The organism is Bacteroidota bacterium, from assembly GCA_016706255.1.
Lineage (GTDB): Bacteria > Bacteroidota > Bacteroidia > Chitinophagales > BACL12 > UBA7236.
In genome coordinates, this window is sequence record JADJJZ010000003.1 from 1,111,545 (window position 1) to 1,342,230 (window position 230,686).

Annotated in this window: 199 protein-coding genes, 6 tRNA genes and 6 pseudogenes (2 of these 211 only partly in view); 144 read left to right on the plus strand and 67 right to left on the minus strand. The window is 36.2% G+C overall.

The annotated features are described in order from the left end of the window. Window positions 1–1,535, minus strand: partial view of a ribonuclease R gene (rnr, locus tag IPI65_06655; GenBank protein ID MBK7441203.1) — the 5' portion only. The gene continues 610 nt to the left of window position 1, outside the view; 1,535 of the gene's 2,145 nt are visible here — the first part of the coding sequence; it begins with the start codon at window positions 1,533–1,535; its stop codon lies beyond the left edge, outside the window. Window positions 1,536–1,591: 56 nt separating this feature from the next. On the opposite strand from rnr, the gene IPI65_06660 reads away from it, so the two are divergent. The 3 genes from IPI65_06660 to IPI65_06670 all read left to right on the plus strand — a co-directional run bounded on the left by IPI65_06660 (window position 1,592) and on the right by IPI65_06670 (window position 4,149). Further along, complete coding sequence (locus IPI65_06660) at window positions 1,592–3,274, plus strand: glycosyltransferase family 39 protein (protein ID MBK7441204.1); 1,683 nt, start codon at window positions 1,592–1,594, stop codon at window positions 3,272–3,274. Continuing rightward, window positions 3,271–3,765, plus strand: a complete 495-nt coding sequence (locus tag IPI65_06665; GenBank protein MBK7441205.1) for a histidine phosphatase family protein — start codon at window positions 3,271–3,273, stop codon at window positions 3,763–3,765. Before IPI65_06660 ends, IPI65_06665 begins: the two co-directional genes overlap by 4 nt. Before the next feature lie 69 nt (window positions 3,766–3,834). After that, the gene (locus IPI65_06670) at window positions 3,835–4,149 is read left to right on the plus strand and encodes a hypothetical protein (GenBank protein MBK7441206.1); all 315 of its coding nucleotides are present in this window, start codon (window positions 3,835–3,837) and stop codon (window positions 4,147–4,149) included. Window positions 4,150–4,454: 305 nt separating this feature from the next. Here the strand turns inward: IPI65_06670 and IPI65_06675 are convergent, their stop codons facing one another. The 5 genes from IPI65_06675 to IPI65_06695 all read right to left on the minus strand — a co-directional run bounded on the left by IPI65_06675 (window position 4,455) and on the right by IPI65_06695 (window position 12,693). Next, complete coding sequence (locus IPI65_06675) at window positions 4,455–4,898, minus strand: hypothetical protein (GenBank protein MBK7441207.1); 444 nt, start codon at window positions 4,896–4,898, stop codon at window positions 4,455–4,457. 2,891 nt (window positions 4,899–7,789) lie between these two features. Next, a complete protein-coding gene (locus tag IPI65_06680; GenBank protein MBK7441208.1) occupies window positions 7,790–8,827 on the minus strand; it encodes a hypothetical protein in 1,038 nt (345 codons plus the stop codon). A 2,175-nt stretch (window positions 8,828–11,002) separates the two neighbouring features. Next, window positions 11,003–11,989 (minus strand): NAD(P)-dependent alcohol dehydrogenase, encoded by a 987-nt coding sequence (locus tag IPI65_06685; GenBank protein ID MBK7441209.1) that lies wholly within the window; start codon window positions 11,987–11,989, stop codon window positions 11,003–11,005. Window positions 11,990–11,999: 10 nt separating this feature from the next. After that, the gene (locus IPI65_06690; protein ID MBK7441210.1) at window positions 12,000–12,227 is read right to left on the minus strand and encodes a helix-turn-helix transcriptional regulator; all 228 of its coding nucleotides are present in this window, start codon (window positions 12,225–12,227) and stop codon (window positions 12,000–12,002) included. 19 nt (window positions 12,228–12,246) lie between these two features. After that, window positions 12,247–12,693 carry a hypothetical protein gene (locus IPI65_06695; GenBank protein ID MBK7441211.1) on the minus strand — a complete coding sequence of 149 codons (447 nt, stop codon included), beginning with the start codon at window positions 12,691–12,693 and terminating at the stop codon, window positions 12,247–12,249. A 733-nt stretch (window positions 12,694–13,426) separates the two neighbouring features. On the opposite strand from IPI65_06695, the gene IPI65_06700 reads away from it, so the two are divergent. Beyond that, window positions 13,427–16,033: a T9SS type A sorting domain-containing protein gene (locus IPI65_06700; GenBank protein MBK7441212.1), complete on the plus strand. Its 2,607-nt coding sequence runs from the start codon at window positions 13,427–13,429 to the stop codon at window positions 16,031–16,033. A gap of 56 nt (window positions 16,034–16,089) precedes the next feature. Beyond that, window positions 16,090–16,353: a hypothetical protein gene (locus IPI65_06705; protein MBK7441213.1), complete on the plus strand. Its 264-nt coding sequence runs from the start codon at window positions 16,090–16,092 to the stop codon at window positions 16,351–16,353. A 15-nt stretch (window positions 16,354–16,368) separates the two neighbouring features. Here the strand turns inward: IPI65_06705 and ychF are convergent, their stop codons facing one another. Together ychF and IPI65_06715 are read right to left on the minus strand one after the other, a co-directional pair. Next, window positions 16,369–17,466: a redox-regulated ATPase YchF gene (gene ychF / locus IPI65_06710; protein MBK7441214.1), complete on the minus strand. Its 1,098-nt coding sequence runs from the start codon at window positions 17,464–17,466 to the stop codon at window positions 16,369–16,371. Window positions 17,467–17,604: 138 nt separating this feature from the next. Then, a complete protein-coding gene (locus tag IPI65_06715) occupies window positions 17,605–19,848 on the minus strand; it encodes a PKD domain-containing protein (protein ID MBK7441215.1) in 2,244 nt (747 codons plus the stop codon). Window positions 19,849–19,984: 136 nt separating this feature from the next. On the opposite strand from IPI65_06715, the gene IPI65_06720 reads away from it, so the two are divergent. After that, on the plus strand, window positions 19,985–20,794 hold the full coding sequence (locus tag IPI65_06720) for a tetratricopeptide repeat protein (protein ID MBK7441216.1): 810 nt from the start codon (window positions 19,985–19,987) through the stop codon (window positions 20,792–20,794). Here IPI65_06720 and IPI65_06725 read toward each other — a convergent pair whose 3' ends face one another. Continuing rightward, entirely contained in the window at window positions 20,795–21,391 is a 597-nt protein-coding gene (locus IPI65_06725) for a tetratricopeptide repeat protein (protein ID MBK7441217.1), read from the minus strand. A 290-nt stretch (window positions 21,392–21,681) separates the two neighbouring features. Further along, the gene (gene accC / locus IPI65_06730) at window positions 21,682–23,169 is read right to left on the minus strand and encodes an acetyl-CoA carboxylase biotin carboxylase subunit (protein ID MBK7441218.1); all 1,488 of its coding nucleotides are present in this window, start codon (window positions 23,167–23,169) and stop codon (window positions 21,682–21,684) included. Window positions 23,170–23,262: 93 nt separating this feature from the next. On the opposite strand from accC, the gene IPI65_06735 reads away from it, so the two are divergent. The 15 genes from IPI65_06735 to queG all read left to right on the plus strand — a co-directional run bounded on the left by IPI65_06735 (window position 23,263) and on the right by queG (window position 37,499). Then, window positions 23,263–23,913 carry a heme exporter protein CcmB gene (locus IPI65_06735; protein ID MBK7441219.1) on the plus strand — a complete coding sequence of 217 codons (651 nt, stop codon included), beginning with the start codon at window positions 23,263–23,265 and terminating at the stop codon, window positions 23,911–23,913. 60 nt (window positions 23,914–23,973) lie between these two features. After that, window positions 23,974–24,654 carry an ABC transporter permease gene (locus IPI65_06740; protein MBK7441220.1) on the plus strand — a complete coding sequence of 227 codons (681 nt, stop codon included), beginning with the start codon at window positions 23,974–23,976 and terminating at the stop codon, window positions 24,652–24,654. Between the two features lie 47 nt (window positions 24,655–24,701). After that, window positions 24,702–24,905: a CcmD family protein gene (locus tag IPI65_06745; protein MBK7441221.1), complete on the plus strand. Its 204-nt coding sequence runs from the start codon at window positions 24,702–24,704 to the stop codon at window positions 24,903–24,905. Window positions 24,906–24,972: 67 nt separating this feature from the next. Next, on the plus strand, window positions 24,973–26,382 hold the full coding sequence (locus IPI65_06750; protein MBK7441222.1) for a Glu/Leu/Phe/Val dehydrogenase: 1,410 nt from the start codon (window positions 24,973–24,975) through the stop codon (window positions 26,380–26,382). 141 nt (window positions 26,383–26,523) lie between these two features. Further along, a complete protein-coding gene (locus IPI65_06755; GenBank protein ID MBK7441223.1) occupies window positions 26,524–27,363 on the plus strand; it encodes a carboxypeptidase-like regulatory domain-containing protein in 840 nt (279 codons plus the stop codon). Between the two features lie 82 nt (window positions 27,364–27,445). Continuing rightward, complete coding sequence (locus tag IPI65_06760; GenBank protein ID MBK7441224.1) at window positions 27,446–28,492, plus strand: agmatinase family protein; 1,047 nt, start codon at window positions 27,446–27,448, stop codon at window positions 28,490–28,492. Continuing rightward, entirely contained in the window at window positions 28,485–29,042 is a 558-nt protein-coding gene (locus IPI65_06765) for a redoxin domain-containing protein (protein ID MBK7441225.1), read from the plus strand. Before IPI65_06760 ends, IPI65_06765 begins: the two co-directional genes overlap by 8 nt. A 9-nt stretch (window positions 29,043–29,051) precedes the next feature. Further along, window positions 29,052–30,452, plus strand: a complete 1,401-nt coding sequence (locus IPI65_06770) for a hypothetical protein (GenBank protein ID MBK7441226.1) — start codon at window positions 29,052–29,054, stop codon at window positions 30,450–30,452. Between the two features lie 20 nt (window positions 30,453–30,472). Further along, complete coding sequence (locus IPI65_06775) at window positions 30,473–31,651, plus strand: MFS transporter (GenBank protein ID MBK7441227.1); 1,179 nt, start codon at window positions 30,473–30,475, stop codon at window positions 31,649–31,651. Window positions 31,652–31,833: 182 nt separating this feature from the next. Beyond that, entirely contained in the window at window positions 31,834–33,153 is a 1,320-nt protein-coding gene (locus IPI65_06780; GenBank protein MBK7441228.1) for a polysaccharide biosynthesis C-terminal domain-containing protein, read from the plus strand. Window positions 33,154–33,165: 12 nt separating this feature from the next. Beyond that, on the plus strand, window positions 33,166–34,377 hold the full coding sequence (locus IPI65_06785) for a hypothetical protein (GenBank protein ID MBK7441229.1): 1,212 nt from the start codon (window positions 33,166–33,168) through the stop codon (window positions 34,375–34,377). Then, window positions 34,343–35,155, plus strand: a complete 813-nt coding sequence (locus IPI65_06790; protein MBK7441230.1) for a glycosyltransferase — start codon at window positions 34,343–34,345, stop codon at window positions 35,153–35,155. Before IPI65_06785 ends, IPI65_06790 begins: the two co-directional genes overlap by 35 nt. Beyond that, window positions 35,148–35,900 carry a glycosyltransferase family 2 protein gene (locus IPI65_06795; GenBank protein MBK7441231.1) on the plus strand — a complete coding sequence of 251 codons (753 nt, stop codon included), beginning with the start codon at window positions 35,148–35,150 and terminating at the stop codon, window positions 35,898–35,900. Before IPI65_06790 ends, IPI65_06795 begins: the two co-directional genes overlap by 8 nt. Further along, window positions 35,897–36,568 (plus strand): NAD(P)H-binding protein, encoded by a 672-nt coding sequence (locus IPI65_06800; protein MBK7441232.1) that lies wholly within the window; start codon window positions 35,897–35,899, stop codon window positions 36,566–36,568. The genes IPI65_06795 and IPI65_06800 overlap by 4 nt, the downstream gene beginning before the upstream one ends. Then, window positions 36,558–37,499, plus strand: a complete 942-nt coding sequence (gene queG, locus IPI65_06805) for a tRNA epoxyqueuosine(34) reductase QueG (GenBank protein MBK7441233.1) — start codon at window positions 36,558–36,560, stop codon at window positions 37,497–37,499. Before IPI65_06800 ends, queG begins: the two co-directional genes overlap by 11 nt. A gap of 49 nt (window positions 37,500–37,548) precedes the next feature. Here queG and IPI65_06810 read toward each other — a convergent pair whose 3' ends face one another. Beyond that, window positions 37,549–38,244, minus strand: a complete 696-nt coding sequence (locus IPI65_06810) for a Bax inhibitor-1/YccA family protein (GenBank protein MBK7441234.1) — start codon at window positions 38,242–38,244, stop codon at window positions 37,549–37,551. A gap of 178 nt (window positions 38,245–38,422) precedes the next feature. Next, window positions 38,423–39,004 (minus strand): tRNA-(ms[2]io[6]A)-hydroxylase, encoded by a 582-nt coding sequence (locus IPI65_06815; GenBank protein MBK7441235.1) that lies wholly within the window; start codon window positions 39,002–39,004, stop codon window positions 38,423–38,425. A 26-nt stretch (window positions 39,005–39,030) separates the two neighbouring features. Between IPI65_06815 and IPI65_06820 the strand changes: the two genes are divergently transcribed. The 7 genes from IPI65_06820 (at window position 39,031) to IPI65_06850 (ending at window position 45,344) form a co-directional block, all read left to right on the plus strand. Then, entirely contained in the window at window positions 39,031–40,071 is a 1,041-nt protein-coding gene (locus tag IPI65_06820; protein ID MBK7441236.1) for a glycosyltransferase family 9 protein, read from the plus strand. A gap of 284 nt (window positions 40,072–40,355) precedes the next feature. After that, complete coding sequence (locus tag IPI65_06825) at window positions 40,356–40,685, plus strand: hypothetical protein (protein ID MBK7441237.1); 330 nt, start codon at window positions 40,356–40,358, stop codon at window positions 40,683–40,685. 186 nt (window positions 40,686–40,871) lie between these two features. Continuing rightward, entirely contained in the window at window positions 40,872–41,213 is a 342-nt protein-coding gene (locus IPI65_06830; protein ID MBK7441238.1) for a hypothetical protein, read from the plus strand. A gap of 19 nt (window positions 41,214–41,232) precedes the next feature. Beyond that, complete coding sequence (locus tag IPI65_06835; protein ID MBK7441239.1) at window positions 41,233–41,583, plus strand: T9SS type A sorting domain-containing protein; 351 nt, start codon at window positions 41,233–41,235, stop codon at window positions 41,581–41,583. 376 nt (window positions 41,584–41,959) lie between these two features. Beyond that, on the plus strand, window positions 41,960–43,363 hold the full coding sequence (gene purB / locus IPI65_06840; protein MBK7441240.1) for an adenylosuccinate lyase: 1,404 nt from the start codon (window positions 41,960–41,962) through the stop codon (window positions 43,361–43,363). Between the two features lie 574 nt (window positions 43,364–43,937). Next, on the plus strand, window positions 43,938–44,507 hold the full coding sequence (locus tag IPI65_06845) for a transposase (GenBank protein MBK7441241.1): 570 nt from the start codon (window positions 43,938–43,940) through the stop codon (window positions 44,505–44,507). 684 nt (window positions 44,508–45,191) lie between these two features. Further along, entirely contained in the window at window positions 45,192–45,344 is a 153-nt protein-coding gene (locus IPI65_06850) for a hypothetical protein (GenBank protein MBK7441242.1), read from the plus strand. Here IPI65_06850 and IPI65_06855 read toward each other — a convergent pair whose 3' ends face one another. Continuing rightward, window positions 45,345–45,812 carry a type I restriction enzyme HsdR N-terminal domain-containing protein gene (locus IPI65_06855; protein MBK7441243.1) on the minus strand — a complete coding sequence of 156 codons (468 nt, stop codon included), beginning with the start codon at window positions 45,810–45,812 and terminating at the stop codon, window positions 45,345–45,347. Between the two features lie 35 nt (window positions 45,813–45,847). On the opposite strand from IPI65_06855, the gene holA reads away from it, so the two are divergent. Next, window positions 45,848–46,648, plus strand: a complete 801-nt coding sequence (gene holA, locus IPI65_06860) for a DNA polymerase III subunit delta (protein ID MBK7441244.1) — start codon at window positions 45,848–45,850, stop codon at window positions 46,646–46,648. Here the strand turns inward: holA and IPI65_06865 are convergent. Beyond that, complete coding sequence (locus IPI65_06865) at window positions 46,641–47,570, minus strand: bifunctional riboflavin kinase/FAD synthetase (protein MBK7441245.1); 930 nt, start codon at window positions 47,568–47,570, stop codon at window positions 46,641–46,643. The two genes, holA and IPI65_06865, sit on opposite strands and share 8 nt — an antisense overlap. Before the next feature lie 45 nt (window positions 47,571–47,615). Here IPI65_06865 and IPI65_06870 point away from each other — a divergent pair, with 45 nt between their 5' ends. The 3 genes from IPI65_06870 to IPI65_06880 all read left to right on the plus strand — a co-directional run bounded on the left by IPI65_06870 (window position 47,616) and on the right by IPI65_06880 (window position 49,064). Next, window positions 47,616–47,762 (plus strand): hypothetical protein, encoded by a 147-nt coding sequence (locus IPI65_06870; GenBank protein MBK7441246.1) that lies wholly within the window; start codon window positions 47,616–47,618, stop codon window positions 47,760–47,762. A 95-nt stretch (window positions 47,763–47,857) separates the two neighbouring features. Further along, on the plus strand, window positions 47,858–48,289 hold the full coding sequence (locus IPI65_06875) for a hypothetical protein (GenBank protein ID MBK7441247.1): 432 nt from the start codon (window positions 47,858–47,860) through the stop codon (window positions 48,287–48,289). Next, window positions 48,192–49,064, plus strand: a complete 873-nt coding sequence (locus IPI65_06880; protein MBK7441248.1) for a hypothetical protein — start codon at window positions 48,192–48,194, stop codon at window positions 49,062–49,064. Before IPI65_06875 ends, IPI65_06880 begins: the two co-directional genes overlap by 98 nt. A 21-nt stretch (window positions 49,065–49,085) precedes the next feature. On the opposite strand, the gene truB is transcribed toward IPI65_06880, so the two are convergent. From truB to IPI65_06900, 4 genes and pseudogenes are all read right to left on the minus strand, one after another. After that, a complete protein-coding gene (gene truB, locus IPI65_06885; GenBank protein MBK7441249.1) occupies window positions 49,086–49,799 on the minus strand; it encodes a tRNA pseudouridine(55) synthase TruB in 714 nt (237 codons plus the stop codon). Window position 49,800: 1 nt separating this feature from the next. Continuing rightward, a pseudogene (locus tag IPI65_06890) lies at window positions 49,801–50,498 on the minus strand (undecaprenyl-diphosphate phosphatase). A gap of 9 nt (window positions 50,499–50,507) precedes the next feature. Beyond that, complete coding sequence (locus tag IPI65_06895; protein MBK7441250.1) at window positions 50,508–50,657, minus strand: DUF3098 domain-containing protein; 150 nt, start codon at window positions 50,655–50,657, stop codon at window positions 50,508–50,510. Window positions 50,658–50,811: 154 nt separating this feature from the next. Beyond that, a complete protein-coding gene (locus IPI65_06900) occupies window positions 50,812–51,693 on the minus strand; it encodes a hypothetical protein (protein ID MBK7441251.1) in 882 nt (293 codons plus the stop codon). A 722-nt stretch (window positions 51,694–52,415) separates the two neighbouring features. Here IPI65_06900 and IPI65_06905 point away from each other — a divergent pair. The 5 genes and pseudogenes from IPI65_06905 to IPI65_06925 all read left to right on the plus strand — a co-directional run bounded on the left by IPI65_06905 (window position 52,416) and on the right by IPI65_06925 (window position 57,456). Further along, window positions 52,416–54,271: pseudogene (locus IPI65_06905) on the plus strand (leucine--tRNA ligase). 8 nt (window positions 54,272–54,279) lie between these two features. After that, window positions 54,280–55,188 carry a class I tRNA ligase family protein gene (locus tag IPI65_06910; GenBank protein ID MBK7441252.1) on the plus strand — a complete coding sequence of 303 codons (909 nt, stop codon included), beginning with the start codon at window positions 54,280–54,282 and terminating at the stop codon, window positions 55,186–55,188. An 81-nt stretch (window positions 55,189–55,269) separates the two neighbouring features. After that, window positions 55,270–56,142, plus strand: coding sequence for a hydroxymethylglutaryl-CoA lyase (locus IPI65_06915; GenBank protein MBK7441253.1), 873 nt, complete (start codon window positions 55,270–55,272; stop codon window positions 56,140–56,142). Window positions 56,143–56,545: 403 nt separating this feature from the next. Continuing rightward, a complete protein-coding gene (locus tag IPI65_06920) occupies window positions 56,546–56,914 on the plus strand; it encodes a VOC family protein (protein ID MBK7441254.1) in 369 nt (122 codons plus the stop codon). Window positions 56,915–56,958: 44 nt separating this feature from the next. Then, window positions 56,959–57,456 carry a GNAT family N-acetyltransferase gene (locus IPI65_06925; protein MBK7441255.1) on the plus strand — a complete coding sequence of 166 codons (498 nt, stop codon included), beginning with the start codon at window positions 56,959–56,961 and terminating at the stop codon, window positions 57,454–57,456. A 1,938-nt stretch (window positions 57,457–59,394) separates the two neighbouring features. Here the strand turns inward: IPI65_06925 and IPI65_06930 are convergent. Continuing rightward, entirely contained in the window at window positions 59,395–60,066 is a 672-nt protein-coding gene (locus tag IPI65_06930; GenBank protein MBK7441256.1) for a hypothetical protein, read from the minus strand. Between the two features lie 332 nt (window positions 60,067–60,398). Between IPI65_06930 and IPI65_06935 the strand changes: the two genes are divergently transcribed. Both IPI65_06935 and IPI65_06940 read left to right on the plus strand, forming a co-directional pair. Continuing rightward, window positions 60,399–60,770 carry a glyoxalase gene (locus IPI65_06935; GenBank protein ID MBK7441257.1) on the plus strand — a complete coding sequence of 124 codons (372 nt, stop codon included), beginning with the start codon at window positions 60,399–60,401 and terminating at the stop codon, window positions 60,768–60,770. 3 nt (window positions 60,771–60,773) lie between these two features. Further along, window positions 60,774–61,205 carry an acyl-CoA thioesterase gene (locus IPI65_06940; protein MBK7441258.1) on the plus strand — a complete coding sequence of 144 codons (432 nt, stop codon included), beginning with the start codon at window positions 60,774–60,776 and terminating at the stop codon, window positions 61,203–61,205. 693 nt (window positions 61,206–61,898) lie between these two features. On the opposite strand, the gene IPI65_06945 is transcribed toward IPI65_06940, so the two are convergent. The 3 genes from IPI65_06945 to IPI65_06955 form a co-directional block, all read right to left on the minus strand. Then, window positions 61,899–62,246 carry a hypothetical protein gene (locus IPI65_06945; protein MBK7441259.1) on the minus strand — a complete coding sequence of 116 codons (348 nt, stop codon included), beginning with the start codon at window positions 62,244–62,246 and terminating at the stop codon, window positions 61,899–61,901. Window positions 62,247–62,444: 198 nt separating this feature from the next. Further along, a complete protein-coding gene (locus tag IPI65_06950) occupies window positions 62,445–62,921 on the minus strand; it encodes a hypothetical protein (protein ID MBK7441260.1) in 477 nt (158 codons plus the stop codon). A 53-nt stretch (window positions 62,922–62,974) separates the two neighbouring features. After that, window positions 62,975–63,358, minus strand: coding sequence for a hypothetical protein (locus IPI65_06955; protein MBK7441261.1), 384 nt, complete (start codon window positions 63,356–63,358; stop codon window positions 62,975–62,977). A 617-nt stretch (window positions 63,359–63,975) separates the two neighbouring features. On the opposite strand from IPI65_06955, the gene IPI65_06960 reads away from it, so the two are divergent. Further along, window positions 63,976–64,383: a hypothetical protein gene (locus IPI65_06960; protein ID MBK7441262.1), complete on the plus strand. Its 408-nt coding sequence runs from the start codon at window positions 63,976–63,978 to the stop codon at window positions 64,381–64,383. A 1-nt stretch (window position 64,384) separates the two neighbouring features. Here IPI65_06960 and IPI65_06965 read toward each other — a convergent pair whose 3' ends face one another. The 20 genes and pseudogenes from IPI65_06965 to IPI65_07060 all read right to left on the minus strand — a co-directional run bounded on the left by IPI65_06965 (window position 64,385) and on the right by IPI65_07060 (window position 83,993). After that, window positions 64,385–65,599, minus strand: a complete 1,215-nt coding sequence (locus tag IPI65_06965; protein ID MBK7441263.1) for a bifunctional 3,4-dihydroxy-2-butanone-4-phosphate synthase/GTP cyclohydrolase II — start codon at window positions 65,597–65,599, stop codon at window positions 64,385–64,387. Window positions 65,600–65,767: 168 nt separating this feature from the next. Further along, complete coding sequence (locus IPI65_06970) at window positions 65,768–66,256, minus strand: hypothetical protein (GenBank protein MBK7441264.1); 489 nt, start codon at window positions 66,254–66,256, stop codon at window positions 65,768–65,770. A gap of 912 nt (window positions 66,257–67,168) precedes the next feature. Continuing rightward, a complete protein-coding gene (locus tag IPI65_06975) occupies window positions 67,169–67,588 on the minus strand; it encodes a DUF3830 family protein (protein ID MBK7441265.1) in 420 nt (139 codons plus the stop codon). A 188-nt stretch (window positions 67,589–67,776) separates the two neighbouring features. Next, entirely contained in the window at window positions 67,777–68,196 is a 420-nt protein-coding gene (locus tag IPI65_06980) for a DUF2339 domain-containing protein (protein MBK7441266.1), read from the minus strand. Next, window positions 68,190–70,151: a DUF2339 domain-containing protein gene (locus IPI65_06985; GenBank protein MBK7441267.1), complete on the minus strand. Its 1,962-nt coding sequence runs from the start codon at window positions 70,149–70,151 to the stop codon at window positions 68,190–68,192. The genes IPI65_06980 and IPI65_06985 overlap by 7 nt, the downstream gene beginning before the upstream one ends. Window positions 70,152–70,869: 718 nt before the next feature. Further along, window positions 70,870–71,271 carry a hypothetical protein gene (locus IPI65_06990; GenBank protein ID MBK7441268.1) on the minus strand — a complete coding sequence of 134 codons (402 nt, stop codon included), beginning with the start codon at window positions 71,269–71,271 and terminating at the stop codon, window positions 70,870–70,872. Between the two features lie 84 nt (window positions 71,272–71,355). Further along, the gene (locus tag IPI65_06995; protein ID MBK7441269.1) at window positions 71,356–73,386 is read right to left on the minus strand and encodes a T9SS type A sorting domain-containing protein; all 2,031 of its coding nucleotides are present in this window, start codon (window positions 73,384–73,386) and stop codon (window positions 71,356–71,358) included. Window positions 73,387–73,601: 215 nt separating this feature from the next. Next, on the minus strand, window positions 73,602–74,243 hold the full coding sequence (locus tag IPI65_07000; protein ID MBK7441270.1) for a hypothetical protein: 642 nt from the start codon (window positions 74,241–74,243) through the stop codon (window positions 73,602–73,604). Between the two features lie 94 nt (window positions 74,244–74,337). Further along, window positions 74,338–75,363, minus strand: a complete 1,026-nt coding sequence (locus IPI65_07005) for a hypothetical protein (protein ID MBK7441271.1) — start codon at window positions 75,361–75,363, stop codon at window positions 74,338–74,340. 11 nt (window positions 75,364–75,374) lie between these two features. After that, window positions 75,375–75,734, minus strand: a complete 360-nt coding sequence (locus tag IPI65_07010) for a cupin domain-containing protein (GenBank protein MBK7441272.1) — start codon at window positions 75,732–75,734, stop codon at window positions 75,375–75,377. 88 nt (window positions 75,735–75,822) lie between these two features. Further along, entirely contained in the window at window positions 75,823–76,338 is a 516-nt protein-coding gene (locus tag IPI65_07015; GenBank protein MBK7441273.1) for a DinB family protein, read from the minus strand. A gap of 3 nt (window positions 76,339–76,341) precedes the next feature. Continuing rightward, window positions 76,342–76,818: a GNAT family N-acetyltransferase gene (locus IPI65_07020; protein MBK7441274.1), complete on the minus strand. Its 477-nt coding sequence runs from the start codon at window positions 76,816–76,818 to the stop codon at window positions 76,342–76,344. Next, window positions 76,815–77,294 (minus strand): hypothetical protein, encoded by a 480-nt coding sequence (locus IPI65_07025; GenBank protein ID MBK7441275.1) that lies wholly within the window; start codon window positions 77,292–77,294, stop codon window positions 76,815–76,817. The genes IPI65_07020 and IPI65_07025 overlap by 4 nt, the downstream gene beginning before the upstream one ends. Next, complete coding sequence (locus IPI65_07030) at window positions 77,295–79,871, minus strand: hypothetical protein (GenBank protein ID MBK7441276.1); 2,577 nt, start codon at window positions 79,869–79,871, stop codon at window positions 77,295–77,297. A 44-nt stretch (window positions 79,872–79,915) separates the two neighbouring features. After that, on the minus strand, window positions 79,916–80,869 hold the full coding sequence (locus tag IPI65_07035) for a DJ-1/PfpI family protein (GenBank protein ID MBK7441277.1): 954 nt from the start codon (window positions 80,867–80,869) through the stop codon (window positions 79,916–79,918). Between the two features lie 119 nt (window positions 80,870–80,988). Beyond that, the gene (locus tag IPI65_07040; protein ID MBK7441278.1) at window positions 80,989–81,360 is read right to left on the minus strand and encodes a DoxX family protein; all 372 of its coding nucleotides are present in this window, start codon (window positions 81,358–81,360) and stop codon (window positions 80,989–80,991) included. 33 nt (window positions 81,361–81,393) lie between these two features. After that, the gene (locus tag IPI65_07045) at window positions 81,394–81,834 is read right to left on the minus strand and encodes a VOC family protein (GenBank protein MBK7441279.1); all 441 of its coding nucleotides are present in this window, start codon (window positions 81,832–81,834) and stop codon (window positions 81,394–81,396) included. A 42-nt stretch (window positions 81,835–81,876) separates the two neighbouring features. Continuing rightward, window positions 81,877–82,332 (minus strand): annotated as a pseudogene (locus IPI65_07050) (SRPBCC domain-containing protein). Further along, a complete protein-coding gene (locus IPI65_07055) occupies window positions 82,316–82,702 on the minus strand; it encodes a winged helix-turn-helix transcriptional regulator (protein MBK7441280.1) in 387 nt (128 codons plus the stop codon). The pseudogene IPI65_07050 and the gene IPI65_07055 overlap by 17 nt, the downstream one beginning before the upstream one ends. Before the next feature lie 55 nt (window positions 82,703–82,757). Then, on the minus strand, window positions 82,758–83,993 hold the full coding sequence (locus IPI65_07060; GenBank protein ID MBK7441281.1) for an ABC transporter permease: 1,236 nt from the start codon (window positions 83,991–83,993) through the stop codon (window positions 82,758–82,760). Between the two features lie 42 nt (window positions 83,994–84,035). Here IPI65_07060 and IPI65_07065 point away from each other — a divergent pair, with 42 nt between their 5' ends. Together IPI65_07065 and IPI65_07070 are read left to right on the plus strand one after the other, a co-directional pair. After that, entirely contained in the window at window positions 84,036–85,283 is a 1,248-nt protein-coding gene (locus tag IPI65_07065; protein MBK7441282.1) for a DUF1343 domain-containing protein, read from the plus strand. A gap of 26 nt (window positions 85,284–85,309) precedes the next feature. After that, a complete protein-coding gene (locus tag IPI65_07070) occupies window positions 85,310–86,200 on the plus strand; it encodes a methionyl-tRNA formyltransferase (protein MBK7441283.1) in 891 nt (296 codons plus the stop codon). A gap of 770 nt (window positions 86,201–86,970) precedes the next feature. On the opposite strand, the gene IPI65_07075 is transcribed toward IPI65_07070, so the two are convergent. The 4 genes from IPI65_07075 to alaS all read right to left on the minus strand — a co-directional run bounded on the left by IPI65_07075 (window position 86,971) and on the right by alaS (window position 92,313). Further along, window positions 86,971–87,876 (minus strand): alpha/beta hydrolase, encoded by a 906-nt coding sequence (locus tag IPI65_07075; GenBank protein ID MBK7441284.1) that lies wholly within the window; start codon window positions 87,874–87,876, stop codon window positions 86,971–86,973. Next, window positions 87,869–88,702 (minus strand): peptidoglycan DD-metalloendopeptidase family protein, encoded by an 834-nt coding sequence (locus tag IPI65_07080; GenBank protein MBK7441285.1) that lies wholly within the window; start codon window positions 88,700–88,702, stop codon window positions 87,869–87,871. The genes IPI65_07075 and IPI65_07080 overlap by 8 nt, the downstream gene beginning before the upstream one ends. Then, on the minus strand, window positions 88,677–89,267 hold the full coding sequence (locus IPI65_07085; GenBank protein ID MBK7441286.1) for a hypothetical protein: 591 nt from the start codon (window positions 89,265–89,267) through the stop codon (window positions 88,677–88,679). The genes IPI65_07080 and IPI65_07085 overlap by 26 nt, the downstream gene beginning before the upstream one ends. Window positions 89,268–89,697: 430 nt before the next feature. Continuing rightward, the gene (gene alaS, locus IPI65_07090) at window positions 89,698–92,313 is read right to left on the minus strand and encodes an alanine--tRNA ligase (protein ID MBK7441287.1); all 2,616 of its coding nucleotides are present in this window, start codon (window positions 92,311–92,313) and stop codon (window positions 89,698–89,700) included. Between the two features lie 111 nt (window positions 92,314–92,424). On the opposite strand from alaS, the gene IPI65_07095 reads away from it, so the two are divergent. The 9 genes from IPI65_07095 (at window position 92,425) to IPI65_07135 (ending at window position 103,918) form a co-directional block, all read left to right on the plus strand. Continuing rightward, window positions 92,425–93,399, plus strand: coding sequence for a M23 family metallopeptidase (locus IPI65_07095; GenBank protein ID MBK7441288.1), 975 nt, complete (start codon window positions 92,425–92,427; stop codon window positions 93,397–93,399). 93 nt (window positions 93,400–93,492) lie between these two features. Further along, on the plus strand, window positions 93,493–93,828 hold the full coding sequence (locus tag IPI65_07100; GenBank protein MBK7441289.1) for a MerR family transcriptional regulator: 336 nt from the start codon (window positions 93,493–93,495) through the stop codon (window positions 93,826–93,828). 116 nt (window positions 93,829–93,944) lie between these two features. After that, the gene (locus IPI65_07105; GenBank protein MBK7441290.1) at window positions 93,945–94,406 is read left to right on the plus strand and encodes a hypothetical protein; all 462 of its coding nucleotides are present in this window, start codon (window positions 93,945–93,947) and stop codon (window positions 94,404–94,406) included. A 30-nt stretch (window positions 94,407–94,436) separates the two neighbouring features. Continuing rightward, window positions 94,437–95,306 carry a hypothetical protein gene (locus IPI65_07110; GenBank protein ID MBK7441291.1) on the plus strand — a complete coding sequence of 290 codons (870 nt, stop codon included), beginning with the start codon at window positions 94,437–94,439 and terminating at the stop codon, window positions 95,304–95,306. A gap of 77 nt (window positions 95,307–95,383) precedes the next feature. Beyond that, on the plus strand, window positions 95,384–96,586 hold the full coding sequence (locus IPI65_07115) for a M48 family metalloprotease (GenBank protein MBK7441292.1): 1,203 nt from the start codon (window positions 95,384–95,386) through the stop codon (window positions 96,584–96,586). Between the two features lie 2 nt (window positions 96,587–96,588). Then, a complete protein-coding gene (locus tag IPI65_07120) occupies window positions 96,589–101,985 on the plus strand; it encodes a DUF4011 domain-containing protein (GenBank protein MBK7441293.1) in 5,397 nt (1,798 codons plus the stop codon). A gap of 62 nt (window positions 101,986–102,047) precedes the next feature. Continuing rightward, window positions 102,048–102,878 (plus strand): hypothetical protein, encoded by an 831-nt coding sequence (locus IPI65_07125; GenBank protein MBK7441294.1) that lies wholly within the window; start codon window positions 102,048–102,050, stop codon window positions 102,876–102,878. 11 nt (window positions 102,879–102,889) lie between these two features. Further along, window positions 102,890–103,432 carry a GNAT family N-acetyltransferase gene (locus IPI65_07130; GenBank protein MBK7441295.1) on the plus strand — a complete coding sequence of 181 codons (543 nt, stop codon included), beginning with the start codon at window positions 102,890–102,892 and terminating at the stop codon, window positions 103,430–103,432. A gap of 6 nt (window positions 103,433–103,438) precedes the next feature. After that, entirely contained in the window at window positions 103,439–103,918 is a 480-nt protein-coding gene (locus IPI65_07135) for a hypothetical protein (protein MBK7441296.1), read from the plus strand. A gap of 1 nt (window position 103,919) precedes the next feature. Here the strand turns inward: IPI65_07135 and IPI65_07140 are convergent, their stop codons facing one another. Next, window positions 103,920–105,602 (minus strand): hypothetical protein, encoded by a 1,683-nt coding sequence (locus tag IPI65_07140; protein ID MBK7441297.1) that lies wholly within the window; start codon window positions 105,600–105,602, stop codon window positions 103,920–103,922. 92 nt (window positions 105,603–105,694) lie between these two features. Between IPI65_07140 and IPI65_07145 the strand changes: the two genes are divergently transcribed. From IPI65_07145 to IPI65_07155, 3 genes are all read left to right on the plus strand, one after another. Beyond that, window positions 105,695–107,098 (plus strand): hypothetical protein, encoded by a 1,404-nt coding sequence (locus tag IPI65_07145; protein ID MBK7441298.1) that lies wholly within the window; start codon window positions 105,695–105,697, stop codon window positions 107,096–107,098. Between the two features lie 194 nt (window positions 107,099–107,292). After that, complete coding sequence (locus IPI65_07150) at window positions 107,293–108,687, plus strand: DUF1800 domain-containing protein (protein MBK7441299.1); 1,395 nt, start codon at window positions 107,293–107,295, stop codon at window positions 108,685–108,687. Window positions 108,688–108,689: 2 nt separating this feature from the next. Continuing rightward, complete coding sequence (locus tag IPI65_07155) at window positions 108,690–109,898, plus strand: DUF1501 domain-containing protein (GenBank protein ID MBK7441300.1); 1,209 nt, start codon at window positions 108,690–108,692, stop codon at window positions 109,896–109,898. 7 nt (window positions 109,899–109,905) lie between these two features. Here IPI65_07155 and IPI65_07160 read toward each other — a convergent pair whose 3' ends face one another. Continuing rightward, window positions 109,906–111,444, minus strand: a complete 1,539-nt coding sequence (locus IPI65_07160; GenBank protein MBK7441301.1) for a hypothetical protein — start codon at window positions 111,442–111,444, stop codon at window positions 109,906–109,908. A 1,180-nt stretch (window positions 111,445–112,624) separates the two neighbouring features. On the opposite strand from IPI65_07160, the gene IPI65_07165 reads away from it, so the two are divergent. Continuing rightward, the gene (locus IPI65_07165) at window positions 112,625–112,930 is read left to right on the plus strand and encodes a helix-turn-helix transcriptional regulator (GenBank protein MBK7441302.1); all 306 of its coding nucleotides are present in this window, start codon (window positions 112,625–112,627) and stop codon (window positions 112,928–112,930) included. A gap of 454 nt (window positions 112,931–113,384) precedes the next feature. On the opposite strand, the gene clpX is transcribed toward IPI65_07165, so the two are convergent. The 4 genes from clpX to IPI65_07185 all read right to left on the minus strand — a co-directional run bounded on the left by clpX (window position 113,385) and on the right by IPI65_07185 (window position 116,897). After that, window positions 113,385–114,620, minus strand: coding sequence for an ATP-dependent Clp protease ATP-binding subunit ClpX (clpX, locus tag IPI65_07170; GenBank protein MBK7441303.1), 1,236 nt, complete (start codon window positions 114,618–114,620; stop codon window positions 113,385–113,387). Window positions 114,621–114,639: 19 nt separating this feature from the next. Further along, complete coding sequence (gene clpP / locus IPI65_07175) at window positions 114,640–115,329, minus strand: ATP-dependent Clp endopeptidase proteolytic subunit ClpP (GenBank protein MBK7441304.1); 690 nt, start codon at window positions 115,327–115,329, stop codon at window positions 114,640–114,642. After that, window positions 115,319–116,695 carry a hypothetical protein gene (locus IPI65_07180; GenBank protein ID MBK7441305.1) on the minus strand — a complete coding sequence of 459 codons (1,377 nt, stop codon included), beginning with the start codon at window positions 116,693–116,695 and terminating at the stop codon, window positions 115,319–115,321. Before IPI65_07180 ends, clpP begins: the two co-directional genes overlap by 11 nt. A gap of 117 nt (window positions 116,696–116,812) precedes the next feature. Continuing rightward, window positions 116,813–116,897 (minus strand) — tRNA-Leu (locus IPI65_07185). A 186-nt stretch (window positions 116,898–117,083) separates the two neighbouring features. Here IPI65_07185 and IPI65_07190 point away from each other — a divergent pair. Next, on the plus strand, window positions 117,084–117,947 hold the full coding sequence (locus tag IPI65_07190) for an acid phosphatase (GenBank protein ID MBK7441306.1): 864 nt from the start codon (window positions 117,084–117,086) through the stop codon (window positions 117,945–117,947). A 476-nt stretch (window positions 117,948–118,423) separates the two neighbouring features. On the opposite strand, the gene IPI65_07195 is transcribed toward IPI65_07190, so the two are convergent. Then, window positions 118,424–120,334 carry an ABC-F family ATP-binding cassette domain-containing protein gene (locus IPI65_07195; GenBank protein MBK7441307.1) on the minus strand — a complete coding sequence of 637 codons (1,911 nt, stop codon included), beginning with the start codon at window positions 120,332–120,334 and terminating at the stop codon, window positions 118,424–118,426. Between the two features lie 1,111 nt (window positions 120,335–121,445). On the opposite strand from IPI65_07195, the gene IPI65_07200 reads away from it, so the two are divergent. From IPI65_07200 to IPI65_07210, 3 genes are all read left to right on the plus strand, one after another. After that, window positions 121,446–122,405, plus strand: coding sequence for an SMEK domain-containing protein (locus IPI65_07200; protein MBK7441308.1), 960 nt, complete (start codon window positions 121,446–121,448; stop codon window positions 122,403–122,405). Between the two features lie 228 nt (window positions 122,406–122,633). Further along, window positions 122,634–124,301 carry a DUF2326 domain-containing protein gene (locus IPI65_07205; protein MBK7441309.1) on the plus strand — a complete coding sequence of 556 codons (1,668 nt, stop codon included), beginning with the start codon at window positions 122,634–122,636 and terminating at the stop codon, window positions 124,299–124,301. Next, complete coding sequence (locus tag IPI65_07210; GenBank protein ID MBK7441310.1) at window positions 124,286–124,426, plus strand: DUF2326 domain-containing protein; 141 nt, start codon at window positions 124,286–124,288, stop codon at window positions 124,424–124,426. Before IPI65_07205 ends, IPI65_07210 begins: the two co-directional genes overlap by 16 nt. Window positions 124,427–124,680: 254 nt before the next feature. On the opposite strand, the gene IPI65_07215 is transcribed toward IPI65_07210, so the two are convergent. Beyond that, on the minus strand, window positions 124,681–124,923 hold the full coding sequence (locus IPI65_07215; GenBank protein MBK7441311.1) for a hypothetical protein: 243 nt from the start codon (window positions 124,921–124,923) through the stop codon (window positions 124,681–124,683). A 232-nt stretch (window positions 124,924–125,155) separates the two neighbouring features. Between IPI65_07215 and IPI65_07220 the strand changes: the two genes are divergently transcribed. From IPI65_07220 to IPI65_07365, 30 genes and pseudogenes are all read left to right on the plus strand, one after another. Next, entirely contained in the window at window positions 125,156–125,683 is a 528-nt protein-coding gene (locus IPI65_07220; GenBank protein ID MBK7441312.1) for a hypothetical protein, read from the plus strand. A 159-nt stretch (window positions 125,684–125,842) separates the two neighbouring features. Beyond that, window positions 125,843–126,517: a DUF4145 domain-containing protein gene (locus IPI65_07225; GenBank protein MBK7441313.1), complete on the plus strand. Its 675-nt coding sequence runs from the start codon at window positions 125,843–125,845 to the stop codon at window positions 126,515–126,517. Between the two features lie 270 nt (window positions 126,518–126,787). After that, entirely contained in the window at window positions 126,788–127,027 is a 240-nt protein-coding gene (locus IPI65_07230; protein MBK7441314.1) for a hypothetical protein, read from the plus strand. A gap of 89 nt (window positions 127,028–127,116) precedes the next feature. Beyond that, window positions 127,117–127,548, plus strand: a complete 432-nt coding sequence (locus IPI65_07235) for a hypothetical protein (protein MBK7441315.1) — start codon at window positions 127,117–127,119, stop codon at window positions 127,546–127,548. 69 nt (window positions 127,549–127,617) lie between these two features. Then, entirely contained in the window at window positions 127,618–127,887 is a 270-nt protein-coding gene (locus IPI65_07240; GenBank protein ID MBK7441316.1) for a hypothetical protein, read from the plus strand. A gap of 79 nt (window positions 127,888–127,966) precedes the next feature. After that, entirely contained in the window at window positions 127,967–128,314 is a 348-nt protein-coding gene (locus IPI65_07245) for a hypothetical protein (protein ID MBK7441317.1), read from the plus strand. Between the two features lie 397 nt (window positions 128,315–128,711). Continuing rightward, the gene (locus IPI65_07250; GenBank protein MBK7441318.1) at window positions 128,712–129,299 is read left to right on the plus strand and encodes a hypothetical protein; all 588 of its coding nucleotides are present in this window, start codon (window positions 128,712–128,714) and stop codon (window positions 129,297–129,299) included. A gap of 86 nt (window positions 129,300–129,385) precedes the next feature. Further along, the gene (locus tag IPI65_07255; GenBank protein ID MBK7441319.1) at window positions 129,386–131,833 is read left to right on the plus strand and encodes a hypothetical protein; all 2,448 of its coding nucleotides are present in this window, start codon (window positions 129,386–129,388) and stop codon (window positions 131,831–131,833) included. Next, a complete protein-coding gene (locus IPI65_07260; protein MBK7441320.1) occupies window positions 131,787–132,758 on the plus strand; it encodes a tetratricopeptide repeat protein in 972 nt (323 codons plus the stop codon). The genes IPI65_07255 and IPI65_07260 overlap by 47 nt, the downstream gene beginning before the upstream one ends. Before the next feature lie 16 nt (window positions 132,759–132,774). Further along, on the plus strand, window positions 132,775–133,143 hold the full coding sequence (locus IPI65_07265) for a tetratricopeptide repeat protein (GenBank protein ID MBK7441321.1): 369 nt from the start codon (window positions 132,775–132,777) through the stop codon (window positions 133,141–133,143). An 856-nt stretch (window positions 133,144–133,999) separates the two neighbouring features. After that, a complete protein-coding gene (locus IPI65_07270; protein ID MBK7441322.1) occupies window positions 134,000–134,524 on the plus strand; it encodes a hypothetical protein in 525 nt (174 codons plus the stop codon). A gap of 151 nt (window positions 134,525–134,675) precedes the next feature. After that, window positions 134,676–135,494, plus strand: coding sequence for a hypothetical protein (locus IPI65_07275; GenBank protein ID MBK7441323.1), 819 nt, complete (start codon window positions 134,676–134,678; stop codon window positions 135,492–135,494). A 204-nt stretch (window positions 135,495–135,698) separates the two neighbouring features. Next, complete coding sequence (locus tag IPI65_07280; protein MBK7441324.1) at window positions 135,699–136,235, plus strand: sugar ABC transporter ATPase; 537 nt, start codon at window positions 135,699–135,701, stop codon at window positions 136,233–136,235. A gap of 410 nt (window positions 136,236–136,645) precedes the next feature. Next, on the plus strand, window positions 136,646–137,521 hold the full coding sequence (locus tag IPI65_07285; protein ID MBK7441325.1) for a hypothetical protein: 876 nt from the start codon (window positions 136,646–136,648) through the stop codon (window positions 137,519–137,521). Between the two features lie 145 nt (window positions 137,522–137,666). Further along, entirely contained in the window at window positions 137,667–138,086 is a 420-nt protein-coding gene (locus tag IPI65_07290; GenBank protein ID MBK7441326.1) for a hypothetical protein, read from the plus strand. A gap of 261 nt (window positions 138,087–138,347) precedes the next feature. Continuing rightward, window positions 138,348–139,211, plus strand: coding sequence for a hypothetical protein (locus IPI65_07295; protein MBK7441327.1), 864 nt, complete (start codon window positions 138,348–138,350; stop codon window positions 139,209–139,211). A gap of 30 nt (window positions 139,212–139,241) precedes the next feature. Continuing rightward, complete coding sequence (locus IPI65_07300) at window positions 139,242–140,126, plus strand: T9SS type A sorting domain-containing protein (protein ID MBK7441328.1); 885 nt, start codon at window positions 139,242–139,244, stop codon at window positions 140,124–140,126. A gap of 85 nt (window positions 140,127–140,211) precedes the next feature. Then, window positions 140,212–140,982, plus strand: coding sequence for a hypothetical protein (locus IPI65_07305; GenBank protein ID MBK7441329.1), 771 nt, complete (start codon window positions 140,212–140,214; stop codon window positions 140,980–140,982). 445 nt (window positions 140,983–141,427) lie between these two features. After that, complete coding sequence (locus IPI65_07310; GenBank protein MBK7441330.1) at window positions 141,428–142,399, plus strand: hypothetical protein; 972 nt, start codon at window positions 141,428–141,430, stop codon at window positions 142,397–142,399. A 558-nt stretch (window positions 142,400–142,957) separates the two neighbouring features. Further along, window positions 142,958–144,318, plus strand: a pseudogene (locus tag IPI65_07315) (hypothetical protein). 17 nt (window positions 144,319–144,335) lie between these two features. Beyond that, window positions 144,336–144,408: transfer RNA gene (locus IPI65_07320), tRNA-Lys, on the plus strand. A 5-nt stretch (window positions 144,409–144,413) separates the two neighbouring features. After that, window positions 144,414–144,486: transfer RNA gene (locus IPI65_07325), tRNA-Lys, on the plus strand. A gap of 466 nt (window positions 144,487–144,952) precedes the next feature. After that, entirely contained in the window at window positions 144,953–145,876 is a 924-nt protein-coding gene (locus IPI65_07330; protein ID MBK7441331.1) for a T9SS type A sorting domain-containing protein, read from the plus strand. Between the two features lie 579 nt (window positions 145,877–146,455). Then, window positions 146,456–146,875 carry a VOC family protein gene (locus IPI65_07335; protein ID MBK7441332.1) on the plus strand — a complete coding sequence of 140 codons (420 nt, stop codon included), beginning with the start codon at window positions 146,456–146,458 and terminating at the stop codon, window positions 146,873–146,875. Between the two features lie 294 nt (window positions 146,876–147,169). After that, window positions 147,170–148,132 (plus strand): hypothetical protein, encoded by a 963-nt coding sequence (locus tag IPI65_07340; protein ID MBK7441333.1) that lies wholly within the window; start codon window positions 147,170–147,172, stop codon window positions 148,130–148,132. 101 nt (window positions 148,133–148,233) lie between these two features. Beyond that, window positions 148,234–148,755 (plus strand): DinB family protein, encoded by a 522-nt coding sequence (locus IPI65_07345; GenBank protein ID MBK7441334.1) that lies wholly within the window; start codon window positions 148,234–148,236, stop codon window positions 148,753–148,755. A 278-nt stretch (window positions 148,756–149,033) separates the two neighbouring features. Beyond that, window positions 149,034–149,345: a winged helix-turn-helix transcriptional regulator gene (locus IPI65_07350; GenBank protein MBK7441335.1), complete on the plus strand. Its 312-nt coding sequence runs from the start codon at window positions 149,034–149,036 to the stop codon at window positions 149,343–149,345. A gap of 81 nt (window positions 149,346–149,426) precedes the next feature. Next, window positions 149,427–149,948 (plus strand): annotated as a pseudogene (locus tag IPI65_07355) (DUF998 domain-containing protein). Window positions 149,949–150,013: 65 nt separating this feature from the next. Beyond that, window positions 150,014–150,220 (plus strand): annotated as a pseudogene (locus IPI65_07360) (DUF4287 domain-containing protein). A gap of 193 nt (window positions 150,221–150,413) precedes the next feature. Next, window positions 150,414–150,989, plus strand: coding sequence for a YdeI/OmpD-associated family protein (locus IPI65_07365; protein ID MBK7441336.1), 576 nt, complete (start codon window positions 150,414–150,416; stop codon window positions 150,987–150,989). A gap of 430 nt (window positions 150,990–151,419) precedes the next feature. On the opposite strand, the gene IPI65_07370 is transcribed toward IPI65_07365, so the two are convergent. Both IPI65_07370 and IPI65_07375 read right to left on the minus strand, forming a co-directional pair. Further along, window positions 151,420–151,492 (minus strand) — tRNA-Phe (locus IPI65_07370). 4 nt (window positions 151,493–151,496) lie between these two features. Further along, window positions 151,497–151,572 (minus strand) — tRNA-Phe (locus IPI65_07375). 247 nt (window positions 151,573–151,819) lie between these two features. On the opposite strand from IPI65_07375, the gene IPI65_07380 reads away from it, so the two are divergent. The 10 genes from IPI65_07380 to IPI65_07425 all read left to right on the plus strand — a co-directional run bounded on the left by IPI65_07380 (window position 151,820) and on the right by IPI65_07425 (window position 161,878). Further along, window positions 151,820–152,785: a hypothetical protein gene (locus IPI65_07380; GenBank protein MBK7441337.1), complete on the plus strand. Its 966-nt coding sequence runs from the start codon at window positions 151,820–151,822 to the stop codon at window positions 152,783–152,785. A gap of 184 nt (window positions 152,786–152,969) precedes the next feature. Beyond that, a complete protein-coding gene (locus IPI65_07385; GenBank protein ID MBK7441338.1) occupies window positions 152,970–153,296 on the plus strand; it encodes a helix-turn-helix transcriptional regulator in 327 nt (108 codons plus the stop codon). 316 nt (window positions 153,297–153,612) lie between these two features. After that, complete coding sequence (locus tag IPI65_07390; protein ID MBK7441339.1) at window positions 153,613–154,014, plus strand: hypothetical protein; 402 nt, start codon at window positions 153,613–153,615, stop codon at window positions 154,012–154,014. Window positions 154,015–154,331: 317 nt separating this feature from the next. Beyond that, window positions 154,332–155,105 (plus strand): hypothetical protein, encoded by a 774-nt coding sequence (locus IPI65_07395; GenBank protein MBK7441340.1) that lies wholly within the window; start codon window positions 154,332–154,334, stop codon window positions 155,103–155,105. 1,357 nt (window positions 155,106–156,462) lie between these two features. Beyond that, entirely contained in the window at window positions 156,463–157,167 is a 705-nt protein-coding gene (locus IPI65_07400; protein ID MBK7441341.1) for a T9SS type A sorting domain-containing protein, read from the plus strand. Window positions 157,168–157,270: 103 nt separating this feature from the next. Continuing rightward, window positions 157,271–158,122 carry a sulfurtransferase gene (locus tag IPI65_07405; protein ID MBK7441342.1) on the plus strand — a complete coding sequence of 284 codons (852 nt, stop codon included), beginning with the start codon at window positions 157,271–157,273 and terminating at the stop codon, window positions 158,120–158,122. Between the two features lie 131 nt (window positions 158,123–158,253). Next, window positions 158,254–158,691: a hypothetical protein gene (locus IPI65_07410; protein ID MBK7441343.1), complete on the plus strand. Its 438-nt coding sequence runs from the start codon at window positions 158,254–158,256 to the stop codon at window positions 158,689–158,691. Between the two features lie 424 nt (window positions 158,692–159,115). Continuing rightward, window positions 159,116–159,433, plus strand: a complete 318-nt coding sequence (locus tag IPI65_07415) for a helix-turn-helix transcriptional regulator (GenBank protein ID MBK7441344.1) — start codon at window positions 159,116–159,118, stop codon at window positions 159,431–159,433. 2 nt (window positions 159,434–159,435) lie between these two features. After that, entirely contained in the window at window positions 159,436–160,716 is a 1,281-nt protein-coding gene (locus tag IPI65_07420; GenBank protein ID MBK7441345.1) for a type II toxin-antitoxin system HipA family toxin, read from the plus strand. A gap of 73 nt (window positions 160,717–160,789) precedes the next feature. Continuing rightward, window positions 160,790–161,878 carry a hypothetical protein gene (locus IPI65_07425; GenBank protein MBK7441346.1) on the plus strand — a complete coding sequence of 363 codons (1,089 nt, stop codon included), beginning with the start codon at window positions 160,790–160,792 and terminating at the stop codon, window positions 161,876–161,878. 23 nt (window positions 161,879–161,901) lie between these two features. Here the strand turns inward: IPI65_07425 and IPI65_07430 are convergent, their stop codons facing one another. After that, window positions 161,902–162,642 carry a response regulator transcription factor gene (locus IPI65_07430; GenBank protein ID MBK7441347.1) on the minus strand — a complete coding sequence of 247 codons (741 nt, stop codon included), beginning with the start codon at window positions 162,640–162,642 and terminating at the stop codon, window positions 161,902–161,904. A gap of 436 nt (window positions 162,643–163,078) precedes the next feature. On the opposite strand from IPI65_07430, the gene IPI65_07435 reads away from it, so the two are divergent. Genes IPI65_07435 through IPI65_07450 form a run of 4 tightly spaced genes read left to right on the plus strand, consistent with a single transcriptional unit; the run spans window position 163,079 to window position 170,244 of the window. After that, window positions 163,079–166,864 (plus strand): response regulator, encoded by a 3,786-nt coding sequence (locus IPI65_07435; protein MBK7441348.1) that lies wholly within the window; start codon window positions 163,079–163,081, stop codon window positions 166,862–166,864. Then, complete coding sequence (locus IPI65_07440) at window positions 166,861–169,506, plus strand: tetratricopeptide repeat protein (GenBank protein ID MBK7441349.1); 2,646 nt, start codon at window positions 166,861–166,863, stop codon at window positions 169,504–169,506. The genes IPI65_07435 and IPI65_07440 overlap by 4 nt, the downstream gene beginning before the upstream one ends. A gap of 6 nt (window positions 169,507–169,512) precedes the next feature. Beyond that, window positions 169,513–169,902, plus strand: coding sequence for a response regulator (locus IPI65_07445; protein ID MBK7441350.1), 390 nt, complete (start codon window positions 169,513–169,515; stop codon window positions 169,900–169,902). Then, window positions 169,903–170,244, plus strand: coding sequence for an Hpt domain-containing protein (locus tag IPI65_07450; protein MBK7441351.1), 342 nt, complete (start codon window positions 169,903–169,905; stop codon window positions 170,242–170,244). A 558-nt stretch (window positions 170,245–170,802) separates the two neighbouring features. Here IPI65_07450 and IPI65_07455 read toward each other — a convergent pair. Beyond that, window positions 170,803–171,210 (minus strand): hypothetical protein, encoded by a 408-nt coding sequence (locus tag IPI65_07455; protein MBK7441352.1) that lies wholly within the window; start codon window positions 171,208–171,210, stop codon window positions 170,803–170,805. A 437-nt stretch (window positions 171,211–171,647) separates the two neighbouring features. Between IPI65_07455 and IPI65_07460 the strand changes: the two genes are divergently transcribed. The 13 genes from IPI65_07460 to IPI65_07520 all read left to right on the plus strand — a co-directional run bounded on the left by IPI65_07460 (window position 171,648) and on the right by IPI65_07520 (window position 186,225). Then, window positions 171,648–172,265: a transposase gene (locus tag IPI65_07460; GenBank protein ID MBK7441353.1), complete on the plus strand. Its 618-nt coding sequence runs from the start codon at window positions 171,648–171,650 to the stop codon at window positions 172,263–172,265. Between the two features lie 233 nt (window positions 172,266–172,498). Further along, the gene (locus IPI65_07465) at window positions 172,499–174,355 is read left to right on the plus strand and encodes a Xaa-Pro dipeptidyl-peptidase (GenBank protein ID MBK7441354.1); all 1,857 of its coding nucleotides are present in this window, start codon (window positions 172,499–172,501) and stop codon (window positions 174,353–174,355) included. Further along, on the plus strand, window positions 174,339–174,890 hold the full coding sequence (locus tag IPI65_07470) for a hypothetical protein (GenBank protein MBK7441355.1): 552 nt from the start codon (window positions 174,339–174,341) through the stop codon (window positions 174,888–174,890). Before IPI65_07465 ends, IPI65_07470 begins: the two co-directional genes overlap by 17 nt. A 126-nt stretch (window positions 174,891–175,016) precedes the next feature. Then, complete coding sequence (locus IPI65_07475) at window positions 175,017–175,880, plus strand: UbiA prenyltransferase family protein (GenBank protein ID MBK7441356.1); 864 nt, start codon at window positions 175,017–175,019, stop codon at window positions 175,878–175,880. A 2-nt stretch (window positions 175,881–175,882) separates the two neighbouring features. Beyond that, window positions 175,883–177,034 (plus strand): type III polyketide synthase, encoded by a 1,152-nt coding sequence (locus tag IPI65_07480; protein MBK7441357.1) that lies wholly within the window; start codon window positions 175,883–175,885, stop codon window positions 177,032–177,034. Beyond that, window positions 177,018–177,716, plus strand: coding sequence for a methyltransferase domain-containing protein (locus IPI65_07485; GenBank protein MBK7441358.1), 699 nt, complete (start codon window positions 177,018–177,020; stop codon window positions 177,714–177,716). The genes IPI65_07480 and IPI65_07485 overlap by 17 nt, the downstream gene beginning before the upstream one ends. Further along, window positions 177,713–178,825: an NAD(P)/FAD-dependent oxidoreductase gene (locus IPI65_07490; protein MBK7441359.1), complete on the plus strand. Its 1,113-nt coding sequence runs from the start codon at window positions 177,713–177,715 to the stop codon at window positions 178,823–178,825. The genes IPI65_07485 and IPI65_07490 overlap by 4 nt, the downstream gene beginning before the upstream one ends. A gap of 261 nt (window positions 178,826–179,086) precedes the next feature. Then, window positions 179,087–179,788 carry a hypothetical protein gene (locus IPI65_07495; protein MBK7441360.1) on the plus strand — a complete coding sequence of 234 codons (702 nt, stop codon included), beginning with the start codon at window positions 179,087–179,089 and terminating at the stop codon, window positions 179,786–179,788. A 617-nt stretch (window positions 179,789–180,405) separates the two neighbouring features. Continuing rightward, window positions 180,406–182,613: a bifunctional (p)ppGpp synthetase/guanosine-3',5'-bis(diphosphate) 3'-pyrophosphohydrolase gene (locus tag IPI65_07500; protein MBK7441361.1), complete on the plus strand. Its 2,208-nt coding sequence runs from the start codon at window positions 180,406–180,408 to the stop codon at window positions 182,611–182,613. 11 nt (window positions 182,614–182,624) lie between these two features. Further along, window positions 182,625–183,113 (plus strand): transcriptional repressor, encoded by a 489-nt coding sequence (locus IPI65_07505; GenBank protein MBK7441362.1) that lies wholly within the window; start codon window positions 182,625–182,627, stop codon window positions 183,111–183,113. Between the two features lie 15 nt (window positions 183,114–183,128). Beyond that, window positions 183,129–183,482 carry an STAS domain-containing protein gene (locus IPI65_07510; protein ID MBK7441363.1) on the plus strand — a complete coding sequence of 118 codons (354 nt, stop codon included), beginning with the start codon at window positions 183,129–183,131 and terminating at the stop codon, window positions 183,480–183,482. Window positions 183,483–183,654: 172 nt separating this feature from the next. Then, entirely contained in the window at window positions 183,655–184,923 is a 1,269-nt protein-coding gene (locus tag IPI65_07515; GenBank protein MBK7441364.1) for an adenylosuccinate synthase, read from the plus strand. Window positions 184,924–184,932: 9 nt separating this feature from the next. Further along, window positions 184,933–186,225 carry an anthranilate synthase component I family protein gene (locus IPI65_07520; GenBank protein ID MBK7441365.1) on the plus strand — a complete coding sequence of 431 codons (1,293 nt, stop codon included), beginning with the start codon at window positions 184,933–184,935 and terminating at the stop codon, window positions 186,223–186,225. Window positions 186,226–186,593: 368 nt separating this feature from the next. Here IPI65_07520 and IPI65_07525 read toward each other — a convergent pair whose 3' ends face one another. Both IPI65_07525 and IPI65_07530 read right to left on the minus strand, forming a co-directional pair. After that, window positions 186,594–187,064, minus strand: coding sequence for an SRPBCC family protein (locus IPI65_07525; protein MBK7441366.1), 471 nt, complete (start codon window positions 187,062–187,064; stop codon window positions 186,594–186,596). Between the two features lie 509 nt (window positions 187,065–187,573). Continuing rightward, a complete protein-coding gene (locus tag IPI65_07530; protein ID MBK7441367.1) occupies window positions 187,574–188,899 on the minus strand; it encodes a caspase family protein in 1,326 nt (441 codons plus the stop codon). 140 nt (window positions 188,900–189,039) lie between these two features. Here IPI65_07530 and IPI65_07535 point away from each other — a divergent pair, with 140 nt between their 5' ends. Then, window positions 189,040–189,633, plus strand: coding sequence for a T9SS type A sorting domain-containing protein (locus tag IPI65_07535; protein ID MBK7441368.1), 594 nt, complete (start codon window positions 189,040–189,042; stop codon window positions 189,631–189,633). Here the strand turns inward: IPI65_07535 and IPI65_07540 are convergent. Next, window positions 189,620–190,900: a tyrosine--tRNA ligase gene (locus IPI65_07540; GenBank protein MBK7441369.1), complete on the minus strand. Its 1,281-nt coding sequence runs from the start codon at window positions 190,898–190,900 to the stop codon at window positions 189,620–189,622. The two genes, IPI65_07535 and IPI65_07540, sit on opposite strands and share 14 nt — an antisense overlap. Window positions 190,901–191,000: 100 nt before the next feature. Between IPI65_07540 and IPI65_07545 the strand changes: the two genes are divergently transcribed. From IPI65_07545 to IPI65_07555, 3 genes are read left to right on the plus strand one after another with little or no spacing between them, the layout of a single operon-like run. Beyond that, window positions 191,001–191,675, plus strand: a complete 675-nt coding sequence (locus IPI65_07545; protein MBK7441370.1) for a hypothetical protein — start codon at window positions 191,001–191,003, stop codon at window positions 191,673–191,675. A 7-nt stretch (window positions 191,676–191,682) separates the two neighbouring features. Beyond that, window positions 191,683–192,792 carry a PorV/PorQ family protein gene (locus tag IPI65_07550; GenBank protein MBK7441371.1) on the plus strand — a complete coding sequence of 370 codons (1,110 nt, stop codon included), beginning with the start codon at window positions 191,683–191,685 and terminating at the stop codon, window positions 192,790–192,792. A 26-nt stretch (window positions 192,793–192,818) separates the two neighbouring features. Next, window positions 192,819–197,822: a hypothetical protein gene (locus tag IPI65_07555; GenBank protein MBK7441372.1), complete on the plus strand. Its 5,004-nt coding sequence runs from the start codon at window positions 192,819–192,821 to the stop codon at window positions 197,820–197,822. Here IPI65_07555 and IPI65_07560 read toward each other — a convergent pair whose 3' ends face one another. The 3 genes from IPI65_07560 to IPI65_07570 are packed head-to-tail and all read right to left on the minus strand — an operon-like array spanning window position 197,823 to window position 199,919. Beyond that, the gene (locus IPI65_07560; protein ID MBK7441373.1) at window positions 197,823–198,575 is read right to left on the minus strand and encodes a ZIP family metal transporter; all 753 of its coding nucleotides are present in this window, start codon (window positions 198,573–198,575) and stop codon (window positions 197,823–197,825) included. A 25-nt stretch (window positions 198,576–198,600) separates the two neighbouring features. Next, a complete protein-coding gene (locus tag IPI65_07565) occupies window positions 198,601–199,188 on the minus strand; it encodes a phosphatase PAP2 family protein (GenBank protein ID MBK7441374.1) in 588 nt (195 codons plus the stop codon). Further along, a complete protein-coding gene (locus tag IPI65_07570) occupies window positions 199,185–199,919 on the minus strand; it encodes a methyltransferase domain-containing protein (protein MBK7441375.1) in 735 nt (244 codons plus the stop codon). Before IPI65_07570 ends, IPI65_07565 begins: the two co-directional genes overlap by 4 nt. An 87-nt stretch (window positions 199,920–200,006) precedes the next feature. Between IPI65_07570 and glmM the strand changes: the two genes are divergently transcribed. From glmM to IPI65_07585, 3 genes are all read left to right on the plus strand, one after another. Next, entirely contained in the window at window positions 200,007–201,389 is a 1,383-nt protein-coding gene (gene glmM, locus IPI65_07575; protein ID MBK7441376.1) for a phosphoglucosamine mutase, read from the plus strand. 65 nt (window positions 201,390–201,454) lie between these two features. After that, a complete protein-coding gene (locus tag IPI65_07580; GenBank protein MBK7441377.1) occupies window positions 201,455–202,588 on the plus strand; it encodes a cysteine desulfurase in 1,134 nt (377 codons plus the stop codon). Window positions 202,589–202,635: 47 nt separating this feature from the next. Beyond that, window positions 202,636–203,916 (plus strand): aminotransferase class V-fold PLP-dependent enzyme, encoded by a 1,281-nt coding sequence (locus IPI65_07585; GenBank protein ID MBK7441378.1) that lies wholly within the window; start codon window positions 202,636–202,638, stop codon window positions 203,914–203,916. Between the two features lie 7 nt (window positions 203,917–203,923). On the opposite strand, the gene IPI65_07590 is transcribed toward IPI65_07585, so the two are convergent. Beyond that, on the minus strand, window positions 203,924–204,937 hold the full coding sequence (locus IPI65_07590; protein ID MBK7441379.1) for an acyl-CoA reductase: 1,014 nt from the start codon (window positions 204,935–204,937) through the stop codon (window positions 203,924–203,926). A 157-nt stretch (window positions 204,938–205,094) separates the two neighbouring features. On the opposite strand from IPI65_07590, the gene IPI65_07595 reads away from it, so the two are divergent. The 12 genes from IPI65_07595 (at window position 205,095) to IPI65_07650 (ending at window position 217,959) form a co-directional block, all read left to right on the plus strand. Then, window positions 205,095–205,442, plus strand: a complete 348-nt coding sequence (locus tag IPI65_07595; GenBank protein MBK7441380.1) for a 4Fe-4S dicluster domain-containing protein — start codon at window positions 205,095–205,097, stop codon at window positions 205,440–205,442. 129 nt (window positions 205,443–205,571) lie between these two features. Then, window positions 205,572–206,552: a D-alanine--D-alanine ligase gene (locus tag IPI65_07600; protein ID MBK7441381.1), complete on the plus strand. Its 981-nt coding sequence runs from the start codon at window positions 205,572–205,574 to the stop codon at window positions 206,550–206,552. Window positions 206,553–206,601: 49 nt separating this feature from the next. After that, window positions 206,602–207,441: a PASTA domain-containing protein gene (locus IPI65_07605; GenBank protein MBK7441382.1), complete on the plus strand. Its 840-nt coding sequence runs from the start codon at window positions 206,602–206,604 to the stop codon at window positions 207,439–207,441. A gap of 29 nt (window positions 207,442–207,470) precedes the next feature. Beyond that, window positions 207,471–209,378 carry a T9SS type A sorting domain-containing protein gene (locus IPI65_07610; GenBank protein ID MBK7441383.1) on the plus strand — a complete coding sequence of 636 codons (1,908 nt, stop codon included), beginning with the start codon at window positions 207,471–207,473 and terminating at the stop codon, window positions 209,376–209,378. A 59-nt stretch (window positions 209,379–209,437) separates the two neighbouring features. Continuing rightward, window positions 209,438–209,743: a rhodanese-like domain-containing protein gene (locus tag IPI65_07615; GenBank protein MBK7441384.1), complete on the plus strand. Its 306-nt coding sequence runs from the start codon at window positions 209,438–209,440 to the stop codon at window positions 209,741–209,743. Further along, window positions 209,740–210,150, plus strand: coding sequence for a DUF393 domain-containing protein (locus IPI65_07620; GenBank protein MBK7441385.1), 411 nt, complete (start codon window positions 209,740–209,742; stop codon window positions 210,148–210,150). Before IPI65_07615 ends, IPI65_07620 begins: the two co-directional genes overlap by 4 nt. A 45-nt stretch (window positions 210,151–210,195) precedes the next feature. Then, window positions 210,196–212,103, plus strand: a complete 1,908-nt coding sequence (locus tag IPI65_07625) for a tetratricopeptide repeat protein (protein MBK7441386.1) — start codon at window positions 210,196–210,198, stop codon at window positions 212,101–212,103. A 27-nt stretch (window positions 212,104–212,130) separates the two neighbouring features. Then, window positions 212,131–213,081 carry a YihY/virulence factor BrkB family protein gene (locus tag IPI65_07630; GenBank protein MBK7441387.1) on the plus strand — a complete coding sequence of 317 codons (951 nt, stop codon included), beginning with the start codon at window positions 212,131–212,133 and terminating at the stop codon, window positions 213,079–213,081. A gap of 294 nt (window positions 213,082–213,375) precedes the next feature. Then, window positions 213,376–213,735, plus strand: a complete 360-nt coding sequence (locus tag IPI65_07635; GenBank protein ID MBK7441388.1) for a hypothetical protein — start codon at window positions 213,376–213,378, stop codon at window positions 213,733–213,735. Between the two features lie 98 nt (window positions 213,736–213,833). Then, entirely contained in the window at window positions 213,834–215,936 is a 2,103-nt protein-coding gene (locus tag IPI65_07640) for a T9SS type A sorting domain-containing protein (protein MBK7441389.1), read from the plus strand. 127 nt (window positions 215,937–216,063) lie between these two features. After that, window positions 216,064–217,146, plus strand: coding sequence for a glycosyltransferase family 4 protein (locus IPI65_07645; protein MBK7441390.1), 1,083 nt, complete (start codon window positions 216,064–216,066; stop codon window positions 217,144–217,146). 162 nt (window positions 217,147–217,308) lie between these two features. Then, window positions 217,309–217,959 (plus strand): hypothetical protein, encoded by a 651-nt coding sequence (locus tag IPI65_07650; protein MBK7441391.1) that lies wholly within the window; start codon window positions 217,309–217,311, stop codon window positions 217,957–217,959. A 53-nt stretch (window positions 217,960–218,012) separates the two neighbouring features. On the opposite strand, the gene IPI65_07655 is transcribed toward IPI65_07650, so the two are convergent. After that, a tRNA-Ser gene (locus IPI65_07655) sits at window positions 218,013–218,100 on the minus strand. Between the two features lie 99 nt (window positions 218,101–218,199). Between IPI65_07655 and IPI65_07660 the strand changes: the two genes are divergently transcribed. The 3 genes from IPI65_07660 (at window position 218,200) to IPI65_07670 (ending at window position 223,177) form a co-directional block, all read left to right on the plus strand. After that, on the plus strand, window positions 218,200–218,628 hold the full coding sequence (locus IPI65_07660) for a CBS domain-containing protein (protein MBK7441392.1): 429 nt from the start codon (window positions 218,200–218,202) through the stop codon (window positions 218,626–218,628). A 200-nt stretch (window positions 218,629–218,828) separates the two neighbouring features. After that, window positions 218,829–221,957, plus strand: a complete 3,129-nt coding sequence (locus IPI65_07665; protein ID MBK7441393.1) for a glycosyl hydrolase — start codon at window positions 218,829–218,831, stop codon at window positions 221,955–221,957. Between the two features lie 470 nt (window positions 221,958–222,427). After that, complete coding sequence (locus IPI65_07670; protein ID MBK7441394.1) at window positions 222,428–223,177, plus strand: DUF481 domain-containing protein; 750 nt, start codon at window positions 222,428–222,430, stop codon at window positions 223,175–223,177. An 8-nt stretch (window positions 223,178–223,185) separates the two neighbouring features. Here the strand turns inward: IPI65_07670 and mutS are convergent, their stop codons facing one another. Then, window positions 223,186–225,756, minus strand: a complete 2,571-nt coding sequence (gene mutS / locus IPI65_07675) for a DNA mismatch repair protein MutS (protein MBK7441395.1) — start codon at window positions 225,754–225,756, stop codon at window positions 223,186–223,188. A gap of 375 nt (window positions 225,757–226,131) precedes the next feature. Here mutS and IPI65_07680 point away from each other — a divergent pair, with 375 nt between their 5' ends. The 6 genes from IPI65_07680 to IPI65_07705 form a co-directional block, all read left to right on the plus strand. Continuing rightward, complete coding sequence (locus IPI65_07680) at window positions 226,132–226,446, plus strand: hypothetical protein (GenBank protein ID MBK7441396.1); 315 nt, start codon at window positions 226,132–226,134, stop codon at window positions 226,444–226,446. A 118-nt stretch (window positions 226,447–226,564) separates the two neighbouring features. Next, window positions 226,565–227,164: a hypothetical protein gene (locus IPI65_07685; GenBank protein ID MBK7441397.1), complete on the plus strand. Its 600-nt coding sequence runs from the start codon at window positions 226,565–226,567 to the stop codon at window positions 227,162–227,164. Then, complete coding sequence (locus IPI65_07690; protein MBK7441398.1) at window positions 227,154–228,341, plus strand: beta-lactamase family protein; 1,188 nt, start codon at window positions 227,154–227,156, stop codon at window positions 228,339–228,341. Before IPI65_07685 ends, IPI65_07690 begins: the two co-directional genes overlap by 11 nt. A 150-nt stretch (window positions 228,342–228,491) precedes the next feature. After that, window positions 228,492–228,707: a hypothetical protein gene (locus tag IPI65_07695; protein ID MBK7441399.1), complete on the plus strand. Its 216-nt coding sequence runs from the start codon at window positions 228,492–228,494 to the stop codon at window positions 228,705–228,707. A 281-nt stretch (window positions 228,708–228,988) separates the two neighbouring features. Beyond that, window positions 228,989–230,599 (plus strand): FAD-dependent oxidoreductase, encoded by a 1,611-nt coding sequence (locus IPI65_07700; protein MBK7441400.1) that lies wholly within the window; start codon window positions 228,989–228,991, stop codon window positions 230,597–230,599. A gap of 40 nt (window positions 230,600–230,639) precedes the next feature. Next, a protein-coding gene (locus IPI65_07705) for a DUF4142 domain-containing protein (protein ID MBK7441401.1) crosses the window boundary here: on the plus strand, window positions 230,640–230,686 show its 5' portion. 541 nt of this gene lie beyond the right edge of the window; only the first 47 of its 588 coding nucleotides appear in the window; its start codon is at window positions 230,640–230,642; its stop codon lies off the right edge, out of view.

The window sequence follows — 230,686 nt, forward strand, 5'->3', positions numbered from 1 at the left end:
GGAGAATCCAATTTTAATTTATGGCCAAATCGTTTTGCATTTTCGCCAAATTCTTCCAGTTTCTGCATATCAGGTGTATCATGCACACGATAAACAAAGGGCACACGTGGATGATTTTTAGATAAGTGAAAAGCAACACGTCTATTAGCAAGTAACATAAGGTCTTCAATCAACATATGTGCTTCCTTGCGTTCTTTAACGTATAATCCTGTTGGGACAAAATTTTCATCCAAAATAAATTTCACTTCTTGAGTTTCAAAAGAAATGGCACCACTGGCAAATCGTTTTTCACGCAATAAAGTAGAAATTTTATTTATCGCTAAAATTTCATCAACATGTTCACCGGCTTTGCTTTCAATTATTTCCTGCACCTCTTCATAAGTAAATCTGCGGTCAGAATAAATTACTGTTTTGCCAAACCACTCATTTATGATTGCTCCCGTTTCATCCATTTCAAAAATGGCACTAAAGGTGAGTTTTTCTTCATGCGGACGCAGGGAACAAACATTGTTCGATAATTTTTCCGGCAACATCGGAATAACCCTGTCTACCAGATAAACAGACGTTCCTCGTGAATACGCTTCCTTATCAATCGGACCTTCCGGAATAATATAATGTGCAACATCGGCAATATGAACACCCATTTCAATTAATCCGTTTTCTAATTTGCGATACGAAATGGCATCATCAAAATCTTTTGCATCATAAGGGTCAATCGTAATAGTAAAAATATCGCGCATATCGCGACGGCGACTTATTTCTGCTTTTGTTATTTCAGTAGGTAAAGCTTCAGCCTGTTGTTCAACTTCTTTAGGGAAAATATAATTAATTCCTGTTTCAACTAAAATGGCTTCCATATCACTCGCGTGATCTCCCGCCTGCGAAAGTTTACTCACAATTTGAGCAATCGGGTTTTTCATGGTTGGCGGCCAGTCTTTTATGCGCATAATAACACGGTCGCCGGTTACAATTTTATGTTTTTTTATTTCTTCGTTCGGAATATAAAAATCGTAATTATTAAAACGGTCATCAGTTATAGCAAATGCAAATTTTTCCGAAATATCTACCTTGCCGATAAATAATTCTTTACCGCGTTTTATAATTTCAACAATTTCGCCATCGGGCTTTTTCTTTTTGCCGAGGGTAGTAATTTTAACACGAACCGTATCACCATTAAATGCGCGGTTTGTTTTATGCGAAGGCACATATACATCGTATAAATGGCCGTCAATTATTACATAAGCACTGCCGCTTTGTGTCATATCAACAATACCAACCATGGTATTAATTGCATCTGCTCGTTGTTTGGCGCGGAAATTATCCGGTGCAAATTCTTCAATTTTACCGGCGCTCACCAGGTTTTCAATGGCATCAAAAACACCATCCAACTGACCGGTTTTGCCGGCCCATTTAAAAATAACTTTTAACGATGCGCCTTTACCCGATTTATCTATTAAAAATGAATATAATTCCGATTCAAAGTCCCTGCCTGCTTTAACCAGACGGTTTGTGCCTTTCTTTTTTTTCTTTGACATATGGTAAAGATACACTTCTGCATGCAAATGATTTCGTAATTTTCCACCGCCATTTTATGCGTAACTATAAACCGTATTTACTGATTCTGCTTATCGGTTGTTTGTTTTTTATCCCGTTTTTAGGCAGTGCACACCTGTTTGACTGGGATGAAATCAACTTCGCTGAAACCTCGCGCGAAATGGTGATTACCGGCAATTATACCCAGGCCCAGGTCGACTATCAGCAGTTTTGGGAAAAACCACCCCTCTTTTTCTGGCTCCAAAGTGCGTCGATGCACTTGTTCGGAATTAATGAATTTGCTGCCCGTTTCCCGAATGCCGTTTGTGGAATACTCACATTAATGCTGTTATTTGCAATCGGTAAAAAACTGCAGGATAAAAAATTTGCATGGTTATGGGTGGCAGCATATATCGGTAGTATTTTACCTCAATTTTATTTTAAATCGGGAATCATCGATCCTTGGTTTAATGTATTTATGTTTTTAGGTATTTATGCTTTTTATGAATATACAGCCAATGCATTTAAATTAAAATGGTTATTGATTTCCGGTTTATCTGTCGGCTTGGCCGCACTCACAAAAGGACCTGTTGGAATCGGAATTGTAGGACTCACCATTGGTATATATTATATACTTACACGCTTCCGTTCATTTCCGCCAATTAAACATATTATTTATTATTTATTTTTTATCGTATTAAGTATTTTACCTTGGGTATTAATTGAAGTGTTGCAAAATGGCACTTGGTTTTTATCTGAATTTTTTAAATATCAGCTAAGGCTCGCTACCACCGAAGATGCCAGCCATGGCGGCTTTTTCGGTTATCATTTTGTTGTTATCCTGTTTTTTTGTTTTCCGGCATCAGCATTTGCAGTGCGACCGTTATTTCAAAAAGCAGCAACGGCAGATAAATTAAATGTATTTAAAAAATGGATGGCCATTACATTTTGGGTAGTGCTTATTTTGTTTTCAATTGTGCAGACGAAAATTGCACATTATTCATCAATGGCATATTTTCCGGTTACATTTTTAGCAGCTTATGGTTTATATCATATATCTGCGAAATGGAAATTACAGGAAACCATTTTATTATCGCTTACCGGATTAACCATTTGTGTATTATTAATTGGTTTACCAATTTTATTACAACATCCAGATACCATTTTGCCTTATTTAAAAGACGATTTTTCCCGTCAGGCGTTGCTGGCAGAAAGCGGCTGGCAGGGCTGGGAATTTCTTGTTGGCGTAATTGTTTTATCAGGATTAATTGCAGCAATATATTTTAATTATAAAAAGCAATCGCTTAAAGCAGCAGGTATTTTATTTATTACCGCGGCAATTGGTATTAACCTCGCCATCAATATTTTTACACCACATATTGAACGATATTCGCAAGGTGCAATGGTCGATTTTTTTGAATCGAAATCAGATGAAGATTGTTATAAAGAAGTCGTCGGTTTTAAAAGTTATGCGCATTTATTTTACGGTGCGCGCAAGCCGAACGATAATCAAAATCCGGTATTTAAAGCATGGCTGCAAAAGCAACATCCTGCTGAAACATATACCGCTGCAGAATATCGGCGATTATTTACCGAGTGGCTGGTAAATGGCAATATCGACAAGCCTGCATATTTTGTCACCAATACACGAAAAAGCAGTATTTACGAAAAACAGCCGCAAATGGAATTATTAGGCCGCAGCAATGGTTATGTGTTTTTTAAACGAGCACCGCAACAATGAAAACTGTTTATATCATCCGACATGCAAAATCCGATTGGGCCGAAGCCGGAATTCATGACATTGAGCGCCCTTTAGCCAAACGTGGTTTGCGCGATGCACCTGTTATGGCTGCTGTTTTACAAAAACGTGGTCCGGCGCCCGAAATTATGGTAACAAGTCCCGCAATTCGTGCATTTACCACCTGTCGTATTTTTTGCGAAAATCTTGGTTACGATACACAAAACATTGTAATTCAACCGGAACTGTATTTTGGCAGTATTACAGTTATTGAAAAAATGTTACAGGCAGCATTCAACGAAACCGATGTAGTTGCGCTGTTCGGACATAACCCGACATTTTCTGAATTAGCTGCATATTTCACACCTGCATTTGGCGGCGAAATGCCTACCTGTGCTATAGTTGCCATCCGTTTTGATGATAAAACTCCGGCTGCGCCGTTGCAGGGAAACGGTAAATTGTTGTGGTTCGAATATCCCAAAAAAAACCGTTAAAGTTGTTGCCACATACAACCAAACCCATCATTTCAACGTTTATTAAGTAATAAAAAACATTACATTTGTATGTCTAAAGACTACGCGATGCCTGAATTTATGGTTGATGTAAATTTACATGATGTCCACTCCGATGGGTTCCTAAAGCTCATTCCGAGTCAGCGTTCCATTGTAAACGACATGATGTTCGAAGGCAAAATCACCAGTTATTGCGTTTCGGTAGACCGCTCCAAACTGTGGATCACCATGGTTGCAAAAAACGAAGAAGACGTAATCGAGCAACTCGCAAAATTTCCACTCATCAGCTACATGGATTGCGAAATTGCACCGTTATTATTTTACAATTCCAGCTACCAAACCTTCTCGCACATTTCATTGAATTAAATACTTATTGTAATTTTTACAATAAGTAGGTATTTTTCTATAACTATTGCACCAACACCTGCAATTAGAAAAATAATTATTTGAAGCATCACCATCCTCCAAACCAACACCTCCCCAACCGGCTTTCCGCGACAACGCCCGCCTCAATAAAATTTATTTGTTTTATCATCAAGCATCACCCAATCAAATTTCACAACACCATCACCACACGTGGCGGGGGTTTCTGCTGCAATCCGGGCTAGAGGGAGTTTGGTCGTACTTATTTTGTAATCAACACGAGTAAACCAGGTCATTGGAATTGCCAGTTATTTCAAACAATCTAATTTTGTTGCAACTATCTGATGGTTATTATCTACCTTACTTATAAATTCGCCAGATTTATTCCATGAATATTTTGCAAAAAAATATAATTTGTTAGAATATAAGTGGTCGTTATTGCGCATAATTTCCGAATCACTCCATTTCTTGGTGAATTTAGATTCGTTTATGATATAAATCACTGGTGGTTGTTTTACTTTATCTAATGTATCCACATAAAGGCATATAATGGAGTCAAGTGATTGATGTATTGCCAATGGTAATGTTTTACTTTTGTAATTCAGGATGAATACAATTTCCTTTTTATAATCTAATGTGTCATAATCCAAACATTTAACCTGACGAATATCTAATTTTGTGTTTTGAGATACTGCTGGATTAACAAATAAAATTAATATAAAATAAATGTAGAAATGAGGCCTTTTTCTCATATTCAAAGTTTATTCATGGTGTTTAAACGCTCTACTAGTATTAGTATTTACCCAACTTCTTGTAATGTGCAATTCATTATTTCTTTTATGCTTTCAAATTTATAATTAATTCGTGGATTCTCCAAAACTCAAATTACCTTCTGACGGATACGAAAAATTTGCATCAAGATTGTGTCTTTCTTTTAAAAAAAATCTAAATCAATACATTTTTTGGGTTTAATCAACATCATCAAGTGTCAACCCTGCCTAGCCCGGTAGGTAAACCTACGGGGTTCTGCTGATTCTTAGGGGAGGCGCCTTGTTACCAATATTTCACCGCGCTGCGGTTGGTTTTTTAGTAGATTCAAAATTTTAGTTTTCAATGAAAACGTTCATTACAGGGCATTTTGTAAACCGCTTTATAACATTAATTTGCATATAATTAACTTTCCAATTCTGAGGAGCTTTTCGGGTTATTGTAACAAAGCAAATAAATTTAAACGTCATATAAAAAATAATAGTTACCTCGAATTTCCATTAATATCTTAAAATGAAATTTTAGCATAAAATCAACCACGTAGTGGTGAAAGAATGGTAACAAGGCGCTTCCCCCAAGTCTGCAAAACCCCGTAGGGGTGACACCATCGGAGCGTTAAGTAATTAAATGCGCAAAAGCGAAAAAATAATTATGTAATATAATTTGTAATATGTGTTTAAATGCATAACTATTAATCGTGTTCTTTTAATCTCAGGGCTTATATTATTTTGCTTTATCTTATTATTCAACATCGTCAGGTGTCACCCCTACAGGGTTTTACAGATTCTTGGGGTGCGATTTTTCTACCAATATGTCACCGCTATGCGGTTGGTTTTTTCGTAGATTCAAAATTTTAGTTTTCAATGAAAACTTTCATTACAGGGCATTTTGTAAACCGCTTTATAACATTAATTTCCATATAATTAACTTTCCAATTCTGAGGAGCTTTTCGGGTTATTGTAACAAAGCAAATAAATTTATCGGCCTAAAAAAATTACCGGTTACCTCGAATTTCCAATAATATCTTAAAATGTTATTTTAGCACAAAACTAACCGCATAGCGATGACACGTTTGTAGCAAAACCCCAAAAAAAGATTCAGCAGAACCCCGTAGGGGTGACATAGGTAAAATTCGAATAAACTCATAATTAAGTATTGTAAAGATGAAATTAAATTCAACCCGCACTTCCAAATTAACAGTTACACCGAACTTCCATTAATATTTTAAAATGACATTTTAGCATAAAACCAACCGCAGAGCGGTGAAAGAATGGTAACAAGACGCCTCCCCCAAGAATCGGCAGAACCCCGTAGGGGTGACACCTTGGAAGCGTGAAGTACTTAAATGCGGAAGAGAAAAAAAATAATTATGTTATATAATTGGCATTATTTGCCTAAATGCAAAACTAGTCAGCATGTTCTATTAACTTCAGGGCATATACTATTTAACTTTTCGTCTGATTCAACATCGTCAGGTGTCACCCCTACGGGGTTTTACAGATTCTTGGGGGTGGGATTTTTCTACCAATATGTCACCGCTATGCGGTTGATTTTTGAGTAGATTCAAAATTTTAGTTTTCAATGAAAATAATTCTAATGAGCAAATTTTTTTAACCGCTTTTTGTGTTTTATGGGAGTGTAATTAACACCCCCATTTTGACGTCGTTTTTGGGTTATTTTAATAAAACAAATAAATTTACTCGGTATAAATAAAGTGACAGTTACCCCGAATTTCCATTAATATCTTAAAATGATATTTTACCCTAAAACCAACCGCGTAGCTTTACCTTCCTTATAAGGCAGGGGTGAAAGAATGGTAACAAGCAAACCCCGAATGAATCTGCAGAACCCCGTAGGGGTGACACCTTGGAAGCGTGAAGTACTTAAGTGCGGAAGAGAAAAATAATAATTATGTTATATAATTGGCATTATTTGCCTAAATGCAAAACTAGTCAGCATGTTCTTTTAACTTCAGGGCATATACTATTTAACTTTTCCTCTGATTCCACATCGTCAGGTGTCACCCCTACGGGGTTTTACAGATTCTTGGGATGGGGTTTTTCTACCAATATGTCACCGCTACGCGGTTGGTTTTTTAGTAGATTCAAAATTTTAGTTTTCAATGAAAACTTTCATTACAGGGCATTTTGTAAACCGCTTTATAACATTAATTTCCATATAATTAACTTTCCAATTCTGAGGAGCTTTTCGGGTTATTGTAACAAAGCAAATAAATTTATCGGCATAAAAAAATTACCAGTCACTTCGAATTTCCATTAATATCTTAAAATGACATTTTTAGCATAAAAACAACCGCATAGCGGTGACACGTTTGTAGCAAAACCCCAACCTAAGATTCAGCAGAACCCCGTAGGGGTGACACAATCGAAGCGTGAAGTAATTAAATGCGTAAAAGCAAAAAAATAATTATGTAATATAATTTGTAATATGTGTCTAAATGCATAACTATTAATCGTGTTCTTTTAATCTCAGGGCTTATATTATTTTGCTTTAACTTATTATTCAACATCGTCAGGTGTCACCCCTACAGGGTTCTGCTGATTCTTGGGGGAGGCGCGTTGTTACCAATATGTCACCGCTCTGCGGTTGGTTTTTAGAAGATTCAAAATTTTAGTTATCAATGAAAATACCATTATAAGGACATTTTTTAACCGATTTATGTGCTTAAATTGAGCCTAACTCAAGCTCAACTTCTGCGCAGCTTTTAGGCTTATAACCCGGCTTAAATAAATTATTCGCTTGCTAGTATTCCCATTAATAAGGTAGATTGTCATTTTACCAATAAGTCAACAACACAGTTTTACCTTTCTGATTAGGTAGGAGTGACATCAACAAAATGCAAATAAAACCTCGGTTACTCCACTAAAACAGGTTCATAAACACCTGTCAATTCAGGTGCGATTAATGGTATTAAAGGTGTATCCCAAACCACTCTTGGTTGAAGCCATTTTAAATTTGTGTTAAATCCTTTTTCCGCTGAAAATGAAATATCAATCTCGTAAATTTGAAAATCCGGGACGGAATAGAAAAATACTTTATTCGGATCTTTCATGTTGTCAACAATATACTGGCACGTATTTTCCAAAATTAGCGATTTACTAAAATTGGTATACCGGTAAATCATTGCTGAATCAACTTTTCTGCGTTCTTCTATTTCTTTTATCTGCTCCAGGTAATGTTGAATTCCGATGTCTGCATTATTATAACCTGAAAATTCATTGCGCCATATTGTATAATTGGGATAATACAGGTTAATGTTGGTTTTGTCTTTTAACCGGTTTTCAAACACCTTTAATGATTGTTCATTTATTTCTATTAAATCTGCACAACTTTGGTGAACATAACCCGTTAATTCATTTCCACCGTTTGATATACGAACATGCGCTAATGTAGATAACAGCACAATTTTACATATTATATTGTTTCTTTCCGTTATGCTGATATTCTGTAAATGCCTGAGCTTATTTAACACAAAATCAGCAGATTTTGATTTGTATTCAAATTCATTATGAATAGTTTTAGCAAAATTAGGGTCTGGAAAAAGAAAAAATGGTGATTTGCTTTCACCTAATTCCGTTTCACGAATAATAACAGCAAGTAAAACCGGACCATCAAAACCCCGTGTATAAGTTGCAGTAGCAATTGTAATTGCACCTACTGAGTCCACCAACCGGCATCCAAAATATTTTTCAAGGTAGTCATCACTCGAAGTGGTAGTATCATTAGGATAAATTATTTTATAATATGCGCTTAAATCATGATTTAATTGGTTTGTATATGTTGCTTTATCGTTTGGCGCAGCAATTCTTTCTGTTTCTTCCTTTGCATGACAGGATGCAAAAATTTGTATAATAATTAAAAATGTTATGTATTTTTTTATGGGTCGCATCATTTTATTTAAAATCAAGAGCAGTTGGATATTAAACGTTGGTTTTCGCGTTTCTATTGTTTTTTCTCGAGAACCCTTGAATTAAATGGTTATCATGTGCCGCGAGTAAAATTAAACAAATAGGTTGTATTGTAACAGTAAAATGTAATTCAAACCGCACTACCAAATTATCAGTTTCAGAGAATTTTCATTAATAAATTAAAATGACATTTTAGCATAAAACCAACCGCGTAGCTTTACCTTCCTGATAAGGCAGGGGTGAAAGAATGGTAACAGAAGCGCCTCCCCAAAGAATCAGGAAATCCCCGTAGGTTTACCAGCCGGGCTAGGCAGGGGTGACACCAACAAAATTCGAATAAACAGATAAATTGTTTTATAGCGAAGAAATTAAATTCAACCCTTACTTTTAAATTAGCAGTTGCTGTGAATTCCAATTAATATCTCAAAATGATATTTTACCCTAAAACCAACCGCGAAGCGGTGAAAGAATGGTAACAAGCAAACCCCGAATGAATCTGAAGAACCCCGTAGGGGTGACACCTTGGAAGCGTGAAGTACTTAAATGCGGAAGAGAAAAAAAATAATTATATTATAAAATTGGCATTATTTGCCTAACTGCAAAACTAGTCAGCATGTTCTTTTAACTTCAGGGCATATACTATTTAACTTTTCGTCTGATTCCACATCGTCAGGTGTCACCCCTACGGGGTTCTGCTGATTCTTGGGGGTACGATTTTTCTACCAATATGTCACCGCTATGCGGTTGGTTTTTGAGTAGATTCAAAATTTTAGTTTTCAATGAAAATAATTCTATTGAGCATATTTTTTTATCGGTTTGTGTGTTCATTTGGGTTGTAATTAACACACCATTTTTGAGGTCTCTTTCGGTTTATTGTAACCAAGCAAATATATTTAACTGTCTTAAAAAAATAACAGTTTCACGAATTTCCATTAATATATTAAAATAACATTTTAGCATAAAACCAACCGCGTAGCTTTACCTTCCTGATAAGGCAGGGGTGAAAGAATGGTAACAGAAGCGCCTCCCCAAAGAATCAGGAAATCCCCGTAGGTTTACCAGCCGGGCTAGGCAGGGGTGACACCAACAAAATTCGAATAAACAGATAAATTGTTTTATAGCGAAGAAATTGAATTCAACCCGCACTTCCAAAATAACAGTTACCCCGAATTTCCATTAATATCTTAAAATGATATTTTACCCTAAAACCAACCGCGTAGCGGTGAAAGAATGGTAACAAGGCGTCCCCTAAGAATCAGCAGAACCCCGTAGGGGTGACACCTTGGAAGCGTGAAGTACTTAAATGCGGAAGAGAAAAAAAATAATTATATTATATAATTGGCATTATTTGCCTAAATGCAAAACTAGTCAGCATATGCTTTTAACTTCAGGGCATATACTATTTAACTTTTCGTCTGATTCCACATCGTCAGGTGTCACCCCTACGGGGTTCTGCTGATTCTTGGATGCGATTTTTCCTAATATGTCACCGCTACGCGGTTGGTTTTTGAGTAGATTCAAAATTTTAGTTTTCAATGAAAATAATTCTATTGAGCATATTTTTTAATCGGTTTGTGTGTTTATTTGGGTTGTAATTAACACACCAATTTTGAGGTCCCTTTCGGTTTATTGTAACCAAGCAAATATATTTAACTGTCCTTAATAAATTAACAGTTACCCCGAATTTCCATTAATATTTCAAAATGACATTTTAGCATAAAGCTAACCGCAGAGCGGTGAAAGAATGGTTACAAGGAGCCTCCCCCAAGAATCGGCTGAACCCCGTAGGGGTGACACCTTGGAAGCGTGAAGTACTTAATTGTGGAAGAGAAAAAATATAATTATGTTATATAAATTGGAATTATGTGCCTAAATGCAAAACTAGTCAGCATGTGCTTTTAAATTCAGGGCATATACTATTTACCTTTTCGTCTGATTCCACATCGTCAGGTGTCACCCCTACGGGGTTTTACAGATTCTTGGGGGTGGGGTTTTTCTACCAATCTTTCACCGCTCTGCGGTTGGTTTTTTCGAAGATTCAAAGTTTTAGTTATTAATGAAAATACATCTTATGTTAATATTTTGGATAGCTGGTTTGGGTGTTTAAATTCCATTTTGGAAAACACCTACCAGTTACTCTTACCTTCTAGTTCCAACAATTACAATCTGTTTTCATCCACCACCATTATCGCAACATTCCCTTTTTTATGGCCTTGATCCATGTATTGGTGTGCTGATATTATTGAGGATAATGGGTAGGTTTTGTCGATAATGGATTTTAGGTGGCCGGATTCTACGAGGGTTTTTATTTCATCTAAATCTGATGCGCGCATGGCAGGATCTTTTCCTGTTATAATGGTTTTGTTTTCTTTTTTTGCGGCTTGTTTCATTTCCTTCGACTTAAATGGTGCTGTTATGTTGATATAAATACCTCCGGATTTTAAAACGCGATTTGCAATTGAAAATGGTAATTTATCGACAGCTACAAAAACAACATCGTATGTTGCTAATTGCGATTCGAAATTGGGAGCGGTGTAGTCGATAAATTTATGTGCGCCTAAGTCTGTTACTAATTGTTGGTTTTTTAAACTACTCGCTGCTGTGATTTCGGCACCGGTTAATTTTGCTAATTGCAAAGCATAAGTGCCAACACTTCCTGAAGCGCCATAAATTAATATTTTTTTGCCGGATGTTAATTGTGCGGCGTTTATAAAATGATTTGCCGTTAATGCGCCAATGGGCAAGGTAGCCGTTTCTGCAAAGGAACTATTTTGCGGCATTACCGAAATGGTTGCGGTTTCAGGCATACAAATATATTCGGCATAAGCACCAAACTGATTTAATGTTGCTGCAAAAACCTTATCGCCTTTTTTGAATTTTGTTACCGTGCTGCCAATTTCTTCAATAACACCGGAAAATTCGACACCTAAAATACTTTTGCGTGGTTTTGTAAATCCTAAAACAAAACGAGCAATTAATTTGTATGCAGGTGGAATGGTAAAACTGCGAATACGAAAATCGGCAGCAGTAACTGAGGTGGCGTATATTTTTATTTTTACCTCATTTGATTTTGGAACGGGCACAGGCACCTCGCGCATTTGTAATACTTCAGGTTCGCCATATTTTGTGCAAATAACTGCTTTCATGTTTGCTGATTTATTGCTCATTATTTTCTATTTTAAAAAGAAATACTGAATCTAAAGGCACATTAAAAACATTTGCAATTCGGAATGCCAATTCTAAGGTTGGAAAATATTTTCCGTTTTCGATTGCAACAATGGTTTGCCTGGTTACACCCGTTTTGTCGGCGAGTTGTTGTTGTGTCATTTCATTCGCCATAAAACGTAAGGTGCGTATGTTATTGGTGATGACACATTTTTCAATTTTTATTTTGTTTGTCATGTCATACCCCTTTTCTGTAGAAATAAATTTTTGCTGATTCCGAAATTATGGCAGAAAGAAATCCCGATGCTACCAAGGTGGCAAACATAACGCTGGTTTCCATTCCCATTGCCTGCGAACCCATGGCCATTAAAAAACCAAAGGTGAAAATCCAATGTGAAATGCGAATTGCCTTTAATTCAATCAGTTTATCGCGTTCATCTGTCATGCTCGACATTTGTTCTTTTGTCACAATCCCATTTATAATGGCAAAAACGATATGTAATACAATTTGAGCAACAATGGCTACCGGTATAAAAATTAAGAATGTTTTACCCCAAAATGCATTGTCGTTCAACAGGCTCGCATCGTGTTCGAGGTAAGTGTTGTATACATACAATATATAACAGCCAAAAATGATGATGGTGTTGATGAGGGTGACTACTATTTGTTTTTCTTTGCCTTCCATGATAATTTGTTTATAGTATGATTATAATGACACAAAGGTAAAAATAGTTTACACAATGTCAAAAATATTTGACAAAATTTAACATAAATCGCCCAAAACCGTGAAAAATGGGTGTTTTGGACTGATTTTGGGGCTGAAGCTGTAAGATGCACCAAACTAACAGCCGGAACCGCTAAGGCTCAAAGGCCGCTAAGGAACACCAAGGTGATTTAATCTATTTAAGCTACAATTGTTTTGTTGTTGAATTATTTAATAAAAATTGAATAACCAAATATAATCAATTAATCCATGAAACTCGGATAAAAGTTGGTTCACGTAAATACCGAACAAATTTTTTTAACAGCCGGAACCACAAAGAAACAAAGGCCGCTAAGTGACGCTAAGTTGATTCTGTTTTTTGTGTTCTTTGTGTAACTTTTTTAATTAAAATAAGACGATACATTTGACCTAGCCCGGATTGTAGTGGAAACAAACAAACCAATGTGCTAATTTGTTGATGTGCTTATGTGCTGATTAACAGCCGAATTCGGAGTGAGCATTACTTGTCGGCATTTTTATTTTCAATCAGCGCTCAACTACTACTTGGGAGAATGCTTTTTGAGTGGTTTGTTGCAACGAAAAGCCGGAAGGGGAGTTGCTTCGAAGGCGAGATGGCCATGCTCCAAATAGGCAAAGGATAAGGGTTTTAGCGATTTACATTTTTTGACTTAAATTTATGGTTTAAATGGATGGCATGACTTATACCAGATACTCGGCTTTTATTTTATTAATTACCATTTGCACAGTTACTATATTTCGCAAAGGGGATAACGCTGTTTTTGAAAATGAAGAATTGGAAGAAATGGTTGCCAATGCAGAATTTGATATTTTGCGCACTGCTGATCCTGCAACGGGAAAAATTCCATCCGGAAAAGTTATGGCTGCATTTAATACTTTAAAACAACGCGGATTTTATCAGCAGGAAAATAATTTATTTAAAACAGATGATTTAACCGGTTGGCACCAAATTGATGATTTTTTTCCGAGTTTGGCGGTTACAAAAATTACTTACGATCCATCGAACACTCAATTATTTTATTTCTGCACCGGTGAAGGCTGGTTTAATGCAGATGCTGCAAAAGGAGCCGGCGTTTTTAAATCGGAAGATGGCGGAACAACCTGGTTTCAATTAACATCAACTGCAAATCCAACATTTGATTATTGTCAGGATATGGTTGTGCATCCGATTACAGGTGCAATATATGTCGGCACACGCACAGGAGGATTGCAACGTTCAAGCGACGGCGGTGCAACATGGGAAAAAGTGTTGGGCTTTGGCGTAGGTGCATCAAAAAACAGTATTTGTGAAATTGAATTAACAGCAGATGGTGGTTTATTTGTAGGTATCGGAATTTTTGATACAGATGGTATTTATTATTCACCAAGTGGTGATGCAGGAACATTTGTAAAACAAACTTCAGGTTTACCTGCTTCCGGTTATTTCAGAATTAAAATGGCAACTGCAAAATCGGATGCGAATACTGCATACAGTGTTTTTTGTAATAATACCGATTATAAAATAAAAGGCATTTATAAAACAACAAATAAAGGTGCTACGTGGACGGAAATAAATCGCCCGGAAAATAATTATGAATTTGCAGCGAAGCAGGCTTGGTATGATTTATCACTTGCTGTTGATCCGAATAATGCCGATGTAGTTGCCATGGGTGGCTTGCACGTTTGGCGCAGTCGCGATGGCGGCAATAGCTGGGAACGTATGACTACCGGTGGTTTGGACAGTGTGCTGATTAGATATATGCATGTGGATCAACATGAAATTACATTTAAAAATTCGGATGAAGTTTATTTTGGTAATGATGGTGGCATTTTTGCGACAACAAATTTTACAGATGAACATCCATTTATTTACGATAAAAATTATGGTTACAATGTAACACAATTTTATTCTGTTGCAATTCATCCTGAAAATGGCAATCCACAATTAATGGGTGGCACACAGGACAATGGTACACCTTTTACTTTTGACTGGGGCATTGCACCATATAAAATGGTAAGTGGAGGAGATGGTGCATTTACAGCATTTAATTATGCTAACACGGAAAAATTTTATACTGCTTCACAATTGCGGAGATTATTTCGTTTTGATAATGGCGGATTGGAATTTCCGGATACCATTACGAATCCTGCATTAACAGATAATAATACTTTATTTATAAATCCGTTTGATATTGATGCATCGGACCCTGAGGTAATTTATCAGTGTTCGAATATTGGCATTTGGCGATTAAAAAATGCATCTACTGCTGATACCAGTGCGTGGGAAAAAGCTTCGAATTTAAATGGTGTTTTATCGGCAATCGGTTCATCTCCGGCAGCACCCGGAGTTTTATTTATTGGAAGAAGTTCAGGCACCGGTGATATTTACCGATTAAATGATGCTTATACTTCTGATTTTACAACTACACCATTTAATGCAGACCCATTTGATTCATTGCCAGATGCGGCATTTTTAAGTACCATTTATTGCAGCAGTATTGTTGTAGATGTAAATGATGCCAACCATGTAATTGTAACATATTCGAATTTTAATATTAAAAGTATTTGGGAGAGTTTTGATGCCCTTGCATTTGAACCACACTGGCATTGTATTGAAGGCGATTTGCCTGATTTACCTGTGTATTGGAGTGCAATTCATCCTGATTATCCTGATGTGGTTTATATTGCAACTGAGTTAGGTGTATTTTATACCGACCATGTTGATGGATATGCTACACATTGGATGCCATGTTCAAGTTTTCCAATTGTAAGAACAGATATGTTGCGTATTCGTGTCGCTGATAAAAAAATAGTTGCTGCAACACATGGCCGCGGATTATGGGAATCGTTTTTATCGGGACCTGAAGGCATCAATAATATTTTATGGCGCGACCGCGGACCAAATAATATTGGGGGAAGAACACGCACAATTATGATTGACCCTAACGACCCGACAGGTAAAACGGTTTGGGCAGGAAGTGTTGGCGGCGGGTTATGGAAAACGACGGATATTGATGCGGTGTCTGTTAATGAAACGGAAAATGAAATGGATTTAAATTTATCTTTATTTCCGAACCCGGCACACACAAATGTGCAAATTAATTTTACACAAAACGGTATGTATCAACCGCTTATTTATGTGATTGATATGTATGGTAAACAAATAACTTCGATAGCCGCATCAAAAACAAATGGAACACAAATAATTAACTGGGAAATTCCAAATCATCTGGCGAACGGGAATTATTTTATTGTTGCTGTTTCCGGAAATAACAAAATTGTTAGGTCTTTGGTAATTCTTTAAAAGTATTTACTAAATATTGCCAGGAACTAATTTTTATCTGAAATTGTTTCATCAACATGAACAATTACACGCCCATAAGTTGTAGTTTTTATGATGAGCTGGAAGCGCTTGCTACCAGAAAGGAAAGGGTTATTATTGAATATTACGATTCGATAGACGACAAAATATCCGCTCCACCTGTAATTAAAACGGTTGAAGGTTTTATAAAAAATCTCTTTACAAAATCTAAAGAAGAATTTGTTGAATTGGATAATGCATTTATTATCCGGCTCGATAAAATTGTAGCAGTAAACGGTAAAATAATGCGCTTGTATTGTTAAAATACAAAACGGCTATTAAACGTTAAAACGGAAGTGCATTACATCACCATCGGTAACAACGTATTCTTTTCCTTCCACATTTAATTTTCCGGCTTCTTTGCATGCAGCTTCGGAGCCATAATGGATAAAATCGGCATATTTAATTACCTCTGCACGAATAAATCCTTTTTCAAAATCGGAATGGATAACACCTGCAGCCTGTGGAGCGGTCATACCTTTGTGGATGGTCCATGCGCGCACTTCTTTTACACCGGCTGTGAAATAGGTAATCAGATTTAACAAACGGTAACCTGCGCGTATGAGCACATTTAATCCGCTTTCAGCTAATCCTAAATCTTCGAGGAACAATTGTTTATCTTCAAAACTTTCCAATTGAGCAATTTCGCTTTCAATATTAGCACTTACTACAATAACCTCAGCTTCTTCATCTTTAACTGATTCACGTAATTTGCGGACAAAATCGTTTTCAGTTTTTAAATCTTTTTCTTCAACATTACACACATAAATTACCGGCTTAATGGTTAATAAAAATAAATCGCCGATTAATTTTATTCCTTCTTCATCCATTACTAAACTGCGTGCACTTTTTCCTTGTTCAAGGTGTGCTTTATAGGCTAATAATACTTCGGTTAATTTTTTTGCATCCTTATCGCCGATTTGAGCAGCGCGCTGACTTTTTCCTAAACGTGTTTCAATGGTATCGAGGTCTTTTAACTGCAATTCGTAATCAATAATTTCTTTATCGCGAATCGGGTCAACATTACCATGCACATGCACAATATTCGGATCATCAAAACATCTTACCACATGAATAATGGCATCTGTTTCGCGGATATTTGCCAAAAATTTATTGCCCAAACCTTCGCCTTTGGAGGCACCTTTAACCAAACCGGCAATGTCCACAAATTCGATGGTAGTTGGCACCACACGTTCAGGAATTACCAGTGATTCCAGTTTTGTTAAACGCGGATCCGGTACCGTAACAACACCAACATTGGGTTCTATTGTACAGAAAGGGAAATTTGCTGCCTGCGCTTTTGCACTCGACAAAGCATTAAACAACGTTGATTTGCCCACATTCGGAAGGCCTACGATACCACATTTAAGCGCCATTTTTTTGGATTTGAGGCCGCAAAGATAGGGATTAGTTTGCAGAGTGCCCGCAAAAGCATCAGGTTTGGGATATGGGCCAAAAAAAAGAGACTGTCCGATTAAGACAGCCCCTCCGTGTATTTGTAGTTGGTTTGGAAATCAATGTTGAATAACAAACGGTTTTATGCCGCTTGCATCATCTGTATTTATCTGAATAAAATATAATCCTTCGGGATACATTGAAATATCAATAGTTGCAGATTGCACAATATTTAATTCCTGCAATTTTTGACCGAGGTGATTTAATAATACCGCATTACTTTCAATACCGGTTGAAATGGTAATTGCTGCATCAGCCGGATTAGGGGTAATTGAAAAAGTAAGTGTATTTAAATCGGTAATGCTGTTGAAACTTACCAGTTTACAACTGAAACTTTCGCCAGCAACATTTCCTGCTGTTAAACAAACTGTATAAGCTGTTGGTGCAGGATAAAAATGTGAAGGATTTTGTTCGGTAGAACTTCCGCCATCACCAAAATCCCAATCCCAATAATCAGGCAAATTAGTAGATAAATCGGTAAATGTTACAGTGGTTCCTGAAATCGCATAAGAGAAATCGACAACAGGTGTTTTAGGTGTATTGCTGATGGTAACATCTTTACAAACTGTGGCATCACCTTCTGCATTACTAGCTGTTAAACAAACACTATAAGTGCCATCTTCAACAAATGTATGTGTCGGATTTTGTTCAGTGCTGGTTCCACCATCATTAAAATCCCAATCCCATGATGTTGGTGTATTAATACTAAGGTCTGTAAAATTAACTACAGGGTCGCCTGTGAATGAAAAATTGGCAACAGGAACGGCATATACATCAATAGTAACAAAATCGCAATAGGTATCACCGGCTATTACATTTGATGCAGTGAGACATACGTTGAATGTGCCATTCGTTAAAAATGTATGCACCGGATTTTGATCGGTGCTTGTTGTGCCATCACCGAAATCCCAATACCAGGTATCAGGATCATTGGTAGATAAATCGGTAAAATTAATTGTAGGTTCAACAACGCCTGTATAGCTGTATAATGCTTCCGGAGCGCCTGTTAATTCAGTTGTTACTACGCGGAAATGAAAATCACCAACCAGTTCACTCCAACCGAATGCAGTTTGAATATAACTTCTGTTAGTAACCAATGTGCTGGTATAAGAAACCCATGCTAATCCGCCCGGAACAGTATAGCCGATAAATACATCGCCATAAATACCTTCCAGTTCGGGAATACCACGTAAGTCAACTCTGGTTCCGCGATTAGGTTCCGGTAAAGTTGGTTCCGGAGTTACATAAAATGGTGTAATGATGTCAGCGCCGGGATAACCTGAACCGTCATCAGCCCAGATATGAAATTGAATATCATCGTTCGGACGCATGTAGTCTGTATAATTTTGAATGATAGCAGTAACAACATCCGTTTCACCTGTTAATGTAACTTTTACTGCTGCTGAAATATATCCTGTGGCACTGGTGGTACCGATATCTGCAACAAAATCTATTAAACCATCATCATAACCGATATAATTTCCGGCAACGTATTCATAATTTGGCGAAGTAGCGGTGTTTGGCATAAAGAAATCATCGATTGCTTCGATATAATATGTTACCCAAGTTCCGGGTGTTAATTCCGGAATTTCATAAGCATATAAATCGCCCACCACATTGATTCCATCAACACTTAAAAATGGACCACCATCGGCGCTGTAATATAAGGTTGTAGATGCAATACCGGATGCATCAATTAATTCCGCTTCAAGTGTGTTTGAACCCAAAGTGCCTTCATACAAATTAGTTGGTGTATGTAAGATAAGTGGTGGAGATGCATCAACATTATACGTTGTAACAACGATATCATCTAAATACAATCCATCCACATTATAAGCAGCATCGCTTTCGAAACGGAAACGTAAACGAACGGTTGGTGAGCCGACAAATGCGCCAAGTGGCACTGTATATTCGGTCCAGTCGAAAAAACCTTCACCGTTAAAAACATAAATATTAGTCCATTCAACACCACCATCTGTAGAGGCATCGAGGTAAACATAGTCGAAACCGGTTTCCAGGTCTACCAATGCCTGAATTTTAACATCGGCATCCAAAGCAGAGGATAAATCGATGTCAACTGCCAGTGCAGCCTCCGAACTAAAGAAGTCGGGATAATTGCCATCGGGACTATCGGTAAAACAATGAGTCGGGCTGAAAGCCTCGGTTGTTGTGGTATTCCACAAGCCTGTGTAAGTCCAGTTGCCAAGCCCGCTTTCAAAGTCGTCGCTGAAAACAACAACCTGCGCAGTAGCTCTAAACATGAATACACAAACGAAAAGTGAGAAGTAGAAATTTCTTTTCATGATATGCAGTTTTGATTAATTTCAATTAAAGATAAAACATTTTGGGTTTTTGGCAGGCATTTCGCTGTAAAAGTTTGCCGCTTGCAGCCATAAAGGTGATTTGTGGTTACCTTTGCAAAAAAAACGGCCGGCTATCATGAAGAATTGGTTATTAGTAATATTTATGTTTTTTGCAGTTAATGTGTTTGCACAAACTGCTGATCAATGGTTTGAAACCGGTTATGATAAATACGAAAATCATGATTACACGGGTGCTATTTCCGATTATACCGAATGTATTATGCTGGCACCTGAATTTCCGGAGGCATATTTTAACCGTGGATTAAGTAATTTTTTTGCCGGATTTTATGATGCGGCAATTTTTGACTTTAATCAGGTGGTTATGTTAAAACCCGGTGAAGCAAAAGCATATTATTGGAAAGGATATACACTTGCAGAACAAGGCAAACCGGATGAAGCAATTGGTGCTTATACCAAAGCATTATATTATGACCCGGGTTATGTGGATGCATTTTTTGCAAGAGCAAATACAAGATATAGTTTAGGGTTATATACTGAGGCACTTGAAGATTTTAATAAAGTGCTGGTATTACAAAATAATTTTGCAGATGCCATTTACAACAGAGGTTTATGTTTGCTTGCTTTAAAAACGTATGCCGCTGCTTTGCAGGATTTTTCTAAAGTTGTTGAGTTAGATCAAAACGATAGTGATGCCTGGTATTATATCGGATTTATTTATAATCAGACCAATAAATATGATCAGGCAATTATTGCATTAACCAAAGTGCTAACTATTGAACCATCTGCTTCTGATGCTTATTTTCAGCGGGGTTTGGCCTGGTTTAACTTAATGAAAGATGAAGATGCCTGCACCGATTGGAGTGAAGGAATTTTACTCGAAAATGAAATGTGCAAAAAGATGTACGATGCTGAATGTGTTCAGTAATTATTCAGCATTATTACAATATGTAGCAATAATCGCTGGCGCACTTTCGTAACCATAACTGTCGGCTTTATTTAATAATTCGCAAGCCATTTCTGAATCACCCATTTGTAATTTAAGAATGCCGTAATTATAATTACCCATTGCAAAATTCGGGTCGTATTTTAACATGATTTTAAAATCTGTTTCAGCATCATTTAGCAATCCTTTTCTTGCTTTACATAAACCACGCTGATTGTAAATATTTTTATTTTCAGGATCAAATTGTGCGGCGGAATCAAATGTTTTTATTGCATCATCAAATTTCTCCTGATAATATTGCGCTAATCCCAAATTATATAAAATTTCAGCATTTTGTAAATCATACAATAAGCCTACACGAAATTTACTTTCCGCACCTGCGTAGTCACCGGCAATTGCCGCTTCTAATCCCTGCGATAAATAATATGCTGCCATATCTTTATTGGAAATAGAGCTGGTTTCTCCGTTTACAGTAAATATGATGCTGTCTTCCTGGGCAGTTACTTTTATTTCTTCAGCCGGTTGAGCGAAAGTGCTGATAGTCAGCATTATGCATGTTACAAGGATAGTATATTTCATTATATTGATTTAAGGTTAAAACAAATTAACGGAAAAATGCCGATAATATTTCCAAATTAAACCATAAAATGCGGATACCGGAATGTAAGTAATTGATAATTAATGATTTAATCTATCAATAAATTTTGTGTGAACTGAAAGTTGCCTTTAAAGATAAAATTGTGAAATGCACGTGCACGGATTAATGGCGAATGTATCTCAAGCGTAAATACATCCGACAATATACAATTATTTTGTGCCTTAAATTATTTGCACAGATTTCGTAATTCAGAAATACAACTTTAGGAAAATCACATCCTATTTAATTTCCATTTACTGATTTGTTTTTGCGACGGCGTATTGATTGCTGCAGGAGCAGTTGCTTTATCCAATAAAATTGTTGCAAACAAACCCGCTATTTTTTCTTCTTCAGCATTACTTTGTTTTAATGCATCAGGAGTAAAATAGGTTTCAATAAATTTAGTATCAAACTGACCGGATAAAAATGCATGATGTTGCATTACATATTTACCAAAAGGAAGCGTTGTTGCTACACCTGAAATTTGATAATCATCAATAGCACGAATCATTTTTTTGCAGGCTAATTCACGCGTTGCAGCATGCACAATTAATTTCGATAAAAGCGGGTCATAATAAATCGGAATATCCATTCCCTCTTCATAACCATCATCTACGCGCACACCATGCCCTTGTGGTCGGCGATAGGTAACTAATTTTCCGATATCCGGTAAAAAATTATTCGTAGGATCTTCTGCCGTTACGCGCAATTCAATAGCATGTCCGTGTATTTTTAAATCTTCTTGTTTAAATGATAATGGTGCACCTTCAGCAACTAAAATTTGTTCGCGGACTAAATCTAATCCTGTAATAAATTCCGTTACAGGATGTTCCACCTGTAAACGTGTATTCATTTCTAAAAAATAATAATTTAAATCGGCATCCACTAAAAATTCAACAGTTCCTGCTCCGCGATAATTACATGCTTTAGCGGCATTTACTGCGCTTTCGCCCATTGCTTTACGCATCGCTTCGCTTACAATAGAAGATGGTGCTTCTTCAACTAATTTTTGATGACGGCGTTGAATACTACATTCGCGTTCAAATAAATAAACCACATTGCCATGCGTATCGGCTAATACCTGAATTTCAATATGTCGTGGCGAGGAAACAAATTTTTCTATAAAAACCGCATCACTACCAAAAGCAGATAATGCCTCACTCATTGCGCGATGCATTTGTTCTTCCAATTCGGCATCATTATTCACCACGCGCATACCTTTTCCACCGCCGCCTGCACTTGCTTTAATTAAAATCGGATATCCGGCTTTTGCGGCTACAGCTTTTGCTTCCGCAACATCAACTATAGCGTGATCGGTGCCGGGCACCATTGGAATATTAAACTTTTTAGCAGCTTGTTTTGCAGAAAGTTTATCGCCCATCATATCAATACTTTCCGGGGTTGGGCCAATAAAAATAATTCCGTTGTCTTCAACTTTTTTCGCAAAAGTGGCATTCTCACTTAAAAAACCATAGCCTGGATGAATGGCATCTGCACCACTTAATTTAGCCACTTCAATTATTTTATCCATGAGCAAATAACTCTGGTTACTTTGTGGCGGACCAATATAATAAGCTTCATCTGCAAACTGCGTGTGGCGGGCATTTCGGTCGGCTTCTGAATAAACTGCTACCGTTTTAATACCCATTTCTTTGGCCGTACGCATTACCCTGATCGCAATTTCACCGCGATTCGCAACTAATATTTTGGTGATTTTCATGCTCAAAGTTAATTTTTTAAGCAGTATTCCGATAATGAAAATTGTAGACAACGCGTAAATTATTGAATTGCGGAATTGCCTTACCTTTGTTGCATGTCAATTGGCACTTTGCTGAAAAAAGACCTCAAAATGGAATACCGTAATAAGTATGCTATTTCGGGTATTTTGCTGTATATGGCCTGCATCGTGTTTATTGTATTTATGACCTTCGGTCCGGCATTACGCGGACCGGTTTGGGTTGTTTTGTTCTGGATAATTATTTTGTTTACCGCCGTTAATGCCGTTGCAAAAAGTTTTATGCAGGAGTCTGCCGGCCGCCAATTGTATTACTATACGCTGGCAAACCCGCGCGACATCATGCTTTCGAAAATTATTTACAATATTTTCATCATGTTGTTTTTAGCCGGAATTGCATTATTGTTTTTTACGGTTACTTCCGGATATCCGATGGTGGACAATGCATCGTTTATTTTATCCCTCATTTTAGGTGCAATTGCCTTTGCCACAACCTTTTCCATGATTTCCGCCATCGCCTCGAAAGCGAGTAACAGCGGCACTTTGATGGCAATTTTGTCGTTCCCGCTGCTGATACCGATTATCATCATTTTAATTCGTATTTCACTCAATGCCCTGCAGCAAAATAACCTGAATGTGAATATGCAGGACCTCTTATATCTGGCAGCTTTAAATGTGATGATAATTGCACTTGCAATGGTATTATTTCCTTATCTTTGGCGCGATTAAACAGTCCGGCGATATTGCCGATTTTTTTGTGCTATTGATCAATAACAAATGCTGAAACAGTTGCATACCAAATGGTGGAAGGTGCTTTGTGTGCTATTGCTCGTTTACACATTTACCGCTGGTTTATTAATAGAAATACCTACTGTTGCGCTGCTGCATGAAACAGTTCGTAATTTGTTTTTCCATGTGCCATGCTGGTTTGCCATGTTATTACTAATGCTCAGCTCCTTAATTTATAGCATTAAATATCTCCGCACCGGCAAAATCAAATATGATATTGCTGCCGTTGCCCTGCTTCGTATGGCTGTTACCTTTGGTATTTTAGGTTACCTTACGGGTATGTTATGGGGGAATTACATCTGGGGAAACCTGGTAAGCTGGATTACCAACGACACTAAAATTTTAGGCACAGCAATCGGCTTGCTGATTTATTTTGCCTATTTCATATTACGCGGCTCCATTGAAGACGAGGAAAAACGTGCCCGGGTAGCTGCAGTTTACAGCATTTTTGCATTTATTTTATTGAATGTGGCCATTAATGTGGTTCCGCGGTTAACCGATTCATTACATCCCGGAAGCGGTGGTAACGCCACTTTCACGGTTTACGAACTCGATAGTCACCTTCGAATGATATTTTATCCCGCCGTAATCGGATATTTTTTATTAGGATGCTGGATTTCCTCCATTATTTACCGGATGCAACGTTTACATTATCTCAACAATAATATTCCTATCGAATGAAAAAGTCATTTTCAACCATTCATAAATTAATATCATTCTTTTTTTTGATGGCAACTATTACCTTTGCCCACGCTCAAAACGCAACAACGGGTGAAAATGGTAATGCAGTTGACAATATGTTGCGCAGTAACGGGCTTATTTACGTAGTGGTTGGGGTCATCGTAATCATTTTAGGCGGACTCATCGTTTACCTCACAACTATTGACCGTAAATTGAGTAAACTGGAAAAAGAAGTAAAAGAAAAACAATAAAACATCCGCTTTTGGGCGGTTTTTAATAACAACCTCGATTAACAACTATTAAAACCAATTATTATTTATGTCAAATACTAGTTTCTTTCAAAGCGTAGAAAAAAACTTCGAAAAAGCCGCGAAGATCACTGGTCACCCGAGAGGTCTCCTCGATCAGATTCGAGTGTGTAACAGTGTTTATCACATGAAATTTCCGGTAAAAGTAAAAGGGGAGTTTCAGGTGGTAGAAGCATGGCGTGTTCAACATAGCCATCACCGTACACCTACAAAAGGTGGTATTCGTTACGATTCAATGGTTAACGAAGATGAAGTTATGGCATTGGCAAGTTTGATGACTTACAAATGTGCTATTGTTGACGTTCCTTTTGGTGGAGCAAAGGGTGGTATCAAAATCAACCCTAAAGAATTCTCAACCGAAGAATTAGAGCGTATCACACGTCGTTATGCTGCCGAATTGTGCAAAAAACAAATGTTAGGTCCTGGTCTCGATGTTCCTGCTCCCGATTACGGAACAGGTGAAAAAGAAATGAGCTGGATTGTTGATACCTATATGGCTTTAAATCCGGGCAGTGTTGATGGTTACGGTTGTGTTACCGGAAAACCTGTTACCCAGCACGGTATTAACGGCCGCCGCGAAGCTACCGGTCTTGGTGTATTTTACGGTATCCGCGAAGCTGTTGGTTTTGCTGATGATATGGCTGAACTTGGCTTAAAACCTGGCTTGAAAGGTAAAAAAGTTATTGTTCAGGGTTTAGGTAACGTTGGTTACTATTCTGCGAAATTCTTCCAGGATGGTGGTGCTATCATTGTTGGTATCGGCGAATATGAAGGTGCTATTTACAATGATAATGGTTTAGATGTTGATGCAGTATTTAACCACAGAAAATCTACCGGCAGTATCCTGAATTTCCCTGGTGCAACTAATATTGCAAAAACTGCAGAAATTCTTGAGCAACCTTGTGATATCTTAATTCCTGCTGCATTAGAAAACGTAATTCACGATGGTAATGCATCAAAAATAAAAGCAAAAATTATCGGTGAAGCTGCTAACGGTCCTGTGACTGCTGAAGCGGATGATATTTTAACCGATATGGGTATTATGATTGTACCTGATATGTTTTTAAATGCAGGTGGTGTTACCGTTAGTTACTTCGAATGGTTGAAAAACTTAAGCCACGTGCGTTTTGGCCGTTTACAAAAACGTTTTGAACAAGGTAGCAATAGCCGCATTGTTGAAGCGATTGAAGAATTAACCGGTAAAAAACTGAATGCCGTTGAGGTAGATAAAATTATCAAAGGCCCGGATGAAATCGACTTAGTGCGCTCAGGTCTGGAAGAAACCATGATTAATTCTTATCACTCTATCCGCAACGAATGGAAATCAAATGCAGCTTGTAAAAATTTAAGAACTGCAGCATTCGTAGTAGCAATTAACAAAATTGCAAGCGACTATTTAGCATTGGGTATTTTCCCTTAATTAAATTGTTCGTTTAAAAATATAATAAACCCGATACCAAGTGTGTCGGGTTTATTTTTTTGGGGGTAGATGAAAATCTGTCTTAACCAGTTAACTTGTAACTTTTTAGCAACTGTGTTCGTCATAAATGAAATTATAAGGATGACTATCAATAAATTGCAACTTTTTTTTGCTGTGTTAATTTTTGCCTGCACAGTAAATGCTCAAACGTATTCCGGTAAAGTAATTGATGCCACAACAAAAGAAACCCTGCCCTTTGTTAGTATCGGTATCCCGGGAAAAGGTGTTGGAACAATCGCACAATTAGACGGAAGTTTCGCCATTACTATAAGTGATGATTTTAATAATGACACCATACGGTTTTCCATGATCGGATATAAACCGCAATTTTTAACAGTTAGTACATTCAAAACACAGACAGCTCAAACGCCCGTTACCATTAGCTTGCAGGCGGATGAAAAACAATTGGAAGCCGTGGTTATTCGCCCGAGAAATATGAAAAATGCAATGCTGGGGAATGAATATAATTCACCCTCAATCAGCGCAGGTTTTACTACCGATGATCTGGGTTCTGAATTAGGCACTGTGATGAAAGTAAAAGATGGCAAAGAATATTATTTACTTTCCTGCGGAATTAATTTTGCGAAAGTAAATTATGACAGCATCATTTTTCGCGTGAATATTTATGCACTTGAAAACGGTTTACCCGGACAGTTATTACACCAGCTCCCAATTTATGTGACCGTTTATCGCGATCAGAAATCTGCTGAAATCGATTTAAAACAATACAATATTAAAGTTGATGATGACTTTGTTTTATCACTGGAATGGCTGCAAGATTTGCCTGATAAAACCAAAGCCGTGATGTTTTGCGCAGGGTTTTTTGGAAATAAGATAGTTTACCGGCAGACAGCTCAGGACATCTGGCGCGATTTCCCTGTCGGAATCGGCATGTGGTGTGCTGCAGAATATGAGAAATAAGGTTGGGGAAGGCTTGTGTAAAACGCAGCAACAGGCAATTTTTGCAGGCCTAACTTGCACCTCCTTTCCTTATCTTTGCCCCATGAACGCTAAAACAGAAAAAATAGCTGCATTTAATGCAAATGGTGTGGGTGTCGCAAATAACCAACTTTTTGGACTTCCATTTACTTATGAGGAAAGTAATCTGATACTATTTTCTGCTCCCTGGGAAGTTACGGTTTCTTATCGCGCAGGCACCGCAAAAGGTCCTGATGCAATTTTGAAAGCATCTACCCAAATCGATTTATACGATAATGATAATCCGAACGGATGGCATGATGGAATTTTTACCAAAAAAGTTTCAGCATCCATTAAAAAGAGAAATACCGAACTCAGAAAAAAAGCAGCAACCTATATTAAATCGCTTGAAAAAGGGAAGGCTGTAAATGCAGAGGCTATTCTTGAAGAAATAAATGCTGAAAGCGAAAAAATAAACACTTATGTTTATAATGAAGCAAAAGCCATTCTCGATGATAATAAAATCCCTGGTTTAGTTGGTGGTGATCATAGCACGCCGCTTGGATTAATGAAAGCACTCGGCGAAAAACATGGCGGATTCGGTATTCTGCAAATTGATGCGCATGCCGATTTAAGAGATGCTTATGAAGGATTTAATTATTCACACGCAAGCATCATGTTTAATGCACTTCAAATTGAAAATGTAAAAAAATTAGTGCAGGTTGGTGTTCGCGATATTTGTGATGATGAAATAAATATTATAAATCAGTCTGAACGCAGAGTAGTTACATTTTTTAATCATGAATTAAAAGATGCAGTTTATAATGGCATTCACTGGACAGCAATTTGCCGACAAATTGTTGAGGAATTACCAAAAAAAGTATATGTGAGTTTCGATATCGACGGCCTCGACCAGCGTTATTGTCCAAACACCGGAACTCCCGTGCCGGGCGGATTAGCGTATGAGCAGGCAGTATATTTATTAAATGAAATTATTACTTCGGGTCGCACAATTATTGGTTTCGATTTAGTAGAAGTTGCTCCCGGTGATGATGAATGGGATGCAATTGTAGGTGCAAGAATGTTGTACAAACTGTGTAACCTCGCTTTAAGAAGTCAATCCAATGCGTAATTTTTTTTTAATAACTGTCGTATTACTTTTTTCCTGTACAAATAACCAACAAACAGGAAATTGGAAATATTTCGATGGTGCTGAAAAAGAAATTACCGGATTTGATCAATATAATGCAACAGTTATTACATTTTTATCACCACAATGTCCGCTGAGTGAAAATTATACCCGCACATTAAACGAATTGGAAAATACGTTTAAAATTGAAAATGTGCGGTTTATAAATGTGTTTCCCGGTAAATATTATTCCCGAAATACAATAGATAGTTTTATTACGAATTACAATGTAACACAGTCGGTATTATTTGATGAAAATTTCGATTTAACGAATCAGTTGGATGCCGGAATTACACCTGAAAGTTTTATTATAAATAAACATGGTGCTGTGGTGTATAAGGGTGCTATTGATAACTGGGCGGTTGATTTAGGCCAAAAACGCCAGGTAATTACCGAATTTTATGTGAGAGATGTTTTGTATGCATTACTGAATGGCAGTAAATTACCTTATCACAAAACAACTGCTGTTGGTTGTTTCATTGAAAAAAAATAATTTTATTTTATGTCGATTCGTTCGCGTTTGATGTATTTATTTTTTATTGCAATTATTGCTCTTGTAATGGTAAGCTGCAATAAAAAGGAAAATAATGATGGTGATGAAACAATAAAATTACCGGATATGGTTACCTTCAGTGAACATATTGCGCCAATTATTTATGAAAATTGTACACCTTGTCACCGCGATAATGCTGCAGGACCTTTTAATCTCACCAATTATGATGAAGTAAAGTCCAAAGCCAAAACGATTGTAAAAGTTACGCAATCACGGTTTATGCCACCATGGCCTGCAGACCCCGAATACAGCCGTTTTAAAGAAGAACGTAGGTTAAATAATACGCAAATTGCCATGCTGAAAAAATGGTATGACGATGATTGTCCTGTTGGCGATTTGGATAAATTGCCACCTGTTCCTAATTATCCTAAAGGCTCACAAATCGGAAAACCGGATTTGGTATTAAAATTTCCGGAAATTCATCTTGAAGGCAATAATAAAGATCATTTTTTTCTGGTAAAAATTCCGTTTGAATTACCTGAAGATAAATATGTTAGATTAATTGAATTTATTCCGGGAAATAAAAAATTGGCGCATCATATGAATGCCAATTTAATTGAATATCAACCCGGGAAAAAAGGTGATGTTTTTGGAGGACAAAAAATTATTGCAACTAATTTGGCTGAGTCTGCTGAATCTGTGCAAACTGCCATGGATAATAAAAATGATGATGGCAGTTATCCGCTTTTGGTGCCTTTGGTTTGTAATTATTTACCGGGCGTGTCGCCGGCAAAATATCCTGAAGGTATTGGCGGGTTTAAAATGACAAAGCAAGGTGCATTTTTTATTAACGATTTTCACTTTGGACCTTCTGCAAAAGATGCCATTGACAGCACCTCAATATTTAATATCTTTTTTGCGGATAAACCACCTGTTCGTCCGACATTTGAAATATTAATGGGTTCACTTGGTGTTGCTCCGGTAAAGCCGGCGTTAATTATCCCTGCTAATGAAATAAAAACGTTTACCATCGATTATGAAGTACAGGAAGCAATGAGCGTGTTAACCGTAAATCCGCACATGCATTTGCTTGGGCAGTCGTTTATTGCTTATGCTATAACGCCACGCCACGATACCATCCCAATGATTCATATTCCGAAATGGGATTTCAGATGGCAGTTTTTTTATACTTACAAAAAAGTATTGGTAATTCCTGCCGGTTCTAGAATTCATGTGGAAGGTACATTTGATAATACCGAAAAAAATGTGAATAATCCGTATTACCCGCCACAGGTAATTATTGACCGCGGCGACCGTTTTGATTCCATGAAAACCACCAACGAAATGTTACAATTTATTATCACCTTTATGCCATATCAGGCCGGTGATGAAAATATGAGCCTGGAATAAAATTTACTTTGAATAAATTTCTGCCATATATAACCCGCCCCATTTTAATTCTGAGTCTGGTGAGTTTATTCACCGACATGGCCAGCGAAATGTTATATCCCATCATGCCGGTGTTTTTAAAATCAATCGGATTTTCGATTGTATTAATTGGCGTGTTGGAAGGGTTTGCAGAAATGATTGCGGGTTTGAGTAAAGGTTATTTTGGTCAGTTAAGTGATGTCCGTCAAAAACGATTACCATTTGTTCAGTTAGGCTATTTATTTAGTGCAATTTCAAAACCCATGATGGCATTATTTACCACACCGGTATGGATTTTTTTCGCACGCACTATCGATCGCACCGGAAAAGGATTGCGCAGTGCACCGCGTGATGCACTTTTATCTGCAGCAACAACAAAAGAAAATAAAGCAAAAGTTTTTGGATTTCATCGCTCTATGGATACACTGGGTGCAGTGATTGGTCCTATAATCGCATTAATTTTTTTAGCGGCTTATCCGGGGCAATACCGGACTTTATTTTTAGTCGCATTTATTCCGGGTTTAGCAGCAGTGGTTTTTACTTTTTTGGTAAAAGAAAAAAAATCTCAGCCATTGGATAAAAAAATCCACTTTTTTTCATTTTTCAACTATGTGAAATCCGCTGATGGCCGTTATAAAAAATTGCTTTGGGGTTTGTTGCTATTTGCATTGGTAAATAGCAGCGATGTTTTATTGTTATTAAAAATGAAAGCCGATGGGGTAGAAGATGTGACGATAATTACCATCTATATATTTTACAACCTTGTTTATGCATTAGCAGCTTTCCCGGCTGGAATTATTGCAGATAAATGGGGAATCAAACCCACTTTTATTTTCGGACTGTTTTTATTTGTTTGTGTTTATGTGGGATTTGCTTTTGCTGAAAATGATATCTGGTATTGGATATTGTTTTCCCTATACGGTATTTATGCAGCCTGCACAGAAGGCATCGCTAAAGCCTGGATTACCAATATTGTAAGTAAAGATGATGCAGGCACAGCCATTGGTGCTTATAGTGGAATGGCCAGTATTTGCGCCTTTATTGCTTCGGCACTGGCCGGTTTGTTGTGGATGTACAGTGGTCCGGCCATTGCATTCGGATTTACGGCAATTGTCGTTTTTGGAGTAATTGTTTACTTGTTTAGTATTCCGGTTAAAACAGAAGAAGCAGCTGCGGTTTAAAATATGCCTCAACCTAGGCAAATTAACTGTTTTGCACCGTCTCCCCGGCCTGAAATTCCCAAAATACGCCGTATATTCGCCTTCGATTCAGGAATAGATATGACCACTAGCCAAGCTTCTCATTCGAAACGGTATTTTTATGCCCCTGATATAATTCAATCTAATTTCCCGGCCTGACCTCAATGAAAATTGTAGAAAAAATTAAACGGACAAATTGGATTACATCTGTAAACCTCGGCATCAGAGGAGCAACACTTATAGGTAAATTTTTACTGGTTTATTTTTTAGCCGATCAGCTTACTGTAGAACAAAACGGGGTATGGGGGATATTCACTACTTCAATTGCCTTGTCCTTATATGTTGTCGGGTTAGATTTTTATACCTATTCCACCCGCCGCATTCTCGATTTTAAAATTGAAGATCGCAGCCCAATGTTGCGCGACCAGTTGGTGTTTTATTTTATAAGCTATTTGGTATTATTTCCAATTCTTGGTTTATTGTTTGTTTTTAATGTTATTGAGGCAAAATTTGCAATCTTTTTTTACGCCATTTTAATGTTTGAACATTTATCGCAAGAGGCTTATCGAACATTCGTTGTATTTTCAAAACCAATTATTGCCAATATCGTTTTATTTCTGCGCACCGGCTCATGGGCGTATTTATTACTTATTTTATGGACTTCAGGTGTAGATGAGCTTAAAAGTTTGAAATGGATTTATCTGTTTTGGATGTCCGGTGGAATTGCATCCTTATTTGTTTCCCTTTATTTTCTTGCACAGTTCAAATTTAAATCAGTAAGACATATTCCCATCGACTGGAAATGGATACGACAGGGCATTAAAGTGAGTTTATTGTTTTTTATTGGAACCGTTGGATATAAAATAATTGAATTCGCCGACAGATATTTTATTGATTTTTACCATACTAAAGAGGAAGTAGGGGTGTACACATTTTATGCAAACATGTGTAATATCGTTGAAACCTTTGTGCATACGGCAGTAATTATCATCTTTTCGCCCCGCCTCATCGAAACCTTTCATAAAAGTAATTACGACTACAGAAAAACCCTTGCTCAGTTTGCAAAGCAGGTGGTGATTTATACCTTGATTATCGGGCTGGCGCTGATTATATTCGTAGTTCCACTGCTACGTTCACTCGAAAATGAAGAATACATCCGCGACTATGCTGCATTTATTGTTTTGGTACTTGCCAAAATGGTTTTGAACTTTTCCCTCATTTTCCACTATATCCTGTATGTCAGGAAAAACGATTTCCCGATTATCAAAGCAACTATTATTGCCTCGGTTATCAATATCCTGCTTAACTTTATCCTGATACCTTCTATGAGTATTATGGGTGCTGCGCTGGCTACTTTAATCAGCTTCCTCATTGTGATGCTCATGAAAATGTATTACAGCAGAAATTTACCTGAAGCGAAACAGATTATTTACCTTCGTTTTTTAAGGCAACGAAAAAGAAAAAGAGCCACTAAAGAAAATTAAACCGGAAACTGAATGAAGACCTACTTCGAAAATATTGAATGGTACGATTACCTCATTTTTCTTTTTTACAATGGCGTATTCACCTATTTACTTTATCGGATGGGCGATGTGTTTTTTAATCTCAACAAAAAAACTGTCATCCTGCTGGTTGCCATTTTTCAATTTTACTTTTTTCTGGTAATTGGCGACAGCTTTTTTAATTATCTGCCTTATTTACCCGATACCGATTTATATGCATTTATGATTGGCTCCGGGCAATATCCTGAAACATCATCCGAAAATATCCTGGCCTTATATTATATGACAATATTTATTGGCCTCATTTGTTTGAATAGCCCGGTCATTTATGTGTTTTTCTGCATTTTCTTGTATGTAGTTGCACTGATGTTATTTATCAGAGCATGGAAAGTAGCTAATCCTGAATTTAATGCCGCAGGAGAACGCGCAGCAGCGTTGCTCATGTTACTATGGCCGGCTTCAACTGTTTACATGACGGCACCTTTGCGTGAGGCATTTATTATTTTCGGCTTTGCGTTATTTTTTAACGGATTCATCAATTTTATTTATAAGCAGGAATGGAAATCTTTAATTATTGGCAGTATTTTAATTTGTGCCATTCGTTTGCAATTAATTGTGATGGTATTTCCGGTGCTCGGTGCACTGGCAGTTTATAAATTGCGTGTCTCTAACTTCTTTAAGGGTGCCATATTGGTTACTACGATTATAATAGCCATGCTTGCTTTGCGATATGTTTTGGTAGAACAACCATTATCTCCTTCAACCATGGCTGAATTGCGCAATCGCAACCTGTTAAGTGCAGGCCCGTTAGGTTATGGTAATGTTACATGGACCAGCTATATGGATATGGCACGTGATTATCCGTTTATTATTTTGCAATTTTTGTTTAGTCCTATGCCAATTTTTGTGCAGACAAATCCTACAGATTTACTGGTTCCGTTTTTGGATTGTTTGTTCCTCATTTTTTTACTCATCATAATTTTTACCAAACTCAAATCGCATTTCCGACGCCATTTACCTTTGTTGCTATTTATGGTGTTTTATATAATTTTATTTGGCGGATATGAATATCATCTTGGCGGCGCAGTTCGTCACCGTATGCCATTAATGATTATGTTTATTTTACTCGCTGCTCAAACTGTTGGTAATATTTTATTTAAGCAGAAACCAAATGAAGAAACTGAGCATCCTGCTGTCGACCATTAACGACAGAATATTTGACGCTGCCAGATTGCTGGAACTCAGATTCGACAATTCTGAATTTGTTGTTGTGCACCAGATTACCGATTTAAGTAAATCAGATACTTATAGTAATTTTTACAATAAGTATGCAAATACTGATATTCGTTTTATTCCCATGTATGCAAAAGGAACCGGGAAAAGCCGTAACGCCGCTATGGCCAATGCACAGGGCGAATTGATGTATTTGTGTGATGATGATTTAAACCTGCTGCCGGATTTTTATTCAACAATTATTCAAACGGCAGACAATTATCCGGAAATTGATATTTTTTCATTTAAAATCCGCACTACTGAACAGCAGCCGTTTAAACAATATCCTGCGGAAGCATACAACCATACCATTCGTTCAACAGCAAAGGTGAGTATCGTGGAAATGGTAATTCGCAAATCGGCTTACGATGCCGGTAAAATTCATTTTGATGAACGATTTGGGCTGGCTACTACCTACAATACCGGTGAAGAATTTGTTATGCTCACTGATGCCTTGCGGAAAGGTGCCCGCGCAAGGTTTATTCCGGAATACATTGTTGAACATCCGCCCGTAAGCTCCGGGAAAATATTTAATGAAGAAGTGGCATTCGATAAAGGTGCAATGACAGCCCGTGTTTACGGCTGGAAATTTATTCCTGCAAATGCGATTTTTGCCATCAGAAAATTTAAGGAATATGAAAACAATATCGGATTCTTTAAATTTGTTATACAAATGTATAAAGGCAGTCTGCACTTTTTAAAAAATGACTAATCCACGCGTTTCCATTATTATGCCCGTTTACAATTCGGAAAAGTATCTTCCGGATGCTATACAGAGTGTATTAAATCAAACGTATACGAATTGGGAATTAATTGTTATCGATGATTGCAGCACCGACAGTTCATTTAATTTTATAAAACAAATTGCAGAAGTACATCCACAAATCATTCCATTACAATTGCCCACCAACGGCGGCGCAGCGGTTGCCAGAAATTTGGGTATTGATTATGCGAACGGAAAATATATCGCATTTTTGGACGCAGATGATTTATGGTTACCGGGGAAGCTGAAAATTCAGGTTGATTTTATGGAAAAAAATAATTCCGCAATCTCTTGTACTTATTATGCTGTTTTGAATGAAGCGGGACAACCTACCAATAAAATAATTACCGCTCCGCCAAAAATTACCTATAAACAATTATTAAAAAATAATACTATCGGTTGCCTCACTGCTATGTATAATGTATTAGTTTGTGGAAAACAAAAAATGCCCTTAATCAGAAAACGTCAGGATTACGGCTTATGGCTGAATATTCTTAAAGCCGGACATACTGCCGAAACAATTCCTGAAGTTTTGGCACAATACAGAACCGGAGCTGATTCATTATCCGGAAATAAATTGAAAGTTTTATCTTATAACTGGGAATTACTCAGGAAACATCAGCAACTTTCTTTTTTTTCAGCAGCATATTATTTCTCCTGCTTTTTATGGAATAAAACGTTTAAATACTTATGAGCAACCATCGTGCACTATTGTTTGGCGCTTCGGGATTAACCGGGTCTGTATTGTTACAACAATTATGTAACGATAATTATTATGATGAAGTAATATGTTTTGTTCGCAAACAAATTCATCATCTCCACGATAAGCAACAAAATATTTTAACTGATTTTTCCGACCTGGAAAATTATGCAGCGCTTTATGCAAACGCTGATGTATATTGTTGTTTGGGCACTACAAATAAAAATGTAAATAATAACAAAGAAGCCTATCGCGAAGCAGATATGTACCGACCATTGCGTATTGCTAAACTGGCGAAAAATAATAATGCCCGTCAGTTTTTAATTATTTCGGCTATGGGCGCCAATGCAAAATCATCTATATTTTATAACCGATTGAAGGGCGAATTGCAAGATAAATTAATTGCCATGCAGTTGCCGGGATTACATATTTTTCAACCGTCATTATTATTAGGCGACCGACGTGAAAAAAGGGGAGGGGAGCGGTTTTTTACAACAGTGATGCATTTGGTTAAACCCATATTAGTTGGGGGATGGAAGAAATACCGCGCTATACATGTAAACGATGTTGCGGCTGCAATGTTTATTACTGCAAGAAAAAATCAAAGCGGAAACCATATTTATACTTCCGATAAAATTCAGCAGATTGCCGATGCAGGATAATGTTAAAAAACATATCACACAATTTGTAAAAACCACTGTCGCACAGGCCGGATTTTCATTTTGTGGTATTGCTAAAGCAGAAAAATTAGAAGAGGAAGCGCCTTTGCTCGAAAAATGGCTCCACCGGCAACAACATGGTAAAATGTTATATATGGAAAATTATTTCGATAAACGTCTGGACCCAACCTTACTGGTTCCCGGTGCAAAATCGGTAATTACATTAATGTATAATTATTATGCCGGCACGCCATTATCATCTCCCTATAAAATTGCACAATATGCTTATGGCGAAGATTATCATGATGTAATAAAAAATAAATTAGCGCAAGTAATTACATCCCTCCAACAAGAAATTGGAAATTTTGAAGCACGCATTTTTGTTGATTCCGCACCGGTTTTGGAAAAAGCCTGGGCAAAAAAAAGTGGGGTCGGATGGCAGGGAAAAAATACCAATATTATTAATCCAAAAGCGGGCTCGTTTTTTTTTCTTGCAGAAATAATTTGTGACTTAGAATTAAATTATGATGGTCCCATTAAAGATTATTGCGGAACATGCAATGCCTGCACCGAAGCCTGCCCAACCGGCGCATTAGATACACCGTATCAGATAGATGCATCAAAATGTATTTCCTATTTAACCATCGAATTAAAAGATACTAATATTCCTGAGCAGTTTGCAAGTAAAATGGATAATTGGATATTTGGTTGTGATATTTGTCAAACGGTTTGCCCCTGGAATCGTTTTTCAACAAAACATCAGGAACCTAAGTTTGATGCAAGTGCACAATTGCAGGAAATGGAGCAGCAGGACTGGGAGGAAATTACTGCGGAAGTATTTAATTTACTCTTTAAAAAATCTGCTGTAAAAAGAACAAAATTTACCGGCTTGCAACGTAATATTAAATTTATTGAACCCTATTCAGAAACATAAAAAGCGCCGAAAGTTTCCTATCAGCGCTTTACATATAATTTGTAACTGTTTATTTTCTTCTTCCGAATAAACGCAACAGCATTAAAAATAAATTAATAAAATCGAGGTAAAGTATAAGAGCACCCATTACCGCTTCTTTTCTATCTTCTTCAGTGCCTTCGTTACCTATAATATTCATGTTTTTAATTTTTTGAGTATCATAAGCTGTTAAACCCACAAAAATTAAAATACCGGCATAAGTGGCAATCCAGTATAACATTTCACTTTTCAAAAAGATATTTACTACTGAGGCAATTATTAATCCGAGTAAAGCCATCATTAATAAATTACCCATAGAGGTTAAATCTTTTTTTGTAAAATAGCCGTAAGCACTCATTATTCCGAATGTTCCCGCTGTTACAAAAAATGTAGAAGCAATAGAACCAAGTGTGTAAGCCAGAAATATTACCGAAAGCGTTAATCCGTTTAAAACGGCATAACCGATAAATAATGCTGTTGCACGTTGGGCTGACATTTTTGCAACTGCAGTAGCGAGATAACCCACTAAAACAATTTCTGCGATGATTAATCCAAAAAATAACAATTGGTTGCTCACAATTGCGTAAACCAAACTTGGTGTTCCTGCAACGATATAAGCAATTGCACCGGTAATGGTTAAAGCAAATGCCATCCAGGTATATACTCTGGTCATAAACCGCGCTTGCTCAAGTTGAATATCCCTGAGGGTTAAATTGTTGTCTTGCATATCATTCATAAGGCTGTATTTTTTGCTGTTTTGCTGATTTAAAGTACGAATATATGGATTTTCGTTATTTGGTGGTAATTAGCCAGGGCATTATACCTTAAATACCAACTGTTTAATAACATTTTTTGAATAGATAATATGACGAAAAAGCAGTTAAAATATTGTGCAGCATGCTGATTTAGTGGATGTTTGAGCCACTTAATTCCATTTTTTTCATGACCTCGGCCTCATAATCCAACCATTGTTGCCAGCGAATTTTCACCTTTTCCTTTCCACAATAAGTATTGGCAAGTTCGATAAACAGGGTGTAATGTCCCGCTTCACTAACCATAAATTCGTGATAAAAACTGCGTAAATCGGCATCTTGCAGACCTTCACTCAACAACCTGAATCGTTCGCAGCTTCTGGCTTCTATGAGGGCACACATCAATAATTTTTCTAACAATTGCTGATCGCGGTTGCCACCTTTTATTTGAAATTTGAGTAAGGCTTGCACATAAACATCATTTCGTTGTTTTCCCAATTTCAAGTCGCGCTTTTTTAATTCTTTTAATACCATCCGAAAATGCCCCCATTCCTCCGTAACGATTGGCGACACAGCCTCTACCAGTTCTTCCCTGTCCGGGAATATTTGCACCAGTGATATGCATGAAGAAGCTGCCTTTTGTTCACAATAGGCGTGGTCTGTAAGTATTTCTTCCAGACTTTTTTCCGCAAGATTCACCCAGCGGGGGTCGGTGGGTAATTTTAAGCCTAACATTTCAGATATTTGCTGCAAATTTACAAATGCCCGGAAAGATTCTGATAATCAGGTTTAGCTCAATTGGTGATATTGTGCTCACTACGCCGGTAATTCGTTGTATAAAAACCCATTTTCCAAATGCGGCAATTCACTATGCAACAAAATCGCAATACGTAAGTTTACTGGAAGCAAATCCGGATATCGATAAAATTCATGCCTTTGAGGATAAAAAATTACCCGACCTCTTAGCACGTTTAGATGCAGAAAAGTTTGATTTAATTATTGATTTACATCATAACCTCAGAACATTTTTAATTAAAACAAATTTAGGTATTGAACATCGCTCATTTAATAAATTAAATTTTAAAAAATGGCTGATGGTAAAATTCAAAATCAACAAATTGCCTGCAAAACATATTGTTGACCGCTATCTTGAAACAACTAAAGATTTTGGGGTAACAAATGATGGTAATGGACTGGATTATTTTATACCATCTCAAGCACATGTTGACATAACAACTTTACCCGAAAACTTTCACCGCGGATATATAGCATTTGTTATTGGTGCAATGCACAACACAAAAAAATTACCTTTAAATAAAGCAATTGAATTGTGTAATCAGTTGAAATATCCTATTATTTTAATTGGCGGGAAAGAAGATGCTGCAATGGGTGAATCAATTGTTACACAATCATCAAACAACATGTATAATGCCTGCGGAAAATATACACTGAACCAAAGTGCTTCCATTTTACAACAGGCACAAAAAGTAATTGCACATGATACGGGAATGATGCATATTGCCGCAGCATTAAAAAAAGATATTATTTCAATCTGGGGCAACACCATTCCAGAATTTGGTATGTATCCTTATTTTGGTAATACCAATTCACTCCAAACACAACGGGCTTCCCATAAAATTTTAGAAGTAAACGGACTAAGCTGTCGCCCCTGCTCCAAAATCGGTTTTGAAGTCTGCCCCAAAGGCCATTTTAACTGTATGCAGTTGCAGGATTTTAGATTGATTGGGGGTGAAGGTGGGAATTTACGTGGTCCAAAGCAGTGTAATTGTAAGTTATTTTAATAAAAATATATATTATACATAAGTCAACTTTTTAGATTACCCTAAAAAAGTAATTCCACTAAAATGACATGACTATAACAAATTAAATTTTTAAATTATGTGAAAATTTGTAATTTTCAAAAATAAGTAATATAAACACCATTGCCTAAAAATTAGCCGGTTAATATCGGTGAATTTAAATTAGGATTTTATTATTTTCAAATAATTGCAGTATTCTTGATTTAAAATAATTTTCAGATATTAGAATAAACACGATGATTAAATATTTCTATTTAATACTATTCATGATACTCCAACGATCATGTTTTTCTCAGTGGGAATTAATCTATGAAAATGATGATGTTGGTTGTTTGCGTGATATGGTATTTACTAATTCTATAGATGGATTCATTGTTGGAGGGCAAAAGCATATAATTACTACCACTAATGCGGGTGCAACATGGGATGTTGACTCAACCTACAATGGAAGTGACTTTAGAATTATAGACTTCATTAATCAAGACACTGGTTTAATTTGTTGTAACCCATATTCTGGAGATGGAAATGTATTAATTACGAATGATGGAGGAGCATCTTGGTATGCGCCAGTTTTAGATAACTCTGTCTTTTGCTGACATGGAATTGGTTCCTGAGGGCAATGTAATTTATGCAGGTGTTACCGGTTCATTTGGTTATAGTTTTATTTCGAGAATTATTATAGAATAATATTTGGTCAACAATTGTAGACCCGGCTATTAATATTTGGACAATTACTCTTAAATGTAAGCAATGGGTATTTAACTGGGAGTTTAGTTCAGATATTGCGAGCAACAGTTTATAAAACAATTGATGGTGGTTACACATGGTATATTAATGAAAACATGTATGGTCCACTTTATAGCATTACATTCCCTTCAGATTCTGTAGGTTATGGATTAGGGTATGAAAGTCGAGTTTGGAAAACAATAGATTTTGGTGAAAGCTGGACGATGTTGCCATACGATTTTGGTGGATATGATTTTAATGATATAGACTTAGGGATTTCAGGAATCTATTTTTATAATGACACAATTGGGTATATAAAAGCTACTTATAACGATTTAGGGAAAGTTGATATCTTGCGAACAAATGATGGTGGAAATAGTTGGTATCCACATCGATAAACGACCTAATTTCAATGATATGGGACAGTTCGTTTGCACTGGATTCGACACCTGCTATGCAATTAGTTGTTATAAAATATACAAAACAACAAATGGTGGCGGAATAGATACAACAACTTCTGTAATAAATGAAAACCATCACTCTGATTTTAATATTTCACCCAACCCTGCTACGGATTATATTAAGCTATATTTTTTAAAAAATATTCACCTTGAAAATATTTATTCATACAACTTATATGGCCAAGTGGTAAGCGTTGAATTCAATGAATCGGGAATTGCGGACATCACAAACCTAAATTCCGGAATTTACTTCACTCTAATTTCAACAAGTACTGGAACACAAGTAAAAAAATGGATAAAAAAATAAGTTAGGAATATAATTTATCCACTTTGATGGTACAGTAAATCTAAAATTTCTGCTTGGAGACTACACGGAAGAAGCATCATGAATACATGACTTATATAATTGATGTATCCAAAAAATATTCGCCAATGGAGAAAGTGGTAGAGAATGCTGCAGGACTGATTAGAGCTTAAATCTAATAAAACCTGCAACCAGTAGATTTCATTATTTTTAAATAAACCATTACCCAGGTAAATTGCAAATTAGCTCGGTTGGGCGGTTTTTCTTGGATTTTTAAGCCATAATGTCAATTTATATAAATTTTTGGCATGGATTCCCCCCTCCAATCCCCTCAAATCCCCCTATTTTCCGTAACTTTGCACCCTAAAATTTGAATCCAATGGATGAACGCGAATTGTTGAATATTTCGCCTATAGATGGCCGTTACCACAGTAAAGTAGCTGAACTGGGTCAGTATTTCTCAGAATATGCTCTGATGAAGTTCAGAATTTATGTGGAGGTGGAATATTTTATCGCCATGACGGAATTGCCCATTCAACAATTAAAAGACTTCGATTCCGACAATAGAGGTAAGTTAAGAAATATTTATAAGAAATTTAATGTTGAAGAATGTCAGCAAATTAAAGCCATTGAAAGTAAAATTAATCACGACGTAAAAGCGGTTGAATATTTTATAAAAGATAAATTTGATGAATTAGGTTTCGGAAAATGGAAAGAATTTATTCATTTTGGTTTAACCTCTCAGGATATTAATAATACCGCTATCCCCATTTCATTGCGCGATGCATTGATTGATGTATATGCTCCATTGCTGGAAGATTTAATTAATACGTTGAGTGAATTAGCCATTCAGTGGACTAAAATACCAATGCTTGCACGAACACACATGGTCAGCCCGGCTTCACCAACAATGCTGGGTAAAGAAGTAAGGGTATTTATTGAGCGCCTTAGTAAACAACGTAATGTATTTAATGCCATTCCGTTTAGTGCAAAATTTGGTGGTGCTACCGGTAATTTTAATGCACATTTTGTTGCTTATCCCGATATCGACTGGATTTCTTTCGCCGATGATTTTGTTTCTTCACGTTTAGGTTTGGAACGCTGCCGTTATACCACACAAATTGAACATTATGATAATATGGCAGCCGCATTTGATGGCTTAAAAAGAATTAATACGATTTTAATTGATATGAGCCGCGACTTCTGGACATATATTTCGATGGATTATTTTAAACAGCGCATTAATAAAGATGAAGTAGGTTCTTCAGCGATGCCGCATAAAGTAAATCCAATCGATTTCGAAAATGCAGAAGGTAATTTAGGTATCGCCAATGCAATGTTTGAACACCTTTCTGCAAAATTACCGATTTCCCGATTACAGCGCGATTTAACAGATTCAACTGTATTGCGCAACATCGGAGTGCCAATGGCGCACACCATCCTCGCATTTAAATCGATTTCCCGTGGATTAAAAAAATTACAAGTGAATGAAACAAAAATTCACGACGATTTAGATAACAACTGGGCCGTAATTGCCGAAGCCATTCAAACAATTCTCCGCAGAGAAAATTACCCCCAACCATACGAAGCATTAAAAAACCTAACCCGCAACGGTCAAACCATTACAAAAGCTACCATGCAGGAATTCATAAACGGTTTAGATGTAACTGAAGACATAAAAGAACAATTACGCGGCATAACCCCATTTAATTATACTGGGGATGCGCTATTTTTAATTATAAAAATCAATATCAATATCAATATCAATCCTAACCGGCATTAATACATTATAAATAAAACAGCGTCAATCTTTAATAAACCCATTTATACATTATTATAAAAAAATCAGCGAGCATCTTTTAAAAATCCATTAACACAATATAAAAATCAGCCAACCCGGGTTCCGTTCCAAACTCCATTTATCAATATAAAAAAATCAGCGAGTTTCATTTAAAAATCTATTTATACATTCTAAAAAATCAGCCTAAATCCAACAAAATCCGCGACCCGCTTGCCGGGTTCAGCGCCTGCCTGCCGGTAGGCAGGTTCCCCAAAAAATCCATCAAACCACAATAAAAAAATCAGCCCAATCACCAATCCCGATAGCTATCGCATAGGCGTCAACTAAATTGTACAATAAAAACGCCAGGAGCGTGGATTGGTCTACATTAGAGCTTGTACAAATAAATATGGAAAACGAGTTTCGTAATTAATATGTCTAGTAAAAAAAACGAACCCATTTTCCACAAGCCAAAAATACTAAAGTTGGCTTAATAAGTAATGCTGAAATTTCTCGACAAGCCCGGCTTACGGGTTTTGCAAAGCATCAAAATAGTAAAATTAAAGCGTGTCATTTATTGACATCGTTTTTCGCATTGGTAGCTAAAAGTGAAAAAAGTTATGCCAGTTGGGCAAGTGCCTTGTCCGGTGTAATAGGCCAGCCAGTAAGCAAACAGGCCCTTTTCAAAAGGATGAATACCGCTTGGGTTAATTTGTTAAAAATACTGCTCCAACTCGTTTTAACTAAACATTTAGGTGCACCAACTAAAAAGGGAAAGTTCAAATTATTTCGTAATGTTTATTTGCAAGATAGCACGGCAATTAAACTTCCGGACTTTATGAATAGCCTTTTTCCCGGCAATTATAGTAAAGGCAAGCAAAAATCAGTTGCAAAAATCAACGTTGTTATGAATGCAATTACAGGACTATGTACACATTTTAATATAACTGGATTTACAACAAATGAACAATGTTTATCGGCAACCATATTGGATATTGCCAAAAAAGGTGATTTAGTAATACGTGACTTAGGATATTACTCGCTGCAAGTTTTGAAAAATGATTGCTACAGGTATTTACTTTATAAGCAGGCAACGCTTTTAATACCAATTTGTATGACCCAAAAACGATGGAACTGCTATCAGTAATGAAATTGATAAAGAGAAAAAATTATGTTGATATAAACTTGCTCTGTGGCAAAACAAATAAGTTACCAATAAGGTTGGTGGCAATAAAGCTGGATAGCAAAACAACAGAAAGAAAAATCCGCAAAGCTAGGCAGGATAGGATAAACGGCTAAATCACTCAAAAGAATTTTATACTGCTTTAGGGTATATAATTTTTATAACCAACATTAATAAATCAGATTATGCGGCACAGGACATATCAGATTTATACCATGCTCTTGGCAGATAGAACTATTATTTAAAGTTGGAAAACAGGTATTAAGATTGAATCGATAATTTGAATGATCAAATAAACACAATACGAATCGAAGCTGTGTTATACATGATCCTACTTTATATTGCATGGTTTGAGGTTCACATTTACCTACCAATTAAGATTGAGGCTTATAAAAACATAAAAAAATAATCAGCAAGTAAAACTCGCATCATTTGTTATAAAACAGTATGGCCAATTTTACGCCGCTGTTTTAAGCCTCCAAACGATAGAACAAATCATCTATTACTGTTGCCATGAAAAACGTAAGAGAATCAACGCCACTGAACATTTTAACTAATTAATGAACACTTTTGGTTGACGCCTATGCGATAGCTATCGGGACCGCGACCCGCCTGCCGGGTTCAGCGTTCCCTCCTTAACGTCGAAATATGCCCACCACACCCCTCATCGAAAACATAGATTATTATATAAACAAAGACGGCCTCCTAGTCTTCACCGAAAAATACTTACTGGAACGCGGTTACTGTTGCGGAAACGGATGTTTACATTGCCCTTACAATCATAAAGAAGTAAAAAAATAATTATTCGGATTTTAATTTGGGTAATAAAACCGAAAGCTCCGGCAATTGTTCTAAAAAAGTAACCTTACCTTTTTCTAAATCCACACTACAACCAATATTAGTTTTTCCATTGGTAACCCATAAATAGGGCACTTTTAATTTTAAATTATACCGCGCAATCTGATCAAATGTTTTTTGAGTGATGCGCACTTCCGGTGCCTTACATTCCACAATCAACAACGGAGCACCGTTATGATTATATAACACAATATCAGTTCGTTTACTCAGTTCATTTAATACCAGTTGCTTTTCGAGGCTGATGAGCGATTTGGGAAAACCATAATCATTGATTAGGTAATGCACAATATGCTGGCGCACCCATTCCTCGGGCGTTAGCACCACATTTTTTTTTCTGATGATGTCGAAAATGAACTGCTGTGCTGCCTCCGATGTAATGTTGAAATCGTATTTCGAAAAGCGGATTTCCATGCCGCCGTAAATTTACAATTAATTAGCTTTGCACTATGGACTACCGCGACCTGATTGCCGATATCCTCCGCGAAGCACAAATGATGAAAACCCGTGGCAGTGAACTCGACAAGCTGGAAACTTATGTTGAACGTGCATCACCAACCACTATTTTGGTTATTTGTTATAAGGACGGAAAATATGATGCGCGTAAAAAATTATTCAAACAAATAAAGGAAAAAGGACTGGTTTACGAATCAGAAACTTTAAAGGAAGCAGATGTGCCGATTTTTATTGATAATTATTTAAAAAGAAAAAAGGTAACGGCAGATAGTAAAGCTATAAGGGTCCTCATTGATTACCTCGGCACCGATTTGTCGAAAATGACTAATGAGCTCGATAAATTATGTATTAACCTTCCGGCTAACGGACAAATTACTGTTGAGCAGATTGAAAAAAATATTGGTATCAGCAAAGATTATAATGTGTACGAATTACAAAGTGCACTGCTCATGAAAAATGCTACTAAAGTATTTACTATTGTAGATTATATTAATGATAACCCGAAGGCAAATCCGTTTATTCTTACCATTGCCAATATACACGCAGCTTATCAAAAATTATATCATTTAATTTTAGGGGGTGATGTTACCGATTTCGATATGTTTAAAATTTACGGCATACATTCATCTCAAAAAAATGAATTTCGAAATGCCCGCAAACACTATAGCAGAGAGCGTGTAGAGGAAATTTTCGAACTGATATTACAATACGATTTACGCTCCAAAGGTGTTGAAAACGGGGAAACAGAACACGGTGCCCTGCTCAAAGAATTAACTTATAAATTGATTAGTTAATTAATAAAGTTGCAGCAGCTTTATCTTCGTTCATTGCTGCTACTAGTGCATCTACACTTTCGAATTTTTTATCTTTTCTGATAAATGCCAAAAATTCAACTGTTATCGTTTCACCATAAATGGTATCGCTGAAATTCAGGATATTTACCTCAATCCGTTTTTCAGTTTTATTAAACGTAGGTCTTGTGCCAATACTCAATAATCCATAATATTTATTCGGATTATTTTTAATATGCACAGCAGTCAGGTAAACACCATCTGCAGGTATCAGCTTATTACTTTCTTCAACATAAATATTTGCAGTTGGGAAACCCAGTGTTCTGCCAATTTGATCGCCCTTAATTACAGGACCGGAAATTTCATAATGATAACCCAGTAAGTCGTTCGCTTCACTGATATTTCCTTCTTTTAAATAATTTCTGATTTTTGAAGAACTTACCGTAACGCTATCGATTACATGTGCAGGAATTTCTTCAATTTGAATAGCATAATCACCGGCAATTTTTTTCAGCAAATGAATATCTCCGGAACGGTCTTTCCCGAATTTATGGTCATAGCCAAATACAATAATTGCAGGATGAAATTTTCCGATCAAAAATGTTTTGGCATAGTCCTCTGGACTAATTTCTGAAAACTCGCGCGAAAACGGTACTACAACAACAACATCTACACCGTATTGCTCCAGAATTTTAATTTTTTCCTCTAATGTGGTCAAATAATAAACAGGTGATTCAGGGGTGATGATATGTCGCGGATGGGGATGAAATGTAATAATCACACTTTTACCACCAATAGCTTTGGCCGAAGCCGTAATTTTTTGGATAATTTCGTAATGGCCGGTATGCACCCCATCAAACGTACCAATGGTAATTACTGAGCCCGAGAGGTCGGGAAGCTGATTTAAATCTCTTAAAACTTGCATATCACGCAACAAATGTAAAGATTTGTAGCCCATTAATTTCTATCGATGACTAACAGCCCTGTGCATAAACCTTATTATGATAACATCTATCTGTTTATAGGGTTATTGTTTACGGCTTACCTGAGTGCAAGGGCGATTATTATTCCCATGACGATAGATGAGGCAGGAACCTATTTTAATTATCGCCGCTGAAGGTTTGGGATATTATTTTTTATACTAAAGATTCCTCCCCAAACAACCATGTTTTAAATACCCTGGGCATTAAATTATTTACACAATTATTTGGGGTGACTCCCTTTACGGTGCGACTCACCAATTTACTGGCATTTGTATTGTATTTTTTTGTATCGGTTGAATTATTAAAAAAAATCAGAAATGAATTTTGGTTTGTATTATGCGGTATTTTCATATTGGTTTGTAACCCTTACCTCCTCGATTTTTTCGCCTTAGCCCGCGGTTACGGTTTGTCTATCGGGTTAATGGTATTGTCCATTTATAAGTTCTACCAATATCTCACCCAAAAAAATATACATCATTTAACCTATACCTACATTAGCGCAGCTTTAGCCGTTCTTGCTAATTTTACCCTGCAATTATTACCTGGTATTGGTGTTTTTAACTATGGTTATTATTTTAACCGAATCGAACAAAAAAGATATTTTCAAAAAAATATTACCTGTTTTTTTAACCACTATAGTATTGGCTGCACTCATCTATAATCCAATAAAAAAAATGGTGAGCACCGACCAGTTTGTATATTGGGGAACCGAGAGTTTTTATAAATCTACACTACTGCCATTGGTAGATGCAATGCGCTACAGTAAACTATATTTTGGAATTAAACCCGCTACTGTTTTCACCATACTATTTATCATTGTATACATCGGTTTAAGTGCTTATGTAATTCAACAGTTTATCAAACATCGTTTAAAAGCCTTAGCAAATTTTGGCATAATCTGTTACCTTGTTTTGAGCGGTATTGTCACCGTTACAATTTTACAGTTCTATCTCATCGATGTCCCCTTCCTGAATGCCCGTGGTGCGGTATTTATGTATCCAATATTTGCACTTATTGTAATTATTACAATAAGTAACATCTTTACCCAAAAGCAACGCCTGAGAAACCTCATTTTAGCGGTATTTTTATGTATTGGACTAATCCACTTTTTTAACACAGCCAACTTTAGGTTTTACCGCGACTGGTGGTTCGATGCGCATACAAAGGACGTGCTAACATGGATAGATGAACATCATCCCCAAAAAGAAAAAGTTACCTTAAACTGTTCCTGGATTTTTAATAACTCATTACATTTTCATAAAGATGTAAGTAATTTTTATAATTTGGAATTAGCAACGTTTAATCATGATATACAACCGGATGGAAATTACATGTATTATTATTGTCAGCGCGGCGAAGTTGAAGCACTCAGTAAAAATTACGTAGAATTATTCAGCTACCACTACGGTGAGTTTGTATTAATGCAACATAAATAACTGGGTCTGCGGTAAAAAAAATTATAACGATTCGTCCGTTTTTGCAACAATAATTCCTTTCAACAAGGTTTCCATTTCAATAGCATCGTCAATTAAAAATTCGCCAACACGGGTTCTGCAAAGTGCAGTTAAATAACCACCGCAGCCCAAAAATTTACCGAAATCAAATGCAAGTGAGCGAATATAAGTGCCCTTACTACAATGCACTAAAAAATCTACTTCAGGCAAACGAATACCGGTAATTTCAAATTTAAAAAGCGTTATTGTTCGCGTTTTTAATTCAACTGTTTCGCCTTCGCGGGCATAGTTATAAGCGCGAATACCATTTACCTGAACCGATGAATAAACCGGCGGCATTTGTTCCTGCTCGCCAATAAATTGTTGTGCTGCAGCATAAATTTTTTCTTCAGTAATTCCATCTAAAGAAAACGTTTCCGACACCGCAGTTTCAGCATCATAACTTGGTGTGTTGGCGCCTAATGTAATTGTTCCGGTATATTCTTTATCTAAGCCCTGTAAAGATTCCGTACGTTTGGTGGCTTTGCCGGTAAGTAATAATAATAAGCCGGTTGCCAATGGATCGAGTGTTCCGGCATGACCGATTTTCATTTTTTTATCGCTGCAATAACGTTTAATTGGTAAACGCAATTTTGCAACTACGTCGTGGCTCGTCCAGCGTAATGGTTTATTAATTAAAATAATTTTTCCTTCGATTAATTCCTGAGGTGTAAACATATTATACAATCTGCAAATCGTAACCCAAAGCAAGTAATACTAAAATAACGGTGCCCACAATAATGCGATAATAACCAAATATTTTAAATCCTTTTTTGGTGAGGAAATTAACAAAACTGCGCATGGCAAAAATTGCAATAATAAATGCAACCACATTACCTATAATTAATGGCGTGTAATCGGCAGAAGTAAATCCCGGGCCATCGCTGTATAATTTATACAATGTATATCCTGTTGCGGCAAACATGGTTGGCACGGCAAGAAAAAATGAAAATTCTGCAGCTACTTTTCGGGTGAGTTTTTGTGTTAATCCGCCAATAATTGTTGCGGCAGAACGTGATACACCCGAACCATGGCAATACATTGAAATACGCCAATCACAAATGCGTTTTTATACGTTACATTTTCGAGCATGGCATCAATTTGATCGCCTAATAAAAATCCCAAAATGGCAGCAGGAATAAATCCGACAAATAGTTTGAAATAAAAATTTACACTTTGAAAAAATTTCTTCCAGTATAAAACGACCACCGATAAAATAGCGCCAAATTGAATAGCAACGGTATACGATTTTGTAAAATCATCGTGCGCAATGCCCATGAGCGATGAAGCAATAATCATGTGGCCGGTAGACGACACGGGTAAAAATTCAGTTATTCCTTCCACGATGGCAAGAACAACCGCTTCGATAATGGTCATAAGGATGTATTATTTTTTTGATCTGTGAAACACAGCGTAGATCTCAATGGTAAAACCAAGTATAACAACAATTGGTGCAACAGTAATTCTGGTGGTGCTATAAACCTCATCCGGATTAAACACATTAGGGTCGTCGCTTTTGCCGCCGCTCATCAACATAAATCCGATAATGATTACAACTAAATCCAACACCAATAAGTATATAATTTTCTCTGCCCAAAACCATTTTACCAGTGGTAGCAGGAGCTGTTGATTTTGGGTTGTCTTTCTTAGCGGGTTGCTGATTTTCCATTCTTGCTGCAAATTTTAATTATTAATACAGTTCATCCAGTTTCATCCTGATATATTTATGAACTGAGTTTCTAGTGCTGAACCAGGTAATGAGCACCCCCACCCCAATCAGCATTAAAAATGTAAAAATAAAACCTCTTTTGATAGTACCGTTACTAAAATCCCAATAATTGAAATTATTATGCACATAAATCACCCCAATCAGCAATAAAAGCAGGGCTATAAAGGCCGAAACCAGTCCGTTAATCACACTTCGGCGCACATAAGGCCCCGTTATAAATGACCGTGTGGCACCCACCAGTTGCATACTGCGCACCAAAAAGCGGTTGCTATACATGCTCAGGCGTATGGTTTTATCGATAATGGCAATGGAAATTAATAAAAACAGGATGCTAAACCCGGCAATAATAAATCCTGCTATTTTCAGGTCATTATCCACCGAACTGATGAGTTCCTCATTGGCTCTTGTATGGGTAACTTCAGGATATAATTGCAATTTTTCTCTGAACAATTTAATCGAATCAACATTCACCGCAGAAGCGTCCAAAGTCACGTCTACCGAGGCCGGCAGCGGATTTACATCGCCTAAAATTTCGGTAGGATCCTCATTAAACTTGTCCTCAAACAATTTCATCGCATCATCCTTCGAAATAAATTTTGTCGCCTTAACACTCGACTCCGATTCAATTTTTTTGAGCAGTTTATCAATGTCGGTCTGCGTCAAACCCTCCTTCAAATAAGCCGAAATAACCATATCTTCCTTGATATTAGCCTCTTCATACTTAAATGAAATAAACAAAATGCTCATCAACCCCAACATCAATAATGCAAGGGAAGTAATGAGAATAGAGTTGATATAATGCGTTTGTTTACGCTGCAGCGATTTACCTACCTGTTGCGACATTGAGGCAAATTTAAGCCATAACCTCCTTGCCCGCAATGCCTTAACATGTTAGTAACTCAATGCATTGTGGTGAATTGTAGATAATTAGCAAATTAGCCGATTAGCAAATTAGCTAATGGGGTGAGTCGTTAGGTTGGACTTTTAAGTAAAATTGAAATTTAGGTTATGGGTTAGGAGCAGGGTTAATTATTAGGGTAAATCGCAGCTCGAATGTAAATCTTAGTCCCTTATCCGTTGTTCCAATGGTACTTCATCTCGGGCTAATATTGATTAGCCTCAACGTGAGCTACGAAATTAATTTTTACTCCAAATCGGCTGTTCCATTGGTACAGCTGCACATTAATTTTAAACCCTAATGGAGCCGAATTTCAATTACTCCTAAGCTGTTTAATTAGACATCAGCACATCAGCCCATGCATTAATCGGCTGTTCAATGGTAACTGGCAAGATTAGTACCTCATTTTGTTTTACTCCAAATCGGCGGTTCCATTGGGTACATTGTCCAACTCCGAATGACATTCATACTCCAAATCGGCTGTTTAATTGGTACTTCATTCAGCTCCGAATAACATTTTTACTCCAAACCGGCTGTTCCATTGGTACATCGGTACATTGGTACATTGGTACATTCATCCAACTCCGAATAACATTTTTACTCAAAATCGGCTGTTAATCAGCACATCAACACATTAGCACATCAGCACATTAATTACCTTTGCATTATGGATTATTCAATAAACCTCATTCAGGAACTCGAACAGAAGTGGAATCAGAAATGGAAAAACACCGGTTTGTATAAGGTCACTGAAGACCCTACCAGGCCGAAATATTATGTGTTAGACATGTTTCCGTACCCGAGTGGTAGCGGTTTGCACGTTGGTCACCCTCTGGGTTATGTTGCCAGCGATATTATTGCGCGTTTTAAACGATTACAGGGATTTAATGTGCTCCACCCAATGGGATTCGATGCCTTTGGGTTGCCTGCGGAACAATATGCAATAGAAACAGGTCAGCACCCTGCAGTTACCACCGAAAAAATATTGATTATTTCCGTGAGCAATTATTGCGCATGGGATTTTGTTACGACTGGTCACGCGAAGTGAAAACCAGCGACCCGAAATTTTATAAATGGACACAATGGATTTTTACGCAATTATTTAAATGCTGGTATAATCCATTTACCAATAAATCGGAATACCTCGATTCATTAATTACCATTTTAAATGCAGAAGGAACAAGCAGATTATTTGCATTGGATAAATGCATAGATTTAATTGATGCCGAAACTTGGAAAAATTATGATAAAGCTGCTCAGGAAAAATTATTAATGCAATTCCGTTTGGCTTATCTCGATTATGCAGATATCTGGTGGTGCGAAATATTGGGCACCGTACTTGCCAACGATGAAGTTAAAGATGGTGTTAGCGAAAGGGGAGGACATCCGGTTGAAAAAATAAAAATGCGTCAGTGGTTTTTGCGCATTACCGAATTTGCCGACCGTTTGCTGGAAGGCCTTAACCGTGTGGATTTCAGCGAAAGTATGAAAGAAATGCAACGCAACTGGATTGGCAAAAGTGAAGGTGCATTAGTGCAATTTAATGTTGCCGGTTCCGATAAAATTGTTGAAATATTTACTACGCGTCCCGACACCATTTTTGGTGCAACATTTATGGTGTTGGCACCGGAACATGATTTGGTAAATGCAATTACCACAGCAGAACAACGTATCGCAATTGAAGAATATATTAAATATGTAAAAAGCAGAAGTGAACGCGATAGAATTAGTGAAGTTAAAAAAGTAACAGGCGAATTTACCGGTGCTTATGCAGTGAATCCGTTTAATGGAAAAAATATTCCGATTTATATCGCAGAATATGTTTTAGCAGGATATGGAACCGGTGCAATTATGGCAGTGCCAAGTAACGATGATCGCGATTTTGCGTTTGCAGAAAAATTTGGCATCGAAATAATTCCGGTGGTTGATCAATCTGCTTATCCGAATGTTTCGCGTGAAGATAAAATTGGCGTGATGATAAATTCCGAATTTTTAAACGGAATGGAAGTAAAAGATGCGATTAATAAAATATTGAGCGAAATAGAAAATCAGCATAAAGGAAAACGCAGAGTAAATTATCGTTTGCGCGATGCCGGATTTTCTCGCCAGCGTTATTGGGGCGAACCATTTCCAATTTATTATGAAAATGGTATTGCACAGTTACTCGATGAAAAAGAATTGCCATTATTGTTGCCACAGGTGGAAAGTTATAAACCTGCAGGCGCTGCAAAATCACCATTGTCAGGTATTACCGAATGGGTAAATTTCGCTCCGGGCAAAACCCGTGAAACCGACACCATGCCGGGTTATGCAGGCTCCAGTTGGTATTTTTATCGGTATATGGATGTAGATAATAACGGTGAATTTGCCTCAAAAGCAAAAATCGAATATTGGCAGGATGTCGATTTTTATATCGGCGGAACGGAACATGCTGTTGGCCATTTATTGTATTCCCGTATGTGGAATAAATTTTTATACGATTTAAATTTTGTGCCTAAGATGAACCGTATAAACGACTGGTAAATCAGGGAATGATTCAGGGTGTTTCGAAAATTGTTTATCGGGTGAGCGGAACAAATTTATTTGTTACCAAATCGCAAAAACAAAATTACGAAGTAACTGAATTACGTGTTGATACCAAACTTGTGAAAGATGATATGCTCGATATCGAAAAATTTAAAACATGGAGAGCCGATTTTAGAGATGCAGAATTTATATTGGAAGATGGAAAATATTTTTGTGGCAGCGAAGCCGAAAAAATGTCGAAATCAAAACACAATACTGTAAATCCCGATGACGTAATCAACGAATACGGTGCAGATTGTTTCCGCATGTATGAAATGTTTTTAGGTCCGCTCGATGCCGGCAAACCTTGGGATACCAAGGGTATTACCGGAGTGCAGGGATTTTTGCGCAAGCTGTGGCGATTATTTATCGATGAAAACGGAAATGTTCGAGTTAATAATGAAACACCTACTGCTGCTGAATTAAAAATATTGCACAAAACAATTAAAAAAGCCGGAGAAGATATCGAAAAACTCAGCTTTAATACAGCGGTGAGTACGTTTATGATTTGTGTAAATGAATTGCAGGCTGCGAAATGTTATAAACGTGAAGTGCTCGAAAAATTATTAATTGTAATTGCACCATTTGCACCATTTATTACAGAAGAATTATGGGAAAAATGTGGACATACAACATCCATTCACCAAACCAACTGGCCACAATTTGATGGCACTTATCTTACTGAAAGTAATTTCAGTTATCCGGTTTCAATAAACGGGAAAGTGCGCGCAAACATTGAATTGCCGCTGGATATGGAAGAAGCAGAAATAAAAAATACCGTGCTTGCTTTGGATGCTGTTGTTAAATGGACCGAAGGAAAAGAACCTAAAAAAGTAATTATTGTGAAAGGGCGAATTGTAAATGTGGTATTGTAATTTTTATTGAACGCTTTTAATAAAAATGTTGTTCCTATCGAAAATCCGTTAAACAAAAAAATTAAACAGTAAATTTGTATCATGTCACCCACAACTGCTAAATCCATACGACTGGTTGAATGTCCGCGCGATGCCATGCAGGGTTTGCATGATTTTATTCCAACGGATAAAAAAGTGGCTTATATCAATCAACTCCTTAAAGTTGGTTTCGATACCATCGATTTCGGCAGTTTTGTTTCACCAAAAGCAATCCCGCAAATGGCTGATACAGCCGAGGTTCTAGCCCAACTCGATTTAAAAAATGCCAAATCGAAATTACTCGCCATTATTGGTAATGTGCGTGGTGCTGAAGATGCTGTTAAACATGAGGCAATAACCTATTTAGGTTTTCCATTTTCTATTTCTGAAACATTTCAGCAACGTAATATAAATTCCAGTATCACCGAAAGTGTGGAACGTGTGCAGGAAATAAAAAAGTTGTGCGACGATAACGGAAAAAAACTTATGATTTATATTTCCATGGGTTTTGGTAATCCGTATGGCGATCCGTGGAGTGCAGAAATTGCAGCGCAATGGGTCGAAAAACTCGTTGCCATGAATATTAAATATGTTTCACTTGCCGATACCATTGGTGTTGCAAATCCTGAAAGTATAAATTATTTATTTACCCATTTAATTCCCAAATTTCCGGAAGTAGATTTTGGTGCACATCTCCATACCACACCCGATGCCTGGCTCGAAAAAATTGATGCCGCATATAACAGTGGCTGCACCCGCTTCGACGGCGCTATCAAGGGTTTCGGCGGTTGCCCAATGGCGGCAGACGACCTCACAGGTAATATGGCAACTGAAAATATTATCCAATATTTCGACCACGAAAATGTATCCATGGGCATCAATAAATTCGAATTCCGCGAAAGTGTGCGCAAGGCATTAATTACCTTTCCGGTATAAAATTTATTACTTATTGTAAAATATACAATAAGTAGTTTTATAAAATAAAATCGACAATTTTCAATCATAAATTTCGTTCTTGAAAAATACCCAAATCAACAAATCTTCAATCTTCAATTTGTAAATATTTTTTTGAAGCATGAACTTCGCGTTAGCCAGCACAATCCCAACCGGCTATCCATTCCGGCCGGGGTATTAATCGTAAGCTGCAGCATAAGAATAACCCAAATCAACAAATCTTCAATTTCTAAATCAAACAATCCCTTTCCCCCGGGCCTCCATTTCTATCCGGGCTAGGATTTGCTGCATCGTTACTATCACAAAATTATTCGTATAAATTAACTTAACGCTTAAATGTAAATCTTGAAAATAAATTTAATTTTACCTTAAAATAAATAACATTATGAGTAACGCAATTAACTGGTTCGAAATTCCTGTTTCAGATTTCAACCGAGCAAAAAAATTTTATGAAACAATTTTAGCAGCAGAAATGCCTGTTATGGAAGCAATGGGTATGCAATCCGCCTTTTTCCCTGTCGATTTACAATCGGGTGCAATTGGTGGATGTATCATCAAAGGCGCAGGTTATGAACCTTCTGCAAAAGGTGCCTTGGTATATTTAAATGGGGGCAGTGATTTAAATGTAATTTTAGACAGAGTTACTGCAGCCGGCGGCGTAATTACTTTACCTAAAACAGCAATTGGCAAAAATGGATTTATGGCACATTTTACCGACAGTGAAGGAAATAAAATCGGATTACATTCTGCATAAAATAATACGAAAATTTAATTCAACAGCAGCGTTAATTATTAATCATGTTCGACATTTCACAACCAATTATAACACAACGATTAACCCTGCAATTAATTCAGCCGGAGGATAATTTATTTGTCCTTGAAATATTAAATTCCCCCGGCTGGATTCAATTTATCGGCGACCGCAAAGTCCGCAATTCCGATGATGCCGCTGCCTATATCAACAAAATCATGAGCACACCCGATTTATATTATTGGGTAGCAACAATCACCGACACACAACAACCTATCGGCATCATCTCCTACATCAAACGCAATTACCTCGACGACTATGATTTAGGTTTTGCCTTATTGCCACAATTCCAGTCCCAAGGTTACGCCTTCGAAGCCGCCAACACCATTTTACAAGCCGCAAAAACCAACGATCCCTCCGCCAAAATATTAGCCACCCTTTTACCCACCAACACCAGCTCCATAAACCTCCTAACCCGTCTCGGCTTCCAATTCGAAAAACCCATGGATGTGGATGGAGAGTTGTTGCATATATATGTGATATAATTCAAATTATTTAATAAGGTTTTGCGTTTAATTTTAGGATTAATGTTTAGGTTTATAAAACAAAATCCAATGGCTCCGCCTATGAAAAGTAACCTGGTTTTATTTACCCTTTTGAGTGCAATAACAGTATTAATTGTATCTGGCAAATCCAATGTTCCAACAACCTTTTGTTGATAGCACGTGCAAGAATTAATAATGAGCTAGGTAGAGAAACCTACCAATCGTAATTAAAAATTTAATTCTAACCATAAACCAACCGCGTAGCGGTGACATAATGGTAGCAAACCGCCCCCCCCCAAGAATCAGCAAAACCGCGTAGCGGTGAAACAAAAATGCGGTTGTTAGAAAAATGTATCAATTAAAAATAAAAATTAAATTCTAGGGATTAACCAACCGCGTAGCTTTACCTTCCTGATAAGGAAGGGTGGCATATTGGTAACAAACCGCTCCTCCCAAGAATCATTAAAACTGCGTAGCTGTGAAACAAAATTGTGCTTGTTAGAAAAATCTATCAATCAAAGTTAAAATTAAATTCTCTCTCAAGTTAAAAAATGTATCAAAAAAATAAAAAAATTCACGACACGCACCTTTACCTTCCTGTTAAGGCGGGGCTAATGGTACAAGCATGCCCCTAGAATCAGCAGAACTGCTGCTGGAACAAATGTGCTTGTTAGAAAAATGTATCAATTAAAAATAAAAATTATATTCCTACTCGACACCAACCCCTGTTAAGGCAGGTGACATAATGGTAACAAGCATCACCTAGAATCAGCAAAACTGCGTAGCTGTGAAACAAAATGCGCTTGTTAGAAAAATGTATCTATTAAAAATAAAAATTATATTCCTACTCGACACCAACCGCATGCTTCCTGGAGGGACATAATGGTAACAAGCATCACCCCCTAGAATCAGCAAAACTGCGTAGCTGTGAAACAAAAATGCGCTTGTTAGAAAAATGTATCTATTAAAAATAAAAATTATATTCCTACTCGACACCAACCGCGTAGCGGTGACATAATGGTAACAAGCATCACCCCCTAGAATCAGCAAAACTGCGTAGCTGTGAAACAAAAATGTCCTTTTTAGAAAAATGTATCAATCAAAAATAAAAATTATATTCCTACTCGAAACCAACCGCATCGCTTTACCTTCCTGTTAAGGCAGGGGTGACATAATGGTAACAAACCGCCCCTCCCAAGAATCAGCAAAACTGCGTAGCTGTGAAACAAAAATGTATTTGTTAGAAAAACGTATCAATCAAATGTTAAAATTAAATTCACGCTCGCAACCAACCGCATAGCGGTGAAATAATGGTAACAAAATGTCCTTCAAAGAATCAGCAAAACTGCGTAGCTGTGAAACAAAAATGTTTTTTTAGAAAAATGTATCAATCAAAAATAAAAATTAAACTCTCGCTCAAAACCAACCGCATCGTTTTACCTTTCTCTTAAGGCAGGGGTGACATAATGGTAACAAAACGCCCCCACAAGAATCAACCAATTTTATTTGATTGACATTTCTTTCTATTGTTTCACCAATAAAAAATATGTAACCCCTGCCTTCTGCGGCAGGTAAACCTAAAGGGGTAAGGTTGGATAATAACGTACATTATTTTTAAAAATATGTAACCCCTAAAGGGGTAGGATTGTTCTATAACTTGTATGTTAAAAATATGGTACCCCTAAAGGGGTAAAATTTGAGTTATAATGTTTATTTTTCGAAGGATATCATCCCTTCGGCTGTGAAATTCATTTCATGTTTTCATTTTAGATTCGAATGTCATTTGTTACTACCTCCAACATTTGAAATTTTGTTCCCGACAAAAATTTCAAATGAACCACGTTGTCGTGGAGTTTCCAACTCCAGACGCCACCCGGTTTCCAACCGAAATGTGGCATAAAATTTCAACCCAATATTAAACGTTAAATAAAATGCATATCACCAAAAATATGGTAATTGACCTCCTTCGACATACTCGTAGGTCAAAACCCAAGCACCATCATCATAAAAATCATGTTGTGGTTTTATTTTTTTTTGTCTATTGTAATAAAGGGTATATGCATAAGCGCCGGATTTTTTAGGAAGCAAGTCAAACCTTACCATGCTGGTTGAAGAGAGGTATTCAATTGTTGATAAATTGCATTCGAGTTTTATTTTACTTAGCAATGAATCACATGTAGTATATTTATTATGATGATAGGGATTGTCGCAATACTCAGAAAAAATCCATTTCTCGCTGGTAAAATTTAATTTTGGTTCGTCAATTTTAAATATGGAGTCGGAGTATTTATCTAATATGTAGGATACAGCTTTTTCAAAATTTACTTTATTTTGTTTAAATTCTAATATGCAATTTTTTTCATCACTTTTTAATTCTACGAATGTATGAATTTCTCGGACGATAAAAAATAAAATAATTAATAGGATAAATCCCCAAAATAATTTAGGAAGCATATTTAAACAATTAAGGCAACCAAAAATACCGAAAACTCCACAATTCCATGCACATTCACATTTTGTTTTCAAATTTAGCTGCATACTTGTTGTCACGGATTCACCCCATTGCGTTGTCGTGGAGTTTCCAACTCCAGACGCCACCCCGGTTCCCAACCGGATTAATTAAATATTTTATCGATTACTTTTATTAATTCGTTAATATGAAATTTCGGAGCATTGTGTCACCCCTAACGGGGTTCAATGGGTTTTCGTTTTTCATGGTACTAAAATAATGGAACCCCTAAAGGGGTAATTGCATTTATCTTCAATTTTGCTGTTATTGATTTGGAGTTTCAATCTGTTCCATGATCCTACATTTGAAATTATGTCCCCGACAAAAATTTCAAATGAATTGCGTTGTCGTGGAGTTTCCAACTCCAGACGCCACCCCGGTTTCCAACCGAAATGAGAAAAAAGAAATATCTTTAATCAATAAACTAAAACTAATGTCACAACAACCCATTTCTATTCGTCCTTTTATTGGCAGCATCGACTTTGACCTGTCGCGGAACTTTTATCGTGATTTTGGGATGCAGGAGGTTGTGTTGTCAGATAATATGTCGTTGTTTACCATGGGTGCGGTTGGGTTTTATTTACAAAAGGCTTATGTAAAAGACTGGGTGGATAATACCATGGTATTTTTAGAAGTGACCGATGTGCAAGAATTTTGGGAAACGGTAAACGAACTGGGTATGCAGGAAAAATATCCTACGGTAAAAATACTTCCCATTCGCAGTTTAGATTGGGGCAGCGAGTTTTTTGTGCATGATCCTGCCGGTGTGTTATGGCATATTGGAGCGTTTAATAAAACGGTTTAAATGATGTTTGAAACACAATTTCCATCACAATTACAATTGCGTATCGACTGGAGTGAGTTAGATTATTTCGGGCATGTAAATAATGTGAGTTTTTTTAAATACATACAAGCTGCAAGAGTAAATTATTGGGACCAAATCGGCATCACAGAGCAACATCTTGATACCAATATCGGCCCGATGCTGGCATCCTGCAACTGCGATTTTAAATTGCCTTTATTTTACCCCGGCAACTGCAGCATCATCACCGGTTTAGCCTTCATAAAAACCACCAGCTTCGGCTTTCACCACAAAATTCTCAACGCCAAGGGCCAACTCGCCGCCGAAGCAAAAGACGTAATGGTGATGTATAATTTTAATAAAAATGAAAAAGTGGAAATTACTGAAACGTTAAGAAACAAATTTTATGTTTTTGAAAATTTCGAAACAAAAAAATAATTTTATTCAAAACAACAACATATGAAAAAAACCTTCATCATCATTCTCCTGATACTAAACCTAATGGTTTTCGCCGGCCAAGTTTACCCCGCAGGCGCACCACCTTTCGCTACTACAGTTAATATCATCACCGTTGCACTAAATATTATTTTTTTATTACTCATTGTGTTTAAGAAAAAAAATAAATAACCAACTACAACCGCACCCTAAACCAAAATTTGTTCATTATTAATTAGATTCCGCTCGAAAACAACAACAGAGCTTTAAATTCCTATAAAGGAAGTGATGAAATAAAAATGTGGTTGTTAGAAAAAGGTATCAATTAAAAATAAAAACAAAATTCTTGCTCTAAACCCACCGCGTAGCTTTACCTTCCTGCTAAGGAAGGGGTGAAACGTTTATAGCAAACCCGACCCTTTAAGAATCAGTAGAACCGCGTAGCTTGACCTTCCTGATAAGGAAGGGGTGAAACAAAAATTACCTTTTTAGAAAAGTGTATCAATCAAAAATAAAAATTAAATACTCGCACGAAACCAACCGCATCGCTTTACCTTCCTGGTAAGGTAGGGGTGAAATATTGGTAGCAGACCGCATCCTTCTTAGAATCAGCAAAACTGCGTAGCTGTGAAACAAAAATGCCATTGTTAGAAAATGTATCAATCACCAATCCATATCAAATCAATAAACAAAACCCTAAACCGCAACAACCTTTTTCAATTTCGTATCCCACCATTCGTCAAAACGAATCACTTCATAACTGCGTGGGTTCCAAAAATATTTATCCTTACCATCTCTCAACAATTGCAGCGATTCTGCTTGTTTTTGGTTGACAAGTTTGAAATCAAAATTATCCTTAATTAACCTATTCATAATTAGCAAAAACAACTTTGGACGACTAACATTCTCTTTTGTAATCTTACTTAACTGTTTCCTAAAGGTGTCCAGACGATAAGGTAATGCATCATAATTTTCTAACTCAACCAAACTCATAATTTCTAAAATACGATAACCCAATGCCCAACCTGTTTTATCTGTTTTCAAAAAACTTTGCCTTTTTAATGTTGTTAACACTTTTTTATAATCTTTAAACGCAAATTCTACAGTTGCTGAGAAAAAAAGCCATTTAGAATAAGGGAAAGTGCCAGGCTTTACAGCTTTAATATTTTTAACGTAAGTTACAATTTCATTTGCATTTTCATATTTTTTATTAAAAAATAACTTAAAAAATTAATTCATACATCAAAATTTGATTGGGGCTATCTTTATAAAAAAATCTAAGCCCTTTTCTGAATAACTAATAGCCTTACTGTATTTTCTCGTATGCAAGTAATGGTCTGCAATCATCATGTGAGCACCACCATTATTGTCACTAGTATTTAAAATTGGGTTTGTTTGAATAAAATTAAGAAATTCCAAAGCATATTTTTTCCACTCTGGTAAATCTTGAGATTCCCGATTGAAATTAATTTTACTCCTCAGAAAAAAATATTGTAAACGGGATAAATCACTCCGCTCAGAAAGTTCACCTAATTTATCAATGGCAATTTTCGCGGATTCTATTCTTGAATTTGTTGAATTTGCCTTAAATAATGTTGGAAATGACGACTGCTTAAAAAAGTCGGTACCCCAAAATAAATCATCAGCTTTACTTAGACCTGAAATCCCTTGAGAGCGCTTTTTTGTAGGCACCTGGTCCTTGCCTGATAGTGTGACCATTTAAAATAATATCATTTATGACAACCAGGTCATTTACTAACTCAAATTTGTTGCTAACCTTTTGCTTTCAAAATTGTCTCAGTAGCTTGTTCTCGCAAATTCCTATCCTCCAAAATATCCATTTCTAATAACATAAAATGTATTTTATGCCTTGTCTTAAAGTATTTGGTATTAAAAATTTTATCCTTCCCCTCAACAATAAGGATTTTCATGATATCCTCCTGTAACCGTGATTTGAGCATACTAAAAGCAGCATTATTCGGTTTTCCCATCAATTTTGCTGCCTCAATGTCACTAATATTCTTATTTACAAGTGCAATTTCAAATAATTTTATTTTTAAATTGTGCTCAATTTTTGCACTTATGGAGTAGTACTTCCGGATTAATTTCACCTCAGAGGCACTTAAACTGTTAACTAGTTGTGTTATTTTTTTCATAGTTTTGACATTGTTAATCCAATAGTTCAATCTATTTTTGCGTAAGTAATCCTACCCACACACGCAATTAGCTGTATTTATTTACATTTTTTAGTGTTGTTTATTCCTTCCAATATTGTTGTTTGCCCTTAAGCAATTTCAGCACGTATTCATTTTTTTAACCAACAATAAACTCAACACTATGGCAATCATTATTTCAATCCTGATGTCCCTCGGAATCATTTCTAACTCTGGTAACACTACATCTCATTCACACCACACTGGTATTTATGATACCAAACATACTACTGACTATTCCGCTTCAAGCCGCGGAAATATTGAGTGGGACGAAAATCATTGATTGAATTTTCACCATACCTCTCAAAGGTAAAACCTCTTGTAAAAACTACATAGGGGAAAGGTAAATTTATTTCTGTTAAATTTTTAACGGGTTTATACACGTATGTCCTTGAAAATCAGGGAGATATGGAATTGCTATGTACGAAAAGTTCTGTTAAATGAATAGCTTTTTTTCCTTGCCTCGTGTTGTAGATTGCCTGACCTTAGCATCGGATTAACAAACAGCTAATTTTTAAACGGGTAGTTTTTTTAACGAACTAAAAACCAACAACGGGTATATGTTACACACACTACAACGAAACGAATCCCTCAAAGGCGATATGCTTGCACCGATCAAGTCATCGCTGACGCGCATTTACTGCGACACCGACGGGTGGAAGTTGTACAACAAGTACAACTGGGGAAACAAATGTTACGACATGATCCTGCAAAAAGCAGTCAATAATGGCTTTGAGCGGGTGATTGTAAGCGTAAACCTGGATAATGGCATCACACGCCGCCATTACGACGAAATTAATAAACTCTCTAAGCGATTGAACAACGGCGCTAACGGACCGGTAAAGAAAATTTTGATAGTGGATAGTCCCGCTACAATGGATTCTATACCTTCAGATATAGAGCTGGTAACGGTTCAAGAGCTTCTCGAAGTAAAGTTTAGGGCCACGGAACCTAAGCTTGTTGCTTGATTTAACCCTTAAGGATTTCGTGGCCCATTTTATCTCGCTTCGTGATAAGATAAGCTTCATTGTGTGCATTGGGCAATATCTCGATAGGGGTATTGCCCATAATTTCTAAACCATAACCCTTTAAGCCTACGCGCTTTTTAGGGTTATTGCTTATTAAGTTAAGTTTGCGCACACCTAAATCGCGGAGTATCTGAGCACCAACACCATAATCGCGCTGGTCCATCGGAAAACCGAGTTCCAGATTGGCTTCTACGGTATCTCTGCCGTTTTCCTGCAACTGGTAAGCCTTTAATTTATTGAGCAACCCAATTCCTCTACCTTCCTGCTGCATATATAATAATACACCGGTTCCTTTTGTTTCTATCATTTTCATGGCAGCATGTAACTGGTCACCACAATCGCAACGCAAAGATCCGAGAATATCGCCGGTGGCACATGAAGAATGCACTCTTACTAAAACTTCATCGTTTTCGCTCCAGGTTCCTTTTACTAATGCCATATGCACTTCACCGGTGGTGGTTTGTGTGTAGGCATGTAATTTAAAATTGCCGTATTTGGTTGGTAAATCCACCTCAACCTCTTTTTGAATGAGGGTTTCAGTTTCTAAACGATATTCAATTAAATCTTTAATCGAAATTATTTTGAGGTCGAACTTTTCTGCTACTTTAAGTAAGTCCGGCAATCTTGCCATGGTGCCATCTTCATTCATTATTTCCACCAAAACGCCTGCAGGCTCAAAACCTGCCATACGCGCCAAGTCAATTGTTGCTTCGGTATGTCCGGTGCGGCGTAAAACACCACCTTTTTTTGCTCTCAACGGAAAAATGTGACCCGGACGGGCAAAATCTTTGCCCTCAATTTTCGGATCAATCAATGCCTGAATACATAAAGCGCGGTCTGCCACCGAAATTCCTGTGGTACAGCCATGTCCGATAAGGTCAATAGAAACTGTAAATTGTGTACTGTGTAATGCGGTGTTATCATCCACCATTAAGGTCAGGCCTAATTCATCACAACGGTCTTCCACTAGCGGAGCACAAATTAATCCGCGGCCATGAGTAGCCATAAAGTTGATGATTTCGGGGGTTACATTACGCGCAGCAGTAATAAAATCACCTTCATTTTCGCGGTTTTCATCGTCTACTACTATAATGAGTTTGCCGTTGCGAATGTCTTCAATCGCTTCGGGTATGCTGTTTAATTTTATTTCGTCCATTATATATATCCTTTGACTATGCCTCAATAAACTACTTTTTTGACAATCAGGTTCACTGATTTGACACAGTTATTAAATTTTGTGCAAAGGTAGGCTAATTTGTATAAAACAGGGTTGACAGGCGTTAAATTAATGGAGGATGGCCCTTCACCAATGAACGGTCATGATTCAATTGTTTGCCACAATAATGCGTGTGAATTTGTTGTTTAATGTTCTGCTTTCAACATGCATTTTAGTTAATAAAATATCTGCATGTTGACGGATTTCCTGCCATAATTCATTTTGTTCCAAAGCAGGAAAATTCCATAATTCCGTGGGTATGGATTTTATTTTTTGTTTGAAGGCGAGTAATTCAGATTTTAGGGTGATTTCAATTTTACCTGAAGTGATACATTGATTTAAAAGTGCGTCTTCAAATGCATAATCAAATTCGGTTTCCAGTTCAAATAGGATATTAAATCCGGGACCGGATAATGTTTTTAAATATTCCGGTGTGGCAGCAAATAAAATTAGTGAATTGCATACACAGGAAAAATAAAATTCATCCTGTTCGTTTTTTGTGAGTTGTTTTTGAGGTTTGTTTCGACTTGGAAATAAAAGATAAAATACCAATCCTAATAAACCAATTAGTGCAATTATAAAATATGTGAGATACATAAATCAGAATAAAGTTAATGGTTTTTGATTTGTGGTAGGATTTTAATGATGTTGTGTAGGGTTTGTAAAAATGAAGTAGGTGGTTTTTAGTGGGAATTTTATTTTCAGTTTAAATTGAACGCTTGTTTTTAGAAGCACATTTTTGTTTCACCCCTGCCTCGTCCGGCAGGTAAACCTAAAGGGGGTCCCTTGATTCTAGAAGGGTTTTTTTGTTACAAGCGTATCACCCCTGCCTTAACAGGAAGGTAAAGCGATGCGGTTGGTTAATCGCTGGGATTTAATCTTTTCTTTACATTTATACATTTTTCTAACAAGGACATTTTTGTTTCACAGCTACGCAGTTTTGCTGATTCTTGTGGGGGCGGCTTGTTACCATTATTTCACCGCGATGCGGTTGGTTAATCGCTGGGATTTAATTTTTATTTTTGATTGATACATTTTTCTAAAAAGGACATTTTTGTTTCACAGCTACGCAGTTTTGCTGATTCTTGTGGGGGCGACTTGTTACCATTATTTCACCCCTGCCTTATTAGGAAGGTAAAGCTACGCGGTTGGTTTCGTGCGAGTATATAATTTTTATTTTTGATTGATACATTTTTCTAAAAAAAACATTTTTGTTTCACAGCTACGCAGTTTTGCTGATTCTTTGAAGGACATTTTGTTACCAATATTTCACCGCTATGCGGTTGGTTGCGAGCGGGAATTTAATTTTTAATTTTGATTGATGCATTTTTCAAATAAGGACATTTTTGTTTCACAGCTACGCGGTTCCGCTGATTTATGAAGATAAATTAATAGTGGAATTTTAAATTAATATTGATTGATAAATTTTATGAATAGAGCGCGCATATTTTAATCCGGAGGTTTAATTGGGGTAGGTAAATTGGTTTTGTGTATATTGAAAATGTTAATTTATCCGTCCAATTCCTCAAACCTAATTTCCTGTTTCCCGTGTTGCCAGATTTGGTCGCCGAGTTCTTTGAGTTTGATGAGATCGGCGGGGAAAACTTTGGCGAATATATTACAGCAGTCCAGGCCCTTGCCTTCGCCGTAGTAGATGCCGAGGCAGTTGGCGGTTTTGGTGCGGGCCGGTTTTTCGGGGCCGATGACTACTTCGCCAACTTCGGTAAATACAGATGCGTTTTCCTGAATAATATCTAAAGCAGGTGCATCATCAATCCATATTTCGAGGCCGGAAATGCGGGCATGGTAAAAGGTGCGTGAAAAGGGGAGGGTATTGTTAAACGCAGCCACCGTAATAGGCGCATCTTCAGTGTAATATGCAAACCGAATAACCTGTTTTTGCTGGGTTATAATTTTGAAACCGGACATGTAAATATTATTAAATTGAGTAAATAAAATTACGGTTTAATATTTAAACCGGAACACTTTTGCTTACAAAAACGCATAAAAAAAGCAAAGGTCACGGAAGGACTCCGATTCCTTTGCTATCCCCATGAAAACACAAACTTAAATTTATTTTATATTTTCGAAAAAAACAAATTTATTTTCAGATTTAACTAAAATTTTTTAACGACATCTTCATTCCGGTCCGGATTTATTCGACTGCGGTATTTATTGTAAAGGAATGAAACCAGGAGCAATAATACCCCTAATACCACAAAAACAATTGTTTTACCAATAGTGTCGAGATGCCTGAGATCGTAGAACACTAATTTGATGAGAGTGATGGCCAATAATACAATTGCACTGATACGCAAGTATTGTTTGTGTTTCCAGATGCCTAACATAATGAGCATTAATGCATACAAACCCCACAAAATACTTAATGCAACTTTGTCGGTATGCGCCTGACCGGTTAATTGTAACCAGCCAATGAGTTCAATGGTGCTTACGCTTAAAATGCTAAAATGTAAAAGGCTTTCGAATATTATTTTAACAAAGTCGGTACGTGATTTTAAAAAGGATGCGTTTAACAACCAATAAAAGCTGAAGCTGATATTGCGAAAAAGAGATCTGTAATATATCGAATGATAATATATATCGGACCTTTGGTGTATTCATTATTATGATGCGGATCTACATAGTAATTGATTAAATTATGTAAGTTGGGTAAAGCCACCAAAATAAATAATATGGTAGTTAAACCAAAGCCAGCCAGATTAAAATGATAAAAGGATACCTGCCGTATAAATTTTTTATTTAGTAAAAAACTTACTGCAAAATACAGAAAGGTATAATTGATAAGTGCTAATCTGCTAAACAGATTCAAATCGGTATTATAATAATAATCAGAATAAACGTTTTTTTCATGCTTGCCAAATCCTGCTGTGGAGGCAATTAATCTTTCAAATATTTCATCAATTTCAGCATAACATAAAAAGTAAGTAGTGGTAATAAGTATAGCAGGAATAAAATATTGTACGATTGCACTTATTTCTTTATTATTAAAGATAATAGCCTCGTTTGCTGTTCGTGTTTTATACCGGTATAACCAGATATAAATTCCTATAAAAATTAGGCCGGATAAAAAATGGAGATTAAAAAAAGGATAAGCATAAATTCCCTCATTGGTGAAGTTTGTACTGCCAATATTTGCTGAAAACTGCCGCAGTATGGCCAATACAGACAAAAACATGATAAAATATGCGCGTTGTTCGTAATAAATAATACCTTTTTTTCTACCAACAAAAAACACTAGTGCTGCCAATAATGCCCACAATACTACTACGATATAATTATCAAATTGTAATGGAATGGCCAGTGTTAAAAAGGTTAATGCAATGCCGGTAATGAAATAAAACAATTGTTTGTTTTCCGGTAATCTTTTATAAATAAAATAACTTACCCCCGCATGAATACCCATATTTATTAGGGCAAAAAGTGCATGTTCGCTGCTTTGCAGCTTAGGTTCCAACAATAAAACACCAAAGAGATAAAATAGTAGCCCATTCAGCAAAATAAAGCTGTTGTTTTCAACGGTCTGTTTTTGCGGGCTGATATGTCGGAACGCAATTAAGATGGTGTAAAACAAACCAAATGTGATCGTAATGAAACAAAATGGAATATTAATGTTATTATCTATATAATTATTATCGCTAAACCATGCGCCATAAATAAGCCAGGTTACAAAAAACGCAGAAATATATAAGGGTTTCCAATATTTTTTAAAGGATAATGTTAAAATACCAATATTGATAATAACAATATACATAAACAAAAACTGATAACTGCCTTGGTGTTCATGCAATAAAAACGGAACTGCGTAGGCGCCAACCAGGGCAATATGTGCTATAATTTGTTTATTATATTGAATCGCAGCATAAACCGCACCTATGGTAAACAACACCATTAATCCGAATGCAAGTGGCATTGGAATTAATTGATAAAAATTATGTGCTGCATAAGTAAGCAAATACATAATAGTAATAGCACCACTTACTAAAACAGCACTGTAATTGAGATATCGGTTTTTTAAACGGTAACCCGTAACCAACATCACCAAACTTAAAATATAACCCAGCGTAATGCGCATTGCGGGACTCATCAACTGATGTTCAATTGAATATTTTGTCCCAATGCCAACACCAATTATGGTAATGGCAATACCAATTTTATTAATAATATTTTCACCAATCAGTTTTTCCAAACCGCTAGGCTGATTATCATCATAACGATTTTGAATGACTTCCGGCTCAGGGTCCGTAAAAATTGATTTAATTTCAGGAATGGGATTTATTTTAATTTCTTCCGCCTTTGGTGGTGGTGGAGGCGGCGGTGGAACAACATTTAATTGTTGCTGATTAACTAATTTTTCTAACTGATGAATTTCATTGGTTAATCGAACAATTTCATTACTAAACTTATTTTGCCTGTTTTGCAGGAATTCGAGTTTCTCGTATAAGTTTTTTATTTGGTCCTGAATTGTGTCCATGTGGTTGCTTGCTGTTATAAAAGTAATAAAAAATTTGGGAGTTAATGTGCTAATTTGTTAATGTGTTAGCGGAACAGCCGATTTTGAGTGAGAATTTCATTTGTAGCTACGGTTGGGCTGTGCAATATTAGCCCGTTCTCAGAATTAATTTTGGAATAATTCTATTAATTTAAATAGGATAATTATTTTCAGCTTTAGGTTATTTTTAATTGACGTTAAGGGAACCACGGAGACCACAGAGCGGCAGCCCACGGAGGGCACAGAGGATTTTGAGTTAAATTTTATTTATAGTATTTAATTACAATTTTATTTTAAAAATTTTATTTAACGTATAATTTCTCATTGACCTCCACGTGAATTTTCTCTTGCGTTTTGCGGTTAAAAAAAATTGTATTTTATGAACCAATAATATTTTATTGCGATAAATTCAATTATACGAAAACCCCCTTTTGCTTATTTATTAATCATTCAATTATTTGGGCAATTAATGATAAATAAAGCAGATAAGTAAAGGGTAATTTAAAGACTCGGATGGGGACCTAGCCCGGATCGAAGCGAAAACAACTTAATGTGCTGATGTGCTAATGTGTTGATGTGCTAATTAAACAGCCGGTTTTGAGTAAAGTATGCATTATCTGGTTGTTGCAGCGGAGAGCCGGAAGGGGAGTTTATTGGGAGGGGGATGTTGCTGCTCCAAATAATGAAAAATTAAATTTTATTACCAGCTTCCACCCGGAGCGAAGAGTAGCTCGATGGGATTGTCGAGGTCGTAGAGGTATTGGTAGCCGGAGGCATCGCGCAGACAAAAGGGTTGTAATAATTCGAGCATTTGTTTATAAGCCGGAATACTGAGTTGACAGGTGAAATGGATATTGTTGTCTGTTACAATACCTTCATCGGTTTCGGTTATGGTGAAAATTAAATTACAATTAATGAGTTCGATAAAGGTAAGTTTACCACAATTCAGCGACTCGTTTTTTTCGATTATTGTTGTTTGAATGGCATCGCGAAATAATATGGCTTCTTCGAAATTAAAATCGAATAAACGCACTATTTCATCAGAAATAACTCCCTGAAATTGTCCGCCGTTTGAAATATCACTTAAATAATCGAGTTTCATGGTTGTTGGTATTTTGCACAATTGATAGATTATGCAAGATACACACAAAATATGTTGCAGGATGTTTTATATTTAAAAACGGTATTAAAGTTTAATCAGTTTTTGTGTAAAACGCTGATTATCCATTTGTAAAGTAACCATGTAAACGCCCGCCGGCAGTGTGTTTACGTTTAATTGCACTTGATTTAACCCATCATTTGCGACATGATTAATTGTCTGCCAGATTTTATTATTATGATCGCGGATTGTGATGTTTGTATTTGCATTTTGGATGGCGAAAAATTGTAATTGAACATTATTTACTGTTGGATTTGGTGCGATTGATACATTATTATTTTTCGCATCAAAGTTTACCGTTTTAATTTCGGAATATTTTTCGGAGCCATCCAAATTTATTTGTTTTAAGCGATAATAATTTGTTCCTAAAGCAGGCTGATTATCGGTGATGGTATAATTTAAAAGCCCGATAGAATTTCCGGCCGCGTTAACGGATTGTAAATCATAAAATTTATTGCCATCAGTTGATTTTTGAACGGTGAAAACATGGGTATTTTCTTCATTTGAAGTGCTCCAATTGACACAAACATTTAAATTATCTGAACAGGTTTCTGCATTAAATGTAATTACCTGAAGTGGTAATAAAACGGCAATTCCGTATTTCGCTAAAAATGCGTCATCGCTTCCTGCAAGTGATGTTTTGCTGATTGCGGTTCCTGAGGGATCGAAATCCATTGCACCACCATCGAACATACCGGTAACATATAAATCGCCAACATTATCGACAGTAATTCCATAACCCACCTGATCGTTATTAACGCCAACGGCAAATGCATAAGTTAATGCTTTAGCGCTGGTATAGGCACCAACAAATATATCATCGCTGCCACCTGAAGTTACAGTATATGTTGAAGCAGAAGGGTCGAAATCGGTGCTGCCATTTATTTTTCCGGTTACATAAACATTGCCGCTTGCATCGGTATTAATTCCTTCTCCACTATCGTCGCCTGAAGAACCTATTTTAAAAATCCAAGATAAAGCGCCGGCGGCAGCAGTATATTTTCCGACAAAGGCATCGTCGTTAGCAGTGGCAATAATATTATTTGTTAATGCAGAAGGATCGAAATCGACCGTGCCTGCAAAATAACCGGTTACATATACTGCACTTGCTGATGAACTATAAATTACACTGTTTCCTTCATCAGGGTTTACGCTGCCAAAACGCACTGCCCACTGGTAAGCACCTGCACTGCTGTATTTTGCTAAAAAAATATCTTTATCGCCAACAGCAGTTAAATTATTTATTGTTGCAGAAGGATTAAAATCGGCTGTATTTTGAAAGCTACCTGTAATAAATGCATTACCTGAACCATCGGTTGTTACGCCAAAACCACCATCTTCGTTTGCGGCACCAATTTTAAAAGCCCATTGATAAAATGAGGTGCTGGTTGGTGTGAGTGTGGCACTATATTTTGCTAGAAAAATATCAGTATTTCCTGTTGAAGAAACATAATTAATATTTGTGGAAGGGTCGAAATCAACATTTAAATTGCTCATTTTGCCTGTCACATAAATATAACCTGTGGCATCATAAGTTATGAAGTTTCCCTGGTCGGTTGCTGAGCCTCCAATTTTAAATGCCCAGGTATAAGTTCCTGAGGAAGTATATTTTGCAACAAACACATCATAGAGTCCTGCAGCAGTCAAATTATTGGTAACACCGGAAGGATTAAAATCGGCAGTGCCTTGAAAACGTCCGGTAACATAAACATTTCCGCCCCCGTCAACCGTAATTCCTTCACCGGCATCGTAATTAACCGAGCCAATTTTAAAAGCCCATGAATAGGCGCCTGCGCTGGTATATTTTGCTACAAAAATGTCTTTATTACCCACTGCTGTGAGATTAGCTGTTCCGGCAGAAGGGTCGAAGTCGACAGTGCCTTCAAACTGACCAATAATTATCGCATTTCCGTTTCCATCGATTACGACATGATGTGATTCATCGTCGCGTGAACCGCCAATTTGGTTGACCCAGGCTGCAGCCGGTGGCGTTTGAGCGTGTAATGTAGTGCATGCGTAGCCATAACAAATCATGGCTACCAATAGGTATTTGTTCATTCGTGTGTGCTTGGTAATATGAAATTAACAATAAGTTAATTATGCACAAATTTTTGCAAATGTTTTTTTAACTGTTTGATTTTCAGGACGTTAAAACCATGTCACAAAAATGACTTTTTTTATAATTTTTGCCGTTTATGTGGTATTGGAAGGTTTTAGGCAAGTATAAACAGCGTAGAATTATGAATGACTTGAAGCAATTTAGGTGACGATAATTACAGCGAAGGCAGCGCCAAATAATTACATTTAAAATACACTTTCATGTTGTTGCGCATGGTATTTTTTTTGTTGTTAGCGCCGTCTAATTGAACATATTCATTGCTATTAAATTCAACAACGCCATATAACAATGGTTTGGCATTTTGATCGGGAATTTCGGATAATATTAATTTAATTGCCGTGCAGGGAACTTGTAAACGTGAAACCAGACTGTCGCTTGTTGTATAGGCGAGTGATTTTGGGGTTGAAGATGTAATAAGATTATAAACTTTAACATCATTATTTTTTATTACAATTGAAAATCCAATGGTACTAAATGCGCCATAAATAAACAGGCTGTCGTTTTTCCAATAATAAAATGATTTAAAATTTGCTTTGGTATCACCTTTTGCGGATGCAACTTCTTCGCCGTTTTGATAAGTATCTAAAAAGATGCTGTTTTCGTAACTTAAATAAGGGAGGTTTTCGGTATTGGATTTGTTGTCCGTAATATTTTTTTCGACCGGATTTTTAATGTTTGGGTCAATTTCAGGATTGTCTACTAATTTTTCGCTTGTAATTTTATTACATGCGGTTAGAATGGCAAATAAATTGACAATTGTAATAAGTAAAATACGGTTTTTCCCTGACCTCCTCATGTGTATGCTGTGTTGAGGGAATAAAAATACATAGATTTGATGTGGTTCGCAAATGTCAAACTTATAAGGTGTCTATAGCCTGATAACTAAAGGGTTACATTCTGCGGCGATTGAGCCTAAAAAGTTTTTCAAGAAAGTACATGACCATAGGTGCCAATACCACCGCAGACCAAATGGCCAAGTTCACAGGAAGATATTGATGGATGTGATTTATTGTGAACCAGCTGCCTAGAAGTAACAACAAAAGTAGTGCTAAAAGTGGCGATAATTGATGCAATGCAAAACGATTGATATGGGCCTCTTTTGATTCTCTGAGGGCAAGTTTATATTTACCTGTACTAATAGAACCCTTTTCAGGTAGAAACCGGAAAATCATTATCAAATTTTCTACAATATAAATTGCCGATACACCAAGTAAAAAATTATTTAGAAAAACTAAAACTTTATCGTTGAAATCTGGAAGTTGTTCAATTTCACCAATATTAAGGACATGATAAATATTAGTAATAGCTAAAATCATGAGCGTAATACTTATCCATATACTAAAAATAAACCGAACACCATCAGTTAATTGAATTTTTGTAAATGCATGCAGTAAAATAAATAAGGAAATTAAACTAATTAAAACCGTGGAGAAAGTGTGGGTGAAGGAATTAAAATTTAAAATACCATTTTCATAACAATAATAAACAAAAGCGCTATGTAATAATAATACGATACCTTCGTTTAATTGCAGTTTTATTTCGTCAAAATACATAATGCACATGATGACCATAAACATAATTACCATGGCATAAGGCATAAAGTAAAGGTGTTCTGTAAAACTATAGTTTGTTTCGTGCCTCCCGGGCAAAAGGGCAAAATAGCTCAGAAAAAAGGAGCCGATTAAAATGTACCAAACCTTTTTTGGTTTTGCTGTAACGCGCAAACTTTCATATACCAACCCTGCAATAATTGCAAAAAAACGCAAGGTAAAAATGGGTGTTTTTGCTGATGCCACGCGATATCCAATATATACTGTTATTAATATGAAAGCCATCACGAGCGATAAACCCAATAAAACCGAAATAATTTTATCACGCTTTGTTCGTTTTAGTGAGGGCTTTTTTTTCTTTTTCAAGCGGGGTAGTTTTAAATATTTTCCAGCGTATCTTTCGTAAACGCATTTCTTGTATCGCCCGTATTCAGTGTGTTGGCGGGTTCAAACAATAATACTCGCACTTCGTGCTCAGCAACCGGACGGTGTTCAACACCTTTTGGAACGATTAAAAATTCGCCAACATTCAGTGTAACAGTTTTATCTCTGAACTCCATATTAAAGGAGCCTTGCACCACTAAAAATAATTCATCTTCAGCATCGTGTTTATGCCAAACAAATGGACCGGCGAATTTAACCAGTTTAACATGTTGTCCGTTGAGTTCGCCCACTATACGCGGATTCCAGTGGTCGCTAAATAAATTGAATTTTTCCTGAAGGTTTATCGGGTGCATAAAAATATTTGCATAAAAATACGTATTCTTTCAAAAAAAATGACCTTCATCGCTGAAGGTCATTTAACAAATCTGCAACATGTAAAAGTTATATGAGCGGGGCGTACTTTTCCTCAATAATATCAAAATGCCAGCGCTGATGACCCGGTATTATAAAACCGATTGCATGCACGGAATATTTGCCTTTAAATCCGTTACCGGATTGGGCAAGCATTTCGGGAGTAAACGATTGATATAAATGTAAAAAAGATTTGCGCAGGGCAATTAATTCATCAACTAATGAAGAAAGGCTGCGGTGTTGTGCCTGTGCGGCTTTAGCATACATATCTTCATCATAAGATTTAACATCGGCATCACCTCTGGAAAAGGCAGTAGCACGGTAGCTGAAAATACGTTCGGTGTCAATCATATGTTGTAAAATATCCTTAATGGTCCACTTACCGGGCGCATATACTTTGTCGCCAATTTGCTCCCATTGGCTCAGTGGTGCATTTTCAAGTTCATGTATACTTTTATGAATAGCAGTTATTACATCAACATCATCATTTTTGTTGATATACCTGTCGAAATACACAGGCATGGGTGTTAATTCTGAACGTTTCATATTTTATTTTGTTAATTTGTTTAATTGTTCGTTGTTTAAATAAAACCGCACTTTATCTTTAGATAAACCACCGATTCGGTGGTAAAATTTAATTGCGCGTGAATTAAATGTTGGAGTATGCCATTGCATCATAATACTATCCTGTTTAAGGCTATGTTTTGCAATTTCTACTATGAGGGCCTCTCCAATGCCATTTCCGCGAATTGCATCTTTTAAATATAAACAATCCATCATGGTGTAATAAGCGGCATCCCATGTTGAGTATTCAAAAGTATATGTTGCATATCCGGTAATTCCTTCATCGGTTTCAACAATTAAGCAATAACACACCGGATTTTCTGAAAAAATGGCAGCAGCTAATTTTTCCGCTTTGCCTTCAGCATTATAATCGGCGCGCTCATATGCTGCATGTGCTGCACATAATAAAATAATATCGTGTATATCAGCAGGAATGGCTTTTCGGATTTTGTAGTTTATCATACATCTTCATTTAATTGTGCGGACAAATAATTTTTTATGGCATCCGGATTTTGCGGGTTTTTCAGTACGTATTCAACCCATGCATTACGTTCAAACCATAAAACGGCCATTTCCCAAACGCAGGTATAAATACCGTTGTGACTAAAGTAACGAAATTCGTTTGGCCCGGCATTATTTTTTAAATAAACATATTGTTGTAACATATTTTCATCTATCCACCAATTCAAAATGGCGAAACAACCTTCTTTACCTTCATGTAAAATGAGGGTTGCCACTTTATAGGTATCTAAATCATAAATAGCATTTTTTTTGAGCCAGAGTGGTAACTCAATTTTTGCTAAAGCAAGTAAACTGTAGTCAATTATTTCATTTTTTATTGAAATACTATATATTTTGAGGGTCCATCCTTCGCAGGCATACAATTCGATAAATCGAACGGGTCGTTTTTGATAGGTATGTTTTATTTCCGGTATCATTTATTGTGGTATTGCGGATAAAAATTGTGTTTCATATTGATTAACAACACTTAGCATATTTTCATCCTGTTTATATTTTTCTTTTAACAAAACATATATTTCTTTTCCTTGTGGAACTGCAAGTGTATTAATTAATAATACATTACTAAAAATATCGTTCACATCATTTTCTTCTAACGATTTCAGGAATTTTGCAAGCACAATAGGATAGGCTTGATCTGCAGCATTTAAAGCAACTAATGTATAAGCAGCAGCCAAACGATAATCCCAAACCGGTGTAGCGAGGGTCCACCGTGCACCGGCAGCCGAATCGCTTAAAGCCGCCAGTGCAATGGGGATACCTCTGCTGTCACCTAATTCGCGTAAACCATTTAAGGTGCTGATTAAACTTTGGTTTTTCCACGAAGGTTTGTCTTTTAATTGAACCAATATATCAAATGCATCTGCACTTTTTGTTTTACCCATTGCGTTTGCAGCAGCATTAATAACCCTGTCGCTAACATCGGATAAATATTTTTCATACAAAGGGCAATAAATAGAATCTTTTGTATTACCTAACATGCTGATTGCAGCAGCACGAATCCATGATGTATCATTTTTTATTACCTTGGTCAACAATGAAATTGTTTCTTCGTTATAAGGAGTTGGCAACATGAATTTTAATTGTGTTAATACATTATATCTCAATCGCCAGTATGAGGTATCTGTTATTACATAGTGAAATGCTGTAAAAATTTCCTGTTTGGTTGATTCCGGTGTGTCTGTTGCCTGTAAGATATTGGATAATTCTGTCAAAGCCCATTGACGGCCTAATACATCTTTATCATATTTAAATTGATAAATTAATTCGGCAGTAGATTTTTGGTGTGTGAATTCTTTAATCCATGTACTTTGATAATCAATGTTTACTAGTTGAGGTTCATTGGTCAGCATAAAAATAAAGCTGTTTATTTTTTGGGGAAGAAGATTTATTGTATAAATGCTATCATTAATTTCGATTTCCATTTTTCCCTGAAAATAATTTACCTGTGGGTAAGCAGAAGTTGTATCAGGTTGTTGTGTCTGTGTTAAATTCAATGTTAATCGTTTAGTTTCGTTGTTGTAGTGTTGGGATATTTCAAATACAGGATGGCCGATGCCGTAAATCCATTGATCAAAAAACCATGTTAAATCAATTTGTGTTGCAGTTAAAAAAGCAATGCGCAAATTTTCAGTAGTTACCTGTTTACCGGCATACGTTTTTACATAATATTGAATACCTTTTTGCCAGTTATTTTCTCCAATTTGTTTGCGCAACATGTGCAAAACGAGTGCACCTCTGGTATAGGCATAATTATCGGTTACAAACTGATGTTCATCATCGTAATTTGCTGTTACTATTGGATGTTTATAATTACTATACCAATCGCCTAAATACACATTTTGGTTGTATAAATGATTCCATAATAACATTTCATCAGTTCCATTTATATACTCATTAAACAGTGCGTCAAAATAATGTGCGAAACCGCGGCTTAGCCAGATGTCATTCCATGAGGCAGGCGACAATAAAGTTCCAAACCATTGTTGTGCAAGTGCTTCGGCTTCCAGACCGTCCCAGAGGTAAAAAAAATCGGCATGTGTGCCATAATCATCAACCATATTTTCGGTTTGGATGCTGGTGCCGGCAGATGCCATTCCCCAAACTAAATCCTGCACAAAAACCTGATTGTAATTTTTGAATGGAAAAGGATGTGCGGTATATTCAGCATAAAAATCAAACATATCCGGTAATCGGGCAATGCTTGCTTTAGTTGCTGCAATTTCATCGGGATAAGCATAATTATGCACTTCAACTGAATTAATTTTAGTCCCGATGTCGTGATACTTTCCAATTACAATAGCTGTTTGATAATTCGGATAAGATGTATCCATTATCCATTGATAAGTATTTGTGCCATCGTGATTATTTATCGTTTTTTGTAAACGTCCATTTGCAATACCCACCATTGACGTATCAACGGTTAGAAAAATTTCGGTAGTCCGTAAATCTTCAGGATCATCATATCCCGGAAACCAATATCGGTTTGAATGATATTCAGCCATTGACCAAACCTGATAACGTTTGCGAGGTTCTGTTGTAGTTGGTTTAAAAAAACGTAATCCTTTTCCATTGCTGCCACCAAGGTTAATTGGGTCTGACAAATTAATATAATTGGTGCTGTAATTTATTGTAATACTAATTTCATCTGAAGGCGAATAAAACTTATCTAAATTTATTTGTAGTGCATTATTTGCATCTGATCCATCATATACATAAGTTAAGGCTTTCCCGTTTTGTAGGGTGATGTTATTTATGGATAGGTTTGCGGCATCAAGGAAAATTTTATCGGTTTTGGTGAAGGGATGTAATTTAATCGTTGCCGTGCCAAATGCTTTTTGATTAGTAAAGTCAAACTGTAATTGTAATTTGATATGGCTGATGTCAATTGCCGGAATGCGATTTGGATGCAATGCCGGAAGGGCAGGAGCTGTTTGCGCATTTAGCGAAAGGGACAAATACAGCAACAGAAATACAGCAGAAAATAATTTTGTCATGGCTTGCAAACGGTTTGTTTATGCAAAGCAACAACGATTTGGGATTAGTCGGGGGACAAATACCGGACATTTTCGGCCAAATCACTTTTGAGGAGACGGGCAACCTGTTTTTCACTTTCCAGACCAATTTGGGTGGCTATTTGTTTACGGGAGAGGTCTGGATTTTGAATAAGCGTTTTTAATTTTTCGATGCGGATATTGGTAATAAAATCGTTCACAGTTATGCCTGTTTCTAACTTAAACGTGCGCGTAAAATTCCGGTCACTCATACAGGCAATTTGGGCAAGTTCGTGGTTGTTGTGTTTGATATGAATATGTTCAATAATATAATCCTGCACTTTGTGAATGCCTTCGTGAATATGGTTTCGGAATTGTAGAAATACATTTTCCTGTAAGCTGACACCATCGCGGCGATAATAAATTACCAGTTCTCTGGCAACTTTATGTGCAAAATAACCATTAGTAAGTTTTTCTACAATATGCAACATCAGGTCGATACCGGATGCTATGCCTGCGCTGGTGTAGATATTATTTTCTTCAAGAAATAAAATATTTTCTTTAACTGTGGCTTTGGGTGCCAGTTTTTGCAGTTGAGCCGTTATTTTAAAATGGGTAGTGCAGGAAATGTCATTTAATAACCCGGCATGTGCCAAAACCAAAGCACCTGCACAAATACTTACCAGATTAATGTTTTCCGAATGGCATTTCCGCAGCCAGTCGAACAGTGGTTGCTGACATTTAAATTCGTGTGATAATAAATATTTTACTCTTGCGCCCGGAACAATTAAAAAATCGCCTGCTTTTAATTTAACTTTTGAAAAGTGTTTTTGTTGTTTGAAATCCAAGCCGGCTGAGCTAGACACGGCATCGCCTAAACCACAGTATTCCAGTATGAAATCTGCCCCAAAATCAATTGCTTCATGAATGGTTTGATCGGGCCCTGCCAAGTCGAGCAGATGCACCTGAGGTAAAATTAGAAATACAAATTTGGTTGGCATGGCCGATAATAATATTGAACAAATGTAACATTTGTAATCATTTTACCAAAAGTGCGCTCAAATAAAACGGACTTTCACACAAGGTAAAAGTCCGTTTAACATATTAAGTTAAATTTAAATTACACAGCTTTAATTTTTTGATGCCATAAATAATACGACCAGAATAAAAATCCGATTGGTAATAGCATAAAAAATACACCACCGCTTACGCCTTCGGTTGCTATAATGGAGACAACTGCTCCAATTAAATCGAAGAATAAACCGGCATAAGCCCATTCTTTAATACGACGATTGATAGGTAGTAAGACTGCAATTACACCAAGTATTTTTGCAATGCCAATAAAGCGAATAAAATAATCAGGGTAGCCCATTTGATTGCCAATCATTTCAACTGCCTGTGGATCTAATATTACATCGGGATAAGCAGAAAATATCATGAAACCGCCGAATAATCCGGTTACAATCCAGTAAATAAGGTTTTTGTTTTTCATTTGTTTTTATTTAAGTATGCTATTCAAAAATAATTAATTTTTAGTATTACAATTTACCATCCAGTTAATGCCAAATCTGTCGGTAAAGCTGCCAAAATAAGCGCCCCAAAACATGTCCTGTAATTCCATGGAAACTTTTCCACCTGCGCTCAGGGCATTAAAAATTCGTTCGGTTTCTGCTCTGCTATCGAGGTCGAGATTGATGTGTACATTATTTCCTTTTACCACAGTAAAACCCATTGACTCCGGTGCATCGGTTCCCATTAATACATGTCCGCCTACAATTTCCAATTCAATATGCAGAATTAAATTTTTGTCTTCATCGGATAAAGCCGGAGCATTTGGATCGGGCGGTAAATTGCCAAATCGCTGAATGCCCATTCCGGAAAATTCGCCACCGAATACGGATTGATAAAATAAAAATGCTGTTTCTGTGTAATTGGGGAAGTTGAGATAAGTGCTTACTCTTGCCATTGTTTTAGTTTTATTTTGTTGACGTAATTTAATTTGTGCATTTACATAGGCTTCTAATTTATTTAAAGTTTGTTTACCACCTTCAATTGCATTCACTTTTTCGATAAGCATATCGAGAAATTCTGCTGATTTAAATACAGAACGCATGGTGAGTAATGTATCATTATCATCTTCTTCAAATGTGATATAAACGGTAAAATGATTATCATCACTTCCATCGCCGTGCCGGTAAACTAACAATGCCGGTTTTTCAACTTGCAGGTATTCAATTTTATTGTTGTAATCCATTCCAAACCCATGCATGGTAAATTCCCAAATGGCATTTGGTTTTACCTCCATACTTTTATGTTTCAGTGTATAACCTTCAGGTCCCCACCAGTTATAAATATGTTCAGGTTGTGTCCATACATCCCATACTAAATTGCGCGGTGCTTTAAGCCAACGTTTATGAATAATCTGATTATCGATTCGTTCAAACGAATTATTTTTTTCTGCCATGATGATGTTTTTTATGTTCTTGAATTTTTTCGAGATAAGCATCCAGCGCATCAAATTTTTGTTCCCAGTACTGTTTGTATTGGTGTAGCCAGGTGGATACTTCCTCCAATTTGTCGAGTTTCGCTTCGCAATATCTTTCGCGTCCTTGCTGTTTGATGAGGACTAATCCACATTCCGATAAAATTTTAACATGGAGGGAAACGGCCTGACGGGTGACATCAAATTGTTGCGCGATTTCGTTGATATTCAAGGGTTTATGGGCAACTAATTGAATGATTTCCCGCCTCGTGGGGTCGGCAATGGCATGAAATACATCTCTTCTGTTAGCTATCATATGCAAGCATTTACTTGCAAATGTATATGCAAGCATTCACTTGCGCAAATTTTTAACAGAATTTTTTTTGGGGGATATAAAAATTCGCTTTTTAAGAGAAACGAATAGCTTTGATAGGCCTTATTTTGGAAACAATAAGAGAAGGAATAATTAGAAATAAAATAGACACTAAAAATGTTCCGATATTAATCATCAGTACCCACCAGATATTAATTTGCACAGGAGCAACTGAAACATAATAAGATGCTTCCGGTAATTTTATGAGTCCGAATTGTTGTTGGAGGATACTCAATCCCAACCCAATGATATTTCCCCATAACATTCCTCTGAGAATAATATTGGAAGCATTGAGTAAAAATATTTTGCGAATTGAATTATTTGTTGAACCCAGTGCTTTTAAAATACCAATCATATTTGTCCGCTCCAGAATGAGAATGAGCAGTGAGGTTACCATATTAATTAAAGCAACGAGGATCATGAGTGTTAAAATAATCCATTCGTTTACTTTTTGCAGATTAAGCCAATCGAATACACTGGGAATAATTTGCTGAATGGTTTGTACATCCCAAAACGGGTCGGCTTTTTTATCTACAATTTTTTCAACGGCATCAATTTTTTCGGGGTCGTCGATAAATACTTCGTAACCACCGATTTGTTCGGGTGTCCAGTTGTTTAAGCGTTGAATATGGCGAATATCCACCAGTACAAACAATTTGTCGAATTCTTCAAGTCCGGTATTATATATCCCGCTGATACGCAGTTTGCGATACATTTGTTCGTAATCGCCATTTTCTTTCTGGTCGATGATATGCAGTAAAATACTATCACCAACATCAAAACCTAAACGGTCGGCAGTAGTTTTTGATATCATAGCATCGCGACTAATTTCGTCGCTGCGGAGGTTCATGGAGTCACCACTTACAATAAATTTTCCGAGTTGATTCCAGTCGAAATCTTTTCCGATACCTTTCATGATGATACCTTCGATATCGATTTTTGTTTTTATAATCGCAGCCTTGCGTGCATACACCTGTATGGAAGTAACACCATCAATGGCAGTAACATCATCAACAAAATCCTGTTTGCGATAAATGGGTTCATCGTCGAATGAGTTGCGTAAACTTTGTTTGGAGATATTGATATGTCCCCAAAAGCCATAAACTTTATCGGAAATAGTTGCTCTAAAGCCATTAACCAACGAAGTAGAAATGAGCATAACCGACAGGCTCAAAGCAATGGCAACGCGGGCGATTGCAATAATTAACCGCGAAAATGTACGTTGTTTATTGTGAATTATCCTTTTGGTGACAAAAAATTCGAACCACATCCCTTATATCTTTATAACTTTGGCCTTAGTTTTGACTGAAACATGCGTATGATAATAATAGCAATGGCTTTTACCTTCTTTACTGCTTCAATTGCATGTAAAAATAATGATTCTGCAATTGATACGGCGACAATGATGCCAACAAATGTATCCGTTGCGGGAGAGGTAGATTATGCCACCGATATTATCACCGGGGCAGAAAACACTGAAATGTATTTACCACTTTTAAAAGGAAAATATGTTGCCTGTGTGGTAAATCAAACTTCAACAATTGGCGATAAACATCTGGTGGATTCGCTATTATCATTAGGTATTAATATCGCGACCATTTTTGCGCCGGAACATGGATTTCGCGGAACGGAAGATGCAGGTGCTACTATTTTAAATTCAAAAGATACCCAAACCGGTTTACCTGTTTTATCGTTATACGGCAATAAAAAGAAACCTACGGCGCAGGATTTGGCGGATGTAGACATCGTAGTATTCGACATTCAGGATGTTGGTGCGCGGTTTTATACCTATATCAGTTCATTACATTATGTAATGGAAGCCTGTGCAGAATTAAATAAACCATTATTGATTTTAGACCGACCAAATCCCAACGGATTTTATGTTGATGGTCCGGTTTTACAAAAGGCATATACTTCATTTGTAGGTATGCATCCCATTCCTGTTGTTCATGGTATGACGATTGGCGAATATGCGCAAATGATCAACGGAGAAAAATGGTTGGCGAATGGCGTTCAATGTCAGCTCACCGTAATTCCGTGTAAAAATTACGATCATAAAAAAATGTATGCAGTGCCGATTGGTCCTTCACCGAATTTAAAAAATATGGAGGCCATTTATTTATATCCGACTTTATGTTTTTTTGAAGGCACTAATGTGAGTGTGGGTAGAGGAACAGCAAAACCATTTTTATACATTGGCTCACCACATATAAAAGATACCGGATTTAGTTTTATTCCTAAAGCGGGCCCTGCAAATAAATCGCCTTTTTTATTAAATACAACCTGTTATGGATTTGATTTATCCGGTTTACCATTAACTGATTTGCGAAAAGGTGATATTCAGTTGGAAACTATTTTAGATATGTATGCCCGCTTTGATGATAAAAATAAATTTTTTCTGGAAAATAATTTTTTTAATAAACTTGCGGGTAGTGAAGAGTTGATGATACAAATTAAAGCGGATTTATCTGCCGATGAAATCCGATTGAGCTGGCAGGATGATATCACAGCATTTAAAAGCATCAGAAAAAAATATTTACTTTATCCGGATTTCGAATAATGGAAAAAAAGTTACGCATAATATACATGGGCACCCCGGATTTTGCAGTCGGGGGATTGCGTGCGCTGGTGGAAGCAGGTTTTAATATTGTTGCAGTTATTACTGCTCCTGATAAACCTTCCGGTCGCGGATTGCAATTACAACAGTCGCCGGTAAAACAATTTGCACTTGCTCATGATATTCCTGTATTGCAACCTGAAAAATTAAAAAATGCTGAATTTCTTGAAACATTGCGCAGTTATCAGGCCGACCTTCAGGTGGTAGTGGCATTCAGGATGTTACCGGAAGTGGTTTGGAATATGCCTCCTTTGGGGACATTAAATTTACATGCTTCATTATTACCGGATTATCGCGGAGCTGCACCAATTAATCACGCAATTATTCAGGGAGAAAAAGTTACCGGTGTAACGACATTTTTTTTAAAACATGAAATAGATACAGGAGATATTATTTTTTCGGAAAAAGTTGAAATTCAGCCCGAAGATAATGCCGGTTCATTGCATGATAAATTAATGGAAACGGGTGCACAATTAATTGTAAAAACGGTTGCGGCAATTCAATCAGGCACTGTTGTAACTACGCCACAATCGGGCACTTCAGAAAAAACTGCACCGAAAATATTTAAAGAAAATTGTTTGATCAATTGGAATCAATCCACCGAACAAATTCACAATTTTATTCGCGGACTTTCACCTTATCCGGGTGCATATACGATGTTAAGGGGCAAGATGTTAAAGATTTTTGAAAGTGAAAAAATAATTACCCAACACCATCACGCAACAGGTGAATTTATTACCGATAATAAATCCTCAATTCAATTTACTACCAGTGATGGATTTATTAATGTTTTATCGCTTCAGGCGGAAGGGAAAAAAAGGATGACGGCTGAGGAGTTTTTGCGGGGTTGGCGGGGGTGATAATGTGCTGATTAACAGCCGGAGCGGAGCAAGATTGTAATTTGGAGGTTTGATTCGAGTTTTTAGTTAATTAAACAGCAGTATGATGTACCAATGTGCGAATGTACCGATGTACCAATGGAACAGCCGATTTTGAGTAGGCTTTACATTCGGAGCTCACGTGAGGGTTAATGTGCTGATTGAACAGCCGGATTAGAGCGAGATTGTTATTCGGAGAATTGATTCGGGTTTATAGTTAATTAAACAGCGGGAGGATGTGCTAATGTACCGATGTACCAATGGAACAGCCGATTTTGAGCGAGGTGTTCATTCGGAGCTTATGTGAGGGTTAACCTATGAGTCATTAATTTGCTAATTGAACAGCCGGATGATGTACCAATGGAACAGCCGATTTTGAGTGGGCTTTACATTCGGAGCTCACGTGAGGGCAAACCCATATGTTATATGCTAATTTGCTAATTGAAACAGCCGAAACCACAAAGCCCACTGAGAAACAGCCCACAGAGGAAGCACAGAGGGATGTTTCGAATAAATTAAATAACAATATTTTTTTAAAAGATAGAGCAATTAAATTGAATTTGCGACAACTTTCTCTGTGAACTTTGTGTGTATTTTCTCTGTGTTTTCTCTGTGGTTTCGGCTGTTAGAAATAATGTGAATTTTTGAAAAAATGTAAAATAGTTAAACATAAATTACATTATACTCCACATCACTCAGTACTCATTACACATCACTCATTACTCATCTGATGCAGCATAATCCGGGTGATCTCATTTCGCCATTAAGAAAATTAACGGAATAAAAAGCCGTTTGCTCCAAGCTTCTTCGGAGTGATTTTCGCCTTCGAATTTTTTTGTCTGCCAGTTTGTAGTAGTGTAATTTTTTGCTTGCATGATGGTATCTACTTTTAACTGATATGGTTCATACAGTTGATCTAAAGTTGCAGTACCGTAATCGAAATAAATTTTATGATCAGCAGGTGAGGGGAGATGTTGTTGGAGGTATTTTAGAAATGCATCCGGAATAATATCTTTTTCTGCGTGTATACTTCCCGGCCAATGGGTAGAGATACAGGCTGCACCACCAAATATTTCGGGATATTCGCAGATGGCATACATGGATATTAATCCGCCCATACTTGAACCTGCAATAAATGTATTGGCCTTATCGGTGTAGGTGGAATAGGTTTTATCAATAAATGGTTTTAATTCGCTTACAATAAATTGTAAATAGGCATCACTGCGCGGTTGACCTTGTAATTCATTTTTAATTAACGTATCTCTTACGGATGCAGGTAAATCTGCGAGTGGTTTTTGAGGGAAATAATCTGCGTGCCTGTAAATGCCATTATTCCATATGCCAACAACAATACAATCCATTATTTTTCCTTCCGCAATTAAATTGGAAACAGTTTCATCTACATGCCATTCCTGTTTGTTCCATGTAGCTGCCGAATCAAATAACATTTGTCCGTCGTGCATATATAAAACGGCATATTTTTTTGATGACGAATAATCTGCAGGCAGCCATACATCCACATTTCGTGTTTCAATTACTGCAGATTTAAAATCGGCATAACGTTCTATTTTACCCGAGGCAACATTGGGTAATTGCGCATTGGTTTCTGCTATTTGCAACATAAAAATACCTGTCAGTAAAATCAGTAATTTATTCATGTAACATAACCGGAATTGAAGTGATTTGATTATTACAATTAATTACCACAAAATAACATCCCGCTTCAACATTATCAACCGCAATATTAGTAACTGCAGAAACATTTGCCATAATTGAATTGACAGGTGATATATTTTGTCCGAGCATATTTACAACAGAAATTTCCGCTGTAACTGATTCAGTATTATTTAAATTAATTTGAATATTTCCATTCGCATAATTTGCAGTAGCATGTTGTAATGGATTAACATTTTCAACACTAATTGGTAATTCGCCAACAATAAATTCGTGTTCGTAATAAACCCCATCCAGTTCGCATGACCAGGTCCACACACCTTCCGGTGCATCGGCAGGTATATTATAGAACCAGTACCAGAAAGAAGCAACATAATAATCGGCGGGCTGATTAAAATTCCAATCGTACCAAATGCTGCCATCTGCTTTTGTTATGCGTAAATGACATAAATCGGAGGCAGATAAATCTTTAGCATATAAAGCAAAATAACATTCTTCGCCCGGCATAAAATTATTTTGTTCGTTAGTGATTACTAATTCGGGACAAGTTGTAAATTCAGGAGGAGCGGTATGTGTTTGTAATCTGTTTATTTCAGGAGCAATATATTCCGGTTGATCGGCCCACCAGGTTTCTAAATTCCAGTCGTTGCAGGTGCCGATATATGGGTCAATTAAATTATCATCAGCATCATAAACTTCAAAATGTAAATGCGGACCGGTAGAATTTCCGGATGAACCAACTGTTCCCAAATACTCACCGGTTTCAACCATGTCACCCAATCCTTTATCGGTAACTGAACCGTTTTTCATATGTCCACCACGTTAAAGAACCATCATCATGTCGCAAATAAATTGCATTCCATGAACCGGGATTAAAGGCACAGTTTTTATCGAAATTGCCATCATATTTTCCAACAATCATACCTGATGCTGCGGCAACAATTTTAACAGCACCTGCTTCCATCAAATTCCAGTCGAAAGGCCATAAAAAATAATCGATACCCTGGTGATTATAACCGGCATCTGTATCATAAGTACGTGTGCCGCAATTCCAGTCCTGAAGCACATTTGGGTAAGATGCATTATGATCTACATAATTTGATATTGCATAAAAATTGTATCCTGTAAATCCATCATTAAAAGCCATTGGAAATTCAAAAGCAGTTGCTGCTGTTTTATTATAGGATAAAGGCATTTTACCCTCAGCTTTCAATTGAGCCTCATTAATATTGATTTGCTCAAAAATTTGGGCACGCTGAAGTGGAGTGATGTCATCATGCGGTATCCCGATAAATTCCCCTCCACCATCAGGAGCCTGGGCCAAAACGGGTGCAATTAAAATACTAAGCAAAAGACAGGTAAACAGTTGTTTCATAGATATAATTTTACCTAAAGTTATGTAAATATTTTTAGTCGAGTCAAAATTCGAGTTGTTAATTTTTTGCCGCGGCGGATTGATGTTACAATGTGGTAATTAATCAGGTAAATAATATGATGAATTTTTTAATGAACTTATTTAATTCAACATTAAAAATATACCATTAAACCAGCTCTGTAAGAGCGAAAGAAAGTAAGAGAAAAGCACAACCTCACCACAGCCGATTAAGGGTAGAATAGTAATTTTTAGTTGATAGAAGAGATGCAGAAAATCCTAGCCCGGATTGTAACGAAAACCCCTTTGTCCGCCTCGGAAAAGGGGTTGTAGTGAAAAGCCGGAACGGATTTTGATGGTGTGAAAAATGGTGCTGCTCCAAAAAAAAATCGGACTTTTTATTGGTCCGATTTAATGAGATATTTAGATGGAATTATAAAACGGCTATGGATTTATCCAATGCAATTTTTAATCCTTCGGTTTTTTTACCACCTGCAGTTGCGAAAAATTTCTGACCACCGCCGCCACCTTCTATTTCTTTTCCTAATTCGCGAATTAATTTTGAGGCATCGAGATTTTTAGTTGCTACAAGATCATCGCTGATAATAATTGTAAGTGATGCTTTCGATTGAATTTCGGCACCGAGCACACAAAATAAATTATTTACTTCGTTGCGCAATTCATAGGCTAATTTTTTAATTAAATCGGCGTTAGGTAAATCGACAATTGCACGAATTACATTTACGTCACCAACGGTTTCTTTAAGCGCCAATAAATCGGATTTTATCTGACTTAATTGTTGAATTTGATATTTTTCAATTTCCTTTTTCAGGCTATTATTTTCTTCAACTAAACTGCCGATACTTTTTACCAGATCGGTGCCTTTGGTTAAATCTGCAATTTGCTGAATGGTATTTAATTGTTCATCAATAAATTTGCCGACAGCCTCACCGGTAATTGCTTCAATTCGTCGGATACCCGCAGCCACAGCGCTTTCGCCGACAATTTTGCAATAACCAATTTCGCCGGTAGCTCCAACGTGCGTGCCACCACAAAATTCTTTACTGTAATTTTCATCTGCAATTACTACACGAACTGATTCACCGTATTTTTCACCGAACAACATCATAGCACCTAATTGTTGTGCTTCAGCAATCGGCATTATTTTAGTTACAACAGGAATATTTTCGCGAATTTTTTTATTTACCAGATTTTCGATTTGTTGTAATTCGTTATCGGTAATTTTTGCAAAGTGTGAAAAATCGAAACGCAATCTGTCGGGCCCAACATAACTTCCTTTTTGCTGAACATGTGTGCCTAAAATTTGTCGCAACGCAGCGTGTAATAAATGTGTTGCCGTGTGATTATACGTAATATCCGTTCTGCGTTTTGCATCTACCCGTGCATAAACAGTTTTTGCATTTTGCTCCGGTAATTGATCAGTAAAATGAATAATTAAATCATTTTCTTTTTTAGTATCAAGCACGCGAATTACATCAGCATTTATCGATAAAAATCCGGTATCACCTGTTTGTCCGCCACTTTCTGCATAAAAAGGTGTTTTATCTAATACAACCTGATATTGTGTTTCATTTTTTAATTTCACACTGCGCATTTTCACAATAGTGGCATCACATTCCAAATCGGTATACCCGATAAATTCCACTTTTTGTGTGTCCTGTAACACAATCCAGTCGCCGGTTTCCATGCTTGTAGCGTTGCGACTGCGGTCTTTTTGTTTTTGCATTTCTGCTTCAAAACCCGGTTCATCGGTATCAAGATTATTTTCTTTTGCGATGAGTGTGGTTAAATCGAAAGGGAAACCAAAAGTATCATACAATTCAAATGCGGCATGCGCAGGAATAATTTGCTGTTGATTTGATTTTAAATCTTTGATAATATCATTTAATCGTTTAATTCCACTTTCCAGTGTGCGCAAAAATGCAGTTTCTTCTTCAAAAATTACTTTAGCAACTAATTCACGTTGAGCATGTAATTCGTTGAACACATTTTGAAACTGATCGGCAAGTACAGCAACCAGTTCATGAAAAAATGGTTTTTTTAATCCGAGGAAAGAAAAACCATAACGAATTGCGCGACGTAAAATTCTACGCACTACATAACCGGCTTTATTATTTGATGGTAATTGACCGTCGGCAATACAAAAACTCACTGCACGGATATGGTCACAAATTACGCGCATGGCAATATCTGTTTGTTCATTTTTGCCATACGTTAATCCACTGATGGATTCCACTTTTTTAATTAGTGGTGTAAACACATCAGTATCATAATTAGATGATTTATTTTGCATGGCACGAACCAGGCGTTCGAAGCCCATACCGGTATCGATATGTTTTGCAGGCAATTCCACCAGCGATTTATCTGCTTTTCTGTTGAATTGCATAAAAACGTGGTTCCAGATTTCAATTACCTGCGGGTCGCTCATATTTACGAGGCTTGCACCATCAACAGCAGCACGTTCAGCATCCGAACGCATATCGTAATGAATTTCAGAGCATGGTCCGCATGGGCCGGTATCACCCATTTCCCAGAAATTATCTTTTTTATTTCCTTTCAGGATATGGGTTTCATCGATTAATGATTTCCATACATCATAAGCTTCCTGATCGAACGCAAGATTTTCTTTTTCATCACCTTCAAAAACGGTAACGTATAAACGCGTTTTATCTAATTTATAAACTTCGGTAAGTAATTCCCAGCCCCAATGAATACTTTCATTTTTAAAATAGTCGCCAAAACTCCAGTTCCCCAACATTTCGAACATGGTATGATGATAGGTATCCACGCCAACTTCTTCGAGGTCATTATGTTTTCCGGAAACGCGCAAACATTTTTGTGTATCTGCTATACGCGGATATTGAATGGGTTTATTGCCGAGGAACAAATCTTTAAACTGATTCATACCGGCATTGGTGAACATGAGTGTTGGGTCGTTTTTAACTACAATAGGTGCAGAATCAACGATCTTGTGTTGTTTTTGCTCAAAAAATTTTAAAAAGTGCTCACGGATTTCCTGCGCTGTCATAATTAATAATTTCCCTTCGTTTTAAAGTTTGTAATTTTTTATCTATTTTCGTGTCCCTTCAAAAGCACACAGCCTTTCAATAAACGTGCAAAATTACAGAATCACAGCCGCATGGCGAAGAAGGTAAAATATTTTTATAATCCGGCAAACCTCAGGTTTGAAAAGCATGTTACACCGCGCTGGGTGTGGACTTTGCGTATACTTGGCTGGATTTGCACGGCGGGCGTTTTTGCATCTATTATTGTGTGGGTTGCCTATACTTATTTCGATTCACCAAAAGAGGCTTATTTGAAGAACCAGATTTCCGGAATGGAGCTGGAGCTTGAGTTTATGAATAATAAGCTGGATACGGTGAGTGTGATTTTGGGTGAATTGGCTGAGCGGGATGACAATATTTACAGGGTAATTTTTGAAGCTGAGCCGGTATCCCGCAGCGAGCGGATTGCGGGGATTGGCGGTAGCGACAGGTTTAAGCGGATGAATAATCTGGATAATGCGGAATTGCTGAAAAACACTGCCATGAAGCTGGAACTCATTCGCCGTCAGATGGTTGTGCAATCGAAATCGTTTGATGAGATTACATCTTTGGTGAGTGATAAAGAGAAATTACTGGCACATACGCCTTCGATACAACCGGTGAGCAATAAGGACCTGGAGCGCATTGCATCGGGTTTTGGATGGCGGATTCACCCGATTTATAAGTTTGCGAAATTTCATGAAGGACTGGATTTTACTGCGCCTAAAGGGACAGATGTGTTTGCAACGGCCGATGGGACTGTGGTTCAGGCTGATAATAACTCGAGCGGTTATGGCAATGTGATTGTGATTGACCATGGTTACGGCTATAAAACACGTTATGCCCACCTTAGTGCGTTTAAAGTGAAGGCAGGGCAGAAGATAAAACGTGGTGAACTGATTGGTTTGGTAGGCAACAGCGGCCTTTCCACGGCTCCGCATTTACACTACGAGGTGGAAAAAAACAACGAAAAAATTGACCCGATTAACTTCTTCTATACCGACCTCTCTGCCGAAGAATATGCCCGCATGATAGAATTGGCCAATAAGGCAAACCAGTCGTACGATTAATTCTCGCTTTTACCTCCACTTGTATTGTATGATATAAAATTGATATATTTGTAATTCAATACATTATGCACACACACTTACTTTTGCCTCCGCATGCCTTATAAAGAAAAGGAAATAGAAAAAATATATTGGTCGATTGGTGAAGTTTCGGAAATGCTGGATCTCAGTTTTGCACAAATTCGTTTATGGGAAAAAGAATTTGATGTTTTTAATCTGAAAAAAAATAAAAAAGGGGACCGTTATTTTACAAAAAAGGATATTGAAAATTTACGGTTAATTAAATATCTGCTTAAGGAAAAAAAGTATACCATAAAAGGTGCGCGCGAAAAACTCAAGTCGGGCGGAAATAAAGCGGATAATCAGTATCAGGCGGTTGAAGCGCTTAAAAAAATCAGACAATTTTTAGTGGAGTTGAAGGAGCAGTTGTAGTTTGCATGTCCGCTCTTAATTTTTTCCACATTTATCCATCCCTGCATTTTTCCAATTTAATTTATTTTATTATTTTTAATGTGTAAAATATTTTTTAACACATAAACTCAATTACAATGGAAACACTTGACAACAACATGGAAAGCGGCGAAGGTCTCGTAATTAATGGCGATATCCGCGCTTACTTAATGGAAACCGCAAAATGGGGGCGATTTTTGGCTATCGTCGGATTTGTGGGGATGGTACTGATGATTATATTCATGATTTTTGGCCTTCAATTTTTTAATAGTTTAGTCCCTCAGCCGGAAGGTCAGGCTGCCATGCAAGGCGCCATGTCGGGGATGTATATTGGAATTGGTATACTTTCTCTTATTTATGTTATCCCACTGCTGTTTTTATACAGAGGTTCTGTTGGTTTTATCCGCGCCTTGAATAATAATACACAGGATGATTTAACAACAGGATTTCAAAACTACAAGTCGCTGTTTAAATTCATGGGTATCTTTACGATTATTATTCTCGCGATATATGGTATTGTAATTATTGGCACTTTGCTGATGGGTGGTTTGATGAGTTGATGTATGATTAATTTTTTCTGCAAAATAATATTGACAACTGCAGTAATTATTTTGGATTTAATTCCAAATACTGCAATTGCTCAATATCAGGTTGACATTATTAACAATACTCCAACAAATGAATTTCTTTATGGCGTGATAGGCGACAATGAGGCAATTACTATCTCTTTAAATTTTGAATCATTTGCTGGCGAAAATTCAGAGACCTATTCCGTTAGCGGATATTATTATTATAAAAGTAATCATGTATTAATTCCCTTAATTGGAATTTTCAATGATGATTTAACCTTATATGTTTTGGAGGATAGTGCTAAGGCTGACAGTTTAATACATTTCAAGTATAACTTGCATTATTTTGAAAAGATTGAAGCTTTACAAAAATTAACTGGATATAAGGAAAAATTTATTTTTTCTAGTGATTCTGTAACAGGCTGCTATTGGACTGATGGTAAAAAATCGTTGCCTGTTACAATGTCAAGAACAAATTTTAATGTTTTTAAAAGATCTGAAATGCTGAGTATTCAGGATTCCGGCAAAAATTATAGGATTGATTTAACAAAACTTCACCCAACAGATCACGGATTTAGCATCGTTAGTTTTTACGCTGACAGTTCCGATTTTCGTGTTCTTTTAGCCTTCAGTTATGCAGCAAATGAATTTGAAAATAACAATTGCAATGTTTTTGAGGAATATGGGTATTACACAATTGATTTTTATTTCGACAGGTTTGATATGAGTCCTACGCGTTATTTACTTAAAAGTTGTATTGAGCATACTGAGATAGAATCCCAATCAATTAGTGAAGATGGGCAACTTATTTACAAAATAAACATCGATTCCAATTTTCAGCGGGTAATTTCGGTAGACAGGCGATTGTGCCGTGCCGGTATTGGCAATTAGAGCTAATTCTAAAACTAAGGGTTGTTGGATAGACTATATTATTTATTTTTGTTTGTAAAATTTACATTAAACCCAAAATGACCGAAATTTTCCCCTTTCAACGCAATTTGCGTGATTATTTTAAAAACCAGACCAAAACCTGGGAGTGGTTTGCACAAAAAACTAATAAGGCCGGTCAGCATGAAACCTTCAAAACCGAATTATTAAAAAATGCTTATCGTATTGACAGCGTTTCGGAACCGGAGTTATATGCTGCCTTGGATAAGGCCAAAAGTATTTTAGGTATTCAGATTCCGGTGACTATTTATCAATCACAGAGTGATAATAGTAATAATGCCGGAATTGCCTATTTGGATACTGAAGCACATATTATTTTTTCAGGTACACTACTTAAAATTTTAGACCAGGAAGAATTACTTGCACTTTTGAGTCATGAATTAACGCATGTGTTATTGTATCAAATTGACCATGGCGATTATGAAATTACCAATCGTATAATTGATTCAATTGCCCGGGATGTAAATAGTGAGGCTTTTTATCTTGAAACCGCAAGATTAAATCAATTGTATACGGAGTTGTTTTGTGATCGTGGAGCTTTGTTGGTTTGCAGTAATTATGAAGTAGTTATCTCAACATTGGTAAAAGTACATACGGGCTTGCAAAAAGTTTCTGCTGAAAGTTATCTCCAACAAACTGAAGAAATATTAAGTAAAGAGGAAGCCGGTTCATTAGGTAGCACGCATCCTGAAATTTACTACCGCACAAAAGCAATAAAACTTTATGCGGATGGCGTTCAAAATTGTGGTGAACAAATCGAAAAATTAATTGCAGGTAAATATGAACTACAGAAATTACATTTGTTTTCAAAGCCTGTAATTTATGATTTCACCAAACATCTTGTTGATGCGTTACTGAAGTTGAACTGGACTAAGTCGGAACATACAAATACCTTGTACCGACAATATTTTTTAGAATATAATCCCGACCCCAATGTTTTGTTAGATGAAAAAAGTAAGGCAATGATCCAAAATTGCGGTGATAGTATGAAAAATTATTTCTGTTATGTGATGCTTGATTTTGCGATGTGTGATACAGAAATTACGCTTCCTTTTACAGGACATATTTTTGATGTAGCTGAACAATTGGACTTGTCCAAAACCATGGAAAAAATCCTGAAAAAGGAATTTTCACTTACTGAACGCGCATTTAAAGATAAATTAAAAAGTGCCACAACTGCTTTGAATGAAATTTTAGCTGCTGACCATGAAAATGCTTATTAATTATGTCGAATTCTGTTACTAACTCCGCATTTTATCAATTTATAACGAAAAATTTCACGCAGGGCGATTTCACCAACGATGATGTAGTAGCCATTTTCCTGCCTTTATTTCGGACAGTTGCTGCCATTCATCATAATGATTTGGTTGCGGGTTTGGATGATATCAATAATATTTTGGTTGAGGATGAAAAATTAAATATTCATGCTCAAGGTAAATCGATAAAATATAACCTTGCTGCTATTGAGTTGCTGACACCTCAAAAAAGTAAAACTTTTGAAATAAGTGAAATTTATAAACAAACTACTGAAGTAGGGGATGAAGTTATTTGGGACATTAATCCATCAGCAATTTTATTTGATGATAAGGCAGCGATTACCTTTCCTGTGTATTTGGGTAATTATAAATCGTATGAAATTAACCTCGGCCATCATGATCCACTAACAGATATTTTTTGTTTGGGGATGTTAATGGCTTCCGTTGCTTTACATTTTGATTTTACGATTGAAGATGATTTGAAAGAGTTTGTCGCTAACCGCAAAAGTATGGTATTTATTAACGAGAAAATTCATCCTGCAATTGCGAATATTATTTTGGGGATGACCGAACTCGACAGGAAAAAACGATGGAAGGATGTGAGTGAAATTCTGGAAAAACTTAAAAATTATCGCGATTATAACCCCGAAACAGAATATGACTTAAGTGAAATTGCAACTGAAAAAAAATATAGCCGCAACCAGTTTATTCAGGAACGTTTGCGCAACCGACTTTTCGATAACAGCCGCCGCAACCGATTATTATACTTTAAACCCAATATCAAATTTCTCAACTTAACGGTTTCTTCTGTTCCGCATGTACTCAATTACAGCAATATTGACCCTGATACTTTATTTTTTTGGAATGAAGCATTATCTAAAAAAATAATGCAGCAGTCGTCCATATCATTAAATAAATATTTGCGGATAGAAGATAATCCTTACATACCTTCAGGTTTAGATAAAATTCGTCTGGAATGTAACAAGGATATTAACGAATACGGATTTAGTCAGCTCAAGCTGGTATTGTGTAATCTGAACTGGTATAATACCAAAGAAAGCGCATATGAAAAAATTGTTTCGCCATTATTATTGGCATCTGTAAACCTGACTAAAAAGAAAGGATTAAAAGACCAGTTTTTATTGAACTTTACCGATAGCGAAATAGAAATAAATCCCGTTTTGGCAAACGTGTTGCGCGATTTATACGATATCCGTTTACCGGAAACTATTCAATTGTCATCTACCTCGGTTCAGGATATTTATACTTTATTAAAACAACAAATTTCTGATAATAACTCCGGTATTGAGTTAAACCTAATTGATAAACCCAGAATAAAATTAATTCATGCGCAGGCTAAAATGACCTACGCTCAATATTTAAGAAGAAACAAAAAGCTGGAGCAGCGTAGAAGTTTAAGGAGTTTAAGTTATTCCTACAGTTCTGAAAATTTTCAGCCCTATGGGTTAGAAATGTTCAAAAATTATATTAAACCCGGTGCTTCATCGCTGGAATATTTGATAAATCCGGATATTAAACCAAATACATTTCATTTTCAGGAACCCGAAACTATAACACGGGAATTATACACACTTGATGAGGGTGAAGTAAATCCGTTTCAATGGGAATTTGATTGCTGTAATATGATATTGGGCAATTTTAATTATAAAAAAATGTCGCTGGTGCGCGACTATAATGAAATAATTGATACCCGTCTCGAAAATGCTGTGTTTAAAAGCCTGTTTAATAATTTACCACAAAAACAATTTAAGTCGAATGACCTTGCAGTAAATACGTTTACAACCACATATAATGTTGTAGCAAGTGACCCAACTCAGAATAAAGCAGTTCAATGTGCTGATAATGGTGAAAGTTATATCATCCAGGGCCCACCGGGAACGGGTAAATCACAAACTATTGCCAATTTGGTAGCCAATTTTGTGGCGAGAGGAAAAAAAGTGTTATTTGTTTGTGAAAAAAGAGCTGCGTTAGACGTGGTTTTTCACCGACTTAAAAATCAGGGGTTGGATGAATTATGTTGTTTAATTCATGATTCGCAGGCAGATAAAAAGGAATTTATCTTAAACCTGAAAAAAACATTTAATCAGGCTACTGCTGCCGGCAATAATTTAACATCAGTTGAAAAAACAAGAAATGAACTGGTTGAGCTGATTGAAAAGGAAATCGGTAATATTAATTCTTTTCATCAGTTTATGAAACAAGCACTTCCCGGTGAAGCAATAACTATTCGCGATATATACGATTTGCTGATTTATAATTCCTATAAAAGTAATCCGGCAACACTTGATAAACTCGATGATAAAAGTGGTTACCATGACTGGCAAGTGTTTGCATCGCTTTTTGAAAAATGGTGGAAACTGAATTTAGCAACCAATAACCAAGGGTATTTTAATCTACATCCATTTCGATATTTGAAATTAACCACTTTCGAAAATTTCCAGACCATACAGTCCGCTGTAGAACATATGCAGCAGACTGAAATGAAAATGGAAACGATGGTTGAAAAGCTGGAATTTCTTTCACTTCCATCCTCGATTCAAACTTTTCAGCAAATTAATGATTTTTTAAAACGGGGAGCATTAATATATCCGTTTTTTGAGCAGCATGTTGAAGAATTACTTGTAGATAACAGCAGCATGTATCAAGCGCTTGAAAAGGATGTTCATGATATTAAATTAAGAGCTGATCAACTACAGGAATTAAGCAGTGTTTATCCGCATTGGACAAATCGTTTATCGCTCACCGATGCGCGTAATGCTTATGAAATTATTGCTAAAAATGAAAACAAGTTTTTTAAATTTTTAAATGGCAATTACCGCCGTATTAAAAAACAGGTAACCGGTGTTTATAATGTTACTTCTCATACAATTAAACCGAAATTAAGCGCAGTATTGGAGAATTTAATCTGCCAATATGAAACCATTCAAAAAAATGAGCAGCTTAATAAAGATGCAGAGTTAAAATATAAATCAGGAGACCTGTTAACTTTAAAAAATCGTCTGCCGGTTATTAAGTCTAATCTGGATACCCTCATTTTCCCATATATGCAGAAATTGAGTGCCGATGATAAAAAGCAGATTGTTGCACTTGCAAATGAGAGTAAAGAAATTGAAACAGCACTCAATTTGTTTTTATCCGACTTTAAAGATTCGACACCTGCGGCAATCGAGCAAAATATTGAAGCTATTGTTAAACAACAACAGTCGTTTACACCATACAGCGTGCTGTTTAGTGATTTAAAAGCAGTTAATCCTTCCATTATTCAATTGTTGCGCAGCGAATCCCTGCAACCAACAGATTTACAAGCGGTGCTTGCAGAAAAATCATTACAATTATATTTTGCCAAAAACTTTAACCATAAAAAGTTTAATATGGAAATGGTGTTTGCGGCAATTATGAAAATTAAAAAATGGTATAAAGATTTACTGCACATCAATGCGAAATTTATTATCAGTAAACAAAATAATTTAATTAAACAACTGGTTGTTAAATCGGAAATGTCGGTTGCCGGTATGTCGGAGGCTGAAAAACAAAACAGACGCGCCATCACCGAAGGGAGAAAAATACTGGAGAATGAGTTTAGTAAATCTATTCGTTTTAAATCAATAAGAGAATTAGCCACCGCGGAATCCGGATTATTGATTCGTGAAATTAAACCCGTATGGCTGATGAGTCCGCTCAGTGTTTCAGATACATTACCGCTGGATGAAAATTACTTTGATGTGGTAATTTTTGATGAAGCCAGTCAAATTACCTTAGAGGAAGGTTTACCACCTGTTTATCGCGCAAAACAAACTATTGTTGTTGGTGATGAGATGCAAATGCCACCTAGTAATTTTTTTGGCAGTAATTCAGCAAATATTGATGATTTATGGGAAGAAGAAGAAATGGATGAAACGTTTGAAGCCTTTTCACTGGATGCTGATAGTTTCCTCACCCAAGGAACAAGAAAATTCCCAAGTATTATGCTGGGATGGCATTACCGCAGTAAACATGAAGCATTGATTGGATTTTCTAATGCATCGTTTTATAATAATGAGTTGCTTACCATTCCCGACAAATATTTTCACCAAAATACCGCAGAAGAAATTATTGTAGAGCAAATTGAAAATGCAACGCGCAATACAAAATTCATTTACGAAAAACCTATTTCCTATCATTACATAAAAAATGGTGTTTATGCATCGCGAAGTAATGAAATGGAGGCAGCATATATTGCGCTTCTGGTTAAATCATTATTGTTGGAAAATAAAGGCCTAAGTATTGGCATCGTAGCCTTTTCGATGGAACAACAGGGCACTATAGAGGAAGCGATTGAGGAATTATGTGTTGCAGATAAATCATTTGAAAATTTAATTGAACAGGAATACAAACGGGAGGAGGATAATCAGTTTGTTGGCTTATTTGTAAAAAACCTGGAAAATGTGCAAGGCGATGAACGGGATATCATTATAATGAGCACCTGTTATGGTTATGATGTTAACCATAAAATGCTGATGAATTTTGGACCGATAAATAAAAGAGGAGGGGAGAAACGATTGAACGTAATTTTCTCGCGTGCCAAAAAAAGTATGTGCGTGGTGTCATCAATAAAATATCACGACATTAAAAATGAATATAATGAAGGAGCAAATTATTTCCGCAAGTATTTACAATATGCCGAATTAATGAGCATGGGATTATTGAATGAAGCCGCAACTGTATTAAATACGATAAATAATAAATACGCGAACGAATTAAAAACTGCTATTGGTAATCAAATTAAAACAATATTAGAAGAAGCAGGTTATGAAGTAAATACTAATATCGGTCAAAGTAAATTTAAATGTAACCTCGGTGTTAAAAAGGCCGGAGAAAATGAATACAAATTGGGAATTATCATTGATGATACTACCCATTATGCGAATGATGATATTTTAGAACAATACATGTTAAAACCGGATATCCTCCGTCAGAATGGTTGGCAAATTTGTCAGGTGTTTACTAAGGACTGGGTTGATAACAAGGAACAGGTTATTCAATATCTCCTGGGCAACCTTGATGGCACCGTAAAGGCTTTACCGGAAATGCCGGTTTATGAGCAGTTTATTCCTGAAGCGCCGGAACAACCGGTAGTAAATGCAGCAGCGGTTGGAGAAGAGTTTATCACCTACGTATGTAAAACTGAGTCTGGGAGTAAATTCTGGGAAATTTATATTGATGATTGTAACATCACCATCCAATTCGGCAAAACCGGTACTAAGGGGCAACGACTGGTGAAAACCTTTGCTACAGCGAAGGAAGCCGCTTCAGAGGCCTTGAAATTAACAAATCAAAAAACGGCTAAAGGGTATATTAAACAATAATTTAACCTGAGTGTGTTTTAAAACCTGCGTTCTTGGTTAACTTTGCACCCACTCAATACAAAATGAAAAAGCACACACCACTTTTAATTTCCTTATGGATTTTTGGCATATTTATTTCCAATGCTCAAACTTTTACTTATTTCCAACCTTTGGATTATAAGGGTCAGTTTTTCGGTTATTGGGGTTGGAATGTTGATGGATACACTGCTTCTGATATTCATTTTAAAGGTGAAGATTATAATTTTACTTTGACCGATGTAAAAGCGTATGATCGTCAGAGTAATTTTGATGTGAAATTATATTGCAATCCACTTCGTGCAACAATTCCACAATATAATTTCCGGTTTGGATATTTTATTTCTCCCCATTATAATATTTCCTTTGGTATCGACCATATGAAATATGTTGTGAAACAATTACAAGTGGTTGGTATAGATGGTTATATTGACAATCCCGCTTCTAATTACAGCTCAATTTATGAAGATTATGAAATTTTAATTCGCCCCGGGTTTTTGCAATTTGAACATACCGACGGATTAAATTATATAAATACAGAATATAGAAGAGTCGATAATCTGATTACCGGCCCACATTTAAAATTAAATGCAACAGAAGGTGTAAGCGCCGGTATTTTATTGCCTAAAACAAATTGTACCTTGCTTGACAATGCACGGTATGATGAATTTCATTTAGCAGGTTTTGGCATGGCCATAATGGCAGGTTTAAACTTAGAAATTTATAAATACTTTTTTATTCAGTCTGAATTTAAAAGTGGTTATATTAATATGCCGGATATCAGAACGACCATGGACCCTGTAGACAGGGCAGGCCAACAATTTGTGTTTGCACAATGGAATGTAGTGTTTGGTGCGAATTTTAATTTAAATAAGTAAACGGTTCTACAGTGGAATTTGAATTATTACATACAGAACGATTGATTTTACGGAAAATTGATCCTGATGTATATACGTGGGTATTCACACAACTCAACCGTGAGGAACAAAAACAATTTCTCGGTTTTTTAACCGATGAAGAACTGGATACCATGTTTGCAAAATACCAAAAAGGATTTACTTGTTTCAATAAAACCTACCTGAGTTTTCAATTATTAGATAAAATTACCGGCGATACGATTGGTGTTTGCGGATATCACAATTGGTATACGGAACACCATCGCGCAGAAATTGGATATTCATTATATCAGGATGTTTTTAAAAGACAGGGTTACATGAGCGAAGCCTTTTCGCCAATTATCAAATATGGTTTTGAGCAAATGCAATTAAATCGTATTGAAGCATTTATCGGACCCCATAATACTGCATCCATCAAGTTAGTGGAAAAAAATGGTTTTACTCCGGAAGGTCATTTAAAACAACATTATTATAAAAATGGCATTATGGAAGATTCGCTGGTTTTTGCGCTGTTACTTCAAACTTATAAACCTTAAGTAACCATGCGGGTGCTTTATTTATTACATCTTAATTTTCCATCCATTACACCCGCTCAATTAGAATCTGGACTTTTAAGCAATAGCCTTCGTCGCCACACCCCGCTTGACTTTCAAGCAACAAAATCATTAGTATCCAATCAGAAATTATTTCTTGAAAATGAAGGTAAACAGTTTACCAATTACACCAGAATGAAAGGCATTTTTGAAACACTTTTACCGAAATTGATATTTACTTTAGGTGATGATAAACAGTTTGCGACAATCAAAATCCGGTTTTCAATCGGTCCGTCGCTTTTAATATTACTTTACTTATTAAGCCTGTTATTTTTAATTTACAATGCTCTGGTTTTCGGAGAATATCCGAATCTACTTGCTTCAATTTTATTGCCGGCACTTATTTTTATTTTGGTAACTAAAATAGAATTGTTTTTGCTGAAAAAAACGATACTTAAAGCAGTCACTAATAAAAGTGAAAATCTATAAATCAAAATAAATATTGCTTCAACACCTCATTTAAACGAACACCAATTGAAAAATATAAGGTATTTGAGTCGTTGGTGTTTTCTTCGCTGTCCAGCTTCCTGTAAATACATCTAAAATCTAAATTTGCATTATGCCAAAATTGCCAGGATATAACCAGGTCGTTTACAATTAAATTATTATGAATACCCTGACCGATGGTATTGCCATATTCATTAGCGTAATTGTTATAATCTAGAAAAACGTTGCCACCATAATTCGTATTTAACGAATCGGTGCCATAATTCGCCAGCATGAGGGTATTGTTGATGGTAAATTTTGGCGCAGGTTGATACCAAAGTGCAATTAAATTTTCCTTGAAATTGGCGCCCAGCGGATGTGCCAGCGGTTGCGCATAATGCGTATAACTGCTGCCGTTTTCATCTTCATAACTATAAGTGTAGGGCCTGGCCATATTAAATTCATATTGCAGATCCAACTGGTCGATGCCAAAAACGTTGATGTATTTTAATCCGGATTGTAATGCATATTTATTGCCCCACCAGCCATCGTTTGCTATAAATTCACTTACAACCAATTCATCTAATACAAACTGTCCGTAAAATGAAAATTGTTTTAAAAAATTCCATTTCCAGTTGGCACCTAATACAACATTATCGCTGCTGCCTAATCCGCTCTCCACTGCACGATAAAAAATTACCGGATTCAGGTAATTATATTCAAAACCTTTATCTCCCCCCGAATAAGTTGTGCGGTCAAAAATAATTGTTTCAAATAAACCAAAATGTAAATTTTTAGTGATGGGGAAATTCAAATGGTGCATTGCGGCATATTTTTTATGCACCAGACTATTATAAATATTAGACCCATCGTAATTCGCTAATTCTGTAAATACATTTTCATAATTCGCCCGCCATATTTTTGTATTTATTTTGAAAAATAACATGTCCTTGGCATTGCTGCTCCATATTAAACTGCGAATGCCATCTCCCACAAAAAGTTTATCCTGACCAAATTGCATGGCAATATGTTTTGTGGCATTGAAGGCAACATAGCCATGAGTAGACAACCAGTCAAACCCATCTTCTTTAAATATTTTCGCAACACCCTCGCCCGGAACAACCTGCGGTGCGGCATCAATTCTATCTTTAATATAACCCGGAAAAATGGCCTGATTATCGGTTGCGTATAAATAAAAACCAACCTTGTTATCAATACTCCCACGTAATTCTAACCCCCTTGTATTTACAAAATTTAAACCACCGGAATCGATGCTGGTCCCAAAACTATTGGCAATAACAGGATTCACGCGAACGGTAAAAAATTGATATAAAGTAGCAGGTTCAGGATAAAAAAACGGAATTGGTGACGCTCGATAATACTCGGAACCTTTTGGTGTCGCAAATTCACGATTATCTGCGCATAAATAATTGATATTAAATTGCTCGCGGCGGTTAAAACTATCCGATTTAGCATAATTGAGCGTAAGGTCAGTGATATCTTCCCGCAAATAAGGTTTTATGGCCGTGTGCAAATCGCGATAAGTGCTGCTGTAGGAAATGTCAATACGGTCGATTAAGTGGTAGGAATTGCTCCCCAGCGGTGTATACGCATTACCCCATTGCGGCAGTGCAACCGGCTCCTGTCCATACCCTGTTTCCCTTGCTGCAAGCAGAAAGATTAACATAAAACCTATAATTAATCTAAATTTGTCAGCCATTTTGCGATACGGGCACGGCATTTGTTTTTATAAGTGCAGAGTTACTAAAAAAAACGAACATGAAAAAATTACTCATCCTCATTCTCTTGTATGCCAATGTAGCTATTGGCCAAAACCTTGGTTTCAGCGGAACCGGCTTTTTCGAAAACTACGATGCCGACGTTGAGCAATATTTATTAGATATGCATCAACCTTTTGTGCTCCGGGTTCCCGGCGGCGCCATTTCTAAATTTCACGATCCCGCCAATGTAAAAAAAGGCTGGGGTATGACTGAAAAAAGTGTGAAAGACTGGTTTGATAAAACAGGTTTTGATGAAGATGGAAACGGTTTGGAAAAATGGTTGCGCAAAACATCAGAACAACCTGACCATAGTTATATGGATGATTTGATAGCGTTGCAGAAAAAATTTCCGGATATGCAGGTGCTGTATGTTTTAAATGTACTCAATAGCACACCTGAAGCAAATATGCAGGCCATCCGTTACATGATGAAAAACGGTGTTCGTATCGTGGGTGTGGAAGCAGGTAATGAAGTTTATGGTCGTTATGCTTCTTTTGATGAATATGTAAATGATTTTTCACCCATTTTTAAAATGTTGGATAATGAATATCCGGACATAAAAAAAGGTTTGGTTGCCGGTGCAAATACTACGCGTAAAGATATTGTTCAATGGAATGAAGCACTCGCTGCTTATAAAGGTGATTACGATGCCGTTATTCTCCACTATTATTATACACAAAGAGAATTAGGTGAAGCATATGAAATGATTCCGTTGCGTTCTGCATATGACCCGAATAAAGAAAATAAAGACCTGGAAAAAGCTTACGATAAAGCAGCAGAATTATTATTGAGTAAACAAATGTTGAAAGATGGTATTGCTTACGCGCGTGATCAATTTGGTGCAAAACCAATTTGGATTACCGAATGGAATACCAAACCTTCGGAAATGCTGAGCAACACCGTTTTAAATGCAGCTTGGCAATTTCGTGAAATGGTAATGTATAATGAACAACTGGAATTTTTTCTGATTCACAACGGTGTTAGTCCCGATAAATATGGATTAATCAGTAAAGCGAATAAAGTAGACAGCGATAAGCATGATATGATTCGCAGAACCGGTTACTGGGCATATATTCTTGCGTCAGAAGCACAAGGCGGAAAACCATTAAATAAAACAGGCGCTCAAAATTTACAAGTAGATGCTGATGGTGAAATATGTTTATATTTTACCAATATGGATGAGGCCTATAATCTTGCTTTAGACTTAAGTAAATTAAATGGTGCTACTGTTACCATTAATTATGTATCGGGAAAACACAAATACAGTGCAGGTGGTTTTGCAGGGTATATGGGAAAAAATAGTGTGCCGAGTTATGAAATTAATGGCATTAAACGAGAAACTTATAATGGAACAATTCCAAAGAACTCGTTCGGTTATATTCTGATTAAAACAAAAAAATAATGTAGTTTAAATAACAAGAATCCGGTTGCTGTAATGGCAGCCGGATTTTTTTTGTACTGAATTTTTTACATTTGTATTACCACCTGTAACAAATTGCTACCCTTATTCGTTTTATGGTGTAAAGCCCTTATTAACAACGGTTTAGCTTAAATTTTTGGCACAACAATTGTCATTACACCCAATAATATAAAGTTATGGTGAGTAAACAGCAGCAAATCCAACACCTTTATTTACGGGCAGGTTTCGGTGAAACACCCGCGGTAATCAACCAGAAACTCAATCATGGTATCGAAAAATTAGTGGATGATTTATTCACTGATTCGAAACAATACAAACAAATTACTTACCTCGAAAATCCCGCAGACAGCAAAGAGGTAACCAACTTCAAAATACTCTTACTCGTTTTGCGTTCACGCGATGAAATGCAGGAACTCAATATTGAATGGCTAAAAAATATATATTCCACCAAAGCAGTTTTACGCGAAAAAATGACGCTGTTTTGGCATGATCATTTTGCTACCTCAACACAATTAGCCTACCTCATGCAGGTGCAAAATAATACGCTACGTAAAAACGCTTTAGGTAAATTTGATAAATTACTACACGCCATTTCTACCGACCCCGCAATGATTATTTATCTGAATAATCAGCAAAATAAAAAAGATGCGCCTAACGAAAATTTTGCCCGTGAAGTGATGGAATTATTTACGTTAGGTGAAGGAAATGTTTACACCGAACACGATATTAAAGAAGCAGCCAGAGCATTTACGGGGTGGACCGTTAACAAGCGCGGTAAGTTTGAATTTATTGCAGATGAACATGATGAAGGGGAGAAGGAATTTTTAGGCATCAAAGGAAATTTTAATGGTCAGGATATCATCAATATTTTATTGGAAAGAAAAGAAACTGCACAATACATTACCAGGAAAATTTATAAGGAATTTGTAAATGAGGAAGTAGATGAAAAAATAGTAGAAAAACTCGCTGCCGATTTTTTTGAAAGCGGTTACGATATCAGCAAATTAATGAAATCTATTTTTACTTCAGGCTGGTTTTACAGTGAAAAAAATGTAGGCTCACATATCGCGTCTCCGGTGGAATTATTGGTGCGCTACAAAAAATTAATCGATATTGGGTTTAAAGATGATAAAGCTCAGCTGGCAGTGCAAAAGGTGCTCGGACAAGTACTATTTTTCCCGCCGAATGTTGCAGGTTGGCCGGGTGGAAAAAATTGGGTGGATAGTTCAACACTAACGTTGCGTATGAATATTCCGACAAGAATTATTCAGGGTGGGGGATTTGACATCCGTCCTAAACCGGAATTTGAAGATGCTCCCGAAGATGAAGCAGCATTAAAAGCTAAAAAACGTTCTGAAGTGTATTCTGATTGGTCGAAGCTGGTGAACACATTTAAAAATGTAAAAAAAGAAGAATTAACCGATGCCGTAATTGCCGCTTTTGTGCAATCACCAAAGGAGGCTATCGATAAATCATTAATCGAAAAATATATCGACCATTCATCTGATGAAAACAGAATCATCAGCACAATTGGTATCGTAATGTCATTACCTGAATTTCAATTAATTTAATTATGAAAAGTTCAAGAAGAGATTTCCTTAAATATTCAAGTTTGGCCTCAGCCAGTTTGTTTATGCCGCAATTTTTAAAAGCCTCATCGGGATTATTATCTGATGCCACTAAACCAAAAGTATTAGTGGTAATTCAATTTTCCGGTGGTAACGACGGACTGAATTGTATCATTCCTTTTGGCGATGATATTTATCAGAAAGCGCGACCATCAATAGGTTATAAAAAAGATGAGGTAATTAAATTAGGTGATGGTATCGGAATGAATGCCAACTTGCAGGGTTTGGCAGATTTATATTTTGATGGCGATGTTGTGCTGGTAAACAGTGTAGGATACCCAAACCCAAACCGCTCACATTTCAGGAGCATGGATATCTGGCAAACAGGTAGCGACGAAAATATTTATTTACAAACCGGTTGGGTGGGACGTATTTTAGATTCAACTTGTAATAATAATGCCTGCGCAAAACCACATTTCGCAGTTGAAATTGATGACAGTTTAAGTCTCGCATTAAAAGGAAACCTGGTAAGCGGATTTGCCGTTCGTGACCCAAAAGAATTAAAAAATGTAAATGCCAATCCGTTTATTGATAGCATCGCACAGCAGTCTGCACATTTTGAAGACGACCATCATAATGTTGCTTACTTACATAAATTATTAGCTGATACTGCAGAGAGCACAGATTACATTTACGAAAAATCAAAAAAGTATACCAATAATGCCATTTATCCGGCAAATGAATTCAGCAATCAATTAAAAACAATTGCGCAATTAATTATTGCTGAATCTAATACTACAATTTATTATGTGTCATTAAGTGGATTCGATACACATGCCGGTCAGCGCAATCAGCAGGAGCGACAATTACGTGTTTATTCTGATGCATTAAAAGCATTTTGCAGCGACTTAAAAGCAAATGGTAAATTTAAAGATACCATGATCATGACATTTTCTGAATTTGGTAGAAGGGTAGAAGAGAACGCCGGCAACGGAACCGATCACGGTACTGCTAATAATGTATATTTAATTAGTGGCGGATTAAAGCAAGGCGGCATGATCAACGATATGGCTGATTTAAAAAATTTGCAGGATGGCGATTTAATTCATCAGGTAGATTTCAGAAGTGTATATTCCACCATTATGAATAAATGGCTGAATGTAAATTCCAGTCTGGTATTGGATAAATCGTATCCGCTGTTGGATTGTTTGTAAGATCTATTTACAAACGATTCGCAGGTTTATGTTTTAAACGATTGAGTACTTTCTCCCATAATATTTCGTACGGAATAATTTCCCATTCGTTAACCATGTTGTTACCACTTGGATCACCTTCCTGCATTTTGCGCAAGTATTTTTGAGCCATTTGTTTGGTGCGGTCGTAAACAAAATCTTCCTTCACCATTGTAAGCAACATTTTAAGGAAACAACTGCTGCGGTATGAGTCATCTTTGCGTAAGTAGCGACTGCAATAAACATTTAATGCTTCGGAGCGATTGATGATACCGGTGTATTCACCTTTCTCTAGCATATAAATAATCTGCACCACTAAAATTGAAACATTATATCCTTTTTTATCTTTCGAGAAATTAGGCACCTCATTTAAAAATTTCAGCAAACGGAATTTGCGTTTGGTTGGATCACTCGCTAATAAATCGCGGTCGAGGTTTTCTGTTTCGAAGATGTAGTTGATATACGATTCAAAAATTTTCCATTTCTCTTTGCGTTCATCACTGGTATAAACAAAACGCGGGTGATTGATCACCTTGATAAAAATACCTGCTGCATTGATATAATTTTCGGTATGCATGGCAAGTAAAAAATAATATTCTAAAAATATAAACCAGTTGTTACTGCCTTCTGCAACCAACTCCAGACATTTTTCCGCATTCATGCGACCATTTTCATAATCGCGTAATTGTAAATAAGAGCTGATTTTAATTAATGCCAGGTTAGCCAATTTTACCTTCTGGTTAAAATTCGGATTATCGTTCAGGTATTGTTCAGCTTCTTCACAAACTTTAATGGTTTGTAAGTACTGACCTTTAATTTGCGCTACCATAATACGAATCTGGTATTTCATATAATGCAACTGGTAGCTGTTGCTTTGTTCGCATAGTTTATTAACGGCCTCCAGATTTTTATCTGCAGTTTGCGCTAATTCAGTAGTAGAAGAAGCACTCATCGCAAAATTGATAGTGAGGCGCTGATACATTTCTTCAGCCCGTATTTCATAATCAACATCACGTAATGCCTTATTGGTAAGTGCGGCATACATTTCATATTCCTTATCATCACCATTTAAGCTCGCATTATTCATTAAAATGCGTGAGCAGTTGAGGATGATGTCAGAAAAGCGATAAATTTCAGCAACACCTAAAGTTTTAGTAGCGATTTTAATGGCAGCGTTTCGTGCACCGCTGTTGAGCAGAATTCTAATTTGTGCCCAGTTTTTATTGCAAGTATAATTGGCTCTGTGATAATCGGAAAAAGAAGGGTCGTTGCTATCGAGGAAAAAAAGTGTATTTAGCAAACGTTTTGAAAACCGTGATTTGAGCTGACGATACTTATCATCCAAAGGAGAGGTATTATAAAGCATCATTGCAGCTTCCTCATCCGTATTGAACTTGTCGTTAACTAATCCCTCATAAAATTCATTGAATTTGCTTTCCTTTCGGTTAAGTAAACTTTTGTCGAAAATCTCAATCTTTGAGATTCTCTTTTTGGTCACAACTTTCGAAATTTCAATTAGGTTTTTCATAGTGTGTCTGCCTTCAGAGGGTTATCGTTTCGGGTATAGTTGTCTGAAAATACTTAGTTTCCGCGGGATGTGTATGAAAACCTTTCAGCCTTCATGTCACAAACATAACAAAATTTGTGATAATCAAATAAATTTATAATTCTTTTTTTCACCCGAAATCCACAATACCAAATAGGTTTGAGGTTGCATCTTACATTTGTTAAATGACTTTAAAATGTCACAAAAAGACTAAAAAATTCACTTAAAAGCCTCAATAATAGGAAGTTATGACCTAAAAAGTCAAATTATAAACTCATATATATCGTCACAAATAGTTATTTGGTGTAATGAATAGCTACAAGCAGGTTTATACTTTTGACATCGTTAGTCATTCAGTTAACCTTTTAAACATTTGAATAGTATGAAAATAACATTACTCCATTCAATTCCCGTTCAGGCGATAGTGATAATTGATAATGACGAATTATAACTTTGTAGACAGTTGGTTTGTTTCATAAATTAGGTTCACGACCAGAAGGAGGCTTAGGCCTCCTTTCTGTTTGTATGAAATGAAGGAAATTGTAGAGCCCCAAACAAACTCCGCTTCGAAGCCCTCTGATCCCCCAATCTCCGATTGGAGATACCAAAGTAAAATAGAACTCAAAACCTACTCCCTCGTAACCTCAACATGACCTCACCAGCAACCCCTATGGTTGCGTCCCCAGACCAACCATAGGTTGCGGAGGATGAAGTAACTTGTTAAACAAAAAGTATTTGGATAAACGCATGGACTACCTAGCACCAATGCCTTGGTATACGAGCGCCTTAGGTAGTAAAAATTAAAATAGTATGCAGCACATGTTGTGTAAAAAGTTAATTCTTTACGCTTGAGTTTAATGTAATGTAGAGCTCTTGCTGCTCATTAGTCTTCATCCCGCCGGATACAAGTATCCTTACTATCACCATAGATCGCGGAGGCAGAAGTAACTCGTAAAACAAAAAGTATCTGGATAAGCGTCTGAACTACATAACGGTCATGCCCAGGCATACGCTTTACCTATGCTAAAATTGAAAATACAAAAGTTTCACTTAAGTGAAACTTTTGTATTTTTGATTATGGAGTGATGGCAATACAGGCCGATTAAAACACAAAAAACGCCTAAAAACGAAATTGAATTAGCAAAAAAAATAAAGGCAGAATATGAAAAAGAAAAATAAAAATTTGACTTCTCTCGAAGAATTTAAAGAGAAAAATTATGGAAAACGTGGGACCAAAAAACGCGAAGAATTAGAAGCCGGATACGAAAATTTCAAAATTGGATTTTTACTGCTTGAGGCAAGACTTGAAAAAGGTTTAACACAAGAGCAACTTGCAGCTAAATCCGGAACAACAAAATCTTATATTTCAAAAATTGAAAATAATATAAAAGAAGTTCGCATTTCCACACTGCAAAAAATAGTGGAGACCGGACTTGGAGGACACCTTGAGTTATCAATCAAATTATAATGAATATTGTTTGAGATCAGATTCGCCGCTCGGTAATTCTTTACGCTTGAGTTTAAGGTAATGTGGAATTCCTAGAGCTCATTAGTCTTCATCCCGCCGGATGCGAGCATCCTTACTATCATTCTGAGTAAAAAGTTAATTCTTTACGCTTGAGTTTAAGGTAATGTGGAATTCCTAGAGCTCATTAGTCTTCATCCCGCCGGATGCGAGCATCCTTACTATCACCATAGATCGCGGAGGATGAAGTAACTAGTATATACAAAAAGTATCTTGGTAAACGCATGAACTACTTAGCAGCAATGCCTTGGTATACGAGCGCCTTAGGTAGTAAAAATTAAAATAGCTTGCAGCAAATTCTGAGTAAAAAGTTAATTCTTTACGTTTGAGTTTAAGGTAATGTAGAATTCCTATTGCTCATTAGTCCTCATCCCGCCGGATACAAGTATCCTTACTGTCAACTCGCAATCTTCAGCAAACTCAGCTTCGACTGATTAAACTTACTCACCGCATAATCAAGTGTCAAATGAAAATCTTTAACCCCTGCATTACTTGGCAGCTCAAACATAGCATCAGTAAGTAAAGCCTCACAAATAGAGCGGAGACCACGTGCGCCGAGTTTGAAGTCGATGGCTTTTTCTACGATAAAATCGAGAACCGCATCATCAATCATTAAGTTGATATCTTCAATATCAAATAATTGTTTGTATTGTTTGATGATGGCGTTTTTAGGTTGAACCAGGATTGCTCTCAACACATCAGCATCCAGTGGATCTAAGTGGGTGAGGACCGGCAAACGACCAATTAATTCCGGAATTAATCCGAAGTTTTTTAAGTCCTGCGGAGCAATATATTGTAGTAAATTTTCACGATCGGTAGTTACATTATCGTCGTGACGTTTAAATCCGATTAATTGAGTGTCGGTGCGACGGGCAATAATTTTTTCAATACCATCAAAAGCACCACCGCAAATGAAGAGAATGTTTTGGGTATTCACCTTCACCATTTTTTGCTCCGGATGTTTTCTTCCTCCCTGTGGCGGAACCATCACTTCTGTGCCTTCCAGCATTTTAAGTAATGCCTGCTGCACACCTTCACCCGAAACATCTCTGGTTATGGAAGGATTATCACCCTTGCGCGCAATTTTATCTATCTCATCAATATAAACGATGCCCTTTTCGGCTGCCGCAACATCATAATTACAAACCTGTAATAAACGGGATAAGATACTTTCTACATCTTCCCCAACATAACCGGCTTCAGTAAATACAGTGGCATCAACAATTGCAAAAGGCACATTTAAAAACTTGGCTATAGAACGCGCAAGTAAGGTTTTACCTGTTCCCGTCCTTCCAACAACCATGATATTCGACTTTTCAATCTCAACATCCTCGCTGGTTTTCTGGTTTAGGCGCTTGTAATGGTTATAAACCGCAACGGAAAGTATCTTTTTGGCCTCATCCTGACCTATTACATAAGTATCAAGAAACTCCTTAATTGCACGTGGCTTCATCGAGTTCGCCAAAGCAAATTTATACCGTTTTACAGGCGCGTGTAACTCCTCTTCCACCAAGGTTTGAGCCTGGCTTACACAGGTTTCACAAATATGTCCTTCTTGTCCTGCAATCAACATCTTCACCTCTTCTTTCGGGCGCAGACAAAAGGAACAATGGGCGGTTTCTTTTTTCTTCATGTAACTTGTTCAATCAAATTTACCCTTTTTTAGGGTCTTTTAACAACACCTCGTCAATCATACCGTATTCTTTCGCTTCAGCAGAACGCATCCAATAATCACGATCGGAGTCTTTTTCTACTTTTTCGAATGGCTGACCACTATGGTTGCTGATGATCGTGTATAATTCTGTTTTTAACTTCAGAATCTCTTTCAAAGTAATTTCCATATCACTTGCCTGACCCTGAGCACCACCAAGCGGTTGGTGAATCATAACACGTGAATGCGATAAACCTGCACGTTTGCCTTTAGCACCCGCACATAATAATACAGCTGCCATTGATGCGGCAATACCGGTACAAATTGTGGCTACATCAGGAGTAATAAAATGCATGGTATCATAAATCGCGAGGCCTGAATACACAACGCCACCCGGACTATTAATATAAATCTGGATATCACGTTTTGCATCTACACTCGATAAAAATAATAACTGTGCCTGAATCACATTCGCAACATAATCGTCGATTGCCGTTCCCATAAAAATGATACGGTCCATCATCAATCTTGAAAATACGTCGAGTGCCTGCGCATTTAACTGACGTTCTTCAATAATGTATGGTGTAAAATTGGTTACATGCATACTTTGTGTTTTCATGTAACTGTCGAGCGAGTTACTGCTCATTCCCATGTGCTGTATCGCATATTTGCGAAATTCATTATTCTGCATACGCTTCTTCTTTTTTATTTAATTCTTGAAAAGCTTCCAAGGTTATTGGTTGCTCATCAATAGTGATATATGTTTTAATAACATCAAAAAACTTCTTCTGCGCAACACGGTCATGCATGTTTTCTACAAAAGCTTTGTCTTTCAACTGACTGGTTAAAATGTATTGCACTAAATCTTCACCCATCTGTCCGTAACTTGCACGAACGGTATTTAATGCTTCCTGAATAATCTCATCATTAGTAACATCCAATACATGCGATTTTTGCACTTCGCGATAAATGAGCGATTGTTTCAGTTTATTCATGAAATCGGCAAATTCAGCTTCGAAATTTTCCGCATTCACATCCTTTTCGTTCGATTGCGTGAACCATTTTCTTAAGAAGACATCCGGAAGTGGCACTTCGGTTGTATCGATAAGATATTTAAATAGTTCATTTTCAAGCGATACCTCTGTTAAACTGCTGTGATATTGCTCAATAGCCATCGCAATTCTTTCGCGTAATTCAGTCTCAGTGCTCATTTCACCAAACTCTTTGCTGATTTCTGTAAAGAACGCTTCATTTATTTCAGCATTAAACAATCTTGCAATCCGGTCGATTTTAAATTCGAATTTCGGACTAATACCTTCAATGCTTGCTTCAGTTGGTTCGTTTAAGTGGAGAATATTTTTCGCCACATTCACTTTATCTCCCTTAAAGACGTTGAACAGGTCGTCAATATTTTTAACATCACCCTGTTTTGCACCAAGAAATATATTTTGGTTGCCATCATTTAACATTTGCAGGTTAAAATAAGTCTCCACCTGAATGCCACCATCTTTAGGTGAACCATCTTCATTTAATTCTTTTATTTGCGCATAAACAACATCGTTTTCTTCAACGGTGTCAACATCTTTACGTTCACCGTATTTGCGTAAAATGCGTTCAAATTCCTGCTCAATTTCTTCCGGTTTGGCAGCTATTTTATAACGAGTAAGTGTTTTGTTTTTATTCAGATTTGCATCGAGGTTAATTACAGGCTGCACACCAATTTCGTATGCAAATTCATACGTTTTGGTTTCGTTGTAATCAACACCTAAATCACTTTCAATCGGTAATGCATCACCCAATAATTCATAATTATTTTCTTTGAGATAAGCATTCATCTGCTCATTCACAATTTTGTATAACTCTTCCAGAATAACGGTATCACCATACATTTTTTTCACCATGCCTGCAGGTACATGTCCCGGACGGAAACCCGGAATTTGTGCTTTTTTTGCTACTTCTTTTAAAGCCTTGTCGAAACGGCCACGGTAATCTTCATTAGTAATGGTAAAACGCACAATGTTGTGCTGTAATCCTAAGTTGTCGATTGAGATATTCACTGTTTGAAATTATTAGTGTAAAGTTATTAGAATGTTTTTTCGTTCCCTTAAACCGGAAATCACCGTTCCGGCAGTAAAAAAAACAGAAAGCCCGGGGTCAGACTTTCTGTTGAAATGTGGTGCGGGTGGAGGGACTCGAACCCCCATGCCTTGCGGCGCCAGATCCTAAGTCTGGTATGTCTGCCAATTTCACCACACCCGCTTGCTTTTCGGGATGTTTTATTGATTAAAAAATCACATAAAGAACACTTTTTTATGCAAAACAACCATCTTGAAACCCAAATGATTGCCTGTTTTTAAAAAGAGATGCAAAGGTAAGTGAAAATTAACAATTTACCTATATAATATTTGTAGCGATAAACCGCTTTATTGTATCTTCACCTTTCGCATGCTGAGAGCTAACTTTTTATTGGCAATTGCCGGCATTTTTTGTTGCATTTCCTGCACTACACAGGAACTGCCAACCACCAATTTGCCCAAACCCGATCATATTGTGGTATTAATTTTCGAAAATCACGATTACCAAATGATTATCGATACCTCCGCTGCCGAATACCTCCACACCCTCATCAGCGACCCAAAAACCGCCCATTTTACCGAAAGCACTGCACTTGGTCACCCGAGTCAGCCCAATTACATCATGTTTTTTTCTGGAGATAATCAGGGCGTGGTCAGCAACGACCGCCCGACTAAAAAATTTACCAGTCCGAACCTTGCAGCACAATTGGTTGATGCCGGATACACCTTTGCAACTTACAGCGAAGACTTACCCTATGCCGGTTTCGATGGCGATGTTTCAGGCAGATATGTTCGCCGCCACAATCCCGTTACCAACTGGATGGGCACCGGTAAAAATCAGGTGGACTCCTTACTAAATCAGCCCTTAACCGCTTTTCCGACGGATTTTAATTTATTGCCCACAATAAGCTTTGTAGTCCCCAACCTCGACAACGACATGCACGACGGCAGCATCGCACAAGGAGATGCCTGGCTCAAAACCAATTTCGAAGCCTATATCAATTGGGCAAAAGAAAATAATAGTCTTTGTATCATCACCTTCGACGAAGGCAATCCAAGCAGCGATGTCAATCAAATTCTCACGCTATTTATCGGCGAAGATGTCATCGGTGGCGAATACAACACCCCCATCAACCATTTCAGCGTCCTCAGCACCCTCCAACAACTATACGATCTACCCCATTCCGGATTTTCAAAAATGTATTACCCAATCATGGATTGTTGGGAAAAATAGAAAAGGAACACTGATCAGACAGATTGAACGGGTTTTGACGGATTTTTTTCAGCCTTACTAAAATTATCCGTTTTTATCAGTTAAATCCGTCAAATCTGTGTTCCTTTAATCACATCGTCCAAAAAATCAGCGAGTATTATCTAACACAGATAAAAAAATCAGTTTAAATCCGCCCAAATCAGCGACCCGCTTGCCGGGTTCCGCGTTCCCAAAAAAATCCGTCCCATATCCGTTTAATCCGTTCAATCAGTGTTCCCTTAAACAAATCATCCAAAAAATCAGCGAGTATCATCCAACACAAATAAAAAAATCAGCCTAAATCACCAAAAATCAGCGACCCGCTTGCCGGGTTCAGCGTTCCCTTATCAAACACATCCCACAAAAAATCAGCGAGTATCATCCAACACAAATAAAAAAATCAGCCTAAATCAGCAAAAATCAGCGACCCGCCAGCCGGGTTCCGCGTTCCTTATAAATCACCCAACCATCTCACTCAACTCCAACCACCGCATCGATTTTTCATCAATTACACCCATGGTTTTCGTCAGTTGCGCCGAAATTTCAAACAAAGCCTCATGCGATAATCCCACATCCAATAATTGTTTTTCCAGATCCCCTTTTTTTATTTCCAGCTCCGCAATTTCATTCTCCAACATTTCATATTCCCGTTTTTCTTTAAACGACATTTTACGTTTTTCAACCACAGGTTTTTCCTCAACAACTATTTTTTTCTCCTCAACAACTTCTTTTTTATTCCCTTGTTTTTGTTCCTCCTGTTTTTGAGCTTTCATCGCTTCTTGGTATACACGCCAGTCAGAATAATTACCCGGAAAATCTTTAATCACACCATCACCTTCAAACACAAATAAATGGTCAACAAGTCGGTCCATAAAATACCGGTCGTGACTCACAATTAATAAACAACCTTTAAAATCCGCGAGAAATTCTTCCAATATACTCAGCGTTAAAATATCGAGGTCGTTAGTAGGTTCATCGAGAATTAAAAAATTCGGATTTTTAATTAAAATCGTCATTAAATATAAGCGACGTTTTTCGCCACCGCTTAATTTACTCACGTAAGTATATTGCGTTTCCGGTTCAAACTGAAAACGCGTCAACAGCTGAGAGGCGCTCAGTTTCGAGCCATCGGCAAGCGGAATAAATTCTGCTATGTCTTTCACCACTTCAATCACACGTTTATCCTCTTTCATCAGCATACCTTCCTGCGAATAATAACCATAAATAATAGTTTCACCCGTCGTAATTTTTCCTGCGGAAGGTTTTTCCAATTCCATAATTAAATTCAGGAAAGTAGTTTTTCCAACACCATTTTTGCCGACAATTCCAACCTTATCATATTGCTTAAATAAGTAAGTAAATTGGTCAACAATTTTCAGGTCGCCGAAATTTTTACTCACCTTCACCATTTCCAGAATTTTGCCACCCATTCGTGTCATTTTCACGTCGAGCACCAACTGATCTTCCTTCTTTTTTGCGGTCGCTTTTGCGGCGATATCTTCAAACGCATCGAGGCGCGATTTACTTTTTGTAGTTCTTGCTTTCGGCATGCGGCGCACCCATTCCAATTCGCGGCGATACGTATTTTTTACTTTGTCCAATTCCGCTGCTTCCACCATATCGCGATGCGCTTTTTTCTCAACATATAAACTGTAGTTGCCCTTATATTGAAAAATATTCCCATCAGCCATTTCAATAATTTCCGTGCACACGCGATCTAAAAAATAGCGGTCGTGGGTAACCAGCAGCAACGTCATATTGCGCAGACTCAAATATTCCTCCAGCCACTCCACCATACCGATGTCGAGGTGGTTGGTCGGCTCATCCATAATCACAAAATCCGGTTCCTCAATTAGTAATTTCGATAGCGCAATCCTTTTTTTCTGACCACCACTCAAAGTGCTCACCTTTTGTTCCAGGTCTGTAATTTTCAGTTGAAACAAAATTTGTTTGATGCGCAATTCATAATCCCAGGCATTCAGCACCGCCATTTGTTCATGCGCGCGTTCCAGTGCGGCTGCGGTGATGTCGTTATAATCATGTTCCTGATCCAGCAACGCCTGTTCATAAGCTTTAATGGCCTTAATCGCCGGCGCATCGCTGCTCAGCACGTTGTCAATAATGCTGAGGTTTTCATTCAGCGCGGGCTCTTGTTCCAAATACCCGGTTGTGATACTCTTATGCACTTGCACCTTGCCGCTATCAGCAATATCCTTCCCCATAATAATCCGCAACAGTGTCGACTTCCCCGCACCATTCCTGGCCACCAGCGCCACTTTCTGACCACGATTAATACTAAACGAGATGCCATTAAACAGCACCTTCGTATCATAAATCTTCGATAACCCCTCAACAGTAAGATAATTCACGGCCGCAAAGGTAAGCGTTTGGGGTGGGATTGGTGTGGGATTGGTGAAAATGAAGGGGTAGGTGGGTTTTAGAAGCATCGACTTTGCGCTTCGGTTCGAAATCTGCACCGGCTCTTTGCTGCAACTCCGCTCCCGCAGAAAAAGCGGGATGCGGGGTTTTCGCGTCGATCCGGGCTATCATTGAATTTACAGCCCTGAAGTGAACAATTTTTGGTGCTGGGTTTTGGATGTTGTAAAGAAATTATTATTGGAATCAATTGGGAAATTTTAGAATATCTTAATTGTTCTACTTCAGGGTTCGCTGCAACCCCTTTTCCGAGGCGGACAAAGGGGGTTTCCGCTTCAATCCGGGCTCAGCGAATTACCAGCCCTGAAGTGAATAGGTATTGCTTGCAAGATTTTATGGGTGTGGAAGATATGATAATTGCAATCAAATAATTAAGCTTTAGTTGTAATAGCTTGTTCTACTTCACGAGTGTTTTACTTCATGTGTGCTTTACTTCAAGGGCCATCCAGGCAAGCTGACCATAATGAACCCTGAAGTGAACAAGTATTGCTTGCAAGATTTTACAATCGTGCAAGAAATTATACTTGGAATCAAATAATTGAGTTTTTTGAGTATTAACTTGTTCTACTTCACGGGTGTTCTACTTTCAGGGTGTTTTTGTGACAGGGTAAATGGTGCTAAAATGGCATTTTGAAGCTTGAGGGTATTGAATTTGTTGCACTTTTTTGGTTGGAATGTGACGTTTTGGGGATTAACGGTAAACCGTGAATTTGGGGTAGTGGTTAAGTTTAGGAGATTGTTTTTTGTAAGTTTGGTTGTGTGATAAAATGGGAGATGGGTTAAGAGGAAAGTTTGTGTATTTATTGGGTAGAAATAAATTGAAGTATGATAAAGGAAAGTTTCTCCAATTTATCTTTTTTCTTGAGGGATATGGGAAGTTTTTTTTGGAAACTGCTCAAATAAACTAGTTACCGGAAACCCTATGACGACACTGATAAAATGAAACTGACTAACAAGGAACGAACAATTTTGGATTACTTAATAAACAGACTGAACAGCCAATACAAGGAAAATATATTGCTTCTTTAACTATATTTGCGATAAATGGAAAATCTTCAACTCATAAGAAAAATAATTGAACAGCTCTCGCATTGGAGAGTGTTTACTGAGTTGAGTTCCGCTTCTCAGCTGAATGATGTTAATAATACTAATGAAGATTTGGCTGGATTAATCTTGAATGAAATTTACGGATGGAATCTCATTAACCTCAATACTAAAAAATCAAATTTCCCTGCAATTGATTTGGGAGATACAAAAAGTGGAATTGGTGTTTCTGTAACCGCTACCGATACATCGGATTACATTAAAGACAAGATTGGTAAAAATATTACTTATAAAGTTTATGAAACTTATCCAACTCATTACTTTCTAATTACCACAAGTAAGAAAAATTACTCAGTCACTTTTGACACTAAAGGAAAATACGCTTTTGACAAAAGCGTAAACATTTTGGATATTGAAGACTTATCAAAGGCAATCAAAGCACTAACAGATATTAAAAAACAAGAAAAGATTCTTTCAATTTTGGAAAACTATGTTTACAAATTGAAAGGGCATTTCATTGAAGACATAACACCTCAAGATATTGCAAAAGTTCTCCAAGAGTTTTCAAGCCAGAATCCAGATTTGATTAAAAATATTTCTGTTTCAATTCAAAGTATTCATAGGACAGATTTTCCAGAGAAGAATAGAATCAACAACCTTAGCGAAGGTTACATAAAACTTATTCAACAAGAGTCCCTACCTTTCTTTGAGCAGTTTGCAAAATTTTTAGAGAAGTTTGAAAACAGAAATTTTAAAAAGATTTATTACAACATAACAACTGACTTGCAAAAAGTAATCTTAGTAAACCGAAGCGACTTTGAACAATTTGACCAAATTTTTGAAACTATAGAGAGCATTTGCAAAGAACAGGTTCCTCAACTATTAGCAGACAGGAGAACACTGCAAATTCTGCTTCACTTCATGTATTTTCAATGCGATATAGGAGAAAATAAGCCATGATAACACCAGATAAATATTTTGACTTAAAAACTCAGTGATTAATGTCAGTGCCTCAATCATTAGGGCATTGCAAAAAATCAATGTATTGACTTATGACGAACTTGAAATGGAAATTAATAAAACACTTGGGGAAGATTCAAAACATATTTTTCCATACGCTTTGAACTTTCTTTTTTTGCTAAATAAAATTGAATATAATAATTCTATTTATTCCTTCACAATTAAAAATTGAAACTTAGTAAACTATATAGCAATAAAGCATTTCACAACACCGAGTTCAAGCTTGGTTTAAATGTGATTTTTGCTGATGTTAAAGCTAAGGAAAGTCCTAACAGTTCACATTCAATTGGCAAGACAAAGTTTATTCGACTACTTGATTTTCTCTTGTTGAAAAAAGTAGTTCCAAAAAAACATTTTCTTACTTCAACAAAAGACAACGAAACAAACACTCTTAAATTCAATGGCTACGAATTTTATTTGGAGTTGCTACTTAATTCGGGCACTTATTTGAGAATTAAAAGAGCTGTCGCAGACAGTTCTAAAATTTCAATGAAGTTATCTGATAGTAGTGTGAATGACTTCGAAATTCCAAAGTCGTGGGATTATGAAAGCATTGGCATTGACGAAGCAAAAGCGAAACTGAATGAATATCTAAGCTTTGACTTTTTTATAAGGAATTCTGGACTTGACTACCGTGACACAATTAATTATTCTTTGAGAATTCCTGACGAAGGGGATTATTCAGATTTATTTAAGCTAAGTAAGTTCACCTTTGATGAAAAAAAATGGAAAACATTCATGTTTTCATTACTAGGTTTTGATAGCACGGCTGTTGCAGAGAAATATATTGTTGAAGAAGAAATTAAACAGAAGAACAAAGTCATTCGAGAGCAAGAGGAAGGATTTAATATCAACTCTAATCAGAAAGATGAAGTTGAAGGATTTATCCAAGTATTGACTAAGTCCAAGCAAGAAAGAATCCAAGAACTTGATAGCTTAAATTTTTACAATCAAGACAACAAAGTAATTGTTGAGTTAGTTGATGAAATAGAAACAAAAATTGGAGAATTAAACAAACACTCCTACAATTTGCAGTTTGAAGTAAAGAAAATAACTGAATCACTAAAAAGTGATTTCAGTTTTGACTTTGAATTAATCAAGGAAGTATTCGGTGAAGTGCAACTTCATTTCCCTGACCAGCTTGCAAAATCTTACGAAGAACTTATTGAATTCAATAAGCAAATCACAGTTGAACGGAAAGACCTTTTGAAAGAAACTCTTTCAAAGAAAACTGAGGAATTACGAGAAATCAAACTTTCTCTTTTTAATTTGAACAAGGAGAAAGAAAAATTTAGAGATGTAATTCAGGACAATTCTGTTATCAAAAAACTAAAAGAATATCAAAATGAGTTAATTGGACTTGAACATGAAATAGCAAGGCATGAAGCTCAATTAGATTCAATAAAAATTATTGAATCAAAAAAATCTGAGATAGACAGGTTAAGCGATGAATTAAAAGTAGCTGTTCAAAAATTGTCAGCTATTATAGATAATACTTCAAGCAACCCCAAATATATAAGAATTAGAAATTATTTTTCTGAATTTGCACAAGCTATTTTAAATTACCCAGCAATTATTTCTATTTCTAAAAACTCAAACAATAATGTTGAGTATGGCTACCGTGTAGGAGAAACGAAAAAAGGAGATGGTAATACATACAGAAAAATGCTCTGTGTTGCTTTTGATTTAGCAATCTTAGCTGAGTATTCAGATGAATCTTATTTTAAATTTGTTTATCATGATGACGTATTCTCAAATCAAGAAAATAAAATTCGTATTCGCTTGCTTAACTTGATAAAGGAATATTGCACTAGCACAACATCCAATATATTTTAAGCATAATCAAAGACGACCTTCCGAGGGATGAAAATGACAACCCTATTATGTTTACTGATGAAGAAATAATAATGGAATTACATGACAAAGACAATAGTGGCAAACTATTTAAGACATCATTCTAACTTGATTCTTCTAGAACATATGCAACCTTGACACTGCACAGATTCGGACAGACAGAAGGGCATCCGGTAACAGCACCTACAAGAAATTGGCGGTTCAGTAGTTAATTGAAGCTTTGTGCTTCGTATCAAGTTCAGTGGTGGCAGACAGTTTTCGTCTCCGAAATCGCCAACTTCTTGTAGCTGCAAAACGTTAGGCGTCATTATATGGAGACAGAACTAAATAAAATATTAGAATCATATCCAACGACTGTTAATCATACAGACATATTTGATTTCGACAATTTTGACGAACGACTTTCAGCAGTTGACACTTTAGTTGTTAATACGATAGGAGTTTCAGAAGACACTTCATCGCCATAAAAAGAGGCTGTTGCTTGATATAAAAATTTTAAATCTAATGCATTATCCAACTGCCGATAAAAATTATCTACCGGAACTCGGTCGCTTAATTGAAAATGGACAAATAATTTTTCGGAGTAGCATTTTTTTCCTTGCATAAGCTAAGTTAAACAGCCTTTTTGACGCCTAAAAATCCATTTTAAACATGAAAATGTGTACATTTGGGTGGTTGTACAACGAGCACATAGGTTGGCCAAAAGTGGGGTAGAATTGTAAGGTTGAGCGTTTGGAATTCTATTGAGCCTTATGGTAAATTTGAGAATTCGTATTTCAAAATCTCCACCTTCGGTAAGCCCAGAAACGTTATAGACAACTTTAAAAAATAAGCAAATGGACATTGAGAAAATTATACACTTCCTAAAGACAGACATATTTGGACTAATTATTCTGGGACTAGTTTCAAGTCTAATAGCAGGTTTTCTTTACGACTTTATTAAGTCTCAATACAAACTGACAAATCACAAAATCAAGAAGAGGCTGTTTGTAAAGCGACTTGTAAAAATTGCAGAGGCTTTTGGACAAGGCTCACGAGCTGCATATGCACAACTTGGCACAACTTTTCAACAACAGGTTCTCATTGGGGACTATATTATCAAGACCATTATGTTGGTAGCGTGGATACTCTTCTACCTTATTATTTCTATTGCGACTCTTATTATTCTTGGTGAAATATTAAGTTGGATACCAGTAATTATTTTTAGCGTAATTATTACAATTCGATACAAAAAACTTAGACAGCATTTAGGACATTATAAGCAGACATTTGAATTGGCTTTTGGGGAAGAATACTTCAAAAATGAAAGAAAAGGACAGGAGGAATACTGGGACGAACTATTTAAGAAAAAAGATGAGAAATAAAGCGGCCTATAACAGCATTTACCCAAAAGGGGGGGGTTCGTGCTCCGCAAACAGCTTTGTGTTAGCCGAAAGTTCAGTTCTCCGAATGAACATTTGTGCTGAAAAGCCCGCCCATCGCAAATCTGTAAAACGATATGTACCATTTAAAACGATAACAATATGCAATGCCCACACTGCTTAGTTGAATTTCACGACCAGAAAATTATTGAATACTTAGGAGAAGACTCAGAAGGAAAATGGGGAATTGAAAAGTATGAATGCCCGAATCCAACTTGCAAAAAGTCAATTTATTTTTTGATTAAAGGTGATTTATACTCACCACAACACTCGTCCTCTTATTATATCAGGAACAACAAGTATGATGTCAAGCAATTAATCAGACCTAAAGGTTCAAGCAGACTGCCTATCCCTCTTGAAGTTCCTAAAGACTTTTCAGAAGATTATAACGAGGCTTGCCTAATAATTGCTGACAGTCCTAAAGCGAGTGCAGCCTTGAGCAGACGTTGCTTGCAACACATATTAAGAGAAAAAGCGGGGGTCAAAAAAAGTGACCTTGCAAACGAAATACAAGAGGTGTTAGATAAAAATCAACTTCCGAGTTATATTGCAGAAAGTACCGATGCAGTAAGGAATATAGGAAATTTTGCAGCACATCCTCTTAAAAGTAAATCAACTGGAGAAATTGTTCCAGTGGAAGTTGGAGAGGCAGAATGGACATTAGATGTTCTTGAATTATTGTTTGATTTCTATTTTGTTCAGCCGGAAAAAATTAAAAAGAAGAGACTTGCTCTAAACCAAAAACTGAATGATGCTGGAAAACCTGATATGAAATAAACCGTATATAACACCGGTCGTCAAGCGGGGTGACGTGCAAACTTGAAGCTTTGTGCTTCTATTCAAGTTCGGCGCAAGTTGACAGATTTATGCTCCGAAACCCGCCAAATCAAATAATATTTGAAGTTGAAATCGTTGAGTTACAATTACTGAATTGCTGTAACTAAATTAGAGCCTTGAAAGTTATGGTTAAGCATAAAAGTAGGTTACCAATAGTTATAATGTTTTTGGGATATAAACAACAACGCAAAGCAATATAAATTAACAATTATGGCAGATTACATTTCAGGAATAAAAAAAACAGGGTTCATTTTAGAACATAATATTAATCAAGAACTTATAAAAAATGGTTGGAATATCATAAATAATAAATTCTACGAAGATGATTTGATGGACGCAGTAAGAGAAATTGATATCTTAGCTTATAAAGTAAGGCCTGTCGATGATATAAATATATACACTGTTTTGTTGATCAGTTGTAAAAAAATGAAGAAAATGCTTGGGCTTTAATCTCCCGAGAAATAAAAATTGATGATCCAAATTCAAATTGGTGGCCAACTCATATATGGACTAATGATAAAGGTACGAAAATAGAACTAATGGCAAAAGACGTAAATAAAGAATATTATAGTTTTTTATGTGAAGGCAAAGGCATTTCAATTATGCAACCGCCAGAAGTTGATGTTTTTGCTTATCAAGAATTAAACAAAATTACAGGTAAACCTCAAAATGATAAAAATATATTCTCTTCAATAACCACTTTAATGAAAGCTCAGTCGTATGAAATAGGAGCGTTAGAAAAAAGAACAAATGTCAAAAGCATTTACCAATTTAATCTGATTTCTGTAATTGAATCAGATTTAGTTCGAATACACATTGTAAACAACGAACTAAGCCAACAAGATATTGAAACGGAACAATTGGTTGCCAGATATATTATAGGTAAAAAGGAACAATTTTTTAGAATTCGTTTTATCAAAGCCGAGGCGTTTTCAAAACATTTAAAGGATTATAATCTTTGCACAAACTAATATAAATTATTTTTAAAGAAAAGAAATGCATTTTATGAAGACTCAATAAAGGATTACACTAAAGTTGCGATGCTTTTACCTGATTTTAAGAATGAAATTGCTGAACATATTTGTAAAGCAAGTAGATGGTATCTTAATAAACATGAGATTCATAAGAATTTGTTTGTTGTGTGGGAAGAAAATAAAAAAAGGTTAAGAATATTTGTAACCGAAGATGAAGGAATTTGTAGTAAGTTAAACATTGACAAGGAACTTTTATCGGAAACAAAAAAGATTCTTTGTAAGATATTTAAATTTTCAGGCCAATTTGTATATGAAACTGATGAACTACCTTTCTAAAATGACAAATTGGAAAGTATTGAACATAAAAAGGTACTGATTTGAACCTTCACTTTAAATTTACTTAAGATTACAGCTTATGAAAAAGCATTTTATTGCACTTACACTTTTAATCGCAATTTCGCAAACCTCAAGTTTGTTTGGTCAAAATACTAAGGAATTATTTATCACCGGAACAGTTACATCAGTAAATATTAAAGGGTATGGCGCAAATTCTGCGGAACTTTTGTTTACGATTCTTGATACAATTTCCAAAACTGAAATACCCATAATGGTAACTTCAGAATATGAACCGCAAATATTTACCTCAATGTCAAATTTTGTCACATTAGCTTGCTTTAATAAAGTTGTTATTACCGCTGGATATACTAAAAAACCTAACGAAACTGCAAAGGCAATTGAAGTGTATTACCCTAAAAAGAATTAAAAAAATAGTCTTGATAAAAATAACTGGATTGCAAATATTTTGCCTTTACAGATTCAATTTGTTAAATTGCATTTAACCTTTACTATCTTATGTATAATTTATTCAAATATTAACTTAAACTATTATCAATAACAAGTTGAAAATACCAATGAATTACCTCCAAAAATCCACCTTAGCATGCCTTTTCGCATGCACCCACCTCAAAATCTTCGCCCAACTAACTCAACCCGAAGGTTATTTCACCTCCGAAGCAAGGGCTGTAACAGCAGATACAGGAATTATTGTATCAATCAAAAAATTTAACCCAACCGAAACAGATATTGAAAATGCAGTTAAACCACCCAAAAACTGACCATGGAATTTTTTAACGTTGCCTTACGGGTCAAAAAAGTTATTATTGAATAACAAGGGTTTCGAATCCAAACTTTATGCTTTGAATAATGCCGGAGAAGTGGTTTGGGAATATACATTAGGGTATTCTGATAAACCGCAGGCGAGCCCTATTGTAATTAATGATAATTTCATTTTTGCAGGCGAATCGGAAGAGGAGGACAATAAAATTGCAATCCAAAAAATTGATTTAAACGGCAAAAAAGTCTGGAAAAAAGAACTGGACAGTCTGGACAATGTTGATGACATTATTGTTGCCGGCGATATGGTTTGTGCACTTGTTTCTTTTGATTATTATCAAAAGGTGGTTCATCCAGATAATACTTACAGTAACAATATGTTTCCTGTGTATTTCTATATGCAGTTTAATATTGAAACCAAAGAAATCATAAAGAAAGAATATCAAAAAATGGCAGTATATCTGTCCGGAAAACATTTTTCAAATCCTGTCCTGAACTCCGAATACTCCTACTTTTTAAATAATCTTGATTCAGCTGCGTTTTTATCTACCATTGAGCTTGAAAAGGCTACTATCATCAGCAAGAATTTAACCGTAGGATCCGAAATTCGTCTGCTTTCAGCCGTAATGAATTGATAATACCCAGGTTATAGGAAATCCCAAGCCAAAAAAAATTAATAATTTTCTCTAAATTTAGAGCAAATACAACAAATTGATCAATAATGAACCCTAAAAGCACCCTAATTAAAGACGCAATTAAATGTCTGACATCAGCAGTTGGTTTTGCTTGCACTACGGATGAGGTCCAAACAATTATTGCTACTAACCTTAATGGTTTAAAAGAACTTTCAGATGAGCATCCTACCCTTAAATTGGGAGTTAGTGTAGTAAGTAAGTTGGTAAATAATTTAGCACCTGGATGGTTTGAAAAGGGGTTTTCAGGTATAACTTATAAAAATTTAAAGGCGGCACTGAATAGTCAACATCCAAATGACTTAAACCATGATTTAGTAAAACTTATAAGGTTAGCTTCAGTGGAAGCTTTACGTTTAGTAGAAAAAATGTATTTAGATAACCTTAAAAAAAGTGATAATAATGAAGACCCAAAGAAGGTTGGGCAAGTTTTTGATCGTTTAGTTGCTAAACTAAAATTTGTTTGTGAGAATGAGAACGAAAAGGTTAATAACCATACGCTTAATGAACATGAAGAATGGCGTACACATTTTACAGATTACATATTTCAGGAAACTGGAGTGGATCCAACAAGTCAATTTGCTTTAGAAATAAAACAGAATTTGCCGTTTTGTCTCGACCTTGCAATAAAAGAAGCACTCAAGGATAGTAAAAATGAAAGAGCTTTTAAATCATATCAGATTTGGGTTTTGGAAAGTATAGTGGAAAACAGTAGGTCTACTGAAGTCGGAATTGGGAATATCCAAAAAGAATTGAAAGCATTAAAAGAGGTTTGGCAAACTCAAAACCAAATTACCGGCAACGGAAGTGCCTTAGCTAGTCAAATAGAAGCTGAAATTGAGTATTTGAAGAAAGGCTATAATCAAATCTTAGATGCTATTATTAATTTTGAGATGTTGATTGATAAGCGACTCGAGAAGACTGAAATTACAATAATTAAGGAGGTTGAGAACGCTAAGGACGAAATCATCCGCCACGTAAATAATAGTAAAGGCAGGAAAGTTAATCCTATATTATCAAGTTTACCCTTTAATGAAATTTTTGAAGGGCGTACACAAGAATTGCAAGAAGTAGAAATTTTGTTAACTACTTACAAAACACTCAATGTAATAAGTATTCACGGTATAGGTGGTGTAGGCAAATCAACTTTAGCTAAACAATTATTTTTAAAACTTTATGACAATTACGATTTTAACCTGTTTTTGACTGGGAAAGATAATTTTGCTATGACTTTTTATGAAAATACTTTAATTACTAATTTAGGATTAAATGACACAGTTAATGCAATACCTTCAGAAGATAGTAGAAGAGTTGAAAAAATTGCTCAACTCATAGTTAACGAACTCCTTAATTTACCGGGTGAAAAATTAATGCTTTTGGATAATATTCCTTATAACATGGGCGGGCTGCAGCCATTGTTGAATCGAGGATGGCATATTATTTCCACATCTCGTAATTTGAATTATGGTTTTAAACATTATGAACTACAACAAGCTTCTCCTGAGGACGCAAAACTTATTTATGCTGTTTATTTTGGTTTGAAATATGAGTCACTTAATGCGTGCGAATTAGTTTTAATTCAAACTATAGTTAAACGATTATCATTTCACATATTAGCAATTGAATTAGTGGCTAAGAATGCGAAGTATTTAGGCTGGAATTTAGAAAAAACAGTTGAACAGCTTGATAAAAATGGATTAAACATTGCAAGATATGCTGATATTCAAACAACCCATTCACAGGAAGTAATTAAAAATATTTTTACCTATATCCTGCAAATTTTTCCGTTGGAAAATTTGGATGCAAAAGAACAGCATTTATTGCTACTCTACAGTTTAATTCCTGCTACTAATATTAATGCTGAAGAATGGGCATTAATGTTAGGTGATTATGCTGAAACCTGGCAGCATTTCAGTCGTCAATTGCATCAAAAAGGATGGTTAAGTGCTGACGATGGTAATGGCTTTTTACTTCACGCTTTACTAGCAGAAGTTTTAAGAATTAAAAATGAAAATAAATTTTTTGAGGAAGCCCAAACAATGATAAATAGGCTCAATGATGGCTTGAATGATGAAAAATGGCATAATAATTTTCAAGAGTCAGTGCTTTTTGCGCGAATTGGATTGGTATTGATTGGTAATATTAATAAAGCTGAATACAAATTTGGTATACTTTCACATAATTTAGGAAAGTTCTATATTGAAACTGGTAATTTATTACTTGCAATGCGGGCTTTTACAAGAATGCAGGAAGTTTTCACTTTATTATTGAATTCAGCACCACATGATTCAGATTTCAAAAACGGCTTGGCGATATCTTACTCAAAACTCGGTGAAACGCACAGCAGCTTGGGTAATTTGGATAAGGCATTGGAATTTTTTGAGGAACGCAATAAATTAGGCAAAGAACTCTATGCGCTCCAACCGAATAATGTATCCTTCAAAAACGGCAAGGATATCTTACTCAAAACTCGGTGAAACGCACAGCAGCTTGGGTAATTTGGCTAAGGCATTAGAATTTTATGAAAATGACATTGAACTAACAAAAGAACTCTGTGAGCTTCAACCGAATAATGTATCCTTCAAAAACGGCTTGGCGATATCTTACTCAAAACTCGGTGAAACGCACAGCAGCTTGGGTAATTTGGCTAAGGCATTGGAATTTTTTGAGAAAGATATTGAATTAACAAAAGAACTCTATGCGCTCCAACCGAATAATGTATCCTACAAATACGCCTTGGCGATATCTTACTCAAAACTCGGTGAAACGCACAGCAGCTTGGGTAATTTGGCAAAGGCATTGGAATTTTTTGAAAAAGATATTGAACTGACCAAAGAACTCTATGCGCTCCAACCGAATAATGTATCCTTCAAAAACGCCTTGGCGATATCTTACTCAAAACTCGGTGCCACGCACAGCAGCTTGGGTAATTTGGCTAAGGCATTGGAATTTTTTGAATTGGAAACTCACCTTTTTGAAGAACTCTATGAGCTCCAACCGAATAATGTATCCTTCAAAAACGGCTTGGCGATATCTTACTCAAAACTCGGTGAAACGCACAGTAGCTTGGGTAATTTGGCTAAAGCATTGGAATTTTTTGAGGAACGCAATAAATTAGGCAAAGAACTCTATGAGCTCCAACCGAATAATGTATCCTTCAAAAACGGCTTGGCGATATCTTACGAAAAACTCGGTGAAACGCACGGCAGCTTGGGTAATTTGGCTAAAGCATTGGAATTTTTTGAGGAACGCAATAAATTAGGCAAAGAACTCTATGCGCTCCAACCGAATAATGTATCCTTCAAAAACGGCTTGGCGATATCTTACGAAAAACTCGGTGAAACGCACAGCAGCTTGGGTAATTTGGCTAAGGCATTGAAATTTTTTGAAAAAGATATTTAACTGACCAAAGAACTCTATGAGCTCCAAACCGAATAATGTATCCTTCAAAAACGGCTTGGCTATATCTTACGAAAAACTCGGTGCGACGCACAGCAGCTTGGGTAATTTGGCTAAGGCATTGGAATTTTTTGAAAAAGACATTGAATTAACAAAAGAACTCTATGCGCTCCAACCGAATAATGTATCTTTCAAAAACGGGTTGGCGGTATCTTTTGTTAAATTAGGTTCATTTCATGAAGATAAATTGGAAGATACAAATACTGCAATAAATTATTATAAACAAAGCGAATTATTATGGACAGAGCTTGTAAGTGATTTTCCTAAGTATCCTGAATTTAAAAGTAATCTGCAATGGATAAAGAAAAAATTGGCATCTTTAAAATAATTTTTTTCACTATTTTTTTTATTTATTTGCATTAACTCATAAAACTTGTATGCCCATACTCATTAATATTTAATAGTATTTTAAATTTTCGGCAGGAAGTTTTTCCAAAACTTATTGAATTGGCAAAGGATACTACTTATGTAAAAATTTAAAAACAGTAGACTTGATTTATTTGAGAACTGAAAATTTTAATGGGCACGCGTTTATTGTTTATTATGCCTTTGACTGTAAATTGTCCAAGTAGCCTTCAAAGAGTAAAAATGCCAACGCAATTTATGCGAAAAACTTTTTGTAATATAAAGAATACTATTCGTTGGAGTAGAAAAAAATACGCGATAGTGGTGTGAAGGGTATGAGTTCCCGGTTAGCCAAATTTTTAATTAATATCAATTTATTGCTAAAATAACATATTATGTGACATGGTTAAAGGCATAAAAATGAACATTCGTGGTTTGGAAGTGCTGATTTTGTTGTGTATTTTGTTAATGAATGTGACATATTTTAAGTTAAGGGAAAACTGTGAATTTGAAATTGGAATTTAGCGTGGTTATCAAAATTTCCTAAATTTGGTAGATTGTTTTTACAATTGAGTTTTTATAAAAGTGTTGCTACTAATTATCCCCATTGATTTTCAATAATTAATTCTGACAACAAAAATTTATATTTAAGAATTTAAAAAGTACAATGCTAAAACATATTGATTACTTTGAAATGGTCTTTTTTATACTAAAAGAATGGTAAACGATTTTGAAATGAAACCCTACTCCAAATCTCCCATTAAGGTCGAATATAATCGGCAAAGTGGAATCGTGTTTCTCTACTAATCTGGTCAGGCGTAATAAAAAACTTTATTCATATGGCTCTATTTACTATCAAAAACAACAAAACTTACCGATTAATTTTAAGGATAATCGAGATTGCGGTCGCTTTGATAATTCTTCTATTAATCATCACCTTTTTTCAAATAATGTACAATGGAATTTATGGAAAGGATCATTCAAGGTTCTGTTATGCATTATTTGCAGCTAATGTGGTCTTATGTAATAGTCTTTTAGCGTTTGGCAGATCGCCTGTATTTATTGAAAGATTTAATATTCAGGAGCAGAAATTGATTTATTTGTCAGCAACAATGTTTTTGTATGCCGCGTTATTTGGCTTTTTTCTTAGTGGATGGATTTATGTGAATACTGATAAATCTTTTGTAGGTACAGATGGTATACAATCGACTTCATTGGGCCAAAAATTAATGTTAGGCAGCCTAGCAGTAGGATTATGCGTATCGGTTATTTTCTCGATAGTCAGGCTAGGATACTTCTTCAAATGGTCAAAAAAGGCAATTGATAAGGTAAGTTCAGAATTGGATGCTAAAGTAACAAAATAAAATTGCCCCTAATATGGGTTTTGCAGCAAGCGGGCCGATGTACATCCTTTGAGCTAATGATACTAATTTACTTTAGTGATAAATTTGGTCCTTTAGTTCCTTAATCCGCTCGAAGGCAAAACGCAACACGATTAACTTCAATCATAAAAAAATGCGTATCACACTCCTTTTAATATTCGCTTTATTTTTTGCCGGACAAACTGCGTATTCCCAATTTGAAAGCGAATCTGAATTCGATTTTGACATGGAAATAAATGAAATCCTGTTACATGCTGACAAAGGAAAAACAAATAGAATAATCTGTAAATTTAATGAATACCTGCCCTCATTTAAAAGCAGTTTTTTTAAGGATGTGATAAAATTTGAGTTCCTCAATGACACAATTATAGTTCACTCGCAATATGGAAATAAAAACTATTGGCTTAATAGGAGTGGAAAACTAGTCGAAATAGAATACGACAAGAAAAATTCCTTAATTAAAACCCCATTTATTGATTCCGCTGGTTATAAAGTTTATTATTATGTATCGAATAGAATAACTGATACTGTTTATTACTACACCCGCTTAAAAATAGATAGTGGTGGAAAATCGGTAGAAACAATTTATAAGGAAACTTCGAGTAAAACAGGTCAGAAAACGACAATGTTTAAAAAAGACTATATAGGAGATACATGTTTCACATATATATATCGGTTAACAAGTGGTGACTGGAAATTAATGTATGAAATAAAAGAATGGAAGGTTTGGGCAAATAACAGAGTAATCGATGCACCGTCCATTATGACAGACTACATATATGAAACAAATGGCAATATAACTAAGTCCGTAACTACCACTAATTCAGTTTTTTTGTACGACAGCATTGGAAGGTTGACATCAGTGACGAAATTTTTCTTTTTAGACTATGACGAAAATTGGTATCAGAAACACACGATGACAGTTAAATATGTTTCCGGTAAATGCTATTAATAAAAATTGTAGAAACTATCTTCGAGGCTTTTTTAGTTTATCGGCTCACGATATGAAGGGTTATAATATTCATATTGGATGTTTATGAAATGTGATGCTTCATTTTCAAATTTTTTGTTAGTTTTGGAGAGGGTAAAATGGCATGTTTTTTTAGGTTGCCTATTTCATGTAGCCTGAAACAATAAATTAAAACTGAAATAAAAAATGAGTGTTCACTTTATTGCTATAGTTCCTAAACAGTCTCATTATCCGGGCAACAAAACTAAAGGCATTGAAATTTTAGAATGGTTAGTATCATTAGATGTTATTAAGGAAAACCTATCAGATTGTGTCTCAGGTTCAAATGGAGGTTATGCAATATCGGAAGGTGCAAAAAACATTACCACTACCCCAGTATATTTACCTTTTGACATCATACCCAATGGACTTGAAATAGTTGTTGAAAGAACTATTTTCCATGCTGCTGGGTTAGATGAATGTAAATGTCCGGTTTGTTATAAAGACATTACATCAGAAATTTGGTTATCTTTTGATAATTGGTTTGAACAAAAACTAGATGATGTTACTTGCCCAAATTGTAACATAAAAGCAGATATTAATAGCTACTTATTTTCTCCTGTGTGGGGATTTAGTGACTTAGGATTTATTTTTTGGAATTGGCAGGAGTTTAAAAATGAATTTATAGAAGAATTTAAATTGAGATTAGGGGTTGATATCTCGATAATATACGCTCATATCTAATCCTCTTTACTAATATTTCACCTAACATCGTATTCGTAGCCGGTGATGAATACATCATTGAAATTGCAGATAAGAATCGGTTTAAATATTTCAACCATCATTGTCCTGAGGGTTATTACGACAAAACCAAATTACCGGAAATATTAACCTATATCTACTTTTGTAAGAGGCTAACTGCCTTAGTAAAAAAACAAGATATGAAGATTCTCATTAATGATTATTATTATGAATAAAAATTATTATAAATATCTTCGAGGCTTTTTAGTTTATCCGTTTATTAATTGAGTAATTATAATATTCATTTTGACTGTTTTTGAAATGTGATGCTTCATTTTCAAATTTTTTGTTAGTTTTGGAAAGTGTGAATGAAAGGGAACACACACTGGCGCTTGCGCAACCTTATGAAGACGATGCCATATATATTGTTAATCGGATTTTTAATAACATTGTTTTCGTGCGGACAACCCAACGAACAAAGCAATACACCTATTGTTAAAGTTGACACCTTAGAATTAAGGAAACAAAAAAAAGAAAACGAACGTTTAGAAAAAATAAGGTTAAGAGAAGAAAAAGCTTATGTTGACAGTTTACGGCTAGATATAATTTTACAAAGCGCTTTAATAATCGCAAACCAAAATATCGACAAAGATAAATTTATTGAGAAATATGCAGTTTTTGACGACAGTATTCCCGTAAGTGTAGAAATCAATTTAGACTACCATTTTACAAATTCAAAGCCTCATTTGATAATTAGGAGAAGAGATCCATTTGCAATTTATATCGACATCTACACAAAAGTTGACAACAAATTTGAAAAAGTAGTTTCTCACGAAGAATGGACTATGACTTATGTGAGCGACACAATCCGGGATATAAATGGTGACGGATTAAGTGATTTCGTTGTAAACTGGTATGGGGCGAATGGTTCTTGTTTAAAATCATTTAGCAATGTTTATCTGCTACTGCAAGACAAAAATTCGTTTTCAGATGATTTTGAATTTATTAATCCGACCTTTTCACCTAAAGAGAAAATTGTAAGAGGTATTTGTTATGGACATCCGGGCGAAACGGAAATGTATAAATACAAATGGAACGGAGTAAAAGTGGACACAGTGGAATATGTTTCATATGAACGAACTGACAAAGGAAAAACCGGGAATATCATTATATCAACTGACATACCATATAGTAGCAAATCCAAAACCGTGAAAGTTTTAAAGTCGGTGCCATTGGAATATAAGAAAATTGATGGCTATGGCTGGTTTACAGGTGATGGAATCGAATGAAATAGCGATGGTTAATGTAGATTTGATTTAGTTCCAAGTGAAACAGTTGTTATTATTGGGATTAAATAATATTTTATCCATTTTATAGAGCAGATCTAAATTGAAATAGTAAATTAAATCATAAAAGAATGCAAAAATTTAACCTATGAAAGGAACCTGGATTGGAACATATCAGCATGAAAGTAAAAGAATTCCTGAAGAAAGGCGAAAGGAGCGGACAAAATTCAAAATTAATATCATTGATTTTGATGGTGTTCATTTTTCCGGTGAAATTGAAGATGAGGTTGAAAGTGGCGGAATGCAAGGAGTTGGTAAAGTTGAGGGTAAATTAAATGATAATAAAATTACTTTTATTAAAATGATGCCTGTTCAAACTGTGTATATGCCGGATGGAACCAGAACGCAACTTCAAAATCGGCATCGAAATATTTATTATTCAGGAATAGTTTCCGGTGATTCAATTAAGGGTGTCTGGAAGCTTAAATTTGGAGTTAGATTAATAAACAATAAAATTGCTATTTATTACCCTATTAAAGGTAATTGGGAAATGAGGAAAAAAGATTAATTACACTGCTCAACAATAGGAATGTAAACAACTAAAATGATTTTCTTTATAGACAGAAAATTTTATGGTCATTCACCTTCACCGAATTAATCAATTAAACAGTCTCTGTTATGGGTTTTGCGGGATTGCAAAGTCTCATTACGGTGGGTTACACACAGCAGTTTATTTTTTTGACATTATTCCGTAGTTTTGGTTTCATTAATCAACGGTTTTCGTTTTCTTAAACGCTACGATGAACCCTATAATATAAACACAACAAACATGAAAAATACATTAACACTCGTATTACTCGTATTAAGCTTAACCGGATTCGGACAAAAAAATCCGACAGAGGAAGCACAGCCAATTGTTGCAGAAGGAAAATTGCTCTACAAGTTGGAAATGGCTTCTTGGGTTGGGACAGATTTGTTTTTAGAAAAATACAAAGATTTAGATAATATAGGCGGTTATTTTTCTTACATCGAAAATGATAGTGTAAAATGTATTTTCTTTTCAAATGTTGAAACCCCAAAAGTAATAGGTACAATTGCTTTTGACAGCACTTACAATGAAAGGAAAGCGAAAATTAGCTTGACTGAAAGAAATTTTTCTCAAACTGAAAGCGATTTATTTCAAATTAGAAAAGTTACATTAGAAGCGTTAAACACAAACGCTGACGGTTTTTTTAAGTTTTATGAAAACACTCAACCAAATATAATTCCATTAATTAATGGCGACGATAAAAAAGTTTACATAATAACGGGAACTCAAGAAACGGATATCGTTATTTTTGGTAACGACTACTTATTGACATTTGATAAAGACAATAAACTTGTCGCACAAAAGCAACTTCACCAAAACATACTCCCAATTAAATATGGAAATACAGATGCCGAAGAAAATGTTGTTGGGGCAATGCATAATCATTCACCTGAAACCGGCGACTTTATTACAGCTACAGACATTTGCACTGTGATGCTGTATGAGGAGTTTACAAAGTGGAAATCGTATAATGTAGTTTCCGAAAAGTACTTGAACATTTGGAATTGCGAAACAGACCAACTAGTAGTGGTGTCAATGAATATAATGGATAACATCGAAAAAGATCAGGAAAAGAGGAATAAAAAAAGGAAAAAGGACGAATAAGGTTTTTAAAACCTAATAATGAACTCAATTATGAAAACAGCACTTTCAAAAAAGCTAAAGGATTATGCTTCTTTTACTGCCAGTATTTTGATGTTTGCCGGTAAAACTGATGCTCAGGTGATATATACTGACTTAGAATTTGATGTTGTGTTGGATACAGATGGGTATTATTATCCGCTTGATATTGACGCAAATGGCACTCTTGATTTCCATTTCTTTAAAACCACAAATACCTATAGCACCACTTATTCTAATCTTAACTCATTTCAAGCCCTGTCGGTACGACATGGGTTTTTAAATGAGGTTGCAGGCAATTCCCATTATTACCCTTATTCCGGTAACATTTTCAATTTTGCATATGCCCTAAATTCTTTTAACCTGATAGGCTCAACACTTTTATGGCAAAATGATCTGCATGTTTTTTTTGCATGGAAAGCATGGACAGGAGAATATGACAATCATTGTTTCAATTGTTATTGGAACCAACCGGGCGAGCCTGAAATCCTCGATCATTTTTTGGGACTTCGGTTCGCGGATGCTAGTAACAATTATCATTATGGTTGGATAAGATGCGATGTTAAGGAAGATGGAAGCATTTTAGTTTTAAAAGATTATGCATTTGAAACTGAGCCGAATTATCCCATTTTAGCCGGATCAAAAACAACCTACCAGGAAATCGAACCGGGAAATATTATTGGAGAAATATTTGCGTCAGGAAATACTATTCAAATAAATGTTCCACATCGCCCAACACTTCTATTTAAAATAAATATTTTGAATATTTCAGGACAGTGTATCTATTCAACTCAAAGTGAAGACCCGTTTGTCGAAATTCAATTGGACGTTCCTCACGGAATTTATATAGTTGCAGTGAGCTCAGGAAATGAACTATTAACTAAAGAAATTTTACTATAATTATTCCATAAACTATAAAAAAACGTTTGAGATAATAATAAGTGCCCAACCATTACAGACACCCGAATCACTTAACATTACCTTTATGAAACCCTACCTCCCAATCCTATTCCTCCTAACCTTCAACACCTGTTTCTCCCAAACAAAATTGGATACTTTAATAACTCAATTCCAACAAGCAGACCTTACTGTAGTAATTAACGCAAAGAACAGCATCGTTAATTATCAGGAAGAAGCTATTCCGGTATTAATTGAAATGCTTAAGGATACATCGTATGTAAAACTTGAAAATACTGCAGACTTAATTTATCCGGGCACTGAAAAATTTTATGGTCATGGTTGGAGTATTAGTTATGACATCGACTGGATTGCCGTTCGTGCTGCTTGGGTACTTGAAGAATTAACATTTCAGGATTTTGGTTATAGTCAACCGGCATTCGATTTTAGTAAAATAAATTATATAAACCTTGGAAAGGATACTCTTGGTTTACAAAACTATTCTAAAGTAGTAGATACAATTGAACCACCAACAAGAGCAGAACTGATAACCAAAAGATTAATGCTCGCCGACAGTGTTTCAAAATGGTGGGAAAAAAACAAAACCACCTGGACACGCTTCTCCGCACTCAAAACAGCCCTCGCAAGCACCAATAAAAGAAGCCAGGAATTAGCATTGGAATACTTACGTTTTGATAATACCATATGTGAGGGGCTAACGCTTGAATCCTATAAAACTGAATTGGAACCCTTGGTTAAAGCAATTAAAAACAGCAACAATACCAACGCGGATCAGGCTAAATATTTGTTGGAGGATAAGGAATCTTATTGGTTGAAGGTGAGGAAAAATACGCATTAACGACGTTTTTGCGGCAGGAGGGCGTTAATATCCTATTTAACCCCATTTTAAATTGCACCTAAAATTTTGCGAAAATAATTTTTTTTGTGACATGGTTAAATGTGCAAAAAAATAAGTTAGTAGGCTGAAAGTGTCAAATATGTTATGTTTTATGAAAATGCATGTGACATATTTCAGATTAACGGTAAACCGTGAATTTGAGATGTGTTGTATTAGAAGTCAAATCCATGTATTTATCTTGCCAACGAATAGCATAAATTAATAAGCTTAAAAATTAATTTGGATAAAGGATAAGCTAATTAATGTTTATCAGGATTACCATTCTAAAATAAGGGATTTGGGAAATGATTATGCTTAAAATTTTTAGTTATAAACTAGATAAAAAAAACAAAAAGGAGTGTGCTGAAAATCCTTCGAAGAGTAAGCAAATTAAATTTTAAATTTTATGATGAAAAGTATTAAAGACCAGTACAAGCAGAGTTTTTCTATTTGGGATATGCTGTACCCTCAGCTACCCGATAGAGTAATTCCTCCCGGCCCATATGCTGACTTGAGCAAAATTGAGGTAATAGAATTCAGTTATGCACCCTTGACCGATGCGCCGGGACCATACAGGCGTTACCGCATTTTTTGGAATGTAACAGGACCTACTGATGCCCCTTGGACGCTCAGTCTGTTCAACACAGAAAATGAGCCACTGAATAATCCGTTGCCATTGATCGGAGAAACGGAAACACAACCAATTGTTTCCGGCAGATATGTGTTAAAAGCAAATTCATCTCTGGACGAACGTGTGCTGGGCATCTTCGACATTGAGCAAAATTTGGATACATGCAATTTTACTTTCACTAACAATTTCACTGCCTATCTGTATTGGTATTTTGCAACACAAACAATTGCACAAGCACAGGGCCCAATATATTTTGATGGAGACCCGATGGACTGTATTGATATTAGTGTGTCTCAGGGTTTGGTTTCACTGAAAATGTCATTAAGGGCGCCTAGAGATCTCTATCCGGATCCGCATGTGGATGTAGAGTGCATCTTCGGTTTCGGCGTTGTTGATGATATTCAAAATTCGCCACTTAAACGGATTATTACATTTTATAATTCATTCAATGTCAACGCATGGTATACATACGCAGAGCATATTTTAGCAGACGGTGGTGATACCGTTTTAGAAAATACAAGGAGACAGATGGAAATTGATATACGCCTACTACTAGCCCGACTGGCATCTTTCGGCCCACTTGGTTTACCTACTCCTCCCGGATATTCGTTATACAATGTGGAGTTGTTAAATATTGATGGCACAACCTTGCGTAAAAGATACTGCCCGCTACCACAACCGGCTGTAATTAAGTGGGACAAAGTTTTAAAAAACAAAGTTCAAATTAAGGCACTTAAACCATTTTAAAAAAACCATAGTGATTTATAGGCTGAGTGATTTTTTTGTTCCTTCAGCAAGCAGGGAGCGAAAAAAATCAAATCAATAAATCATTATTTAATTGTGCGAAAATTTGTTGAATAGAATGATTGCACAACATATAAAGATTAAATCGCAGCTTCATAACGCATGAAGGTGTGATTTAATCTTTTATTTTAAGAAGCGCATCGAGCTTGATGCAGTGTTGGTGATTATATAAGGTGCATTGCAGCAAATTTATTTTTTTAAACCAAGTCCTGTCTTCTGTTTTTAATTCGGATACAACAAACTTTAATTTATCTAACTCCAATTGTTCCACAAATGCTTCCAAAAACCAGAGAGGATTATCTGACGAAATTTTATCCTGGAGGCTGTAAAAGGTTATCTGGTGCCGGTTTTGAGCGGTGATGAAATCCATTCTTGCAATTTTTCGAATGGTAGTAAATATTGCAGGAATTATTTGTTAGTTTTGGAGAGGCGAATGATTGTGATTTTTTTACATACTGAAGATAATAGCAGTAGTAAAGAGAAACTTAGTGCCAAAACAAAATGACGACAATTGAGCAACTATATCAAACGTTAAGTGAACGCAGGCGACCGGAGGATGTTGCGGAAATGATCATTGATTTGGCAAAAGATAGTTTTACCGGTAAAGAAATAGCGCTGCTGGAAAAAGCAGCAAAAGGTTCATTGGCAAGAAATATTTTTGGCTATACTTCCATGTTGCAAACATTCGCTGAAGCTAAAGGAGCCGAGAAACAAATTTCCAAAGCAATAGAAATTTTCAAAATTGACATTAAAAATAAATCTGCTTACAATAATAAAAAAGACATTGGGGACTTTATCCATTATGTTTCGCCTATCATAAATAAAACACCTGGAAAAAATGATTTTAAAGGTGACAGACTCAATAAATCACAAAGAAAAGCAAGTGGTCTTGATTTATCGAAGCGTAATTACAACAAAAAATGGCGACTGCTGTCTCGAATAGAAGAAAAGTTATTGAAATTTATAAAAGAAAGTAAAAAAATAGAGTTGCAAAAAATTGCAAAACATGGTTTAGCACATTCACTTGATTTTAAAAATTACTCATCAGACTTAAACACTGCATATTTTATTGCATATTATAACGCTCGTTGCAACCTCAAGTGTGTTTACAAATAAAAGTCAAGATAGATCGTTTGACGAGATAAGTGAAATGCTTTTAAACAAATGTAAAGGAGGAAAAACAAATTTGTTTGATTTTTTTAAAAAGATAAAACACAAAAAGCAGACAATACAAACTGGTGGGCAATTTCGCATGTGTATACAAGTCAAGAAGTTTTATCAAATTTATCAGATGAACAAAAAGGAGTCCTGCTAGGTAGATGGACATCTATTTTACAAGATATAGCTAATTTGTTAGATGAGATTTGGACAAATAACAATTTCAATAGAGCCACTATGGTTGTAAAAAGAGGCGACGACTCTACAACTTGGAACAATACAGCAGGTGCTTGGAACAAAGCTAGAGACAATTGGATGAATTTAATTTATTCAATAGGATTGGATGATATTCTTGAAGAAATTTGTTTTGGTAAAGTGTTACGACTGATGGCTGCTGATGTGGTAGCCTGGCATTACTCGAGTGGTGGAAAACTAGACTCAAATACGGAAGTATGGAATAAATTACCTTTGCCTTGGGAAGTGTTTCAAAATAAAGCTGTTTGCAATAAGGAATTAGTAATTAAATATTGTCAGCAGGCCGCCTTGACCCGGTAAAATCAGGATGGATAGCACCAAGAATTCACGGAGTAGTAGCATTTAAGCCAACACCTGAACTTGTTCACGGGGTAACAGTCTCCAATCCATATTTGGCAACCATCTTAAAACGGCATAGATTTTTTTCAGGGAAACATGTTAAAATATAATTCCCTGAATTGTATTAGGTAGGTTAGTTCAGTGGCAGAACGTTCGGCTCTTTACCCGAATGGACGTAGGTTCGAGCCCTACACCTATCTCGGCTTCTGATATAGCTCAGTGGTAGAGCTTCCGGCTCTTGGACCGGATGGACACAGGTTCGAGCCCTGTTATCAGAACAAACGGCAGACAACAACTTCTGCCACTATCGTAGGAGGATTAAAAATAATTTCGTTTCGTAAGAGGCGATGTTTTTATCATTTTTGAAATATGCGAAATCAGCACTATTTGAATGTGTTTGCCATGCAAAAATTCAAAAATAATTTTTAGTTTTATTAAAGTTACGACAACAAACTGAAAACGGAATTAAATGCAGTGCATTGAGGAAAACTTATTATGGTTTTTTGACTTCACCTGATTTTTGACACACAAATTTTATAAAGCGAATAATTATCATTAGAGCTTAATCCTAAACTTTTTGAATTGCTAAAGAATACCGTTTGCTTAAATCTTAAATTTCATGATTTTAGTATGGACACTAACAAAATACTGAACATAAACACATAAATTTACATCAACAAATTTATACCAGTAATTAAAAACCGTCAGCGATGACCTCGGCTTTGTTTCAACTTCAGATGAGTTATGGCAAAAACTAATAAACACATATTATTTGGAAATAGGTTATTGCAATATTCTGCATTATCAGGTGCATTTATTTTAGGTAAGCCGGATCTTATATTTTCTGAAGTTGTTTACACAAATGTTGAACCTGATGTTGTGTTGGATGAAGATGATGAAGACTTTTTTTTGGACTTTAATGGTGACTTGGATAGTGATGTACATTTTTTAAATGTATCTAATTATTTTGAAGGTTATTGGACTTCCGGAAGCATTAATTACGTTTTTCCTACGGCGGAACAACGAATTAAAATTATGGCAATAGGAAATAGTATTGCAGGCAGCTTGGTAACTTATAGCACCTATTCTTCAGGAACAATACATAGAATATTTCCTTATGCTCTTGAAGAAGACCTAATTGATAACGAATTGCAATTCCAAAATGCTTATAACCAATCCCTAAATTTCAGAAATGTTTATTATATTTTTGGAACGTATAGCAGTTACGGTGGAAACTGGTTTCCAGAATCAATAGACCATTATTTAGGCATTCGATTTAAAGATGCTGATGAAATTAAATATTACGGCTGGATTCGCTGCGATGTCAAGGATGACGGGCGTACCTTAGTAATTAAAGACTATGCATATGAAACTGAGCCCGATTATCCAATAATAGTGGGTGATACTACGCATTATGTTAACATCAATACCGGTGAAAATCAAATCGACGCCACTGCGTATAGTTTTGGTAAGGATATTTATGTCATTTCAAAAACATTTCAAAGTATTGAAATCAAAGTTTATGATTTAACTGGTAAGGAAATTAATAATAGCCTGATGCAAAATAAAATGGAAATAATCGACATGTCTAAATGCGCTCCAGGAGTTTATTTAGTAAAATTAATTCAAGATAGTAGAACGTTTGAAAAAAAGGTGATTATTGGGTAAATCATTTGGGCAATTGGTTAAACTTAATTCCGGAAATCGAATTATATTTCAATGAGTTAGGTTAAAGACATTATTGTAATTTACCTATTGATCCGTGAGCAGAAAAAATTTACTGTTAAAGGGGATTATTTATTACTACATTGACTTGATATCGGTCCGTGCAGCCTTAAAAAAAGTAAAAATATCCACACGGAATAAGTAAAATACACGCTGGAGGATAAGTAATTTTACTGGTTGAAGGAGCGGAAGTGTATTCGATTTTACAATTGATTTAAATTTGCTGCTAAGTAATGTTCTATTGTGACATGGTAAAATGCATAAAATTGTCGTTTTGTAGGCTGTAAGCATCAATTATGTTATGTAATTTGTCCTGAAATGTGACATTTTTGGGATTAAATATGCCAGTGAGTATTGAATTTAAGATAAAACTAATTTTTGCTCATACCAAAACCGGCGAATTGCTGTAATACATGTAGTTAATTAATCATTATCAATAATTGAATTAAAAAAAAATCACCATCAGATCAATTTAAATTTATTCCCCAAAATCAGCATACAACAACCAACAAACAAAAAAACATGTATCAAAGAATTGCACATATTGCCTTAGTGGTGGAAGATTATGATGACGCTATTGAGTTCTATACTCAAAAACTCGACTTTCAATTATTAGAGGATACCAGGTTAAGTGATGAAAAGAGGTGGGTAATGCTTGCTCCCAAGGGTGCGAAGGAATGTTGTTTGTTACTTGCCAAAGCGGCTAATGAAAGGCAATCATTAAGTATTGGAAATCAAACCGGCGGACGAGTTGGGTTCTTTCTCTTTACGGATGATTTTTGGAGAGATTATAATAAAATGAAAGACAGGCAAATTAATTTTGTCAGACCTCCTGAAACCTTTGAATACGGTACAGTGGCGGTTTTTGAGGACTTATACGGCAATTTATGGGATTTTATTGAACCAAGTGAAAAGAACAAAGGATTCAATAATGAAGGTTAATTGAGGTGTTAAATTGGTAAAAAAATAACTATTAACAAGGTATTTACAAAAATAGGGTTGATAGAAATTATGGACATTTTTCCTACCCTTGGAAGTTGATTTAATTTAATCAAATGTTTTTCAACAACTTGTCTTCGCAAATACTCTAACCGTCAGAACCAACTGTAAAACAAAACTTAAAAAAAAATGACATCAAACCCAGCAAAAATAATCTTCCTAATTTTTATAATATGTAACCTCATCGCTTGCAAGGGACAAGAGCAATCTGAACACAAACTGACGAGAGCTGGAAATTTGGAAATCGGCAGAGCAGCATCCGAATTTGATAATCAGATTTGGAAAATATTTCAAGACTCGAAAGGAAAGTATTGGTTTGGCAGTAACGGAAAAGGCATCTATTACTTGGATGGAAACGATTTGAAACTGTTCACAACAATAGACGGATTAGTGAACGATACAATACGTGGTATTCAAGAAGATATAAACGGAAATATATACATTGAAACACCCAACGGCATTAGCAAATTTAATGGAAAACAATTCACTACTTTAAAGCCAATAAAATCGACTAATAACCAATGGAAGCTTGATAGTAATGACTTGTGGTTTGGATACAATGCATATGATTTATATCGTTATGATGGGGATTCACTTTTTGAATTAAAATTGCCAAGACAAGACTTAAAAAAAGCCTTTGGAATAGAACCGGAAGGTGTTCCTTTTAAAGGGTTCAACAATACCCCTTATGCCGTTTTTGGAGTTAACAAAGATAATGTAGGTAATATTTGGTTTGGGACCGCTAATGCCGGTGCTTTTCGATACGACGGCAATTCATTTTTATGGTTTGGAGAAAAGGAACTTTCAACACTTCCTGACGGACGAGTTCCCGGTGTTCGTTCAATGATTCAAGACAAAAACGGATATTTTTGGTTGAGCAATTTTATAAGCAAATATAAAATTGATGCTAACAATTTACAATATGTAAAAATAGAAGGTGTTAAAAAGGAAAGTCCCAATTATTTCAACTCAGGTATAGTAGATAATGATGGTAATTTATGGATGACTACTTATGGTGGTATAGTTTGGGAATATGACGGAAAAACACTCACTAGCCTAGAAGTTAAAAAAGGTACAGAAAATGTCTTACTAGTTTCAGTTTACCAGGATAATAATGGAACAATTTGGCTGGGAACTGACAACGACGGAGTATACAAACAAAATGGAAATAATTTTGAAAAGTTTTTTATAAATAGATGATAAGCAGCCGCGCCTGATGCCTATAAATTTGCTGCTTAGAATGCTACCAGAAGTTTTCTGACAACTATATCGATACACAACAACAATTGACACAACATACTATGATTGATAAAACAATTTATAAGGACGCACCGCAATATTGTTATTACTTCTTTGACTTGGTTCAAACGGATGATTTATTAGCTGAACTTGAGAGAAGCTACCAGTTGACACAAGCGTTATTTAGTTTAATATCACCTGAAAAAGAAAATTATGCATACAAACCAAATAAATGGACAACCAAAGAAGTAATTAGACATATAATTGACTGTGAAAGAGTTTACACATACAGAGCATTACGTTTTTCACGGTTTGATAATACTACATTATCAGGATTTGATGAGAACCTCTATATTGATAGAATTAAAGAAGTTGAACAAAACTTGACCGATTTAAAAGAGGAGTATGAAAATGTAAGAAAATCTACGATATCCCTTTTCAAATCAATGACGAATGAAATGTTGGACTTTAGAGGAACTGCTAATAAAGTAGTTTTTACAGCAAGGGCACTTGGTTTTATGACTATAGGACATAATTTGCATCATTGCAATTTTATAAAGACAAATTATTTAAATGGAAAATGAAAAGGCAGTCATCAACTTCAGGTTGGCTTTTTAATTGGGCAAGTGAAACTTTAAAACATTTGTATCAGAATCAAGTGGACTTCCCGACATGTTGTGCATTCCAGGCTACGTTTGTTATTGGTAAACAACATATTACAGTGCCTTATAGTAACAAAGTAGCCGGCCAAAACAAACAGTAATCGCCTGGGTTTCAGAAAAAAATTACTAAAAAATTTGCGAAACCGAATAGTTGCGCATATATTTGCAACCGAATGGTTTCGCAATAATCATAACTCAGGATGAGAAGAGACATTTTTCAAGCAATAGCTGATCCGACAAGAAGAGCAATTATGGTATTAATTGCTTTACATGCAATGACCCCAAATGCTATAGCACAGCACTTCGACACCTCAAGGCAATCCATTTTCAAACATTTACGAATATTGACCGAATGTGAAATAGTAAAACAAGAATATCAAGGAAGAGAAATTTACTACTCACTTGATATTGAAAAAATAAAAGAAATTGACAAGTGGGTGGATCAGTTCAAGAAGATTTGGGAAACAAAATTCAAGCAATTGGATATTGTTTTGAACAAATTAAAAAAATAATTGAAGCGGACTTAGTACAAATAATCAAAGCTTGTTTGGAACATTTACTTAAATTATTAATCAAAATAAAAACTTAGTAATATGAATAGTTTATCAATTTTTGCAAATAGCACAATTGTTTTTGGCGTTATATCCATTCTATGTCTGCTCACATTGCATTTTACCAGTCCAGAATTTAAACCTAATTTCAGAATGGTAAGTGAATATGCTTTAGGTAAACACAAATGGTTACTTACCATGTTTTTTCTTTGTTGGGGACTTTGTTCTATCTCGTCGGGATTTATGCTCTGGAATGTGGTTACAACAGGTTGGGCAAAATTTGGTGTAGTGTTATTATTTGTGACCGGAATTGGCGCTATAATGGGTGGATTATTCGATGTGCGACACAAACTACATGGCCTTGCATTCGGCATAGGATTACCATTTTTACCAATTGGTGCCTTATTAATTTCTTACCACCTCATACAAAAAACAGAATGGCAAAATCATAGCACATTACTATTACTCTCAGGGCACGCTATTTGGATTAGTTTAATATTGATGGCTGTTTCAATGTTTTTATTATTTTCATCACTAAAAGCAAACGGCATTGCCTTTGGACCGGATGCAGCACCAATGTCAGAGCTGCCAAAAGGAGTAATTGGTATTAATGGGTGGGCAAACAGATTATTAGTTTTATGCTATATTGCATATCCAATATTAATAGCAAAACTTTTACTAACTATAATTAATCTTAAAAAAAATTTATCATTGACGGAAAACTCAATCCAATAATTAAGGCTACTGAAATCACAAATTGGCTCAAAGAAGAATTTGAATTAGGGCACGGTCACGCAATGGCTATTTACGCAACATTCAAAGGAAAAACTGAATGAAAAATAAACCATTGAACAGCTATCACTCCTGAAAAAAAATGATCGGTTCATTGCATAAAAAATCAAGACAATTATCTGCTTTATGCTTTTAATAAGAAAAGAGATGGCAAAAAAATTACTTCTCTAAGTTGCCAACTTATTATCGCAGCAAAACCTTAATAATAAGCAAAAAAATAAATGAATCATCTACAACATGACCAAACCAACACTCCCCACCATACCATTCAAATCCCACAAATCATTCGAAACCTGGCTTGAAAAACATCATGATAAGTCAACCGGAATTTGGATGAAAATATATAAAAAAGATTCCGGCATCAAAACAATTACTTATGCGGAGGCATTGGATGTTGCATTATGTTTTGGTTGGATTGATGGTCAAAAACAGGCATTTGATGAACAGTGTTGGCTACAAAAATTTTGTCCGAGAACGGCAAAAAGTATTTGGTCTAAAGTGAATATTGGTCATGTGGAGCGTTTAATCAAAAATGACAAAATGCGACCAGCCGGATTAAAAGCCATTGAAAGTGCCAAAGCAGATGGCAGATGGGAAAAGGCGTACGATTCTCCAAGTAAAATGACGATACCTGAAGATTTTTTAAAAGAACTCAGGAAAAACAAAAAGGCGGAAGCGTTTTTTAAAAGTCTCAACAAAACCAACCTATTCACGATTGGATTTCAATTGCAAACAGCGAAAAAACAAGAAACCCGTGAAAAACGCATGAAGGTAATTATTGAAAAATTGGCAAAGGGGGAGAAGTTTCATTGAAATATTGAAAGGTGCTTTTCTGAAAAATAGCACCATTTTTATAAAAAAATGAAAGCGGTAGGACTCGAATTTAATTTTCTGACCGAAGCATCGTCCATCATTTCTAAACAACAAGACCAAAATACTAAGAAAATGCATAAGCCAAACTCCCCTAGAATTGGCCATTTCTTTACAAAATCATTAAAACCTTTCGTTACTTCTAAACCAAATTGTTTGCAAAAAAATGACTGAATTTGGAATTGTGGCATTAGGTAAAATAAACCACTAATTCAAAAACGCAATTGCTATAGATGATTTTACCCAAGATCGTGATGGTGTCCATCATTTAAATGTTTTTAGCTGGCTGCTTAATGAATTTGAAAATAAAGAATAATCCTGCAAATTATTTATTGGGTTGTTTTACTAAAAATAATTCCTCATTCTCCAAAAGTGGAAGCGGTAGGACTCGAACCTACATGGGCGGATTTTCAGTCCACTGCATTGACCATCTTTGCTACACTTCCAAAATGGTGGAGACGACAGGAGTCGAACCTGTTTCTTTGGATTTTCAGTCCAACGCATAGACCGGCTGTGCTACATCTCCCTGATTAGCATAAAACAAAAAACCGTTTGCTACTTTCGTAACAAACGGTTTCAGAATTTCTTTATATATTTATCTATACGACAAACAGAACCCGCTCGCTACGTGACTTGCAGCTAAAAAACGAGTTACTAAAATATTTGCCTGTTGACATTTTCATGGAGCAAATATACTGCAAAATTTTTTCACAACAAATTATTTTTTTAATTTAGCTACAAATCATAAATTCGTTTTATCTAAAACTTTTACCATGAAAACAACATTTAAATATTTTTGCACTTTAATAGTTATTACATTTATTTCCGGTAGCCTGTTTGGCCAAGTAGCTATCTCCAATGTCTCCGAAATTTCGAAAATTAAGAAGGGAACTACTTATGTAGTTATGAAAAATCCTAACTCGCCGATAGCTAAAGCGTATATTGATGTTTTTAACGAATACTGGACTTTTAATGAAGTTAAATTTATTAAAAATGACGAAGTTGAAAAATATCTGGCACCCAATACCTCTTTTTTTTCGATTGGAAATACACAAAAAGATATACAAGTGACAAAAACAGATGTACACAATCAAACAAATACAACGGTTTATTCCAAAAACCATATCTATTTTGAGTTGTGGACCTGCGATGAAAAATATTTTGAAAAAGAGGGAAATGAATTTAATTCAACTTATGCTATACAGGTTGCCCGCATTGAACTGTATCCGACACTGGATGCATCACTCACGCCGGAATTTCTAAATATGACTGATTATGATTGTGGTGGTTTTATTCGTAACTGGAGTCCAGGCATTTTAAAAAATGACATCCAAACTTTAATGACATTATTAAGTAAAGCTGTTGTACGTACATTAGATGAAAGTGTTGCAAATACAACTGCATTAAAAAAATTAAATACCGCGACCTTATATGTCCCTGACTATGTGTTGATAAAAAACAATAAATTCACCGGCAGCGAATCTGAAAGGTATAAAGAAAAGGATTTATTTAAAAACTACAAATTGAAGTATGAAGTTGTTTCAATGGATGTTTTGAGCAAAAAAATCCTGGAAGCTAAGGATGACTTCTATTATTTGATTTTTGTTAAAAGTGCAACCGACAAATATGTTAATGTTATAAATGGTAATACCGGCGAAATAATTTATTCGGATTATTCTTTTAACTCGTACAATATGGATGCGGGTGATTTAGGTAAGCTCATGAAAAAGATACAGTAAAAACAATTTTATATTAATCATACAACCTGCAGCGGTAATTATTTATAAAAGTTTCTAAAAATGGAAACTTATTTTTATCTTTGGCCTTATACTTTTGACATTCTAGGTTGCGATTTTTGAGACGAGGTTTATGGAGGAGTCTAATGCGTTTATGATTGCATTTCACTCTAAAATTGACATTACTATGGCGACAAAAAAAGATAAAACGTATTCGCTTCAGGAAATGAAGGATAAATCCATTGGTAAAGTTGGCGCACCAAAACGTGACGAATATGAATATGAACTTCGAATGGAAGTTTTGGGCAAAATGATTAAAACAGCGCGATTAGAACGCAGTTTAACACAACAGCAACTTGGCAAATTAGTAGGTGTGCAAAAAGCGCAAATTTCGAAGTTGGAAAATAGCGCCAACAGTGCAACAATTGATACAATCTATAAAATTTTTAAGGCGCTGGATGCTGAAATTAACTTTATGGTTAAACTCGGGGATAATTTTGTGAAAATAGAATGAACTTAAATGTTGCTCGAATGTTTAAAATAAACTTATACTCAACATTTTCAAATATTGTAATGTGGAATGTTCAATGGAGAGGCAATAAATGGTTTGAACAACACCCAAACATATCAAATTATTTGGACAGCTAAATCGTAGTTATTTTCACAAGAAGGACTCTGTAAATCAATCCACTGCTGAAATTTAGCCTTATCTGCAATCCTTCCGTTCAATCGTAAATGTGGTAGTTATATAACTTATTTCTACAAAACTGTAATCTTTTCAAATGTAAACCTTTGAGTTTTGTATCCCACCATTTTTGAAGAGATAGGGTATGATGAACACTGCAAATTTTGAAAAGATTTATGTAAAATATAGTCCGATGTTATTTGGGTTAGCATTGGAAATTTGTCCTTCAAAAAAACATGCAGAAGAACTATTATTGATTACGTTTAAAAAAATACATCAGGACGACATTAACCGGGAAAAACATCCTGCCTATTGTATAACCCTCATTCGGTTAATTATAAAAACCGCTCACGGAATTTATCCGGAAAAATTTCAAACCTGTCTCAGTTTAAAACAATTTGAAACTACACCACTTTTAAACCAACTCATCTGCGACCAAAAAAGTTTGGAAGATTATTGCAAAGAAAAGCCCCTCTCGCAACAAGAAGGTTTGCAAATTATGCGCGATGAGTTTAGTAAAATAAGAAATTCAGGGAATACAGCTTAAATTTTGTAATGAAACCTTAATTTGATTGTAGGTGGCAATTGGCAAAAAACACAACTTACAATTTAGCAGCAATTTATGGGGGAATCTATTGGAATAAATAAAAGACTACATAACCATTAATTATGGTCTGGTTTGCATGATATTATTTTATGATCCTCCAATGACATACGCTCATTGAACTTTCCCTAAATATTTATAATTTTGAACACAGAACACAAAACGTATTCCATAACCCTATGACGCGTAACATATTTTTTCTTCCACCGTTAATTTTTATCATTAGCTTGTTTCAAGTCACACCCTGCACAGGTCAGAAGATGTTATACGATTACGCCAATATTGGAACTTTTCCACAGGCGCCATTGGATATTGTTGTGGATATCAATACTCAATATGCGGCTTCGTGGTATTATTATTTATCGTGGAGTGTTACTGATGAAAATGCGGACTTAAATGGTTATAATAATTCGGATAAGGTATTACAATGTTTTGTCTACGATTCAAAAGGGTTGATCGGTTCGTATACCGGGACAGGCCCTAATTTTAATTTATGTGACTTTCAAACAACTGATAAAAAAATAGATGTGTTTTTCAGGGTGCGCCCGCTAGATAAAAACCAAGACCCTAACCTCCGTTATTTTGAACTGAATACCAATTGCGATTTTAGTGAATTCAGGAAGGTGACACTTATTGTAAAAAATACAATAAGTAAAAAAATAACATTGGAAAATAATACCGGCATCAAAACATTGACCCACATTAATAAAGGGGCATTATTCCCTGACAATATGCCTTGTTCACAATGTTGTGATTATGATGTGGTTTTGAATTTATCCAAACCTTACCTGAGTGTCACCACCGGAAAAATATTGAAGGGGTATAAATGGTTAAACCGCAAAAGTGTCAAAACGATTGTAAATAACTTACAATTGATCCAAATTGACCCGGAGGCCACTTATCAAGATTTAACAGGAAATAAGTATACCGGACTTGAACTTATTGTTATGAAACAAATTGATCTTAAAAAATTTGATATTGATCAATTTGAGGCAGACAAGGACATTCCTCCTTATCCAAGTATTAAGTGGTAAAACGGTTAAAAAATTCACGCGGAAAATGGGAAAGAAGCCGACGAAGGATGGGGTGAATTGTGTATATGCAATTACCTAAATTAATTTGTGGTTATGAATTGATTTCACATCATATCACGTTCAAGATTTGAATTTCCCGACAATTTTCTTGAAATTTAAAGTTTAATAACATACTTATGAAAAATTGCACCTACCTGTTTTGCCTCCTACCAACGTTTTCAGTGCTCCAAGCGCAATCACCTGCAATTGAATGGCAAAATACCATTGGTGGCACTTCAACAGAAGACATGCGTAGTATCGCTCAAACAAGTGATGGGGGTTACATTCTAGGTGGCTCATCGTATTCGAAAAATACTGCTGATAAAACCGAAAATAGAATTGGTGATGATGATTACTGGATTGTGAAAGTAAATAGTGCAGGTGAAATTCAATGGGATGAAACCATTGGCGGAACCGGAAGAGATAATTTATATGTTATACAGCAAACACCTGATGGCGGATATATTATTGGTGGGGAATCAGAATCTAATGCTTCTGCTGATAAATCGGAAAATAAAATCGGCAAAACAGATTACTGGATTATTAAATTGAACAGCACCGGTGAAATTGAATGGGAAAATACGTACGGAGGTGCAAATGAAGACTATTTTAGAAGTTTAGACCAAACTTCAGATGGCGGATATATTATTGGCGGTTATTCTTTTTCCAATGCGTCAATAGATAAATCTGAAAATCGATTTGGCCATTATGATTATTGGGTTATTAAATTAAATGCGGCAGGAAATATTGAATGGGATCAAACTATTGGCAGTTTAGAAGATGACCTTTTAACAGTTGTGGTGCATACTGCAGATGGTGGATATATTTTAGGTGGAGCCTCCTATTCTAACATTGGATTTGATAAAACTGAAGATATGATAGGACCTGATATTGAACCTGATTTTTGGTTGGTTAAATTAAATGCATCAGGAATTACAGAATGGGATAACACCATTGGTGGAAACGACGGAGATAATTTACTTGATATTGAACAAACACCCGATGGTGGTTATATTTTAGGCGGATCATCAGCTTCAAATGAATCAGATGATAAGTCGGAGCACCGCTTAGGATTATCTGATTATTGGGTAGTGAAGTTAAATGCTGAAGGTTTAATTGAATGGGATAATACCATTGGTGGTGATTCATTTGATGAATTAACTGCAATAACACAAACTAATTTTGGCGGATATATCATGTGTGGCAGATCAGTATCGGATATTTCTGATGATAAAACGCAAAATGTAATTGGTTTACCCGGCGATGATAATCATTATGATTATTGGGTTGTTCAAATTAATTCATTAGGAATTGTTGAATGGAAAAAACACTGGGTGGATATGAATCTGATTATGCCACTGATATTATTGCAAGTAGCGACAATGGGTATGTTGTTGCAGGTTATTCCAATTCGGGAAGCACGGGCGACAAAATTGGTCACGATGGTGATTATGATTATTGGATTGTAAAATTAGCTGCTGATTTTACCTGCGATGCACCCGGCGGAATTTATAGTGATAATATTACCGCTACTTCAGCAAACATATTTTGGGAGGCAGGTTTAGATTCTTCAAAATATCAAATAAATTATCGCCCGATTACAGGTGGCGTATGGCAAAAGAAAAATTCAGTCATGTTTTTTAAAAATTTAACAGGATTGTCGCCAAACACCACTTATGAATATAAAATAAAAACCATTTGTGGCGATATTTCCAGCCCGTTTTCAGCTTTATATAATTTTACCACTTTACCGTTAAAAGAAGGCGTGACCGATATTCCGGATTTTTCTATTTATCCCAATCCAACCAATAATAATTTTGTTTTATCTGCAGAAATAGCTGCCACAGTAGCAACAATTGAAATTTATTCCCTGCATGGTACAACCATGTATATTAAAGAAATACAAAGTATTGGCGGAAAAATAAATGAAGTCATTTCAATTGAGGGATTACATGCCGGAGTTTATTTAGTGCAATTGGTTTGGGATGGAAACATGATAGTGAAACAATTAGTGATAAATTAATATTGTCTGATGTTTTACAAGGATAAAATCAAAACCGTTTTTATATTTTGATATTGAAAGTCACTTCTATAAGTTTTCATTTTGAAAAAAGTTAATAAATAACATGCGCCTCTCACCAATTATTGAAACCGACGAATTACTGAAAATATACAATAATCCGGATGTGATGATTTTTGATGTCAGCACCGGCAAAAATGCATATACTAACTACCAACAGCAACATTTAACCGGCGCTTATTTTGTTGATTTAAATACACAATTGGCGGATATTAAAAGCGGTTTTGCCGATGGAGGAAGACATCCATTGCCAACTGTAGCAGCATTCGCTAAAACGTTAACCGACCTAGGTATTTCAAAAAACAACCATCTAGTTATTTATGATGACAATAATGGTTCAAACGCTGCTGCCAGGTTTTGGTGGATGTTAAAATCGGCAGGGCATGAAAAGGTGCAGGTTTTGAATGGTGGATTCATACAGGCCAAAAAAAATAATTTTCCGATGCGTGCTAAAACGGAAATTATTAAACCGGCCGCGGAACCTTATTTAATCACCGAATGGACCTTGACAACAATCGAAATGAACGCTGTACAAAATGTTTCACAAAACCCTGATTATTTGGTTATAGATGTACGCTCAAAAGAACGTTATGATGGTAAATTTGAACCTATCGATTTAATAGCGGGACATATTCCCGGAGCAGTAAATATGCCATTTACAGAAAATATAAACGAGCAGGGATTATTTCTCGACCCGCAAGTTTTAAGAAATAAATATGAACTGTTATTCAACCAAATTAAATCGGAAAATATTATCGTGCATTGCGGCTCAGGTGTAACGGCTTGTCATACGTTACTTGCTTTGGCTTATGCTGAAATGGAAATTCCGAATTTGTATGTCGGTTCGTGGAGTGAGTGGAGTAGGAATGATAAAACGATTGTAACTGAAAATGATTGAGGTTATTGATATACTAGTATTATCATTATAAGTGGTGTTTAAAACCTTAATTGAGACAACACTTTTAAAAAATATGGTTTTTTAATTAGGATTAAATAATTTTGTATTAGTAAATTTCAATTCTATAAAAAATGGACTCAAATTTATCTGCCAAAGCCAAAGAAATAGCTGAAGAATTGGATATGGGCTTCAGAACTTTTATTCATAAAACAACCGGTGCATTAATATTTGTTCCTAGCGAGGACGACTTGGAAAACATGGAAGCAGATGCTTGGGAAGAGGAGCTCAAATTATTAAAAAAGCAACGTAAGTCATACGAAGAAATTGAAAAATGGTCTTCCTCAGAAGCCTTTAATATGATGCGTGATTTTACTGAGCAGTTAAACACAGTTCCGCAACTGAAAAACAACCTCACCTACGCCTTAAACAATAGAAAACCATTTGGTCACTTCATGGCGATTATTCACGATAGTGGAGAATACAGGGATCAATGGTTCGATTATAAATTGAAATGGCAAATGGAATTTGTTGCAAAACAGTTGGAGGTTTTGGGAATATATAAGCACTAATTTGTATGATTGATTTTATTAATTTTTTCTAAACCGTAGTTTAGTCTTTGAACCCTTACGACGCTTTCAGTATTTGAATGTCGGCGAATCTTTTTTACACTTTGACATTGATGGTTATTATAATCTGAAATTCTATAAAGCTTGGCACTCCTTTAAGCACCCTAATTTTTTAATTTCAGCCTCCATTTCACTTCCTTTGGCACGCAAGCATGGAGAATGTATCATAACCATTTGGTAATCAATAATTTATGCAATCAAAACTAACTTATAAAATATTAATAGTTATATCAGTTTTGGTTTAATTACTATAAGTATACTAATAGTTAAATATATTCTATATCTTTGTTATAACTTATGTAATACTTATAGTTAGTAACTGAAAAGCTAACTAACTAATACTATTATAATATTAAAGCCAATAATAATGGAAAACTGGTTGTTTTTAACAGAAAAGGAGATATTAACCGAAATCGGTAAACGACTTAAAAAAATTAGAGTTCAGCATAATCTGACACAGCAAGAATTGTGTGAAGAAGTTGGACTTAGTGTAACAACAATTAGTCAAATTGAACAAGGCAAGTCAACAACCGTTGAAAGTTTGATTCGAATATTGATTCGTCTTAATCGAATAAAAGATTTTGAATCTGTATTTAGGGTTGGCGAAAATCTGGAATTAAAATTGAAATTTGAAAAGGCCAAATTAAAATCGGAGCGAACCAGAGCATCTAAAAAAATAAAATAGGCATGATAGTAGAAGTATTTCTTTACGGTCAATCCATAGGAACTGTTGATTGGAATGATGACAAAGGATGTTCCATTTTTCAATATAATTCGCAAATAATTGGAAAGTTGGAACCTTCACCGATTGTAATGCCAACAGAAGCAGGTGTATTTGAAACAAATAGAGACCATATCAATTTTCATAATTTACCTTATTTACTTTCTGACTCACTACCTGACGATTTTGGTAATGTAATGATGAAGGCTTGGTTAACACAGCATGATTTATCGATAGAAGACATAAATCCGGTTGACCGATTAACATATATTGGTATAAGAGGTATGGGCGCCCTGGAGTTTGCACCTATTAATCATAAGTCAAACCATAATTATAAAGTTGATGTAGGTGAGTTGTTAGCTGTGGCTAAAAAAGTATTGGAAAATAAACAGGCAACTATTTATAGTGATTTAGATAAAGAAAACCTTTCTAATATTTTAAGAATAGGTACATCGGTGGGTGGTGCAAGGGCAAAAGCTTTAGTGGCTATAAAATTTAACCAAAATAATAAAATAAAAGAAATAAGACCCGGTGACATTATTCAACCGGTGGGTTATACTTATTGGCTATTAAAAATTGATGGTGCAAATGAACATAGTCTTGGTGAGAGCGAAGGTATGGGTAAAATTGAATTTGCTTACTTCAAATTGGCAAAGGAAGCCGGAATAGAAATGTCTGAAAGTATGTTGTATGAAGAAAACAACAGGTTTCACTTTCTTACAAAACGATTTGACAGAGCAAATAATGGTGAAAAATTACATATGCAGACATTTGGCTCATTAACCGGAATTGACTACAAAATCCCTAAGGCCGGAACATACGAGACTTTATTCCGAACAATGAAAAGGTTGCAATTACCTTATAATCAATTCGAACAGCAATATCGTAGAATGTTATTTAATGTAATTGCGAGAAATCATGATGATCATGTAAAGAATTTTTCTTTTCTGATGTCGCCCGATGGAATTTGGCAAATAGCTCCAGCCTATGATATATGTTTTTCATACAGTCCCGGTGGAACATGGACAAGTGTGCATCAATCTTCCATAAATGGCAAGTATGATAATTTTTCAAAAAATGACCTGCTTGAGTTTGCCAAAACATTTGGCATTAAAAAAGCAAATATTATTTTACAAGAGGTGATTGAGGCTGTTAGTAAATGGAATAAATTAGCAACTGAATTGGAAATTCCTTCTGAACGAATAAAATACATTCAGGAGCATTTGAGAATAAATAATTTCAATTAATGATAAATACTGAATTTGGCAGGTCCATTTATTACCAACCATTATCCATCAACTTAATATTTAAACATTCACTATGAAAATAAACGATATTTTATTGCTAAACATGCTAATTTTATTTGTATCCTGCAGCAGTCAATCTGAAAACAGTGCAGGCAACAGTGATATTTTAACGGAACCAACTTCGATTGGTAAACCTGTCACTCAAATCGATGAACAGTTATGGTATGTTTTCCAGGATTCAAAAAATAACTATTGGTTTAGCAGCAATGGGAAAGGCGTATTCCGGTATGACGGAAAAAAATTGGTAAATTATAATACAGCAGATGGACTTGCTAATGATACGACCAGACAAATTCAGGAAGATAAACTTGGCAATATTTACATTATAACATTTGGAGGTGTCAACAAGTTTGACGGGCAACAAATTACCACGCTCCAGGCAATTAAAAGCAACGACTGGAAATTGGAAGAAAACGATATGTGGTTTAATATCTTGGGGAAAAAGAATGAAAATGGACCTTATAGATTCGATGGAAAAAATTTATATGATTTAGATTTCCCAAAACATTTTCTACATGATGAATTTATGACCGGTGGCATAAACCCGTTTTTTAGTCCCTACGAAATTTATACCATTTATAAAGACCGACAAGGGGCAATGTGGTTTGGGACTTCAGTTTTTGGGGCATGTCGTTTTGATGGAAAAACAATTAAATGGATGTATGAAAAAGATTTAACGATTGTTCCTGCAGGTGGCAGTTTTGGTATAAGGTCTATCTATGAAGACAAAGCCGGAGATTTTTGGTTTTGTAATACCTGGCATAAATATCGATTTGATTTTGAGCAAACTCAAAAAAGTGACAGATTGCAGTATCAGAAAAAAACCGGTATCGGAAATGCACAAATTTTTGATGGGGAAGCCTATATTTATTACTCCCATATTGTGGAAGACAATAATGGTAACATTTGGCTCACTACTTGGGATAAAGGAATTTATAAATATGATGGAGAAAATATTATTAATTATCCAGTAAATGACGACGCAGTTTCAGTGAATGTAGTTTCTATGTATAAGGACCGACAAGGTAATTTATGGCTGGGTACACTTGAACATGGTGTATATAAATTTAATGGAACTGCTTTTGAAAAGTTTGAAATTTAGTCCGATTAACACTTTAAAACAATTTATTCCCCTTTAAAAAACCAATTTTCAGATTCAGATTTTTTGCGTCGGGAAATTGGAATTTTTATTCCGCTTGTTAAAACGAAACTTCCATCTTGTAAAGTTTTAATATGAAATTTATTGACAAGAAACGAGCGGTGACTTCTGAAAAAGTTTTTATCTGTAAGAATATCTTCAAAGTAGGCTAAATTTTTTGAAGATAACTCTTTACTGTTATTGTTTAAATAGATGCTGCTATAGTTACGGTCGCCTTCAATATGGGTAATTTGTTTTAAGGGTAATCGTAAGGTTCCATTCTGAAGTGGTAAAACAAGTTTCTGATTTTCGACATCTTTTGATTCAAGATTGCTGAGTGCTGTTTTAACATCGATTGTATTATTAGCTGATTTAAGTAATCGTTTGATACTTTCGTCGAGCTCATTTTCTTTTATCGGCTTTATGAGATAGTCCAGTGCATTAAAACGAAATGCTTTTATGGCATAGTGACTGTGCGCCGTTGTAAATACCGTTTGAAAATTAATATTTGTTAGTCGTTGCAGCAATTCAAAACCGGTCATATCCGGTAATTCAACATCCAAAAAAACCACATTGGGCCGCAGTGTTTCAATCAGGTTGATTGCCTCTTTGCCTGTTTTTGCTAAACCGATAACTTCAATCTCTTTTTCATATTCCTCAAGTAAATCAACCAACAGGGTTGCCATTAATTTATTATCTTCAACAATGAGCGATTTCAGTGGTTGCAATGGCGACTAATTTGCTGCCGAAGATAAGTAGATTTTTCTAAGTTTTTGTTTAATCACCGCTGCTCAAACGCCTGATCGTATGCACCAACTCAAATGCACCAGGAGTTGAATACCATCATTTTTGCGGCTTCAGACTTAACTTGGGCTACCGTTTGATAATCGTAATAACCATTAGATAACCCAACTAAGGGCATTCGTACTTTATCCCATAAATTTGTTATATCAACTGTTCAGGCAAGCTGCGCAATGGTGTTTAGCTTTAAACTGAGTGCATGCCGGTGGATTTGAGATAGAAAAACATTTAAATTATATAATCATTTTCAGGCACTCAAAAATTTCATAAGTTGGGCAGTTAATAATAAATGCAATCTTAATCATTACGAATAATGTTGGAAAAAAAAGTAGCAATTAATATGTATTTTAATTCAAGTATTTTATGAAGCACATCTTACATATAGTCTTCATTTTACTTGTTAGCAGTAATTGTTTTACGCAGCAGCAATACACGTTTACAAAATACACCGAACCGCATGGACTTACAACGAGTAGCATGTGGCAAATGTTTAAGGACACAACAGGTTACCTGTGGATTTATGGTGAACCGGGTATTGCAAGGTTTGATGGGTATAGTTCTAAATTATTTCGGCATAATCCCGACGATTCTAATAGAATCCTTGACTATCCTATGTCAAATGCGTTTTTACTGCCTGATGGAAATATTTATATCGAAACCTGGGAAGAAGTTCGCCTTTATGATCCCCAAAAATTAGCATTCAATAAGCCCTTTCCGTATAAGATTCATAGAGGTCTTAAAAACTATTGTTATAGTTTGAAGAATGATAACAACGCACTCTACTTTTTTACAGATGAAAATCTAACACGGCTAAGTAATGCTGAGTTTAATTCCTTTCCACTACCTGAGCGTTGGGAATATGGTACATCAAGTGCCGCAAGTGACTCTTCAAGCAATATTATGCTGAATATTTCCGGTAATGTGTATATTTTTAAATCCAATGACAAAAGGTTCACCAAAATAAATTTGTATGATCGCTTTGCCAAATCTGACACCACCGTTTTTTCTGTTGTATATAGTGCGCTAGAGAAAAATTTTATTGCCATCAGTACAAAACATCTTTACCGCTACGATAAAAACACTGACAGGTTCATTCCTGGTTTGGACCTCCACCAAAATGGCTCTGTGAAGCAAATGAGTGAATTTAACATCCCTTTACTGTACCAAAAATACTATTTTGCTTTTACAACAGATGGAAAACTATATAAATTAAATATTGAAACGGGAGAGGAAATAATTATTCAACTCAACAAAAAAATTCCTGAACATGAAATAAAATTTTTAAATATTGATGGTGTCGTAGATAAACATGGTGTGCTTTGGATATATTCTAACTGTATGGGGTTATTTCGTTACGAAATCCTGAGCGACCAGTTTGAGCAGTTTATTTATGAGCCCGGAAATGAGGGAAGTATTCCTACTAACAATATTATAACAATAATACCTGATGATGAAGGAATGGCTTGGATTGGATGCGGTGTTGAAGGTTTAGTTAAAATGGAACCTGTGGTGCGCGTTATGGAACGCTTAAGTCCTGATGAGAATAAAAAGAAGATAGTTTTCCATAACGATGCTATCAACGTTCGTTCATTCCTCGAAACAGAATCAGGATATCTGGTAGGTGCGCTGCATGGTTTTTATAATTATGATGCAACAAAAAAAGAATTCAGTGAAGTTACAGGACTGCTCAGACAAGAACCAACAAATGTCTCCGCTTTGGCAAGGGATGAATCCGGAAATACCTGGTCAGGAACCTGGGGTGGATGGATAAGTATAGAGCATCCAAAAAACAATAAGCGTATATCTTTCGATAAAAAAGCTGGAGAGAAAGAGGTTCGTGATATGTTTTGCGATAGTAAAAACACCATGTGGATTGCCACCGGGGTAGGAAAAATATTTACTGTTAATGTAAATGAAATTGATTTTGACAATCCGGCTTTACTGAAATTCAAACCCGTTGAATATAATCTGAATAATGATTCCGGCATTTCAAATATTGTTTTTACTATCACTGAAGATGCCGAAGGCAATATGTGGGCAGGAGGTAATAAAGGATTGTATTGTTTGAAATCCGGAGAAGAAAAATGGATTCACTATTCCAATATTCCCGGTGATGAGCACAGTATTCATGGAAATGATGTGCGCGCTTTGGAGTTCGACAAAAATGGTAACTTATGGATTGGCACCAATGGTGGTGGCTTGAACCGTTACAATAAAGCCACCAATAATTTTACACATTTCACAACGGAGAATGGATTACCCAACGATGCAATTTACACCGTACTTTGCGACAACAATGGGATGTTGTGGCTGGGTACCAATTTCGGTTTATGCCGATTTAATCCGGATGATTATTCATGCAAAAATTTTACTTTAAAAGATGGCTTGCAGAATTATGAGTTTAATACCAATGCTGCGTTAAAGCTGAAGGATGGAAGATTACTTTTCGGAGGAGTGGACGGCTACAATGTTATTGATCCTTCCAAGATTGATAATGCAGCATCACCACCTCCAACTGTTGTCATATCATCTATCAAAATTTTTGATCGTGAATTACCACCGGGTGATGGTCATTTAAAATTAACATACAACGAGAATACGCTAACATTTGAATTTGCAGCCCTGAGCTTTTACCTCAACCAGGATAACCGGTATGCTTACAAGATGCAAGGCATTGATCCGGACTGGATATATAGTAATGACAGGAGATTTGTAACATACTCCAACCTCGAACCAGGAACATATATTTTCAAAGTAAAAGCGTGTAACAGCAATGGTGTGTGGAATGAGGAAGGAACACAAATTACCATTACAATTACTCCTCCATGGTGGAAAACATGGTGGTTCAGTTCCGGTGTTGTCCTTTTTATTATTTTATTGGTTTTATGGCTTTTTAGGCGGAATACTGCGGCACTTCGAAAAAATAAATTAATTCTTGAAAAAACGGTAAACCAGCGCACTGCCGATCTGCGAACACAAAAAGAAATTGCTGAACAACAAAAAACGCGTGCAGAACTTTCTGAAAAAGCAAAACATCAGTTCCTGGCAAATATGAGCCACGAAATTCGTACACCAATGAATGCAATAAAAGGGATGACGGATATTTTAATAAGACGTAATCCTAATGATGATCAAAAAGAATATTTAACCGGTATTAAACAATCCTCTGATTCATTGCTGGTTATCATTAACGACATTTTGGATATTTCAAAAATTGATGCTGGTAAAGTAGAGTTGGAACATGAACCATTCTCTATAAATGAGTTGGTGAATAATGTATATACTATTATGCAGTTCAAGGCTGAAGAAAAAGGTCTGTTTTTGCAAAAAAATATTCCGAATGAAAATTTAGTTGTTCAGGGTGATGCTACAAGATTGCGACAGATTCTTTTAAATTTAATTGGTAATGCCATTAAGTTTACTGAGAAAGGATTAATTACTACTACAGTAAAATCAGAACAAGTTGGCGAAAATTTGAGTTTGCAGTTTATTATTTCTGACACCGGAATTGGAATAGAGAAAGACAGGATGGAAAAAATATTTGAATCGTTCGAACAAGCTTATAACGATACAACGCGGAAGTATGGTGGTACCGGCTTAGGTTTGAGTATTTCTAAAAAACTGGTTGAATTACATAATGGTAGAATATGGGTTGAAAGTGAAAAAGGTAAAGGCAGTCAGTTCCATTTTATTATTCCTTATACAAAAGTAAAAACAACAGTTGAAGCAACTCAGGATGTTATTGATTTTACTGATGTTCCAAAGCAACTTAAAGGCTTGCACATACTCTTAGTAGAAGATAATCATTACAATGCAATTGTAGCTCAGGAAGAATTGGAAGATGCTATTGAGGATGTACGGATAGACATCGCAGCGAACGGGATAATTGCCGTGGAAAAATTAAAATCCAACACATTTGATGTGATTCTCATGGATATCCAGATGCCCGTAATGAATGGATTTGATGCCACCAAAGCAATCAGAAAAATGGAAGGTGAAAAATCAAACACACCAATAATTGCCATGACAGCCAATGTGCTGAAAGAAGAAGTTGATTTATGTTATGAGGCAGGTATGAACGATTTTATTGGAAAACCATTTGATATAGATGAATTGCTGACTAAAATTCAAAACCTAATAAAAAAATGATGTTTAAATTCAAGCATATTAAATTATTTATTTGTTACATTATTTTGTTTCAAACTATTAATTGTTTTGGACAAAACAAAAAATTGCTTGATAGTTTATATCATCAACTCGAAATTACCAATGACAGCGCAAATAAGGTAAATCTTTATTATGAGATTGCATCACATGAAAGTGATTACAACAACTTTATTGATAATATTGACAGCGCATACCAACTATCGTTAATTTTACGTCAAGAAGATGCACTCCAAAGAAGTTATGACATTTTAAACGCCCGATTATTAAATTGCAAGGTTGATACACAAAAGGTACTACTTTATTACCGTCTTGTTAATGCTACGTTTGACTCTTTGGTTTCGTTTCAAGCAATTAATGAAGGGTTAAAGCTTGCGACAAAAATTAAATATGAGCATGGAATTACAAAGGGCTATAATACCCTTGGCCAATCCTACAGAGTATATGGATTAAATTATTGGCCAAAAGCAATTGTTATGTATGACTCCGCATTAACCATTGCCATAAAAGTGAATAACAAGGCTGACATTGCAACAAGTTACCATAATCTTGGACAGATATACCGTTTTAAAGGCGATTACGTTCGCGCTCTTGACTATTATAATAAAGCAAATAAATATGCTTTTGAAGCACAAGATACCGTAGAGATGATGTGGAATTACCATGACTTGGGATGGATGCGGATTTCGATGAAAGAATATGCATCTGCCATAACATATTTAAATCAAGGTATTTCGCTTGCCGTTGCTACCAATACTACTTATTCAGTTGCTGATATAACAATGCATAAAGGTGAAGCGTATTGGTTTATGGGACAGTATGATAGCTCTTTTTACTTTACGAGTAAAGCTTATGAATTATTTAAAACAATCAGTGCTACTGAGAACATGACCCATTGTCTTAATCAAATGGGATGGGTTTATGAATCACGAGGTCAATGGAAGGAAGCAGAGTATGTATACAGGCAAGCTATTAACCTTGCTAATGATTTATCAACAGACTGGATACCTAAATCAAATGCCGGATTAGGGGATGCATTGTTTGGACAAGGTAAATACAAAGAAGCGCTACAATATTATGTGGTGGCGGAAAAGGCATTAAGCAACGTAACATTCGACCGGTTAACAAAAGAATGTTATGAAGGGCTCGCAAAAACATATGTGCAATTAGGTGATTATAAAAATGCCTACGAAACGCAATTAAAATTAAAGGTTGTCAGTGATTCCCTATTGGCTAATGAAAATGTTGAGAAACTATTAGCGACACAAGCGCAATATGATTTTGATAAGCAAAAAACGGAAGCCAAAATTGCACTTGAAAATCAGGAAACCAAATTAACTAAAGAGCGGTCACAGAAATTAATTTTTTTAAGTGGCGCTGCTATACTTTTATTGATTGTTATTGGGTTGTATTTCAGGCTTCGCTACACCCGAAAAACACAACAATTATTACAACAAAAAAATGCAATTATAGAAGCTGAAAAAGAAAAAGCCGAATCCAGCGAAAAAGCTAAACACCAATTCCTGGCTAATATGAGTCATGAAATTCGCACACCTATGAATGCTATAAAAGGGATGACGGATATATTAATAAGACGAAACCCTAATGAAGACCAAAAAGAGTATTTAACCGGAATTAAACAATCATCAGATTCATTATTGGTAATTATTAATGACATTTTAGATATCTCAAAAATTGAAGCCGGCAAAGTAGAGCTGGAACATGAACCATTTTCTGTAAATGAATTGGTGTATAATGTGCACACCATCATGCAGTTCAAAGCTGAAGAAAAAGGTTTGTTTTTACAAAAAGATATGCCTCAAGAAAATGTTTTGGTTCAGGGTGATGCAACACGACTGCGACAGATTCTTTTAAATTTAATTGGCAATGCCATTAAGTTTACAGAGAAGGGATTAATTACCACTACGGTAAAATCAGAACGGGCATGGGATAAGATGAATTTACATTTTATTGTTTCTGATACCGGCATTGGTATCGATAAAGACAGAATGGGAAAAATATTTGAATCGTTCGAACAGGCTTATAGCGACACAACGCGGAAGTTTGGTGGCACAGGTTTAGGTTTGAGTATTTCTAAAAAACTGGTTGAATTACACAATGGTAAAATTTGGGTTGAAAGTGAAAAGGATAAAGGCAGTCAGTTTCACTTTATTATTCCTTATACAGTAGTAAAAACGACAGTTGAAGCAGCTCAGGAATCAGCAATCAGTTATGATGCTGTTAAACAATTAAAAGGCTTGCATATATTGTTAGTAGAAGACAATCATTACAATGCTATTGTTGCGCAAGAAGAACTGGAAGATGCTATTGAAGATGTACAGGTAGAGGTTGCCGCGAATGGATTAATTGCAGTGGAAAAGTTAAAAGCCGGCACCTTTGATGTGATCCTGATGGATATTCAAATGCCGGTAATGAATGGATTTGATGCCACCGAAGCAATCAGAAATCTGGATAGTGAAAAAGCGAACACACCAATAATTGCCATGACAGCCAATGTGCTGAAAGAAGAAGTTGACTTATGTTATGCGTCGGGTATGAACGACTTTATTGGAAAACCATTTGACACAGATGAATTATTAATTAAAATTATTAACTTAAAAAAATAAACGATCATGTTTAAAAAAAATGCCACCATATTCATTGTAGATGATGAACAATTATTATCTGAAATGTTAACCGATTATTTAATGGAACAAAATGAACATTTCAATATTAAATCATTTCCTACAGGAGAAGCCTGTTTGTTGCACTTGGCTACAGAACAACCTGATGCTGTAATTTTAGATTATTATCTCAATTCAAAAGAAGCAGATGCAGCAAATGGCATTGACATATTGAAGGAAATTAAAAAACTTAATAAACGTTTACCGGTTATTATGTTATCCAGTCAAAAAAGTTATGGCACTGCTGCAAAAACTATCATGTATGGAGCAATTCATTATGTAATAAAAGGACAGGATGCTTTTGAAGAAATTTATCAACTCATAAATGCAAATGTATAAATGGTAGATCTGACATATTTAACAAAGTTTGCGAAAAACAATCCGGTAAAAATGCGGCGTTACATTTCGTTGTACCTTGAAGCAGCACCAAGCGCCTTTTCAGCAATGCAACGTGACCTGAAAGCCGAAGATTGGGAGCAACTGCGCATTAACGCTCATTCATTAAAACCACAAGCCGATTTAATGGGAATTAATTCGCTAAAAGATGGTCTTATACAGATAGAAGATGCTGTAAAAAAACAGCAGTTTGACAAAATCGAAAATCTGTTGAAATCATCACATGTCATTTCCCTGGCAGCAGAAGAAATATTAAAGGAAACGTTAAATCAATATCCGCAATAAGAAAGTGACATTTTAACGTTACACAAACAAGTACAACAAATTGCCCACAACAATAATTATTCGATTACCATAAGCCCAAATCCCAAAAAGCCGCTTGTAATCGAATAATTAAAACGATATACACATTATAAATACAAAATCATTTTTTTGGGAATAATATTTTAGTTCTGTTTCGAATTCAAATTTTTCGTGGTTAACCAATTACAGTATAATCAAATATAAATTTGAATTCGAACCCATTAATTGTTTATCAAAAACCCAAAAAATCAATGGCCAACCCCAATTATCCCGACCGCAAATCGATTCGTTTAAATGGTTATGATTATTCAAAAAACGGGTTATATTTTATTACGTTATGTTGATATGATCGCATTTGTATGTTTGGTGATATACAATTGGAAAAAAGTGTTTCGTTAAATGCGGATGGAAATAACAAACAGCAAATAATGATATTGAACAATCCGGGAAAAATTGACAACGAAAATATGGGGTCCTTGGCTTTAGGCTAAGTTATGATAATTTACAGCATTAATTTTTTTATGAGATATGTATCGGCATCTACTCAATCTTAGTAGCATACAGATCTATGTAAAATGGCCCGAGGCCGGGTTGAAGATGGAAGTGTAGATCGGGGTTGGTAAATTCCAAACTTGGCTTCCATTCGGGGTCGTAGCCGGGATACTGGAATACTTCGCCGGTAAAGTAGAATGAATATGTTAAAGAAGTATATATGCTGTCATCTACTAGCACCTGATAAACTAAATCAACGATAGAATCCTCCTCGGATTTTTCCAGCGATAATGCATATAAGACTATGGTATCCGCTTCACTATAACTATATAGAGAACTCTCAACTTTGATTCCCGTGTATTCGCCACACACAACATCACGGTAGTCGTCATGGATATAATCATAAGTGCAAGACGATAATCCGATAAGTAAAAACCACAAGATTAAATTTTTCATAGTAGGAGAGATTGTATTGATAATATTTATCAAAGTTAATAAATGCCCGTTAATCACGCAATATCTTATGTCACGCCGAAGTAATATTAGATGCTGAGAAGGAGGACCTTTTCGTATTACGTTTTTCACTGATATGCATGATTTTATTACTGATTGACATCATCACATGTCATTTCCCTGGCAGCAGAAGAAATATTAAAGGAAACGTTAAATCAATATCCACAATAAGAAAGTGACATTTTAACGTTACACAAACAAGTACAACAAATTGCCCACAACAATAATTATTCGATTGCCATAAGCCCAAACCTACCAAAGCCGCTTACAATCGAATAATTAAAACGATATGCACATAATAATTACAATATCATTTTTTTGGAAATAATATTTTAGTTCGGTTTGAATTAAATATTTTTCACCAAAATCCCAAAAAAATGATGTCCAGCCAAAATCCGAATGCCCGCAAATCGGTCAGATTAAAAGATTACGATTATGCACAAAATGGGTTGTATTTTATTACCATTTGTTGTTACAAAGGAATTTGTTATTTCGAAAAATCCCATCCCAACTCCGTAGGGGCCGACCCATGTGTCGGCCCTGACGAAAATGCCCATGCGAACGACCACAACAACCCATGTGTCGGCCAAAACCTAACCATTCAATTAAACGATGCCGGAAAAATGATTGAAAAATGGTATTATAAATTGCCTGAAAAATTTCCGCATGTTAAATGCCATGAAATGGTGGTAATGCCAAACCATTTTCATTGTATTATTCAAATTGCCGGTTCCGTTCGGGCCGACACGCGGGTCGGCCCCGACAGGGCATCATTACCTACGATTATGCAATGGTTTAAAACAATGTCAACCAATGAATATATTCGCGGCGTTAAATTATATAACTGGAAACCATTTTATAAAAAAATTTGGCAACGCAATTATTACGAACACATCATCCGTGATAAACAATCCTATCTAAATATCACCAATTATATATACAACAATCCCGCGAAATGGAAATTTGATCGATTTAATGATAATAGATTGAGGCGATGAAAATTATACGAAACATTTGGGCTAGGGATTGAAGCGTAAACCCCGCAGACCGCTTTTTCAGCGGGCGAGGAGTTGCAGCGTAAAGCCCGACCCGGCGCGGGAATGTGTTGTTGTGGGAAAATGATACCAGCCGGGTAGCCCCCAAATCATCCTTATTTTAAATTTTTGACTGCGATATAAAATATTATTAGTTTTGGGTTGTTATTGGTAATTCTATTTTTAAAAATATTTCAATGAAACCCATCAATAAAATATTATCTGCATTTTTTATTTTATTTCTGATAACAAATTCAGTTATTGGTCAAACTGCCTCAAATGCTGTGCCGGAATTAATTTTTCGCAATGGTGAAGCGCAGCCGGTTGCTGAATTTAGTGACCCGTCAGCATGGATAAAAGAAGAGCTTTGGGTGGAAACAAATTTTGATTCGGATTACGATGGCAAACCGGACAGAATGCATGTATTTGTTACACGACAAGCGCAAACACAATCGGGGAAATTACAATTGCCGGTAATTTATTCGAGCAGTCCGTATTACGGATTAAAATTATGGACGTTGTTGCGTATGGGTTCCAATAAATATAACTGGAATGTGAAAACGGAATTAGGTGAGGAGCCAAAATCAAGAAAACATCCGAATTTTAAAACGCGCACTAAACGGCCATTAATGGAATTTTATTCCAACAATATGTGGGTGCCGAGAGGATATATCATGGTATATTCATCATCACCAGGAACAGGATTATCGGACGGTGCTCCAACAGTTGGCGGAGAAAATGAATCGCTTGCACCAAAAGCTGTTATCGACTGGCTTTGCGGAAGGGCTAAGGGTTATACTACGCGAACCGGAAATGAAGAAGTATTGGCTTTTTGGTGTTCAAAAAAAATAGGTATGATGGGTGCATCTTACGATGGCACTTTATGTATTGCTGCAGCAACAACAGGTGTTGAAGGACTGGAGGCAATTATTCCGAATGCTCCCGTTACATCATTTTATCAATATTATCGTTCCAACGGATTAGTACGTTCACCGGGAGGTTATCCGGGAGAAGATATTGATGTTTTATATGATGTAATTAGTACGGGCGATAAAAGTAAACGCAAAAATAATAACCGATTAATTCGTGATAGTATTTTAGTAAAAAACCTGGATCGCGCAACAGGTGATTATAATGATTTTTGGGCAACGCGTGATTATGTAAATAAAATAAATAATATGCATGCTGCCATGTTAATGGCTCATGGTTTTAACGACTGGAATGTGATGACTGAACAAAGTTATCGTTTCTACAAAGCTGCTAAGGACAAGGGTTTGCCGGTGCAATTATATTATAATCAGGAGGAGCATGGTGTTGAGCCATCGTTATCTATAATGAATAAATGGTTTACAAGATATTTATTTGGAATAGAAAATGGTGTGGAGAATGATCCGCCTGTTTATATTGTTCGGGAACATACAGAAGATGCAACAGGTTATGATAGTTATCCGGATAAAAATGCAGCACCCGTTACTTTATATTTAGCACCGGATGGTGAAAACGCAGGTAATTTAATTTTTGAAAAAATTGCAGCTATGGTAACAGATACCATTACCGATAATTATAAAATTGCAGGTAAAGATTTAATTGAAAATAAAAACAGCGAAAATCGTTTATTATTTGTAACACCGGTTTTGGAAAATGATGTGCGTATTTCAGGAATTCCAAAAATTAATTTACGATTGGCAAGTAATCAACCTGCAGTAAATATTTCGGTGTGGCTGGTTGCGTTACCATGGGAAGAAGGTAAGGAAATTGAAATTTATGATAATATTATCACCAGAGGCTGGGCTGATCCGCAAAATTATCGTTCTATTTCTGATGGCGAATTATTACAAGCCGGCACTTTTTACAATTTAAGTTTTGAACTCATGCCTGATGATCAGGTAATTCCAAAAGGTCAGCAAATTGGATTATTGATTTTTTCGAGCGATAAAGAATTTACCCTATGGCCAAAACCGGGAGCGCAAATTTATTTTGATTTGAACGGAACCTCAATCGTGTTGCCGGTTGTGGGTGGGGTTGAGGCTTTGAAAGGTGCAATTACTAATTAAAAATATCGCTGTAATTAAATTAATTGTAATATTAATATTTATTTTAATTATGGGAACGTTATACGAAGATATTAAAGTACATTCGGCATGGTTAGTTAATGCTTTTAAAGCTGATGGGCTCTTACTTGATAATTCAATTGATAGTATAATTGAAATTGATAAATTTTTTTATAAAAATATGTCAGGTAATGTTCCAAAACGTGGTGGTCGTTTATATGGTTCAGGATATGGAGGAATTCTATTTTCGATTGGTGCTTATGTGGGCGAAACGATAATTAAAAATGTTCCCGAAAGCAAATGGATTACTGACGATTCACTCGAAGAAGGGACATTATATGTGTCTGTTATTTTGCCGGATGGTGCGGAAATCTTTCCAGTAGAAAAAGTAATTAAGCGCTTTAAAAATGGGCCTGAAGATGCAATTTATCCTTATGCGCATCAACTTACGCAAAAATTTACAAATAACAAGTTTAATGACGCCTTTTGGGCTTTGAAAGAGGATATTACCACAAAAAAATGGTGGCAGTTTTGGTGAAATAATTAATTAACCTTTAAAAGATCTCTACTTTCAAAAATATGGTAACAAAAATGTGAATCATATAAATCTCCGCAATAATTATGTAAGGTGACACGCATGGTTACAAGTTAAATTTGTAACAGTGTGAGGACCGATATTAGAAATACGATTGTTTTGTTACGTTTGCCGTTTTCGGTTTTTTTGCTGCCTATTACTTTGTTTTCATTGTATTTTATTCAACCGGAATTAACTGTTGAATTGATTTTAGTGCTCTTTATCTGGCATTTTTTGGTTTTTCCTTCCAGTAATGCGTATAATAGTTTTAACGACAGAGATACAGGGCCCATTGGTGCACTGGAAGCACCACCACCTCCCTCAAAACTTTTATTACACACTGCAAATGCCATGGATGCAATGGCAATTATACTTTGCATGTTGGTTAATTATTATTTCGCTGCACTGGTAGTATTGTTTATTGTAGTTTCCCGATTATATAGTTACCGCAACATCCGATTAAAAAAATATCCGATTCTTGCTTTTATTATCGTTTGTGTTTGTCAGGGCAGTGGAGTTTTTTGTGCAAATGTTTTGGGACTTGCTTCTATTGATTTATTAATTCAACCATCCGTAATTTATGCTGCCATTGCCTGTTTCCTGTTTATTGGAACATTATATCCCATCACACAAATTTATCAGCATGAGGCCGACAGTCAGGATGGTGTTAAAACAATCAGTTATGTATTAGGTAAAAAAGGTACGTTTGTTTTTTCGGGCATATTTTTTTTGCTGGCGACATTTTTTATTTATTTATCCTTTCAGGGATATCACACAATTGGTAATTTCTGGTTATTTAATTTAATCATGTTACCGGTTACCATTTATTTTATTACCTGGGCTATCCGTTCATTTAAAAATGCAGCGCAGGTAAATTTCAAAAATACCATGCTGATGTTAATTCTATCGGCAACATTTAACAATATTTTCTTTTTAATACTCTTAATAAAATAATTATGCCATTTGTGCTGGATATATCAACCGCTGTACCGGAATATTGTATAACAAAGGATAAGTTACTCCAATTTTATACGCGTGCCCTTGCCGCGGAAAACATGCCTGAGATTTCAAAAAAATTACATTTTTTAATTGAAAAAGCAAAAATTACTGACCGATACAGTTGTATTCCCGATTTTGAAGGCGAACAACAGGAATTATTTACGAATAATGTATACGCTCAATCGGTAGACGCCAGAATGCGTATATTCAAAGAAAAAATATTTTCGCTTGCAACTAAAGCAATTGATAAGTTATTTAAAAAAAATGCCTCATTACCTGAACAGGTAACACATATCATTACAGTTAATTGCACCGGATTATATGCACCGGGTTTAGAATTTGATGTAGCCAAACATTATCAAATAGAGCATGCAGAAAAAGTCGCACTCAACTTTTTAGGTTGTTATGCGGCACTAAAAGCACTCAAACATGCACATTACATTGCGCAGGCAGATCCAACAGCATGTATTTTAATTGTGAGCGCTGAATTGTGCTCCATCCACTTTATGCCATCAATTACCGATGAAGATATTCTTGCCAATTTGTTATTTGCAGATGGCGCTGCTGCAGCACTTGTTTGTGGTGATGATCATCCGCTTATAAAAAATAAAGTTGTTTTAAATATTACGTCCATTGGTTCTGCGTGTATTCCCAATACCGCCGACTTAATGACCTGGAATATTTCTTCCACCGCATTTCGTATGTATTTAAGCCGACATCTAGTGAAAACAATTAAAGAAAATATTCAGCCTGTAGTAGATGAATTTTTATCCGTTGATAAATCGGATATTGATTATTGGGCTATTCATCCCGGTGGGGTAAAAATTGTGGAAGCCGTGCAGGAAAGTCTCAGTTTGTCACCACAACAAGTAGACGCTTCACTGCAAGTGTTACAACAATATGGTAATATGTCGTCGCCAACTATATTATTTATTCTGCAAAGAATATTAAATACCGTTCGTAATTCCGATGCTGCACAAAATAAAAATATTTTCGCCTGCGCATTTGGTCCGGGGTTGACAGTTGAGTTGATTCAATTATTATCAGTAGATACTACTGTACATCATAAATCTAAATCTGAGGCAACCACTTATGCAGTTCAAGTATAGAATATATGATAAGGAATATCTCGATCGCGACGACATCTCCACAAAAGACCTTTACCGAACCTTGGATGAACTGGATGTAATTAACGAAAGGCTCGGTGGATACAGGGCTTCGTTAAATGGTTTAAAGCAGGTTTTAAATAAACCGAAAGCTGTAAATAATATTTTGGACATTGGTTTTGGGGGAGGTGACTTTATTAAAAAAATGGCACAGTTTGCACAGAAAAAACAAGCTCCATTATTTTTTTACGGTGTCGATTTAAAGCAGGACTGTATCGATTATGCTGAAAAAAATCTCGCCGAAATTAAAAACAAAGAATTAATTTGTGATGATTACAGAAATATTGCTCCGGAGTTATTAGAAAAAATTGATGTTTTGCATTGCAGTTTGTTTTTGCACCATCTCACCGATGAAGAAATTATCAACCTATTCCAATTTGGAAAAACTCATCAGTGTATTATTGTCGCCAACGATTTACATCGCAACCCAATTGCTTATTATAGTATTAAATGGCTCACCGCTTTATTTTCAAAATCGTGGTTGGTAAAAAACGATGCGGGATTATCGGTTCGGCGGGCATTTAAAAAATCGGAGCTTGAACAATTTTTGAGTAATGCCGGCTATAAAGATTTTGAAGTGCAGTGGAGCTGGGCATTTCGTTACCGCATAATTGCTTACGCATGAAATATCAGGTTTGTATAATTGGGGGTGGACTAGCAGGACTTGCATTGTCAATTGATTTGCAAAAACGAGGTATACAAGTATTGGTTATAGAAAAAGGAAATTACCCGCGACATAAAGTTTGTGGTGAATATATTTCGATGGAATCGTTTAATTATCTGCATGAAATTTGTCCCAATTTAATTGATTGGCGTTTACCACATATGTCGCAATTTAAACTAACCTCTACAGGTATTCTCGAATTTAAAACAACACTGGACCTCGGCGGCTTTGGCATCAGTCGCCACTTGTTGGAAGAATTATTATTTAATGAAGCAAAAAAACAAGGTGTTCAATTTATGTTATTAACCAAAGCGCTTGCGGTAATTGTAAATGAAAATGACTATCAGGTTAATACTGCAAGTGGCAATTTTTTGGCAGATATTGTTTGTATTGCAACGGGACGAAAATCGAATGTAAAATCTAAAGCAGATAAAGGATTACAACAGGGAACAAATTATATTGGATTTAAATATCATGTCAAATTAAAACGCGATACAAATTTTATCGAAATACATAATTTTCCCGGTGGTTATTGTGGTGTTTCAGGAATTGAAGATGATAAAACCTGTATATGTTACATTGTAAATGCACAAAAATTAAAACGTGTAAATAATTCCATTGCAGAATTAGAAAAAACAGTGCTCAACCAAAATCAACATCTCAAAAAAATATTTAATGCTGCCAGTTTTCTTTTTAAAGAACCATTGTCGATAAGTGGAATTAATTTTAATATAAAACGCCCTGTTGAAGATGATACTTTTTATTTAGGCGATGCAGCAGGTTGTATTGCGCCCGTTACAGGAAATGGCATGAGTATGGCATTGCGTTCGGCTTCGGTTTTAGCTAATCAGCTGGACACTTTTTTCCACCAAAAAATTTCCAAAGCAGAACTCATAGAAAATTACGCTGAATTTTGGGACCACGAATTTGCCACACGCGTAAAACACAGTCGCTATTTTCAAAAACTTTCCGAATATCCCGTTTTTTCGAATGTAAGTATTGGTTTATTTAAAACTTTTCCTTCCTTGGCAGGTAAGGCAATTGGTCAGACGCATGGGCAACCGTTTTAAATTTTGCTTTTATATTTTTTTTATATTTTTGGGTGCTTTAATGCAACACGTATAAATGAACATCCTCCACACCAAACAATTTATTATAGCATCTTGCTTACCAATATTGTTTTTTATATTTTTTTATTGCCTAACAGTTTCAGCGAATGCTCAAATGTTCAGTTTTGATTATAGCGAAATAGACACCTTCCCTCAACAAACGCTTGAAATAATTGCAGATATTAATACCGAATGGTCCGCTTCTCAATATTATACTTTATCGTGGTCCATTTTAATGCTGACGGAAATCAGAGTCTGGATGACATTTACTATAATGTGTTACAATGTTTTATTTATGACTCAAAAGGACTTGCAGGTTCTTATACAGGTAGTCAGCCAACGCAACAATCATGTGGTTTTTCAACGACAGACAGGGTTGTAGATGTTTTTTTCAGAGTGCGCAGAATTACCATTGATGATGTTTATTTAAATCGTTTTAAAGATTATTCAATTGATTGTAATAAAAGTGAATTCAGAAAAATCAGACTTATTGTAAGACATACAAAAAGTAAACATGTTTTGCTCGAAAATAATACCGGAATTGTGACGCTAACTCATCGGAATAAAGGTGCTCTTTTTCCGGATAACATGCCATGTAAGGATTGTTGCGGATATGATATGGCATTAGATTTATCGAAACCATACTTGAGTACTGTTAATGGAAAAATATTAAAAGGCAGTCAGTGGGTAAACAGAAAAAGTATCGCCACAATTGTTAATAAATTACACTTAGTTGAAATTGATCCTGCATTTGTGTATCACGATAAAGCCGGCAATGCTTATACCGGCCAGACGCTAATTAATATGAAACAAATTCCAATTGAATCGTTTAATGTGCAGCGATTTTTTCAGGTGAAAAATATTCTCCCATATCCAAAAAAACGGTTCCCAAATATTTTTGCTTTATTTAATAAAAATAATTAATCGTAAATCAATTAAATGTTTTTTTTGGAGCATTATCATTCTCTTTAATAATAAAATTCGCTTCCCGCTTTTCGTTGCAACGAGCTAAAAAATGTCCAGCTTAATATAAAACCGGCTGTTCCATTGGTACATCGGTACATCCACACATTAACACATTAGCTCGTTTCCACTTCAATCGGGGCTAGGATTCTATGTTCGTCTTTGAAAAAAAATTTTGGGGTTGGTGTTTCAATTGCACTTCATCATGGGCTGACACATGGGTCAGCCCCTACGGATGCTACGAATGAAATGTTTTGTCCCAATGGTTATTCCAATTGTACTTCATCATGGGCTGACACATTGGTCAGCCCTTACGGGTGTTGCGAATGAAATTTTCACTCAGAATCGGCTGTTTAATTGGTACATTGGTACATTTGCACATCTGCACATTCTCACCCCGTTCAAAACTATTTCTAAAAATTTTTGATTATATAATAGATTTGTGAGTCTAAACTGAGGATGGCCTAGTTTAGACTGAACCGCGTTAGGGATAGTAGCGGAAACCCCGCAGCGAGCTTTTTCAGCGAGCAAGGAGTTGCAGCGGATAGCCCGGCCAACGCCCAAAAAAATAGTAATTGATGGAAGCAGCAGAACCATTAGATCTGGAAAAAGAGAAGAAACTCATTCTGAAGGAGTATAAGAACCTGCTCAGGGGCTTGCGGAATAATATGACCGGTGCTGAGCGGAAACAGATTCGCCTTGCTTTTGAGATGGCTGTGGATGCCCATAAAAACATGCGCCGTAAAAGTGGCGAACCTTATATTATTCACCCATTGCGCGTTGCACAAATTGTGGTAAATGAAATGGGACTCGGTGCTACGGCTGCGATTTGTGCTTTGTTACACGATGTTGTTGAGGATACTGAATTAACATTGGATGACATTAAACGCGAGTTTGGTATCAAAGTGAGCCGTATAATTGACGGTCTTACCAAAGTTTCCGGGGTGTTTGACCTGACCAGCTCGATTCAGGCTGAAAATTTTAAAAAATTATTACTCACCCTCGCCGATGATGTGCGGGTGATTCTGATAAAAATTGCTGACCGGTTGCACAATATGCGCACCATGGACAGCATGCCACGCAAAAAGCAACTGAAAATTGCTTCGGAAACCTTGTATTTATATGCTCCGCTTGCGCACCGACTTGGATTTTATGCCATAAAAAGTGAATTGGAAGATCTGGGCATGAAATATCAGGAGGCAGAAGCATATAAGGACATTGCAAAACGCCTGGCCGAAACAAAACGCGAACGCACACGCTACATGAACGAATTTATGAAACCATTGCGCGAGCGTTTAGAAAAAGATGGTTTTCATTTCGAAACGTATGGTCGCCCGAAAAGTATTTATTCGATTTACAATAAAATAAAAAACAAGGGTGTCACTTTTGATGAGGTATATGATTTATTTGCTATCCGTATCATTTTAGAAACACCCGTTGATCACGAAAAAGCAGATTGCTGGCGGGTGTATAGTATGGTTACGGAATTATATCATCCCAACCCCGACCGTTTGCGCGACTGGATTTCTACACCAAAGGCAAATGGGTATGAAAGTTTGCACACCACAGTAATGGGCCCAAAAGGTAAGTGGGTAGAAGTGCAAATTCGTACTCGACGTATGGATGAAATTGCCGAAAAAGGTTTTGCTGCACACTGGAAATATAAAGAAGGTTCAAACGATAAAGCCTTGGATACCTGGCTAAGGGAAATTCGCGAATTATTGCGCAATCCGGAATTTAATGCGTTGGAATTTCTCGATGATTTTCGATTAAATTTATTTTCGAAAGAAATATATGTTTTTACACCAAAAGGTGATTTAAAAATTTTACCTCAGGGTGCTACTGCTTTGGATTTTGCTTTTGAAATTCACACCGATGTCGGTTACCATTGTATTGGTGCAAAAGTGAATCATCGGCTGATACCTATCAGTCATATGTTAAATAATGGAGACCAGGTAGAAATCATTACTTCGAAAAAACAAAAACCGAATGAAGACTGGCTGAATTTTTTAATTACTTCGCGTGCAAGAAGTAAAGTAAAAAATGCATTAAAGGAAGAAAAACGTGCAGTTGCTGCAGAAGGAAAAATACTACTGGAAAAACGCTTAAAAAATATCAAAGCAGAGTTTTTTGATAAAAATATTCAGTTGCTGATGGAATATTATCATCAGCCGACGAGTATGGAATTGTATTATCGCATTTCCACGAAAGACATTACCTTAAAGGAGCTGAAAGACTTTGTGGTACAAGGCGGCAAGCTGATTCCACCGGTAGTGGACAAAGACCAGTCTGTTGATTATGAGCGCCTCGAAAAAATTGCAACATCGAATGCCGAGTTGCTGATTTTTGATAATGCAATGGATAATATTAAATATTCGTTGGCCAAATGTTGTAATCCGATTGTTGGTGATGATGTATTTGGATTTATTACCATTAATGAAGGAATTAAAATCCATAAAACAAATTGTCCGAATGCGACTGAATTGATGAGTAAGTACGGTTATCGTATTGTCAAAACACGATGGACGCAACAAAAAGATATTGCCTTTTTAACAGGTATAAAAGTTACCGGATTAGATGATGTGGGATTGGTGAATAAAGTAACCAATATTATATCAGGCGACATGAAATTAAATATGCAAAGTTTATTTATGGATGCCAAAGATGGTTTATTTGAAGGCACGATAAAAACCTTTGTAAAAAATACCGAACAATTAGAAACCTTATTACGCAAATTACGCTCCATGAAAGGTGTAATTTCGGTTACCAGAATAGAAACAACTTAAAAACAATAATTATGGAACAGCAGATCAAACATCTGGAAGAAATTAAAAATATTTTTGCAGCACATCTTGAAACAAAAGGTTTGCGTAAAACACCTGAACGTTTTGCTATTCTGGAAGAAATTTACAGTCGCACCGACCATTTTGATGCTGAGAGTTTATACTCGCACATGCTGAAAAAGGATTATCATGTGAGTCGCGCAACAGTTTATAACACGCTCGAATTATTGCTCACTTGCGATTTAATTACCAAACATCAGTTCGGAAAAAATCTGGCACAGTATGAAAAATCGTATGGTTATAAGCAACATGATCATATTATTTGCGTTGATTGTAAAAAGGTGGTTGAATTTTGTGACCCGCGCATCCATCAGATACAAACCATGATGGGTGATTTATTAAATTTTAAGATCACGCATCATTCGCTCAATATGTATGGCATTTGTGGTAATTGTCAGAAAATTCGCGAAATGCATGAACAAAAAGCAGAAAAATTGGCTTAATACCCCTATAACACAATGGAATTTACAATAGAAAAGAAAAATGAGACCACCCTGGTGGTGAAACTTGACGGCCGGATGGTTGGTGAGTACCAGACCATTCAGTTGGCAGAACAGCTGGAGGAGCATATTGAGGATGGTTTTAACAATATCATTTTCGACCTCAGCGAGTTGGAGTTTATCAATAGCAGCGGATTAAACTTTCTGCTGAAAATTCTGACCAAAGTACGCCGTGTAGATGGGGAAGTGGTACTGTGTGCCATGCGCGATCATTTGAAAACGCTGATGGTTACCACCAAACTGACCTCTTTCTTCACAATCTCTGATACCGTAACCGACGCTTTAGGCAACTTTGAACCTGAAAAGGTTTGATAATCAATCAGTTACGATTAAAACCGAATTTTCTAAAAAGTAAGGTCAGGGATTTTTGAGCAACCTTACTTTTGGTGTGCGGTTGAAACTGTTAACAATATCTTGAAAAAAAAGGCTGTTTTACCTTGCTGAAGGTGCTGACGTGGTATAATTTCGCATTTTAATCCATGTTATGAACGTAGACGTTTTATTAGGCCTTCAATGGGGCGACGAGGGCAAAGGAAAAGTAGTTGATTATTTAGCTGAACAATATGATGTAGTAGCAAGATTTCAGGGCGGCCCGAATGCCGGACATACCCTGATTTTGAACAATGGTGTCAAGTTTGTGCTGCATACCATTCCTTCCGGAATATTTTTGGATAACTGTCTGAACTTAGTTGGCAACGGTGTTGTGATCGACCCAATTACTTTCCGTATGGAAATTAATAAGCTGGAAGGCGCTGGTGTTAATGTCCACAATCGTTTAGTAATTTCCCGCAAGGCACATTTAATATTACCTACGCATAAAATGTTGGATGCTGCCAGTGAAGCATCCAAAGGTGCCGATAAAATTGGTTCTACCTTAAAAGGTATTGGTCCTGCTTACATGGATAAAACCGGTCGCAACGGATTGCGTGTCGGCGATATTGAATCACCTGATTTTGTAGAAAAATATAATAAGCTGAAAGAAAAACATTTTCAGTTATTAAAAAATTATGGTGACCTTCCTGCATCAGTTCCAAATGAAGCTGAATGGATGGAAGCAATTGAATTTTTGAAAACAATTGCATTTGTTGATGCTGAATATTTAATCAACGATAAAATAACCGAAGGCAAACGTATATTAGCTGAAGGTGCTCAGGGTTCGATGTTGGATGTTGATCATGGCACTTATCCGTTTGTAACTTCGAGTAATACCATTACTGCAGGTGTTTGCACAGGATTAGGTGTTGCACCCCAACGTGTAAAAGAAGTAATTGGTATTTCAAAAGCTTATTGCACACGTGTTGGTTCTGGTCCGTTTCCGACAGAATTATTTGATGAAACAGGTGAAGAATTACGCAAAATAGGAAATGAATTCGGTGCAACAACCGGTCGCCCGCGTCGTTGTGGATGGATTGATTTACCTGCATTAAAATATACCATTATGATTAATGGTGTTACACAAATTGCCATTACTAAAATTGATGTTTTAAATACTTTTGCTGAAATAAAAGCATGTGTGGGATATAAAATAAATGGTGTAATTACCGACCGCATGCCTTATGATATTGTAGATGCAGTTATTGAGCCGGTGTATGAATCTTTTAAAGGCTGGGAATGTGATTTAGACAATTGCAAAACCAAAGAAGATTTACCGATCGAGTTAAAAAACTATCTGCAATTTTTAGAATGGGAATTAAAAACAAAAATTTCCATGTTATCTGCAGGTCCTGAACGGGATAAGTTAATTATCATGTAATATTTTTTTATGCGCATCAGTAAAACATTTGCTATTGCTGATACTGATGAATTCCGCAAAAAATTATCGGTGTATGCTGATACATTTGATGTATTTGCTTTGCCTGATAGTTGTGGCAACACTGTGTATGGCTCAACCACTTTTGACTATGCTTTGGCTGCGGGTGCAAGACATATTTTAGTTGCACAATCCGGAAATGCATTTGAACAATTAAAACAGTTTAGAGCAACTTATCCTGATTTTTGTTTCGGTTATTTTGGTTATGATTTAAAAAACGAAACCGAAGTATTATTTTCAAAAAATTTCGATGGCATGGATTGGCCGGATATGGTATTTTTTATTCCGGAAATATATCTTGAAGTAAAAGAGAATAATTGCACAATTTATTTATTTGAAGATAATAATTTACAACACGAAAGTATATTTACTGCAATACAATCAACTGCATATATTGAAAAACCATCTGTTGTAACGCCATTGCAGCAGCGCATTCCGGCAGAACGGTATTTACAAAAAGTGCGCGATATTAAACACCATATTGCAGAAGGTGATATATATGAACTCAATTTTTGTCAGGAGTTTTACAGCTCCGGAACGTTAGATGCTGTTTCTGTTTACAATAACCTTTGCGAAAAAAGTAAAGCACCTTTTTCTGTATTATTTAAATGGGAAAATCGCTACCTAATTTCTGCCAGTCCCGAACGCTTTTTGAAAAAACAAGGGAGCAAGGTGATGAGTCAGCCCATTAAAGGAACCCACCAACGTAGTGCTGATGCAGCGCTAGATGAGCAGTATAAAAATAATTTATTTCACAGCATAAAAGATCGCGCAGAAAATGTCATGATTGTCGACCTTGTCCGCAACGATTTAGCAAAATATGCAAAAACTGGCACGATAAAAGTGGATGAATTATTTGGGATTTATTCGTTTCAACAGGTGCATCAAATGGTGAGCACAATTAGTGCGGATTTGAAGGATGGTGTTGATGGGGTAGATGTTATTCGTTCTGCGTTTCCGATGGGTAGTATGACGGGGGCGCCGAAGGTAATGGCGATGCAATTAATTGAGCAGTATGAAGCTACAAAGCGCGGATTGTTTAGCGGGGCCTTTGGTTATTTCACGCCGGGTGGGGATTTCGATTTTAATGTGATTATACGGAGTATACAGTATCACGCAACAACAAAATATATCAGTATACAAACGGGTGGTGCAATTGTTTATGATTCGGTTGCGGAGGATGAATTGGAAGAATGTTATTTAAAACTGCGTGCACTGCGGAGCGTGATTTTCTCGCGGATTTAATTTCTTGCGGATGTGTTTTTCTCGCGGATGTTTTTTTTCTCGCTAAGCGCGCAAAGGGCAAAGGGCGCAAGGGTAGGGTGTGGATGGTGTGGAGGTAGGTTACGCAGAACCCGACGGGGCGGGTCGCTGATTTGTTTGGATGTAAACTGATTTTTTATTGGTTGGGTTTGATGGATGCCGCAAGCGGTCGCTGATTTTTTGGATGGTGTGTTTTTTTTGCAGGTGTGTTTTTCTTGCAGGTGTGTTTTTCTTGCAGAGGAAAGTTTTTTAGATAAAATTGTTTGTATTAATTATTCTTCAAAATTCTTGGCGTCCCTTTGAGGCCTTAGCGTCTTAGTGTTTAATGCCACAAATGCAAATAAAAAGACCTAAATATATTTTTTGTAGTCACCATTTTCTGCTACTAATTTAATTATACGGTTTCTTTCTATTAAAAAGGTTCGCATGTAATTTGTTAGTATTACATAATTAAAAAGGTGACCTAAAATACCCAAGGGAGATTCAAAATAAAAATGATCGCGCATAATTGTGTCATTTTGAAATGTTTCAAATGTGTGCTGATGTTTCATTATTTTGAATGCACCTTTTATCATTTCATCTGTAAAGGAAAATGGTTTGTCCATTTGAGTTATGCGGACACTTAAATGCTGATAAATACCAAAATGTTTTGCACGCCAGGTAACCGTTTCATTTAAAGAAATTAATCCACTCAAACGCCCGCCGACTGCTTTTTCATGGGTTTTGCTTGTAGATAACATATGTAAATCCAATGATCTGGATAAATCAAAGCAGATTGCTATTGGTGCGTGAATTGTTGTTTCAAGGAGTATGGTTGGCATGAGTTGCAAAAGTAGTAAGTATTTGCAGTGAATTAGGTTTTAGATTTTCTCTCAGGTGTATTTTTCTTGCTGGTGTATTTTTTTCTCGCAGGTGTGTTTTTCTCGAAAACGCGCGAAGGGCAAAGGGCGCAAGGGTAGGGTGTGGATGGTGTGTAGGAAAGGAACGCAGAACCCGGCAAGCGGGTCGCGGATTTGTTTGGATGTAAGCTGATTTTTTATAGGTTGGGTTTGATGGATGCCGCAAGCGGGCGCTGATTTTTTGGATGGTGCGGGTTTCGTGCGAAGAACGCAAAGTACAAAGTGCGCGAAGATTTTTAAATGTTTGTATTGATTTAATTATACTACAAAATTCTTAGCGTACCTTGGCGGCCTTAGCGACTTTGCGGTAAAAAAAACGGAACCACGAAGAAACGAAAGCTGTGAAGTAGCACGAAAATTTTATATTACCATAATTATTCTTAGAGGCCTTAGCGCCTTCGTGTTTAATGCCACAAATGCGAATAAAAAAATCAGAACGTCACATGGTCAGCATCCACCCACTCGTCCCATTGGAAATTTTTGTCGGTGTAGGTAACGTAATAGCTTGTAGGTGTTTGGTCGAGTATTTGTCCGGGCACCCAAGTTCCGGTTGCATCTAAAATCATTGCGGGAATTTCATCATCAGCAATTATTTTTTCATACAGGCGCCATAATATTTGTCCGCCCCCCGGATTTTCAATTTCATAAAAATCGCCCTCGGCACCAATTAATATTCCGGGCTTATCGGTAAAGTTATCGAGCTCAACATTTTCGCCAACTGTATATTGCACGAAGTAAGGTGTTTTAAAATCTGCAGCAGTAAAATTAAACGTTGCATAATCCGCATAATTATAATATCTGGCCTGGTAAGTTGAGCCTGTTTTGCCGGTAATTTCAACTGTAATAATTGTTTTTTTAAAATCAGCAAACACATATTGACCGAGTTGATAATTTGGATCTGTAAATTCAGGATATGTTGTAGTAACATCTGCAACCACTGCATCCGGACCACAATTATAATAACCTACAAATGATTTCTGACGGTCGATATATTTTAGCCCACGTGCTACACCATCTGCCATTTCACCTAAAGTAACTGTTCCGGAATTATCAATATCAATTAAACCATCACCTTTTAATGCATCAATAATTTTTTGTGTGAATGTCCAGTTGCCTGTGCTCCATTCAGTATAATAACATGAAGTTAAACCAACGGCTTTTTTTCCTTCGCTGCCAAATGATTCTGCGATACCAATTAAACCACCACTTTTGCAGCAATCACCTAATAATACAACACTATTTCCCGGAAATTCTGCGCGGAATTCATTTTCAAGAAAATTGATATTAAATCCGGTTTTATCAGGATGTAAATATTTAATATCATGGTTCGCAAAATAAATTGAACTTTTATCAGCATCCCAACCATTAAATCCGTGACCCGCAAAATAAAACACAAAATTTGTTTCACTGTCGGATGCTAAAGCAATATCGTGTAACGATTTATAAATATGCGCTCTTGTTGCGTTTTCATCAAATAATCCGATAATATTTTCTTCAGGCACACCGTAATCGATAAACGTTTGCATGAGCTCCTGGTCCTTGCGGTGGTAAGTATCAAAATTGCCTAACGATGCTTCATCTTCATAAGTGAGCACACCCACAATCAAAACCCTTGTATTTGCCGGATCAAGAAATGGAGCCCCCATATCCGCCATAAAACTTGTATTGGCATTGCCGGTTTCATCTAAAAAATTATCCTTAGAACAACTGCTAAATATTGCAATTGTAACTACAAATAAAAGGAGGGTTTTGCGCATATGCCTGAGATTTTGTTATGTAAAAATAAGCGGTGGTGCGACATTTTGCAAATCAATACTATTATCTGCCGGGGTATATTTCTGCTGTTGTACAGGCATTTATAAAATAATTTGCCTGATTCTGCGTTTTACTTCGACATATGAAAATGCTGCTTTCTTTATGCTTTATGGTTTTGATTGGAAGTCAGGTTTCCGCTCAATCGCCCTTTAAAAATCTGGTGGTATCACAATTTGGAGATAGTATCTTGGTGAATTGGACCCTGAGTGGCGGTTCAACCTGCTTCGACATGCATTTGATGCGGTCATCCCAGGGTTCTGACTTTGGTGAGGTGTTTTCCGTGCCGGGGGTTTGTGGTGGTGCTGATGACCAGTATTACGATTTTATTGATACTGAAGACCTTGTTTCAGGCACCACTTATGAATACATGGTTACGGCATCCAACGGCGTTTATGAGAGTGAAACGGTAAGTATATTATTTATTAATGCAGGTGATGTGCAGCTGTTTGTATATCCCAACCCTTCACAAACGGAAATACAGGTTACCATTGATAATAAATTTACGCCTGCTTTTTTTGTTGAACTTTATACCGTTGATGGTAAACTCATGCAAAAATCGCGGGAGGTAAGTAATTTATTTTCTATTAATACCACAGCATTGCCGCCGAATGGTTATTTATTAAAAATAGTTACGCAGGATGGTGATATTTTAGCACAACAATTTATTGTGCAATAATGAGGAAATAATTCTTTTTGCCGCGTTGAATTAAAATAAATTTTCCGTTAATCAGATATTCACCGTTTATCATTTTTTCGGCATCACTTACTTTTTCTTTATTCATGCTCAACGAATTTTCCTGCATGGCACGTTTATATTCGCCTTTTGATGCAAGAATGGTTGTTTTATCTGCAAGTAAATCGCCGAACAAAATCCCGTTTTCAATTACCGATTTTTCAATCTGAAATTGTGGAACACCATCCAATACATCAAGCAATAATTCGTCGCTCAATTTTTCGAAATCTGCTTTGGTTGCTTTACCAAATAAAATATCGCTTGCGGCTACGGCATTATGATAATCTTCTTCGCTGTGAACACGAATGGTAATGTCTTTTGCTAATTCCTTCTGAAGCAGACGGAGATGCGGTTCTGCGCGATGACGGGTAATGATATCTTCAATAACAGCTCTTTCAAAAAGGGTAAAAATTTTGATATAAGTTTCAGCATCCGCATCACTTGAATTTAACCAGAATTGATAGAAGCGATAAGGAGAAGTACGTTTAGCATCTAACCAGATATTTCCACCCTCAGTTTTTCCGAATTTTGTGCCATCTGCCTTTTTAATTAATGGTGTACAAATTGCATAAGCTTCACCACCACCTTTTCTTCGAATTAATTCGTTACCGGTTGTAATATTTCCCCATTGATCGCTACCACCCATTTGCAGCATTACTTGATTATTTTTCCATAAATAATAAAAATCATAACCCTGTAATAACTGATATGCAAATTCAGTAAATGAGATACCTTTTTCCAATCTTGTCTGCACTGAATCTTTAGCCATCATATAACTGATGGTAAGATGTTTTCCCACCTCGCGCAAAAATTCAAGGAATGAAAAGTTTTTCATCCAGTCGTAATTATTTACGAGTAGTGCAGCATTTTCACCTTTATCGAAGTTTAAAAATTTAGCTAACTGTTTTTGTTGAGATGAGATATTATGTTGTAAAGCCGCTTCATCCAATAAATTGCGTTCAGCACTTTTTCCTGAAGGGTCGCCAACCATACCGGTAGCGCCGCCCAATAAAGCAATCGGCTGATGACCACAATTTTGAAAATGTAATAAGGTCATAATCTGCACCATATTGCCCACGCCAAGCGAATCTGCTGTCGGGTCAAACCCAATATAACCCTTAGCCATACCTTTATTCAGGAAGTCCTCAGTTCCGGGCATCATATCAAACAACATCCCGCGCCAGCGTAACTCTTCAACAAAATTTTTCATGGTGCAAAAATAATGACATTAAAATTATACGGAAATCCAAACCGTGAAGCGCAAAAACACGTTATAAATATTTGTATATTGTACGCAAAAATTCAGGCTTTTGAACTTTTTATCACATTTCTACCACGATTTTCCGATCAGCGACCCCTATTTTGCTGCGGGCGTCATTTTGCCCGATATTTTATCGAATTACACATACCGGACAGGTGAGGTGGTTAAACTGCACCCGCAAAAGCTTGTGTACACAGACATTCCTGAATTGATGGCGCTTACAAATGGTGTAAAACAGCATTATTTTGTGGACGGCCACTTTCATGAGTCGGCGTTTTTTGAGGAAAATACGGCCTTGATTACGGAAAGAATTAAACAAGGTGAATTTGACTGTTTTAATAAACGATTGTATGCAATCAGTCATGTTATGCTTGAAATCGTGTTGGACAGGGTGCTGCTGAGCCAATATCCTGACATTTGTGAGAACTTATACGATATGATTAATCGGGTTGAAACACAGTATGTAAGCCGCCTGGTGGAAATAAACACCGCCGCTTCTGACCCTAATAGTATCGGCACGCATTTCCGGGTGTTTCGCGAGCGTCGGTTTTTGTTTGATTATGCTTATGATGAGCGGTTTACCGGCATCATAAACGGGATAAATATTCGTTTAGGTAATCCACCTATGACCGAAAATGAACAAAATCGGTTTAAAAATGTAATCCATGACATCGAAAAGACCATTCACAGCCAAAAATTTCCTAAATTTCGGACTGATTCGTGAACCATACATGAGAAAGTTTAGTATTTTGATTTTAAGCGGCTTGTTCGCCTTGTCTGCCTTTGGACAGGACAATACGCCAAAATATAGCAATGAATTTTTATCCATTGGTATTTCAGCCCGTGCATTGGGTATGAGCAGCAGTGTGGTTGCCTCAGTTAATGATGTTACATCAGGATATTGGAATCCCGCCGGTTTAACACAAATTTCCTCCGATATGCAAATAGGGGTTATGCATGCCGAATACTTTGCAGGAATTGCGAAGTATGATTACGGCTCATTTGCTATGCCACTAAAAGATAAAAGTGCAACCATCGGATTATCGCTGATCCGATTTGGTGTTGATGATATTCCGAACACCCTGTTTTTAGTTGAGCCTGATGGTAGTATTAATTACGATAATATCACTGCGTTTTCTGTTGCAGATTATGCTTTTTTAGGTAGTTATGCCACTAAATTAAAATGGAATAATTTACGTGTTGGCGGCAATATCAAAGTTGTACATCGTGAAGCAGGTGATTTTGCAACAGCTTGGGGTTTTGGTTTAGATGCCGGTGCACAAATGGATTATAAAAATTGGAAATTCGGAGCAACATTTAAAGACATTACTTCCACATTTAATGCTTGGAGCTTTTCATTTACTGAAGAAGAAAAGGATGTATTACTCGCAACCGGAAATGTGCTGCCTGAAAATAGTATTGAAATTACCACACCCAAAATTATTTTAGGTGCTGCTTATGATTTTACTATAAATGAAAATTTTGGCTTGTTAGCTGAAATTGATGCAGATATTACCACCGACGGCAGAAGAAATGTTTTAATCAGTGCTGAACCAATCAGTGTTGACCCACATCTTGGTATTGAAGCTGATTATAAAAATTTTATTTTTTTACGTGGCGGAATAGGTAATGTGCAGCGGTATATTCCGGATGATTTATATGAAGAAGCTTGGACGCTGCAACCAAATATTGGATTAGGAATTGAAATCGGACCTGTGCAATTGGATTATGCCTATACCAATATTGGTAAACAGAGTGAAGTGTTGTATTCCCATGTTTTCAGTTTGTTATTTAATATCAATAAAAGTGTTCCGCTATCCACAGGAACACCCAAATTTTAATAATAACGCACACACAAAAGTTATATATGAAAAGACATTTACTCGTAATTATTTTCATATTATCCGGTTTTAATTTGTTTTGTCAAACCTATGGCAACGAATGGATTAATTACGACCAGCAATATTTAAAATTCCCGATTGCTAAGGACGGCATTTATCGAATTAACTATACTACATTAAATGCAGCGCTCACAGAATTAGGTGTTCCAATTGCTTCAATCGACCCACGTAACTTTCAGTTGTTTAATAAGGGAGAAGAAGCTAATATCTATATAGCAGGGGAAAACGACGGTGTATTTAATGCATCAGATTACATTGAATTTTACGGTAAAAAAAATGACGGCACTTTTGATTCATTATTATTTGATAATGGCAAATGGCAATTGCAACAATACGAGAGTTTAATTACTGATACGGCCATGTATTTTTTAACATGGAACGATTTAATTACGAATCACCGCTTAGATGTAATTACCAATAACCTGGCCGGCGCGCCTGCTCCCGTTGAATATAATGAGTATACCAGCTTAATCGTTTTTGGTTCAGTATACGGTTCGGGTAATTTTAATCCGGGTACTGATAATTATGATATTTATGCTTCCGATTATACCGATGGTGAAGGGTTTACCACTCCAAGATATAATTTAAGTAATTACGATATCAGTCTGGCCTCACCCAATATTTATACCGGCTCTTCATTTATTCCGACTTTGAAGTTGGCTATGGTTGGAACCGGTGCATCTGAACATCACGCCCTGATAAAATTTAATGGTTCTGTAATAAAGGATACCACATTTTATGACTACAAAGTATTGCGCTATAATTTTTTGTTAGATAATATTTTGAGTAATAATACCGTAACATTTTCCAGTGGCCCGGTTACAACCGATTATCAGCGATATTCATTTCTCGAATTAAAATACCCGAGGTTATTTGATTTTGATAATGCTTCCAAAGTAAAAACGGAATTGCCACAAATTGTAGGAACTTCTACGTATATTGAAATAACCGATTTTAATGAAAAGGCTACATCAACATTGTTGTATGATTTATCATTGAATAAACGCATTGAAGCAATTGTAGAATCCGATATTTCAAAATTTCATCTGGACTATAATGCTTCTTCAAGTGAAATTTATTTTACCAGTCAGGACATCACAGATATTCCTAATATTCCGTCAATGGAACCGGTACATTTTGTGAATTATGGTGCGGTTGCCAATCAGGGGAATTATATTATTGTTTCTAATAAAGTATTATACGACGATGGTACCGGTACAAACTGGGTTGATGAATATAAAAATTATCGCTCATCAGTTGCCGGTGGCAGTCATGATGTAATTGTTGCCGATATTGATGTATTGTATGATATGTTTTCATACGGATTACAAAAACACCCGCTGGCATTACGCAATTTTTTCCTTTATAGTCTGGATAGTTTTGATATTGCTCCGGAATTTATTTTTATTATCGGGAAGTCTTATTCGTATGATGTAACTCGTGCAAATGCAACTCCTGAATATGCTGCAGATTTAATTCCAACCTTTGGGCATACCGGGTCTGATAATATGATGGTTGCACGAAGAGGTGATGTAGCACCTTTAATTCCAATAGGTCGTATTTCAGCGCAGTCGGGAAACGATGTGCGCATTTATTACGACAAGATGGTTGATTTCGAAGCTGCTCAGGCAGATAATACACAAACCATTGCTAATAAAGCGTGGATGAAAAATGTATTACATTTTGCAGGTGGTTTAAATGAATTTGAACAATCGTTGTTTAATTCATTTCTGATGCAATATAAAGCGATCATTGAGGATACATTATATGGTGGGAATGTAATACCATTTAATAAATTAAATGCCGACCCGATTTTTTATAGCGAGTCAGAATATATTGATTCATTAATCAACAACGGCGTTTCATTGGTAACATTTTTTGGGCATAGTTCAACAGGAAGTTTTGACTTTAATATCGGCGAACCTGAAGAATTTGAAAATGAAGGAAAATATTTCGCGGTTTTTGGCAACGGTTGTAATACAGCTGCCATTCATGGTGAATCATATACCTTAGGTGAACGTTATATTTTTGCTGAAGATAAAGGAGCGATTGCATTTATTGCTGCGTCTAATTATTCGATTGCTGCAAATCTGCATACTTATGCTACATTATTTTATCGCGAATTAGCTAATTATTCATATGATTTACCAATTGGAGTTGCTCTGCAGGCTGTAGCCGATACTTTATGGCCGACATTGAATGTATTCGACCGAATGACCATCGAACATAATACATTACAGGGTGATCCTGCATTGCGATTAAATACCCATCAGCAACCGGATTATGTAATTGAGGCACCGTATGTTTCTTTTGAACCGAATGTCGTTTCTGCAGGAACAGATACAATGTATATGCAGTTAATTGTTACCAATATTGGTAAAGCAATTGATTCATCCTATTTTGTTGAAGTTGTAAGAACTAAACCTGATGGCGAAACTTCTACCTTTTTTGAACGTTTCCACTCAACTTATTTTAGAGATACATTAGTAATTCCATTTCCTACCGACGGATTAGAAGGCGCAGGGTTAAATAATTTTTCTATTCACATCGATAAAGAAAATGAAATTGCAGAACCTGACGAATTAAATAATATTTTAAATACCAGTGTATTTATTATTTCTGATGATGCTATCCCGATTTATCCTGTGGAGTTTAGTATCATGAATCATACACCGGAATATTTTGCAGCCTCTACTACAAACGTATTTGCGGAAAATAAACAATATATTATTGAAGCCGATACCACTATGTTGTTTAACTCTCCATTTTTGAGAACAACAATGGTTACCGAATCCGGTGGTGTGGTGAAATGGGAAAACCCGCCGTTGTCATATATTCCGAATATGGTTTATTACTGGCGCATTACACCTGATACCAGCGCCGGAACAGAATCGATGTGGCGTTCAAGTTCGTTTTTATATTTACCGGGTGATATTACAGGATGGAACCAGTCGCATTATTACCAATATCTTGAAAACGATTACAGTAATATTAATTTAGAACCTACACGCAATTTTGAATTTGTTCCCGATGTTAAAACATATGAAGTAGCAACAGGTATTTATCCTACTACACATTGGACCGAAGTTACCAGTTATGGTGATGGTGAATTACTTGCATTGGGTTCATGTGCTTCGGCAGGATTTGTTGTATTGGTTGCAGATGCCAACTCGGCTGAATTATGGCGGACTAGTGAAGTTGGTGTATCCAATACGGGCCCTTACGGCGATGTATATTGCAGTGCCGATCCTTATGAACAAGTAATTCAGTTTTATACGAATACACCTGCCTCACGTGAAGCATTATATCAGTTTATGATGAACACGCTTCCCGACAGCACACATTTTATTGCCTACAGTAATAATTACCCTGAATTTAATACCTGGCTCGACGATGAAGCCATTTATGGGCATACGTTGTTTGATGCGTTTAATGCATATGGTGCAACAGATATTAATGCTTTATCGGTATTTGATTATGATCGCTCTTATATTTTTTATGCGAAGAAAGGTGCACCGGAAACTAAATTTGAATTAATTGGCGATCCTGAAGGACATAAAATTGAAGCATCATTTATTTTACATGGAAACTGGAATAAGGGAACAGTAGAATCACCATTAATCGGACCGGCATATACTTTTGATAAAGTGCAATGGAGTTTTTATGCTAATGATTTAGCATCTGCAGATACCAATAAAATATCTGTGTATGGTGTAAAAAATAATTTAACTGAAACATTATTGCGCTCGGGTTTACAAAGCGGTGATACTTCATTGTCTTTTGTAGATGCAGATTTATATGCTTATGTGCGATTGAAACTTGAAACTCAGGATGACACCTTGCGCACACCGGCACAATTTAATTACTGGCGTGTAATTTATGATCCTGTTCCGGAAGCTGCATTAAATCCGAACATGCATTTTGTTTATGGGGAAGATACTTTATTGCAAGGAGCAACGGCAACATTAGAAATTGCCATCAGCAATGTGAGTGATTATGATATGGATAGTTTGAAGATAGCATTCACTGTTATTGATCAAAATAATCTTATACATACAATTCCTTATGCACGCCAGGATAGCTTACTGAGTGATGAAACAATGATTGCTTACTTACAATTTGCTACCGCCGATATTCCTGCTGGAAGAAATACAGTGATGATAGAAGTAAATCCCAAATATGATCAGGAAGAACAATATCATTTTAACAATATCGGATTTTTACCATTGGTAAATGAACTCGATCATAAAAATCCATTATTGGATGTTACATTCGATGGTGTGCATATTTTGGATGGAGATATTGTAAGTGCAAAACCGTCAATTGTAATAAATTTAAAAGATGAAAATCCATACCTGGCATTGTCGGATACGGCGTTGGTGAAAATCGTAATTCAATACCCGGATTACAGTTTCCACGATTTTTATTATGATGGCGTAACCACTAAATTTTATCCTGCCGACACTGCTAATCTCGCAGAAAATAACGCAGCGCGTGTAGAAATGTCGCCGGTGTTTACCATGGATGGCACTTATGAATTGCATTTGCATGGTGAAGATGAAACAGGTAATGAAGCAGGTGATGTTGATTACAGCATATCATTTGAGGTAATTAATAAAGCGATGATCAGCAATGTGATGAATTATCCGAATCCATTTACTTCGCAAACAAAATTTGTATTTACGTTAACGGGAAGTGAAGTACCTGATTACTTTAAAATTCAAATTATGACGGTTACCGGAAAAGTAGTTCGTGAAATTATGCGCAGTGAATTGGGAGAAATACATATCGGTAATAATATCACTGAATTTACATGGGATGGCACCGATCAGTTTGGCGACCAGCTCGCAAATGGATTATACCTGTATCGTGTAGTAACCAGATTGAATGGCGAATCGCTCGAAAAATACGATACCAATACCGACCAGTATTTTAATTCAGGGTATGGAAAAATGTATTTAGCGCGATAATTATTCGAGCATTACGGTTATTAATGCAATACCGGCGCCGGCAAGAATGGCAAGAAATTTATAAACACCAATTTTATGTGCTTTACCGCTTGCTTCAAAAATTATTGTGGTGCTGATATGAATTAGTGAACCACATACAATTGCAATCAGCCATTTAAAATCAAGAATATTTCCGGAGGAAAGTTGTTCACCTGCAAAACTACCGAGTGGTGTCATAATAGCAAATAAGGCTAATAAGATATAGGCATTATTTTTATTTCGTACAGAAAAAAACAACACTGTTGCCAATGCAAAAGCTTCAGGAATTTTGTGAACCAGAATAGCTGTAAATAAAGGCTGAAATTGCGCAGCTTCCATATTACTTGCCGCCAGCGGAACACCTTCCATAAATGCATGAAAACTTAATCCAAAAAACACGCCTGCCACATAACCTTTACTTTGATGTTCATGTAAATGTAAATGTCCGTGTTCGATACCGCGGGTAAACTGAACAATAATGAGCTGGATAAAAAATCCAATCAGAATATAAATTGCTGCGGTATAATCGTGGTGATGTTCAACTCCGGTAACCGTTGCACTTTCAGCAAAAATTTCGGGTAAAAGATGTAAAACCACATTTCCCAATAAATAAGCCCCGCTGAAAGAAAGCAGGATACTCAGTAATTCACTATGCGTTTTATTGCGTAAAAACCAGGCTGCGGCGATTCCGGCAAGTGATGCTAATACAATGAATATCAACTGAATGAGGGTCATGCGTTATACTACCAATGTTAAGTTATTAAAGTTCCACTTTCCAGCGGGGGAAAATGAAACGGACTGCAATTTTATATATAATTAAGCTAATAATACTACCTAACAGGGCACCGCCAAGTATGTCGAGCGGATAATGGACCCCGACATAAATTTGTGCGAATGACACCAAAGTGGCCCAAAACAGCGCCAGTGGGGCTACCCAGCGGTATCGTTTACGGAAAAAGAGCAGGAGGAGGGTAGCAAAAGCAAATGTATTGGTGGCGTGACTGGAGGTAAAACTTTTTCCTCCGCCACATAATTCGATGCGTAAAGTAACCTTATCCTGAAAATTTTCATCGTTACAAGGTCGCATCCTTCCTACTGCCGGTTTTATAACGGAGCTGCTGATTTGGTCGCTGGCGACAAAATTTAATCCCAACAACAAAATCAGTATCACGCCTTTCCAACGATATTTTACACATAACAAAATTGCAATTATTGCATATAATGGTATCCAGAAAAATTTATCGCGAACAGGAGGAAGTATAACATCAAAAAAACTGTTACCCCATTTGTTGTTAATTATCAAAAACAACCACTGATCAAATTGTTGAATTGGTTCGGGGAAGTTCATTTTTGTGCGATTATTATCAGTCGTTCAGAATGTAATTTATCAAAAGGCTGTAAACGATAATTCCCAAATGTATCAATAATTTTTAATCCCGCCGCTGAACAATATTGTTCAAAATTGCTGAATTGTAATGCGCGTACATGTTCATTAAAAATATATTGTTTGTTTTTATCCTGCACTACAATTTTTTTACTGATCATGCCGTTGATATAACTTTTTGTGATATCAAATTTTAAATCGCCAATAATTTTATGTTCATCTTCCACCAAATTTTGGAGTGTGGTGAAAACATTCAAAAAATCAATTACCAGTTTTCCGCCGGGTTTTAATCCTTTTGCAAAAGATTTTATACATTGTGCATCATCTTTTGTATTTTCGAAATAACCAAAGCTGGTGTAAAAATTGAAAATAAAATCAAAATAATTTATCCTGAACGGATTAATCATATTCAGGGTGAAAAAACTCAAATGTTCATTTTCGGCAATTTTTGCTTCGCGGATATTACTTTCAGAGAGGTCGATTCCCGTAACATCAAAACCTTTTTCGGCTAAATAAATGGCATGGCGACCTTTACCACAGGCGGCATCCAGAATTTGAGCATCAGGTTTTGGATTTAAATAGCCAATCAATGCATCCAGAAAGGCTGCAGCTTCGTCTTCATCACGGTGCTGATACAGAATATCGTAGTAGCACTGACTAAACCATGTTTCAAACCAGTTTTTTGTGATGGCCATTTTAAAATTATACAGCAAATGTATAAGATTTAAACATTTATTCGTTAATACGCATAATTTGAATTTGTATAACTTTGTTGCGCGACTATGACACTTATTAAATCGATTTCCGGCATTAGAGGCACTATTGGAGGGACGGCCGGACAAAATCTGACCCCGGAAGACATTATTAAATTTACTGCTGCTTTTGGCACATGGATCAAACGCACTACAGGAAATCCTATAATTGTTATTGGTAGAGATGCCCGAATCAGTGGTGAAATGGTGAATCATCTGGTAACCGGAACTTTACAATCTATTGGTATTAAAGTAATTGACCTCGGATTATCTACAACACCTACAGTAGAAATTGCTGTGCCAAGAGAAAATGCAGGCGGGGGAATAATTATTACCGCATCACATAATCCGAAAAATTATAATGCATTAAAATTATTAAATCATGTAGGCGAATTTATTTCTGCTGCTGATGGAGAAGCAGTGCTTGCAATTGCAAACACTGAAGAAATAATTTACAGCGATGTAGATAAAATTGGAGAGTATCAACACAAATTTTATTACATCCAAAAACATATCGATAAAATTCTCGAATTGCCTTTGGTAAATAAAAAAGCAATTAAAGAAAGAAATTTCAGAGTAGTTATCGATTGTGTTAATTCAACAGGTGGTATTTCAGTTCCTGAATTATTAGTTGCATTGGGTGTTACCGATGTAATAGAATTATTTACAAATCCGAATGGCAGATTTCCGCATAATCCGGAACCACTGCCTGAACATCTTGGCACCATAGCACACGAAGTAAAACACCAGAAAGCAGATGTTGGTTTGGTGGTGGATCCTGATGTTGACCGTCTTGCAATTGTTTGTGAAAACGGCGATATGTTTGGCGAAGAATATAGTCTTGTTTCCATTGCCGATTACGTATTAAAAACACAAAAAGGTAACGTCGTTTCCAATTTATCTTCTACCCAGGCATTGCGTGATGTTGCTGTGAAACATGGTGTGGAACATCATCAAAGTGCAGTTGGTGAAGTGCATGTGGTGCAAAAAATGAAAGAAGTAAATGCCGTTATTGGGGGTGAAGGAAACGGTGGTATTATATACCCTGAATTACATTACGGGCGTGATGCATTGGTTGGCATTGCACTATTCCTATCGCATTTAGCCACTTCAGGTAAAAGTTGTTCCCGCTTAAGAGCAGAATATACCAACTATTTTATGGCAAAAAACAAAATCGAACTGCCGGAAGGCACCGATGTGCAATACATTTTGCGTAAAATGGAAGAAAAATATAAAAAAGAGAAACTCAACAAAACCGATGGTTTAAAAATAGAAATGGATGGCGACTGGGTGCATTTAAGAGCTAGTAATACCGAGCCAATCATCCGTATTTATTCGGAAAGTTCGACCAAAACCACGGCTGAAAGCATTAATCGCAAGATTATGGACGACATTAAAAATGTCATGAAATAGTCATTTGGGGTGCCTTTTTCGGCTACTCAGGGTAAATGCTTAGCTTTGTACTTTAACTAAGATACATGCGCGTTTATTTAGACAATGCCGCCACAACTCAACTGGATCCTAAGGTAATGGAGGCTATGCTTCCTTATTTACAGCAGTTTTATGGCAATCCTTCATCCATACATTCATTTGGCAGAGAAACCCGTGCGGCAATAGAAAAGTCGCGCAAGTTGATTGCCAACCTGTTTAAGGTATCACCGGGTGAAATCTTTTTCACCAGCGGCGGAACGGAGGCAAATAATATGGCTATGCAATGCAGTGTGCGCGATCTTGGCGTTACCCGCATTATTACTTCCCCAATCGAACATCACGCTGTTACCCATACCGGAGAAGCATTAAAACATGAGGGTAAAATTCAATTGCAATACGTTGCCCTGCACGCTGATGGTTCTGTTGATTATGAAAATTTAGAAGAACTGCTTAAATCTTCTGATGCAAAAACATTAGTGAGTTTAATGCATGCCAATAATGAAATTGGAACATTACTGGATGTTGAACGCGTAAGCAATTTATGCGCTCAATACGGTGCTTATTTTCATTGCGATACCGTGCAAACAGTTGCACATTATTTATTGGATTTACAAAAAACAAAAATTCATTTTATTTCCTGTGCCGCACATAAATTTCACGGACCAAAAGGCATCGGATTTATTTATATTAATTCAGAAGCGAAAATTAAACCATTAATTCACGGTGGTGCACAGGAAAGAAATTTACGCGCAGGAACTGAAAATTTATATGGCATTATCGGGTTGGCCAAAGCATTGGAAATTGCCTATGCTGAATTAGATGCAGTACAACAACATATTACCGGTTTGCGCGATCATATGCAAAAACGATTAATGGAGGAAATTCCCGGAGTGCAATTTAATTCAGACCCAAAAGGTTTGTATACGGTATTGAATGTTAATTTCCCGGCTAACGATAAAAGCGAATTATTATTATTTAATTTAGATATAGCCGGTATTGCAGTTAGTGGCGGAAGTGCCTGTAGCAGCGGTACCGATATCGGTTCACATGTAATAGCCCAGTTAAAACGTTCACCCGGAACAACAGCAGTACGTTTTTCTTTTTCGAAATTTAATACAATCGAGGAAATTGATTTTGCGGTAGATAAAATTCGCGAAATGATTCCGGTTGCAGTGAGTTGATTTTCAGGATATTCGTATCTTAACGGTTCATAGCAAAATAACACACTATGGGTAACCGTCGTAATTTTCTCAAAAAATCAGCAGCCTTAGTAAGCCTTGCCACTATTCCTGATTTATTATTCAGTGAAGAATTAAAAGCAGCAGTAGCTAAAGCTAATACCATGTCGCCTGCAGCTCTTGCAGAAGATGAAACTTTTTGGGCAACCATTAAAACTGCTTATACCGCATCTGCAACCATTATCAACTTAAATAACGGTGGCGTAAGCCCTTCTCCTAAAGTAGTGCAGGATGCCATGTTGCGTTATAGTCAGCTCGCCAACGAAGCACCCAGTTATTACATGTGGCAAATTCTGGATAAAGGCAGAGAAAATTTGCGCAAAAAAATTGCTGATGTGGCCGGATGTGATGCATCAGAAATTGCCATAAATCGGAATACAACCGAAGCATTGGATAATGTGATTTTTGGGCTTGATTTTGAAAAAGGTGATGAAATTCTGCTTACAAAACAGGATTATCCAAACATGATTAATGCCTGGAAACAAAGAGAAAAACGAGATGGCATTGTATTAAAATGGATTAATCTCGATTTGCCAACAACGGATACTGATTATCTCGTAAAAAAATATACCGAACAAATAACACCTAAAACCAAACTGGTTCAAGTAAATCATATTATTAACTGGACCGGTCATATTAATCCTGTTAAACAAATTGCTGATGCCGTGCATGCAAAAGGCCCGGAGGTTATGATTGACGGTGCACATACTTTGGGACATTTTGTATTTAAAATTCCAGAATTAGGTGGCGATTATTATGGCAGCAGTTTACATAAATGGATGAGTGCAACAATTGGTTCCGGAATATTATGGATTAAAAAAGAAAAAATTCATAAAGTATGGCCATTAATGGCTTGTCCGGATACCATGGACGTAAATGATATTCGCAAATTTGAATCATTAGGTACACGGAATTTTCCTATTGAATATAGTATTGCAACCGCTATCGATTTTCATAATATGATTGGCCCGGAAAGAAAAGAAGCACGTTTGCGCTATTTAAAAGATTATTGGGTAAATAAATGTACATCACTACCAAAATTTAAATTAAATACGGCAATGGATAAAAACTATTCCTGTGCTATTGCGAATTTCAGTTTAACAGGAATAGAACCCGGTGATATTGCATCAAAATTATTTACTGACCATGGCATACATTGTGTAAGTATTGTATGGGAAAATATCAGTGGCGTGCGCGTTGCACCGCATGTTTATACTAGTATTTACGACCTGGATGCCTTGGTAAAAGGTATTCACAAAATTGCGGAATAATACCTGTTTATAATTCAGCTAAAAACGCCATCGTATCTATATGATCGGCATAATCGCTTAAGCCGGGAAATTGTGTTTTCCCAAATGGTGTATTACCCGGCGCGCTTGCAACAACACATTGTAAATCCGCAGAAATTTGTTCAATTTTTTGGGCGAGATTTTCTTTTGTGTAATACGTTTCGCAATACAATAATGAGAGTGGCGAAAATAATTGTTCATTATCCAACAACATATAAAAATCGTTGGTTAGATAATCAGTTGAGTTTAACATTAAAAGTGCACGATTGTAATCGTAATTATTGCTATACTTCGTATTTTCAGTTACATAACGATAATCTTCCCAAAGGCGGAATAAATTTTGCTTATCGTAATTTTCAGGAATAAAAACCTTGCCTACATTTCGACAACCTAATCCGTAATAATAAAAAACATCTTTACCCAAATTATACAATTCTTCATCTGATTCATCACCGGTTAATATGGCAATCGAAGTTCTGTTTTTGCGAATGATATGCGGATATTTCCCAAAATAATATTCGAAATAACGCGACGAATTATTACTTCCTGTTGCAATCACCGCATCAAAATTTTCCAATTTTTCAACGAACTGTATTTGTGATTCAAAAACAGGGTCTAGTTTTACCAGCTCCTTTTTCAGCCAGGGAAAAAAGAACATATCTTTTGAACTCAGTTTCACCTGAGCAAAATGGCCGCTTACCAGCACACAAATTAAATCGTGCATACCCACAAAAGGGACATTTCCGGCCAAAACCAGACCAATCGTTTTTTGGGAAGCCGGTTTAGGATATGCGGACGCCCATAGCATCAAATCAGCTTCGTTTAGCATGTTTTCGCTGATGCTATTCAGCATGCGTTGGGTTTCAGCAGGTGTAAACCAGGGATTATGTATTTCAGTGCGATGCAAAACCGCAAGCAATTCAGCATCCGGATTTTTAATTTTTTGGCCAAATACGGCCAACGACGAAATAACCCGTTTTGTATCCATTTGAACAGTATTCATAATCGGCTGTAAAATTACATCAACAAAACGGGAGACGATAACCGAAAGGGGAGGTCTTTATTTAGAATGATTATAAATTTTGCTTATATTAACGGTCTATTTTGAAATATCCTTTCACTGCCTCTATATTTGGGCACTCAAAAAAAGAATAAAAATTATGGCGATTCATATTACGTCCGACTGTATTAACTGTGGAGCTTGCGAGCCCGAATGTCCAAACAATGCAATTTATGAAGGTGGTGTAGAATGGGCTTTTGCCGACGGAACTACCGTAAAAGGTGCTGTAACCATGTTAGATGGAACAACCATGGATGCAGACCAGAAAAATGCTCCAGTAGCAGATGATATTTATTATATCGTTCCTGACAAATGTACCGAATGCCAGGGTTTCCACGAAGAACCGCAATGCGCGGCTGTTTGCCCGGTTGATTGTTGCCTTCCTGACCCTGATCATGTTGAATCTGAAGAACAATTGTTGGCAAAAAAAGCAAAAATGCATATTTGATTGCCCAAATATTATAGTGTATTGCGCCATTCATTCGAGTGGCGCTTTTTTTTTGCAGGTATGTAGAATTGTGCACAAATCAGATACTTCTGAATTCACCTTTTCCGTTAATTTGCTGCAAATTTGAGTATGAAAAAGAATGTGGCCGTTATTTGCGGCGGATATACGGCAGAACGTAATATTTCTCTTGGCAGCGGTGATGTAGTTACACGCAATCTGGATGCTGAAAAATACAATATTTATAAAGTATTGGTAAACACCGATGGTTGTTATGTGCAACCCGAAAATACCCGCGTAAATATGAGCGATTTCAGCTTTGAACAAGGTGGAAATAAAATAAAATTCGACCTCGTTTTTAACGCAATTCATGGTTCTCCGGGTGAAGATGGTCGCATTCAGGGATATTTCGACATGTTGAATATTCCTTATAACAACTGTGGTTCCGCAACCTCAGCACTAACTTTTAATAAAGTCTGGACAAAAAAAGTATTAGCCGGCGCAACTAGCATGGCAAAAGGAAAATTGCTAAAAAAATCGGATGCACAATTAAATGCATCGATTCAGGAAATAATTTCAACGTTTCAACTCCCTGTGTTTGTTAAACCAAATAACAATGGTTCCAGCTATGGTATTTCGAAGCTGAAAACCTTCGACACACTTGCTGATGCTGTTTCTGAATCGTTTAAATATGATGAAGAGGTTTTGGTGGAAGAAGGTATTACCGGCACCGAAGTTACCTGCGGCGTTTACCGTTATAAAGGGGAGATCATCGTGTTGCCTTTGTGTGAAGTAGTTTCCGGCAAACATGAATTTTTTGATTACACGGCAAAGTATGTGGCCGGTGAAAGTGATGAAATTATTCCTGCTCGCATACCGCAAACAGAAGCAGATAAAGTGGCAGCAACATCCGCAAATATTTACAGATTACTTAATTGTAAAGGTGTTGTTCGCATCGATTATATCATCAGCAATGGTGAACCACATTTTCTTGAAGTGAATACCGTTCCCGGTATTAGTGAAGCCAGTATTGTGCCCAAAATGGCTATTGCATCCGGGTTAACATTACAGGCATTTTTTGACCGTTTACTGGAGGAAGCTTCCGCAGGATGAATTTTACCCGACGTTTCCTGTTTTTTCAATTAAATTTGCGACAATCCTGATGGGAAAATCAAAGCAACCTTCGTCTGATAGTCCCGGAATATGGCGCTTTTTAACAAGCAAAATATTCTGGCTGAATGTGTTTGCAGCAATAGTTGCAATAATTGCCCTGTTATGGGGTACTTTGTTTTTTGTACAACAATATTCCCGCCATGGCGAAAGTCAGACCGTTCCAAACCTGATTGGCAAAACCACGCTGGAAGCCATGCAGGAACTGGATAATCTTGATTTGGAATACGCAGTTATGGATTCCACCTTCGATCCGGATGAACGCCCGCTTTCAGTAATTAGCCAGGATCCTATCCCTGATTCAAAAGTGAAAAGTGGAAGAACTATTTATGTGACGATTAACATGACTACGGCACCAAAAACCGAAATCCCGCGTTTTGAGGTTGGTACCAGTTATATCAGCGTTCGTGAAATTTTGGAAAGTCATGGGTTAAAAGTGGGTGATATCATTTATAAACCCTTCGAATACAAGGATGTATATCTGGATATGAAAGTGCATGGCGACCGAAAATCGCTCAAACCGGGCAGTTTTATACCAAAAGGAACCAAAATTGACCTGATTTTAGGGAATGGACTCGGTGATACAAAAATTGGAATACCGGACCTTACAGGGCTGACATATCTTGAAGCTATTAACCTCATTCAGTTAAAAGAATTGTCGGTGGGAACTGTTATTGCTAGTGGTACAATTAAGGATAGTGCAGATGCGTTAGTGTTCAAACAATTTCCAACCGCAGGTAACGAAAAAACGGTTAATTTAGGGTCTATGGTAGATATCTGGATTACCGATGACCCGGATGCCATCATAAATGAGGATGAGTTGGATAATTAATAAAATAATATTATCAGAAATACTTTTTCATGAAAAAATTATTATTACTTCTATTTATAAGTAGTGTGGTGCATGTAGCTTTTAGTCAGGAAGTTCTTTCTCCCCTTAAATACAATACTGCATTATTTAATCAAAAATCATTAGGCGGCAGCAGAAGTGTGGTTGAAAACAGAGATACGTTATGTATCCCATTTATTGATGATTTTTCAGGTAGTTTAATTGTGATTGATGAATCGTTAACAGATTGTGGTGATACTATTGAACATATTGCGTCAGCTATTTATCCATCGTCATTATTTTGGGCAGATAGTAATGCATTTGTAAACAAAACATATCCGGCTTTGCCACCAACTTACGGTGTGGTAACGTTAGATGGTTTAAATAAATACGGCAAACCTTATAACGAAGGTTCAAGTTTTGATAAAGCAGATGAATTAACATCTAAACCCATAAACCTTGCCGACCCAACTGATTCGGTGTATTTAAGTTTTTATGTTCAGCCGGGTGGATTTGGCGAATTTCCAAATACCGAAGATTCTATAATTCTCGATTTTAAAGATGTTGATGGTAATTGGGTGAAACAATGGTATGCGGTAAATACTTTAGGAAATGATCCGCAATCATTTAAATTAATTATGGTGCCTGTTGAAGACAGTTATTTTTATAACGGATTTACTTTTCGTTTCCGCAACTGGGCAGGTGTAAACGGCAACAATGATCACTGGAATATCGATTATGTTTTGTTGGATGATGAACGCACTTATAACGATACCTTATTTCGCGACGTGGCAATTGTGTATACACCGGAACGTTATTTGAAAAATTATCGTCAGATGCCATGGAATCAATTTAAAAATCACCAATCTGCTGAACTGGCATTTGATCATGGTGTATTTATGTATAATAATTTTAATGCCATTATTAATACTTCGCATCAGTATTCAGTTGTAGAAAAATATAGTGGAGATGTAGTTGTTGCGCCAACTACGCCGGTTTCGGTTAACCTGAATCCTGCATCGTTGGCATATAATAGTTATCCGTCGTTTGAAATACCAGGAGGCACTACCGGATTTGACAATGATAGTTTAACCATCAGATTTAATTATAATATTACACCTTCAGGCGATATTAATTCACGCAATGATACAATTGTGCATGATCAGGCATTTTATAATTATTTTGCATATGATGATGGCACCGCAGAACGTGCTTATGCATTAGTTGGAACCGGTGCTAAATTAGCCATACATTTTCACGCCAACGAACCAGATACGCTGAAAGAAGTTTACATTCACTGGGCTTATGTGGATGGTAATAAAGGTAATTTGTTTTTCAGTTTAGTAGTGTGGGATCAAATTGATACCACATTGGCTTCTGCAGATGAAAATATTATTTTCCAAAACGATTTTCTTACCCCTAAATATGTTGATTCAATTAATGGATTTTACGTTTACAAATTAGTCGACTTTTTAGGCAACCCTACACCTGTTGTTGTTGATGGCGATTTTTATGTGGGCTGGTTACAAACACAAGATGAATTTTTAAACGTTGGTTTTGATGTAAATAACGATTTTAGTGATGATGTATATTTTAATGTTGGCGGAAGCTGGCAGCAATCATCGTTAAACGGTGCCATTATGATTCGTCCGCGCGTTGGTGGCGATTATTCAGTTTATAATCCAATCGTTAACAACAAACCTGAGATTGCTACAATACAAGTGTATCCTAATCCGGCAACCTCCGTTTTACATATTGATACAGCATTACAAGGGAATATTAATTATACCATTTTTGACCAATCCGGGCGAATTGTGCTGAATGAAAATACAGCTTCGCGGCAGTTAGATATTGCAAATTTGAGCAGTGGATTTTACATTTTGAAAGTGAACGATTTGCAAACCGGAAATGTTATGATGGGGAAATTTATTAAAGAATAAAAAATGCTCCTTTCAGGCGGAGCGCATTAGCTTAACCAATACTCAAATTAATTACTTACATGGACATTACTGTTGAAGAATTAAAAGCACGCATGGACACCGGTGAAGATTTATTTATCATCGACGTGCGTGAACCACATGAATACGAAGAATTTAATATCGGCGGACAATTAATACCACTTGCCACACTGCCAATGAAAATGTATGATTTTGATGAGGATAAGGACAGAGAAATAATAATTCATTGCCGTTCAGGTATGCGCAGTAATACCGGAAAAGCATTACTGGTTGCATCAGGGTTTACGAATGTAAAAAATGTAATTGGTGGTATGCTGGAATGGCAAAGTAAGTTTGGCTCCAAATGACCAAACCCGAAAGGCAAATAATTTTTTTTGATGGTGTTTGCAATTTATGCAACAGCAGCGTTCAAAAAATATTAAAAAACGACAAACGCGGTAAATACCATTTTGCTTCTTTACAATCGGATTTTACGCAACAGTTTTTTAAAGAGAAACAATATCAGCCTAAAGCGGAAAGTATTATCTTATACAACGGAAAAAATTTTTACCATAAATCAGCCGCCGTTTTGCGGGTGGCGGGTAATTTGAGATTTCCGTATCCAATGTTAAGTGTCTTGCGCATTTTTCCGCCGGTTATCAGTAATATGGTATATGATTTTGTAGCACGCAATCGCTACCGCTGGTTTGGAAAAAGAGAAAGCTGCATGATTCCCGAACCCCGCTGGAAGCAACGTTTTGTCGACCAAAACTGAGTTGATTTGTAGCATCCTGTTTTATCCGCTAATTTTACCACAACGATGCGTACCGTTTATCTGTTTGTGTTATTAGGTAGTTTGATGTTATTGCTTACTTATTGTAATAATGACAATAAGTCTGCAGATAGCGACTCGCCCTATCTCAACCAAAACGATACCGTTCAATATGTAGGCATGGAAACCTGTAAACTTTGTCATGCCGATAAACACGCAACATTTATTCATACCGGCATGGGCAAAAGTTTCGACCGGGCAACACACAGTAAAAGTGCTGCAACTTTTGATGCGCATGCTGTAGTGTATGATTCCATAAATAATTTTTACTACAAACCATTTTGGCGGAATGATACCTTGATGATAAAGGAGTATCGCCTTGCCGGAAAAGATACCATTCATCAAAGAACGGAAGCCATAGATTATATTATTGGCAGCGGGCAACATACCAATTCGCATTTGATGAACATTAACGGATATATTTATCAGGCACCAATCACATTTTACACGCAAAAAAGACAATGGGATTTAGCGCCCGGAATGGAAAATGGTTTTAATTCGCGCTTCAGCAGAATAATTACCGCCGAATGTATGACCTGTCACAATGGTTTGCCTGAGTTGGTTGCCGGTTCTGTAAATAAATACAATAAAATACCTTCAGGCATAGATTGTGAACGTTGTCACGGACCCGGAAGTTTGCATGTTGCACGCGTGAGTAATAATATTCTTGTTGATACTGCAAATGCAATTGATTACAGTATTGTAAATCCGAAAAAATTATCGGTGGAATTACAAAATGAGTTGTGTATGCGTTGCCATTTGCAGGGTGTAAATGTGTTAAATGAACATGCCGGATTTTTTGATTTTAAACCGGGCGATAAAATAAATGAGCACTGGAATATTTTTCTTCCAAAATTTGATGGGAAAAATGATAAGTTTTTAATGGCATCGCAGGCAGACAGGATGGTGCAGTCGAAGTGTTATATTGAAACTAAACAATTAAGCTGTATCACCTGCCATAACCCACATTTAACCGTAAAAGAAACACCCGTAGCACAATTTAATGCGCCTTGCAAAAATTGTCATCTCCCCAACAAAAACGACTGCAAAGCAACTGTTGCAGTGCGATTAGCGGCGCAGGATAATTGTAGTGGTTGTCATATCCCAAAATCAGGTGCTATCGATATTCCACACGTTTCAATATCAGATCATAAAATTCAAATTCCGGGAAAACAGGAAACAGAACGCGATGGTAAATTTATCGGGTTAGTATGTCTAACAACAGAAAAACCTGAACCACTTTTAATGGCAAGAGGTTATTTACATTATTTTGAATCATTTAATAATGATAAACAATTACTCGACAGTGCGAAAAGTTATTTGAATAAAGTAAAAGATAAAAATGATAGTTACCGCAGTGTATTAATACATTATTATTACATGTTGAATGATTTCAAAAATATAGTTGCGACAGAAAAAAGTATTAAATCAAAATCGGATATTGATGCTTGGACGGCTTATCGGATAGGGGAGGCGTTTCAGGCGCAAAATGATTATGCAGGAGCGGTAAATTATTTTGCCCTTGCCGTTAAAGCAGAACAATACAATCTTGATTATAATTTTAAATTGGCCACAGCACAAATTTTTAACGGAAATGTGAAGGAAGCAGAACGACTGTATCGATTTGTTATTGCTGAAAATCCTACTTATCAGAAAGCATGGAATAATTTGGGTGTGTTGCTAGCCGGAAAGGCAAAATATGATGAAGCGGAGCAGTGTTTGTTAAAAGCAGTCGCTTTGGATCCTGATTATACCTTATCACGGATAAAGTTGGCCGAATTATATATTGCCACCCGACAGCGGACAAAAGCCCGTGAGCAGGTTACTTTTTTAGAAAAATATTATCCCCAACTGCCGGAGGTATCACAGCTAACTCTACAACTTCGCAGTATATAATTAACTTTGCCATCAGAAACACGGTAGATGAAATTTATTTCGGCAAAATTCCAGAGCACCTTAACCAAGAAATACCGCGATTTTGTTGCCTTTACTCAACGAACCAGCTTACCCGGTTTCGATGGTATTCCGATTTACGATGTGATTACCTTTTTTCGTCAGGAGATTAAGCGCGACCAGTTACCTGTAAGGGCTTCGGCTATTTCATTTAATTTCCTGCTCGCTGTTTTTCCTTCCATCATCTTTTTATTTACCCTCATTCCCTACATACCCATTAGCGGATTGGATGTGAGTATTCATAAATTTTTTAAAGATGTAATGCCGGAAAGCGGATATGTATTTCTTGAATCAACAATCAACAGCATTACAACTATTAAACGCAGTGGTTTATTATCACTCGGTTTTTTATTGGCATTTTATTTCTCAACCAATGGTGTAAGAATGATTTTGTTGACATTTAATAAAAATCATCCGCTATATGCCCGACGCAATTTTTGGAGAAATAGGTTTGCATCATTCCGACTGACATTTTATTTATTTATGCTGTTTATAGCATCTATTATTCTTATCATTACAGGCGATGTTTTTGTAGAATGGTTTGGCGGTTTAATAAATTGGGAAGATGCAACAGGTCGGGTCTTTTTAACGATCTTTCAATACATCGTAATTTTATTATTATTTTTTCTAGGCATATCACTTATTTATTACTACGGTCCGGCTTCCAAACATCGCTGGCGTTTTATAACACCAGGCGCATCATTTGCAACCGTTTTTTCAATTGCCACTTCACTCGGTTTTGGATATCTCGCCAACAACTTTATTAGTTACAACGAAGTATATGGTTCAATCGGAACCTTAATTGTGTTGATGATTTGGATTAATCTAAACTCACTGGTTTTACTTGTTGGCTTTGAAATTAATAACAGTATTGATGTGAACAGGATATTGAGACAGAAAGGAGACGAAGTGGGCAATTAGCAAATTGGTTAATTAGCAAATTAGCCGATTAGCAAAGTAGCAAATGGGTCCAAGAAGGAAATGATTCAACAAAATTTGAATTTTATCGTTAAAATTAATTAGTGCTCAAATTAGACAGAGGCTAATTTGCCAATTCATGAAAAAATTAGCGAATATTGTACTTGTAACTCAAAATTCAACCATCAGCTAATTTGCTAATCAGCTAATTATCTAATTAAATACTCAAACTGTCAATCAAACTCAAAACTAAACCATCAGCTAATCAGCTAATTTGCTAATTAGCTAATCAAAACTATGCAACTCTACTACCTAGCCACCTGTTCCACTTGTGCGAGAATTATGAAAGATTTGAAAGTAAGTAAATACAACTTTCGATTACAGGATATTAAAACAGAGCCCATTACACCGAAGCAATTAGATGAAATGGTTAAACTTGCCGGTTCGTATGAGGCGTTGTTTAGTCGCGTGGCATTAAAATACCGTTCATTGGGATTGAATAATATGCAGCTTACTGAAAAAGATTACCGCAAATATATTCTCGAAGAATACACTTTTTTAAAGCGACCGGTATTTATCATCAACAACAAAATTTATATCGGAAACGCACCCAAGAATGTCGAAGCAGTGGCAGCAGCGTTAAAGGCTGTCAAATAAGAATTTTTTGTTAAATCACGCACTTTCCTTTGGATATGGATTGCTTGTTTTGTGGTTTTGAAGAATAGTTTTAAATTTATCATTCAAAACCCGATAGTATGCTTAAATATTTTACTCCTCTACTCCTCATTTGCACACTTAATTCAACACCGGCCCACGCTGCAAAACCAATTTTAGCCGATGGCGATAACTGTGGCAGTGCAGTTCCTGTTACTGAAGGAACTTACACGGCTCCGAATCCTGATTACTGGTATATTTTTGAAGTTCCTGTCACCGGAACCTACCTGATCAGCACCTGCGACTTAGGAAATACCTGCGATACACGATTATATGTGTATGATCATTGTGCAGGCCTGATTCCTACTGAATTAGCGGAGGGAACTATGTCGTACAACGACGATTATTGTGCTACGCAATCACAAATTACAACAGTATTGGTTGCGGGAGATGAAGTATATATTCGAATTGGCGATAAAGACACTGATTGTGCCGGAGAGCCTATAGGTTGGTCGCTTGCATATGCAGGAGTGCCAATAGGATGTACCGATGAATATGCTTGTAACTACTCACCTTTAGCGATTGATGATGATGGTTCATGTATTTACCCCGGCAACCCTGATTGCCCGTCAGGACCGGATTTAGTTTTAGACCCAACTTATTTTGATGGTGATATCGGACCTGATTGGGGAGATGATTTCCAAATTGGAACTATTGATGCAGATGCTTGGGATAACGCATGTTATATAGATGAAGGATCGTTAACCGGTCCCGGAATCAGAACAATTATTCGTTTCGGAATTAAAATTGATAACCAGGGCGATGAAGATTACCATATCGGAACCGCTGCTGAAAATCCTTACCTCGTATTTGACCCTTGTCACGGACATACCCATTATGTAGATTACGGTGAATATCTGTTATATGATTCAGTTGGAACCGAAATTCCGGTTGGTCATAAAAATGGTTTCGCTGTTATGGATTTATGCGGGATTGGCGGTTATAATGGCGCAGATATGGGTATATCTGCAGGATGTTATGATGCATATGGTTTAGGAACCGGCGGTCAGTGGATCGATGTTACTGATGTGCCTAACGGAACTTATACATTTGTTGCAAGAGTTAATTGGGATAACCATCCGGATATAGATGGCAGGGTTGAAACAAATCTTGCAAACAACTGGCGTTCGCGCTGTATCACCATTTCAAGAGATGTTGATGGTGTTATTTCTGCTGAAATGGCTGCCGATTGTGCAACATTTATTGATTGTTTAGGTGAAATTTGGGGTGATGCCATGATAGATTGCGAAGGCAATTGTAACGGATGGCATCATTTGGGTGATGTGAATGAAGATTCAACGCGTGCAATGGATGATGTTGACATTTATGTAAATGATATTTTAGATAATACCATAATTGCTGAAATGTGTAACGATGCCAATAATGATGGTGATATAGATGTAGTAGATGCTGCATTGGTGATGGGTTGTGCAAACGAAGGTTTAGGATATGTGCATGAAGCCGATTTATGTTCATTACCACAAACCATGTTTAACAATGCTGATACAGTAACTTATAGTATTGGTTCTGTAAATGATGCTTTCCATTATCTAGATATTTATAGTTTAAATCCGAGCTCAAGAATTTTGGCTGCTCAATTTGAAATGGAAGGTTTAACCATTGATTCGGTGCAGAATTTATGTCCTGAAACTTTCGGAACAAACTACACATTAACTTATACCGATGATGAAGTAATTGCGTTAGGACATAATGAAGTGCCTTATCAGGTACATCATGAGCCGATACCAACCTTCCGTATTTTTTATACAACTACTTATCCTGCTGAAATATGTATTAAACGTTTTACAGCAGCCGTAAATGAAAATTTTGAAGAAGTGGTAACACAAATGGCCAATAACTGTGTAACGCTTGATGCTACCGGAGTTCAGGCTTACAGTTCGAATGTAATGAACGTTACTATCCAGCCAAATCCATTCAGCAATAGTGCAGTTTTAAACTTCGATAATGCTACTAATGCTGCATATACATTAGAATTGAGCGATTTAAATGGTAACATTATCAGAACATATACAGTTAATAGTGGTTCTGTAACAATTAATCGCGCTGAACTTGCTGCAGGTGTTTATGTTTACCGTTTAACAGGTGGTAAAACAACACAAAGTGGTAAGTTTATCATTCAATAAAAAAGCCTGATCAGTGGCGTAAAAATATTTCACTTATAACCATATCTAAACCCTGACTGTATCGTCAGGGTTTTTTATGCACCATGCCTAAATCCCTTCATGTTCTAAGAAATAGTATCTTCGCCACATGCGCATCGGGTTTGACGCCAAAAGGATATTTCAAAACGCCACAGGTTTAGGTAATTACAGCAGGAGCGTAGTAAAAAATCTTGCTCAAAAATTTCCTGAAAATGAGTATGTATTGTTTACCCCGAATTCGAGAAACGCATTACCATTTCCGTCTGAAAATAATGTGCGAACAGTAATCGGGAGAGGTTCAGTGTGGAGAAGTTTTGGCATACGACGCGATATTGTTAAAAATAAAATTGACGTTTATCACGGGCTCACCAACGAATTACCTTTTAGTATAAATAAAACAGATGCTAAAAGTATTGTTACCATTCACGATTTAATATTTGAACATTTTCCGCATCATTATCCGGGTGTGGACAGAACGTTGTATGATGTTAAAAGTAAATTTGCTGTAAATCATGCTGATGTTATTGTTGCGGCGAGTGAAAGCACAAAACGTGATATCATAGACTACTACAAGGTTTCAGGCGATAAAATCAAGGTGATTTATCAAAGTTGTGATGATGTTTTTTACGATGCATTTGATGCAGATTTAAGTGCATATAATTTACCATCTGAATTTATATTAAATGTTGGCTCGGTTACGGAGCGAAAAAATTTATTAGCCGTTTGTAAATCGTATTTATTAATTCCGGATGCTTTAAAAATTCCATGTGTAATTATTGGTAACGGAAAACGATATGCAGAAGAAGTAAATACTTTTATTCAGGAACATCATTTATCGAAATGGTTTATTTTTCTTGAAAATATTCCTACACCACATTTACCTGCATTTTATCGCAAGGCAAAATGTTTTATTTATCCGAGTTTGTACGAAGGATTTGGCATACCCGTATTAGAAGCCATGGTATGTAATTGCCCCGTAATCACCTCCGGCATTTCCAGTCTCCCCGAAGTTGGTGGCGATGCTGCCGTTTACATCAATCCTGATAAACCCGAAGAAATTGCCCACAGCATAACTGAGGTTTTAGGCAATACGGGACTCCGTGAAAGTATGGTAAGCAAAGGAAAACAACGATTACCGGTCTTCGAAAAGTTCGGCCTGGCCGATAAAATGATGGCGCTCTATCAGGGCTAAAGTCCATTTTTCTCCATTTTTACTCCTCTCAAAATTATTTTTTTCGATTAAGGGTCACTAAAAACGGCTGTAATCCACTCTCGATAAGGATTTCCGTGCAAAAAAATATTTTTTCAGTTTGTACAATATTTTTAAAATAAATTCGTTTAAGTGGTTCAAAGCATGAAAACACGCGGTAAAGTCCTTTTAGTGGTTTTATTTGGCGTTCTGCTGACCGTAGTTTTTCTGCTCATTCGCTTTCCTTACATCGCTCCCTGGTATCATCGTACGTATTCGGCAGAAGCCTACACTGAAGCGGTTTTGAACATTGAAAGTATTAGCGAAACCGAAACTGAAACCTGTATTTTGTCCCGTTTCGAAAAACTTTACCCGTTTTGGTTAGGGACAAGATGGAATTTTAACGGCATATCTGAAACACCCGGTGAGGGGAGTATCGCCTGTGGGTATTTTGTAACTACCATGGTTCGTGATATGCATTTTGACATTCCGCGCATTCGTTTAGCACAATGTGCTTCGGAGGAAATGATTAAAACATTGGTGGATTCTGCGCTGATAAAAAGATATTCCGGGGATCAAAATACGGTTATGTTAGCGGCTATTGAAGCCAAAGGGAGGAATCTTTACATTGTAGGACTGGATACCCATACCGGTTTTCTGCTCAACGATGGGAGTGAATCTTGGTTTATTCACAGCAGCGGAAGTTTTCCGTTTTGTGTGGTAAAAGAAAAGGCATCAAAGGCTGATGTGCTGCTCGAATCGCAATATAAAGTTGTAGGGTGTTTGAGCGAAAGTCAGTTGATTTGGGGGTATTAATTTGGAAAAGTTATATAAACTAAAAAATCCACCAATTGGTGGATTTTTTAGTTTGGCGGAGAAAGAGGGATTCGAACCCCCGGAGGCTCGCACCTCAACAGTTTTCAAGACTGCCGCAATCGACCGCTCTGCCATTTCTCCGGTGCAAAGGTAATATTTCAAAATCAGGTTTTAAAATAAATCTAAAAAATATCGTATCTTGTTTTACCAACTGTTTATTTAACCGCTAAATTTTCATCTATGTCTACAGTGAACAAAATCCTTGAAAAAAAGGGGAAACCATTATTTACGATTACCCCGCTTACCTCTGTGTACAATGCACTTCAATCGCTGGCTTTGCATAATATCGGCGCTTTGGTTGTTAAAGATGGCGAACGGTTTTGCGGCGTATTTACTGAAAGAGATTATGCCCGTAAAGTTGTTTTGCAAGACCGTAATTCGCGTGAAACAAATGTGCAGGAAATTATGGATATCGATTGTGAAACTGTTAGTCCGACAGCCTCAATTAAAGATTGTATGGAATTAATGACTACAAATTCGATTCGATATCTTCCTGTTGTAGATGCAGATAAAGTTATCGGCATTATTTCAATTGGTGATGTAATTAAATCAATAATTGAAGACCAGGCATTCACCATGCAACAAATGGAAAATTATATTAGTCAGTAAGCAATGAAAACCAATTGACCGGTTTACGGCTAATAATATCTTGCCCAAATAATTTTTTTAAAGACTGCCTTTACGGTGGTCTTTTTTTGTGTTGCAACTGTCGGTTGTTCTTTTTACAATGGTTAAAAAGTGCTAATTCACATAGTTTTCTTTGTAGTTCCATTTGTATTCGGTTATTTCGTGATACCAACCTATTATCTATGAAAAATTTACTTAGTATTATCAGCTTCATTTTATTCTCATTATCCTTAGCTGCACAAAAAAATGTAAAACCGGCAACAGTATTGCCATTTGATACCACTGTTACTGCTGAATTAAAATTCAGGAATGTCGGCCCCTGGCGGGGTGGTAGAAGCACTGCTGTGGTGGGCGATTTAAATGATGAACAATTATTTTATTTTGGTTCAACCGGTGGTGGAGTATGGAAAACTCAGGATGGTGGCAGCAACTGGAAAAATATTTCTGATGGATTTTTTGGTGGCTCTGTGGGCAGTATTGCCGTAAGTAAATCTGATCCGGCTACAATTTTTGTGGGTATGGGAGAAAATACCATGCGTGGCAATGTGAGTGAAGGCATGGGCATCTGGAAATCAGAAAATGGTGGACGCAGTTGGAAAAATATGGGGTTGACGGATACGCGCCATATTATGCGCATTGTTATTCATCCAAAAAATTCAAATGTTATTTATGTTGCAGCACTCGGGCATTTATTTGGACCAAATTCGGAGCGTGGAATTTTTCGGTCGATGAATGGTGGTGTGAGCTGGGAAAAAATATTATATGTAAATGAAAATGTTGGTGCTTGCGATTTAGTGATTGATCCAACAGATCCGAATATTCTATTAGCTACATTCTGGAATGTAAAAAGAACACCTTATTCACTTGAAAGTGGTGGCCCCGGTTCAGGTATTTACAAAACCACCGATGCAGGAAATAACTGGACAAATATTACAAAAAATAAAGGTTTGCCGCAGGATACTTTAGGAATAATCGGTATTACGATTGCAGCAAGTAATCCCGATATTTATTATGCGATAATTGAAGCAAAAAACGGCGGTATTTTTAAAAGTGCGGATGCGGGAAAAACATGGACAAAGGCTTCCGATAATAGTAATCAGCGACAACGCGCATGGTATTTTTCGAAAATATTTTGTGATCCGAAAAATGAAAATGTTGTTTATGTATTAAATGTCGAATTTTGGAAAAGTACGGATGGTGCAAAAACATTTAATTCAATAAATACTCCACATGGCGATCATCATGATTTATGGATAGACCCGAATAATCCGCAACGTATGATTATTGGTGATGATGGTGGTGCTCAGGTTTCATTTGACGGGGGAAATAACTGGAGTACATATTATAATCAGCCAACCGCACAAATATATCGGGTAAGCACAGATAATGAAGTGCCTTACCGCATATATGGTGCACAACAGGATAATTCTTCATTGCGTATTGCACACCGCAGTAAAGGCGGACAAATTGATAACAGCGATTGGGAGCCAACAGCAGGATTTGAAAGTGGATTTGTGGTGCCGAGTCCTTTAGATAATGATGTAGTTTATGGTGGAAATTATTCCGGATTTATAGGATGTTACAACCACGAAACCGGCGATGCGAGAAATATTACTGTATGGCCTAACGACCCGCTGGGACAAGGCGCCGGAACACAGAAATATCGTTTTCAATGGAATTTTCCGATATTTTTTTCACCACATAATCCGAAACGATTATATGCTGCGGGCAATGTATTATTTTATACTGAAGATGAAGGAACTACATGGATTGCCATGTCGCCGGATTTAACAACAAACGATAAAACAAAACAACAACCAAGCGGAGGAATTATTACAAAAGATAATACCGGTGTGGAAGTGTATTGTACCATTTTTGCTGCGGCGGAATCGGAATTGGAGAAAGGATTAATATATACAGGAAGCGATGATGGATTATTATATGTAACCAAAGACGATGGTAAAAATTGGGAGAATATTACACCGGCGAATATGCCAAAAGATATGATGATAAATTGTATTGAGGTAGACCCATTTCAAAAAGGAAAAATGTATTTTGCCGGAACAAAATATAAGTCGGATGATTTTACTCCTTATTTATATGTAACAACAGATTATGGAAAAACTTGGAATAAAATTACATCAGGTATTGCCGATAAACATTTTACCCGTGTAATTCGTGCAGATAAAAAACGTGAAGGTTTGTTGTTTTGCGGAACGGAGTATGGAATGTATATTTCTTACAACAGCGGCGCTAACTGGTATCCATTCCAATTAAATTTACCAATTGTACCTATTACTGATATGACTTTTAAAAACAACGATTTAATAGTTGCCACACAAGGTCGTAGTTTTTGGATTTTAGATGATATTACTGTTTTGCAAAAAATGGAAAACAATATCAGTAAAAAAGGATTTACGGTTTTCCCGGTTCGTGATACTTATCGTATTGATGGCTATCAAATTGAAAATCCGGTAAATGCCGGTAAAAATCCACCTCCGGGTGTTGTGATGAATTATTTTCTGCCGGAATTAAAAAATAAAAAAGGTGAAGATTCCATTGCTGTTTTACAAATTGTAATTTTTGACCAGCAAGGGGATACGATTAATACCTATGCATCCAATTCGGGAGAAAAGGAGTATCAGATAAAAAATACGAAGGCAGGGTTAAATTATTTTAACTGGAGTTTTCAATATTCAGGATGTGTGCAGGTAGATGGTATGTTTTTATGGAATGGCACGCCGGGCGGACCTGCAGCGGCGCCCGGGAATTACAGTGCTCAAATTAAATACGGGAAAGACAGCACAACCGTAAACTTTAAAATTTTACAGGACCCGAATTCTACCGCAAGCTTACAGGATTATCAATTGCAGCACGACTTTTTAATTACGGTGCGCGATAAATTTAATGAAACTCAAAATGCGATAAAAGATATGTGGGCCTTACAGTCGCAAATGGATGCTTATATTAATAAATTAGGCAATACAGCACCTCAGGAATTAAAAGATTCTGTAGCATCAATTAAAAAACAATTAACAGCAATAATTGATGTATTATATGAAGGTCGCAATAAAAGTAATCAGGATATGCTGAATTACGGCATTAAATTAAACGATAAATTAGCAGGCGTTTATAATGCTGCATCCTATGGCAACTACCGACCATCTGCCAACCAAAAATTAGTTTATGAAGAACTTAAAAGCCAAATTGACGAACAATTAAAAAAATACGAACAAATTAAATCGACCCAAGTTGCTGCTTTAAATAAAATGATTACGCAGCTTGCCTTGCCGGTGATTGTTACAGATTAGGGGCAATTAGCTGATTAGCAAATTAGCTTATTAGCTAATGGGGTGAGTCGTGTGATAATTAGCAGATTAGCTGATTAGCAAATTAGCAAATGGAGTGAGTCGTAAGGTGGCATGCTGAGCTTTGAATTAACTTTTTATTGAATTAGCAAATTAGTTGATTAGCAAATTAGCTAATGGGGTGAAGTGTTGATAATTAGCAAATTAGTTGATTAGCAAATTAGCTAATGGGGTGAGTCGTAAGGTAGCATGCTGAGCTATGAATTAACTTTTTATTAGTAAATTAGCTAATGGGTGAAGCGTTATGTGGCAAGGATAGAGTAAAATTATTTCATTACTACATCATTCGGCTGTTTAATTAGCACATTGGCACATTAGCACATCAGCACATTAATTTCCCGGCTGTTCAATTGGTACATCGGTACATTACCACATTGGTACATTATTTTTAACTTTGCAAAAACCACATTAACATGAAAAACCTAATCTTATTCGCATTACTGTTGTTCAGTTTAAATGCATCTACACAGGTTATCAATATCGAAGATAAGCGTATAAAGACCGATACAGTTGGGTGGGCCGGGAGTGGCGAAGCGGCTATGTATCTGAATAAAAACAATGATTTTGTTTTGTCGTTTAATACGGATATTCATATCCAGTATAAAAATAAAAAGAGTTTGTTTTTATTACTTACCGATGTAGCCAGTGTGCAGGTAAATGAGACGCAGAGTTTTGTGAATTCAGGGTTCCAACATTTTCGGTATAATTATAAAATCCGCGACCGCTTTGTTTGGGAGGCGTTTATTCAAGGTCAGTATAATGAACCTCTGGCAATAGATTACCGGATTTTAGTAGGAACGGGTCCGCGCTTTAAATTAATTGGTACTGACAAATTCAGATTATATACTGCTGCTTTATATATGAATGAAAATGAAAAGAACGCCGACATTGTGACCGTTCAAAATAATCACCGCCTGAGCAGTTATGTTTCTTTTACTTTATCGCCTAACGATCAGTTTTCGCTGGTTAGTACAACATATTTTCAACCATTGTTCAACGATTTTTCTGATAGAAGAATTTCTACCAGTTTCGATTTAAAAAGTTTCCTCACCAAAAAATTATATCTTGACTTAAATTATAATTTACTGGACGATTCTCGACCTGCGGAAGGTGTGGTAAATACCATTTATGAGATGACTGCCGGAATTGGATTGGAATTTTAAACGCGATATCAATTAATAGCGTCTTTCAACTCATTTAATTTCATGAGGGCCTCAATCGGGCTCAAACTGTTGATATCCAGATTTTCGAGTAATTCCCGTATTTTAATTAATTGCGGGTCATCCATGCTGAACATATTGAGCTGATATTGTTGTGTCTGAATTTTTTTGAGTTTATCTTTCAGGTCAACACCAATATGTTTATCTTCTAATTGTTTTAAAATTTCATTCGCGCGTGTAACTATACCCGGAGGCATACCGGCCATACGTGCTACGTGAATACCAAAACTATGTTTACTGCCACCTTTTTGCAGTTTTCGCAGAAAAATTACTTTGTTGCCGGCTTCTTTTGTGCTGACGTGATAATTTTTTATTCTTTCGAATTTCGTTTCCAGTTCAATTAATTCGTGGTAATGTGTTGCAAATAAAGTTTTGGCACGAGCAGTTGGGTGCTGATGTAAAAATTCGCATAAACTCCAGGCTATTGAAATACCATCGTAAGTGGAAGTTCCCCGACCAATTTCATCCAATAAAATTAAACTGCGGTTGGAGAGATTATTCATGATACTTGCCGTTTCATTCATCTCCACCATAAAAGTAGATTCACCGGAAGAAATATTATCACTTGCCCCAACGCGGGTAAATATTTTATCGACAATTCCGATTTTAGCAGCTGCAGCCGGAACAAAACTGCCCATTTGTGCCATTAATACAATAAGTGCGGTTTGACGCAACAACGCACTTTTTCCGGCCATGTTCGGACCGGTTATAATCATTACTTGTTGTTCATCGGTATCCAGTAAAATGGAATTTGGCACATAATTTTCGCCAACCGGTAAATGGTGTTCAATTACAGGATGTCTGCCATCTGTAATATCTAAAATATAATCTTCGGTAATTTCAGGTTTGCGATAATTGTATTGCAGTGCAAGATTTGCGAAATTAAATAATACATCTAATCTCGCCACAACTGAAGCATTTAATTGAATCGGCTTAACATATTCCTGCAAACTTGTTATTAAAGTTTCATAAATTTTTTGTTCCAGCGCAAGGCATTTATCTTCCGCACCTAAAATTTTATCTTCGTATTCTTTTAATAAAGGCGTAATAAATCGTTCACCGCTGGTGAGGGTTTGTTTGCGAATCCAATCGGAGGGAACAACGTCTTTATATTTATTGGTTACTTCCAAAAAATAACCAAACACATTATTAAATCCGATTTTCAGACTTGGAATTCCGGTGCGGATAATTTCATCTTGTTGTAATTTCAGCAAAAAATCTTTTCCTGAATTTCCGATATCGCGCAGTTCATCAAGTTCAGGGTGAACACCACGTTTAATTAATCCGCCTTTGTTTACGAGTGCAGGTGCATCTTCAGCAATTTGCTCGTCAATTTGTGCACGAATTACCTCACACAAATTAATTTGATCGCCGAGTTGTTGTAATTGTTTGTTTCCTGAAGCAATGAGTGCACTTTTGAGTGGCACTAAGGCATGTAACGCACGATTGAGCTGCAACACTTCCCGTGGATTAATTTTTTGCAGCGATACTTTTGATACAACACGTTCAAGGTCACCGATTTGTTTTAGTGCTGTGCTGATAACAATATTTAATTGCTGGTCTTTTATTAAATGTTCAACAACACTTAATCGTGCATCGATAGCAATTTTATCTTTCAACGGCATCACGATATATTTTTTTAATAATCGTGTACCCATTGGGGTAATGGTATGGTCTAAAACTTTTAATAAACTGGAACCATCTTCACTGGAAGCATGAATCAATTCAAGGTTGCGAATGGTAAATCTGTCGAGCCACACATACGCATCCTCAGCCAAACGTGAAATACCGGTAATATGTCCGATATTATTATGTTCGGTATCACTTAAATAATGAATACTTGCACCTGCGGCAATAATTGCCTGATGCATATCATCAATGCCAAAACCTTTTAAATTAACAGTGCCAAAATGTGTCAATAATTTTTCACGTGTATAATCTTCGGTATAAATCCAGTCGTCCAAAGCATACACATAAAATTTATTGCCGTATAATTCTTTAAAATGTTTTTGATGTTGTTTGGCTAAAATGATTTCAGCAGGTTGTAAACTGTGCAATAATTTTTCAAAGTGTTCCGGTCCGCCCTGAGCGACAAAAAATTCGCCGGTAGAAATATCGAGGAACGACATGCCTGCAGAAGATTTATCGCCAAAATAACTTGCGAGATAATTGTTGGAACGGGTATCCAACATCTTATCGTTAGTTGCCACACCGGGGGTAATGAGTTCGGTTACCCCTCGTTTAACAATCATTTTAGTGAGTTTGGGGTCTTCAAGTTGTTCACAAATGGCAACCCGATAACCTGCACGTACCAGTTTTGGCAGATAAGCATCCAGTGCATGGTATGGAAATCCGGCCAATTCAATATGTGTTGCTGCTCCATTTGCACGTTTGGTGAGCACTATGCCCAATACTTTTGCTGTAATTACGGCATCCTGTGAAAATGTTTCATAAAAATCGCCCACCCGAAACAACAAAATAGCATCCGGATGTTTGCTTTTGATTTTGTTGTACTGGCCCATTAAGGGGGTTTCTTTCACAGGTTTCATGCGCTGCAAATATAGGGTTTGCTAATCGATTGAAGGGAATAAATACGTGGCAAATGCAGGGGGACTTACTACGTAATTAACAGTGTTTCAACGCTTAAGCGGGTATTGTGGCAGAAACACCTCCAATAACCGCTTAAGTGATTACTTATATGCGTAATTTCCTTTTTTGTAAATTATTATTTGGACTACCTTTGAATGTGTATACTATCCAAAATTTTTAACCAACCGGAATACTTAATATAAATGGGGATTTTCAACTTTTTTAACAAAAACAGTAAAATAAAGCCAATATTGGTTGAAAATGAATTGGGAAATTTTACTTTGAAAATGTTTGGTGATTCAAAAAACATGGTCTGCATTATTGACTCACCAATTAATAAAAAAATTGAATTGGTATTCCCTGTTTTTAAGGATGTTATTACTGCCTACCAGGTGGATTACTTCAAAAAAATTGAAAGTAACTGGAAATTGATTCTGGACCGTATAAAAAATAAGTTACCTGAAACACCACGCAATACATTTAAGGTTTTAAGTGTGATGATACCGGACAAAGAAAATACTGAGTATGAAACGCATGCGGAAATTGTGTTGGAAGTGAACAACAGCGTATACAGTGTTATATTAAAGGATTTACAAGTTGATGCAATAATAACGATTGAATAAAAACTTAAATAAAACAATAAATTTGCGGTAATTTTGAAGCGGAAAATGCATTCCGTAATTATATATCAATTCCCCATTTTGCCATGACAAATTCGTGACAAATAATTAAAGAAATTACATGATTAGGAATTATCTTTTTATACTGTTCATTTGCCCAATCGTTTTGTTGGGTCAGGTTAAAGAAATACCGCTAACTGTTTCACTCTTCAATGAATCTACAGCTATCCCTTTTACCAGATTTTTTACCACACCTATACATCCTGGCATTCAAATGGGCACGGAATTTAATTACCGGTTACATGAGCATACCAGATTGTTTCAAACTGCAAATATTTCCTATTTTTATCATGACCACCTTGAGCAGGGAATTGGATTGAATACGGAATTAGGGTATTCCTACCGTTTTGGTTTGGGGATTGAAGTTTCCGGTTTAATTGGAGTTGGTTATTTACATACATTTACCACAGAACAAGAGTTTACTTTAGTTAACGGACATTATATCCATACACCTGACAAAGGGAATACCAGAATGACGCCATCTTTGTCGTTTGATATTGGTTATAACTTACTGAAAGCAGAAAAAGATAGTCCCCAAATATTTATTCGTTACCAGTCATGGGCAGAGTATCCGTTTTCTCCGGATTTTATTCCCATCATGTCGCATATCAACTTACATTTAGGTGCAAAATTTTTTATCGATATAGCAGATGCAAAATAAAAGTTTATTTATTTTACTAATCATTTCATTATATACACTTTATGGATGCCATAAGGGAGAAGTAATAAATGCCAATTATTATACCTGTAATTTTAATTTTGAAGATAGCAGTGCAACAAATCCTGAAAATAATACCTATCAGGCAGTATTGGACGAAATGACATCCAGCGGTGTAGTTGGAGTTTTAATGTCGGTGTACCACCCGCAAACAGGCATGTGGATGGGAGCCGGTGGTAAAGCTGATTTGTTTAATGATGTCGATATGCAGCCTTGTAATATCACAAGAGTAGGTTCCACGGTAAAAATGTTTACTGCTACTACTGTATTGAAATTAATGGAAGAAGGAAAATTGAATTTGGATGATAAAATTTCTGATTATCTGGACGGAGATGTTATAAATAAAGTTCCAAATGCTGAGCTAGCAACCATTCGCCAACTTATGCAACACTCAAGCGGCGTTTACAACTACATTCAAAATTTACAATTCCAGACAGCTTCAATAAATGATTTTATCAGAGAATGGCAACCGGAAGATTTGCTAGATTATGCATATGGGCAAGAAGCATATTTTGCACCTGATGAAGATGTTCGATATTCAAATACCGGATATATTTTACTCGGTATGTTAATTGAAAAAATTGAAGGCAAACCGTTTTATGAAGTTTTTGCGGAGAAAATATTTGACCCGCTAAATTTAACCATGACCACTTTTGCAGCTAAGGACCATATCCCATATGGAATTGTAAGGGGTTATATTGATATGTATAGCAAATTGCAGGTAACAGAAAGCACCTATTACAGTGGATGGGATTACTATACAGCAGATGGTGGGTTAATTTCAAATCCATATGATATGAATATATTTTTCCGTGCCTTAATGCAGGGAGAAATAATTAGTGAGACTACATTAAATGAAATGCTTGACTGGAAAACGCCTGAACATCCGGATCCTGCTTTTTTTCCAATTGATTATGGTTTGGGAATTTTTAGAATAACAACCGATCAGGGTATTGCTTATATGCATAGTGGTGATGCTGTGGGATATTATGCGAATATGATTTATTTCCCTGAAGACAGCACTACAGTTGTATATGCTGTTAATAGCAATTATGGCAAAATTGACCAATTTGTTTCTACAAAATCTGCCATGGAGAAAATTATTCTGGCGACTAAGTAATAGGCTTTAAATGCCTAAATTATTGACTTAGCGAATTTTCACATTCTGTGAATCTTATAACCCTTTCAGGGAATTGTATAACAATTAATCTGTTTTATTTTGGAAACTTTACCTATTATCAAATTTTTATATGATATAAAATGATGAAATATGGCAAAAGGTAAATCAAATAAAACTTTGAAGCAAGGTAACCGGATAACGGAAATAAAAACCAATCAGGATTTTAATGGGCAGCAGCCTACTACTGAACAATTAAATGTAAAGGTGAAAGATCCTGCGCAAACTCAAAGGGTAAAACGCCCCAAAAAAAAGAATAGAATAATTCACCATGCGGACCAAAACTTTGATGATGTCGCTTTAGATTAAAGAATTATATAAAAATATTTTGAAACCCTTTTAAACAAGCATACTTATTCTGCTATCTATTTAACCCAATAGGGAAAATGCACACTTTTAATTAGAATAAAATACTGTATTCGGCAATCCGAAATGCATATTTTATTCTTTTGTGGAATCATGTAATGAATTGAGTAAATCATGTAATAGATACTTTGCTGGTTTGCATCAATTTTGTTATTTAATTATTTATAGTAAACCTAATTATGATTGAAAATAAAAGTCCGGAATTAATTGAACAAATAGAACCCATGACAAATAACACTACTCAAATATTAAAAGATTTGGGAGATGGTGCAATTACTTCCGGTGATCAGGTTCCATATTGGATTGGCACGATGATTCAGCCAATTGCATTTGCGCGTTTGAAAGAAGATATTGAAACGGATACTGTTGTTGTTGGAGGTGGAATTGCAGGTCTTACCGCTGCATATTGTCTCGCCACTCAAGGGCAAAAAGTAACATTAATTGAAGACGGATTTATTGGTAGTGGTGAAACAGGAAGAACAACCGGACATCTTACTTGTGTCCTCGATGCAAGATATGTTGATTTGGAAAAAACTTATGATATTGATACAGCCAGATTAGTTGCTCAAAGCCATAATGCTGCTATTGAATGGGTAAATAATACCATTAACATAAATCGAATTGACTGCCATTTTAAACGAGTTGATGGGTATTTATTTGCACATGAAACAGACTCTAATGAAAATTTGCAGGATGAATATAAAGCTACTCAGCGTATTGGATTAATTACCCAAATGCTCAATAAAATTCCGGGAATTTATTCTGAACATGTGAAGTGGTGTATCAAGTTTCCCAATCAGGCAGAATTGCATATCATGTTATATATGAAAGGGCTGGTTGATGCATTTATTTTATTAGGCGGCAAAATATATACTGAAACAAGAGCCGAAAAGGTATCAAAGGAAGGTGTAGTTGCGAATGGATTTAATATTAAAGCAAAAAACATTGTTGTTGCAACCAATTCACCAATTAACGATTGGGTTACCATGCACACAAAACAATGGCCATATCGAACATACGTGATTGCAGCTAAAATCCCAAAAGGAAAATTGCCAAATGTTTTGTTGTGGGACACAGGTGATCAAAATTCTAAATGGGTTTCAAAGCCATATCATTATGTAAGAACAGAATCATTGGATGATAACTATGATGTATTAATTGCAGGTGGAGAAGATCACCGAACAGGGCAGGCAAATGACGAAGATATACCTGAACCCGGCAGATATGATAAATTGATTCAATGGACCAAAAAACAATTCCCTGATTTGGGAGAAATTATTTACAAGTGGAGTGGCCAGGTGCTCGAGCCAATTGATGGTTTAGCTTACATTGGAAAAAATCCGGGGGATGATAATATTTATATTATAACCGGTCAGTCAGGAAATGGTATCACATACGGCACCTTAGGCGGTTTAATTATAACAGATTTAATTACGGGAAAAGATAACCCTTGGGCTAAAATATACAGTCCCTCACGCATCACATTAAAAAATACCGGAAAATATTTGCACGAAGCCGGAAATATGATTGCACAATATGCCGATTGGTTTACAACCGAAAATGGAAAAAGTGCTAATAATTTAAAACCCGGTGAAGGGGCCATATTTGTTTCGGGTGCTAAACACATTGCTGTATATCGTGATGATGAAAATGAATTACATACCTGCTCAGGTGTTTGCCCCCATTTAGCTGCCATATTACATTGGAATGCTGATGAAAAAACATTTGACTGTCCGATGCATGGCTCGCGATTTACCGGAAAGGGTAATTTAATTAACGGTCCGGCTATCGGAGATTTAAAGAAAATAAGTATTGAGGAAACAAAATTGAATTAAAATACCAAAATCTATTCATAAACAATTTAAAAACTAAAAAATGACTACTAATATTAAAACTGCTACCTGCATGGTAATGTTATTTAC

What these genes read in the sequence shown, in the direction of transcription:
- IPI65_06660 (MBK7441204.1), top strand. Translation starts at nt 1,592, where the DNA reads ATGCGTAACTATAAACCGTATTTACTGATTCTGCTTATCGGTTGTTTG.
- IPI65_06665 (MBK7441205.1), top strand. Translation starts at nt 3,271, where the DNA reads ATGAAAACTGTTTATATCATCCGACATGCAAAATCCGATTGGGCCGAA.
- IPI65_06670 (MBK7441206.1), top strand. Translation starts at nt 3,835, where the DNA reads ATGTCTAAAGACTACGCGATGCCTGAATTTATGGTTGATGTAAATTTA.
- IPI65_06675 (MBK7441207.1), bottom strand. Translation starts at nt 4,898, where the DNA reads ATGAGAAAAAGGCCTCATTTCTACATTTATTTTATATTAATTTTATTT.
- IPI65_06680 (MBK7441208.1), bottom strand. Translation starts at nt 8,827, where the DNA reads ATGATGCGACCCATAAAAAAATACATAACATTTTTAATTATTATACAA.
- IPI65_06685 (MBK7441209.1), bottom strand. Translation starts at nt 11,989, where the DNA reads ATGAAAGCAGTTATTTGCACAAAATATGGCGAACCTGAAGTATTACAA.
- IPI65_06695 (MBK7441211.1), bottom strand. Translation starts at nt 12,693, where the DNA reads ATGGAAGGCAAAGAAAAACAAATAGTAGTCACCCTCATCAACACCATC.
- IPI65_06700 (MBK7441212.1), top strand. Translation starts at nt 13,427, where the DNA reads ATGACTTATACCAGATACTCGGCTTTTATTTTATTAATTACCATTTGC.
- IPI65_06705 (MBK7441213.1), top strand. Translation starts at nt 16,090, where the DNA reads ATGAACAATTACACGCCCATAAGTTGTAGTTTTTATGATGAGCTGGAA.
- ychF (MBK7441214.1), bottom strand. Translation starts at nt 17,466, where the DNA reads ATGGCGCTTAAATGTGGTATCGTAGGCCTTCCGAATGTGGGCAAATCA.
- IPI65_06715 (MBK7441215.1), bottom strand. Translation starts at nt 19,848, where the DNA reads ATGAAAAGAAATTTCTACTTCTCACTTTTCGTTTGTGTATTCATGTTT.
- IPI65_06720 (MBK7441216.1), top strand. Translation starts at nt 19,985, where the DNA reads ATGAAGAATTGGTTATTAGTAATATTTATGTTTTTTGCAGTTAATGTG.
- IPI65_06725 (MBK7441217.1), bottom strand. Translation starts at nt 21,391, where the DNA reads ATGAAATATACTATCCTTGTAACATGCATAATGCTGACTATCAGCACT.
- accC (MBK7441218.1), bottom strand. Translation starts at nt 23,169, where the DNA reads ATGAAAATCACCAAAATATTAGTTGCGAATCGCGGTGAAATTGCGATC.
- IPI65_06735 (MBK7441219.1), top strand. Translation starts at nt 23,263, where the DNA reads ATGTCAATTGGCACTTTGCTGAAAAAAGACCTCAAAATGGAATACCGT.
- IPI65_06745 (MBK7441221.1), top strand. Translation starts at nt 24,702, where the DNA reads ATGGCAACTATTACCTTTGCCCACGCTCAAAACGCAACAACGGGTGAA.
- IPI65_06750 (MBK7441222.1), top strand. Translation starts at nt 24,973, where the DNA reads ATGTCAAATACTAGTTTCTTTCAAAGCGTAGAAAAAAACTTCGAAAAA.
- IPI65_06755 (MBK7441223.1), top strand. Translation starts at nt 26,524, where the DNA reads ATGACTATCAATAAATTGCAACTTTTTTTTGCTGTGTTAATTTTTGCC.
- IPI65_06760 (MBK7441224.1), top strand. Translation starts at nt 27,446, where the DNA reads ATGAACGCTAAAACAGAAAAAATAGCTGCATTTAATGCAAATGGTGTG.
- IPI65_06765 (MBK7441225.1), top strand. Translation starts at nt 28,485, where the DNA reads ATGCGTAATTTTTTTTTAATAACTGTCGTATTACTTTTTTCCTGTACA.
- IPI65_06770 (MBK7441226.1), top strand. Translation starts at nt 29,052, where the DNA reads ATGTCGATTCGTTCGCGTTTGATGTATTTATTTTTTATTGCAATTATT.
- IPI65_06780 (MBK7441228.1), top strand. Translation starts at nt 31,834, where the DNA reads ATGAAAATTGTAGAAAAAATTAAACGGACAAATTGGATTACATCTGTA.
- IPI65_06785 (MBK7441229.1), top strand. Translation starts at nt 33,166, where the DNA reads ATGAAGACCTACTTCGAAAATATTGAATGGTACGATTACCTCATTTTT.
- IPI65_06790 (MBK7441230.1), top strand. Translation starts at nt 34,343, where the DNA reads ATGAAGAAACTGAGCATCCTGCTGTCGACCATTAACGACAGAATATTT.
- IPI65_06795 (MBK7441231.1), top strand. Translation starts at nt 35,148, where the DNA reads ATGACTAATCCACGCGTTTCCATTATTATGCCCGTTTACAATTCGGAA.
- IPI65_06800 (MBK7441232.1), top strand. Translation starts at nt 35,897, where the DNA reads ATGAGCAACCATCGTGCACTATTGTTTGGCGCTTCGGGATTAACCGGG.
- queG (MBK7441233.1), top strand. Translation starts at nt 36,558, where the DNA reads ATGCAGGATAATGTTAAAAAACATATCACACAATTTGTAAAAACCACT.
- IPI65_06810 (MBK7441234.1), bottom strand. Translation starts at nt 38,244, where the DNA reads ATGCAAGACAACAATTTAACCCTCAGGGATATTCAACTTGAGCAAGCG.
- IPI65_06815 (MBK7441235.1), bottom strand. Translation starts at nt 39,004, where the DNA reads ATGTTAGGCTTAAAATTACCCACCGACCCCCGCTGGGTGAATCTTGCG.
- IPI65_06820 (MBK7441236.1), top strand. Translation starts at nt 39,031, where the DNA reads ATGCCCGGAAAGATTCTGATAATCAGGTTTAGCTCAATTGGTGATATT.
- IPI65_06825 (MBK7441237.1), top strand. Translation starts at nt 40,356, where the DNA reads ATGATACTCCAACGATCATGTTTTTCTCAGTGGGAATTAATCTATGAA.
- IPI65_06835 (MBK7441239.1), top strand. Translation starts at nt 41,233, where the DNA reads ATGGGACAGTTCGTTTGCACTGGATTCGACACCTGCTATGCAATTAGT.
- purB (MBK7441240.1), top strand. Translation starts at nt 41,960, where the DNA reads ATGGATGAACGCGAATTGTTGAATATTTCGCCTATAGATGGCCGTTAC.
- IPI65_06850 (MBK7441242.1), top strand. Translation starts at nt 45,192, where the DNA reads ATGCCCACCACACCCCTCATCGAAAACATAGATTATTATATAAACAAA.
- IPI65_06855 (MBK7441243.1), bottom strand. Translation starts at nt 45,812, where the DNA reads ATGGAAATCCGCTTTTCGAAATACGATTTCAACATTACATCGGAGGCA.
- holA (MBK7441244.1), top strand. Translation starts at nt 45,848, where the DNA reads ATGGACTACCGCGACCTGATTGCCGATATCCTCCGCGAAGCACAAATG.
- IPI65_06865 (MBK7441245.1), bottom strand. Translation starts at nt 47,570, where the DNA reads ATGCAAGTTTTAAGAGATTTAAATCAGCTTCCCGACCTCTCGGGCTCA.
- IPI65_06870 (MBK7441246.1), top strand. Translation starts at nt 47,616, where the DNA reads ATGACTAACAGCCCTGTGCATAAACCTTATTATGATAACATCTATCTG.
- IPI65_06880 (MBK7441248.1), top strand. Translation starts at nt 48,192, where the DNA reads ATGGTTATTATTTTAACCGAATCGAACAAAAAAGATATTTTCAAAAAA.
- truB (MBK7441249.1), bottom strand. Translation starts at nt 49,799, where the DNA reads ATGTTTACACCTCAGGAATTAATCGAAGGAAAAATTATTTTAATTAAT.
- IPI65_06895 (MBK7441250.1), bottom strand. Translation starts at nt 50,657, where the DNA reads ATGTTGATGAGCGGCGGCAAAAGCGACGACCCTAATGTGTTTAATCCG.
- IPI65_06900 (MBK7441251.1), bottom strand. Translation starts at nt 51,693, where the DNA reads ATGTCGCAACAGGTAGGTAAATCGCTGCAGCGTAAACAAACGCATTAT.
- IPI65_06910 (MBK7441252.1), top strand. Translation starts at nt 54,280, where the DNA reads ATGATTCAGGGTGTTTCGAAAATTGTTTATCGGGTGAGCGGAACAAAT.
- IPI65_06915 (MBK7441253.1), top strand. Translation starts at nt 55,270, where the DNA reads ATGTCACCCACAACTGCTAAATCCATACGACTGGTTGAATGTCCGCGC.
- IPI65_06920 (MBK7441254.1), top strand. Translation starts at nt 56,546, where the DNA reads ATGAGTAACGCAATTAACTGGTTCGAAATTCCTGTTTCAGATTTCAAC.
- IPI65_06925 (MBK7441255.1), top strand. Translation starts at nt 56,959, where the DNA reads ATGTTCGACATTTCACAACCAATTATAACACAACGATTAACCCTGCAA.
- IPI65_06935 (MBK7441257.1), top strand. Translation starts at nt 60,399, where the DNA reads ATGTCACAACAACCCATTTCTATTCGTCCTTTTATTGGCAGCATCGAC.
- IPI65_06940 (MBK7441258.1), top strand. Translation starts at nt 60,774, where the DNA reads ATGTTTGAAACACAATTTCCATCACAATTACAATTGCGTATCGACTGG.
- IPI65_06950 (MBK7441260.1), bottom strand. Translation starts at nt 62,921, where the DNA reads ATGGTCACACTATCAGGCAAGGACCAGGTGCCTACAAAAAAGCGCTCT.
- IPI65_06955 (MBK7441261.1), bottom strand. Translation starts at nt 63,358, where the DNA reads ATGAAAAAAATAACACAACTAGTTAACAGTTTAAGTGCCTCTGAGGTG.
- IPI65_06960 (MBK7441262.1), top strand. Translation starts at nt 63,976, where the DNA reads ATGTTACACACACTACAACGAAACGAATCCCTCAAAGGCGATATGCTT.
- IPI65_06965 (MBK7441263.1), bottom strand. Translation starts at nt 65,599, where the DNA reads ATGGACGAAATAAAATTAAACAGCATACCCGAAGCGATTGAAGACATT.
- IPI65_06970 (MBK7441264.1), bottom strand. Translation starts at nt 66,256, where the DNA reads ATGTATCTCACATATTTTATAATTGCACTAATTGGTTTATTAGGATTG.
- IPI65_06975 (MBK7441265.1), bottom strand. Translation starts at nt 67,588, where the DNA reads ATGTCCGGTTTCAAAATTATAACCCAGCAAAAACAGGTTATTCGGTTT.
- IPI65_06985 (MBK7441267.1), bottom strand. Translation starts at nt 70,151, where the DNA reads ATGGACACAATTCAGGACCAAATAAAAAACTTATACGAGAAACTCGAA.
- IPI65_06990 (MBK7441268.1), bottom strand. Translation starts at nt 71,271, where the DNA reads ATGAAACTCGATTATTTAAGTGATATTTCAAACGGCGGACAATTTCAG.
- IPI65_06995 (MBK7441269.1), bottom strand. Translation starts at nt 73,386, where the DNA reads ATGAACAAATACCTATTGGTAGCCATGATTTGTTATGGCTACGCATGC.
- IPI65_07000 (MBK7441270.1), bottom strand. Translation starts at nt 74,243, where the DNA reads ATGAGGAGGTCAGGGAAAAACCGTATTTTACTTATTACAATTGTCAAT.
- IPI65_07010 (MBK7441272.1), bottom strand. Translation starts at nt 75,734, where the DNA reads ATGCACCCGATAAACCTTCAGGAAAAATTCAATTTATTTAGCGACCAC.
- IPI65_07015 (MBK7441273.1), bottom strand. Translation starts at nt 76,338, where the DNA reads ATGAAACGTTCAGAATTAACACCCATGCCTGTGTATTTCGACAGGTAT.
- IPI65_07020 (MBK7441274.1), bottom strand. Translation starts at nt 76,818, where the DNA reads ATGATAAACTACAAAATCCGAAAAGCCATTCCTGCTGATATACACGAT.
- IPI65_07025 (MBK7441275.1), bottom strand. Translation starts at nt 77,294, where the DNA reads ATGATACCGGAAATAAAACATACCTATCAAAAACGACCCGTTCGATTT.
- IPI65_07030 (MBK7441276.1), bottom strand. Translation starts at nt 79,871, where the DNA reads ATGACAAAATTATTTTCTGCTGTATTTCTGTTGCTGTATTTGTCCCTT.
- IPI65_07035 (MBK7441277.1), bottom strand. Translation starts at nt 80,869, where the DNA reads ATGCCAACCAAATTTGTATTTCTAATTTTACCTCAGGTGCATCTGCTC.
- IPI65_07040 (MBK7441278.1), bottom strand. Translation starts at nt 81,360, where the DNA reads ATGAAAAACAAAAACCTTATTTACTGGATTGTAACCGGATTATTCGGC.
- IPI65_07045 (MBK7441279.1), bottom strand. Translation starts at nt 81,834, where the DNA reads ATGGCAAGAGTAAGCACTTATCTCAACTTCCCCAATTACACAGAAACA.
- IPI65_07055 (MBK7441280.1), bottom strand. Translation starts at nt 82,702, where the DNA reads ATGCTTGCATATACATTTGCAAGTAAATGCTTGCATATGATAGCTAAC.
- IPI65_07060 (MBK7441281.1), bottom strand. Translation starts at nt 83,993, where the DNA reads ATGTGGTTCGAATTTTTTGTCACCAAAAGGATAATTCACAATAAACAA.
- IPI65_07065 (MBK7441282.1), top strand. Translation starts at nt 84,036, where the DNA reads ATGCGTATGATAATAATAGCAATGGCTTTTACCTTCTTTACTGCTTCA.
- IPI65_07070 (MBK7441283.1), top strand. Translation starts at nt 85,310, where the DNA reads ATGGGCACCCCGGATTTTGCAGTCGGGGGATTGCGTGCGCTGGTGGAA.
- IPI65_07075 (MBK7441284.1), bottom strand. Translation starts at nt 87,876, where the DNA reads ATGAATAAATTACTGATTTTACTGACAGGTATTTTTATGTTGCAAATA.
- IPI65_07080 (MBK7441285.1), bottom strand. Translation starts at nt 88,702, where the DNA reads ATGAAAAACGGTTCAGTTACCGATAAAGGATTGGGTGACATGGTTGAA.
- IPI65_07085 (MBK7441286.1), bottom strand. Translation starts at nt 89,267, where the DNA reads ATGAAACAACTGTTTACCTGTCTTTTGCTTAGTATTTTAATTGCACCC.
- alaS (MBK7441287.1), bottom strand. Translation starts at nt 92,313, where the DNA reads ATGACAGCGCAGGAAATCCGTGAGCACTTTTTAAAATTTTTTGAGCAA.
- IPI65_07095 (MBK7441288.1), top strand. Translation starts at nt 92,425, where the DNA reads ATGGCGAAGAAGGTAAAATATTTTTATAATCCGGCAAACCTCAGGTTT.
- IPI65_07100 (MBK7441289.1), top strand. Translation starts at nt 93,493, where the DNA reads ATGCCTTATAAAGAAAAGGAAATAGAAAAAATATATTGGTCGATTGGT.
- IPI65_07105 (MBK7441290.1), top strand. Translation starts at nt 93,945, where the DNA reads ATGGAAACACTTGACAACAACATGGAAAGCGGCGAAGGTCTCGTAATT.
- IPI65_07115 (MBK7441292.1), top strand. Translation starts at nt 95,384, where the DNA reads ATGACCGAAATTTTCCCCTTTCAACGCAATTTGCGTGATTATTTTAAA.
- IPI65_07120 (MBK7441293.1), top strand. Translation starts at nt 96,589, where the DNA reads ATGTCGAATTCTGTTACTAACTCCGCATTTTATCAATTTATAACGAAA.
- IPI65_07125 (MBK7441294.1), top strand. Translation starts at nt 102,048, where the DNA reads ATGAAAAAGCACACACCACTTTTAATTTCCTTATGGATTTTTGGCATA.
- IPI65_07135 (MBK7441296.1), top strand. Translation starts at nt 103,439, where the DNA reads ATGCGGGTGCTTTATTTATTACATCTTAATTTTCCATCCATTACACCC.
- IPI65_07140 (MBK7441297.1), bottom strand. Translation starts at nt 105,602, where the DNA reads ATGTTAATCTTTCTGCTTGCAGCAAGGGAAACAGGGTATGGACAGGAG.
- IPI65_07145 (MBK7441298.1), top strand. Translation starts at nt 105,695, where the DNA reads ATGAAAAAATTACTCATCCTCATTCTCTTGTATGCCAATGTAGCTATT.
- IPI65_07150 (MBK7441299.1), top strand. Translation starts at nt 107,293, where the DNA reads ATGGTGAGTAAACAGCAGCAAATCCAACACCTTTATTTACGGGCAGGT.
- IPI65_07155 (MBK7441300.1), top strand. Translation starts at nt 108,690, where the DNA reads ATGAAAAGTTCAAGAAGAGATTTCCTTAAATATTCAAGTTTGGCCTCA.
- IPI65_07160 (MBK7441301.1), bottom strand. Translation starts at nt 111,444, where the DNA reads ATGAAAAACCTAATTGAAATTTCGAAAGTTGTGACCAAAAAGAGAATC.
- IPI65_07165 (MBK7441302.1), top strand. Translation starts at nt 112,625, where the DNA reads ATGAAAAAGAAAAATAAAAATTTGACTTCTCTCGAAGAATTTAAAGAG.
- clpX (MBK7441303.1), bottom strand. Translation starts at nt 114,620, where the DNA reads ATGAAGAAAAAAGAAACCGCCCATTGTTCCTTTTGTCTGCGCCCGAAA.
- clpP (MBK7441304.1), bottom strand. Translation starts at nt 115,329, where the DNA reads ATGCAGAATAATGAATTTCGCAAATATGCGATACAGCACATGGGAATG.
- IPI65_07190 (MBK7441306.1), top strand. Translation starts at nt 117,084, where the DNA reads ATGCTGAGAGCTAACTTTTTATTGGCAATTGCCGGCATTTTTTGTTGC.
- IPI65_07200 (MBK7441308.1), top strand. Translation starts at nt 121,446, where the DNA reads ATGGAAAATCTTCAACTCATAAGAAAAATAATTGAACAGCTCTCGCAT.
- IPI65_07215 (MBK7441311.1), bottom strand. Translation starts at nt 124,923, where the DNA reads ATGCAAGGAAAAAAATGCTACTCCGAAAAATTATTTGTCCATTTTCAA.
- IPI65_07220 (MBK7441312.1), top strand. Translation starts at nt 125,156, where the DNA reads ATGGACATTGAGAAAATTATACACTTCCTAAAGACAGACATATTTGGA.
- IPI65_07225 (MBK7441313.1), top strand. Translation starts at nt 125,843, where the DNA reads ATGCAATGCCCACACTGCTTAGTTGAATTTCACGACCAGAAAATTATT.
- IPI65_07230 (MBK7441314.1), top strand. Translation starts at nt 126,788, where the DNA reads ATGGCAGATTACATTTCAGGAATAAAAAAAACAGGGTTCATTTTAGAA.
- IPI65_07235 (MBK7441315.1), top strand. Translation starts at nt 127,117, where the DNA reads ATGGCAAAAGACGTAAATAAAGAATATTATAGTTTTTTATGTGAAGGC.
- IPI65_07240 (MBK7441316.1), top strand. Translation starts at nt 127,618, where the DNA reads ATGCTTTTACCTGATTTTAAGAATGAAATTGCTGAACATATTTGTAAA.
- IPI65_07245 (MBK7441317.1), top strand. Translation starts at nt 127,967, where the DNA reads ATGAAAAAGCATTTTATTGCACTTACACTTTTAATCGCAATTTCGCAA.
- IPI65_07255 (MBK7441319.1), top strand. Translation starts at nt 129,386, where the DNA reads ATGAACCCTAAAAGCACCCTAATTAAAGACGCAATTAAATGTCTGACA.
- IPI65_07260 (MBK7441320.1), top strand. Translation starts at nt 131,787, where the DNA reads ATGTATCCTTCAAAAACGGCAAGGATATCTTACTCAAAACTCGGTGAA.
- IPI65_07265 (MBK7441321.1), top strand. Translation starts at nt 132,775, where the DNA reads ATGAGCTCCAAACCGAATAATGTATCCTTCAAAAACGGCTTGGCTATA.
- IPI65_07270 (MBK7441322.1), top strand. Translation starts at nt 134,000, where the DNA reads ATGGCTCTATTTACTATCAAAAACAACAAAACTTACCGATTAATTTTA.
- IPI65_07275 (MBK7441323.1), top strand. Translation starts at nt 134,676, where the DNA reads ATGCGTATCACACTCCTTTTAATATTCGCTTTATTTTTTGCCGGACAA.
- IPI65_07280 (MBK7441324.1), top strand. Translation starts at nt 135,699, where the DNA reads ATGAGTGTTCACTTTATTGCTATAGTTCCTAAACAGTCTCATTATCCG.
- IPI65_07285 (MBK7441325.1), top strand. Translation starts at nt 136,646, where the DNA reads ATGCCATATATATTGTTAATCGGATTTTTAATAACATTGTTTTCGTGC.
- IPI65_07290 (MBK7441326.1), top strand. Translation starts at nt 137,667, where the DNA reads ATGAAAGGAACCTGGATTGGAACATATCAGCATGAAAGTAAAAGAATT.
- IPI65_07295 (MBK7441327.1), top strand. Translation starts at nt 138,348, where the DNA reads ATGAAAAATACATTAACACTCGTATTACTCGTATTAAGCTTAACCGGA.
- IPI65_07300 (MBK7441328.1), top strand. Translation starts at nt 139,242, where the DNA reads ATGAAAACAGCACTTTCAAAAAAGCTAAAGGATTATGCTTCTTTTACT.
- IPI65_07305 (MBK7441329.1), top strand. Translation starts at nt 140,212, where the DNA reads ATGAAACCCTACCTCCCAATCCTATTCCTCCTAACCTTCAACACCTGT.
- IPI65_07310 (MBK7441330.1), top strand. Translation starts at nt 141,428, where the DNA reads ATGATGAAAAGTATTAAAGACCAGTACAAGCAGAGTTTTTCTATTTGG.
- IPI65_07330 (MBK7441331.1), top strand. Translation starts at nt 144,953, where the DNA reads ATGGCAAAAACTAATAAACACATATTATTTGGAAATAGGTTATTGCAA.
- IPI65_07335 (MBK7441332.1), top strand. Translation starts at nt 146,456, where the DNA reads ATGTATCAAAGAATTGCACATATTGCCTTAGTGGTGGAAGATTATGAT.
- IPI65_07345 (MBK7441334.1), top strand. Translation starts at nt 148,234, where the DNA reads ATGATTGATAAAACAATTTATAAGGACGCACCGCAATATTGTTATTAC.
- IPI65_07350 (MBK7441335.1), top strand. Translation starts at nt 149,034, where the DNA reads ATGAGAAGAGACATTTTTCAAGCAATAGCTGATCCGACAAGAAGAGCA.
- IPI65_07365 (MBK7441336.1), top strand. Translation starts at nt 150,414, where the DNA reads ATGACCAAACCAACACTCCCCACCATACCATTCAAATCCCACAAATCA.
- IPI65_07380 (MBK7441337.1), top strand. Translation starts at nt 151,820, where the DNA reads ATGAAAACAACATTTAAATATTTTTGCACTTTAATAGTTATTACATTT.
- IPI65_07385 (MBK7441338.1), top strand. Translation starts at nt 152,970, where the DNA reads ATGGCGACAAAAAAAGATAAAACGTATTCGCTTCAGGAAATGAAGGAT.
- IPI65_07390 (MBK7441339.1), top strand. Translation starts at nt 153,613, where the DNA reads ATGATGAACACTGCAAATTTTGAAAAGATTTATGTAAAATATAGTCCG.
- IPI65_07395 (MBK7441340.1), top strand. Translation starts at nt 154,332, where the DNA reads ATGTTATACGATTACGCCAATATTGGAACTTTTCCACAGGCGCCATTG.
- IPI65_07400 (MBK7441341.1), top strand. Translation starts at nt 156,463, where the DNA reads ATGGAAAAAACACTGGGTGGATATGAATCTGATTATGCCACTGATATT.
- IPI65_07405 (MBK7441342.1), top strand. Translation starts at nt 157,271, where the DNA reads ATGCGCCTCTCACCAATTATTGAAACCGACGAATTACTGAAAATATAC.
- IPI65_07410 (MBK7441343.1), top strand. Translation starts at nt 158,254, where the DNA reads ATGGACTCAAATTTATCTGCCAAAGCCAAAGAAATAGCTGAAGAATTG.
- IPI65_07415 (MBK7441344.1), top strand. Translation starts at nt 159,116, where the DNA reads ATGGAAAACTGGTTGTTTTTAACAGAAAAGGAGATATTAACCGAAATC.
- IPI65_07420 (MBK7441345.1), top strand. Translation starts at nt 159,436, where the DNA reads ATGATAGTAGAAGTATTTCTTTACGGTCAATCCATAGGAACTGTTGAT.
- IPI65_07425 (MBK7441346.1), top strand. Translation starts at nt 160,790, where the DNA reads ATGAAAATAAACGATATTTTATTGCTAAACATGCTAATTTTATTTGTA.
- IPI65_07435 (MBK7441348.1), top strand. Translation starts at nt 163,079, where the DNA reads ATGAAGCACATCTTACATATAGTCTTCATTTTACTTGTTAGCAGTAAT.
- IPI65_07440 (MBK7441349.1), top strand. Translation starts at nt 166,861, where the DNA reads ATGATGTTTAAATTCAAGCATATTAAATTATTTATTTGTTACATTATT.
- IPI65_07445 (MBK7441350.1), top strand. Translation starts at nt 169,513, where the DNA reads ATGTTTAAAAAAAATGCCACCATATTCATTGTAGATGATGAACAATTA.
- IPI65_07450 (MBK7441351.1), top strand. Translation starts at nt 169,903, where the DNA reads ATGGTAGATCTGACATATTTAACAAAGTTTGCGAAAAACAATCCGGTA.
- IPI65_07455 (MBK7441352.1), bottom strand. Translation starts at nt 171,210, where the DNA reads ATGAAAAATTTAATCTTGTGGTTTTTACTTATCGGATTATCGTCTTGC.
- IPI65_07460 (MBK7441353.1), top strand. Translation starts at nt 171,648, where the DNA reads ATGTCCAGCCAAAATCCGAATGCCCGCAAATCGGTCAGATTAAAAGAT.
- IPI65_07465 (MBK7441354.1), top strand. Translation starts at nt 172,499, where the DNA reads ATGAAACCCATCAATAAAATATTATCTGCATTTTTTATTTTATTTCTG.
- IPI65_07480 (MBK7441357.1), top strand. Translation starts at nt 175,883, where the DNA reads ATGCCATTTGTGCTGGATATATCAACCGCTGTACCGGAATATTGTATA.
- IPI65_07485 (MBK7441358.1), top strand. Translation starts at nt 177,018, where the DNA reads ATGCAGTTCAAGTATAGAATATATGATAAGGAATATCTCGATCGCGAC.
- IPI65_07490 (MBK7441359.1), top strand. Translation starts at nt 177,713, where the DNA reads ATGAAATATCAGGTTTGTATAATTGGGGGTGGACTAGCAGGACTTGCA.
- IPI65_07500 (MBK7441361.1), top strand. Translation starts at nt 180,406, where the DNA reads ATGGAAGCAGCAGAACCATTAGATCTGGAAAAAGAGAAGAAACTCATT.
- IPI65_07505 (MBK7441362.1), top strand. Translation starts at nt 182,625, where the DNA reads ATGGAACAGCAGATCAAACATCTGGAAGAAATTAAAAATATTTTTGCA.
- IPI65_07510 (MBK7441363.1), top strand. Translation starts at nt 183,129, where the DNA reads ATGGAATTTACAATAGAAAAGAAAAATGAGACCACCCTGGTGGTGAAA.
- IPI65_07515 (MBK7441364.1), top strand. Translation starts at nt 183,655, where the DNA reads ATGAACGTAGACGTTTTATTAGGCCTTCAATGGGGCGACGAGGGCAAA.
- IPI65_07520 (MBK7441365.1), top strand. Translation starts at nt 184,933, where the DNA reads ATGCGCATCAGTAAAACATTTGCTATTGCTGATACTGATGAATTCCGC.
- IPI65_07525 (MBK7441366.1), bottom strand. Translation starts at nt 187,064, where the DNA reads ATGCCAACCATACTCCTTGAAACAACAATTCACGCACCAATAGCAATC.
- IPI65_07530 (MBK7441367.1), bottom strand. Translation starts at nt 188,899, where the DNA reads ATGCGCAAAACCCTCCTTTTATTTGTAGTTACAATTGCAATATTTAGC.
- IPI65_07535 (MBK7441368.1), top strand. Translation starts at nt 189,040, where the DNA reads ATGAAAATGCTGCTTTCTTTATGCTTTATGGTTTTGATTGGAAGTCAG.
- IPI65_07540 (MBK7441369.1), bottom strand. Translation starts at nt 190,900, where the DNA reads ATGAAAAATTTTGTTGAAGAGTTACGCTGGCGCGGGATGTTGTTTGAT.
- IPI65_07550 (MBK7441371.1), top strand. Translation starts at nt 191,683, where the DNA reads ATGAGAAAGTTTAGTATTTTGATTTTAAGCGGCTTGTTCGCCTTGTCT.
- IPI65_07555 (MBK7441372.1), top strand. Translation starts at nt 192,819, where the DNA reads ATGAAAAGACATTTACTCGTAATTATTTTCATATTATCCGGTTTTAAT.
- IPI65_07560 (MBK7441373.1), bottom strand. Translation starts at nt 198,575, where the DNA reads ATGACCCTCATTCAGTTGATATTCATTGTATTAGCATCACTTGCCGGA.
- IPI65_07565 (MBK7441374.1), bottom strand. Translation starts at nt 199,188, where the DNA reads ATGAACTTCCCCGAACCAATTCAACAATTTGATCAGTGGTTGTTTTTG.
- IPI65_07570 (MBK7441375.1), bottom strand. Translation starts at nt 199,919, where the DNA reads ATGGCCATCACAAAAAACTGGTTTGAAACATGGTTTAGTCAGTGCTAC.
- glmM (MBK7441376.1), top strand. Translation starts at nt 200,007, where the DNA reads ATGACACTTATTAAATCGATTTCCGGCATTAGAGGCACTATTGGAGGG.
- IPI65_07580 (MBK7441377.1), top strand. Translation starts at nt 201,455, where the DNA reads ATGCGCGTTTATTTAGACAATGCCGCCACAACTCAACTGGATCCTAAG.
- IPI65_07585 (MBK7441378.1), top strand. Translation starts at nt 202,636, where the DNA reads ATGGGTAACCGTCGTAATTTTCTCAAAAAATCAGCAGCCTTAGTAAGC.
- IPI65_07590 (MBK7441379.1), bottom strand. Translation starts at nt 204,937, where the DNA reads ATGAATACTGTTCAAATGGATACAAAACGGGTTATTTCGTCGTTGGCC.
- IPI65_07595 (MBK7441380.1), top strand. Translation starts at nt 205,095, where the DNA reads ATGGCGATTCATATTACGTCCGACTGTATTAACTGTGGAGCTTGCGAG.
- IPI65_07600 (MBK7441381.1), top strand. Translation starts at nt 205,572, where the DNA reads ATGAAAAAGAATGTGGCCGTTATTTGCGGCGGATATACGGCAGAACGT.
- IPI65_07605 (MBK7441382.1), top strand. Translation starts at nt 206,602, where the DNA reads ATGGGAAAATCAAAGCAACCTTCGTCTGATAGTCCCGGAATATGGCGC.
- IPI65_07610 (MBK7441383.1), top strand. Translation starts at nt 207,471, where the DNA reads ATGAAAAAATTATTATTACTTCTATTTATAAGTAGTGTGGTGCATGTA.
- IPI65_07615 (MBK7441384.1), top strand. Translation starts at nt 209,438, where the DNA reads ATGGACATTACTGTTGAAGAATTAAAAGCACGCATGGACACCGGTGAA.
- IPI65_07620 (MBK7441385.1), top strand. Translation starts at nt 209,740, where the DNA reads ATGACCAAACCCGAAAGGCAAATAATTTTTTTTGATGGTGTTTGCAAT.
- IPI65_07625 (MBK7441386.1), top strand. Translation starts at nt 210,196, where the DNA reads ATGCGTACCGTTTATCTGTTTGTGTTATTAGGTAGTTTGATGTTATTG.
- IPI65_07630 (MBK7441387.1), top strand. Translation starts at nt 212,131, where the DNA reads ATGAAATTTATTTCGGCAAAATTCCAGAGCACCTTAACCAAGAAATAC.
- IPI65_07635 (MBK7441388.1), top strand. Translation starts at nt 213,376, where the DNA reads ATGCAACTCTACTACCTAGCCACCTGTTCCACTTGTGCGAGAATTATG.
- IPI65_07640 (MBK7441389.1), top strand. Translation starts at nt 213,834, where the DNA reads ATGCTTAAATATTTTACTCCTCTACTCCTCATTTGCACACTTAATTCA.
- IPI65_07645 (MBK7441390.1), top strand. Translation starts at nt 216,064, where the DNA reads ATGCGCATCGGGTTTGACGCCAAAAGGATATTTCAAAACGCCACAGGT.
- IPI65_07650 (MBK7441391.1), top strand. Translation starts at nt 217,309, where the DNA reads ATGAAAACACGCGGTAAAGTCCTTTTAGTGGTTTTATTTGGCGTTCTG.
- IPI65_07660 (MBK7441392.1), top strand. Translation starts at nt 218,200, where the DNA reads ATGTCTACAGTGAACAAAATCCTTGAAAAAAAGGGGAAACCATTATTT.
- IPI65_07665 (MBK7441393.1), top strand. Translation starts at nt 218,829, where the DNA reads ATGAAAAATTTACTTAGTATTATCAGCTTCATTTTATTCTCATTATCC.
- IPI65_07670 (MBK7441394.1), top strand. Translation starts at nt 222,428, where the DNA reads ATGAAAAACCTAATCTTATTCGCATTACTGTTGTTCAGTTTAAATGCA.
- mutS (MBK7441395.1), bottom strand. Translation starts at nt 225,756, where the DNA reads ATGGGCCAGTACAACAAAATCAAAAGCAAACATCCGGATGCTATTTTG.
- IPI65_07680 (MBK7441396.1), top strand. Translation starts at nt 226,132, where the DNA reads ATGGTCTGCATTATTGACTCACCAATTAATAAAAAAATTGAATTGGTA.
- IPI65_07685 (MBK7441397.1), top strand. Translation starts at nt 226,565, where the DNA reads ATGATTAGGAATTATCTTTTTATACTGTTCATTTGCCCAATCGTTTTG.
- IPI65_07690 (MBK7441398.1), top strand. Translation starts at nt 227,154, where the DNA reads ATGCAAAATAAAAGTTTATTTATTTTACTAATCATTTCATTATATACA.
- IPI65_07695 (MBK7441399.1), top strand. Translation starts at nt 228,492, where the DNA reads ATGGCAAAAGGTAAATCAAATAAAACTTTGAAGCAAGGTAACCGGATA.
- IPI65_07700 (MBK7441400.1), top strand. Translation starts at nt 228,989, where the DNA reads ATGACAAATAACACTACTCAAATATTAAAAGATTTGGGAGATGGTGCA.